Source organism: Lentzea sp. NBRC 102530 (assembly GCF_030269365.1).
Lineage (GTDB): Bacteria > Actinomycetota > Actinomycetes > Mycobacteriales > Pseudonocardiaceae > Lentzea.
In genome coordinates, this window is the sequence record NZ_BSTF01000018.1 from 1 (window position 1) to 193,013 (window position 193,013).

The window sequence follows — 193,013 nt, forward strand, 5'->3', positions numbered from 1 at the left end:
ACATCGACTGGTACAACACCACCCGCATCTCCACCACGCTCAAGGGCCTGAGCCCGGTCGAATACCGAGCCCAGGCCCTCACGGCCTAACCTTCAGTTAGCCAGTCCAACTTCCGGGGACCAGTTCACACAAGGCGCCCCCTTCTACAACACGCGCGTCAGGAGAACTTGACCGTCACGTTGCCGGTGTACGAGCCCGCCAACAGCGACAGCAACGCCTGCGGCGCGAACTTGACCCCGCCCTCGACGATCGTGTGCGGGAAGACGAACCTGCCCTCCTGCAACCACTGTCCGAAGTGGACGACCCAGTCCTGGATCTGCTCGGGCAGGTGGTAGCAGGCGAACGGGCGGATCTCCAGGTGCTTGGTGATCGCCGTCATCAGGTCGATCCGCGGGTTCTCGGCGCCGTCGTTCTGGTTGGACAACGCACCGCACAACGCGAACCGGGCGTGCGGACGGGCGGCCTGGACCGCCGCCTCGAACTGCTCGCCACCGACGTTGTCGAAGAACACGCTGATGCCGTCCGGAGCGAGCTCGCGCAGCCGGTCGGCCACCGGGCCGTCCTTGTAGTTGAACGCGGCGTCGAACCCGAGCTCGTTCACCAGCCAGTCGACCTTGGCCTGGCTGCCGGCCGAGCCGATCACGCGCGCGCCACGGGCCTTGGCGATCTGCCCGGCCAGTGACCCGACACCACCGGCGGCACCGGTGACGAACACGACATCACCCTCACCGGCCTGCGCGATCGTCGCCATGCCGTAGTAGGCCGTCGGCCCCTGCGACAGGAAGTACACCGGCGACGGCACGTAGTGCGGGTTCTGCTTGATGAACTGCTGCGCGTGCCCGGACCAGTACTCCTGCCACGGCCCGAACGACTGCACCAGGTCACCGACGGCGAGGTCCGGGCTGTTCGACTTGACGACGGTGCCCACACCACCGGCACCGGCGGGCTCGCCGACCTTCCACGGCGGCACGCCGGGGATCTGGCAGTCGGACCTCATGAACTCCTTGAAGGCGGCGGCCACCGACACGTAGTCGACGCGCACCAACACCTCACCGTCACCGATCTCGGGGACGGCCACCTCGACGACGTCGAAGTGCTCGAGGGTCAGGTCGTCCTCGACGTGCTTGGCGAGCCTGACCTCCCACTGCTTCTCGGGGATGCTCATGGCTCTCCTTCTATTCCTATCCCCACGTGACGGGGAAGGTGACAAGTGAGTGGTTGATCTCGCCCTGGTGCCACTTCAGGTCCTCGTACGGCACGGCGAGGCGGAGGTCCGGGAAGCGGCGGGTCAGACCTTCGATGGCGATCGCCATCTCCATGCGCCCCAGCTGCTTGCCGAGGCAGTAGTGCACGCCGTGCCCGAACGCGATGTGCGGGTTGGAGGCGCGGTCGATGTCGAGCTGCTGAGCGTTCTCGAAGACGGCCTCGTCGCGGTTCGCCGACGACAGCACGAAGAACACCGCGTCACCCTTGGCGATCTTCTGCCCGCCGAGTTCCAGGTCCTCCGCCGCGATGCGGTGGAACCCGGTGGTGTCGGTGGCGAAGAGGTTCACGTGCCGCAGCAGTTCCTCGACGGCCGCGGGGATCAGCGTCGGATCGGCGACCAGGCGCTTCCACGTGTCGGGGTGGTCGTGCAGCAATGCCAGCACCGAGTTGGAGATCTGGTTCGCGGCGGTGTCGAAGCCGGCGCCGATGAGGGTGAACGCGAACGTCACCAGCTCCTGCTCGCTCAGCTTGTCGTCGTTGTCCCGCGCGGAGATCAGGTCCGACAGCATGTCCTGGCCGGGGTTCTCGCGCTTCTGCGCGATCAGGCCCATCACGTACCCGGCGAGCCTCCCGAACGCCCGCATCGGCGCCTCGGGGTCGTTCTCGTCGAACGTGGCGAACGCCCGCGCGTCGGTCTCGAAGATCTTCAGGTCGGAGGTCGGCACGCCCAGCAGGTCGCCGATGATCGTCAACGGCAGCGGGACGCACAGCGCCTCGACGAGGTCGACCGGCCCGCCCGTCACCATCATCGTGTCGAGCAGCTCGTCGCACACCTTCTGCACGCCCGAACGCATCGCCTCGACCTTGCGGACGGTGAAGGCGCCCATCACGAGCTTGCGCAGCCGCGAGTGCTCGGAGCCGTCCAGCGAGATGATCATCTCGGGCGTGGTGGTCATGGCGCCGCCGACCTGGGGAGCACCCTCGGCACACGTCAACGCGCGGCTCAGCCTGGAGTCGGCGAGCCCGGCGCGGACGTCCTCGTACTTGGTGATCACCCAGGTCGGCGTGCCGGAACTGGTGCGCACCTTGGCAACGGGGCACTCGGCGCGCAGCGTGTCGTACTTGGGGTCCGGGCCGCGGTAGGAGGAACCGCTGAACGGGAACTCCTCGTCCAGTTCAAGGGGCAGCACGGGACACCTCCAGTGGAATTACGGCCTGGCCTCGCGCCGAACCTTGCTCCGCGCACCTCGAAATCGGCTCGAAACCTGGATGTCGACCGGGAGTCGAGCCGCCGTTCCTACCTTCGCGCCATGGACACTGCACTCGTGCCGTTCCGGGTCGAGGTTCCCGACTCCGAACTGGCGGACCTCACCCGGCGGCTGGCAGCGACCAGGTGGCCGGACGCGGAGACCGTGGACGACTGGTCGCAGGGCATGCCGCTGGCCTACGCCAAGGAACTGGCCGAGTACTGGGGAGGCGTCTACGACTGGCGTGCCACCGAGGCCAGGCTGAACGCCATCCCCCAGTTCAAGACCGAGATCGACGGCGTCGGGATCCACTTCCTGCACGCGAGGTCACCGCACGCAGGCGCGAAGCCGTTGCTGCTCACGCACGGCTGGCCCGGGTCGGTCGCCGAGTTCCTCGACGTGATCGAGCCGCTGACGAACCCGCCGGACCCGGCCGACGCGTTCCACGTCGTCGCGCCCTCGTTGCCCGGCTACGGTTTCAGCGACAAGCCGGCCGGAACCGGCTGGACGCTCGAGAAGATAGCGTCCGCGTTCGTCACGCTCATGGGCCGCGTCGGCTACGACAAGTTCTACGCGCACGGCAACGACTGGGGTTCGTTCATCACGGGCATCCTCGGCCACATCGCGCCGGAGCACGTCGAGGCGATCCACCTCGTCATGCCGTTCGCCTCCGCACCCGAGGCGGAAGTCCAGCTGACGCAACGGGACTACGAAGGTCTCGGCGCGCTGAAGGAGTTCGCCGCCAAGGAGTCCGCGTACGCGGCGGTGATGAACACCAAGCCGCAGTCGCTCGCCTACGGCCTCACCGACTCCCCCGTCGGCCAGCTCGGCTGGGCCGGTGAGAAGTACTGGTCGTGGAGCGACCACGACGGTGACGCCGAGAAGGTCATCTCCCGCGACCGGATCCTCGACATGGTCTCGGTGTGCTGGTTCACCGCCACCGCCGCGTCGTCGGGCCGCCTGTACTGGGAGAGCTACAACAAGTCGCCGCTCACGCGGGTGGACGTGCCGACCGGGTTCTCGGTGTTCCCAGCCGACGCGCGGATGCCCAAGGCGTGGGCCGAGCACCGGTTCACCGATCTGCGGTACTGGAGGGAGATGCCGTCCGGCGGCCACTTCCCTGCCCTGGAGAACCCGGTCGTGCTCGTCGAGGAGTTGCGGACGTTCTTCCGGCTGGTGCGCTCATGACGGCCACGCTGGGCAGGCCCGGCACCAAGCTCGGCATGGTGCTCGTCGTGTGCTGCCTGGCGCAGTTCATGAACGTGCTCGACGCGTCGGTCATGAACGTCGCGCTGCCGTCGATCTTCGAGGACCTCCGCTTCGAGCGGCACGACCTGCAGTGGGTCAACAGCGCGTACACGATCGCGGTGTGCGGCTTCCTGCTGCTGGGCGGCCGGCTCGCGGACCTCTTCGGGCAGCGCCGGGTGTTCCTGTTCGGTGCCGCGCTGTTCACGGTCGCGAGCGCGGTCGGGGGCATGGCGACCTCGCCCGGCACCCTGATCGCGGCCCGCGGGTTCCAGGGCCTGGGCGCCGCGGTGATGGCACCGGCGTCGCTGACCGTGCTCGGCACGACGTTCACCGATCCGAACGCCCGCGCGAAGGCGTTCGGCTGGTGGAGCGCGGTGTCCGGCACCGGTGGCGCGGTCGGCGTGCTGCTCGGCGGCATCGTCACCGAGTCGCTCGGCTGGCGCTGGGTGCTGCTGATCAACGTGCCGCTCGGCATCGCGCTGGTGTCCATGATCCGCGGCGCCGTGCCGGAGACGGCGAGTGGTGGCGGCCGCAAGAGCCTCGACGTGCCGGGCGCGATCACCGTGACGATCGGCCTGATGGCCCTGGTCTACGGCATCGCGCAGTCGCACGAGCTGGGCTGGGGTTCGTGGCAGGTCGCCGGGTCGCTGGTGCTGTCGCTGGTGCTGTTCGCGCTTTTCCTGCGCCAGCAGACGGTGTCGGACCACCCGCTGATGCCGTTGGGGATCTTCCGCAACCGCCAGGTGACCGCGACGAACATCGTGGCGTTCTTCGCGATCGCCGCGCTGTTCAGCACCTTCTACTTCCTCACGCTGGTGCTGCAACAGGTGATGGGGCTCAGCGCGCTGGCCACCGGCCTCGGTTACCTGCCGTTGTCGATCGGCATCGCACTCGGCGGGTTCGGGGTGTCCCGGATCGTGCCTCGGATCGGACCGCGGCCGGTGCTGATCGCCGGCCTGCTCGCCGGCACCGCCGGGTTGTTGTGGGTGTCCACAGCGGACGAGACGTCGACGTTCCTCGGCACGATCCTGGTGCCGACGACGTTGCTGGGCCTGGGGATGGGCGCGGTGCTGAACGCGACCACGAACGCCGCCACCTCCGGGGTGCCGCGCGAGCAGGCCGGCCTCGCGTCCGGTCTGCTCAACACGATCCGGCAGATGGGCAGCGCGATCGGCCTGGTCGTGCTCGCGACGATGTCGTCGGCGCGCGCGGACTCGTTGCTGGAGCAGGGGGAACCACTGCGGCACTCGCTGGGGTCCGGGTTCGGCCTCGCGTTGTTCGGCGCGGCCGCGTTCACCTTCTGCGGTGCGGTCGCGGCCCTCGCCGTGCCCCGCAAGAAGTAAGCCACAACGCAGAACGGCCCCTCGGAACGTTCCGAGGGGCCGTTCTCGTGTCTAAAAGCCCTTGCCGTGCAGGTCGACCGGCAGGGCGACGAGCCGGTGGTTCATGTCGGCCTGCTGCCACTCGAGGTCTTCCTCGGCGACGGCGAGCCGGGCGGCCGGGAAGCGCCGCGTCAGTTCCTCGACCGCGCTGACCAGCTCGATGCGGGCGAGCGGGGCGCCGAGGCAGCGGTGGATGCCGTACCCGAACGCCAGGTGCGCGTTGTCGGCGCGGGCGAAGTCGAGCACGTCCGGGTCGGTGAACAACGTCTCGTCGCGGTTCGCCGAGTTCGTCGACACGAACACCGCGTCACCCTTGGGGATCGTCACGCCGAACAACGTCACGTCCTCGGTCGCGATCCGCGGCAGGCCCGTGGTGTCGTTGGTGGACAACGTGATCCACCGCAGCAGCTCCTCGACCGCGGCCGGCACCTCCTCCGGCCGCTCACCCAGCCGCACCCAGACGTCGCGGTGGTGCGCGAGCAACGTCAGCGCGGAGCTGGCCAGGTGGCACGCCGTGGAGTCGCCACCCGCGCCGAGCAACGTGTAGCCGAGGCCGATGAGTTCGCCGACCTCCAGCCTGTCGTCGCCGACGCGCGCCTCGATCAACGCCGACAGCACGTCGTCACCGGGCGCGGCGGTCTTCGCGAACACCAGCCCGGCCATGAACTCGCCGAGCTGCTCCCCCGCCGCGGCCGCGAGCTCCGGCGCGTCGACGGCGGCGAACTCGCGGATCAGCCGTGCGAACGTGTCGCGGTCGCCGGCGGGCACACCCAACAGGTCGCTGATCGCGATGATCGCCAGGGGGAACGTGAACTCACCGAGCAGGTCGACGGGCCCTTGCAGCGCCTTCTCGTCCGCCCGGTCCAGCAACTCTGTCACCAGCCGCTGGATTCTCGGTCGCATGGACTCGATGCGGTCCACCGAGAACGCCTGCGACACCAGGTCGCGCAGCCGGGTGTGGGCGGGCGGGTCGAGCGAGATGATCATGCCGGGCGGCGCCTGGAACAGTCCGGGGAAGGTCGGTGCCGTCGGCTCATAAGACGCCGCACGGGAGAACCGCACGTCGTCGAGCACGACGCGGACCGAGTCCTGGGTCGTCGCGATCCAGCAGTGGCCGCCGCCGTTCGCGGGCAGGCGCACGACGGGACTCGACGCGCGGAACCCGGCGAACTCCGGCGCCGGACCTCGGTAGCTGGATCCGGGAACGGGAAAGGAAACCACCGTGCGCTCCTCACGCTCATGGGGATGTTTCCGCACGTTAGGAGGGGTGGCCTGAAGCCCGATCTAGTGCCGTTCGAGTGACCGGGTGAACGCTGAGCGTGATCGGCCATCCAGGCGAAACCCCGATTCGGGAGATCCACATGACCATCCTCGTCACCGGGGCGCGCGGCAACGTCGGCCGTCGCGTGCTCCAGCGGCTCTACGCGGCGGGTCACAGCCTCCGCGCGTCCGGCCGAAACCCCGCGGAACTCGACGTCCCCGAAGGTGTGGAGACCGTCGCTCTCGACCTGAACGACCCGGAGACGTTCGTCGCGGCCCTCGCCGGTGTCTCCAAGGTCCTGCTCTACGCGGAGCCGGACGGCGTGGTGAAGTTCCTCGACGAGGCCGAGAAGGCGGGCGTCGAGCAGATCGTGCTGCTGTCGTCCAACACCGTCGGCCTGCCCGGTGCGGACCAGGACCCGCTGGCGCACCACCACGTGGTCGTGGAGGAGGCCGTGATCGGCTCCGGCCTGACCTACACGATCCTGCGGCCCGGGGCTTTCATGAGCAACGCGTTCGGCTGGAGCTACTCGCTGCAGCAGGGCGACACGATCGACCAGGTGTTCCCCGAGGCCCAGGTCGCGCCCGTGCACGAGGACGACATCGCCGACGTGGCCGTGGTCGCGTTGACGGAGAAGAAGCTCCAGGACGAGATCGTCGACCTCACCGGGCCGGAGTCGCTGACGTTCCGCCGGGAACTCGAGATCGTCGGCGAGGTGCTCGGCCGCGAGCTCGTGATCAACGGCCTGACCCGTGAGGAGGGTGAGGCGCAGATGAGCAACTTCGTGCCCCCGCCCGTGCTCACGTCGCTGCTGAACCAGTGGGAGGCCGCGGTCGGCGTCGTCGCGGACACCAGCGCCACGGCCGAGCGGATCACCGGCAAGCCGGCCCGCACCTTCCGCCAGTGGGTGGAGGAGCACGCGTCGTTCCTCGCGTGACGGGTCTCCGGAGCCGGGATGAGGGCGGCGGACCCGTCCCGGCTCCGGACGCTCGTTCTAGACCCGCGACATCGTGAAGGTGATGTTCGAGGTGCCCAGGTTCGTGCCGTCCGCGAGGAAGAACGTGGACGGGCCGGAGCTGGTGAAGTTGTTCGGTCCACTCTGGACGGCGTCCTGGTCGAAGTCGACGTACGCGAAGTAGGCGCCGTTCTCGTCGTAGACCTTCTCACCGCGGAACTTGAAGTGGAACGTGTTCACCCCGGTGAACCACCAGGTCCCCTGTGTGGTGGTGTTCTGCTCGTTGGTGACGAACGCCTTGCCGTTGGCCTTGAACTGCAGCTTGGTCGGGTGGTCGCCGTCGGTCCGGGTCACGAACCCGGTCCAGGTGCCCACCGGCGTGCAGGTCGCGTTGGCCGCCGTGGCGGTGCCGGCCAGCGCGAGCAGGACCACGGCTGTGATCGCTCCTACGCGTGCGAGAAGAGTCGAACGTTTCGGAGTGAACGTCTGCATCTGTGCGGCTCCTGATCCGGGGTGCGAGCGGCGGACGCGCGCAACGGTGGGCCACAGGTCTCGACGTAAACCTCAGAACGACTAGAGCGCCCGTTTTTCCGTTGCGGCACAAGCTCATCTCGACTCGGGTAACGCAAAGTTTTCGTTACTCATGAGCTGACAGGGAGGACGCCGTGGCCGAACGCGAGACAGAGCTCTGCGAGTTGTTCGGGGAGGTGCTCGGGGTACCGGGGATCGAGCCGGACGACCACTTCTTCGACCTGGGGGGCCATTCGCTGCTGGCGTCGAAGCTCGTCAAGCAGGTGCACGAGCGGTACGGCGTCCGCGTCCCGTTGCGCAGCTTCTACGAGGACCCGACGGCGCGCGCCGTCGCCAAGCAGCTGGACCAGGCAGCCTAGGAGTTCGAGATGCGATGGAATGACCTGTACATCGCCGGTGTGGGCACATACCTGCCCGAGCAGGTCGAGACGGTGGACGACGCCATCGCGGCCGGCCGGTACACAGAAGAGAAGAAGGCCATGAACGGCTACCGGGAGCTGCGCGTCGCCGCACCCGGCGAGACCGGTCCCGTCATGGCGGCGAAGGCCGGGATCCAGGCCGTGCAACGGTCCGGGCTCAGCCCGCTGGACTTCGGCCTGACCGTGCACGCCTCCCTGTCGCACCAGGGACTCGACCTGTGGACGCCGGCGAGTTACGTGCAGGCCAACACGGTCGGCGGCACCGGGCCCGCGTTCGAGGTCAAGCAGGGCTGCAACGGCCTGATGGCCGCGGTGGACCTCGCCTCGTCCTACATCTCGTCGCACCGCGAGGCGTCCGCCGCGCTGGTGACGGCGGGCGACGCGTTCCACCTGCCCTACTTCGACCGGTGGAACTCCGAGGAGCAGAACGTCAACGGCGACGGCGCGGGGGCGCTGGTGCTGTCGAACCGTTCCGGCTTCGCGCGGATCCGGTCGATCCACTCCCACGCGGACTCCACCTTGGAGCAGATGTCACGCGGCTTCCAGCCGTGGACCACCGGCCCGTTCGCCGACGGCAGGACCCTGCAGCTCAACAGCGGCGTCGAGGACTTCCTGCAGAACGCCGACGTCGACCTCGACGACATGATCGCGCGCATCGGCGGCGGGGTGCGGCACTCGCTCAAGATGGCGTTGTACGAGGCGGAGATCGAGCTCTCGGACGCCCGCTTCTTCCTGCACCAGCAGCTCGCCGAGACCATCGTCACGCACGGCATCTGCGGTTTGCTGGGCGTCGACAGGGCTTCCACCACCTACGACTGGGCCAAGCAGTACAGCATGGTCGGCACCGCGGACATCGCGCTCGGGCTCGACCACGTGCTGGCCGACCGCGACCCGAAGCCCGGCGACCTGGTCGTCCTGCAGTCGTCCGGCGCGGGGTACGTGTGGACCGCGGCCGTGATCGAGATCCTGGAAGTCCCCTCCTGGGTGTGAAGGCTTGGCAGAAGGGCCGGACTCTCCTTGCGAGTCCGGCCCTTCTCCGCGTTTTCAGATGTACAAGGACTTCGAGTTCCAGTCGGGTTCCGGCAGCGCCTTGCGGTCGGTCTTGCCGTTGCTGGTGATCGGCAGCTCGTCGAGGACGACGAACCCGGCCGGCACCATGTGCTCGGGCATGGTCGCGCGCATGTGCGCCTTGAGCGCCCGCTTGTCCAGGTCCTCCCCTGACCTCACCACCCACGCGATCAGCCGGCGGTCGCCGCTCGGGTGCGTGCGCAGGTGGACGGCGGCGGTGCGGACCTGCGGGTGCTCGGTCAGGGCGTTCTCGACCTCGCCCGGTTCGATCCGGAACCCGCGCAGCTTGAACTGGTCGTCGATGCGGCCGAGGAACTCGACCACGCCGTCCGCGCGCTTGCGGCCCTGGTCACCGGTTCGGTAGTAGCGCTCGCCGTTCCAGGCCGCGCGCACGAACTTCTCGTCGGTGAGGTCCTGGCGCTTCCAGTAGCCGCGGGCCACCTGGGCGCCGCCGATCCACAGCTCCCCGGCCTCCTCGGTCGGCTTCCCCTCCGCGTCGACCACGACGACGTCGACGTTCTGCAACGGCGTGCCGATGGGGATGGCGCCGCCGAGGTCCTCGTGCGCGCCGATGCGGTGGCAGGTGGCGAACGTCGTGGTCTCGGTCGGCCCGTAGCCGTTGACGACCTGCAGCTCCGGCACCGACTCGCGCAACTGCCGGACGTGCGGCACGGACACGACGTCCCCGCCGGTCAGAACGGTGTGCAGCCCCTTGAACGCGGCCACGTCCACGTCGATCTGCCGGTGGAACAACGCCGCGGTCAGCCACAGGACGCTGATCTCGTTGGCGCGCAGCAGGTCCCCGAGCTCCTCGGCCTGCACCACGCCGGGCGGCGCGAGCACCACGCGCGCGCCGTTGAGCAGGGCGCCCCAGATCTCGAACGTGGCCGCGTCGAACGCGACGGGCGCGAGCTGCAGGATCCGGTCCGCCGGCGTGACGGTCACGTAGTTGGCGCCGGTGACGAGGTTGGTGATGTTGCGGTGCTCGATCATCACCGACTTCGGCTTGCCCGTGGACCCCGAGGTGTACATGAGGTAAGCGAGGTCGCGGGGATCGACCTGCGGAAGCTCCACAGTGGACCTGGCCGTGGACGGCGGCACCTTGACCGTGGTGAAGCCGGCGAAGAACCGGCCCACCACCAGGGAGACCTCGGCGTCGGTGAGCATCATGGACACCCGCGACTCGGGGTCGTCGGGGTCGATCGGCACGTACGCGGCGCCGGCCTTGAGCACCCCCAGCAGTGCCACGACGAGCTGCGGCGACCGTTCCAGGCACACCGCCACCCGGTCGCCGACCCGCACGCCGGCGTCGACGAGTTCCCCCGCCAGCGCGTCCGACCAGCGGTCGAGCTCGGCGTACGTCACCGCGGCGGAGTCGGCGGAAAGCGCCACGGCGTCAGGCGTTCTGGCCGCCCGGCAGCGGAACGCGTCGGTCACTGTTGCGGACATGCCCCAGCTCCTCTCACTTTCCCCCATCCTCGGTGAGCGACCTCGGGCCTGCCTCGGGCACAACTGGCACTACAGGGGTGTTCGACCTGCGCGAACAACACTCAGCGCGTCCGCTGCCCACCTCACCGGAGGCGCAACCCCATGAAGTTCCGCAAGAAGGCACTCGCCGCCGTGGCCGCCTGCGTCCTGGCCACCCCCGTCGTCGCCGCCGCTGGTGCCACCGCGAAGCCCAACTACGACCAGGCACTCGTCGGCCGCTGGGACCTCACCGTGACCATCCACATCGAGGAACCGCCGCTGCTCACACCGCTGTTCTGCGACTTCACCGCCGACTACCAGCTGCACTGCGAGACCAAGCCCGGGTACCCCGACCAGCTCGAAGGCCGCGGGATCTGGACGATGGGCAAGGACGGGCAGTTCAGCTTCTGGATCACCCACCACGCGCACCGCGACGAGAACGGCAACCCGGTCGGGTCGATCAACGCGAGCCACCTCGGGAAGTTGAGCAACAACAAGAAGAAGTTCAGCACCAAGGCGCACACGTACATCAACATGAACGACGGCACCCCGTGGCAGGGTCCCGTCGACATCGAGGGTGCTGCGTTCCGCATCTGAGACCGCTCGAGGGCCCTCTCCCCCAGCTGGGAGAGGGCCCTCGTCGTGTGCCCTGAAACGCCCGGAGGCCCCAGGCGGATCGCCTGGGGCCTCAAGGGATTCCAACGGGGGTGGTTACGCCTTGGCGGGCTCCTCAGAGCCCTCAGCGCCCTCTTCGGCGGCAGCGCCCCACTCCTCCTGCTTCAGCCAGCGAGGCAGGAAGGAGGCGAGCAGCAGAGCCAGCGCCGCGAACCCGAACCCGACGTACAGCGTGGTCTCGAACGCGTCCGTGAAGGACTGACCCGCCGCCTGGTGCGAGAACTTGTCGGCAACGGCCTTGGCCTGCGGGTCCGCCTGGACCGCGCCACACGCCGCCGCGTCCGGCGTACCGGAGAAGGTGGAGGTGGTGCAGGCCTGGAAGGCCGCGGTCAGCTCGGTGGCGCGGGCGTCCGCGACACCGGCCGCCACGATCTCCTGGCGGAACTGCGGGGCCAGCGCCTCGGTGTTGGTCGCGCCGTGCGAAGCCAGCGGCGAGAAGAACGCCAGCGTCACGACCGAGATGCCGACCGCGAAGCCGAGCTGCTGCTTGGTGTTGATGAGACCCGAGGCGGCGCCCGCGTCCTCGTGCGGCACCTCCTGCAGGGCGAACAGCGCGATCGGGGTCGCGGTCATGCCGAAACCGAGACCGATCAGGAGCAGGCCGGGGACGAGGCCCCAGCTGGTGACGTCCGGGCTGACCGAGAGCAGCAGCACGGCGACACCGACGGCGATCACGACGGCACCGGCCTGCAGGACGGCGCGGCCGAACTTCGGCACCAGCGCGATGACCGAGGCCGACGCGGTGATGAAGGCGCCGATGCAGAACGCCAGCAGCGTGACACCGGTGCGCAGCGGCGAGAAGCCGAGGCCCTCCTGCAGGTACAGGTACAGGGCCAGCATGAACATGCCGGTGAAGCTGAACATGCCCAGCATCAGCGCGAGGGCCGCGGAGAAGCTGCGGGACTTGAACAGGTTCAGCGGCACGAGGGGCATGCCGTCCTTGCGCTGCTTGGCCTTCTCGTAGGCGATGAAGCCGATGAAGCCCACGACGGACGCGGCCATCAGCACGAAGCCCCACGCCGGCCAGTGCAGCTCACGGCCGAAGGTCAGCGGGAACAGCAGGGCGGTGAGGCTGACGGTCGCCAGGACGACACCGATGAGGTCGAGGCGGATGCGGCTCGGGGCCTTGGACTCGTTGATGTACTTCCAGCCCAGCACGTAGCCGATGATGCCGATCGGCACGTTGACCAGGAAGATCGTCCGCCAGTCCCACCCGAAGACGTTCCAGGCGACCAGGAGGCCACCGACGAGCGGCGCGATCGTGGCCGCGAGACCACCGATGGTGCCCTGGATGGCGAAGACCGCGCCCTTCTCCTTGTCGGGGAAGGTGACGTGGATGATCGACATGACCTGCGGGACCATCAGGCCGGCCGCGAGACCCTGCGCCAGACGGGACGCGACGAGCATCTCGGGGTTGACCGAGATGCCGCACAGGAACGACGTGACGACGAAGCCGAGCACGCCGAGCTGGAACATGCGGCGACGGCCGTAGATGTCGCCGAGACGACCACCGGTGATCAGCGTCAGCGCGAACGCGAACACGTAACCGGCGGTGATCCACTGCAGCTGCACGAAGCTCGCGCCCATGCCGTGCTGGATCGCGGGGAGCGCGACGTTGACGATGCTGCCGTCCAGCATGTCCATGAACGTCGCGACGGTCATGATGATGAACGCGATCCAGCGACGCGGGTCGGCCGCCGGCGCGTCAACGACCGGAGCCGCCTGCGCGCCGGCAGTCGCCGACGGCGACTCCAGGTCGTGGTTGGTGTTGGTGGAGGTCACGATTTCTCCTCAGATGACTTTGTTTCGCTGCGCACGACAGGCGATGGCTCTGGACTACTCGGGATGGCCTGAGGCCTTGCGAGTGGAACGAGGACGCACCTCCTGCCTGAAGAACGACTGCCGGTCGATGACCTTCAGGGTGATCCCCTCCGCTTGAGTCCCGGTCAGGTCGCGACGGAGTGTTTTGCGCGCATGCCGAAGGCCCTGGTGCCGGGGAGGTGGGCACCAGGGCCTTTCGTTTCCGGGTCAGCCGAGGACCGACGCCGGGTAGGTGCGCACGGACGCGGTCTCGTACCGCAGCGCCACGTGGCTGGAGCAGCTCACCACGTCACGCCAGAACCGTTGCAGCGCACCGCCTTCCGCGAGTCCGCTGGTGCCGGAGGCCCGCACCAGGCCACCCACCGCGTCCACCAGGACCTCGGCCACGTAGGCGACGTTGCGCTCGTTGCGCGCCATCGCGGCCGGGGTGAACTCGCGCTCGTCGAGCACCAGGGCGTTCTGCTCCACGAGCAGACGCGCCGACTCGACCTGACCCGACGCGCGGACCAGGTCGACCGCGTTCGTCACGGACTGCTTCTTCCCCGACAGCACCGCGATGCACGCGTCCAGTGCCCCCATCGCCGCACCGACGGCCGGAGCGACGAACGTGAGGCCGCCGACCGCCTGGAACGGGACGTTGTGGCTCGGCACCGGCGACCAGCTGGTGCCCTTGAGCAGGTCCGCCCGGTCGAACGAGAGGTGCGCCGGCACGAACACGTCGTCCACCACGACCGAATGGCTGCTGGTGGCCTTCATGCCGACGCTGTCCCACGTCTCGAGGACGGTGAAGTCCTTGCGCGGCACCGCGAAGAAGCGGCCCTCGTCGCCGACCACGCCGCACAGCAACGCCCAGTCGGCGAAGTCCACGCCGCTGACGTAGAGCCAGCGGCCGCTCAGCCGGTGGCCACCGTCCACCACGGTGCCCTTGCCCATCGGCGGCTGGCCGGTCACGACGAACGCGTCCGGGCCGTTCGCCCAGATCTCGTCGTGGCCCTCCGCCGGCAGAAGCCCCGCGAACCGCGACGACAACGCGGACAGCGACGCGCACCACGACGTGGACGCGCAGCCCTGCCCGACCGTGAAGACGGCCTCGGTCAGCTCGGCGAAGGAACCTTCCGCACCACCGCGTTCGACTGCGACGAAGTGCCGCGCGAACCCGGCGTCGCGCAGTGCCTCCACGACCTCGGGAGCCAGCTTGCGGGTGGCGTCGGCGTCGGCCGCGTGCTCCGCGGCGATCAGCTTCACCTTCTCCGCGGCCGCTGCCAGCCCGGTGTATTGAGCAGTCACCTCGTCACCTCCTGGAGAAGCGGTTACGCAGCCTGAACGGGAAGGTCGCGGTGGATCGTGCGGGACTTCGTGTAGAGCTTGCCGTCGATGCGCACGAGCACGTCCTCGATGGAGAACGTCGGCTCGAAGCTGACGACGCCCTCGGCGGTCGTGCGGGTGACGAGCGAGGCGTAGCTGACGTTCAGCGTGTTCTCGTCGACCTCTTCGATCAGGTAGTGGTCGTTCCAGTGCCGCACGGCGACGCCCTTGTAGCGGGGCAACGCGGCGCTGGCGCCGGCGATCAGGGCCGCCCGGCCCTCGACCTTCTCGCTCCGGTGGGCGTGGTCGGTGACCCCGTCCTCGGTGAACGTCTGGGCGTAGCCCTCCACGTCCAACGCGTCGAGCAGCCGCATCTGCTGGGCGTAGAACGTCTGGACCTCGATGTGGACCGCAACATTGACAGGGGACACGACAACTCCTCGGTCTGCCGGTTTCGCTACCGCGACTATGGGTGCGGGCGCTGGACAGCCGGTCGAGCCGTCCTGGTTCGACCGCTGTTTGAGGTGGCGTTGAGACGAACCGGGCACGGTCTGGGAGACATCTCCCTATCTATTCGCGAGGAGGGCCACATGGCCTCAACTCCCGATGTCGCCAAGTCGGTGACGGTCGAGGCGACGATCGAGCAGGCGTTCGCGATCTTCGCGACCAAGCCGATCGAGTGGTGGCCGGAGTCGCACGTGTTCGTCAAGGACCGGCAGGCCATCACGATCGAACCGTTCGTCGGCGGGCGCTACTTCGAGCGCGGCGCGGACGGCGAGGAGATCGCCTGGGGCACCATCACCGAGTGGGACCCGCCGAAGCGCCTCGTGATGACGTGGCGGGTCGGCCCCTACTGGCAGCCGATCTTCGACGACGAGAAGGCCTCGTTCATCAAGGTGGACTTCGAGGTCGTCGGCCCGACGACGACGAAGGTCACGCTCACGCACGCGGACCTGCACCGCCACGGCGACATCGCCGAGGGCATCCACAAGGCGCTCGACGGACCGTCGCCGGGCGAGACGCTCGAGACCTACGCGCGCGTGATCGAGAAGCACGTCCCGAAGGCTGCCTAAGGGGCCTCAGGGCACTGTGTTTGATTCCTAGAGGATCCCCTTCAGGCAAGACGAAACGGCCGCCCCAAGCCTCCGGGGCGGCCGTTTCTTTCGTTCCTATGCGCCGAGTTCGAGCGCTTCGTCGTGCGTGCGGTCGACGACGTTCTTGACGTCCACGATCCGGCCGAGCTGCTTGATCAGCTGGTGCACCGTGCGGCCGTCCTGGAGCTCGACCACGACGTCGAGGCGGGAGAGGTCACCCTGTTCGGCGGGGGCGAGGCTCAGCGACTCGACGTCGACGCCGCGGCTGGAGAACAGCACCACGATCCGCGCCAGCGCCCCCGGCTCGTTGCGCAGCAACAGGGAGAGCGAATGTCTGGTCATCACACTTCCTCGTCGAACAGGGGCCGGATGCCCCGCGCGGCCATGATCTCGTCGTTGCCGGTGCCCGCGGCGACCATCGGCCAGACCTGGGCGTCCTGCCCGACCACGAAGTCGACGACCACGGGCCGGTCGTGGACCGCCATCGCCTCCAGGATCGTTCCGTCCACTTCGGACTTCGACTCGCAGCGCAGCCCGACGCAGCCGAGCGCGTCGGCGAGCTTGACGAAGTCGGGGTGGCGGTTGTGCGTGCCGAGCCTGGTGTTGGAGTAGCGGCCCTCGTAGAACAGGGTCTGCCACTGGCGGACCATGCCGAGGTTGCCGTTGTTGATGATCGCGACCTTGATCGGGATGCCCTCGGCGGCGCAGGTCGCGAGTTCCTGGTTGGTCATCTGGAAGCAACCGTCGCCGTCGATGGCCCAGACCGTGCGGCCGGGCGCACCGGTCTGCGCGCCCATCGCCGCCGGCACCGCGAACCCCATCGTGCCCGCGCCACCGGAGTTGATGAACGAGCCGGGGCGTTCGTAGCGCACGTACTGCGCCGCCCACATCTGGTGCTGGCCGACGCCCGCGGTGTAGATGGCCTCCGGGCCGGTGAGCTTGCTGATGCGCTCGATCACGTACTGCGGCGCGAGCATGCCGTCGGCCGGCCAGTCGTAGCCCAGCGGGTACGTGGTGAGCAGGCCGCCGAGGTAGTTCCACCAGTCCGTGAGGTCCGTCTTCCGCGTGATGACCGCTGAGAGCGCGGCCATGACGTCGCGGCAGTCGCCGACGATGCCGACGTCCGCCTTGCGGTTCTTGGAGATCTCGGCGGGGTCGATGTCGGCGTGGATCACCGCGGCGTGCGGCGCGAACTCGGGCAGCAGGCCGGTGACGCGGTCGTCGAACCTCGTGCCGAGCGCGATCAGCAGGTCGGCCCGTTGCAGCGCGGCGACGGCGGGCACCGTGCCGTGCATGCCCGGCATGCCGAGGTGCAGCGGGTGCGAGTCGGGGAACGCGCCGCGGGCCATCAGCGTGGTGACGACCGGGATGCCGGTCTTCTCCGCGAGCTTCTGCAACTCCCCCGCCGCTCCGCTGCGGATCACGCCGCCGCCGACGTAGAACACCGGCCGCTTCGACGATCCGATGAGCTGCGCCGCGTTGCGGATCTGCACCGGCGAGAGCACCGGACGGGCCGGCACGGTGATCTTCGGCGGGGTGTAGGTGGTGGCGGTGGCCAGCACGTCCTTGGGCAGGTCCACCAGCACCGGGCCCGGCCGTCCGCTCGCCGCGAGCTGGAACGCCTCGGCGATCACGCGGGGGATGTCGGCCGGGTCGTGCACCTGGTAGCTGTGCTTGGTGATCGGCAGCGTGATGCTGCGGATGTCCGCCTCCTGGAAGGCGTCCGTGCCGATCACCGACTTCGCCACCTGGCCGGTGATCGCCACGATCGGCACGGAGTCCATGTAGGCGTCCGCGAGCGGCGTGACCAGGTTCGTCGCCCCCGGTCCCGAGGTCGCCATGCAGACGCCCACCCGTCCGGTCGCCTGCGCGTACCCCTGGGCGGCGTGCCCGGCGCCCTGCTCGTGGCGCACCAGGACGTGCCGGATCTTCGAGTCGAACAGCGGGTCGTAGGCGGGCAGGATGGCCCCGCCGGGCATTCCGAAGATCACCTCGCAGCCGACGTCCTCAAGCGCCTTGATCAACGCACCTGCACCGGTGGTGTCCACGGTTGCTCCCCGAACTTCGATCAGCCCGCGAGCTGGCGCTCCAGCTGGCGCGGCGACAACGGCTTGTCGAGCGACGGCTCGGAGCTCAGGATCGCCCGCTGCAACTGACGGAGCCTTTCGGACGGCTCAAGCCCGAGCTCCTCGATCAGCGTGTCGCGCAGGGACTGGTAGGCCTCCAGCGACTTCCACTGCCGGCCCGCCCGGTAGAGCGCGAGCATGTACTGCGCACACAGGTTCTCGTGCATCGGGTGCTGCGCGGTGAGCACGGAGAGCTCGCTCAGCAGCGACTGGTGCTTGCCCAGCTGGAGGTCGGCCTCGATGCGGGTCTCCAGCACGCCGAGCCGGCTCTCCTGCAAACGGGTGACCTCCATGCCGAGGCGCACACCGATCTGGACGTCGACGAGCACGGGCCCGCGCCACACCTCGGCGGCGCTGCGCAGCAGACGGCTCGCGGACTCCAGGTCGCCGACCTCGAACGCGCGCTGACCGGCACTCGCGAGCCGCTCGTAGCTGCGGACGTCGACGCTCTCCGGCGGCACGTCCAGCATGTAGCCGCCGTAGCGGGTCACCAGAACGTTCTTCGCGATGCCCGGACCGTCACCCGGCATGGCCGCCTCGATGCGCCGGCGGACCTGCAGCACGTACGTCTGCAAAGTCGTGAGAGCGCTGCGTGGCGGTGTCATCCCCCACAGCTCTTCGATCAACGTCGGGACCGTGACGACGTGACCGGCCTGAAGGCCGAGCAGCGAGAGCACCTGCCTGGGCTTCACCGCGCTCGGTGCGATCGAGACGCCGTTCTCCCGTGCCTCCAGCGGTCCCAGAACCTTGATCTCCATTGGAGCCTCCCCTGCTCAGCGGCGGTCGACTTGGTCGTGCCACCAAGTTCACCTGAGCCGGGCTATCGGACGCCACGTACGCCGCCATGACTCTCGGATGGCGATCTACTGCGCCCGGCGTGAGAAATTCATATGCTCAAACGAACCCAAACCGTCCCGTGCCGTAATCGATCGAACACATGCCGTGACGGTTACTCAGAAATACTCGTCCATTGGCGTGACAGCACCCCGCCAGTCAATGCGAATTCGCATTCTGAACCGATACAGTTGCCGTCCTGAACAGCCCTCGCTTGTCTAGTATTCGGCCTGGGCGCGCGCCGTGCGAGGTCTTTGACCGGCGTTGACGGTCAGACTTTGCTCTGGAGCGGATGCTCTTGGGGGGCACGTGAATGCTTCGCCTGCGATACCGAGATACCGCGCGATCATCGTGGCGGTCTTCGCAGCGGTGTGCCTGACCGACCTGACCCGCGCTCTGCTTCTCGCCGGTGAGATCACCGAATTGGCGGTGTCGGTCATTGATTTAGCGGTACTTGTCCTGCTGCAAGTGTCGTATTTCAGGCATCTGACCGCACTCCAGCGCCACCTCGTGCTGGCAGCCCAAGCGACCCTGCTGGTCTTACCGTACGTCCTCTTCGGCCATTCCTGGGCGGGTGTCGCAGGCCTTGTAGCAGGTAACGCGCTGCTGGTCCTGCGGCCTGTTTTCGGATGGTCCGTCTTCGTCGCGACAGTCGTCGCCACCGGTCTCGCACAGGCCGTGCACGGCGAGGCGATGATGGCCACCGCGGCCACCGCCCTGCTGCTCGCGGGTCTCGCCACGGGCTTCGCCACCCACCGCGACTGGCCGGCGGCCCTGACCCAGGCGTCCGTCGCTCCTCCACCGGTCGACCCGGTCGTCACGACCACCGCGGCCGTGACCGCCGAACGCGTCCGCGTGGCCCGCGACCTGCACGACCTGCTCGGCTACAGCCTGAGCGCCATCAAGCTCAAGAGCGAACTGGCGCACCGGATCGTCGCCGACCGGCCGGACCACGGCTGGGAGTTCATGCAGGAGCACCTCACCGATATATTGGATATCACCCATCACGCGCTGGCCGACGTGCGTTCACTGGCCCGCTCCTACCGCCCGTTGTCGCTGGCGGACACGTCGGACTCGGCCAAGGCGATGCTGGCGGCCTCCAACATCGACGTTCGCGTCGAACTGGCCCACGACCCGCTTCCGGAGCCGGTCGAGACCGTCCTCGCCGCCGTCCTCTGCGAGGCCGTCACCAACGTCCTGCGCCACAGCGTGGCCAGCACCTGCACCATCGGCGTGCACCAGCGCGGCGCCACGATCCTGCTCGACGTCATCAACGACGGCGCCGCCGACCGCGCGCTCTCGATGGACTGCAACGGCGTCCGCAACCAGGCCGAACGCGTCAAGGCGGCGGGCGGCACGTTCAGCGCCCGCCACGTCGGCGACGGCTCGTTCCACGTCCATGCGGCGATCCCGGCGGTCCCGGCCCCCTGACCCGCCGGGCACCGCCTTCAGGCAACCATCCAGGCGGCCAGCCCGGACGACCAGCCCAGACGACCAGCCCAGACGACCAGCCCAGACGACCAGCCCGGACGACCAGCTCAGAACCAGCCGGACTTGCGGGCGATGCGGACGGCGTCGACGCGGTTGCGCGCGTCGAGCTTCGCCGTCGCCGCCGTCAGGTAGTTGCGCACGGTCCCGACCGACAGGAACAACGTCGTCGCGATCTCCATCGCGTCCGCGCCGTCCGACGCCAGCCGCAGCACCTCGAGCTCGCGCGGGGTCAGCGGGCACTCGTCGGTGTCCCACGCGGAAAGCGCGAGCTGCGAGTCGATCACGCGCCGACCAATCGAGACGCCGCGAATGGCGTCAGCGAGTTCTCCGACCGGAGCATCCTTGAGGATGAACCCGTTCACCCGTGCGTTGAGAGCGCGCCGCAGAGTGCCCGGCCGCCCGAGGCTCGTGAGAATGAGCGTGCGCGTCTCGGGAGCGGTGTCGTGGATCACGGTGGCTGCGGAAAGACCGTCCATACCCGGCAGGTCGATGTCGAGCACCGCGACGTCCGGTTTGTTCTTCTCGACCGCGGCGATGATTTCGTCACCTGTTGCTACCGACGCGACGACCTCAATATCCGGTTCGAGATTCAACAAGGCGACCAAAGCACCGCGGACCATTTGCACGTCCTCGGCTAGTAGCACTCTGATCATCCGACCCCCTTGCTTGCCCCCAGGTCACCATTTCGAGTCTTACACTCGGTGACCATGCAGGACAAGCATTGAGTCCGGCCACGACGAGCGTTACTCCGAATGCGCTAGGAGCAATTAACAAGGGTAATCGACGCATGACTTGGGGTCACCAGTCGCTCACAGATTGCTGACGGACCGAATCGCTGACCGGGCGGCTCGAGGACGACACGAGCACAAAACAGTACAAGCGATTCGACCCGTGCGGCAGGGTGCGAACAACCGACAGAGCCGATCTCCGCGCGGTCGTTCAGCGCGTCTCGCCCCACCGCTCCAGCAGTTCGAGACCGCCGTCGACGGTGATCACCTGACCCTGGATCCACGCCGCCTCGTCGGTGCACAGCAACGACACCGCGTTCGCGATGTCCTGCGGCACCGTGACGCGGCCGGACGGGCTCTTGATCGCGAGCCGGTCCACCAGGTCCGGGTCGATGTTCATGGGGCCGTTGTCGACGACGGTGGTGACGACGGCGTTCACGGCCACCCGGTACCAGGCCATCTCCAGCGCGAGCGTCCGGATCACGCCGTGCACCGGCGTGACGGTGTAGCCGGCGACGACCACCCGCCCGCCGTCCACCAAGGCCTTGGCGAGCGGCTCCACGATGTTCAGCAACGGCGTGAGGTCCGGCGACACCGCGTGGTGCACGAACACGTCGAGCTGGCCGCGCTCCTGCTTGACCCGGTCGAGCAGCAACCGCACCGAGTGCTCGTCGTGGATGTCGAGCTGGGTGACGGTCACCGAGCCGGGCTTGCCGGCGAGCATGGTCTTGGCGCGCTCCAGGTCGACGTTGTCACCGTCGGAAGTCGTCAGGATGACGTGGGCGCCGTTGTCGCAGAGCTTGCTCGCGATGGCGAGACCGAGCCCGTGCGTACCCGACGTGACCACTGCGATCTTGCCGTCGAGTCCCAGGCGCGTGTTGACAGGTTCGATCATGATGCTGACCACCTCGTTGTCCGCGTGGTGATCGACGTTCCGCCCGGCCGCTAGGGCCGAACTCGACTACTTCTTGCGCAAACCCTCCAAAACACGCAGGATCGCGCGTTCGACCTCACGCCCGGTGCGCTTCGGATCGGACGAACTCGCGATGGTGCTCGCGCCCGCGGACAGCGCTCCGAACAGCAGCCGCGCCATGATCTCGACCGGCGCCTCCTCGATCTCGCCGGCGTCGACGAGCAGCTGCACGGCCGTGCGGAGGAGGCCGAAGCTGAACTGTTCCTCGGCTTCCCGCCAGCGTTCCCAGCCCATCACCACCGGCGCCTCGTGGACGATGATCCGCTGGTACTCGGGTTCCAGGCACTTGCGGACGTACGCGCGCAGGCCCGCGACGGCGGTCTCCCAGGCGTCGCCGTCGGCCGTGATCAGCGCGGTCAGCGACGCGATCGACTTGGTCTCCACCTGCGCGAACGCCGCCTCGAACAACGCCTGCTTGCCGCTGAAGTGGTGGTACAGCGCACCTTTCGTCACGCGGGCGCGCTTGACGACCTCGTCGAGCGAGGTGCCCGCGTAGCCGCGCTTGGTGAAGAGGTCGACGGCACTGTCCACGAGCGCCTGCCTGGTCGACTCCGAGTACTCGGAACGTCGTGTTCGCACGACCGAAACGTATCTCACATACCGACGGTACGTACCGGTGGTATGGTCGTGTCATACCGAGAGTATGCGAGAAACCGGGGGTACGAGACATGGGCTGGGCAGACCACTACCGCCGTCGCGACGCGCTCGACGCCGTCCTGCGCGACGCCCGACGCGACCCGTCCGCGCCGCTGATCGTGGATCCGGACGTCTTCGGCTCACTGCACGAACTGCTGCTTGCGCTCGACCACCGCTGGCAGAACAAGCTGACCGCGCGCATGGAGAACGCGTCGCTGGAAGGCCACGTCGACGAGGGCCGCGTCACGGCCGAACTCGCCGCCGAGGAGCCGGTGTTGCGCGCGGTGCTGGACACACACCTTTCGCTCGGCAGTTACCGGGCGGTAGGAATGACCCCATGAGCCCTTGGACCGAAGCCGACATCCCCGACCAGACCGGCCGCACCGTCCTCGTGACGGGCGCCAACTCCGGTCTCGGCCTGCGCACCGCGCAGGTGCTCGCGGGCAAGGGTGCCCACGTGCTCATGGGGTGTCGTTCGGTCCAGCGCGGGGAGGACGCGCGCCTGTCCGTGCCCGGCTCGGCCGAGGTGCTCGAACTCGACCTCGCCGACCTCTCCTCCGTGCGTGCTGCCGCGGAGAAAGTCGCCGGGAAGGTCGAGAAGCTCGACGTCCTCGTCAACAACGCGGGCATCATGGCCGTCCCGAACGGCCGGACCGCCGACGGCTTCGAGCGCCAGTTCGGCACGAACCACCTCGGGCACGCCGCGCTGACGTTCCTGCTTCTCCCAGTACTGCGACGGAGCACCGACGCGCGCGTCGTCACCGTGTCGTCGTTGATGCACCAGTACGGTCGGATGAACCTCGACGACCCGAACTGGGAACGTCGCTCTTACAGCGCGCGTGGTGCGTACAGCCAGTCCAAGCTGGCCAACCTCTTGTTCATGCGCGAGCTGCAGCGCCGTTCGCCGGACGTGATGTCGATGGCGGCGCACCCCGGCATGACGGCCACCGACCTGGCCAACAACATGGCCGACGCGCACCGGTCCGCCGTGATGAGGGCCGGCGGCAAGCTCTTCGGCCTGTTCTCCCAGTCCGTCGAGATGGGCACGTTGCCGCAGCTCTTCGCCGCGACGTCCCCCGACGCCCACGGCGGCGCGTACTACGGGCCCGGCGGGTTCAACGGCCTGTGGGGCCACCCCGCCGCGTCGGGGATGACCGCCGCGGCCCGTGACGACCTGGCCGCGAACCGGCTCTGGGAGCTCACGATCAAGCTGACCGGAATCGCTCCAGACCTTCCGTAGGCTTGCCCGCGCTCGAGCGGTAGCCGGTTCTGGACACTTACCCTGACCTGCGCATGCGTGACCCCGGACACTTGAGTGCGCAGCGTAGGGTGGGGACGTGACTGTGGTACCTGAGGGTCGAAAGCTGCTGCGGCTCGAAGTCCGCAACAGCCAGACCCCGATCGAGAAGAAGCCCTCGTGGATCAAGACTCGGGCCAAGATGGGCCCCGAGTACCGGGAGCTCAAGGGCCTGGTCAAACGCGAGGGCCTGCACACGGTCTGCGAAGAGGCCGGCTGTCCCAACATCTACGAGTGCTGGGAAGACCGCGAGGCGACGTTCCTGATCGGCGGCGAGCAGTGCACCCGGCGCTGCGACTTCTGCCAGATCGACACGGGCAAGCCCGCCGACCTCGACCGCGACGAACCGCGCCGCGTCGCCGAGTCCGTCCAGGCGATGGGCCTGCGCTACTCCACGGTCACGGGTGTCGCCCGTGACGACCTCGCCGACGGCGGCGCGTGGCTGTACGCCGAGACGGTCCGCCAGATCCACGAGATGAACCCCGGCACGGGCGTCGAGCTGCTGATCCCGGACTTCAACGCGGTCCCGGAGCAGCTGGCCGAGGTCTTCGAGTCGCGTCCCGAGGTGCTCGCGCACAACCTGGAGACCGTCCCGCGGATCTTCAAGCGCATCCGCCCGGCGTTCCGCTACGAGCGCTCGCTCGAGGTGATCACCAAGGCCCGCGAGTTCGGCCTGGTCACCAAGTCGAACCTGATCCTCGGCATGGGCGAGACCCCCGAGGAGGTCACGGAGGCGCTCGCCGACCTCCACGACGCGGGCTGCGACATCATCACCATCACCCAGTACCTGCGCCCGTCGCCGCGGCACCACCCGGTCGAGCGGTGGGTGAAGCCCGAGGAGTTCGTGCAGCACAAGGAGACGGCCGAGGAGATCGGTTTCCTCGGTGTCATGGCGGGCCCGCTGGTCCGTTCCTCGTACCGCGCCGGCCGCCTCTACGCGCAGGCGAAGCAGAAGCGCGGCGAGGAGCTGCCGGAGAACCTCCAGCACCTGCTGACGGTCTCGGCGTCCCAGGAGATCACGAGCCTGCTCGCCCCGCGTTAGAAGCTCTCACCAACGCGACAGCTGGTCACCCGCCTGGGGTGACCAGCTGTTTTGCGTAACCGATACATCAGGGCTGATGTATCAGCGCACTCGTGCCTCGGCCTTCGTCGTCGACATCCGGAACTCGACGGTGGCGTGCAGGTCGGGTGCGTCGAGGGCCTCGCGCAGACGTGGCAGGCCCTCGTCGTCGATGCGGCGGCGGATCCCCCGCAGATCGGCGTCGCCGTGGGCGCGAACGACGAGGGCCAGGCGCGGGGCGGTGTGCGGACCGGTCAGGGTGGCCTCGACCTTGCGCACGCCGGGGTAGGCGGTGACTTCGTCGGCGAACGGCGCGGTGGCCGTCGCGGTGGAGATGCGGGTGGCGCCCTCCTCGTCGGCCCAGCGCCAGTCCGTCACCTTGCGGCGCGGGACCTGGGCGGTGAGCCAGCGCAGGCACACCAGGGCGAGCACGACGGCACCGGCCGCGACGACCCACAGCACCCAGGTGGGCGGCAGCGCGGTGCCGGGCACCACCGGGCCGGAGCGGTCGAGCCAGCGGACCAGGTCGAGGTTCACGACCAGCGCCGCGGCACCCGCGAGCAGCAGGACGAGGCCCAGCAGGGCGAGCAGGAATCGGTTCACGATGCGCTCCTGAGTGCCTTGACCCGCACCACGACCCGCGGCGGCCGGGCGAGGGCGAACTCTCCGACCCGGCTTTCCACCGCGGTGCGGACGGCCTCGTCCAGACCGTCGACCACGGCCCGGCGGGTGCGCACCACCGTGCGGACACGGCGGCGGCGCACCTTCACGGCGGCGGATTCGACGCCGTCGACGACCGCGGCCGAGCGCAGGGCGTTGCGCAGGCCCCGCACCGACACGGCCGTGTGCTGGTCCAGTGCGGCGGTGCGCGGGCGTCCGGGCACGATCGCGATCAGGAGCAGCACCAGTCCGATGGCCGCGGCGACCCCGCCCGCCACGGCCACCTCCCTGGCCGACCAGGGCGTGCTGTGCAGCCGGTCGATCAGGGAGTCGTAGGGCAGCCACGGCGGTTCGCCGAGCGCCAGTTGCACGGCGGTCACCGCGACCAGCACCGACACCGCCAGCAGGACCAGCGCCGTGAGCGTGGCCGGGAGGGCTCGGCGGGAGCGGCGGGTCATTGGACCCTCCGCACCGGCGCGGTGTCCGTGCGCAGCACGACGACCGAAACGTCCACAACGGACACCCGCAGCCCGGTGAGGGCGGCGACCCGTGCCACGAGGTGGGCGCGGACCCGTGCCGCGGTGGACGCGACCGGCGCCGGGTAGCGCAGGTCGAGGCGTGCGTCGAGGGTCGCCACTCCCCCGGTGACGCGGGCGGTGACGGAGCAGTCGAGCACGTCCGGCACCTCCAGGGCGGCACGCCCGGCGATGCGGCCCACCGCGCGGTCCGCGACGGTGGTCAGACCCGGTTGGGCGGTCCCCTGCCGGATGGTTTCCTGGTGGGGGGCGGTGAGCGTGGTCGTCATCGTCAGTCCCTGTCCCTGCCCAGGAGTTGCGCGAGGTCGAGCTTGCCCTCGGCGACCCGGCCCGCGATGAGGCCGAGCGCGCCGAAGACGAGCACGAGCAGGAACGCGCTGAAGCCCCCGAACGCGGCGGCCAGGCCGAGCGCGAGCCCGGTCAGCAGGCCCAGTGCGGTGGTGCTCATGGCGTTTCCCCTCACTGCACGCGCGCGGGTTCGGGCTTCTCTTCGCCCTCGTTGTCGCTCGGGATGTGCACGTCGTTGACGTTGATGTTGACCTCGACGACCTCGAGCCCGGTGATCTGCTCGATCGCGGTGATCACGTTGCCGCGCACGGACTTCGCGAGGTCCGCGATCGGCACGCCGTACTCGACGACGAGTTCCAGGTCCACGGCCGCCTGCTTCTCGCCGACCTCGACCGAGACGCCCTGGCCCGCGCTCGCGGTGGCGCCGGGGATGCGGTCGCGCAGCGCGCTGAGCGCCCGCGTCGCACCGCCGCCGAGGGCGTGCACGCCGCGGATCTCCCGCGCGGCGAGGCCCGCGACCTTCTGCACCACGACGTCCGCGATGGTGGTGGAACCCTTGTCGGTCACCAGCTTCCCGTTCGCCACGTTGACCTTCTCCACAGCCTGCGTGCTCATCGCGTTCCCTTCCTTCGAGGCGTTCACATCAGATCGACACGGGTGGCGCCGAAAACGTCACGACCCGTTCAGGTGATCCAACGCACGTTTGTCCACATCGGTCACAACGATCCGGATGGGGGCGTCTTCCCATTGCGTGCCAAGCAGAACCGCCCGCAGTGCCGCACCGGCCTCGTCGACCGCCAGCGGCAGGCGGGTGGCGACGACCCGGACGCACACCAGTTCGTCCTCGACGTCGACGGCCATCGTGTCGACGTCCCAGTTGATCCACGACCGCGCGGGCTCCGGCACCGACGGCCGCAGTCCCTCGATCTTCTCCAGCGCCTTCAACAACTCCGTCACGATCACCATGCGACGTCCACCACCGTGACCACCACGGACTCCACCTCGACACCGGTCAGTTCCGGCACCAGCGCGCGCACGGACCGTTGCACCGCACGGGCCACGGCCGCGGCCTGGTCCATCCCGGAGATCACCACGTCCACCTCCAGCAGCACGGCGGCGCCGGAACGCCGCACCCGCACGCCTTCGACCGGCGCGGGCTGCAGTCCCTTGATCTGCTGCCGCGCCGCGCGCACCACCGAACTCACCAGGCCCGCGACGCCGGGCTGCACCCGCACGCCCGCGACTCTCTCGGCCGCGTGCACCGCGACCGCCGCCACCGCCGAAGCGGACACGACTGCTTCGATCACTCGCTCATCCTTCGAGAACGTCGGCCACGACGAGGTCCAGGCGGGCGAGCCGCACACCGATCCGGGCGGAGGCCGCGGCCAGCACCCGGCGCCGCACCTCCTCGTACGCCGCGTGCGTGACGAGGGACGCCGTGATCGCGATGCTCAGCTCCACCTCGATCACCGGGTCCGAGCCCGTCGACTCCGGCGCCTCCACGACGCGGCACCCCCGTGCCCGCACGCCGTCGACGCCGTCCGCCGCGTACCGCAGCACCGCCGCGATCGCGCGCGTGCTGATCCGAGCCAGCCCGTCGCCGGGCAACGGCACGACGTCGGAGCGCCGCACGTCCGCCCGCACCGCCGACATGATGCGGCTGACCAGGTCGAACGGTGGCTCGACCTCTTCGCGCGCCATCTCGTCCGTCGCCGCGCGCAGCACCAGAAGGCTTTCCCGCACGGCCGCGCAGTGCGGACACGACCGCGTGTGCTCGTCCGAGAGGTCGATCGCCTCCCAGACCTCTTCGACGTCCCGCCCGCACGGCAGGACGTAGTCGGACGTCACCGCCACGGCGCCATCACCTCCGCGAGTTGTGCCCGTGCCCGCGCGAGCCTGCCGCGCACCGACTGCTGGGTCGTGCCGATCGCCTCGGCGATCTCGTCGTAGGACCGGCCGTGGACCTCGCGCAGCACCCAGCACGCCCGTTGCTCGGGGGTGAGCCCGCGCAGTGCGGCCTGCAGCGCGTCGAGCTGCGCGTTCACCTCCACCGCGCGGTCGGGCCGGGTCCGCGGCGCCGGCGACTCGTGCTCGTCGAGCTCGGTGTCGGCGTGCGGTTTGCGCTTGCGCAGCACGTTCAGGCACTGGTTGGTGGTGGTGCGGTAGAGCCAGCCGAGGAACGCCCCGTCGTCGTTGAGCTGCCCGAGCCGCCGCCACGCGGTCAGGAACACGTCCTGCACCGCGTCCTCGGCGTCCCCGCTGCTGCCCACGATGCGCAACGCCAGCCGGTACATAGGCCCCTGATAACGCCGCACGAGCTGCTCATACGCCCTCATGTCGCCGTCACGGGACCTTGCCACCAGCGTGGCATCGTCGAGTGCGGCTGCCTCGGCCACGCTCATGCGCACACCCCCGCCCACTTTTTGCTTGGTCGCCTGATGGACACGTTCGATCGCGGAACGTCACGCGGTTTGGTGATTTCCCGCCCGTGACGGCTCTCACCCGGTTTTCACCCGACAGTGGCGTGACGAAGTGGCGGCGCCGGGTATCGAACAAGCGTCAGACGAACTTCGGCCGAACGGCCGAGCAGTCACTTCCAGGAGGACGCGATGTCGCTGTCGGACAAGATCGGCAACAAGGCGGAGGACCTCGGCGGCAAGGTCAAGGAGACCGCGGGCGAGGCCACCGGCGACCAGGCGCTCGCCAACGAGGGCCGCGCCGACCAGGCGAAGGCGGCCGTGAAGGACGGCGTGGAGAAGGTGAAGGACGCCGTCGGCGGAGTCGTCGACAGCGTCGCGAAGCACCTCAAGAAGTGACGCTGACGCTTCGAGCCAACGCACGCGTTAGAGCCTCTGACCCACTGGGTCGGGGGCTCTAGCTCTTGCAGTCGCGAGACCCTCTGACGTCCGCGAGAGGGTCTAACTCACGTGAAGCGGACCTCGCTCGCGACGACGCCGTCGAGCTCGCGCACGAAGTCGGCGCCGAACGCGCTGGACGGGGTGTGCGCGCCGGGCGCCACCCCGTCGATCCTGGCGATGGCGCGGAGGACGGCGTCGGCGGTGAGGCTGTAGGCGTTCGGGGTGGTGATCGCGCACTCGACCTTGGTCTGCGCGTCCCACGCCTCACCGAAGACCTCGGCGCGGGTGTTGGCGCGCTTGCGCTCGTCGGGACCCTTGACCTTGCCGGCGACGGTCTTGGCCACGTTCTGCACGAGCGAGGTCGCCAGCACGGGCGCGAACACCTGTTGCAGCTGGCCGAGCACGCCCGGCACGGCGGTGAACGTCGTGATGTTCGGGATGCCGGTCGACCGGTAGGCGGTGCTCACGTCACCCCACGGGATGCTGCCCACCTCGCGCGGCCCCGACCGGAAGTACGCGGTGCGCCGCCGGTGCCCGATGCGCACGCTCCTCAGGTCGCCGTTCACGCGGATGCGCCCGCCCACGGCGGCGGCCTCGACGGACGTCTTGGTCGTGCCCGCGCTCGCCCCTCCCCCGACGACGAACGCGAGGTCGAGGTGGGTCGCCGACGGCAGGGCGTTCTTCAGGATCGCGGCGACGCAGTCCGTGGGGACGACGTCGAACCCGGCGCCGGGCAGCAGCACGACGCCCGCCTTGCGCGCGTCGACGTCCCTGAGCGCGACGGACTCGAAGACGTCGATCTCGCCCGTGATGTCCAGGTAGTGGGTGCGGGTCTTCAGGCACGCGTCGACCATCGCGGCGGACGTGTGCGCGAACGGTCCGGCGCAGTGCACGACGGCGTCGACGTCCTCGAGGTGCGTCCGCGCCTGCCCCAGGTCGAACGCCCGGCACTCCAGTCCGAGCGCGGCGGCGATGGGCTCGACCTTCTCGTACGAACGCCCGGCGAGCACCGGCCGCTCCCCGCGCTTGACCGCGAGCTCGGCGATGAGACGTCCCGTGTAGCCGTTGGCGCCGTAGACCATCCACGTCATGCCGCGCACCTTACCGGCGAGTAGCCCCGCGGGAACCGACCAAAGAGCCGATCAGCAGCAGTACGCCGAAACCGGACACGGGCAGTCCCCAGAGCAGCCGGCGCTGCTTCAGGTCGGCGCACACGTCCACATAGGCCGGACCGATCGCGGAGACCGCGGGCTCGTCGAACCCGAGGCCGAGGCTGTTGCCGCACGGGATCAGCGACCCGCTCGGAGACTCGATGGCGAGCATCACCCCCAGGATCGCTCCCCCGCCGAGCAGGAACGCGAGACCGACCACGACGGCGAACGTGCGCACTGACATGAGCAAAAGTTACGTCTCAAATGGACTTTGGGATAGCCCTGGTCAGACGCATTGGGGTTGATCCCCTAATCCCCCGCTGAACGCTCTCACGCCCCCGGTTCCGGCGATGCGGGCGAGAACGCGTACCGCTGCTCCACCCGGCCGTGGCGCGGATGCGGCACAGGAAGGCCGACCCTGATCCATCCGAGGCGTTCGTACAACCGCACGCCCCGGACGTTGTCGGCGAACACGAGCAACTCGACCGACTCGTATCCGTTCTTGATCAATACTTCGGGCAACGCCCGCAACAACACCTCACCGACACCCCGCCCCCACGCGTCCGGGTGCACCCCGACGTAGTGGAGGAACGCGCGGCGCGAGCCGTCCGTCTCATGTGGACCTCCGGCCACGAATCCCACCGCACGCCCCTCTTCCACCGCGAGCAGCAGGAACGACCGCTCATCACCGAGAGCGTTCTCCACACCGGGCCGCGCCTCGGCGAGCGTCGGCACCTCGTCGTACCCGTCGCGCAGGGCGACCGCGTGCGCCCAGATCATCGCGGCGACATCGACGTCGCCAGGCCCCCCAAGAACGATTTCCACGCACCCCAGCGTGTCAGCGCCGCAGCACGACCGGAAGCGATTTAAGGCTGGCCATGATGTCGTTGTGCGTCACCGCGGGCTGCTCATCACCCGCGTAGGTGGTGCGCGGAAAGCGCGCCGCGAGATGCCGGACGACGGTCTCCGCCTCCAGCCGTGCGAGCCCCGACCCCAGGCAGAAATGCGGCCCGTGCCCGAACGTCGCGTGCCCGGTCGTCTCCCGGTCGACCCGGTACTCACCGGCGTCGGCGTGGGCCTGCGGACACCGCCCGGCGGAGCCGAGGTTGATGAGCAACAGCGTGCCCTCGGGCACCAGGGTCCCGCCGATCTCCACCGGCTCGGTCGTGATCCGATGCGTGGCGCTGCGAACAGGCGAGTTGTGCCGCAGTGTCTCCTCGACCAGCCGCGGCACCAGCGAGGGGTCCGCCGCCGCCTTCTCCCACAACCCGTTGTCCAACGCGTCGTGCACCACGTTCGCAATGAGGCTCGCCGACGTCTCATGCCCCGCCACGACGAGAAGGAACGCCATCGCCATGAGCTCGTCGTGGTTCAAGTGGTCGCCATCGTCATCAGCGGCCGTGGCCAGCGCACCGAACAACGAGCCGGGGTCGAGGTCGCCGCCCGTGAGCAGCCCGTGGAAGTACCCGCCGAGCTCGTCGCTGGCGGGCTGCGACACCTCGGGCTCCATCGACATCATCGTCTCGATCAACAACCGAACCCGTGCCTGGTCCCCCGCCGGCACCCCGAGCACCTCACCGATGACGTGCATGGGCATCGGCACCGCGAGCTCCTGGACGAGATCGATCTCCTCGCCCACCCGCAACCGCCCGACCAACTCGACGGTGATCTCCTCGATGCGCGGCGCGAGCCGCTGCACCGCCCTGCCGTTGAACGCCTTCACCGCAAGCGCCCTGAGCCGCGCGTGCTGCGGGTTGTCACTGTTGAGCATGCTCGGCCCGAACAGCCCGGCGAGGTTCTCCTGCGTGCTCCCCAACGCCGCGAGCTGCCGCTTGATCTCCCGCTGGAGCCTGGCGCTGTCCTTCGAGAGCCGTTGATCGGTCAGCAACGTCCTCGTGAGTTCCAGCCCGACCGTGACGACCTGCATCTCGACACCGTTGGGCAACGTCACCGCGTGCAACGGCCCAGCTTCGCGTGCGTCGTCCTCGACCCGATGGTGCTCACGCGCGCGCAACTCGCCGCCGACCAACAAGTTCGACATACAGGTCTTCGCCTCCGTTTGGGTTCGACTAAGACCGTTCTACCGCCCTATTGGAGAGCGTCCAACGCCCGAATCGTCTCGACCGCGGGCAACCTCGGGGGCTCAGCGGCAATCGCCTTCCGCCCCAGCACCCACTCGGGCAGGTGATGTCGCAACGCGGCCCGCCCCTGCGCCGTGATGTCGACGGGAGCCGCCATCCCGTGCCCGTCGGGCTGCTCCCACGCGATCCACTCCCTGGCCTTGAGGACCTCCAGGTCGTCCGCGTCCCACTGCTTGGCGGGCCGGTGCTCCAGGTACCAACTGGTCGCCCCGCGATGCACACCACCCTGCTCGACGAGGGCGAGCAGCTTGACCTGCTCCTGCGTGACGGTGGTCGGGACGGTGCTCACGGCCTTGGCCTTGCGTCTCACAGGTCGTCGTCCTTCGGAGGTGGCGGACCCGAACGTCCCCGACAAACTCGGACAAGCTACGGCACGCATGCCTCCGCCTCCAGGAAGTTCCACGAACTGGTACGCGAGCGCTCAGAGCTCCTTCCCGAGTTCGGTGATTCCCTCCTGCACGACGCCGAGAAGCTGCGCCGCCTTCTCGAACTCCGCCACCAACTCCAGGAGCGCACGAGCCTCAGCTCTTTCCGAGCCGACCAACGACGCGAGGGCATCACGCAGCCGGTCGACGTCCGCAGCCATGCCGGCAGACCGCGTTCGCAACTCGAAGGCCACTCCGGAAAGCTCGGTGAGCGCGACTTTCGTGCGCCCGATCTCCCCGGAGTGCGCCTGCCCGGCATGGTCAGCCCGGCCCGTCGAGATCTGCCGGTGCCGGGGCCCGCCCAGCCATCCCTCCGTCCGGTACTCGAGCCACTGATCTCCCGGCTTCACCGCCACGTCCCGAGGCAGCCCGGCGTGGCGGCGATCTCGACGAAGAGCGAACCGGTCCGGGCCGACACGCGCGGACCGCTGACGAAAACACCCTCGGGCGGTGCCCACGCTCGCAAGCGTTCCGCGTGCCCGGCGTTCAAGGCGTCTACGACCTCGGCCATTTCGGCGAGGGTCGTCACGTCACCGAAGTGGGGAGCGAAGGTGATGTCAGGCGGGGCACTGGTGGTCACGAGGTCACTCCCGGCTGCGGAGTCGTTCGCGGGCGAAGCCTCCGTTGTAGCCGCGCGCGAGAGCGACGCCAATCCGCCGAAACAGTGAGCAGTGCGTGGTGGGCGCAACTGAGGCCCTTTCCAGGCGGAACCGCCCGGTACAGCGGTTGCTGGACATGGCCAAGACCTGGGGTGATGGCGCTGATCAAGCTCCCCCGCCCGTCCAGCACGACTGCCAGACGGCCCGTCAGCTCCGTCCTGCTGAGATCGACAAGCTGGTCGAGGCGTACCGCGAAGGGTGGAACGTGCAACAGCTAGCCCGGAGGTACAACATCCATCGATCAACGGTGGGTCTGTACCTCAAGGCCCACGGCATCGATACGAAGGCGAGAGCGCTTCGACCCGAGCAGATTGCCGAAGCTACAGAGCTCTACCAGGCAGGCGCGACCCTGGAGCACCTCGCCAAGCAGTACGGGCTCAGTGACAGCACGATCCAGAGGTACTTCCGTGAGTTCGGAGTGAAAATGCGGGAACGAGGACGGCGGCCTCACGAACGAAGTACTTCACCCAACTCAAGGTGAGTTCCCTGCAAGCCTCGCTTCAACCCGATCGAGCATGCGCATAAGCATGCTTGCCGTCATCACCGCCTCAGCAGCTTCGGTGACGTCATCAAACGAAACTTCACGGTGGCCAGATGGATTCCGCAAGACTGAATAGGCACCTTTGAACAGCATCATAGTGTCCTCGACCTCGCCAGGAGGCGCGACTGGATCAGCAAGCGGCCCACCAGACTTGAACGCCTTGATCATGAGATCGCCACCGATCACTTCATTGCCATAACCCGCAAGATGTCGGACTCGCACCTCGATCGCCTTCATAGCAACAAAAATTGCCATCTCGTACTCACCGAGCAGGAACTGACGTCGCACCTTCTGCTCCAACTGTGGATGTAAGTTGGATTGAATTCGGTTGACCGCCAGAACTTCCGCAACGCTCTTTTTGAGCGCTTCGCCTCCCCAACGGGTCACAATAATGGCAGCATCAGCCGTCTGCTCAGGCGATCGCGCGATCATGCCTTGAGATCGCAGCCACCCCATCGCTTCCGCGATCGCCTTACGCGCCTCAGGGTCATTGCCGTACCCAAGCCCAGCAGAGTCGTTAACGTAGGAGTTAAGTACATTCCACTCATTCCAATGATTACTTCTCACAATGTCTTCAAGCACCAGCATCGCGAGTTCATCAATCGGAAGAGCAAGGGCCTCAGCCGGACGCAAGCCGATCATCAATCGATTCCTTCCTCCGCATGACTCGACGAATCAGATTCAAGCGATGACGCGGCACGTTGAGCCTTAATGTTCTTGATAACAGTCAAGGCATGAGCCTCCTTGTTCTCCTGAGTAACATCACCCGCCCTCTTTACATTCACCTGTTGCTCCCAACCCGCATAATCCCGATCTAGCGCCTCGATCACGCGATCAATCCCAAGAAGTTGGTCTAGGTAAGCAGTGTTCAGATCGCTGATCGTCCTCCTAGGTGCCCCTCCACCGTATGAGGTAGCCTCGGGAACCAAGCGGCCAAGCAGAGTCACCAACGGCCACTTACCCGATGCGATAGCACGCCAAAATGCCTCACGAATCTTGGGCTGATCCTCTTGTATCCAGCCCCAGCGGTGAATGAGGTCAATCTCATCATCACTCACCTCTGATAGTTCAATCTGACTTACGCGATCAAACCTATCGGACAACGCGGATCGTAGTACGCCAGTAACGTCAGCCATCCACTCCCGATCCGGCTCACTTCCAGTGGCACGCAAAGCAAAGTCGATGGCGAATTCCATTCGATCAGCCTCAACGGTTGCCTTGATGAACGAGACAATCTGCTCATCCGCAAGGCGCGCCGCCAAGCGGCGAGACACGCCAATCAGATATAGTTCAGGAGATCCCAGGAACTGTCGAATCTTCAGAAGCTCCTTATAGTATCCAGATACGAAATGGAGCACATCGACCGGGTTCTCGATAGCGGAAGATTCAAGCAACGAGTCGATCTTTCGCAGCACCAATTCCGGCTTCTGCCGCATCCGCTGAGCCAACAGGTCCAGCTCTGAGCTACCGCTTCCCATCTGGGCCACCGCAGCCAGGACTACCCGATCAGAGATATCAGAGGCTGGTATACCGAATTGGAAATAACGGTCGAAGTAGTCCGAGCCGCCAACGCGTTTGCCGCGCGCCAAATCATTGTAGAAGTGTGAGCCATAGGTCATGTTCTCAACCGCAGACCGAATAGGCAGAAACAGCCCCGCCAGCAACCGAAGGGTCGACTCTCGCCTCGCTTCAGGCACCTTGGCGGCAGCCAGTATATCAAGCCAGCGTGCCTTTCTCTGCGCATTTCCTTCCTCCCGAAGCGAGCGCGCGATATCCCGTCCGGTCAGCTCAAGCTTTCGCGCAAGCACTACCGCATAGACAGCTGGCTGAAAAGTCCGCAAGAACGTAAGCATGAGAAAGTCCACAAAGTCAACCTCTTCATGCACGAGCGGGAAGATCGCACTAACTTGAGCCAAGAAACGATTGATCGCCCGTGGCTCTTTCAAGAAGCCCGCAAGGTGGAAGTGATACGCTTCACTAAGTCTACGAGAGTCATCATCAGAAAGTGTTACGCCGTACAACTTCATCAATTGTTCAAGCCCGCCATCAAGCAGGGATACCTGCTGCTCTTCATGAAGCGGAGGAAGATCAAGCCTGATCTGCACGATCTTCTCAAGGTAGTTCTGCGCACGATCTTCTGCATCATGAGCCAACTCTGACCGCATCAGAACATCAAGAACAGTGCGTTCGTCATACGCCAGCAAGTAGTAGACATTGGGAAGACGAGCCGCCAACCGAATCATCTTGAAGACCGCAAGGAGTTCCGTCGGCTGAAGACGATCAATATCGTCGATGATCACAAGGATCTTTTGGTCAAGCTTTCGCAGTTCCTCTTCAAGTTCTAGCCGGCGAACTTCCGCCGAAGCATCGCCTCGCAAGACCTCGGCGAGCTTGCTAACCATCGCACTCACATCGACACCAACCAGCGAGGCAAGCTTCCCCAGCGGTGCCACCGTTTCTGCATATGAACCCAGCTTTTGTCTAGCAGCCTTAAACTTCTTCTCTGGAAGAGCGGTTCCAAGGGCACCAAAGAAGCTCTGCAATAGCGATTCAACGTCAGAAAAGAGCCATGGATTAAATTTGACCACCTGCCACCCGTTCGCAGCAGACGTCAAATCCTCCTGCACGAGAGAAAGGATTGAAGATTTACCACTTCCCCAAGGTCCGATCAGCGCCAGCACAGATGTCTCACTTTGCTCGCCAACCTGCCCGCAGAGCTTAACTATCTGGCGAGCAAAGGCAAGACGCTGAAGCTGGTCGGCGTCTTTCCCTGGAATAGGGTCGTCAGCAAAGAAGCGGCGGTTCATGGACAGATGATACGCGTAAGGAACTGAAGACGACAGATGTAGCCACAGCTAGGTCACGGCAGGCTGTGGAGCCACCGAAATCGCCAATGGTTCAACCATTGAACTCGCAAGAATGACCACTTTTTGTCAACCAGTCCAGCAAGGACCCGAGAAGTTGCTACGTCCCTTGAGTCGGCCGCGCGGCTACGGACCGCTCTCGACGCCGTGTCTAATATTAACGATCTTGAACAGGACGGTTTGAGGGCAAGAACCGGACACCACCGCACTTGAGCTGCGGGAACCTTCAACCTACGCTGCACCGCTCAGTGTTCAGTCAGCCTCACCGGGTAGCTATGCGGTCCCCGAGATGGGAATCATGAAGAGGTCACCACTGACCTCAAGGAGCTTGAGATGAGCATCCTCAGCGCCAGCACCACCGTGCGCACGCGTGACGGCTTGAAGCTGGCGGGCACGTTGGACGTACCTGACGGTTCGCCTCGGCACGCCGCGCTCTTGGTGCATGGCGCTGGTGTCACTCGCGAAGAGGGCGGCTTCTTCACTCGCCTTGCTCGCAGCCTCGCCGACGCCGGCATCGCCTCGCTCCGGTTCGACCTGCCTGGTCATGGTGAGAGCCAGGGGCGTCAGGAGGACCTGTCGCTGTCCGCGGTGCTCAATAGCATCAGCTCGGGGCTGAATCACCTGCACGAACTCACCCGCTTGACGGCCGCCCCCTCGATCATCGCAGCCAGCTTCTCGGGTGGCACTGCGGCCTACTACGCCGCCAAACGCCCCGACGCGATCGACCGTCTGGTGCTTTTCAACCCACTCATCGACTACAAGAAGCGCTTCGTCGACGAAAAGAAGGCCTGGGAGAACGGCTACATCAACGATCGTGGCGCTGAGCAGCTCGCCGAGCACGGCTTCGTCGGTCACTCGCCGACCTTCAAGCTCGGCAGGCCGATCCTGAACGAGGTGTTCTGGTTGGCTCCGAGGACCGTGCTCGGCGAGATCGTCGCACCGACCTTGATCGTGCACGGCACCGAGGACACGTTCATCCCAGTGGAGTCGTCGCGCGAAGCCGACCGCCAGCTCACCTGCGAGCACAAGCTCCTGGAACTCGAAGGCTCACAGCACGGCTTCGCTGTCCACGACGACCCGGAGTATGCGCACCCGCAGAGCCAGAAGTGGCAAGCAGAGGTGATCGAGACAGTTCGAGGCTGGCTCAGCTGACGTCGACCGCAGTGACGCGCCGAGCCTCGCGAGCTACCACGAGTTTCCTCGGCGCTGTCGCTGCTCGAACTCCTTCTCCTCTCGGCGTTGCCGCGTCATCTCTGCAATGTCGAGAACACCACCGGATTCCACGACACGGGCGATCAACTGGTCGATGGCGGCAGCCGGAACGACATAGCGCGTACGCAGCCTGACCGCAGGGAAGGCGTCCTCCTGGATCGACCTGTAGATGGTCGATGGGGTGACGCGCAGCAGCCGCGAGGCTTCGGCGACGGTGTAGAACAGCTTCTTTGGTTCATCAGCTGTGTTCACTTCACCAGGTTGGAGGTACGCGGCTTCATGCTGATGGCGATGGAACAACGCGCGAGCGAACGAAGACCGTCTAGCTGCGAGAACCGCTCATTTCTGCGCTGAACAGCCACGACCTCAGCGCCGCACGACCTACACGACGGCTTGCAGTTCCTTGACCGCCGGACGGTTCTGCCACGGCGCCAACACCTTGACGACGCGCTCCAGCTCCCGATGCGTGCGCTGCGAGCTGGCATTGTTCGCGCGCTTCGCCGACTCCAAGCCGGTCTTCGCCGCCTCATCTGGCTCCCCGGCAAGCGCCAAGGAACCCGCCATCCAGGACAGGAAGAAGCCGTAGTCGCGCGGCGAGAAGCTGTTCTCGGTGAGTGACTGCCCGTAGAGCTCAACGCCGTGCCGCGGCTTGCCCGCCTCGGTGTAGCAGACAGCCGTCTGCATGGTGAGCAGCGTGTCGTTGTAATGCGCTCCCAACGTGCACTCGTCCACCCGGCTGGCACCGAGGAGTTGCCGTGCTTCGCCAAGCTTGCGCTCCACCGCGCCGAGGGACACGCCGAGCATGGCTTCGGCTCGTGCCTCTTGCTGGGCGGCCTCGGCCTGCACTCGGAGCGGCAGGTTCCACGCACCGCCACGAACAGCCTGAGAGAGGTCCAGCATCCGATGCGGGTTGCGCTCGTCGTAGGCGAGCTGCGCCTTCTTGAGCAGCACATAGCCCTGCAAAGCTATGTCACCGACCACCTGCGCCCACTCGATCGCGCGGTCATGCCAGTACAGGGCTCGGGTCAGGTCTCCAGCATCGCGGTACAACCAGCCTGCGAACTCCCCGCACTCTGCGCCAAGCGAAAGCAGTTGGTGACGAACACGTGGCCGCACTTCGCGTGCAGCTTCTTCGATCGCTCCAAGGATTCCGAGCACGATCGGGAGCGGCGGCGTTTTCGTGGCGTCCGAGCCGCCGTCGCTTGACTTGCAGCTTGCAAGTTGCGCCTTTAGTCGCTGAACCAGATCGGTGTCGAGGTAGCGCCTAGCGTCCTCCATCGCGGCTGCGACGTGTTGGTGCGCTTCAGCGTCCAGTGCAGGAAGCGCGGAAGCCAAGACGCTGAACCTCAGAAGCGAACGCCGGCTCAGGGGACTCATCGCGTCCTCTCTGCTTAGCGTGGCAAGCCCAGGGAACCCGTCCCTCGCGATTGCACTCGGGTCAACAGGCAGCAGCACCGGCTTGCCATCCACCAATACAGGAAAAATCACTGCGCCAGGCGGCACCGCAGTCACCTCAGGTGAAACCAGCTCGCCTTCCACAACCCTGGCTTGCTCGCTAGCTCCAGCACTGAGGAGTTCGTCGAGCTGCTCAAGGGACACCTGCAGGCAGCGAGCCAGCTTGGGCCGAATCCAGGCCTGAGGCCCTTTGACGAAATCCCCGGCGTCCCAGCGACGCACGGTGCGCACATCGATGTTCAGACGCTCGGCCAGGGCTTCTTGCGAGAACCCCATCGCCTCACGGCGTTTGGCGAACGGACTTTGCTTGTGGTCCACCGTCGCCCTCCCCCATGCGCGCGTCCGCTCGTTTCACCAGGTCATCGCTGCCATGTCCGGCTTGTGTCCGGGAACCGCCGACCCACACGCCCTGTGTTTGGCCCGATACGACCAGTTTGGTGAGCGTACGGCCACACCCGGCCGAACGGCAACGGACGGCAGGAGAGGGCATGAACAGGCAAAAGGCGGAGCCCTCGATGCACCCCGATGACCGGCAGGATCAGCGACGCTGGACGCCCCCGACGCCCGTCGCTGATCCTGTCACCCACTCACCTGGCCGCCCGCTCATCGGTTACATCCGGGTGCGGCCTGACACCTCGGAGACGCGATTCGAGGTACTCCGCCGTGCAATGGCGGCGTTCGCCAGTCGCGAAGGGTTCGTCATCTCGCGAATCCTCGTGGACCGGACGTTTGAACACACTGCGGCATTCACGGAACTTCTCGCCGCACTGGGCGACGGCGAAGCCCGTCACGTACTGGTCCCCGCCCTCCACCACTTCGGTCACTGCGATGGCGTGCAGTTGGCCATGAAGGAGTTGCTGGAGTCGAACGGTGCTCGCGTGCTCCTGTTGTTTCCATCGCAGGCCGCAGGAACCGCGTCGTGACTGCTGTGGTGTCCAAGCCGCGAGAAAGTACGACTCCAAGCCTTCAGACGTTCGGTGAGACGCACCTCTATGAACTGATGTTGGTTGCCGCGCCCAGCGCCACCACCTGCGCTGATCTCTTGGTTCGGTTCGCGGCCCGGAAGTGGCATCTAGACATGGCCTGTGAGCGAGACGTTAGCCAAGTCGCCACCCACCTTACGGCTCATGCCGTCGAGGCTGCACCGAAACAGTTGGTCCCCAAACACGTGCACCTGGATTCCCTGAGTCTGCTCACGCTCCGCCTGCTGCTCACTCCGCGCGCTGTGATCGCCGAGGTTTGGGACTCCGGCACCGCGGCGCCCGACCTCTTCCCCGTCGCGGGAGCAGTGGATGGAGGCTGGCGCCTGCTTCGTCCCGGAGGCCGCCTGCTGTGGTGCGCCGTCGATCTCCGGCTGACCAAGCAACCAGGCCAGGCTCGGACGGCCGCCGGCATACCCCACCGGGTGCGACCTCAAGGAGCAGCGCGGCCAAGTGTCGCCATGCGCGACTCCGGCCTACTCCAGCAGGTTCTCGCAGGACTGCGCGCTCTGGATGTCGGCGACGACTAGGAACTCATGGGCCTGCGATAGCGGTGCCCTATTTCGCTCGGTGCACCAATTCAGGAGGGGAGCAGCGTATGACGCAGTTGGTATCGATACCGCTTGCGCAAGCTGGCGATCATCAGGTGAGGACGTCTGCGGCCAAGCTTCGTGCGGGCGTCGTGGGGCTCGGCAAGCAAGCGCTTGAAGACCACGTGCCCGGCTTGCTCGACTCGGAAGCCGCCGAGCTCGTGGCCGTCTGTGACTCGAACGGCGACGTGCTCCGCGAGCAACAGTTCAAACTGCATGTGCCCGGTTACACCGACGCCGAGGCGATGTTCGCCGCAGAAGACCTCGACCTCGTCGTCGTATGCACGCCGCACAACGAAGGCAGGCACGTCGTTGAGGCCGCTGCGGCAAACGGCATCCACGTGCTCAAGGAGAAGCCGTTCGCCACCACGATCGCGGAGGCCCAGCAACTCGCGGACCTCTGCGAAATGTCTGGCATCAACCTGATGGTGACGCTCCAACGGCGCTTCAACCCCATCTACACGAGCTTCACGCAGCTGGCCGACCAGATCGGCGTTCCGTTCATGGTGGAGGCCGCGTACACGTTGCACACGCCTGACCCGTCGGAGGGCTGGCGCGGCAGCACCCAGCACGCGGGCGGCGGCTGCATCATCGACATGGGCTACCACCTGATCGACATGTTGCTCTGGTACTTCGGGCTGCCGGACCGCGTGCTGGCCGACATGTCCGTGGGCGCTCGCCCGGATCGCCAGTACGACGCCGAAGACACCGCGCTGATCCACTTCAGCTACGAGAGCGGGTTATACGGCTCGTTGCTCCTGTCGCGGTTCATCGGGCCGAAATCCGAGCAGATTCGCCTGATCGGCAACAAGGGCATCGTTCACCTCGAACGTGGCCGGATTCGGCGGCTGACCAACGACGGTCAAGTCGTGGAGTCTCTGTCGCGCGAACAGGCGTGGCCGTCTGCCGCCGCTAGCCAGATCAACCACTTCTGCCGGGTCATCGAGGGCCTGCGGCCGAACGTCAGCGGACCGCGCGAAAACCTCGCCCACCTGAGCTTCATCCAGAGCTGTTACGAGTCCGCGCGCACGCGGTCTTACGTCAACCCGAAGGAGTTGCTGTGAACTCACCTCTGGCGTTGCTCGGCGGAGAACCGGCCATCCGCCAACCGCGTCCGCACTTCAGCTGGCCGCCGATCACCGAGCAAAGCAAGCAGGCGGTGGCCGACCAGCTGGCCGAGAGCGTGTCCATCTACGACCGTTCCGGCGTGGTCGCCGAGCTGGAGGACGCACTCGCCGACTACTTCGGCGTGAGGCACGCCGTCCTGATGAGTTCGGGCACCGCGGCGTTGCACGCGATGTACGCGGCCAGCCTCATCGAGCCCGGTGACGAAGTGATCGTGCCCGCCTACACCTTCTTCGCCACTGCCACGCCGCTCCTTCACCTCGGCGCGATTCCGGTGCTGGCTGACTGCGATGAGACCGGCAACATCTCCGTGACGGAGGTGGCGGCGAAGCTGACGCCGAAGACAGCGGCCATCGTGGCAACGCACATGTGGGGTATCCCGGCCAATCTGCCCGCTCTGCGGGCGCTGGCTCAGGAACATCATCTGCCGCTACTCGAAGACGGCTCGCACGCACACGGCGCGAGCCTCGGTGGACAGCGGGTGGGCGGCTTCGGCCAGGCGGCCGCCTTCTCGATGAACGGGCCGAAGCCACTGTCGGCGGGTGAGGGCGGCTTCGTCCTCACCAACGATGACGACACGTACTTCCGCACGCTGATGTTCGCCCACTACAACAAGCGGTGCCGCACCGAGATACCGAGTTCCCACCAGCTCCACCGCTTCGCCGTCACGGGGGCGGGGCTGAAGTTCCGCATTCACCCGCTGGCCGCCGCCTTCGCATTCGAACAGCTGTCGCACCTCGATGAGTACCTCGCCGGCCGCGCCCACATCGCCAAGCTGATGTGCGACGAGCTCCAGGAGCTCCCCGGCATCGAAGTACCGCGGATTCCTGACAAGCATCAGGCCGCCTGGTACGGCCTGCCTCTCACCTACGTGCCGGACGAGCTCGGCGACGTACCCGTAGAACGCTTCCACCAAGCGCTCCTGGCTGAAGGCCTTAGCGAGGTCGACCGGCCCGGATCAACCTGCCCGCTCAATCAGCTCCCGCTGTTCCAGAGCCCCGCGGTCCTGTTGCCACATCAGCCAGAGTTCGCGCAGCTGCACTACCAGCCGGGCCAGTTCCCGGTGGCAGAGCTGGTGCACCGCCACACCCTGAAGCTTCCGGTCTGGCACAGGGAGGAAGATGTGCCGCTTGCGCGCGCCTACGTGGACGGCATCAAGAAGGTGGTCGAGCACCACCACGACCTCAAGGGATAGAGATGATCGACTCCGCACTGCTGGAACAGCTCGTCGCCGAAGCCGAACGCGACGAAGTCGTGCAGCTCGTCGTGGGAGCCGTCGTTGAGGACGACGAGAAGGTGCTTCTCCTCAAGCGCCCTGCCGACGACTTCATGGGCGGCATCTTCGAGTTGCCCAGCGGCAAGGTCGAGCTGGGCGAGGACCTGAACACCGCGCTCGTCCGTGAGGTCGAAGAGGAGACGGGGCTTCAGGTAGTCGTTGCCACGGCCTACCTCGGAAGCTTCGACTACACGTCAGGTAGCGGCAAGAAGAGCCGACAATTCAACTTCGTGGTGACTGTCGACTCGCCCGGGCCGGTCGTACTGCAGGAGCACGACGAGTACCGCTGGGCACCGGTCGACGAGGAGCTTCCGGTGACTGATGCGGTGAAGAAGGTGTTCGAGACGTATCGGGAGCAGCGCGCGAACTAGACAGCCACGAACGGTGCCTCGCCGAGCGGGGCACCGTTTTGGGCTTACTGCCCAAAACGTCGTCTCGGGTCCGGCGTCAGCGCGACCTTGAACGTGCGCAGTGTATCCGCGCCGTTGCGAACTACGCAGTCAAACGACTTTGATACGTCATCATCCGGACCTCCAGCTAACCCACCCCCGAGAACAGCGCGAATATTGATACCGGCCCTTGACCTAAGATCAGCGCTTGATCCCGTGCGGATTCCGCCATCGGACAACTCAGCTGTAACTCGTACTTGCTGACAGCATCCAAAGGAACACCCTTTATGGAAATAACCGCCCAATAAGGGTCTCCACTTGACCTATCCCCCAGCGTTGGCACAGCGGTGCACGAATAGCGCTTACCTGAGTCCACCGTGTCCTTGTAAGTACCGAGACCAGCTAATGTCACAAAACAGTCAACCTCGCCACTCTTCGCAGCCTGTTCAACGGCCGCGCGGTCAGCGGCCGCGCTTACTGTTCGATTGAACTATCAGGTATCCAGCAGCAGCAATACCTAAAATCACTAGCAAGCCGACAGCCGCAGACACGAACGTCCTACGGCGTGGAAAAATAGCCCGCAAAGAAGGTCCGTGGCGACGTATATTTCGCGAGACGCGTTTCACCGTGGACTTCAGCACCTTCCCCTCTGAAGCAATCGCAAGTTGCTCAGCCCAATGATCTATAAATTCGTCTAACTTCATCATCATAGGTTTGAAGGGAACCGCGAACTCATACTCATCGTCGACTTCTCTAACAACTTCCATCGCGGCCTGGGCTATAGGACCAGCAGGCAGCGCAGCAAACGGCGAGAAAGATCACTCTAACGGCTGTCCCGACAACCCTACGAGGTAGCTCCGCCGAACAGCAATCACAAAACCGCGATTGACTAAATCCGCCTTGACGAAGGCGGTTTCGCACCACCGGAAGCGCCCTCTCGTCTGTGCGTCACAGAACCATAGGCTATGAGCCTGGCTCAGGAGATATTGAAGGGACTGGTGCGCAAGGCCGAGGAAGGCAGCACTCTTTTCTGCACTCCCCTCGGCTACCTCAACACGCGTAACGTGGTCGGCCGCATCAGCATCTCCTCGGTCATCCTGGACCCCGAGCGAGCCGAGATCGCGCATTGGTGTTTTGAGCAGTACGCCACTGGAAAATGGAACGGCGCTGATCTTCTCTTGGCCGCGCGGGCTAGAGAACTTCTCGCCCGTCCGACTGCCAAGAACCTGACCATGGAACTCAGCCTGACCGGCTTCTACTACATTTCACAGAACCCGTACTACATGGGAATCGTGCCGTATCGGGGAATCCACTACGAGGGGAAACATCCCGCACTGGTCGAGCCAGAAGCGTGGCTGGCGGTACAAGACGTGTTGGCCGCAAACGCTCACGACGGCGAGAAGGACCGCACGCACAACCACTATTTACGCAGCACGATCTTCTGTTCATCGCGCAAGGGAAGACTGGACTACTCGCAGAGCAGCGGAAACGGCGGCAGCTATGCCTATTTCCAGTGCGTCAAGAAGAAGACCAGGCACAACAACTGCACTCGGCGAGCATTAGGGGTCGAGCTCATCGAGAACGGCATCGCTGTCTTCTACGCGGGCTTCCGCCTCGAACAGGAGCGCCGAGGAAATCCGGACGAGTATCCGGAGCGAGTTGGCCGGACAGCGGGCAGAGGGCGCGCAGCGCATTGCCCGCGCTATGAAGCGTAAGAACCTCTTGGGCGGCGAGCGCCAGAAGCTGTTGCAGGCGCACTACGCCGGTGCCATCCCCGGTGATCTGCTGGCTTCGGAGATGCGGCGGTTTACGCGTGAGCTGGCAGAAGCAGACGTGGAGATCGAAGCAGCGGGCGTCAACACGGTGGAGCTGGCAGCGATCCTGGACGCTGCACTGCGCGCGGTGACCAACTGCGAGGCCGCCTAGCTGCGTGCGCCGAACCAGGTACGACAGCAGATCAACCAAGGATTCTTCAAGAAGCTGTACATCGGCGAAGACGGCAGCGTCGAGGAAGCCGAGCTAACAGAGCCGTTCGCGGCGCTCCTCGCTGAGAGTGCGACATGCGTCTTACCGACCGAGCATTCCCGCCTCCGAGGTGGAGGCGGATCATGCGATAAACGGCGGCAGCATGGCGTCTCAAATCGCTGTACGACCGCTGGCACTGGTCGCCGCTAGTGGCCGTGGCCGGTGGATCTGATCTTGCGCGAGGGGCGTTCTGGACGGCAGAAGACGCCGTTACTGACCGTGTTTACGGCGCAACGCCCGGCGATTTCATTCGCTTGGGCGTTGGTGTGAATAAGACCTATCTGGTGGGCGCGACAGGGATCGAACCTGCGACCGCTCGGGTGTAAACCGAGTGCTCTTCCGCTGAGCTACACGCCCCAGCCCCGACGACGGCAAGCCGCAGGGGTACAGCTACATCATGCCCGAAGCGCGGCCACGGCCTTCTGCCAGCCCGACTGGTCGCGCGCCTCGCCCGGAGCGTTCACCTCGGCGAAGCGCACCACGCCGTCGAGGTCCACCAGGAACGTGCCGCGCACCGCCATGCCCGACGAGGCGTTGAACACCCCGTAGGCCTGCGCCACGGCCCCGTGCGGCCAGAAGTCGGACAGCAGCGGGAAGGTGTACCCCTCCTGGTTGGCCCAGGCCTTCAGGGCGAACGGGGAGTCCACGGACACCCCGAGCACCTGCACGGCCGCGTCCTCGTAGACCGCCAGCTCGTCACGCAGCTGGCACAGCTCGCCCCGGCAGGTGCCGCTGAAGGCGAACGGGTAGAAGACCACGAGCACCGCGCGGGTGCCGCGGAACGACGACAACGTCACGGGCTGCTTGTTGTAGTCGTTGAGCGTGAAGTCCGGGGCTTCCGAACCGACCTCGACCGCCATGTGACGAACCCCTCCGAACGAAACCGACGAGGGAACCCACGAACGCGAGTCCGTGGGTCGGCCCTGTGTCAGGTCAGCGCTTGGCCTTGGCCGACTTCGGCCAGACGAGGCGGATGCCCGCCCAGTCGTCGGCGACGCTGATGTTCGAGGTCTGCGACAGGCCGGCGGTGGGCACGGCCTCGGCGACGTCCGAAGGCTCCACGTGGCCGGGGCGGCCGGTCTTCGGGGTGAGAACCCAGATCACGCCGTCCTCGGCGAGCACTCCGGTGGCCTCGAGGAGGGCGTCGACCAGGTCGCCGTCGTCCTCCCGCCACCAGAGCAGCACGACGCTCACCGTCTCGTCGGCATCCTCGTCGAGGAGATCGCCCCCGATTCGCTCCTCGACTGCGGCACGCAAGGCGTCGTCAACGTCCTCGTCCCAGCCGAGTTCCTGGACGACCATGCCTGATTCGATCCCGAGCTTGTCGGCGACGCCGAGCTTGCCGGCGTCTTCCGCGGCGACCACGGTTTTCACTCCTCCAACTACGCAAGAGCGACAGCCTCAAAGACTGCCGCCAAGTCCGTTACTCCGGCTAGCGAACACTGTCAGCTACCTCCGGCGCAACTGTTGACCACGTGACACGCCGTAACAGGCACCCCTGTGCAGACACCTAGACTTGCATGACGCATGCTCTACATACCTCTTATCGCGCGCGCGTGAGCGACACGATCCAGAACTACCGACCGGTAGCGATGACGAAGTCGCCACGCAAGGACAACGATAGGAGCGCGTGGCACGGTTTCCGGGCCAGCGCGTGTACCGCCAACGAAGCCGAGGAGACACCTTGAGCCCGCAGAACACCGGCCCCGAGCGGGTGCGTGTCATTCGTGACGGCATGGCCGCTCACCTGCCGGACATCGACCCCGAAGAGACCTCCGAATGGCTCGAGTCGTTCGACGAGGTCCTCAAGGGCGGCGGGCAGCAGCGGGCGCGTTACCTGATGCTGCGGCTGTTGGAACGTGCACGCGAGAACCACGTCGGCATGCCGTCGCTGACCAGCACCGACTACGTCAACACCATCCCCACCGAGCGGGAGCCGTGGTTCCCCGGTGACGAGGAGGTGGAGCGTCGTTACCGTGCGTGGATCCGCTGGAACGCCGCGATGACGGTGCACCGCGCGCAGCGGCCCGGTGTGGGTGTCGGTGGCCACATCTCCACGTACGCGTCCAGCGCGTCGCTCTACGAGGTCGGCTTCAACCACTTCTTCCGCGGCAAGAACCACCCCGGCGGCGGCGACCAGATCTTCATCCAGGGTCACGCCTCGCCCGGTGTCTACGCCCGCGCGTTCCTCGAGGGCCGCCTGTCCGAGCACCAGCTCGACGGCTTCCGCCAGGAGTACTCGCACGCCGGTCTGGGCGGCGGCCTGCCGTCGTACCCGCACCCGCGCCTCATGCCGGACTTCTGGGAGTTCCCCACGGTCTCCATGGGCATCGGCCCGATGAACGCGATCTACCAGGCGCGGTTCAACCGCTACCTGCGCGACCGCGGCATCAAGGACACGTCCGACCAGCACGTGTGGGCGTTCCTCGGCGACGGCGAGATGGACGAGCCGGAGTCGCGCGGCCTGCTGCAGCTCGCCGCGAACGAGCAGCTCGACAACCTCACGTTCGTCGTCAACTGCAACCTGCAGCGCCTCGACGGCCCGGTGCGCGGCAACGGCAAGATCATCCAGGAGCTGGAGTCGTTCTTCCGCGGCGCCGGCTGGAACGTCATCAAGGTCGTCTGGGGCCGCGAGTGGGACGCGCTGCTGCACGCGGACCGCGACGGCGCGCTCGTCAACCTGATGAACAACACGCCCGATGGTGACTACCAGACGTACAAGGCCAACGACGGCGCGTACGTCAAGGAGCACTTCTTCGGCCGTGACCCACGCACGAAGGCCCTCGTCGACGCCATGAGCGACGACGAGGTGTGGAACCTCAAGCGCGGTGGTCACGACTACCGCAAGGTCTACGCGGCCTACAAGGCGGCGACCGAGACCGTGGGCCAGCCGACCGTCATCCTCGCCAAGACCATCAAGGGCTACTCGCTCGGTCCGCACTTCGCGGCCCGCAACGCGACGCACCAGATGAAGAAGATGACCCTCGACGACCTCAAGGGCTTCCGCGACAGCCTGCGCATCCCGATCTCCGACGAGGTGCTCGAGAAGGACCCGTACCTGCCGCCGTACTACCACCCCGGGCAGGACTCCCCGGAGATCCAGTACATGCAGGAACGCCGTCGCCAGCTGGGCGGGTTCGTGCCGGAGCGCCGCACCAAGTCCAAGGCGCTGGTGCTGCCGGGCGACAAGGTCTACGAAGGCGTCCGCCGCGGTTCGGGCAAGCAGGAGGTCGCCACGACGATGGCGTTCGTCCGCCTCGTCCGCGACCTCGCGAAGGACCCGGAGATCGGCCCGCGCATCGTCCCGATCATCCCGGACGAGGCACGAACGTTCGGCATGGACTCCATGTTCCCGACGCAGAAGATCTACAACCCGAACGGCCAGGCGTACACCTCGGTGGACGCCAACCTGATGCTCGCCTACAAGGAGTCCGAGCAGGGCCAGATCCTGCACGAGGGCATCAACGAGGCGGGTTCCACGGCGTCGTTCACGGCGGTCGGCACGTCCTACGCCACGCAGGGCGAGCCGATGATCCCGATCTACATCTTCTACTCGATGTTCGGCTTCCAGCGCACGGGTGACGGCCTGTGGGCGGCGGCGGACCAGATGGCGCGCGGCTTCGTGCTCGGCGCCACCGCGGGCCGCACGACGCTGACCGGTGAGGGCCTGCAGCACGCCGACGGCCACTCGATCCTGCTGGCGCACACCAACCCGGCCGTGATCGCGTACGACCCGGCGTGGTCGTTCGAGGTGGCGCACATCGTCAAGGACGGTCTGCGCAGGATGTACGGCGAGAACGCCGAGAACATCTTCTACTACATGACGGTCTACAACGAGCCGTACGTGCAGCCGGCCGAGCCGGAGGACCTGGACGTGGAAGGCCTCCTGCGGGGCCTCTACAAGTACCAGGACGGCCCGCAGACCGGTGGCCCGCGTGCCCAGATCCTCGGCAGCGGCGTCGGCCTCCCGTGGGCGCTCAAGGCCCAGCAGCTGCTGGCCGACGAGTGGGGCGTCTCCGCGGACGTGTGGTCCGCGACGTCGTACTCGGAGCTGCGCCGCGACGCCGTCGAGACCGACCGCCACAACCTGTTGCACGTGGACGCCGAGCCGCGCGTGCCTTACGTGACGCAGGTGCTCAAGGACGTGCAGGGCCCGGTCGTCGCCGTGTCCGACTGGGCGTCGGCGATCCCGGACCTGATCCGCCCGTACGTCCCGACCGACATGACGACCCTGGGCACGGACGGCTTCGGCTTCTCCGACACCCGCCCGGCCGCGCGCCGCCACTTCCTGGTGGACGCGGAGTCCGTCGTCGTCGCGACGCTGGCCGCCCTGGCCAAGCGCGGCGAGGTCGAGCAGTCGAAGGTCGTCGAGGCGGCCCGCAAGTACCGCATCGACGACGTGCAGGCGGCCGGCCCGTCCACGGGTGACGCCGGTCTCGCGTAGTTCTCGTCCGGAAGGGGCCGTTCCGCACGCGCGGGGCGGCCCTTTTCACGCCCTGAGGGCGTGCTCGGTGAACTGACCGGCCGTGGTGAACCCGAGACGCCGGTAGACGCTCTCACCGTCCTCAGAGGCTTGCAGGACGGCAGTACGGCACCCCTCGGCGCGTGCGGTGTGCAACGCCGCCGCGGTGATCGCACCGCCGTAACCGCGCCGACGGTCCGTGGCGAGGGTCGCGATGTTGTAGATCCCGGCCACACCGGCGTGCAGGAACACCTCCGCCGTGCACACCGCACGGCCGTCCACGTACCCGACGAGGTAGCGCGCGTTGCTCACCAACGCGTGTGGGGCGGTCATGGCGTAGAAGCGGCGGACCGTGTCGGCGGGCGGGTCCCAGTTGGCGGCGAGGACCTCGGCGTAGTCCGCGAGTTCCGCCGCAGTGGTGACGCGGCGGATCTCCAGGCCCGCGACGTCCGGCGAGGGCAGGGTGCGGTCGAGGTCCAGCCACATCGCGGCCTCGGTTTCGGACGGTTCGAGCCCTTCCGCCGTCAGCCTGTCGCGCAGGCCGGGGTCGTCGCCCGCCCACCACGAGAACGGGCGGCCGGTGGCGCGGATCGTGCGCACCGCCTCGGGCACGTCGGCGGTGACGCGGGCCGCCGCGACGACGTTGAACGTGTCGTCGGGCAGCCCGCTGTCCGCGATGAGCAGGTCATCGGTCTCGATGACGGTCGCGCCGGGCAGGTGGCGGTGCAGGTGGCAGGCGTGTTCGGCGAGGTTGCGTTCCATCCGGCCGGGAAGGTCGATCACACCGTCATCTGACCACGATCAGCACTGCACGAGGGGCTGCCCCGCCGTCAGCGGACCGTCGGCGCGGGCGTCCAGCAGCAACGGGATCAGAGCCCGCGCCTCCTGCTTCAGCGGCACGATCCGGTCACCGCCCCGCAGGTACTGCGACTGGATGCCGTGCAACGCCAGTTCGTCCTGCACCTCGGTGTGCTGCGCACCGGTCAGCACGTACGCGCACGGTGCGGGCACCACGTCGGACGGGTCCGGCGGCTGGTTGTCGGCACCGCCGAAGTAGACCGGGCCCGACCGGACCGCGCGCGAGGCCGCGTTGGCCGCCTCGATGCCCGAACGGTTGTCGCGCACGAACGACCGGGTGCCGTCCAGGGCCTTCAAATGCGACTCCACGCGGTACGACGGGGTGTTGTCGACGTTGGTCTCGACCAGCAGGCCCATGCCGTGCTTGAGGCCGCCGGTGTTGCGCAGGATGCGTTCCTGGCCGTCCCCCGCGACCTGGCGGATCGGCTCGCCGGTCACCGGGTCGACGTAGATGCCGTAGACGCCGGACGTGCGGCCGGCCGCCTCGACGGAGGTTCGCACGTAGGAGCGGGACAGCGACTCCGACAGGTCGTGCACGCCGTCAGCGACGTTCAGATTCCGCGGCCACAACCAGAGGACGTCCTTCACGTAGTAGGGCGCGGAGGGACCGAACTCGTGCAGGTCGTGGATCACGTCGGGCTGCCAGTCGCGGATCACGGCGGCCATCGCGCGGGCTTCTTCCGAGCGCAGCAGCAGGTGGTCGCGGTTGATGTCGGTGCCGGACGAGTTGCCGCGGGTGTCGGCGACGCGGCCGTCCGGGTTGGCGTTCGGCACGAACAGGTAGGTGACGGACGACGTGCGCGGCAGCGAGCGCATGCGGATCAGGCACGCCTCGCGTCCGGCGGGTTCGTCGCCGTGCTGGGAGCAGATGAAGAGAACCACGGTGCGCGCGGTGCGGGTGCCCACGCGCACGAGCTGGATCGGGCGGCCCTGGGCGGTCGTCCCGATCTGCGTCAGGGGCAGGCCGGTCGCGCGCAGGTAGGCCTGTTCCTCGGCCTCGGTGGTCCACTTGCCGGTGAGCTCGAACCCGGTGCGCAGGGGTGGCGCGGCCTGAGCAGCGGGGATGGCTACCAGCGACGAGACGGCGGTCAGCAGAGCGATCAACAGTCCCCTCATAGGGGAGACTTTGCCGCCTGTGTCAACCGCCGGGCCGTGCGATTCCAGTCGATGAAGCCGTGGATGACCAGGCCCGCGAAGATGATGTAGACGAACGCGCTGAAGTACAGGCCCGACTGGATCTGCAACGGCACGCCGACCGCGTCGACCACCAGCCACACCAGCCAGAACTCCACCAGGCCGAGGCCCTGCAGCGCGAACGCGAGGATCGTGCCGACGAAGATCGCGGCGTCCGGCCACGGCGCCCACGAGGCGTCCAGCGCGTCCAGCACCAGCGCGAACGCGGCGGTGCCCACGACGAACACGCCGGCGACGGCGATCCGTTCCCGCCAGGAACCCTTGCGCACCACCACGCCGAACACCGGGTCCCGCCGCCGCACCCAGGCGTACCAGCCGTAGACGGCGATCGCCCCGACGACCACCTGCCGCGTCGCGAGCCCGCCCAGGTGCGCGGACACGTAGACGGTGAACAGCAGGGCGACGGAGGCCAGCTGAACGGGCCAGGTCAAGAGTGAACGGCGTTGCGCGAGGAACACCACCGCGAGCGCCAGCACCTGTCCGACCAGCTCCGTGTACGCGATCTTCTGGCCGAAGATCGTCAGTCCCACCTCGTGCCACACGGCTTGTTCCTCCGCGGTTCAGTCGCAGTACACCGGTGTTTCCTACGGTCCCACCATGTCATCTTCCTTAGCACTGGCGCTCGTGCCTTTGTTCCTCACCGCGCCCACGACGCCCGTCATCACACCGACGGTCGTCACGCAGACCTTCAGCGAACCGGCCGACGCCGACGACCCGGCCATCTGGGTGAACCAGCGCGACACCGAACGCAGTGTGGTCCTCGGCACGCTCAAGGAGGGTGGTCTCGCGGCGTTCGACCTCAGGGGCCGCACCATCGGCGTGTACCCGGCCCCGCTGCCGCCGGCGCCGGACGCGAAGCCCGGCCGGTTCAACAACGTCGACGTGCTCGGCGACCTCGCGTTCGTGAGCGACCGCGGCCGCGACCGCATCCGGGTGTTCCAAGTGGACGAACACGGCGCGAAGGACGTCACGAACCCCGCCACCAAGCCGGTGTTCAGCGGGACCGAGGCCGAGGTCGACGACCAGCACACCGTCTACGGCCTGGCCGCCGGCAGGATCAACGGCCACGACGTCGTCGTCACCAGCCGCCGCAACGAGACGAGCATCGCACTCCTGAACGTCGTGAAGGGCAGGAACTACGACACGAAGAAGGTGTCCACTCTGGACCTTCCGAGCACCTTCACCCTGCCCAACGGCGAGCAGTGGACCGTGTGCGGCGAACCCGGTGAGGGCCCGCAGGTCGAGGGCATGGTCATCGACGAGCGCACCAACACCCTGTACGCCGCCCAGGAGGACGTCGGCATCTGGCGGATCCCGTTGCGCTCCACCGGTTTCGGCAAGCCGCAGCTGGTCGACAAGGTCCGCACGTGGGGTGCGCCGCAGAGGTACAACCCGGAGACCGAGGAGTGCGAGGCCGACGGCCCGAACCCCGGCTTCGGCGGCAAATGGCTCGAAGCCGACGCCGAGGGCCTCACGATCGCGAACGACGTGCTGCTCGCGTCCAGCCAGGGCGACTCGCGGTTCGTCGCCTACCGCAAGGCGGACATGAAGCCGCTCCGCGACTTCCGGGTCAAGGACGTCGAACACTCCGACGGCGCCGACATCGTGCTCGGCAAGCTCAACCTGCTCGTCGTGCACGACGGCGAACGCCCTGATGGCACCGGTTTCGCGTTCATCAGGTTCTAGTCTGTCCCGATGGGGACGACGCTGAGCCTTCACGAGCTCAACAGGGCACTGATCGAACGCCAGATGCTGCGCGAGCGCGCCGACCAGAGCGCGCTCGCCACCATCGAGCACCTCTTCGGCATCCAGGCCCAGGAACCGAAGTCGCCCTACGTCGGCCTCTGGACGCGTCTGCGGAACTTCCAGCCGCAGGAACTCGAAGACCTGCTGACGAACCGCGAGGCGGTGCGGATGCTGCTGATGCGCGGCACGATCCACCTGGTCAGCGCCCGCGACGCCCTGGGCCTGCGCCCCCACACCCAGCTCAAGCTCGACCGCGAACTCCAGAGCGGTCCGTTCGCGGCCAGGCTCAGGGGCCTCGACTTCGACGAGGTCGCCGAGGCGGGCCGCAAGATCCTCGACGACACCCCGCAGGGCACCGCGGACGCCGGCAAGCAGCTCAAGGAGCGCTGGCCCGACCGCGACCACACCGTCCTCGGCAACGCCCTGCGCAACAAGCTCGCCCTCGTGCAACTGCCGCCGCGCGGCCTCTGGCACCAGAGCGGCCGCGCCGTCTGCACGACCGTCGAGAACTGGCTCGGGCAGCCGCAACAGGCCATGGACAAGGAAGAGATCGTCCTGCGCTACCTCGGGGCGTTCGGCCCGGCGACGGTCATGGACGCCCAGCAGTGGTCCGGTCTCACCAGGCTCACCGAGACGTTCAACGCCCTGCGCCCGCAGCTCGTGACGTTCCGGAACGAGGCCGGCAAGGAGCTCTTCGACCTCCCCGACGCCCCGCGCCCCGACCCGGAGACACCGCTGCCGGTCAGGTTGCTGCCGGAGTTCGACAACATCCTGCTCGCCCACTCCGACCGGCGGAGGGTCATCGCGGACGACCGGCTCGGCGTCGTCATCGGCGGCAAGCCCACGGTCCTCGTCGACGGCTTCGTCGTCGCCACCTGGGCGGTCACCAAGGAACGCACGATCACCGTCGACTACATCGACGCACAGCCCAGGAGCAGGCAGAAGGCGGTCGCCGAGGAGTGCGACCGCCTTCGGGACTGGATGAGCTAGGCCGCGACGTCGACGTGCGCGCCGTCGCCGACGACCAACCGGTGCTGGCGCGCCGACCCGACGCGGGCCCCGCGGCCGATCAGCGAGGTCTCGATGCCCGACACGTTGTGCACCGAGGCCTCGTTGAGCACGATCGAGTCGGCCACGCCGGATTCGGTGATCCGGCAGTCCGCGCCGATCGACGTGTACGGGCCGATGATCGACTCCTCGACCAGCGTGCCGGCCCCGATGATCGCGGGTCCGACGATGCACGACCGCACCACGCGCGCGCCCTCCTCGACGACGACGTCACCGATCAGGGTCGACTCGTCGTCGACGATGCCCTGGACGTCCGCGCGCAGGCCCATGAGCAGTTCGCGGTTGCACTCCAGCACGTCCTCGACGCGGCCGGTGTCCTTCCAGAACCCGGAGTACATCCGCGCCCGCACGTCACGTTCGTGCGTCACCAGCCACTGCAGCGCGTCGGTGATCTCGAACTCGCCGCGCCACGACGGCTCGATCGCGTCGACGGCCGCGTGGATCGCGGGTGTGAAGAAGTAGACGCCGATCAGCGCGAGGTCGCTGCGCGGTTCCTGCGGGTGCTCGATCAGCCGCGTCACCCGCGAGTTCTCGTCCACCTCGGCGACGCCGTACAGGCGCGGGTCCTCGACCTTGTCCACCAGCACCTGGGCGGACGGCCGCAGCCGCGCGAACTCGTCGGCGATCTGCCCGATGCCCTCGACGAGCACGTTCTCGCCCAGGTACAGCACGAAGTCGTCGTCCCCGAGGAACGGCCGGGCGATCCGCACGCAGTGCGCGACCCCCAGCGGCACGTCCTGCCGGAGGTAGGTGATCGACACGCCCAGGTAGGACCCGTCGCCGAACAGCTCGGAGATCTCCTGCCCACCGCGGTCGTCGCCGACGACGATGCCGATCTCGGTGATGCCGACGTCCCGCAGGTTCTCCACCACGTACTCGAGCACCGGCTTGTTCGCGATGGGGACGATCTGCCGGGGTAACGAGTATCCGGCCGGGCGCACGCCCGCGGACAGCACAAGGGCTTTCATTGGTCCTCCACCGCGACGGAACGATTCGGGTGCAGACGAGGCTCCGGCCGCCCGCTGGATCGGAACTGGAGAACCCCCAGAACACGAGGAAGGGGCCCCGCGCAGGATGTTTGCGCGGGACCCCTTCCAGGAGGTGAGACCCTCTGAGTCGCAAAGGTAAGAGGGTCTGACTCCCGTGTCAGCCCATCTGGGTGCCGGACGGCGGCGTCGGCGCGTCACCCATGCGAGCACCCACGTTCTGGGGCATCTCCTGGGACGCGCGCGGCATCGGGGACTGGGCCTGCGCCTCGTCCTGCACGCGGGTCAGCCAGCCCTCCCAGCGCGCCTGCATCGGGCGGACCAGGCCGCCACCCACGCCGATGATGACGACGCCGGCGACGGTCGCGAGGACGGCGATCAGGACCGGCATGGTCACCGAGATCGCGATGCCCAGCTGGTTCAGCGCGGCGATGATGCCGAGCGCCATGACGAAGCCGTAGGTGATGTTGCCGAGCATCTTCGTGTACGAGCGCTGGCCCAGCGCGCCCATCACGAGGCCCTTGAGCGCGGTGCCGATGGCCGACGCGACGATCACGAGCACCAGCGCGACGACGATGCGCGGCAGGTACGCGATGACCTCGTTCAGCAGCGTGCTGACCGGGTTCGAGGCGCCGAAGACGCCGAACGCCAGCTGCAGCGCGATCAGCAGCACGAAGTAGTAGACGATCTTCGAGATCAGTCCGGAGGCGTCCATCGACGACTGCCGCATCGCGCCGTTCAGGCCCGACTTGTCGACCAGCTTCTCGAAGCCGACGCGCTTGAGCAGGAACTGGACGCCCTTGGCGAGCGCCTTCGCGATGAACCAGCCGATGACCAGCACGAGCAGGAAGCCGAGGAGCTTCGGCACGAACGTGGCGATCATCGCCCACGCCTGGCCCAGGCCCTCGGTGATTTGCGAGCCCACGGGCCCTCCAAGATCAGAAGTTGCGGTGAGTGAAGATCCGACCAGGTGATCGTTTCGCGGATCACACCGCTCCACAACTTCGACACCGCTACACGAAAGGGTGGCTGACGTGGATTTTTGTCGCAATACAGTCCAGAGTGGAACTACCGGTGGGGACCGGGGAGAGGGAAGCGCCCGCCACGCTCCGTGGCGGGCGCTTCCACATTTCCGGGGTCGCCTCACGGCCTCGCGGAGAACCCCCGGCCGTCCAGGTACGCCTGGATCCCCTCCGCCGACAACGCCGGCGCGGCGCCGGGCTGACCGTCCTTCGGCACGTCCGGGCGCGGGTCGCCGGTGCACTCGGAACTGCTGCCGGGCAGCGCCCCGTCGATCAGGTACCGGTTGACCTTGCCGTCGACGCAGGCGTTGCCGCCGTTGTAGAGGCCGTGCTTGCCCTCGTCGGTGACGGTGATCAGGTTGTGCCCGAGCCGCTGCGCCATCGCCGGTCCGCTCGCGTACTGCGTCTGCGTGTCGCCCTCGGACTGCACGACGAGGCCGATCGGGTAGCCGTTGCGGCCGATCCTCACCGGCGGCTCCGGCGGCGTGAACGAGCGGAACGTGCAGGTCATCGGTGCCGCGCGGACGATGCCGAAGCCGTAGGGGTAGCGCTCGCGGAACATCCGCATGTCCTCGTAGTAGACGCTCACGTCGGTCGGCCAGTCGGACTCGCAGGTGACCGTGTCGAAGACACCGGACCGCAGTTCCTCCAGGCCGGTCTTCGCGAGCACCTGACCGGCCTTGGCGCCCTCGGCGTTCGCGGGCTTCTCCCCCGAGCGGAGCTTGGTGACGATGGCGGCCAGGTCCGACCACAGTGGACGGTAGCGGGCACCCACGCCCAGTGCGCCGTCGAAGGAGGAGCGGTTGTGCTCGCCGACGGGCGTCACGTGCAGCTTGGCCGCGACCTTCTCGACCTCGGCCAGCACCTCGTCGCGCGACTTGCCGAGCCCGAGCTTCTCGTTGCGCTCGCCCGCCCACGTCGCCCACGCCTCGACGTCCATCCGGTACGCGACGGCCTGCTGGCGGAACTGCTCGTGCCAGATCCACTCGGGGTGCACCGCGGAGTCGAGCACGCTGCGGTCGAGCCGGTTCGGGAACAACGTCCCGTACACCGCGCCCAGGTACGTGCCGTACGAGTAACCCAGGTAGTTGATCTTCTGCTCGCCCAGCACGGCCCGCACCACGTCCATGTCCCGCGCGGTGTTCGCGGTGCTGATGAACTGCCGGATGCCGCCACCGGACTTCTGGCAGGACTCCTCCGCCTCGCGCGCCTCGGCCGCCCACTTGCCGAACTCGCTGTCGGCGGGCCGCGACTCGGGCGCGGCGATCCCGGCGGCCGCCCGGCAGTTCAGGGCCGTGGAACCACCGACGCCGCGCGGGTCGATGCCGATCACGTCGTAGACCTGCGCGAGCTCGGACTTCGTCAGGAACAGCGGCAGGCCCAGCCCGGAGCCGCCGGGTCCACCCGGATTGGTGAACAGCACGCCCCGCCTGCGGTCGGCCGCCGTCGCCTTCTTGCGGCTGATCGTCAGGTTGATCCTGTCACCGGCCGGTTTGGTGTAGTCGAGGGGCGCGACGAGCGTGGCGCATTCCAGCTCGGCGAGCTTTCCGCTGCACGGCGCCCACTTGACGGGCTGGGAGTGGAACTCGACCAGCGGATCGGGTGGGTCGGCCGCGGCGGTCGTGCTCGTGGTGAGCAGAGCGACGACCCCTAGGACGAGTGCCGGGAACCTGCGCAAGACGAACCTCCACGCCGTGCCGAAAGACCTCTGCCGATCGACGGTATGGCCGTTCGTCGAGGCCGATGGGTTCTGTCACCCGTCCCGGTGATGTCACTCCACTGGCCTAAGCTGCGGGTATGACCAGCAGCAAGCCCCCGGAGGCGAAGGAGGAGCACCCGCCGACGCTCTCCGCCCGCACCATGCGCAAGATCGAACGCGCGTCGGGGTCGCTCGCGACGGCCAGCGTGGCCGAGATGGAGCGGCGGCTGTCGTGGTTCGCCCGGATGCCCGCGGACCAGCGGGCGAGCGTGCTGCTGCTGATCCAGAACGGCGTGGCCGGGTTCGTCGAGTGGCTGCACGACCGGCAGCAGGCGATCCGGCTGACCGCGGACGCGTTCCGCAGCGCCCCCAAGGACATCTCGCGCTGGGTCAGCCTGCGCCAGACCGTGGAGCTCGTCCGGATCGCCCTGGAGCTGTTCGAGGAGCAGATGCCGGAGATGGCGGCGAACGAGGCCGAGCGCGCGCTGCTGATGGAGGGCGTGCTGCGGTACGGCCGGGAGATCGCCTTCTCCGCCGCCACCTCCTACGCGGCCGCGGCCGAGGCGCGCGGGGCGTGGGACGCGCGGCTGGAGGCGCTGGTCGTCGACGGCATCGTGCGAGGCGACCCCGAGGAGTCGTTGCTGTCCCGCGCGGCCGCCCTGGGCTGGGACCCGGCACTGGAGGCGACGGTCCTGGTCGGCAACCCGGGCGGCGAGGACCCGCCCGCGATCATCTACTCGGTGCGCAGCAAGGCGGCTCGGGCCGGCCGGCCGGTGCTGCTGTCCGTGCAGGGCTCACGCCTGGTCGTCGTGCTCGGCGGGCCGACCGAGACCGGCGAGGACGTGCTCGGCAAGATCGCCGAGGGGTTCGGCGAGGGACCCGTGGTGGCCGGGCCGACCGTGGCGTCGCTGTCCGAGGCGCACCGCAGCGCCAGCGACGCGTTGAGCGGGCTGCGCGCGGTCGTGGGCTGGCCGGCGGCGCCGCGACCGGTGCGGTCGCTGGACCTGCTGCCGGAACGGGCACTGGCGGGCGACCCCGAGGCGGAGTGGCAGCTCGTCGACCGGGTGGCCCGGCCGCTGGAGGACGCGGGCGGCGCGCTGCTGGAGACCGTGGACGCGTTCCTGGAGGTCGGGGGCGTGCTGGAGACGTGCGCGAAAAGACTGTTCGTGCACCCGAACACGGTCAGATATCGCCTTCGGCGCGTTCAGGAAATGACGGGAAGAAATGCACATGACGCTCGAGACGCACTTGTGCTTCGCGTCGCATTGTCTGTAGGACGCCTAGCGCGCTCCCGGGGCCTGTGGTAGCGAACGGCCTGTGACGGACTTCGCACACATCCGTTAGGGTGAGGGCCAAACGACCTCACACCGGACTGAGCTGCGGTTACGCCGCGAGACGCACCCAAGACTGGCGCTTTTGTAGGGTCTCTACAAATACGATCGCCGTACTTCGTTCTTTGCGGCATGGGGTACCGATGGGTTCACCAGCTTTAGTAATCGGCGTGATCGCACTCCTCGCGCCCGGACAAGGGTCCCAGACGCCCGGCATGCTCACCCCCTGGCTCGAACTGGAGGGGGCGGAGAAGCAGGTCCGGACGTGGTCGGAGATCACGGGCCTCGACCTCGTGCGTCTCGGCACCACCGCGGAGGCCGACGAGATCGTCGACACCGCGATCACGCAGCCGCTCGTCGTGGCGCTCGCCGTGCTGGCGTTCGGTGAGCTGCGCAAGCGCGTCGAACTGCCGCCCGCCGTGATCGTCGGCGGCCACTCCGTCGGTGAGCTCGCCGCGGCCGCGGTCGCCGGTGTCATCAGCGCCGACGACGCCGTCGCGCTGGCCGCCGTGCGCGGTGCCGCGATGGCCGAGGCGTGCGCCCTGGAGCCGACCGGCATGGCCGCGGTGCTCGGTGGCGACGAGCCGGAGGTCCTCGCGCGCCTGGAGGAGCTCGGCCTCGTGCCCGCGAACCGCAACGGCGCCGGTCAGATCGTGGCGGCCGGTCCGCACGCGGCCCTCGACGCCCTCGTGGAGAACCCTCCCGGCCCGGCCAAGATCCGCAAGCTGGCCGTCGCGGGCGCGTTCCACACCAGGTACATGGCGCCCGCCGAGGACGCGGTGCGCGCGCGTGCCGCCGAAGTCACCACGCACGACCCGCTGCTGCCGCTGGTGTCCAACAAGGACGGCCAGGTCGTCACCGAGGGCACCGAGGTGCTGCGGCGCCTGGTCTCCCAGGTCACGAGTCCCGTCCGGTGGGACCTCTGCCAGGCCACCCTCGTCGAGAAGGGCATCAGCGGTTCCGTCGAACTGCCGCCCGCCGGCGTGCTGACGGGTCTCGCGAAGCGCGCGATGAAGGGCACGGCGACCCTCGCCCTCAAGACCCCCGACCAGTTGGAGAAGGTCTCGGAGCTCATCGAGACCGTTGGAGCCGATAAGTGACGACCTTCCAGGCCCCGCAGCCGTCCGCGGGTAGCCGCATCATCGGTCTCGGCAGCTACCAGCCCGAGACGGTGGTGAGCAATCACGACCTCGCCCAGCGCATGGACACCTCGGACGAGTGGATCCGCGATCGCGTCGGCATCGTGAACCGGCACGTCGCGGCCAAGGACGAGGGCGTCGTCGACATGTCGGTGCTCGCCGCCACCAAGGCGATCGAGGACGCGGGCATCTCGCCGGAGGACATCGGCGGCGTGATCGTGGCGACGTGCACGATGCCGTCGACCATCCCGAACGCCGCCGCGCAGGTCGCCACCCGGCTCGGCATCAAGGCCGCGGCCGCGTTCGACCTGAACGCCGCGTGCGCGGGCTTCTGCTACGCCGTCGCGACCGCCGCGGACATCGTCCGCGCGGGCACCGTGAAGAACTTCCTCGTCGTCGGCGCGGAGAAGCTCACCGACTGGACGCACCCCGACGACCGCTCGACCGCGATCATCTTCGCGGACGGCGCGGGCGCCGTCGTGATCGGTGCCGCCGACGTGAACGAGATCGGCCCCGTCGCGTGGGGCTCGGACGGTTCCATGTCCGAGGTCATCCGCATCGACGACCGCGACTCGTTCATCCACCAGGAAGGCCAGACGGTCTTCCGGTGGGCGACGACGCAGATCGCACCGGTTGCGATCCGTGCCGCCGAACTCGCGGGTGTCGAACTGTCCGAAGTGGACGTGTTCGCCCCGCACCAGGCCAACCTCAGGATCATCGAAGCCATCGCCAAGCGCTTGCGCAACAATGGTGCGCGCGAGGACCTGAAGGTCGCTAGAGACATCGTCGAATCCGGCAACACCTCCTCGGCCTCGATCCCCATGGCGCTCGACCACATGAGGACCGCGGGCGAGATCTCCTCGGGAGACGTGGTGTTGATGGTCGGTTTCGGCGCTGGCCTGTCCTACGCGGGACAGGTCGTCAGGATCCCGTGAGTTCTTCCACCGTTTCAATCGAAAGGGAACTTCAGTGAGCGACAACGTCCTGTCCGGTCTTGCCGAGATCGTCGAAGAGGTCGCCGGCGTTGCCGCCGACGACGTCACCGCTGAGAAGTCCTTCGTGGACGACCTCGACATCGACTCGCTGTCGATGGTCGAGATCGCCGTCCAGGCTGAGGACAAGTTCGGCGTGAAGATCCCGGACGACGAGCTGGCGAACCTCAAGACCGTTGGTGACGCGGTGAACTACATCACCAGCAACAAGTGACCTCGGGCATCGAGGTCGTCATCACCGGGCTGGGTGCCACCACCCCGCTCGGTGGTGATGTCACGTCCACCTGGGACGCGTTGCTGGCCGGCAAGAGCGGCGTGGGTCCGATGACCCACGACTGGGTCGAGAAGTACGACCTGCCGGTCAAGATCGCGTCGCAGCTCGTGGTGGACCCGACCGAGGTGCTCCCCCGAGTAGAGGCACGCCGCCTGGACCGCTCCGAGCAGGTCGCCATCGTGGCGTCCCGCCAGGCGTGGGCCGACGCGGGCCACGACGACGACACCGTCGACCGCCAGCGCCTCGCCGTGATCATCGGCACGGGCATCGGCGGCGCGATCACCCTGCTCACCCAGGACGACCTCCTGGAGCAGCACGGTCTGCGCAAGGTGTCGCCGCTGACCGTCCCGATGCTGATGCCGAACGGCCCGGCCGCGCACGTGGGCCTGGAACTGAAGGCACAGGCGGGCGTGCACGCCCCGGTCTCCGCGTGCGCGTCCGGCGCCGAGGCCATCGCGTGGGCCTACCGCATGATCATGTCCGGCGAAGCCGACGTGGTCGTCGCGGGCGGTGCCGAAGCGTGCATCACGGCCATCCCGGTCGCGGGCTTCTCGCAGGCCCGCACCATGAGCACCCGCAACGACGAGCCGGAGAAGGCCTCGCGACCGTTCGACACGGCCCGCGACGGTTTCGTCCTCGGCGAGGGCGCGGGCGTCATGGTCCTGGAACGCCGCGAGTTCGCAGAGGCGCGCGGGGCGAAGATCTACGGCCGCCTCGCAGGCATCGGCACGTCGGCCGACGGCTACCACATCACGGCCCCGGACCCCGAGGGCGTGGGCCAGTCGCGCGCCATCGCCGCGGCCCTGCGCTCCGGCGGCATCGACCCGTCCGACGTGGGCCACGTGAACTGCCACGCCACCTCCACCCCGGTGGGCGACGTCGCGGAAACCGTGGCGATCCGCAAGGCGATCGGTGACCACCCGGTCCTGACCGCGCCGAAGGGCGCACTGGGCCACCTGCTGGGCGCAGCAGGCGCGGTGGAAGCCATCGTCACCGTCCTGTCGATCCGCGACGGCATCGTTCCCCAGACGCTCAACCTGGAGAACCTCGACCCGGCCGTCACGCTCGACGTGGTGGCGGGCGAGCCGCGCAAGATCAAGCTGGACGCCGCCGTGAACGACTCGTTCGGCTTCGGCGGCCACAACGTGGCACTGGCCTTCACCCCGGCCTAGCCACACCGCTCGACCACGAGCCCCGACCCGAGCTTGCGGGTCGGGGCTTTGTGTTGCGCGAAGGGGGAAACGAGGCGAGGTGGCCACAGGACAGGTTCGGCACCAGGCGTGTGTCGAATCACGCGGGCGGGGTCACGCGTTCCGCGACCAATGACTCGAGGGCACGCGACGCGATCAGACGAACCGTCCGTCCTGGCCACACCGGTTCAGCACCTGGCCGGAAGACCTGTCCGAAACGACGGCCAAGCCCGCACTCCCATACTTGAGCGAGCCAGACTCAACTTTGGAAGCGCACGCGGGGACCTTTCGTTTCCGTGGAGCGAACGCGAGGCCCCCGCGTGCCGAAAGCAGCGCGCGGGGAGTGGTCGCAGCCGCCCGCGAGGCGACTGCGACGTCAGCACTTCTCCATCTGCGGAGCCCGGCTCTCCAGAGCGTCGTCCACCTTCAACGCCCCGCCCTCCCAGGTCATCACGTACACCACCCGCCACCGGATGCACTTCTCCGGAAACGCGGGCGGAGCCTTCGCGACGTCCTGAGTGGACACGAACGAGATCAGCACCCGCAGCCGCCGCCCCAGCACGTCGGACTCGATGCGCTGCACCACCATCCCGCCGTCCTTGGTGCTCTCGTAGGCGGCGATCCAGGTCTCCTCGCGCTGGGTGTCGAGGCGCTTGCGCGACACCACCAGCTGCCACTTGGGGAAGTCCAGCGTGTTGATCGAGTCGAAGTAGGTCTGCAGGACCCGCTGCACGGCGGTCCGGTCGGGGTGGGTGAACGAGTCGGGGCTCAGCCGCACCTCGGCCGACCCCGGCAGCGGTCCGACGACGGAGGACGACGGCACCGCAGGGGATCCGACTGCCTCGGCGGGTCGCGAGTAGACCGCGCGTCCCACCATTCCGGCCGCCACCGCGGCACCGGTGATCACGACCACGGCCGGCACCAGCCAGCGGCTCGCCACGCTCCCCACGCGGCAAGCCTAGCCGCACGACACGCCCGGCAGCAGACGGCCGCGCACAAAACGTGTCGCGTTACATCCGAACACCGATTTCACTCGAACGATTACATCACACCGCGAAATGACGACTCGCATGTAGCAAGACAATGTTTGGTACGTAATTGGTGATGCTCAATCTCATCCTATGAATGAGTTCCTTCGGGGGTCTCCGTACCGCCGTTCGGCCGTATCAAACACGCAATGGGAGCCATTTCCGGCTTCACCCGTAAAGAGCAGCCGACACGGCGCGTGCACAACGTTTGTACCCGCCTAACTATACGTCGTGATCCACTTGGAATACCCCAGCTCACAGCCGTGCAAGATCAGGAACGCGGCAGTGCCGTTTAGCGGAAACCGGGCAGACCGGCGCAGATGCCCCTCCAGCAAACATCTCATACGGGTGAGATGGGCCCAAACCTCATCACCACAAGTCACATACGCGCCGGTAACCGAGCGTCCTTCGGACACGAACGGGCGACCCATATGACTCTAACGGCGGATTCCCCATAGGCTCGGATTTGTGCGGGAATATGCGGCATCGAAGAAAGCGAAAACGAACCAAGGGAGGGAATTCGGTGGACCTCAGATACGAGGCGTACTGCTTCGCTGATCGGCAGTTCTACGATCTGCAGAGCAGCACCGAAAGCACCTCCAAGGACGACTTTTCCACCGAACTCCCCGCGCTCCCACCCGACTGGAGCACGGCTGAGCGCAACGTGTGGCGGCATCACCACCCGAAGGGGGTACAGCTCCCCAACCAAGGGTGGAAGATTCACGTTTCCGCTGGACTCGACAACGCCGGCCGGGTACTGAAGGCGACCTTCGACTACTGCGTCGAGCGGCGCATCAGCTTCAAGTACCTGCGGACGATGTCGATCGTGCTGGCGCGCAACTCCAAGTACGCCCCCCGCGAGGGCAGCGGCAAGCTGGTGACGATCTACCCGGTCGACGCCGCGCACCTGGAGCTGATCCTCACCGAGCTCGCGGAACTCCTCGACAACGAGCACGGCGCCTACATCCTCAGCGACCTGCGCTTCGGCAAGGGACCGCTGTACGTGCGCTACGGCGGGTTCGCCGAGCAGTGGCTCGAGGTCGACGGGCAGCAGGTGCTCGCGATCGAGGGACCCGACGGCGAACTCGTCGCCGACAAGCGCAAGCCCGTCTTCAGCCTGCCCGAGTGGATCGAGCTGCCGGCGTTCCTCAAGCCGCACCTCGACGAGCGCAACGCGGGTGACCCGGAGCAGTTCCCGTACCGCATCAAGAGTTCACTGCACTTCTCCAACGGCGGCGGCGTCTACCTGGCCGACCGCAAGAGCGACGGCAAGGAGGTCGTGCTCAAGGAGGCACGTCCGCACGCCGGGCTCGACCGCGAGGGCGACGACGCCGTCGCCAGGCTCGACCGCGAGTACGAGATCCTCACGAAGCTGCAGGGCGTCAAGGGCGTGCCGGAGGTGTACGACCGCTTCACCGAGTGGGAGCACCTCTTCGTCGCCATGGAGTTCATGCCGGGGCGGTCGCTCGGGCAGTGGCTCGGCAGGCATTACCCGTTGACGCACAAGGACGTCAGCGACGAGACGATCGCCGAGTACAAGACCCGCGCCCTCGCGATGGTCGAGCGGGTCGAGAACCTCATGGCCCAGGTCCACGAGCGCGGCGTCGTCTTCGGCGACCTGCACACGCTCAACATCCTCGTGGACGAGGACGACGAGATCTCGCTCATCGACTTCGAGCTCAGCTCGACGATCGACGCCGTCCGCAAGCCCACGCTCGGCGCGCCGGGGTTCCAGGCGCCGCGAGACCGCGACGGGTTCGACATCGACGCGCACCCGCTCGCCGCACTCCGGCTCTGGATCTTCCTGCCGCTCAACACGGTGCTGGAACTGGCGCCGGCGAAGATCCGGCAGCACGTCAAGGTCGTCCAGGAGCGCTTCGGGCTGACCGACGAGTACTGTGCGCCGATCATCGACGTGCTGACGCCGCGGGTCGACCCGCCGGCGGACCCCGCGTTCACCGAGTTCGACGAGGAGACGCCGGACTGGGCGTTGGTGCGCAAGGAGATCGCCACCGCGATCCTGCACAGCGCCACCCCGCACCGCCACGACCGCCTCTTCCCCGGCGACATCGAGCAGTTCGAGACCGGCGGCACGAACTTCGGCCACGGCGCCGCGGGTGTGCTGCACGCACTGGCCGAGTCCGGCGAGGGCCGCTTCCCCGAGCACGAGCAGTGGCTCCTCGACGCGATCAGGAGAGACCCGCCCAAGCAGCCCGGTTTCCACACGGGAGCCCACGGCATCGCGCACGTGCTGGAGAACTTCGGCCACCACGACGCGGCGGCCGAGATCGTCGAGACCTATGCGGAGCTCGTACCGTCCACACAGGACCACGGTCTCAGCGCGGGGCTCTCCGGCATCGGCCTGAACCTGCTGCACTTCGCGGACAGCCGGCAGAACGACGACTACGCCGCCCAGGCCGAGCAGCTCGCGGAACGGCTCGCGAAGCAGTTCACCGACGCACCGAACACCGAGAAGGCCAGGGCAGGTCTGCTGCACGGCTGGTCCGGACCGGCGTTGTTCTTCCTGCGGATGTTCGAGCACACGGGCGAACGCCGCTGGCTCAAGCTCTCGGAACAGGCGCTCGAACGCGACCTGGCCGAGACGATGATCGCGCTCGACGGCTCGCTGCAGGTGCGCGACGGCACGCTCAGAAGCCTTCCGTACGTGGGCATCGGCGGCGCCGGCATCGCGCTGGTGCTGACGGAGTTCGCGAAGCACGCTCCGGAACGCCCGTGCGTCGAGAAGCTCCCCGAGCTGCTCAGCGGGTGCACCGGCGAGTTCGTCATCCAGCCCGCGTTCACGCTGGGCAGGGCCGGACTCCTCGCCACCCTGGCGCACGCGACCAGGTACCAGCCGAACGCCCGGTTCGAACGCGCGATCGGGCAGCACCTCAAGGCTTTGGGCTGGCACGCGGCACGGTACAGCGGGGGCCTCGCGTTCCCCGGCGTGCAGCTGCGGCGGCTCTCCATGGACCTCAACACCGGCGGTGCGGGCGTCCTGCTCGCCATCGCGTCCACTGTGGACGAGAAACCGCCACTGCCCTTCCTGGGCTCACGAACGCCGGTCCTCGCGGACCGGTAGCAAGAAAGAGATCGATCCCTCGATATTAGGAGATAGTGTCATGGGCTTCATCCTTGACATGCAGGACCTCGAGACCCCCGAGGCCCCGGCCAACGTGATGGCCGGCGGCGGCAGCGGCCACGGTGGCGGCGGTTCCACGACCGCGTCCAGCGCCTCCCTGCTGCTCCCCTGCAGCCACAGCAGCGCGTCGCTGCTGCTGTGCTGATCTAGCTCCACCAGCACGTGACGGCCGGTGAGCGGCATAGGCGAAGTATGCCGCTCACCCGCCTGAAGAGGGCTCGGCAGCCGGCCAGCTGCCGGGCCCTCGCTTCATGATGGGCCTTGCAGACCCCCGGAGGAACAGCCGATGACCAAACCCGGTGACCAGCTGTTGTTCTCCACCGTCAAACGCGACTACCGCCCGTGGTTGCTGCTCGTGAACGCCGCCGTGGCCACGACCGGCGGCCTGCTCCTCCCCGCCGCCCTCGCCGGCGCCGTCGACATGGCGCTGAGCGGCACGTTCGTGCTGGTCACGATCGTGTTCCTGCTCGTCCTCGCGGGTGTCGAGATCTTCGCGGACGCCATCGGCATCGTGCTCGCCGCGAGCATCACCGCCCGCGCCACGGCCTGGCTGCGCCGCCGCGTCACCCGGCACCTGCTCACCCTCGGTCACCCCTCGCCGTTCGCCGCGGGAGACGCTGTCAGCAGGGTCACGGGCGACTGCGGCAATGCCGGCACCATCGCGACGACCGTGATCGGCCTCCTCGTCACCGTCGTCTCGTCCGTCGGCTCGGTCGTCGCACTCGCCCTGCTGGACTGGCGACTCGCCGTCGTCTTCCTGATCAGCGCTCCGCTCGCCGCGGTTCTCGTCCGCACGCACATGCGCCTCACCGCCGACGACGTCCTGGCGTACCAGGAGATCTCCGGCGAGGTCTCCGCGAGACTGCTCGACTCCGTGTCCGGTCTGCGCACGATCGCGTCCGCCGGCATCGCCGACCGCGAGGCGGACCGCGTGCTGGAGCCGCTCCCCCGGCTCGCCGCGGCGGGCGGCGGCATGTGGCGCACCCAGGCGAAGATGATGTGGCGGGCCGGACTCCTGCTGCCCGCCGTCGAGGTCGCGGTGCTCGCCGCCGCCGGTTTCGGCGTGATGCAGGGAAGACTGAGCACCGGTGACGTGCTGGCCGCGCTCGGCTACGCGGCGCTCGGCATGGGGATCGTCGGCCAGATGACCCAGCTGACCGTGCTCGAACGCACCCGCGCCAGCGCCGGCCGGATCGCCGAGGTGCTCGACGCGAAACCTCCGAAACGTCCGCAGCCCAAGCGCTCCAACGGCGTCATCGAGCTGCGCAACGTCAGCGTCGACGGCGCCCTGCACGGCGTGAACCTGATGATCCCGGCCGGCACGTTCGTCGCGGTCGTCGGCAGTTCGGGCGCCGGCAAGTCGACGCTCGCGGCGGTGCTCGGCGGACTGTCCGCTGTGGACTCCGGCGAGGTCTCCGGTCACGACTCGGTCGGCTACGCCTTCGAACGACCCGCGCTGCTCGGCGCGACGGTCGGCCGCTGCATCGGCTACGGCACCGACGCCGACGAGGTCCAGGTGCGTGACGCCGCCGTCGCCGCGCAGGTCCACGACGTGCTGATCCGGTTGCCCCAGGGCTACGAGACGCCGATGGCCGACGCCCCGCTCTCGGGCGGTGAGGCGCAACGGATCGGGCTCGCCCGCGCGATCGTGCGCGACCCGGACGTGCTCGTGCTCGACGACGCCACCGCCAGTCTGGACACCGTGACCGAGGCCAAAGTGGACAGGGCACTGGTCACCGCGCTGCCCGGCCGGACGAGGATCGTCGTGACGCACCGGCCCGCGACGGCGTCCAGGGCGGACTTCGTGGTGTGGCTCGAGAAGGGCCGGATCAGGGGTACGGGTTCGCACCGGGCTCTGTGGCACAACGAGGACTACCGCGCCGTGTTCACCGGGGGCGAGTGATGCGTTTCTACCTCTCCACGCTGGCCGGACACCGCAGGGGCGTGCTGGTCCTGCTCGGCTGGTCGATGCTCGAAGGCATCCCGGCGTTCTTCGGCGGCAGGCTCGTCGGCCTGGCGGTCGACCGGGGTTTCGCCGCGGGGAAGCCGCTGGCCGGCGTGCTGTGGCTGCTGTCGTTCGCGGTGCTCGCGGTGGTGGGCGCGTGGGGGCAGCGGCAGGTGTTCGCCCGCCTCGGCGAGGTCGTCGAACCGATGCGCGACGCACTGGTCACGCGAGTGGTCAAGGGCGTGCTGAACGACCCGTCGCACCGCCGCACGCCGGACGCCAGCGCGGTGGCCATGATCACGCGGCACGTGGAGGTCGTCCGGGACGCCACGGCGGGTGTGCTGGTGCAGGCGCGTGCCCTCCTGGTCACCACGATCGCCGCGCTCGTGGGCCTCGCGACCACCGCGGCGGCGCTGATCTGGCTCGTCGTGCTGCCGATCGTGGCGGCGCTGGTGCTCTTCGGGTTGATGCTCCCGTCGTTGGCGAAACGGCAGCGCGACGTCGTGATGGCCGACGAGAGCACCGCCGAGGCGTCCGGTTCGGTGCTCACCGGGCTGCGCGACGTCGCCGCGTGCCACGCGTCCACCGAGGCCTACCAGGACGTCGCGCGGCAGATCAACCGGCAGGCCAGCGCCACGATCACGGTCGCCTGGGCGAACTCGTTGCGCGCCACGGTGATCGCGATCGGCGGCTTCACCCCGGTCGTGCTGCTGGTGGCGTTCGCTCCCCCGCTGGTCGCGTCCGGTCAGCTCACGACGGGTGCGGTGCTCGCGGCCGTGGTCTACCTGACCAACAGCGTGAACCCCGCACTGCACGGCCTGGCGCGTACGACCAGCACGGTCGTGATGCGCCTGATGGTCGCCCTCAAACGACTCCAGGAAGCCGCACCGCGCACCGACCGGACGCCGGGCACCGAAACTCCGGACGACGGCACGTTCGTGCTGCACGACGTCACGTTCGGCTGGAGCCCCGACGCGGAACCCGTGCTGCGCGGCCTGTCGCTGAACCTCCGCCCCGGCGACCACCTGGCCGTCGTCGGACCGTCCGGCATCGGCAAGTCCACAATGGCCAGTCTGCTGACCGGTCTGATGCCGCCCGGCAACGGCTGCGTGCTGTTCGGCGGAGCCCCCGTCGACCGGGTGACACCGCAGATCCGGCAGCACGCGATCGCGTTGATCCCGCAGGAGACGTACCTGTTCACGGGCACTGTGCGGGAGAACCTCGCACTTCTCGCCCCGTGGGCGACCGACGAAGAACTGATAGCCGCCGCCACAATGGTTGGCGCCAAACCACTTCTGGACACCCTGGGCGGCCTGAACGCGTCACTCGGCCACGGCGGCGAAGGACTTTCCGCTGGTGAGGCGCAACTCCTGGCACTCGCGCGGGTCTACGCCACGTCGGCAGGAGTGGTCATCCTGGACGAGGCGACCTCGCACCTCGACCCCGCGGCGGAGGCGCGCGTCGAACGGGCTTTCGCGCAGCGGAACGGAATCCTGGTGGTGATCGCACACCGGCTGAGCTCGGCGTTGCGGGCGAACCGCGTGCTGGTCATGGACGGCGGCAAGCCGTTGCTCGGCACCCACGAGCACCTGCTCCGCACGTCCGCGCTCTACGGGCAGCTCATGCTGGCCTGGGATCCGACGCACCGGAAAGAAACCCCGCTGCCCAAACGGTGAGCGGGGTCCACTCCGGACCAGGCCCTGTCGCGTTCAGCCGACACGGTGCAGCCAGGTGACCGGTGCTCCGTCGCCCGCGCGGCGGAACGGTTCCAGCGCGTCGTCCCACGCCGCACCGAGGAGTTCGTCGACACCGTGCGCGAAGGACTCACCGCCTCTGGCCCGCACGGCCAGGGAACGCAGCTGGTCCTCGTTCACGACGATGTCGCCGTTGGCCGACGTGCGCGCATGCCACAGGCCCAGAACGGGCGCGAAGCAGAAACGTTCGCCGTCCTGACCGGAGGAGGGTTCCTCCGTGACCTCGAAGCGAAGCATCGGCCACGCGCGCAGCGCAGCCACGAGCTTGGCGCCGGTGCCGGCCTCTCCGGTCCATGCGCATTCAGCGCGCAACTGGCCTGGTGCCGCGGGTTGCGCTGCCCACCTGAGGTCTACCCGGACACCGAGGGTGCCCGAGATCGCCCACTCGACGTGCGGACAGACCGCAGACGGCGACGAGTGGACGTAAACCACGCCACTGGTGCTGCCACGGGTGCTCACTGCTGACCTCCGCTACTCGACGAGGGACGTCTTCCCCTACGCCTTTGCCGAGTGTGAGGTGATCACCGCGAAACCCGTTCGCTGCATTCTGCCTCGACTTGAGGCATGTCCGCCATAAGAACCAGCTCGATCATCACCCGACCGGGGCAGATACAGGTCTTAAGTCCCGATCTCCCGGCCGAGTGATGCGTGATCGTGATCTACAGAGCGTTTACCGCGGCCACCACGTCGACCAGCCCGGTTCCCCGGTCGAACGACGAGGTGTACGGGCCCGCCGGCACGTACCCGGTGCCGTACTTGTGGGCCGTCGACTTCAGCGCCCGCTCGATGTCGGCGGGGGTCGCGGAAGGCTTGGCCTGGAACAGCTGCGCGACGATGCCCGCGATGTGCGGGGCCGCCATCGACGTGCCGCTGATCGTGTTGAACGTGCCGAGGTCGAGCAGTCCCGGACCGTTCTGCGGCTTCAGGCCGGTCGCGCAGATCGGCAGGTAGAGACGGCACGACGAGGCGATGTTCTCGCCCGGTGCGGAGATGTCCGGCCACGTCGCGGAGTCCGCCGCGAGACCACGCGAGGAGAAGTCGGACACAGCACCGTCACGCGTGCCGGTCTCCTGGTCGTTGTAGGACGCCACGGAGATCACGCCGGGGGTCGGGTCGGCACCCGGCGGGTTGGACAGGTTCGCGGACCCGTCGCCGCCGTCGTTGCCGTTCGCCCACACCACGACGACGCCCTCGGCCACCAGCTGCCGTTGCAACTTGACAGTGACCGACTCAGGGTCGAACGCACCGCCGCCAGACGGACCATAGGAGTTGTTGATCACCTTGATCGGCGGGCAGGTCGACACGGGCACGCCGGCGCCGCACGGGGCGTCGTGGTTCTCCAGCACCCAGTTCAGCGCGGCGTCCGCGCCGAGGATCAGGATCGCCGCGCCGGTCGAGATCACGACACCCTTCGCGCCCGGCGCCGCGCCGCGGATGACGGGACCGCCACCGGTGGTCTGCACGTCGCCGCCGATCGCGATGCCGGTGACGTGCGTGCCGTGGCCGCCCAGCGACGTGGTGTCGGTGTCGAGGAAGTTCGGCACCGGCACGATGCAGTTCGTCTGCGTGCTGCCGTCCAGGCACAGGCTCTTGAGGTTGCGCACGATCCGGCCGCCGAACGACGGGTGCGTCGGGTCGACGCCGGAGTCGATCACCGCGACCGACACGCCCGCGCCGGTCAGGCCGAGGCTGTTGCGGGCGTCCAGGCCGCGGGTGGCGGTGTGCGAGGTCGAACCGAGGAACCTGATCGGTCGCTGGACCTCGACGCGCGTCACGCCCGTTCCGGCCCTGGCGGAGGAGATCCGCGCGGAGTCACCCCGCGCGGCGACGACGCCGATCTTGCGGAAGCTCGTGAGCTTCTGCAGTCCGGCGGCCTCGACTGCCGCCTCCGCCGCGGCGATGTCGGTTCCGTGGACGTAGACGGTGGAGGTCGGCGCGGCCGTCGCGACAGGGGAAGCGGCGGCCACCAGGAGCACAGCGAGCAGTGCAGCGCGTTTGTACATGGACCCTCCGTGAACATTGGCAGGCAATCCATCTAACGAGTGATCCACAAAACGGTGACGGCCATCACCCAATGTCTCGACCGAGTGCGGTTGACCGACCCCGGACCGCTACGGTGTCCCCCCGTGCGGAAAGGTAGGGACTCGTGCGGCTGATCCGTCTGGGCGCTGAACCTTCGGCCATTGGGGCGGACGTCCGTGCCGCCCTCACGGCCTGCGGCGTCGGCACCGAGGTCCTGGGTGGCGTGGCGCTGATCGGCGTCCAGCCTCCGGACTGCCCCGTTCCGCTCGACGCGATCGTCGTGCTGCCCAAGGGCGTCCTGGTGATCGTCGGCGTCGACCTGCCGGATCCGGCGGTGAAGCTCGAGGCGCCGCTCGGCGGGCAGTGGAAGATCGACGGCTGGCCGCTCGTGTCGCAGGACGGCGCGCCCAACCCGGCGACGGAGGCCGTGGCGGCGGCGACGGCGGTGGCCCAACGCATCCAGGCGATGCGCGCGGAACCGCTCCCGGTGAGCACGGTCGTGGCCGTCGGCCCGTTCGTGAGCCAGGTCGTGCAGCCGACGGTCGACCTCAACCGCGGCGTGCGGGTGCTGCACCCCAAACCGTCCACTTTGCTCAGTGCGGCGCGCGAACTCGCGACGTCGGCGGTGCCGTGCACGGCCGACCACGCCGTGAAGCTGCTCGCGATCCTGCAGACCACCGGCACGCCTCCGGACGCGCGGTCGCTGCTGTCCGAGGGGTTCTCCGACGCGGTCTCCGACCTGGCGTCCGCGAGCACCATGCTGATCCCGAAGTCGACGATCAAGCCGTTGATCGCGCGCAAACGCTTGCCCGGCAAGCTGACCTGGCCCTACCTGGCCGGTGCGGCGCTCGTCGCGCTGATCCTCGTGGTGTGGCTCGTGGTGGCGTTGCCCGGCGACGAGAAGCCGGCCGACGCGACTCCCGCGCCGACGTCGACGCAGCCGACGACGGTGGTCGTGGACGGCACGACGTTCGTGCCGAAGGACATGAAGAAGGACGCCGACTGCCAGGCGCAGGCGTTCGGCGACGTGAAGGCGTGGCTGATCGCGAACGACTGCGGCGTGCTGCTGCGCGCCACCTACGAGACGACGATCAAGGGCAAGCAGGCCACCGTGATGGTCGCGGACATGGACGTGTTCGACGCACCGAGCGCGAAGTCGTTGCACGCGGTCGTGGTGCTGCCGGGGTCGGGTGGCATCAGCGGCCTCGACGGCAAACCGCTGGAGAACGCGGCGTTCGCCAACTCCACCAAGGGCAGCCACGTGACGCTGGCGTTCGCGGTGTGGTCCGGCGGGGCGGGCGATCCGGCGCTGGAGCCGATCGCCAAGCAAGCGCTGCGGTTGCCCGTCACCCGTTAGAGGATGAAGGGCATGGTCGGAAAACTTCGTTCTGTCGTGCTCGACTGCCCGGACCCCTCCGCACTGGCGTCCTTCTACGAGGAGTTGCTGGGGGCTTCCCGCCTGGAAGGCGGCGACGACACGTGGGTGGTGATCGTCGCGGACGGCACCCGCGTCGCGTTCCAGCTGGCGCCCGAGTACCGGCCACCGGTCTTCCCCGATCCCGCCGGGTCGCAGCAGTTCCACCTCGACGTGCTGGTGGACGACATCGAGGAAGCGGAACCCAAGGTGTTGGCTCTCGGCGCGAAGCTGGTGAGCCGGGACAACGACGACACGTTCCGGGTTTACGCCGACCCCGTCGGGCACCCCTTCTGCCTCGTGTGGCTTCCTTGATCGAGGCCTAGGCTGGCCGCCATGGACTTCGATGTCATCGTCATCGGCGGCGGAGCAGTGGGCGAGAACGTGGCCTGGCGGACGGCCGCGGGTGGCCTGTCCACCGCCCTGATCGAGAAGGAACTGGTCGGCGGTGAGTGCTCGTACTGGGCCTGCATGCCGTCCAAGGCGTTGCTGCGCTCGGGTCACGCGGTGGCCGCCGCCAACCGGCTCAAGGGGGTCGTCGGTGCGCGGCTCGACCCCAAGGCGGTGCTGGAGCGGCGCAACGGCTTCACCTCCAACTGGGACGACGCGAGCCAGGTCGAGTGGGCCGAGTCGGAGAACATCACCGTGCTGCGCGGTGACGGGGAGATCACCGGCGAGCGCGAGGTCACCGTTTCCGGGGCGGACGGGCCGACCGCGTACCGCGCCCGGCAGGCCGTCGTGGTGTGCACCGGCTCCGTGCCGAAGATGCCGCCGCTGGACGGGCTCGCGGACACTCCCGTGTGGACTTCCCGGCAGGCGACGTCGGCCCAGGAGGTGCCGGAGTCGCTGGTCGTGCTGGGTGGCGGCGTCGTCGGCGTCGAGCTCGCCCAGGCGTGGGCCCGGCTCGGGTCGAAGGTGACGATCGCGGTGTCGGGCGACCGGCCGTTGCCGAGGCTGGAGGAGTTCGTCGGGCCGCTGGTCGCGGACGGGCTGCGCGAGGACGGCGTCGAGGTCGTGCTGAACGCGCGGGCGTCGTCGATCGCGCCGGGCGCGCTCACGTTGCAGGACGGCCGGGTGCTGAAGGGCTCGGAGATCCTCATCGCCACCGGGCGGGTGCCGGCGACCAAGGACGCCAAGCCGCTGACCATCGACGACACCGGCCTGGTGTCCGGTGTGGACGGACGCTGGCTGTACGCGGCCGGTGACGTCACGGGCCGGGCGTTGCTGACGCACCAGGGCAAGTACCAGGCGCGGGCGGTCGGGACGGCGATCCTGGAACGCTCCCGCGGGTTCGAACCGAAGGAGCGCTCGGCGGGACAGGCCTGGGCGGACCACGTGGCCGTGCCGCAGATCGTCTTCACCGACCCCGAGGTGGCGTTCGTCGGGCACACCGCGGCGGAGGCGAAAGCGGCGGGCAGGGACGTCCGGGTCGTGGACCTGGACATCGCCGTGGCCGGGTCGTCGTTGCAGGCCGACGGGTACCAGGGCAAGGCGCGGATGGTCGTGGACGAGCGGACGCGGACGCTGGTCGGCGTCACGTTCGTCGGTCAGGACGTCGCCGAGCTGCTGCACGCGGCGACGGTCGCGATCGTCGGCGAGGTCACCGTGGACCAGTTGTGGCACGCGGTGCCCTCGTACCCGACGATGAGCGAGGTCTGGCTACGGCTGCTGGAGGCTTACGGGCTCTGACGGCTCCAGCACGGAGCCGAGCATCCCGGTCAACAGCTCGTTCGCCGTGCCGACCACGTACGCGCGTTCGTCCTCGTCGACCCGTTCGGCGAGCTTGAACAGGGCGTCCGCGGTCTGCACGGCCATCCGGAAGGTCAGCACGACCGGGGCGTCACCGTGGGCACCGAACCGGTTGACGAACATCTCCGCCAGCCGTTCGGCCATCAGCTCGTACTGGTCGACGCTCGAGTCGAGGCGGTGGCTGTCCAGCATGTCGCTGAACCGCACCCGCCCGAAGCCCGGCACCTCCGTCAGCATCCGCATGTACACGGCGACGATCTGCGTCATGGCCTCGCGCCACGTGTCCGCGATCAGATCGGTGACGAACAGCTCCTCGACCTCGCGAAGATAGGTCTCCATACCGCGCAACGCGAGAGCGTGCACAACGGATCTTTTGTCCGGGAAGTACTGATAGAAAGAACCAATGGGCACTCCGGCGACGTCGACTATCCGCGCCGTCGTGATGTCGTCGTAGTCGTATTCGTTGAGCAGGCTCGCACAAGCGTCCACGATCGCCGAAACAGTCGCCGCGCCTCGTTGTTGCACCGGCTGGCGGCGCATCACCCTCGCTAACCTGCCTTTGGCCGGGTCTTCATGCACGACGACATCTTTATCCATATGTGCGCTTCAGCCCAAGCACAGGTTCCCGACAGGTTTCAGCCGGGATCTCCGCGACGTTTGCGGCGCACCACCCAGACGAAGTCCACGAGGCAGACGACGGCGAGTAGCAAAAGCACGACCGCGACCCAGACCAGGTCAGCTCGCCACGCCAGCCACCCCGCCACCGAGTTGAAGACCAGGCCGAACCCGGCCAGCCACAACCGCAGGGTCAGCGCACTGCGCGGCGGCGCGGGAGGGGGCAGGTAGTCACTCACCTCACCCGGTTTCCCGCAGCAACGGCACGTCAACCGCCCTCAGCCGGCGCGGCGGTTTCGTCACGTAGGGCCTGATGAGACGCGTCAGGGCCAGCCCGACGGCGATCAGCGGCACGACGGCGGTCAGCACGGCCGCCGTGATGCCCGCCCGGACGACGTCCTTCGGCATGACGGCGACCCGGTCGACGACGAACGCCCGGCGCCCGGTGATCGACACCACTGCCAGGACGAGCAGGAACACCACCATCGTGAGCATCGCGCGTTGCACCGCGTGCTCGTACCCGGCGGCCTCCCCCGCGACGAGCACGGCGAACCAGCCGGCCAGCGCGGGCAGCTGCCCCCGTTCGGTGGTGGCCGCCCAGCTCAGACCGCCGAGGGTGGCGAGCCACGCGAGGACGTCCGCGCGCTCCCTCGCCCATAGGGATGCCGAATCGAGGGGAATGCCGGTCCAGGCGAGCAGGCCGAGCGGACTCGGGGGGTCTTCGGCCAGCTGGCCGAGCACCCAGGCGAGCGTCCACGCGGACAGCAGGACCGCGACGACGAGTTGCCATCGGGGCCGGCGCACCACACAACGGGCGAGCCGGACGATCTCCGCACGCGTCATACCCCCACCTTGCCGCTTCCAGGTGGTTTGCGGAGAAACGTCACCCCATCGCTCACCCTGACGGCCCTCGTCCGGGCGTGTTCCTCACGCAGCGCAATCCACTTTCGGGGGACGGATCTTTCCTAGACTTGGCACATGAGCATTGATCAGCTTCTGCGTCTGCCCAGCTACCTGATGCTCGGGCTGGTGCGCGAAGCACGCAGGATCGGCCGCGCGGACCTGCGGGGCCCTCACCTGACCGTGCTCGCGTACCTGTCGGAGCAGGAAGCGGTGGCGCAGAAGCGGATCAGCGACCGGGTGCGGATGGACCCGAGCGACCTGGTGTCGGTGCTCGACGACCTCGAGGGCTTCGGGTTCGCCCGGCGCAGACGGGATGAACGCGACCGGCGGCGGTTCACCGTGTCGATCACCGACGGTGGCAGGCAGGCGCTCGGCGAACGACTGGAAGCGGCGCGGGCCCACGAGGAGGAGCTGCTGGCGCCGTTGACCCCGCACGAGCGGGATACGTTGGCCACACTGCTGCGGAAGGCGTACCTGCACCACGCCGATATGCGTGTAGATTAGACAGTCTGCGCTGAGCCACCCAGCGCGGGCAGGAATGTGCGACACGGCATTCATAAGCCGACGCCGCATTGTATCGAGAAATGAGGCAAGTTGTCAAGCCCCTCCGATGACCTCCGGCTCGCCGAAATGGAGCCGGAGCAGGAATACGTGGCCATGTTGTACGGCCGGCTCGACGACCTCCGCGAACAGACGTCGAAACGACTCGCACAATCGTTGCGACAAACCGGCGGCACGCACCAGATGCGGTCGGAGCGCGACACGTCCGTCGCGATGTACACGGATCAATTGGCCCAGTACAGCGCTGTCGAGAACGGACTCGCGTTCGGCCGGCTCGATTTCCACAACGAAGACCGCTTCTACATCGGCCGAATCGGTCTCTTCGACGAGGACAAGGATTACGAGCCGCTGCTGATGGACTGGCGGGCGCCCGCCGCCAGGCCGTTCTACCTCGCCACCGCGGCCTCCCCCGACGGCGTGCGGCGGCGCAGGCACCTGCGGACCCGTTCGCGCAAGGTCATCGGCCTCGACGACGAGGTGCTCGACATCAACTCGGTCGACGCGACGCGCAGCGAGTCGCTGACCGGTGAAGCGACGCTGCTCGCCGCGTTGAACGAGTCGCGCACCGGCCAGATGAGCGACATCGTCGCGACCATCCAGGCCGAGCAGGACAAGATCATCCGGTCCGAGCTCAACGGCGTCGTCGTCGTGCAGGGCGGTCCGGGCACCGGCAAGACCGCGGTGGCCCTGCACCGAGCCGCGTACCTGCTGTACACCCACCGCCGGCAGCTGGCGAAACGCGGTGTCCTGGTCGTCGGACCGAACACGACGTTCCTGCGGTACATCAGCCAGGTCCTCCCCTCGCTGGGTGAGACGGGCGTGCTGCTGTCGACGGTCGGCGAGCTGTACCCGAACCTGACGGCGACGGGTCGCGAGTCGGCCGCGGCCGCCGCGATCAAGGGCCGGATCCAGATGGCGGACGTGATCGCCGCGGCCGTGCGCGACCGGCAGGAAGCGCCGCCGTTCGTCGAGATCCGTTTCGACAACGACGTGCTGCGCCTCGACCGCCGCGCCATCGCCGACGCGCGGGGCCGGGCGCGCCGGACCCGCCGCGCGCACAACGAGGCCCGCCGCACGTTCGCCCGCGAGATCATCTCGACGCTGTCGAGCATGGTCGTGGGACGCCTGGGCGGGCACCTGCTCGACAAGGAGGACGTCGACGACATCCGCCGCGAGCTGCGCGAGTCCGAGGAGGTGCAGGCCGCGATCTCGTCGCTGTGGCCGGTGCTGACGCCGTTCTCGCTGCTCTCCGAGCTGTACCGGAACCCGAAGCGGCGCAACCGCGCGATGGCGAAGTTCACCCGCGAGGAACGCGATCTGCTGCAGCGCTCGAACGACGACTGGACGCCGGCGGACGTGCCGTTGCTCGACGAGGCCGCGGAACTGCTCGGCGAGGACGACACCGAGGCCAAGGCCCGTGCCGAACGCCAGCGCCGCCAGGCGATCGAGTACGCGCAGGGGGTGCTCGACATCCTCGACCTGGAGGACGACGCGGACCCCGACCTCCTGATGGCCTCGGACCTGATGGACGCCTACAGCCTGGCCCAGCGCCACGGCGTCGACCGCTACGAGACGGCGGCGGAACGCGCCGCCGCGGACCGCACCTGGACGTTCGGCCACATCATCGTGGACGAGGCGCAGGAGCTGTCGGCGATGGCGTGGCGGACGTTGATGCGCCGCTGCCCCAGCAAGTCCATGACGGTCGTGGGTGACATCGCGCAGACCGGTGACATCGGCGGTGCGACCTCATGGGGTTCCGTGCTGTCGCCGTACGTGCAGAACCGTTGGCGCCTCACGGAACTCACGGTCAACTACCGGACGCCCGCGGAGATCATGGAGGTGGCCGCGGACGTGCTCGCCTCCGTGGACGCGGCGCTGGTGCCGCCGACGTCCGTGCGCGATTCCGGTGTGCCGCCGTGGGTTTCGGCCGTGGCGTCGTACGAGGCCGAGGTGCCCGCGCTGATCTCCCGCGAGGTCGCGGCGGTCGGCGACGGCAAGATCGCGGTGATCGTGCCCGCCGCGCTGCTGCCGTCGGTGGGGTCGTCGATCTCGGCCGCGGTGCCGGGGTCGTCGGTCGGCAACGAACTCGAGGAGGCGCAGGTCGTGGTGCTCGGCGTGACCGACGCCAAGGGCCTGGAGTTCGACTCGGTGGTCGTGGTGGACCCGGAGGGCATCCTCGCGGAGTCGCCGCGCGGGGCGTCGGACCTGTACGTCGCGCTGACCCGTGCCACGCAACGACTCGGCGTCGTGCACACCGGAACGCTGCCCGATGTGCTATCCCGTCTGAAGGACGTTTCGTAACGAACGCTGGGAGTCCTGGGGGGCGAGCGCCGCCCAGGACTTCGCCGTCGTCGAACAGGAGCCTTCGTTGCCCGACATCGAGTCGGCGGTCATCCGGGTCGTCGTGGGCGTGAGCGACCAGCTCTCCTCCCGCCTGGCGGACAGCCTGAAGCTGCCCTCGCCGTCCGCCAGGAGCGCGGCGACCGAGGCCCTGTTCGCGGACCTTCCCCGCCCGGACGTCGAAGCCCTGGAGCGCTACCTCGCCTCCCCCGACTTCGCGACCGTGGTGGCACAGAAGCGCGTCGGCAACATGATGGGCAAGGCCTCCAAGGACCAACTGCACGAAGGCCTCCGCCTGGCCGGCCTGTCCGACCAGCCGCTGGCCAGGGTCACCACCCTCCTGCACGACGCCATGGTCGCCGCCTGCCAGGAGGTAGAACCCCACTACCGCGCCGCGGGCACCAAGACCGACCGCGCCGACATCTACAACGCCGCCACGACGAACACCGTCATGCTCAGGCGCCTCAAGTCGTCCGCGCGCATCCACGTCTTCGCCGCCAGGATGCGCGACCAGGTGGCCGCCCTGCACAGTAGGATCCGCATGCCGCACATCGGCGTGAGCCGCGCGGTCCGCTACGACCAGCTCTACGTGCCGCCCACGCTGAAGTCGAAGTTCACCCTCCGCCTCGGCTCCCCCGGCCATCGCGTGCTGGTCCAGGGCGATCCCGGCGCGGGCAAGTCCACGCTGGCCGCGAAGTTCGCGTACGACGTCGCCACCGACGGCACGGGACGCGTGCCGTTCCTGTTGGTGTTGCGGCAGTTCGCCGACTCGTTCGACGAGGGTGGCCACGACCTCCTGCACTACCTGGAGAAGCTGTGCCAGGAGCCGTACAACGTGAAGCCGCCGCGGGACGGCGTCGAGTACCTCCTGCGCACCGGCCGCGCGGTGGTCATCCTCGACGGCCTGGACGAGCTGGTGCAGATCGAACTGCGCCGCCGCGTGGTGTCGTTGGTGGAAGGATTCGCGCACCTCTACCCGCTGGTGCCGATCCTGGTGACCGCGCGGAAAGTCGGTTACGAGGACGCGCCGCTGAACGACGAGATGTTCGCTTCGAGCCAGATCGCGGAGTTCGACGACGAGCAGGTCGCCGACTACGTGTCGCGGTGGTTCAACCTCGACGAGGCCACTTCCCCGGTCGAGCAAGAGCGCCTGATCAGCTCGTTTCTGGAGGACAGCAAGCAGATCAAGGAGCTGCGCAGCAACGCGCTGCTGCTGACGTTGTTGTGCGCCATGTACTCCAGCGACCGGTACCTGCCGCACAACCTGGCCGAGGTGTACGAGCGGTGTGCGTTGATGCTGTTCGAGCAGTGGGACTCGAAGCGCGGCATCGAACTGCCGATCAAGTTCCACGGGCGGTTGCGTGGTGCCGTGCAACACCTGGCGTGGAAGATGTTCAGCGCTACTGAGTCCGGCAAGCCCCAGAAACGCACCAGGGTCATCAACCACCTCACCGAGTACCTCGACCGGAAGCTCGACGACCACGACGTGTCGGTGGCGGCTGCGGAGGAGTTCCTCGCGTACTGCACTGGCCGGGCCTGGATCCTCACCGATGTCGGCGCGAACGAGTTCGGCTTCACGCACCGCACGTTCCTCGAGTACTTCGCCGCCGAACACCTGGTGCGCACCCATCGCACGGCTGAAGCACTCTGGGCTGTACTCAAGCCAACCGTCGATCAATGGGACGTCGTGGCCCAGATCGTGCTGCAACTGTTCGAACGCAACTTCGAGGGAGGCGCCGACGAACTGTTGGAAGAAGCACTCCACAACGGCGGCTTGTACTTCGCCACGCGCGCATTGCGCCACGTGGCTCCTAGCGACCAGGTGGTCCGGACGATCACCACCGCAGCACTGGAGAAATTTGTCCGCTTCCCACTTGAGGACCGCACCCTTGACTACGACAGCACTGCAGACTTCCCGATCATGAACTGCGTGATCAACTCATCTCCGATGAACAGGGAAGCGATCCAGCGAACAGTGACAGAGCGCTTCGGGAGCTTGATCTCAGAAGGTGAAATTAGCGCAATCCTGGTGATCGACGCCCTGTTCAAACACGACTGGCCTGATGTTCGCCAGGACCTCTACAAGCAGTACCGCGCCGAAATTCGGGAACTCAGGAAGTCAACACCTTGGGCACACTGGATGCTCGATGACCCGGAAGTCCTCGATTCGGCGATACGCAGGATGGGCGCCGGGATCCTCTACGGGGCGTGCAAAGCTGCCGGATACAGATTCTACAGCGCAGCCTCCGAACTGTTGGCCACCCACGAGATGGCTGAAGCTGACTCGATCGCCATCACAATGACCGTCCAGCCGACACCGTGGACCGGAACGGAACCGTTCGGTCTTGAGGACTGGAAGTTCTTCAGACCTTCCAACGCCCTCGACCTGATGCTGACTCTGCCCTACCTGGAGTACACCGAGGAATGGGCGCTTCCAGACGGCTGGAACGACGACTACGAGGTTCCGGAGCAGGTGCGGGCGTTCCTGCAGAGGTGGGAGCGCGGTGGGTTCAGCTTGCTAGAGCGAGACCCAGACCAGCCGCCGCCACTCCCAGAGTGACGCTGACGAAGACGTTCAGGAAGGCCGAGCGGTACTTCTCGGCCTCCAGCAACTTCACCGTTTCGTAGCTGAAGGTCGAGTACGTGGTGAGCCCGCCGCAGAAACCGATGCCCAGCAACGGCATCCACGACGTGCCGATCACGAACCCGATCAGCAAGCAGCCGAGGACGTTCACCACCAACGTGCCGAACGGGAAGTCCCGCGAGTGCCTCGACTGCACGAACTGATCAAGCAGGTACCGGCAAGGCGCCCCAAGAGCAGCACCGAGAAACACGGCGAAAACAGTCATCGACGGGTCACCCGCAACCCGAGAAACGCTGCCGCCACAGCACAAACCGGCGTGGCCAACAACGCCCAAGACCAAGCAGCGGCGTAGGACGAGAACGTCGTGAACCCGCCCAGCACCCCAACCCCGAAGAAGGCACGCACAAGAGGCCGAGGCACGGTCCCCATCAGCACGCCGATCAGGAACGACCCGAGCACGTTGATCACGAACAGCCCCCAGGCGCCGGACACAGCAAGAGACAAGCCGTAGCGCGCCACCCCACCCAGCCCGCCTCCCAAAGACACCAGAGACAGGAACGCCAGGGAACGGTCAGGCGGTGGGTTCGGCAAGGTGCTCCACCAGGTGGTCCAGAGCCTTCAGCGCTCGCACGACGTCCTCTCGTTCGGAGGACTCCAGTTTGGCCAGGGCGGAGCCGATCCGCTTCTCGTGTTCGCGCTGCCAGACGAGCAGCTGTTCGTGTCCACGGGGTGAGACGGATAGTCGCGCTACCCGCCTGTCCTTGGGGTCTCCGCCACGCACGACGAGGCCCGAGTCGATCAGTTGGGACACCAGGCCGGAGACGGTGTTGGGGGCCAGGCGAAGCGCGGCGGCGAGGTCGCCGACCTTCATCGGCGGGCGCTCCGCGAGGGTCTGCAGCAGTTCTACCTGCGCCATCGGCAGGGATTCCCACGGCCAGTCGGCCCGGATGCTCGTCCGCAGCGCCCGGCGCAGGCGAGTGACGACGTCGGTGAGCGTGCGGGCTTCGTCTGACATGCGGAAATCCTACTGAACGCCGAACAATAGCTCTGGGTCAGATATAATCGGCTTACGATGAACTGGTTCGTCACGGAGTCGCCCAGACCGGCGTGGATCGCACGTCGGGCGTACGCGCCTTGGCTGGTCATCGCGACGGTCTGCTTCGGCGCGTTCATGGGGCAGTTGGACGCCTCGATCGTCACGTTGGCGTTCCCCGCGATGAGTGCTCACTTCGGTGCCGATCCGGAGTGGATCTCGCTCAGCTACCTGATCACGCTCGTGGCCCTGCTCGTCCCAATGGGCAGGATCGCGGACAGGATCGGGCGCAAGATCGTCTACATCTACGGGTTCGCGTTGTTCACGGCGGCGTCCGTCGCGTGCGTGTACGCGCCGAGCTTCGACGCCTTGATCGCCGCCCGCATAGCCCAGGCCGTCGGGGCGGCGATGTTGCAGGCGAACAGCGTCGCGCTGGTGACCACTGCGGTCGTGCCCGAGAAGCGGCGCAAGGCCCTCGGGGTGCAGGCCGCGGCGCAGGCGGCCGGGCTCGCGGCGGGGCCGTTGCTCGGCGGGTTCCTCACCGAGCGGTACGGGTGGCAGGCGGTGTTCGCGATCAACGTGCCGATCGGCGTCGTCGCCGTGGTCGCGGGGCACTACCTGCTGCCCCGCACGAAGACCGCGCGGGACAAGGGAAAGCCGACGTGGAAGGTGCTGCCGGGGCTCGTCGGCGTGCTGCTCACGTACGCCGCGTTGTTCGCGCCCATGACGTTGCTGCCGTTCACCATGAAACAACCCTTGGCACATATAGGACTCACGGTCGCGGCGTTGCCCCTGGGGTTCGCGCTCGCGGCGACGCTGCTCAGCAGGCCGGGCATCCCCACCGGGGCAACGATCACCGCGACAGCGCTGCTTCTGCCTGTACCGCAACCACTTCAGCTCGTCGTCGCGGGCATCGGGCTCGGGATCATCGCGCCGGCCTGCACGAAACGGGTCATGAGCGCGTTGCCCGAGAGCGCCGCCGGGGTCGGGAGCGGGCTCGTGAACGTCGCCCGCGGGCTCGGCACCGCGCTGGGCGTCGCGCTCGCCACCCTGCTGATTCACACTTTCCAGTGACAGCTGGAATTCCGCTAGCCCGAACGGGCCCATGCCCTGCCGGACGGACGGCGCGTCTCAGTAGCCTGGGGGCATGGCTGAACAGGTGAGCTGGGTTCCCGAAGGCGTGGACACGGGCAAGCCCAGTGCCGCGCGCCTCTACGACTACCTGCTCGGCGGCGGGCACAACTTCGCGGCCGATCGGGCACTCGCCGAGAAGTTCCTCAAGGCACAGCCCAACGCCCGCGCGATCGCCCGGCTGAACAGGGCGTTCCTGCGCCGGTCGGTGCTGTTCATGATCGACGAGGGCATCCGGCAGTTCCTCGACCTCGGCTCCGGCATCCCCACGGTCGGCAACGTGCACGAGATCGCGCAGAAGGCCGACCCGGAGGCGCACGTCGTGTACGTCGACTTCGAGGAGGTCGCCGTCGCGCACAGCCAGCTCATCCTGGAGCACGACCCGCGCGCGACGATCGTCCAGGAGGACATGACCAGGCCGGACGCGGTGCTGCAGGCGGCACGCGAGAGCGGTCTGATCGACTTCACGCAGCCCGTCGGCGTGCTGACGGCCGGCGTCTTCCACTTCGTGCCGCCCCAGGCCGACCCGAACGCCGTGGTCGCCGCCTATCGCGACGCGGTGCCGGTCGGCAGCTACCTCGCCGTCTCGCAGTTCACCCAGGACCTCCAGCCGGAGGAGATGGCCGGGATCGTCGAGGTCATGAAACAGAGCCAGAACCCCATGTACCCGCGCACGAAGAGCGAGGTCGAGGCCTTGTTCGCGGGGTTCGAGCTCGTCGAACCGGGCATCGTGCCGACGCCGCTGTGGCGGCCGGAGGGCAGTGACACCGACGATCCGGACAAGGCGGGCATTTACGCGGCGGTGGGACGCAAGCTGTAGCGCCTGTCGTTGTTGGCCGCTCGGCGGCGGATCCGTACGCTCTGTGCACAGGATGGAACTTCCCGAGCTCGCCGCCCGCTGGATGCACGCGTTGACGCCCACCGCGTACATCCCGCTGTCCCACGCCGAAATCGAGCACGCGCTGCTCGACTCGTTGCGGGAACTGCCGGAGTCACCTGAATCGGTCGCCAAACGATTGGTGTCACTGCACGCAACCGGCCCCGACTCGTTGAGTGCCACGATCGAGGTTCTTTCGCCCTCGTTCGAACTCCCCGTGCTGGCCCGGTTGAGCGCCGCGTACGCGCAGGCCATGCGGCTGGACGCGTTCGACCAGCAGGAGCAGCTCAAGGTCGCGATCGTGCGGGCCAAACAGCGGGTCGAGCGCACGCTCAAGGTCAGCGAGGCGCGGTTCCAGGAGGTGTTCGACTCCGCCGCGCTGGGCATCGCGATCACCGACCTCACCGGCCGGTGCGTCGAGGCGAACGACACGCTGGCCGAGATCGTCGGCCTGCCCTCGGGCGCCGACGTCGTCGACCACGACCTGAAGGAGTTCTACCGGCCGGAGGACCTGGCCCCGCTCGGCGCCTCCTACCGCAACCTCAGCGAGGGGCGCCTCGACCGGTTCCGCGACCAGCGCGAGCTGATCCGCGCGGACGGCGAACCGGTGTGGGTGCTCCTCGTGGTCTCCGTGCTGCGCGACGCGGACGGCAGGCCCACCCACCACGTGACGATGGTCGAGGACATCAGCGAGCTGCACCTGTTGCAGCGCAGCCTCGACCACCAGCTGTTGCACGACTCGCTCACCGGCCTGTCGAACCGCCAGCACTTCGTCACACAGGTCGAACGGCTGCTCGACGGCGGCCCGATCACCCTCTACCACCTGGGTCTGGACGCGTTCTCCGTCGTCAACATCGGTCTCGGCCAGGACACCGGCGACAAGCTCCTCAAGATCGTCGCCAGCCGCCTGGGCAGGCTCGCGGCCGAGAAGAACGCCGTGCTGGCGCGGATCGGCGGCGACGAGTTCGGGTTCCTCACCGTGAACGACACCGTGACGTCGACCGTCGAGGAGATCCAGGACGTCCTCGGCGAACCGACCTTTGTGGACGATCACGGCATCGCGCTGTCCGCGAGCATCGGCGTGGTGGACCGGCCGCCTTCGTTCGTGACGGCGGCCGAACTGATGCGCTGCGCCAACGCCGCACTGCGTCAGGCGAAGGCCCGCGGCAAACGGCAGTGGGCGTTGCACGACCCGCACGACGACGCGCGCCGGCGCGGCAAGTACGCGCTGGCCGCGTCGATGCCGGGTGCCTGGGAGCACGGCGAGATCGAGATCGTCTACGCGCCCGTGCACGACCTGGAGACCCGCGAGGTGCTCGGCGCCGTCGCCCGGCTGCACTGGGACGACCTGAGCCACAACGACACGATGGCGCTCGCCGACTCGACGGGCCTGTCACTGCCGATCGGCCGCTGGCTGCTGCGCGAGGCATGTGCGCAGGCCGCCCGGTGGGCCGAGGAGTTCGGCGACGGCGCGCCCACGCTGCACCTCGCGCTCGGCGCCCTGCAGTCGCGGGACGAGGACCTGGTCGCGGAGGTCAAACGCGCGCTGGACGAAACGGGCCTGCCGCCGGAACGGCTGCGCATCGCGCTGGACATCTCGTCGGTGCTCGCGGGCGACGACAACGCGGTGGTGCTGCACGACAGCGGCATCGTGACGGCGCTCGACGGGTTCCGCGGCGGCCACGACGAACTGGCCGTGCTCACCGAGGTGCCGGTCCGCTCGGTGATCACCCGCGCCCCCGCCCCCACGCCGGATTCCCCGCTGCACCAGGCGATGCGGGCGTTGATCGCGACCGTGCACGGCTTCGGCGTGCGGTTCGGCGTCGACGAGGTGCACACCCTCGCCGACGCCGAGCACTGGCGGCAGGCGGGCGCCGACGGCGTGATCGGCCTGCTGCCCGCGTTGACCAGCGCCGAGGTCACCGACCTGCTCAGAGCTGCTTCACAGCCGCCAGGAGCTTCGTGAGCGAGTCCTTCGCGTCCCCGAACAGCAACGTCGTCTTGGGGTTGTAGAGCAACTCGTTGTCCACGCCCGCGAACCCCGGCCGCATCGACCGCTTCATGAACACCACGGACTTCGCGCGGTCGACGTCGAAGATCGGCATGCCGTAGATCGGGCTGGACGGCTCGTCGCGCGCACCGGGGTTCACCACGTCGTTCGCCCCGACCACGACCGCCACGTCGACGGACGTGATCCCGGGGTTGACGTCGTCGAGTTCCTTGAGCTGCTCGTACGGCACGTCCGCCTCGGCCAGCAACACGTTCATGTGCCCCGGCATCCGCCCCGCCACCGGGTGGATCCCGTACGCCACCGCGACTCCGCGCTTCTCGAGCTGCCCCACCAGCTCGCGCACCGCGTGCTGCGCCTGCGCCACCGCCAGCCCGTACCCCGGCACCACGACGACGTTGTTGGCGTACCCCAACAGGATCGCGACGTCCTCGACCGTCCCGGACTTGACCGTCCGCTGCTCCTCTTGCTGGGCAGTGGCCGTCGTCGCCTTGAACGCCCCGAACAGGATGTTGGCGAGCGACCGCCCCATCGCCTGCGCCATGAGCCGCGTCAGGATGGTGCCGGACGCGCCGACGAGCGTGCCCGCCACGATCAGCAACGTGTTGGCCAGCACGTACCCGGACGCCGCCACCGCGAGGCCGGTGAACGCGTTGAGCAACGAGATCGCGATCGGCACGTCCGCGCCACCCACCGGCAGCACGAACAACACGCCGAGCGCGAGCCCGACGACCGCCAGCAACCACAGCAGGAACCCGTTCGGCACCGCCGTCGTCAAGGCGCACAAGGCAACCGACGACACACCCGCCGCGATCGCGAGCTGCTGCCCCGCAGGCAGGAGCACCGGCCGGGTGGTCATGAGTTCCTGCAGCTTCAGGAACGTGACGACCGAGCCGGAGAAGCTGACCGAGCCGATCAGCACCGTGAGGACGGTGGCGAGGCGGAACATCACGGTCGTGTCCGGCACCGCGAAGAACTCGGCCAGTGCGACGAGGGCTGCGGCCGCGCCGCCGACCCCGTTGAACAGGGCCACCATCTGCGGGATCGCGGTCATCTTGACCGAACGGGCGGCCGGGATGCCCACCGCCACACCGAGTGCGACGGCGATCAGGATCCACAGTCCGTTGTGGACGACGCCGTGGACGTAGGCGGTGACCACGGCGACCAGCATGCCGAACGCGCCGATGAAGTTGCCGTAGCGCGCGTACTTGGGCGAACTCAGGCCTTTCAGCGCCAGGATGAAGCAGAGCGACGCGACGAGGTACATCAGCTGGACGATGGTCATCTGAAGCCCTCCAAGGAAACCTGCCCGTTTCGGGCCGCACGGCATCCGCTAGGTTTCGAACTGTGAGCGGCCAGGTGAAGCGAGGGTTCAAGTACCGCTTCTACCCGACCGAAGTGCAAGCCGCGGAACTGCTGCGCACGTTCGGATGTGTTCGCAAGGTCTACAACCTGGCTTTGCAGGCCCGCACGGAAGCGTGGACCGAAGGCCGGGCACCGATCGACTACAAGGCCTCGTCGGCGCTGCTCACGAGCTGGAAACGCACCGAAGAGCTCGCGTTCCTCAACGAGGTTTCTTGCGTTCCGCTGCAGCAGGCATTGCGACACCTGCAATCGGCGTTCACCAACTTCTGGGCGAAACGCGCGCGATACCCGCGTTTCAAGTCCCGGAAGAGGGCGCGGTCCAGCGCCGTGTACACGCGTTCGGCGTTCCGCTGGCGGGACGGGGCGGTGACCCTCGCCAAGATGTCCGAGCCGTTGCACATTCGCTGGTCCCGGCCGTTGCCGACAAGTGCGGAGCCGTCGTCGGTGACGGTCTCGCTGGACGCTGCCGGGCGTTGGTTCGTGGCCTTGCTGTGCGAGGACCCGCACGTGACGGCGTTGCCTGCCATCGACACCTCGGTAGGGATCGACGCGGGTCTGAACCACCTGCTGACGCTCTCGACAGGGGAAAAGATCGCCAATCCCCGGCACGAGCACCGCGACAGGGTGAAACTCGCCCGAGCGCAGCGAGCCTTGGCCCGCAAGCAGAAAGGCAGCAACAACCGGACGAGAGCTCGTCTCGCGGTCGGCCGGATCCACGCTCGGATCGCCGACCGGCGGGCCGACCACCTGCACAAAGTCACCACTCGACTCGTGCGTGAGAACCAAACGCTCGTGATCGAGGACCTGGCCGTGTCCGGCATGGTCCGCAACCGCCGTCTCGCCCGCTCGATCAGTGACGCGGGCTGGCGGCAGTTCCGGGAGATGCTGGAGTACAAGGCGGCCTGGTACGGGCGGAAGGTGATCGTCGCTGATCGCTGGTTCCCGTCGTCCAAGCTGTGCTCGGTCTGCGGCACACCAGCGGCGACCATGCCGCTGCACGTGCGCACCTGGACCTGTGGCTGCGGAGCGACCCACGACCGGGACGTGAACGCGGCACGCAACATCCTGGCCGCCGGGCTGGCGGCGACAGTCTGTGGAGCCGGTGCAAGACCTCAACGGACACACTCCGGGCGGGCGATCGGCGACGAAGCAGAAATCCCCTTGTCAGCAAGGGGAAAGGTCAATTTTTGAACATCTCCAGCATCCGGTCCGTCACCACGAACCCGCCCACGACGTTCACCGTGGCCAGGAACACCGCCAGCACCCCGAGCACCAGCTCGAGCGTGCTCTCGGCGGACCCCGTGATCAGGATCGCGCCCACCAGGATCACGCCGTGGATGGCGTTGGCGCCGGACATCAGCGGCGTGTGCAGGATCGTGGACACCTTCGAGACCACCTCGAAGCCCACGAACACGGCCAGCACGAAGATCGTCAACAGGTCGATCACGGCAACTCCTTGCGGATCTGGCCGTCGTGGGTGAGGCAGCAGCCGTCGAGCACCTCGTCGCCCAGGTCCGGCGCCACCACCCCGTCCGCGGTCATCAGCTTGAGCAGGTTCAGCACGTTGCGCGAGTACAACCTGCTCGCGTGCACCGGCATGGACGACGGCAGGTTCAGCGCGCCGTGCACGAGCACGTCGCCCACCCAGATCTCGGACCCCGCAACGGATCCCGCGTAGTTGCCGCCGGACTCCGCGGCCAGGTCGACGACGACCGAGCCGGGGGCCATCGCCTTGAGCATGTCCGTGGTCACCAGCACGGGTGCCTTCCGGCCGGGGATGGCCGCGGTGGTGATCACGACGTCGGACGCCGCCACGTGTTCGCCGATGAGTTCCCGTTGGCGTTCCAGGAACTCCTCGGACTGCACGGAGGCGTAGACGCCGGACTGGGTTTCCAGGTCCAGTTCGAGGAACTTGGCCCCCAGGCTGCGGACCTCCTCGCCCGCGGCCTTGCGGACGTCGTAGGCCTCGACCACGGCACCCAGGCGACGGGCCGTGGCGATGGCCTGCAGGCCCGCCACTCCGGCGCCCAGGACCAGGACTTTCGCCGGGGGCACGGTGCCCGCGGCGGTGGTGAACATCGGGAGGAAGCGCGGAAGTCGTTCGGCGGCCACGAGCACCGCCCGGTAACCGGCGACGAGGGCCTGGGACGAGAGGGCGTCCGCGCTCTGGGCCCGGGTGACGCGGGGCAGCAGGTCGAAGCTGAACGACGTGACCCGGCGGTCTCGGTAGACCTCCAGGAGTGCGCGTTCCAGGCCTGGCTGCAAGAAGCTCACGGTGATGGCGCCCGGTTTCAACAGGGAAGCCTGGGCGATGGTCAACGGCTGCACGGACACGACGACATCGGATTCCGACGTCGGGTCCTCGGGCGTCACGTGGGCCCCGGCCGCTCGGTAAGCGGCGTCGGGGGCGTGGGCGTGACGCCCTGCACCTTCCTGTACGTGCACGGTCAGTCCAGCGTCGACCAGCGACGACACCGTTTCCGGTACGCAGGCGACTCGGCGCTCGGCGGGCCGCGACTCTGCGGGGGTTCCCACTTTCACCGTACGCACGTTACGCGATCAAAGGTGACCTGGGCCACATCTACAGTTGCCAGAGCACCGCACCGGCGAGGGTCAGGCACCCTGCCAGCCCAATCGCCGGCACGAGACGCTTACCGAGCGTCCACGCGCTGGCGTTGGCGATCGCGTAATAGAGCAGCACGCAGAACGAGCTGAACACGATCGCACGCGTGACATCCACCGTGAGCACCAGAATGATCGCCACGGCGCCGGTCGCGATTTCCGCCCAACGGAGATCGGCGAGAAACGACGGCAGTCGGCGGTCGCGTGCCATGGCCAGCGCGGTCCGGCTCACCCCGAGCTGCAAGGAAAGCAGCGAACCCAACGCAGCCAGGCAGGCGGCCACCCGAATCACAGGCGCCAGAGAGGGTGACACGTCGGCAAGAGTCGACACGGCGAGACGGCTGCCCAACGCGTTCAACGCCACGAGGGCCACCCCGAAGTACACGACCAGAGTGATCGACAGGGCAACCACGACCGCACGGGGGATCGTGCGCGCGGGGTCCCGAACCTCCTCTCCGAGAGTCGCGATGCGCGCGTACCCGGCGAACGCGAAGAAGAGCAGCGCGGCGGCGGGAAGGATTCCTGACGGCAGGAACTCCGCCGGCTGCACGGCCTCACGAGCTGTGAACGCCACAAGGCAAAGCACGAGCAGGACAACAACAACGATGACGCGGGTGACCAGCGCGGACTTCTGCACACCGGTCAGGTTCAGCACGGTCAACGCCACGATCGCCACCACCGCAACGGTTTTCGGCGCACCGGCGTACACGCCGACCGTCAACGCCATGGCGGCGCACGACGCCGTCTTGCCCAGCACGAACGCCCACCCGGCCGCATCGCCCCACACGCGCCCGAGGCGTTCGCGGCCGTAGACGTACGTCCCGCCGGACTGCGGGTAGCGGGCGGCCAGCCAGGCGCTCGACAACGCGTTGCAGCCGGCCACCACACCCGCGACGACCAGGCTCACCAGCAACGCGGACCCGGCCGCGGCGGCAGCCGGGGCGAACACCGCGAACACCCCGGCGCCGATCATGGAGCCGAGCCCGACGAACACGGCGTCGGTCAGCGTCAAGCTACGGGTCAGTTGCACACCTCAGTGTGCGACAGGGCAACCGGACGGCTTGGCGGCGGGGAAGAAGTTCGGCAGCAGTTCATCCGAGTCGTAGTACCGGTGGTAGACCGGCGTCAGCCCGCCCGACACGGGTGGCACGATCCACGACCAGTCAGCGGGGCACGAACGTCCGGCCGCCTCCTCCTTCTCCAGGTGCGTCAGGAACCGCTTCGACTCCGTGTGGTGATCCGTGATCGTGACCCCGGCCTCCGCGAACGAGTGCAGGACGGCGCGGTTGAGCTCCACCAGGGCTCGATCGCGCCACAACGTCGCCTCCGACGACATGTCCAGGCCCATTCGCTTGGCGAGGTACGGCAGCAGGTCGTAGCGGTCCGAGTCGGCCAGGTTGCGGGCGCCGATCTCGGTGCCCATGTACCAGCCGTTGAACGGCGCCGACGGGTAGTCGATGCCGCCGATGCGCAGGCGCATGTTGCTGATCGCGGGCACGGCGTGCCACTTCACGCCCAGCGCGCCGAGCCACGGGAAGTCCGGGTGCGACAGCTTGACCTCCAGCACGTCGTCGGCGGCGATCTCGACGAGCGCGGGCTCGTGGCCCTGGCAGGTCACCATCAGCGGCAGCACGTCGAACGGGCCGCGCGTGGCCGGTGGCTTCCAGCCGCGCTGCACCGCGAGTTCGGTGAGCGCGAGGTTGCGGCCGTCGCCGAGCACGCCGCCGTCGGACCCGCGGTAGGCCGCGTAGCGGATGATCTGCTCGTTCACGATCACCGGTGCGTGCGTGCCGGGCTCCGCGGGGGCGAAGACCGTGATGACCGGGCGGATCTTGCCCTTGTTCGTCGCCACCCGCAGGTGTTCGACGCACTCCTTCGCGACGTCGGCGGGGGCGGACACCTCCCGCTGGTCGCGCACTTTCAAGCTCCGCCAGTACAGGCGCCCGATGCAGCGGGAGCTGTTGCGCCAGGCCACGCGCGCGCCGAAGGTGAGTTCCTCGGTGGTGTGGCGGTAGGTGCCGGTCGCGGCGATCTCCGCGTGGACCTCGGCCAGCCGGGCCTCGACCGGACCGAGTTCCGGGTGCTCGGTGTGGTGCTGTCGGACGAAGTCCTCAGCCTCGGCGATGTCGATCTCGCCGGTGTTCTCGACCTGCGCCGGGGGAAGCGCCGTGAGGGAACGGGGCATCACATCAGTCGGGACGGGGGTCATGGCGAGGCACCGTAGTTGCGCTTTCGTGTAGGAGGAACCGCCTGTCGCGCTACGCCATCTGGATCACTGGACCGCGTCCGACACGCTCAGCAGTTACTTGATCCTACAACTGGGTGACAATGGGCGCGACAAAGGGTGGTTCTAGTCCGTTATCCCGCCGACACCAAACATTGACCTGTGATTCAGTTCACCACTGGGTTCGACCCGATCGAGTGAACTTGCGGCACCTCCCACGAGGAGAAGCGCGTCATCCCCTGAATTGCCAAGGAAGGTGGCAACACGCGGAACGCGAAGTCGCGCAGCGCCAAGGCGATCGGCGACCGCATCTCGATGCCGAACTTCCCCGCCATCCGCGAGCCCTTCCACACCGACCGCGTGCGCGGACGGCGCACAGCGTCGTACCGGGCCAGATCACCACCCACCGCGGCCAGCGTCACGGCGTCCTCCAGCGCCATGCAGGCGCCCTGCCCGAGGTACGGCGTCATCGCGTGCGCCGCGTCGCCGAGCAACGCCACCCGCCCCCGCACGAACGTCGGCAGCAACGGCAACTGGTAGATGTCGTGCCGGATGACGTCCTGAGTCGTGGACACCAGTTCCGGCAACGGATCGTGCCAGTCCGCGAACAGCTCCACCGGGTCGAGTCGAGCGTCAGCGGGAGCGACGCACGCGACGTACCAGCACACCCGGCCGTCCCCGAGGGGCAGGATCCCCGCCTCCCCACCGGGACCGAGCGTCTGCGAGATCGGCAGGTCGAACGGCCCCGGCGCCACCCCGCGCCACGCCGTCGCCCCCGCGTACTCCGGTCCGCGGGCCTCCGGGAACAACTCCGCGCGCAACCGGCTGTTGATGCCGTCGGCCGCCACCACGAGATCCGCGTCCAACTCGTCCACACGAGTCACCTCGGCGTCGTTGAACAGCACCGACGACGGCAACGCCCGCAGCAGTACGCCGTGCAGATCGGCGCGGTGCATCGCGATCACCTTCTCCTGCCCCACGTCCGGCAGATGCACGAGCCAGCGCCCGTCCTGACGCCGCACCCCACCGGACACGCGGGGCGTGCCGAGCCGCCGGATCTCGTCGGAGACCCCCATCCACTCCAGCGCGCGCATCGCGTTCGGCATCACGCCCACGCCGGCGCCGATCTCCCCGAACGCCGCCGCGCGTTCGCGGACCTCGACCTCCCAGCCGACCCGGCGCAACGACACCGCCGCCGCCAGCCCTCCGATGCCGCCGCCCACCACGATCGCCTTCATCGCATCCTCCTCTACAGATGTAGAAGACTCTACGCCTGTAGACTACAGCTGTAGAGAGAGATGGGGGCCACAGGTGCGCAAAGACCTCATCACCGACGCCGCGATCAAGCTCGTGGCCGCCCAGGGCATGCGCGGCCTCACCCATCGCGCGGTCGACCGCGAGGCAGGCCTGCCGGAGGGTTCGACCAGCGCTTACTTCCGCACGCGCAAGGCCTTGATCGAGGGGTTCGTGGCGCGGCTGGCCGAGCAGGAACGCCTCGACGTCGCGCCGGATCCGGACGACGTCGCCGGCAGCATCGCGAGGACGCTCGACAGCTGGCTCGTGGAACGCGACCGCACGCTCGCCCGGTACGCGGCGATGCTCGAGGCGACGCACCACCCCGAACTGAAGTCGATCATGGCCCACTCCCCGCGCGAGCAGGCCACGGCGCTCGCGGAACTGCTGGGCCACGAGGACCCCGAACGGGCGGGCGCGCACTTCACCGCGTTCCTCGAAGGCCTGCTCTTCTACCGGCTCGTCGGCGGCGGCAGCACGGTCGGCCCGACGCCCGGCACCGAGGAGAGCGTCCGGGACCTCACCGCGGCCGTCGAAAAGGCGTTGCGACCGTAGGTACCGTGGGTTTCATGGGATTCGGGTACGGGGTCTTCTACCTCTGATCCAGGACGTGTGCCTCCGCGCAACACGTCCTGATTTCGCGTACCCAAAAGAGGATCCCCGTGCGTTCGCATGTTCATTTGACGACCCAAGACCTCACCAAGGGCTATGAGGCCGGGCCCGTCGTCGACGGCATCTCCCTGACCGTCTCCGCGGGCCAGCGCCTCGGCGTCATCGGCGAGAACGGCCGCGGCAAGACCACCCTCCTCCGGCTGCTGGCCGACGACCTCGTGCCGGACCAGGGAACTGTCACCCGGCACGGTTCGTTGAGCCTGGTGCAACAGGAAATGCCTTTCCACCAAGGCGAAACCGTGGGGGACCTGCTGTCCGAGGCGCTGCGCGAGAGCCGTGCCGCACTGTCCGAACTGGACGGTGCGGCCGAGCCGTTCGACGAGCGGCGCTACACCGAGGCGTTGGCGCACGCCGAGAACATCGAGGCCTGGGACGCCGAACGGCGTGCCGACATCGCCCTCAAAGCACTCGACGCCGACCACGACCGGGCGACGGAACTCGCGCGGCTCAGCGTGGGCCAGCGCTACCGGGTCAGGCTCGCGTGCCTGCTCGCCGAACGCGCCGACGTGCTGCTGCTCGACGAACCGACGAACCACCTCGACGCGGGCGCACTCACGTTCCTCACCGAACGCCTGCGCCGGCACCACGGCGTCGTCGTGCTGGTGAGCCACGACCGCACGTTGCTCGACGACGTCTGCACGCAGCTGCTCGACCTCGACCCGACCCCGGACGGCGAGGTGCACCTGCACGGCGGCGGCTACCAGGCGTTCAAGGAGGCGAAACACGCCGAGCGCCAGCGCTGGGAGCAGCGGTTCGCCCAGGAGGAGGCCGAGCACGACGAGCTGACCGACAAGGTCGAACGCGCCCAGTCCCGACTGAAGGACAACTGGCGGCCGCCGAAGGGCGCGTTCAAGCACAAGCGCAGCACCCGTGCGGCGAACAAGATGCGCAACGTCGCACGGAGGCTGGAGGAGCTGGACGACCAGAGACTGGACGCTCCCCCACCGCCGTTGCGCTTCATGCCGCCGGAGTTGGAGGCGAGCGGCGACCTGCTGCACGCCACCCCGCTCGAAGTACCCGGCCGGGTGCGCCTGACCGAGCCGATCTCGCTCAGCGCGGGCGAGAAGCTGCTGGTCACCGGAGCGAACGGGGCGGGCAAGTCGACGTTGCTGAACGTCCTCGCCGGCCGTATCACCCCGGTTCACGGCACGGTGCACCACGTCGGCGAGGTCGCGTTGCTGGCCCAGGAGTCGGTGTTCGAGAACGAGGACGCCACCGCCCGGCAGTTGTGCCCGCGGGTGGAGGACCTCGGTCTGCTCAGCGGAACGGACCTCGCCCGCCCGGTCGCCCGGCTGTCCACCGGGCAACGACGGCGGCTGGAACTCGCGATCCTGCTCAGCGGCTCCCCACACGTGCTGCTGCTGGACGAACCGACCAACCACCTGTCGATCGCCCTGGTCGACGAGCTGACCGAGGCGCTGCACCAGACCAGGGCGGCGGTGGCCGTCGCGACGCACGACCGGCGGATGCGGACAGATTTCGGGTCGTGGCGGTCCGTGACCCTGAATTCACCTTCACGGAGTCATGAAACTTCTGTAGCTTCAGAAGTAGGTCCTCTGCTGAGCACTGGGAGGTGTGCGAGATGACCGAACTGATCTCCGAGAAACTGCCCACGACGCGCCAGACCCCGTTCGACCCGCCGGCCGAGGTCACGGCCATCCGCGAGCAGGCCCGCGTCAGCAGGCTGAAGTTCTCGGACGGCCACCTCGGCTGGCTGGTCACCGGCCACCACCAGGTGCGCGAGATCCTGGGAAGCCCGAAGTTCAGCAACCGCCCGGAGAACCACCACCTGCTCGACGTGCGCTTCCAGGGCGATCTGCCCGAGGAGAAGGACAAGCGCAAGGTCGAACCGGGCATGTTCCTGAGCCAGGACCCACCGGACCACACCCGGCTGCGCAAGATGCTGCAGGGCCAGTTCACCGTCCGGCGGATGAACCAGCTGTCCGAGTGGATCGGCCAGATCGTCGACGACCAACTGGCGCACCTGCGCACGTTCGACGGCCGCGCGGACCTCGTCAAGGAGTTCGCGATGCCGGTGCCGTCACTGGTGATCTGCGCGCTGCTCGGCGTCGGCTACGAGGAGAAGTCGCGATTCCAGGACGACACCGCGAAGCTCCTCAGCCTGGACTCGACGTTCAAGGAGGCCATGGAGGCCTTCCAACGCATCCAGGAGTTCATGCGCGAACTGGTCGCCCGCAAGAAGGAGAACCCGGGCGACGACATGATCAGCGACCTCATCGCCACGGGGGAACCCACCGACGAGGAAGCGTCGAACATGGCGATGCTGCTGCTGATCGCCGGGCACGAGACCACGGCGAACATGCTGGGACTCGGCACGTTCACGCTGTTGCAGCACCCGGACCAGCTCAAGATCCTCAAGGACGAGCCGGGCGTCGTCGACAACGCCGTCGAGGAGCTGATGCGGTACCTGTCGATCATCCACTTCGGACCGGTGCGCACCGCGCTGGAGGACGTGGAGATCGAGGGTCACCTCATCAGGGCCGGGGACACCGTGGTGATGCACGTGCCGACGGCCAACCGCGACCCGGAGAAGTTCCCCGGCAACCCCGAGGAGCTCGACCTGCGCAGGCCCGCGAGCGGGCACGTGGCGTTCGGGCACGGCATCCACCAGTGCCTCGGCCAGCAGCTCGCGCGCATCGAGATGAGGATCGGGTTCGCCAAGCTGTTCCAGGAGTTCCCCGACCTCCGCCTCGACGTCGAGCCCGAGGAGGTGCCGCTGCGCACCGACATGGGGATCTACGGAGTGCACTCGTTGCCAGTAGCGTGGTCGTCATGAAGATCTCCGTCGACCAGACGAAGTGCTGTGGTTCGGGAATGTGCGTTTTGACCGACCCGGACCTGTTCGACCAGAGCGAGGACGACGGCACCGTCGTGCTGCTGCAGGAGAATCCGGACGCCGAGCACGAAGCGGGCGCGAAGGAGGCGGCGGGGCTCTGCCCTGCCGGAGCGATCACGATCAGCTGACGCGCTGAAGACGTGCCGGGCGGCAAAACCGTGCCCTGTCGCCCGGCGCCAGCGTGTCTCGAAGTCGTACGCTCGCCGCATGAACACAGCGCCGGGCTGGTACCCGGACAACGCCGACCCCCGGTTCGTCCGGTGGTGGGACGGCGTTCAGTGGACGCCGCACGTCCAGCCGCGGCAGGAGCGGTCCGACTCCCACCACACCGAGCTGCAGGTGGGCGGCACCGGCCAGGACCGCGTGGCCCAGCAGGTGCAACGCGCCGGCGTGCAGGGCGTGGTGTCCGGTGGCGGCGGAACCCTGTTCGACGAACCGGTCCTGGTGGTGAACCAGAAGGCCAAGCTGATCGAGATGTCGAACTCGTACGTCATCTACGACCAGCACGCCCGCCACCTCGGCACGGTCGAGCAGGTCGGTCAGTCCGGCGCCGCGAAGGCGTTGCGCGCCTTCACGAAGATGGACTCGATGCTGGACGTCCGGCTGGAGATCCGCGACGTGCACGGCATGCCGCGGTTGCGCGTCACCCGGCCCGCGACGATGTGGAAGTCGAAGGTCGTCGTCGAACGCGGGGACGGCCTGCCGATCGGCGAGATCGTGCAGGAGAACGTCTTCGGCAAGGTCCGGTTCGCGTACGTCTGCAACGGGACGCAGATCGGCGGCCTCTACGCGGAGAACTGGCGGGCCTGGAACTTCTCGCTCCAGGACCACACCGGCACCGAGGTCGCCCGGATCACCAAGACCTGGCAGGGCTTCTCCAAGGCCATGTTCTCGACGGCGGACAACTACGTCGTGCAGTTCCACCGGCCGGTGCCCGACCCGTTGCTCAGCATGATCGTGGCCTCGGGTGTCACCGTCGACACGGTGCTGAGCCAGAACCAGGGCTAGGACCTCAGGACGTCGCCAGGCGGAGCTCGTCGACCTCCGCCTGGAACCCGGCCGCCGTCAGGGTTTCCTCGGCCTGCCGCCAGTGCTCGCGGGCCTCCTCGGCACGCCCGCAGCGGTCCAGGGCGTTGCCGAGCACCCGCAGCGAACGGCCGAACTCGGGCGGGGAGCCCATTTCACGCGCCTGCTCCAGGGCGAGGGACGCGAGCCGCAACGCCTCCTCGGGTGCGGCGGCGAGCCCGGACCGCAGGCGCCACACCCAGATGCGGCCCTGCCGGTCGTCGTGCTCCTCGAAGAACTCCCAGGCCTGCCGCAGCTGTTCCTCCGCGGGCTCGTTCTGCCCCGAGCGCACCAGGGTGTCCGCGAGGAACAGCCGGATGTTGGCCGCGAGGTCCGGGTCGCCGAGCTTCTGCGCGGCCGCGAGCGACGAGCGCAGGAAAGCCGCGGACTCGTCCAGTTCGCCGGTGAACTGGTGCAGGCGCCCCAGTTCCAGCGTCGCCATCAGCTCGCTCTGCTCGTCGCCGAGCCGGCCCGCGAGGCGCCGGGCCCGTTCCAGGTACTGCTGTGCGGCGGCGAGTCCGCCTGCCCGGCGTTCGATGGCGCCCAACGAGCAGAGCACCTCGATCTCGCCGTGCGAGTTGCTCGCCGCGACGAACCGTTCCATGGCTTCCCGATGTGCCGCACGGGCTTCCAGGGACCGGCCGCTCCACTCGTGCATCCAGCCCGTGCCGTACCAGGCGTAGGCCTCGCCCCAGACGTCACCGGCCTCGACGAAACCCTGCTGCGCGGCCTGGAAGTCGGCCGACGCGGCGGCGTAGTCGTGCAACCGGGCCCGCAGGATTCCGCGCTGCTGGAACAACACCGGCCTGCGGTCGGCGGGCGCACACGTCAGCCCCAGCGCGTTGATCTGCTCCCAGTCGTCGAACCGGGCGCGCAGGTCGCAGAACGCGGCGGAGCGGATCGCGAGCTCGGCGGCCAGCGAGCCGAGGCCGAGCGCGGCGGCCTGCGTGATCACGGCGTGGATGTTCTGCCACTCCGCGTCGAACCACTCGGCGGCGTCGCCGAGGTCGAACCGTTCCAGCGCCAGGGGTTCGAGCCGCAGGCCCTGGTGCGGCAGTTCGACGTCCGCGCGCATCGCCAGCTCGAGCCACTGCTCGAACAACGCCTTCAACGCCTCGGCCGGGTCCTCCGAGGCAGCCTCGCGCCCGAACGCGCGCAGCAGGTCGTGCAGGCGATAGCGCACCTGCCCCAACGCATCGCGGCCCGCGTAGTCGACCAGCCGGGCGTCGACCAGCGCCTCGACGTGGTCCTCCGCGTCGTCGAGATCGAGGCCCAGCAACGGGGACGCCACCCAGGCCGGGAAGTCCGGCGTGTCCACCAGCGACAGCAGCCGGAACGCCGTGCGGTGCGACTCGTCCAGGCCGTCGTAGCTCAACGCGAGCGAGGCCCGCACGTCGAGGTCGCCCAGCGACAGCTCGTCGAACCGGCGCCGTTCGTCGGACAACCGCCCGGCGAGCTTCGAGAGCTGCCAGTGCGGCCGCGCCACCAGCCGGGCCGCCGCCACCCGCAACGCGAGCGGCAGGCTGCCGCAGTACGTCACGATCTGCTGCGCCGCAACGGGTTCGGCGGCGCACCGGGCCTCACCGACGGCGGCCCGCAGCAACGCCAGCGCGTCCGGCGAGGGCAGCACGTCGAGCGGCACGACGTGCGCCGCCTCCAGCCCTGCCAGCGCGGCCCGCGAGGTCACCAGCGCCGCACCCGACGTGGTCCCCGGCAGCAACGGGCGGACCTGCGCCTCGTTCACCGCGTTGTCCAGCACGACCAGGATCTTCCGGTCCGACAGCAGGTCGCGGTACAGGTCGACCCGATCCTCCACGGTGGACGGGATCGCACCACCGGACACGCCCAGCCCGCGCAGCAACCGGTCGAGCGCCGCGGCGGGTTCGACGGGCTTCTGCTCGCCCCCGCGCAGGTTCAGGTACAGCTGGCCGTCCGGGAACGCGTCCCGCACGAGGTGGGCGCAGTGCACGGCCAACGAGGTCTTGCCGACGCCACCGGGCCCGGTGATCGTCCACGTCCCGCCGGCCCGCAACCCGGCCGTGAGCCGCACGACCTCCGCGGCCCGGCCCGAGAAGTCACCGACGGCGGGCGGCAGCCACGACGGTCCCGTGCCGGCGGCGACGACCGGTGCGGACGATCCCGCCAGCACCTCCATGTGCAGCGCGCGCAGTTCGGCGTTCGGGTCGATGCCGAGCTCGTCGGCGAGCACGTCGCTCGCGCGCCGGAACACGTCCAGCGCCTGCGCCTGCTGGCCGGTGCGGTGCAGGGCGAGCATCAGCTGGTACCAGAAGCGTTCGCGCAGCGGGTGTTCCGTGACCAGGGACCGCAGTTCGTCGACGACCTGGTCGTGCCGGCCGAGCTGGAGTTCGGCGTCGTTGCGCCGTTCCAGCACCTCCCAGCGCTGCTCGTTGAGGCGCTGCACGTCGGTCTGCTCCATGCGCAGCGACGACACCTGGTCCAGGGCCGGTCCGCGCCACAGGGCGGCCGCCTCGCCGAGCAGGCGCGCCTCGGTCTCCAGGTCCGGCGCGCGCCGGGCCTCGGCCCGCAACCGCTGGAACGTCAGCAGGTCGAGCTGGTCGTCCTCGACGTGGATCGAGTAGCCGGTCGGCCACGTGCGGACGAGCTTGCGGTCGGCCAGGTCGTCCAGCGACTGTCTCAACCGCATGACATATGTCTGCAAGGTCGCGCGCGCCGCACCTGAAGGCTCATCGCCCCAGAGGTGTTCCATCAGCTCGTACGACGACACCGGCGCGTTCGGCTTCATCAGCAACGCGGCGAGCAGCACGCGTTGCTTGGCAGAACGCAGCTCCACGACCCGTCCGGAGTCGATGACCTGCAACGACCCGAGAACCCTGAACCCCCACCGGCGCTGCATGTGACCGATCCTAACCAGCCGGTAACCCCAGGTGTCAGCGAAATGTCAGCGGCGGTCGCGATGCTCACAGCAGAGGAAGGGTCAGCGGCCCCATCACCCCAGGCGGGTCGCTGACGCACCACCCGAGCGGAGCGGCGTCCCGGCCCCCAGCTGGACGTCGCTCCCTCCCAGACGGTGCCGCCGGGGACCGGACAGCCCAAACCTCTCCCCGGGCCCTGGCGGCGCCTTTCCACCCCCGGACGGTCAGGCAGCGCCCTGCGCCCCCGTCATGAACTTCCCGAGCCGGTGCGCGAGGTCGTCGGCGGCCTCGTTGCCCCGCAGGCGTTCCGCTTCCTGCCGCAACGGGCGCATGCGGTCACGGGTGCGGGCGGAACGAATGGGGCCGGACACCGCGATGGCCTGTTCCCCGACGTCCCGCGCTTGTTCGGCCTCGTTCTGCACCAGGTGGTTGACCGCCAGCGCGGCGAGCCGGAACGACTGGCTGCGCGAGGCGTCCTCGCCGCCGCTGGAGATCGCCCTGGTGAGCAGCGGGATCGCGGACCGCGCGTACTTCACGTCGCAGGTGCGCGCGAGTTCGGTGTGCACCATGCCGCCGATCGACACCAGGTCGGCCAGGTCGAAGAACCTCGCCCACGGCGGCGCGTCCTCGGCCACCGACCGTGCGAACTCGTCCTCGGCGCGCGCGAACTGGCGCAGCGCCTGCCTTTCCGCGCCCATCTTCGCGAACGCCCACGCCTCGTTGGCGTGCAGGATGGACACGGCCAGAGTGGACCCGCTGGCCTGCGCGATCGGCAGTCCTCGTTGGAACGACGCCAACGCGTCCTCGGCCAGTTCGTAGTGCAGGTGCACGCGACCCATCCGGTAGTGGATGTTCGCTTCCAGCGCGCTGTTGCCCGACGCGCGCGCGAGATCCATCGCACGGCCGAAGTGCAGGTGTGCGGACTCCAGCAGTCCCATGTCGAACGACGACCAGCCGGCCAGGTTGTGCAGGTCCGCGATGGCGACCTGGAGCCGGTGCAGCACCTTGCCGGCCGAACCGGTGTCGAGCAGCGGGTTCGCCCAGTTCAGCAGTGCGACGCAGGCATCCCGGCAGGCGCCGCCGCCATATTCGTGGTCCAGCGCTCTGAGCGCGCCGGTGAGCGTTTCCACGTGCCGCACATCGGTTTTGTCCACCCGAGCGGGAAATGCTTCGCCGTCGAACATAGCTGGGCCCTCCTGACGTGCGCCGGTCACCCGTCGTGCGGATACCCGTTACACACCGCCGGTACTCACCGCGCCGCGTCACCATCCCGCTGTCCGGCCTGGTCGGGAAGGGTCTTTCGGCCTTCCCGGGACATGTCGGCGCGACCACCACAACGCCGTGGTGGCCGCGCCTACGATTTCGGACGGTCATGGTGATCGGAAAGGGGCCATCGAGGTGTCAAGCATGTCGATCTGAATCAATTTCCCGTGACCGGAGAACACCGGATCGGCCGCTGAATTCACTCTTCCAGGGTGACCACCTGGGCCGGGCACCGGTCCACGGCGTCACGAACCCCCGGCAACAACTCCGCGGGCGGCTCGGAGATCAGCACGAGGCCGAGCCCGTCGTCGTCGGACTGGTCGAACACGTCCGGTGCGGCCAGCACGCACTGACCCGAACCGATGCACTTCGCCTGGTCTATCCGGACGGTCATCACCAGACCACCGGGATGGTCGCCGCGCCGTAGGTGATCATGTCCTCGCGGAAGTCCATCTCGGCCACGGGAACGGCCGGCCGGACGTCCGGGAACCGGGTGAACAGCGTGCGCAGCAGGATCTGCAGCTCCGCGCGCGCCAGGTTCGCGCCGAGGCACTGGTGCGGCCCGTACCCGAACCCCAGGTGCGACACCGCCCTGCGTTCCAGGTCGAGCTCGCCGGCGTGCGGGCACAGCGACTCGTCCAGGTTGGCCTGGAACGTCACCGCGACCCACTCACCGGCCTTGATGGTGACGCCGTCGACCTCGACGTCCTCGACGGCCCGGCGCGCGAGCCCCGCTCCGCCGAGCCTGCCGACGGTGTAGCGCATCAGCTCCTCGACGATGACGTCGGCGCGGCCGGGGTCGCGCTTCAGGATCGCCAGCTGGTCCGGCTTCTCGAAGAGCGTGAGCGTGAACAGGCCGAAGAAGTTCGACGTCGTCTCGTGCCCCGCCGCGAGCAGGCCGATGGCGAGGAACAGCAGTTCGTCCATCTGGAAGTCGGTGTCGTTGACCATGAGGCCGATCAGGTCGTCGGTGGTGCCCGACGCCTTCTTCTCCTGCACGACCTTGAGCAGCACCCCGTCCAGTTCCTCGGCCTTCGCCTCGTACTCGGCGCGCGAGCCGTTCTTGCCGAACATCTCCCTGGCCGTGGCCTGGAACAGCGCCTGGTGCTCCGGCGGCACGCCGAGCAGTTCTGCGATCACCAGCGACGGCACCGGCAGGCAGACAGACGACACCAGGTCGGCGGGCGCTCCGGCGCGTTCCATCGCGTCGAGGTGCTCGTCGACGATCTCCTGGATGCGCGGGCGCATCTCGTTGAGGCGCTTGACCATGAACGCCCTGGCGAGCGGCCGGCGCAGCCGCAGGTGCGCGTCACCGTCCATCACGTTCATGTTGCCGGGCTCCGGCAGGCCGAGGACCTGCTCGCCCTCGGTGCGCATCTCCGGCTGGCCGTCCTTGTTCGCGCTGAACCGCGGATCGGACAGCACCTTGCGCACGCCGGCGTAGCTGCTGATGACCCAGGCCTCGACGCCGTTGGGCCACAACATCTTCACCGGGCCGTCGCTGATGGCCTCCGCGAAGCCCGCGGGCGCGCCCAGCGGGTGGACGCGGTTCTCGTGCGGGACGGGGCAGACAGCGGCTTCGGTCACGGGAAATCCCCCTCAACAGAACAGAACTGTTCTTTTGAATCCATGACCGAACGTAGCGCAACGACTACGCCCTGGCGAGTTATTTGGTCCGAAATGCACCGAGGAGCGGTCTCAACAGGCCGTCGACGATGCCCTCGACGACCCCCGGTTCCTCCGAACGCAGCACGAAAGTCGAGATCAGCGCGGTGATGAGGACGTCGGCGTCGAGGGACTCGGGCAGCTCACCGCGCGCCTTCGCCCGTTCGACGGCGACCCGCAGGTGCTCGGTGTAGGCGCGGTCGACGTGCTCCTCGCGCAGGCTCGCGAGGTCCGCGTCCTGGCGGCTGCCTTCGAGGAGGCCGAGGAAGATCCCGGCGGTGTCGAACGGCGGCTCGCGCCACGCCCGGATGATCTGGCGGACGTCCTCCGCGAACGCGCCCTCGTCGGGCTGCGGCGACTGCGGCAGGTTCGCCCGCAGCGCGTCGGTGATGAGCCGCGCCTTCGACGGCCAGCGCTGGTAGAGGCTCGCCTTGCTCGCGCGGGCCCGGCCGGCCACGAGGTCCATGTTGAACCTCGCGTAGCCGACCTCGGCCAGCACGTCGAGGACGGCGGCGAAGACCTCCCGCAGACGCTCCGGCGCGTCCAAAGGCGTGCGCCCCACAGACAGCCTCCCGTGTTCTCGGCCGCTGCTGCGCAGACGGCGGCGAGTCCGTCCCCGCGTCTCAGTTGACCGGGACCGTACCTGGCGCGTTGGCGAGCTTGCCCGTGCGCCGCACCGACATCCACCGCAGCCGCGTGCCGTGCACGGCCGTGATCAACGACTGGATCACCACGGCGTACATCAGCTGCCGGTACACGACCTGCTGCAGCGGATACGCCCACAACGGCTTGAGCGACTCGCCGTCGAGCCTCAGCGCGTAACCGGCGCTCGCCGTCTGGATCAGCAGGAACACGGTCCACACGAGCAACGCGAGCGGTGCGTCCGCGACGAAGAACCCGTACAGCACGAGGAGGTCCATCACAGGCGCGAGGAGCGGCAGCAGCAGGTGGAACGCCACCAGGTAGCTGAGCCCGTACCGGCCCATCGGCCCTTTCTCCGCCAACGCGCCGCGGTGCTTCCACATCGCCTGAAAGGTGCCGTACGACCAGCGGTACCGCTGCCGGAACAGGCCTTTCAGGCTGACCGGCGCCTCCGTCCACGCCTTGGCCTCGGGGCGGTACGCGACCCGGCGGCCCGCGCGCGTGACGGCCATCGTGAGGTCGGTGTCCTCGGCGAGCGTGTCGTCGCTGACGCCGCCGACGTCGGCGAGCGCGGCGCGGCGGAACGCCCCGACCGCGCCCGGCACCGTCGGGATGCACCGCAGCGCGTGCAGGATCTGGCGGTCCAGGTTGGACCCGGCGCAGTACTCCAGGTGCTGCCAGCGCCCGAGGATCCCCTGCCGGTTGCCGACCTTGGCGTTGCCGGCGACCGCGCCGACCTCGTCGTCCGCGAACGGCTGCACGAGCTGGCCAACGGTGTCCGGTTCGAAGATCGTGTCGGCGTCCACGAGCACCAGCACGTCGTGCCGTGCCGCGCGGATCCCGGCGTTCAGCGCGGCCGGCTTGCCCTGGTTGTCCTGCCGGAGCACGGTGACGCCGGGCAGGTCGAGTTCCTCGGCGATCTCGCCGGTGCCGTCGGTGGAGCCGTCGTCCACGACGATCACCTCGACGTCGGCGAGGTGGTTGTTCCCGGCGATGGACGTGACCGCGGCGGCGATGTTCAACGCCTCGTTGTACGCCGGCACCACCACTGAGACCGGCGGCGCGAACCACGGCGGCGCTTCCTCTTCGCGGCGCATCCTGCGGTCGTTGTGCGCCAGCCCCAGCTGCATCAACGTGCGCAAGATGCCCAACAGCGCGGCGATCCCGATGGCGGTGCCGAAGACCACGAGCACGATGCCGCCGTTGCGTTGTGCCCACGTCGTGACGGCACCGGTGAACCGCTCGTGCGCGGCCACCGGGATCAGCGGCTCGTCGCTCACCCGCACGAACTCGTAGCCGCGTGTCTTCGCGAGCCGCCGGGCGGCGTCGCCGCCGAGAGTGCCGTTGTCGTACAGCCGGATGACGCCTTTCTTCGGCTGCAACGACTTCCGCACGAACGTGGCGATGTCCAGGAAGTCCCGGTAGCCGGCGTCGATCTCCCGCGGAGCACCGACGAGCGTGGTGTGGCCGTCCAGCGCGTCGGCGAGCGCGGCCTGGGCGAGGGCGAGGTTCAGCCCGGTGCCGAGGTCGCCCTCGGCGCGGAACCCGTCGAGGCCGACCTGGTGTCCCTCGGCGACGATCCGGCGCGCGAGGTCCGGTTCCCGCGTGACCTGGGCGCCGGTGACGTAGAAGGTCGCCTTGACGCCGGCGTCCCGCAGGCGGTCGAGGGTGCGCGGCGTCCACTTCGGGTCGGGACCGCCGTGGAACGCCAGCGCGAACGTGCCCCTGGGCAGGTCGAGCTGCTCCCCCGCGTGCCGCACCGGCTTCGGCCGGACGCCCGCGTAGGCGTGCAACGACACCACGCACATCAGCACCAGCAGCGCGAGCAGGATCGAGACCCAGTGCAGCCACGGCGTGCGTCTCACCAGGCTCCCAGCAACGTGCCCGCCACGACGGCGCCGAACGCGACCAGTCCACTCGCGACGGTCCAGCTGACCAGTGCGGCCGCTACCCGTCTACCGCCACTGCCGTCGACGAAGACCTGCATTTCCTTCTCCCCCTGCTGAAAACGCGGACCGCCGCGACCACGAGTGCCGCGCCGACCGCCGCCGCCATCCACGGGAACCCGTGCACCAGCAACGGAACCGCGTCCGCTCCGAGCTCCCTCGTGCTCCCCCACCACGCGAGCCGGCGCGACTGCCGCTCCCACCCCGCGTTCCCCACCGCGACGACGACGAACACGAGCGGCGGCACCGGCACCACGGTCCAGAGACCGACCATGCGCACCAGCGCCGAGACCGCGAGCGCGCCGCCCACGAACCAGCCGCCGAAGCCCCAGCCGAAGCCGTCGTCCACCCAGATCCCGGTCTGCGTGAACACCGCCAGCATCGCGACCGCGGCGAGACTGGGCAGTTGCACCCCCATGCCGGCCGAGGATAGCCCGCTAGGAACGGCGCTCCGTCACCCACGTCGCGATCTGCGCCCGTGAGCTGAACCCGAGCTTCTGCAGGATCCGCTCCACGTGTCCCTCCGCGGTCCGGCGCGCGATCACCAGCCGGGCCGCGATCTCCTTGTTCGACATGCCTCCGGCGATCAGGTCCGCCACCTGCTGCTCCCGCCGGGTCAGCGGCGCGAGCGGCGCGGCCGGTTCCGGTGCGGCGGTCTCCTCCTCCCCGATGGCGAACGCGATGGCGTCCTCCAGTTCGAGGTCCATGCCCTTGCGGAACAGGGTGCGGAACTCCTGCTCGCCGAGCGCGGACACCGTCGCCGACTCGCACTCGCCGTGCGGCGCGCCGAAGTACCGCGACCCGAACATGGGGTAGCCCACCGACTGCCAGATCTCGTTGGTGGCGCCCAGCAACGTCGCCGCGCGCAGCGCGTTGCCCTGCGAGGCCGCGATCCAGGCGAGCAGCTCGACCGCCAGCACGATGCCCAGCAGATCGTGGAACGTGCGCTTGATCCGCAGGCACTCGCGGCCGAGCTGGTCGGCGCGGGCGAGGTCGCCGCTGACCCACGCGCACAGCGCCAGCACCCAGATCGCGTACGCCTGCGCCCACAGCTCGCCGTGTTCCTCGCCGACGGTCCTGGCCTCGACGCACAGGCGTTCGGCGGCGGCGAAGTCACGCCGGAACGTCGCCGAGATCGCGAGTTCGATGCCGGCGAGCATGGTGTGGCTGTTGACCGTGCCCTGGCCCCGGTACAGGCGCATGGCCTCGGCGAACCCGCTGTCGGCGAGGTCGAGGTCGTCGCCGACGAGGTGCGTGCAGGCGATGCGGTGGGTCGCGTAGGCGAGCGCGGTGCCGTCACCGGAGCTGAGCGCGTACTCGCGGCACTCGTCCAGCATCCGCACCGACGCGGGCAGGTCGCCCTGCAACGTCGACACGTAGCCGTTGACCCACAGCGCCTTGGCCCGGTGCGGACCCGGTTTCGCCCCGGCCACGGCCCGGTCGAGCCAGTGCCTGCCCTCGCCGAGCATGCCGCAGCCCGCCCAGTAGAACCACAGCGTGCTCGCGAGGTGCACGCAGCTGTCGCCGTCGGTGTCGAAGCAGAAGTCCAGCGCCGACCGCAGGTTCGCGTGCTCGAGCCGGGTGAGGCTGAAGATCCGCGCCTGGGCCGGGCCGAACCACTCGGCCTCGCGGCGCTCGGCCCAGTCGATGAAGTGGTCCCGGTGCCGTTCGCGCATCACCTGCTCGCGACCGGCGTCGCGGAGCTTCTCGAGGCCGTACTGGCGCAGCGGTTCGAGCAGCCGGAAGCGGGTGCCGGACGGGTGCTGCTCGGACACCACGACCGACTTGTCGACCAGGCCCATCAGCGACCGCAGGATCTCCTCGGCCGGGACGCTCTCGCCCGCGCAGACCCGTTCGGCGGCCTCCAGGTCGAACGTGCCGGCGAAGACCGACGCCCGTGCCCACAGGACCTGCTCGTCGCGGGTGCAGAGGTGGAAGCTCCAGTCGACGGCGGCGTGCAGCGTCTGGTGCCGCGGGTCGCCGCCGCGCTTGCCGTCGACGAGCACCCGGAAGGTGTTGCCCAATCTGGACAACAAGTGGTCAAGGCTCAACACGCGCAGCCGCACGGCGGCCAGTTCGATCGCCAGCGGGATGCCGCCGAGCAGCGCGCAGATCTGGCTGACCTGCTCGTGGTTGCGCTCGTCGAGGACGAACCCCGGTTCGACGGCCGCGGCCCGTTCCGCGAACAACGCCAGCGCCGGTTCGCCCGGCAGTGGCAGGACCTGCCACAAATGTTCGCCGTCGACACCCAGGCGTTCCCGGCTCGTGACGAGCACGCGCAGGCCCGGCACTCCGCGCAACAACGCGTCCACGAGGTCCGCGGTCGATCCGATGACGTGCTCGCAGTTGTCGAGCACCATCAGCAACTGGCGGTCGCGCAGGTGTTCCACCAGGACGGTCCGGTGCATGCGAACGGTGTCGTCGTGCACGCCCAACTGTTCCAGGACCGTGTGCACGACGAGGTCCGGATCGGTGACCCCGCCCAGGTCGACGAACCACACCCCGTCGCGGAACGCCCGGTGCGTCTCGGCGGCCGCGCGCAACCCCAGCCGCGTCTTGCCGACTCCACCAACACCCGTAAGAGTGACAAGGCGCGACTCGGACAGCAGCCTGCGCACCTCGGCGACGTCCTGCTTGCGGCCGACGAAAGTAGTTGTGTCAGCAGGCAAGTTGCCTTTCCGACCAGGGTGAAGCGAACCTCCCACAGCCGCACCCTAGGTCGGCTCGATCTCCCGCTGCAACGCGGTCCCCCGGAGGTACCAACGCCGAAACACGGGTAGTTACCCCCTAGGGCGCATGCGGTCACATCGACAGTCTTGAAAGCTTGGGGACGCGCGTCCGAGGGAGGGGTCATGGCCGTGCACAACCTCGAGGTCGACGTCCGGGAGCAGAACGGCGTGCTCGTCGTGCGGTTCAGCGGGCGGCTCGACTGGACGACGTACATGCGCGCGCAGGACGTGCTGCTCGACCACGCGACGAAGGAGCTCGTCGGCGTCATCGTGGAATTGGACGAACTCGTCGCGGAGTCCCCGGCGCTGCTCGTGCTGTTCGACGTCGTGTGGTTGTCGGCGGCGCGCTGGCCGGGCATTTCGCTCAGCATCGTGGTCAGCGACCCGGGGTTGCGGTCCACGCTGGAGTCGCGCGGGCTGCCCCGGCACATCCCGATGTTCTCGACGACGGCCGCGGCGGTGGGGGCCGTGGTGCGGCACCGGCACGAGGACCGGGTGGACGCGCCGCTGCCGACGTGCCGCTGCCTGCCGCACGTGGCCGAGCGGATCACCGAACGCGCCTGCGAGCGGTGGGGCGTCCAGTCGATGCTCGACGTCGCGCCCCAGGTAGCCGTCGAGCTCGTGTCGCACGTCGAAGAAGACAGCTCGCTCGCGCTGCTGTTGCGCATGCGTGGCGACCAGATGTCCGTTGCGGTGCGCACGACCGCACGGTTCGACCTCAAGCAGTGGCACATCATGCGGCACAACGTCGCGTCCATCGCGGTCTGCAACTTCACGATGGGCGAGACACCGGCCGGAGGTGGCAGGCACGTCATCTGGGCGTTGCTCGACGTGCCGGCGGACAGCCGGCGGCCGCCGATCGCCGTTCCCGAACCGGCCTTCACCTATCAGGCGTGATCTTTGCAGAACCCGAACATTCAGCGGACCGTGCTCTGACCGTGAGCCGTCATCGTTCCGTGCCATGAACATTTCGCGAATCGGTGGGCTGGTGGCGGGAATGCTGCTGCTGGGCGCGGGCACCGCGTCGGCGCAGGAGCCGATCACGATCAGCCCCGAGAAGGTGGAGAAGATCTGCTCGCAGCGCGTGCCGCGGGTGGAAGCCAAGGTCAAGGCGCTGACCGACAAGATCAACGGCACCGCGGAGACCCTGGGCTCGAAGAAGTGGATCGAGCAGAGGGCCGCCGACGCCCGCAAGAACGGCAACACGGCGCGCGCGGACGTGCTGGACGCCCGCCTGAAGCTGCGTGACGCCCAGCTCGTCAAGCTGGCGAAGGCCGCCGAGCGCGTCGGGAAGTTCAAGACCGAGCACTGCGGGTCGAAGTGAGGTGGCTCGCGGCCGTCGTCCTGCTGTTCGCCCTGACGGCGTGCCGGGGCGAGGAGGCGCCGACGGACCTCGATGATGTGGAATCAACGCTGAACAGCATCGAGTCGGACCTCAACCAGCCGGGGTGAACGCGTGGAACGTGGCCTGGTGCTCGTCGTGGAGGACGAACCGGCGATCGCCGAGCTCGTGTCGCTCTACCTGCGACGCGACGGCTTCGGCGTGCACCTGGAGTCCTCGGGGGACGCGGCACTGGCCGCGGTCCGCGCCCTTTCCCCGGTCGCGGTCGTGCTGGACGTCGGCCTGCCCGTCATGAACGGCATCGAGGTGTGCCGGGCGATGCGCTCGTCCGGTGACTGGACCCCGGTCCTGTTCGTGACGGCGCGCGACGACGAGGTGGACCGCCTGCTGGGCCTGGAGCTGGGTGCCGACGACTACATCACCAAGCCTTTCAGCCCACGCGAGTTGGCGTTGCGTGTGCGCACGGTGCTGCGTCGTTCGTCCGGCGTCGTGTCCGACGTGCTGCAAGTCGGTGCCGTACGGCTCGATGTGGGCGAACGGCGCGCATTCGCGGGTTCGGCCGAGGTGTCTTTGACGTCAACGGAGTTCGGATTGCTTTCCTACCTGATGAAGAACCCGCGTCAGGTGTTCTCGCGTGAGCAACTCCTCTCCGCCGTGTGGGGCTACTCCTCCGTTGCCGGCACACGCACCGTCGACGTCCACATAGCCCAGCTGCGCGCGAAGTTCGGTGCGTCGAGTCCGATCCGGACAGTGCGCGGCGTCGGCTACTCGGCAGACGCCTCATGAACCTCGCGGGCAGAATCGCGTTGCTGTGCCTGGGAGTGGCGTTCGTGGCGGTGTCCGTGGCGGGCTTCGTCTCCATCCGCCAGGTCACCACCACCTCGCAGCAGGTGAGCCAGGAGTTCCTGCGCGCCCAGGCCGACGTCGTCGCGGGCCAGATCTCGAACGACCGCGTGGAACAGATCCTGGAGGGCCAGGACATCACGATCGTCCGGATCACCGCCGCCGGTGACGTGACCGGTGCCGACCGCGCGGCGGTGCGAGCGGTCCGTTCGATCGACTACCAGCGCGTCCTGTCCGGTTCCGCGGTGTCCGGGGTGAGCGGCCGCCTGAACGTGGAGGCCCGTCCGTCGGGGGCGGGCGGCTTCGCCCTGGTCCAGCAGACCGAGACGAGCGGCACCTACCGCAAACTGATCCGCAACATCCTCCTGGCGCTGGCGGTGGGGTTGGCCGTGGCAGCGCTGGCGGGTTTGGCTCTGGGCACCTTCCTGGCCCGCCCGCTGCGCCGAGTCGCGTCGGTCGCCCACGCCATGTCCGGTGGCCGCCGCGACCTGCGCGTCCCCCCGGTGGGCACGCACGAGTTGGCCGAGGTGGGCCACGCGATGAACTCGCTGGCCGACGCCCTGCACCGCAGCGAATCCCGCCAACGCGACTTCCTGCTGTCCGTCTCCCACGAACTCCGCACACCGCTGACCGCCGTCACGGGCTTCGCCGAATCCCTGGCCGACGGCGTCGTCACCGGCACCCGGGTGGCCCCGGTCGGCACCGTGATCCTGGACGAGGCCCGCCGCCTCGACCGCCTGGTCACCGACCTGCTCGACCTGGCCCGCCTGGGCGCCGACGACTTCAGCCTGGACATGGCCCCCGTGTCGCTGGAACCCGTCGTGCGTTCAGCCGCAGAGGTCTGGCACGCCCGCTGCCATGCGCGCGGTGTGCAGTTCTCTCTCGAGGTGTCGTCGTCTCCAGTCGTTCTCGCCGACGCACGCCGCCTGCGTCAGGTGATCGACGGCCTGATGGAGAACGCCCTGCGCGTCACACCTGCCGGCCTGCCCGTGGTGTTGTCGCTGTCCTCGGTGCTGGAGGTGCGGGACGGCGGCCCCGGGCTGGCGCCCGAGGACTACGCGGTGGCGTTCGACCGCGGGGTGCTGCACGCGCGGTACCAGCAGACGCGGCCGGTGGGAACCGGGGTGGGGCTCGCGCTGGTGCACGGGCTGGTGACGCGGATGGGCGGGACGATCGTGGCGGGGCCGGCGACGGAGGGCGGAGCGGCCTTCACCGTGACGCTGCGGCCCGCCTGAGCGACCTCGCCCGCGCCACCTCGCCCAGGTCACTTCGGCTGATCCACCTCGCCCACGCGACCTCGCCCACGATCGCCTCGCCCACGATCGCCTCGCCCGCGATCACTTCGCCTGGGGCAGCTTGACCTTCTTCTTCGCCCCCGGCGACGACGGTGGCGGCACCACGGGCCCGATGTCCCCGTCCGGTGCCTCGTCCAGGTCCACGATCACCGGCGCGTGGTCGCTCGGCCCCGTCCCCTTGCGCGCGTGCCGGTCGATCCAGGCGGCCTTGGTGCGCGGCGCCACCGAGTCGGAGGCGAGGATCAGGTCGATCCGCATGCCGAGGTCGCGGTGGAACATGCCGGCGCGGTAGTCCCAGTAGCTGAAGATGCGTTCGTCGGGCCACCGTTCGCGCACCACGTCGTGGAACCCCAACGCCTCGATGGCCTGCAACGCGGCGCGTTCTGGTTCGGTGACGTGGGTGTGGCCGATGTAGGCCGCGGGGTCGAACAGGTCGGCGTCGGCGGGGGCGATGTTGATGTCACCGCACACCAGGGCGTCGGCGGGTCCGGCCTCCAGCACGTCGCGGAGGGCGGCGAGCCATTCGAGCTTGTACTTGTAGTGGTCCGATTCGGGCTCACGGCCGTTCGGCACGTACAGCGAGTGGACGCGCACGCCGCCGCACGTGGCAGCTACGGCGCGTGCCTCGACGTGGGGAAAACCGGGGGCACCGGCCACACCGACCGCGACGTCCTCCAAGCCCACCTTGGACAGCAGGGCCACGCCGTTCCACTGGGTCTCGCCGAAGAGCGCGACCTCGTAGCCACGTTCCTTGAGAGCGTCACCGAGCAGGGCGGTGAAGGCATCGTCGGCCAGTTTGGTCTCCTGCAGGCACACGACGTCGGGCTGCCGCTGGTCGAGCCACGGCAGGAGCCTCGGCACGCGCTGCTTGACTGAGTTCACGTTCCACGTCGCCACTCGCACGCCGTCAACCGTAGCCACCGGCGCTCAAGCCCGCATCGAACCCGGTGCGCGCAGACCGCGTGCCGCGACCGCCGCGATGATCGGCATGAGCACCAGCGACAGCAGGCCCCACTGCAGGTCGGAGGCACCGGCGATGGCGCCGACGACCGGCGAGCCGAGGCCTCCGATGCTCACCGCGAGGCCGAGCGTGACGCCGCTGGCGGTGCCGACGCGGTTCGGCAGGTAATCCTGGCCGAGGGTGACGTGCAGCGAGAACGGCACGTAGAGCGCCACGGCCGTGAGCGCCACCATCAGGTACACGGCGGGGCCGGGCACTAGTGCCACGCCCGCGACAGCAGGCACCGCCAACGCGTACGAAGCCTGTAGTACCCGGACACGTCCCCATCGTCCGGCCAGCACGCCGCCCAGCAACGTGCTCGCGGCGCCCGCGCCGAACAGCACCACCAACGCCGCCGCTCCGGCCGCCGGACCACCGCCGACCCGGTCGGTCACCCAGAGCGCGAGGAACGTGCCGAGCCCGAACGTCACCACCGAGCGCGCCACGATGATCACGGTGAGCCTGCTGAACTGCCCCCAGTCGTCCCGGCCCGGACTCACCGGCGCCGCCGACGAAGCACCGTGCACCCCGCGCAGAGCGACGAACGTCGCCGCCCCTGCGAGGAGTGCGGGAACGGCCAGCAGTGGACTCCACGCCAGCCCGCCGAACGCCAGGACCGGCGTCACCAGCACGGGGCCGAGCGCGAACCCGACGTTGCCGCCCACCGCGAACCAGCTCATGCCGACGTGGCTGTCCTGCGCGACGCGGCGCGCGAGCCGGGCCGCCTCCGGGTGGTACGCGGCGACGCCCAGACCGGACAACGCGATCGCGAGCCACGTCAGCACGTAGGAGTCGCTCAGCCCGGACAGCCCGACGCCCACCCCGGCGAGCGTCATGCCGAGCGGCACCAGCCACGGCATCGGGCGCCGGTCGGTCAGCACGCCGAACAGCGGCTGCACCACCGACGACAACAGCGTCGCGGCGACCGTGATGCCGGCCGCCGCGAGGTAGCTGTACCCGCGTTCGAGCACGAGGAACGGCACGACGGCGGGGACGGCGCCCTGGTACAGGTCGTTCACCGCGTGCCCGGCGACGAGGACCGACATGCGCCGGCGGGAGGTGTTCACGCCCTTGATCGTGGCCCCGCCAGCGCCTTCCCGATTCCGATATTCTGCCGATGTATGTCGAATTCTCGCCACCTGCCGGCGGCACCGACCACTAGCCGCGACCTGGCGGCCACCAGTGGCGTCACCGCGCACTGGCACGACGAACACCAGATCGTCTACGCCAGCCGTGGCGTCGTGGCCGTGCACACGGAGACGTCACGCTGGATCGCACCCGTGCACCGTGCGTTGTGGATCCCCGCAGGCGCCGTGCACTCCCACCGCGCGTACGGCGTCACACGGCTGCACTTCCTCGGCCTGACTCAGAACCCGTTGAAGCTCAACGAACCCACAGCGCTGGCCGTCTCGCCTCTACTACGTGAACTCCTGATCACCTACACAGAGCTCACCGACCGAGAAACCCCTGCGGGCAAACGAATGCGTTCGGTGCTGCTCGACCAACTGGCCACCGCGGCCGAACAACCCGTCCGCGTCCCCGCCGCCCGCGACCCGAGACTCGCGACCGTGTGCACAGCGCTCGAGACTGACCCCTCGGACAACCGCGGTCTCGAAGCACTCGGCCGTGAGGCGGGCGCGAGCGGCAGGACGTTGACGAGACTGTTCCGCGACGAGATGGGCATGACGTTCCCCCAGTGGCGCACCCAGCTGCGCCTCTACCACGCCCTGCGCCTGCTCGCCGAAGGCCAGCCCGTCACCTCGGTGGCCCTGCGCTGCGGTTTCGCCAGCGCCAGCGCGTTCATCGACGTGTTCCGCCGCTCGCTGGGCCACACCCCCGGCTCGTACCTCTAGAGCACCGAGAAGATCTCCTCCGCGCGGTCCCGCTCCACGAACATCCGCCACGCGATCTCGGCGATCTCGTCGGGGTCCAACGTCGCCACCTCTCCGAACGTCCCGGGATTCGCCCGCACCGCCTCGTGGATGTCACCGCGCTCGACCAGCCCACCGATCGTGAGCGTCCCCGAGTACACCCCCTTCCCGGCCAGCGCCACGTTGAGCGTCACCGCGTAGTTCCGCAACGCGGCACCGGAAAGCGCCAGCGACCCCAGCATCGGCATGGGCCGCACGGCGCTGAGCCCGCCGGCGAACAACAACCCGCCACCCCGCTCGATCACGCCGGGCAACACGTGCTGAACGACGTCGATCGCCGGGTAGAGCCACTCCATCGCGGCCCGGGCGTCATCAGACGTCGTCTCAATCAGGTCCTCCGGCGCCTCGCTCAAATCGGTGGCCCCAGGCCCGTAGTACACGACGTCGACCACCCCGATCGAGTCCACAATGGACTTCACCTGCACGGGGTCGCGCAAGTCCGCCGCGAACGCCCGCGCCTTCACACCGGCCGCGGCCAACTCGGCCACGTACCCCTCGTGCCGGTGCGCGCCGCGCGAAACCAGCACGACCTCGTACCCCTCACGCCCGAACCGGTGGGCGACGGACATGCCGAGACCGGGTCCGACCCCGAGCACGACTGCGGTGGGAGACATGGGCTCCGCCCTTCTGAAAGCTAATTCGAGGCAACCCTCGACTTACGCCCGCCGACGCTACCACAAAAGTTGAGGCCACCCTCGACTTAACCGCCCCGTACTATCCAGCGCATGGTCACCGCGTCGAGGCCCCTGCGTGCGGACGCGGCACGCAACAGGGAGAAGCTGCTGGCGGCAGCCACCGAACTGTTCGCGGAACGAGGCCTCGACGTCCCCACCGAACACATCGCCCGCCGGGCGGAAGTCAGCATCGGCACGCTCTACAAGCACTTCCCGACCCGCGAGGACTTCTTCGCGGCGATCTTCCCCCCGCGCCTCGCCGCCCTGGACGTGATCGGCGCCAAGGCCCTGGCCGACGACGACCCGTGGCACGCCTTCGTCACGTACCTCGAAGACCTCTACGGCCTGCAGGCGGAAGACCGCAGCCTCAACGACATCCTGGCCCGCGACCTGCCCAACGCCCCCGAGGTCGTCTCGGCCTGCCACCGGGGCGCGGGCCACGCCGAGGTGCTGATCATGCGCGCCATCGCCGGCGGCACGCTGCGGCCGGACTACTCGCTCACCGACATGGCCACGCTGACCAGGGCGATGGCCCAGGTGATCAGGGACTCCCCCGGCGAGTGGCGCCGCTTCCTGTCGATCTACGTCGAAGGCCTGCGCGCGTAGGACTTCCGGAGGACCAGGGGCGGAACACCCACAGGCCTCATTCCGCGTCGGCCGCGGCTTCGGCCATCAACAGATCGACACGCCTGATCCAACGTGCGGTGTCGAGATGTCTCACGACGGTGAACGCCCAGAAGCCCAGCGCCCCGACGGACGCGAACCACACACCGAAAAGGTCGCGATTCCCCGAACTGAGGCACACGTACAGGTAGCACGCCACCAGAACCGGACTTGCCAACCCGAACAGCAGAGAAGGGTGCGAAAGCCCCAGTATCCGTTCAGGAAAGCGTTCCTGGGTCACACCGGCTGGGATCTCCGCCGCGCTGCCTGCGACGTAACGCCTGCTCCTGATCTGCCTCAGGAAGGCCTCCCACCTGAGCACGGGCTCACCGACAATCCCCGAAAGCCTGGGTCGCAGGACGAACGACACGTAGGCAGCCGCCCGGAATATGGCCACCACATGATCGACGTACCTGAGCCACAGAACCGAGTTCACCACGGCGAGAGCAATGAGAACCGGCTGGATCTTGCCCGCGACGGAGATCCCCGCCCCCAAAGCCGTCAGTTCCACCGCCATGACCGCACTGGCGATCGTTTGATGGCTTCGTATCTCTTGCCGAATGTCATCGAACTCTGCTTTCAGAACCTCACCGGCGTCGCACACGGAAGCCCCCAGTTCTGACTCGAACAGACCACGAGTCTGGCGCGCTTCCAGGAAAGGGAGACAAGGCCGCCACGAACTGACCAGATCTTGTCCAGAACCTTCCGCGCGCCGCGCGCACCCGTGAGAACTCACGGACGGCGTCATGGACAGCGGACCGCCTATGGGCGTGGAAGACGCCTTACGCGCTGGTCAGACTGGTGGGGCAGGTCGGATTCGAACCGACAACCTGACAGATTATGAGTCTGCTGCTCTGACCGGTTGAGCTACTGCCCCCTCGCAGCTGCGGACCCCCGCCCGCTGACGCTGCGTGGTGGAGGATACCGATCACGCCGAACGGGCCTTGCGCGCCCCCGTGGCGAGCGACACATAGGGTGGACGCGTGCGTTTGACCCTCCGCGACTTCACCCCGGCGGACGAGCCCGAGGTGCTGCGGCTGTTCGCCGACTGCGACGACTGGTTCCAGGCCGCGACGGGCCACCCGTCCGGGCCCGGTGACGTGCAGGGCCTCTTCTACTCGGTGCCCGAGGGGGCCTCGTTCGAGCAGAAGCACCTGCTGGTGGCGCAGGCCGAGGGGATGATCGGGTTCGTCGACCTCACGATCGACCACCCCGAACCCCGCCACGCGAGCATCGGGTTCTTCCTGGTGCCGAAGGACCTGCGGCGGTGGGGCATCGGGCGCGAGATGGTCAAGGCGCTGACGGAGCGGTTCCCGGACGTCACGCGGGCGCACGTGCGGCTCGACGAGTTCCAGCCCGGCACCGAGTTCCTCAAGGCGATGGGGTTCGTGTTCGACGGTCAGCGGGCCGTGCTGGAGATCGCGCCGAGGTCGGACGGCCGGTAGCCGCGCGGGTAGCCCGGGTAGGTGCGGTTCGGGGCGCTGGTGAGCTTCAGGGTCTTGCGGACGGGCAGGCGGCGCACCACGAACGCCCTCAGCCGCAACGCGCGGCGCCCCAGCCGGCCCACCCACGACGGGGGCGCGGTGAAACCGAAGGCGCGCACCATCAGCGGGTCCAGCATCGCGACCACGGCGCGCGACACGACCGGACGCGCCACGGACGGGTACCACGAGCAGAACAGGTCGAGGGTGTACTGGCCGATGCGGCGGTTCGACGGCGCGTACACGAAGTGCTCGGCCTCGTAGGTCTCCTTGAAGGCGCGGAACTCCGCGTAGTCGGCCGGGATGTCGCGGATGCCCATGCGGGCGCCGACCGCGCGGTAGAAGTGGAAGGCGGCCTGCCGCTCGACGTGGGTCAGCGGGCGCCAGCCGTAGTGCGAGATCCACTCGATCGGGTCGTAGATGAACGTCGACAGGACGTAGAGCATGTCGTCGTTCGAGATGTCGTAACGGCCGTGCTGGCGGTTCACGACGCGCAACGCCTCCCGGCCGCGCGCGGAGTCGTAGCCGTGCTCGACCAGTTCGGCCATGAGGATCGCGGTGTCGTCGTAGCGCTTCTGCGGGCGCCTGGAGAACTCGCCGGTGCGGTCGAGCAGGCCCGAGATGGTCGGCACGCAGTACGTGCGGAACAGGGCCAGCTCCAGCGCCTTCTGGTAGTCCCACGGGAACTCCAGGCCCGCGGAGATCCGCATGATCTCCTCGTGGTCGGTGACCGGGTCCAGCGAGGCGATGCGGCGGAGGTTCGCGAAGCGGGCCATCCACCCAAGCTGGCCGACGGACCCCCGACACCAAAAGACCCCAGTCGGATGACTAGGGTCTTGGAAGCTCCCCCAACTGGACTCGAACCAGTAACCCTGCGATTAACAGTCGCATGCTCTGCCAATTGAGCTATGGGGGAATGTTCTGTTGTGTCTCGCTTGTCAGGCTTGGTTCCTCCTGACAGTGGGTAACTCTACATGAGCCTCAAAAGGGGTTTTGCAGGCACCCCCCACTTTGCGGCAACATAGGCTCTGACCAGGCACGATGCGAGAGGAGACGCCACATGAAGGGCATCATGGTCGGTGTGGCCATCGGCTACGTGCTCGGCGCGAAGGCCGGACGGGAGCGTTACGACCAGATCGTGCGCCTCTGGCACCGCTTCGTCGAGAACCCCACGGTGCGCAAGACGGCCGCGCAGGCGAAGGACAAGGCGTTCGAAGCCGCAGCTCAGGCCAAGGACGTCGCTGTCGACGCCGCGGAGAAGGCGGCCGAGAAGGCGCCGTGGCGGCACCAGGAAGAGACCAACGGGAAGGTCACCACGCCGCCCCGGTTGTGATCACCTTCACACCTGGGCGACCGCGAAGATCCTCCTGAACGGGAACCAAGTGGTGCCGTCGGCTCGCTGCGGGTACGCCTCGCGCAGCCGCGGCGCCAGTTCCGCCCGGTACGCCTCCCAGTCCTCAACGGACAGTGCGGCGCGCACGGGGCGCAAAGCCGTGCCAGTCACCCATTCGAGCACCGGATCGGCACCGGAGAGCCGCTGGACGTAGGTCGTCTCCCAGACGTCCACTGTGGAGCACGAGCCGAGCAGGTTCGCGTACTCCACGGGGTCGAGGACCGGCTTCTCGGCGCGGAAGACGTGCATCAACGCCTCTCCCGCCACCTCGCGGATCAACCGGTGCGAGGGGTCCCCGTAGTTGCCGGGCACCTGGAACGCGAGCCACGCGCCCGGAGCCAGAGCAGAAAGCCAATTAGACACGATCGTGGGATGCGAAGGCACCCACTGCAGCACCGCGTTGGACACCACGACGTCGGTGTCGGGCAACGGTTCCCACGTCGTCACGTTGTCCACCCGAGCGTCGACGCCTGCCTCACGCGCCGCCGCGACCATTTCCGGCGAGGAGTCGAACGCCTCGACCACGGCCGACGGCCACCGGGCGGACAGCGACGTGGTCAGGTTGCCGGGCCCGCAGCCCACGTCGACGACACGACGTGGCGAAGAAGCCCGCACGCGCCCAACGAGTTCGTAGAACGGCCTCGCCCGGTGGTCGGCGAAGGCCAGGTACTGCGCCGGATCCCACATACGGCTAACAGTACACGCGTACTGCTAGCCCGCAAGCTTCGCGGCGAACGGCCCCACGGCCTCGCGCACCGCCGCCAGGTCCACCCCGGCGTCGCCGCGCGCCTGCCACACCACGCCGTCCCTGCCTGGGATCTTGCGCTGCAGCACCCACACACCGGGCGACTCGATGCGCTCGCGGTGCCGGATCGACCCCTCGACGCGCTGGCTGATCGCCCGCAGCACCCGGTCCGGCCGCTCCAGGGGGAACCGCAGCGCCGGCAGGTCTTCGAGCAGCACGACGGGGCCTTCGGCGGACGCCTCGGTGGCCTCCACGACCCGCAGTGAGCCCTCCCACTTCACCTTGCTGACCAGGTGCCACCCGATCCGCCGCGGCTCGCCCTCACCCGGCACCCACAGGCCGAGCGACGTCACCACGAGGTACCCGCCGGACGTCACCGGCGCGTGCGCGATCACGGTCTCGTCCTTCTCCAGCGCGCCCGTGAACCCGTCGGGCGCACCATCGCCGAACAACCGCCTGAACAGGCCCACTACAGCACTCCAGCGCTCTGCTGCAGGAGCGCCTTGCGGTACTCCTCCAGCGCCACCAGGTCGCCCCACAGGGCCCGGTACTCGTCGGCGTCCTTGATCGGCGACAGCCTCCGCAGGCGCGACTTCACGTCGTCGACCTGCTTGCCGACCTGCACCTCCTGCAGCCGCGCGATCACCATCGACACGTAGCGGAACTCGTCGTTCTGCTTGACGGCCAACGGTTCCACGGCGAGTTCGGTCAGCACCGACCGCACCGAGGCGTGCGAACACGTCTGCGAGATCGCGTCCAGGTAGGCCGAGCCCGCGAGCCCGCACGACGCGCCGCCCGCGTCCCGGATCGCCCGGTGCAGCGCCACGTACGCGGGTTCGGTGAAGGCCTCGTCCGGCAGCGAGTCGTAGAGCGGACCGGCGTACTCCGGCAGCCGTAGTGCGATCTTGAGCACTTCACGCTCGAAGACGAGCTTCGGGTCGCGCGGGTTCGGCCGGGCGGGCCCGTCCACCTCCACCCCCAACGCGATCTGGTTCGGGTCGACGCGCTGGGCGGGGGCGGCGACGGGCACCTTGCCGCCGGCGGTCTGCCGCACCCGGCGCACCACCATCGCCTCGTCGTCCCAGCCCACCCACCAGGCCAGCCGCGTCGCGTAACCGTCGCGCTTGGCCCTGTCCTTGATCTGCGCGACGAACGGCACCATCTTCTTCAACGCCTCGACGCGCCCGTCCACGGAGTCGAGGTCGTACGCCCGCAGCTGCGCCTTGATCGCGAACTCGATCAGCGGGATGCGCCGCGCCACCAGGTCGCGCACCGCCACGTCGCCCTTGGCCTGCCTCAGCTCGCACGGGTCCATGCCGTCCGGCGCGACCGCGATGTAGGTCTGCGCGGAGAACTGCTGCTCCCCCTCGAACGCCTTCAGCGCGGCCTTCTGGCCCGCCTCGTCGCCGTCGAAGGTGAAGATGACCTCGCCGTTCACGTCGTCGTCGATCAGCAGCCTGCGCAGCACGTTCATGTGGTCCGTGCCGAACGCCGTGCCGCACGACGCGACGGCCGTGGGCACGCCCGCGAGGTGCATCGCCATGACGTCGGTGTAGCCCTCGACGATCACGGCCTGCTTGCGTTTGGCGATCTCGCGCTTGGCCTGGTCGAGCCCGAACAGCACCTGCGACTTCTTGTAGATCATCGACTCGCTGGTGTTCAGGTACTTCGCCTGGATCGGGTCGTCGTCGAAGATCCGCCGCGCGCCGAACCCGACGACGTCGCCGCCGATCTCCTTGATCGGCCACAGCAGCCGCCGGTGGAACCGGTCGATCGGCCCCTGCTTGCCTTCCTTGACGAGCTGCGACTTGATCAGTTCCGACAGCTCGAAACCGCGCCCGAGCAGGTACTTCGTCAGCTTGTCCCAGCCGCCGGGCGCGAAGCCGCAGCCGAACTGGCGGGCCGCCGCCTCGTCGAACCCGCGCTCGGCCAGGAACTCCCGCGCCGGCTGGGCCTCCGGCGTCTTGAGCTGCTCGGCGTACCACTCGGCGGCCGCCTTGTGCGCCTCGATCAGCCTGCTGCGGGTGCCTCGGTCGCGCTGGACCGTCGCGCCGCCGCCCTCGTAGACGAGCTGGATGCCGGCCCGGTCCGCGAGCCGCTCGACGGCCTCGACGAACGACAGGTGCTCGACCTTCATCACGAAGGCGATCACGTCACCGCCCTCGCCGCAGCCGAAGCAGTGGAACGTGCCGTGCGACGGGCGCACGTTGAACGAGGGCGTCTTCTCGTCGTGGAAGGGGCACAACCCCTTGAGCGCGCCTCCGCCCGCCCTCTTCAGCGAAACCTGGTCACCGACGACCTCGTCGATGCGGCTGCGCTCACGCACCAACGCGATGTCGCTCTCCCTGATGCGTCCTGCCACACGCCCGAGTCTAATCCTTTGGCAAACTGCCGACCGTGACCACCGCCGACGTCTTCGGACTCCACCGCACGCACCTGATCGGCGTCGCCTACCGGCTGACCGGGAGCGTCGCCGACGCCGAGGACGCCGTGCAGGAGGCCTGGCCGCGGTTCGCGAAGGCCGAGGGAGTCAAGGACGCGCGGGGCTGGCTCACGACCGTCGTCAGCCGCATCTGCCTCGACCGGCTGCGCTCCGCCGCCGTGCGCCGCGAGACCTACGTGGGCTCGTGGCTGCCGGAGCCGTTGCTCACGACCGGTGAGCAGGACGACCCGCTGGCGAGCGTCGTGCGGTCCGACGGCGTGCGGATGGCGGCGCTCGTGGTGCTCGACCGGCTCACCCCGGACCAGCGGGTGGCGTTCGTGCTGCACGACGCGTTCTCGTTGCCGTTCAACGAGATCGCCGAGGTGCTGGGGGTCTCGGAGGCCTCCGCCCGCCAGCACGCGTCCCGGGCCCGCAAGGCCGTCGCGGACGCCGATCCGCCACCTCGCGCGGCCCTGGCCGAGCAGCAGGAGGTGCTGGAGAAGTTCATGCGCGCCATGGCGAGCGGCGACATCGACGCGGTGCTGGAACTGCTGCACCCGGACGCGGTGATGATCGGCGACGGCGGCGGCAAGGTGCGCACGGCGGTCAACACCGTCACGGGCGCGGAGAAGGTCGCCCGCTTCTTCCTCGGCCTCATGCGGAAGTACGGCTTCCCGGAGGAGCACCGGCCGATGTTCGTCAACGGCGAACTCGGCTTCGTCATGCCGGCGTACGGCGAGGTGACCGCGCGCGTGACGACGTTCACGGTGCACGAGGGCAAGGTCGCGGCCGTCTACGACATCGCGAACCCGGACAAGCTCGCCCACGTGGCGTTCTGAGCCGGGGTTTTGGTCTGGACCGTAACTGGAGCCGGGAACGGCTTGCTGGCTAACGTCACACGCCGTCGGTCCAGCCCAAGCCCCCTGCCGCGGGTTGCAACCACCCGGAGTCCGCTCATGCCCGAACACGACATCCCCTCGCGCCGGACGTTCCTCGCGACCGGTGCGGCCGCCGTGGTCGCCCTGACCGCCGCCGGCACCACCACGGCCCGCAGCGCCCCGCTGCCCCTCACCCCGACCTGCGTCGATGACGACGACACCCCGTCGAACATCGAGGGTCCCTACTTCAAGCGGAACTCACCGCAGCGCACGAACCTGCGCACGCCCGGCGTCACCGGGATCGTGCTGAGCATCACCGGCTTCGTCTACACGATGAAGTGCCAGCCGATCCCCGGAGCACTGCTGGACTTCTGGCAGGCGGACGATCGGGGTGTCTACGACAACACCACGTTCAAGATGCGCGGCCACCAGTTCACCAACGCCTCCGGCGCGTACGTGCTGGAGACGATCGTGCCGAAGGACTACCCCGGCCGCACCCCGCACATCCACGTCAAGGCGCAGCCCCGCGGCGGCCGGATCCTGACCACGCAGCTGTTCTTCCCGGACAACCTCAGGGCGTACGGGATGAACGTGGCCTACCTGAACCGGCGCGACGCCTACCTCGACCGCGAGTGCGAGGTGGAGCTCGGCCCGTTGGTGGGCAACCGCTACACCGCGAAGTTCGACTTCGTCCTGGACGCCTGACTCACCACCGCATCCGCAGCAGCTTCCCGACGTCGCGCAGCTTCGGCACCGCGCTGACGACCTTCATCTGGATCCTGCCGGACCTGGGCAACGCGTCCAGGTGCGGCAGGTCCACGCTGCGCCAGGAGTCCACTGTGGTCAGTCCGGGGCGCAACGCCTCGATCTCGCGCGGATCGTCGACGCCCCAGTGCAGCGTCGCGCCCGCGTTCTTCACGGCCGGCACGAGCTTCTGCAGCTTGATCCCCCACGACCCGTAGACGTCGAACAGCAGCTCACCGCTCGCGAACCGGTTCGTGATGCGGCTGATCAGCGCGTGTCCCTCCTGCTGGGTCAGGTACATCGACAGGCCTTCGAACACCGCGACCACCGGCCGGTCGGCGGGCACCTCGGCGAGCCACGCGTCCTCCGTGACCGACGACGCCACCAGCCGGTAGTCGCCCTCGGGTTCGGGCAAGAGCTTGCGCCGCAACGCGACGACGTCCGGCATGTCCACGTCGACCCACCGCACGGTGTCCGGCCGTTCGACGCGAAGCGCGCGCGTGTCCAGGCCACAGGCCAGGTGCAGCACCGTGCACGACGGGGTGTGCTGGAGGTACTCGCGCGTCCAGTCGTCGAGCACGCGGCCGCGGATGGCGACACCGACGGCGGTCGTCGTGTTCATCCCGGTCTTGTCAAAGTCGTAGTCGATGCGGTCGACGGCGCGCTTGGCCTCGTCGTCGTGCAGCACGGACTCCGGCCGCACGCTGTCGAGGGCCCGTCCGTAGAGCGTGGCGAGCATGGTCTCCTGCGCACCCGTCAGGGTGATCTTCTCCACTCCCCTAGTGTGTCGGGACGCGGCAGGCGTCACCACTGGTGAACCCCTGATCTTTGATGTCGAACGCGCTGTTGAACCGGGCCCGCTGGTTCTCCAGTGCGATCTGGTGGGTCAGCGCGATGAGCTGCTTGCGGCCCAGGAGCTTCTCGAGCTCGGCGACCTGCGCGTCCGTGACGGCGACCGGGGTGTCGGTCATGGCGTCGGCGTAGGCGAGCGCCTGGCGTTCGAGGTCGGTGAACAACGGCGAGGTGGCGTACTCATCGATGTGCTTCAACCGTTCGACGTCGAGGCCACCGTGCTTCATCAGCATGGCGCCGAAGTCGACGCACCACGAACAGCCGAGCTTCACCGCCGTCCGGTAGACGACCAGTTCGAACAACGGCCCGTGCACGGCCTTCTTGACCGCCAGCTCGTGCCGCCCGCTCGCCATCAGCAGCTTCGGGTGGTGCGCCATCACGGTGACGGGCTCCGGCACGGCCCCGAACTCCCGCCGCGCGAACCAGTACACGGCCTTGAGCAGCGGGCCCGCGTCCTTCTTGGCAACTCCGTTGATCCTCGTCATGCACGGTGGACGAGGCAGCCCGCCAGAACGTGACACCTTTGGGTGACTGGGGCCCGAGCCGCTCTACTCATAGGGTCCCTGCATGAGCAACGACTTCGTGCTGGACATCGACCACGAGTCGGCCGGCCTGCTGGCGGGAACGCTGCTGGCAGGCGATTCGTGTGCGGTTCCGGTGCGGCACCAGAACGTCAAACTGCTGCTGTGCGCGCTGCCCGGCGAGGACGGCATGCGCCTGTTCCTGCGCCGCAACACCCCCTAACGGTCGTACCGCGCGACGTACTCCATGAGCACGTCGCGCGACCGTTCGTTGTCGAGTGCGACGGCGTGCATGCGCTGGAAGATCGCCACGGCCCGTTCGACGGTCGCGGCATCACTGGCGAGCGTCCAGTTCGCGAGGTAGACCAGCGGCGGCTCGTGCTCGTACTGGATGAGCGCGTAGTCGAGCCCCACCGCCGCCGCCCCGCCCGCACTGGCCGGCACGATCCGGATCGACGGCGCGTGGAACAGCAGGTGCAGGACCTGGTCCTCCATCAGCCGGTCACCCCCGACGACGGTGTTCAGCGCGTACTCGTGGATGAAGAACACGCACTGCGGCAGCACACCGTCGCCTCGCAGCTCCGGCGACGGCGCGAGCCCCAGCGCCCCCGCCAGCGCCTTCGCGTAGCACTCGGTCCTGAGCAGGACCGGGATCGTGACGCCGCTGAAGCAGGTGATGCGCGTGGCTCCCGCCGCGGCGAGCACGACGAGCTGTTCGCCGGCACCGTGCTGGGTCATGCCTGGAACCGTAAGGCCATGATCATGATCTCGCCGTGCGAAACGCTCGCCCATCAGGGCGAACGGGGTCCGCCGATGGGTTACGGAGAGGCGACCTGCGCGAGGAAGTAGATCTCGCCGGACCCCGCGTGCCGCACCGCCAGCAGGAACGGCCGGTCGACCGTCACCACCACCGGGTCCGCCGGGATCTCGAACGACACCGTGCGGAACGTGACGGCCGTGGCCGCCGCGCCTTCGAGGCCCTCCTCGTCCAGCCTCAGCACGGCCTCGTGCACCACGTCGTCGACGAACATCCGGTCGTCCGGTGAGAGGCCGGAGAAGTCGGCGTCGCGCTGGAACATGCGCTCGACCCCGAGCCGCCGCAACGTGTTCTTGAGGTTGAAGCGCGCGCGGACGTCCACTGTGGGCAGTGCGAGTTCGAGGCGGGTGGGGGTGCGGGCGTCCAGTGCGGACGGTGGCAGCGGCTGGTCCAGCGAGGTGTCCGGCAGCAGGACCACGGTCTCGACACCGGAGTCGGCGGGCAGCACGATCGTCTGCCAGCCGTCGGCGTGTGCGTAGCGGAACTTCTCGGTGACGGTCATCGTCGGCACGTCGACGTCGCCGCCGGGCGCGTGGAACGGCTTGGGCGTGGTCTCCCCGCTCACGAACGGGTTCAGCCAGCCGACCTTGAGGTACAGGGCGTTCACGATGATCGCGGCGGCGTCCGCGGGCGGCGGGTCCGTCAGCAGCTCGGGGATGAGGCCGCGGGTGGTCTCGGCGACGTCGGTGTTGACGAGCTTGCGGACGGTCGCGGGGTCGGAGAACGCCGTGCGGCGCACCGAGGAGGCCAGCGAGAAGTCCTGGTCGATCGTCAGGCCGTCGTCGGCCCACAGCGTGTTCGCGACGGCCAGTTCGGGCACGTCGCGCGCGGCGGACGGGTCGAAGTCGCCGAGCAGCCCGTCGAGTTCGGCTCTGGTCTCGCCGCGGGCGGCCTCGCGGGCCAGGGCCAGCGCCGAGGCCACGGAGAACGGCGACCAGCACGCGTTCGCGGTGGGGTCCGGGACGGCGACGCGGTGCAGGGCGAGGGCGAAGTCGTGGGCTGCCACGCCCCCGAACCTACGCCGATGCGCGGTGCCAGGCCACGGCTTGCGCGTCGGTGAGCAGCGCGACCTGGTCGACGACGACGCGCAGCCTCGCCTCGGGGGAGGACGCGGCCGCGAACACCGGGCGGAACGCGGGGTCGAGCAACGTGGGGCGTTCCACCAGGCGGGTGACGAGGTCGGTGATCAGCTCGCGCTGCTTGGCCTGCATGGCGAGGCGGGCGGGGTCGCTCATGACGTACCGGACGGCCATCGCCTTGAGCAGCGCCACCTCCGCGGCGACCTGGCTCGGGACCTCCAGCGACGCGGTGTACCTCGTCAGGGCGCCGTCGCCGTGCACGGCGCGGGTCGCGGTGACGGCGGCGGAGGCGAACCGGCCGACCAGTTCGCTGGTGAGGTTCTTCAACGCCACCTGCGCGCCGAGCGAACCGTCGTACTCGTGGTCGGTCCAGTAGCCGATCACCGGCAGCTCCAGCAGCTCCTCGGCGGTGGCCTCCAGCGTCGCCACGGACTCCTCGGAGAACGTCTTCGCGGCCAGCGAGGCGATGGCGGCGCGTTCGTCGGGACGGGCCAGCGCGCCGAGGCTGATGCGGTGGGCCAGCACGCCGTCCTCGACGTCGTGCACCGAGTACGCCACGTCGTCGGCCCAGTCCATCACCTGCGCCTCGATGCACTGCTCACGGTCCGGTGCACCCGCACGCATCCACTCGAACACCTCGAGGTCGTCGTCGTACACGCCGAACTTCACCATGCCCGGCGTGCGCGTCCACGGGTACTTGGTCGACGCGTCGAGCACCGCGCGCGTGAGGTTCAGGCCGTGCGCGGTCTTGGGTTCGAGGCGGGCGAGGATGCGGAACGTCTGCGCGTTGCCCTCGAAACCACCGCACGGTCCCGCGAGTTCGTTGAGCGCCCTCTCGCCGTTGTGCCCGAACGGCGGGTGCCCGATGTCGTGCGCGAGCCCGGCGGTGTCGACGACGTCCGGGTCGCAGCCCAGCTCCTCGCCGATGCCGCGGCCGATCTGGGCGACCTCCAGCGAGTGCGTGAGACGCGTGCGCGGCACACCGGTGACCTCGGAGCCCTCACCGGGGCCGACGACCTGAGTCTTGCCCGCGAGCCTGCGCAACGCGGCGGAGTGCAGCACGCGGGCCCGGTCACGGGAGAACGGCGTGCGCGCCTCGGTGCGGGAACCCGGCAGCGCGGCGCTCTTGGGTTCTTCGGGGAGCAGGCGCTCCGCGTCGTGGCCGGTGTATCCCATCACCCGATTTTAGGGAGGTTCAGCTCCTCGAACACGCCGGCGTGCGCCTTCATCAGGCGGTAGTAGAGCAGGGCTCCGGTCTCGCGCTTGATGTAGAACCACTGCGTCTCGCGCGTCTGCACGTTCGGGCCGACGCGCGTCGGGGACGTCCAGGCCGTCAGCCCGGCGTCCTCGGCCATCGTGCGGGCGCGCAGCGAGTGCCACGGGTCGCTGACGATCACCGCGGTCTTCAGGTCGCGTTCCTTCGCGACGGACGCGACGGCCCGCAACGACCCGAGCGTGTCCGCGCCCTCGCCGACCTGGAGCACCTTGTCCTCCGGCACCCCGCGCTTGACCAGCCACAGCTTGCCGACCTGGCCCTCGGTGAAGTTGTCACCGGGCTGGCGGCCGCCGGTCGTCGCGATGTAGCCGACGACGCCCTCCTGGTAGAGGCCGAGCGCGTGTTCCAGCCGGGCCGCGAGCACGTCGGACGGGACGCCGTTGTACTGCGCGGCGCCGAGCACGACCGCCATGTCGGCCTTCGTCCAGTCGTCCACGCGCGCGACCTGCCACACGCGGAACGCGGTGCCGCCGCCGACGAGCACGGCGATGGCCAGCGCCCCGAAGACGAGGCGCAACACGATCCGGCGAATCCTGGCGAGTGGTTTGAGGGGCGTGGTCCGCACACCACGCATGGTTCCAGACCCGGCGGGGGTCGCGTTGACGCCCCTGCGAGGATCATCGTCATGCCTGCTGAGCAGCCCACCATCCTCGCCACGTCGGGAGGTCTGCGCTCCGGGCGCAGGACCTACTTCGAGTTCAACAAGCTCATCCACTTCGCGCTGGACCTCGCCGGCGTGGACGGCCGCGCGCCCCGGTTGTGCCACGTGGGGACAGCGGGCGGTGACCAGCGGGCCATGAACGCGAACATGGCCGAGGCGGGCAGGGTCGCGGGCGTCGAGGTGTCGCCGCTCAACCTCTTCACGATGCCGCCGACCGACGACCTGGAGGACTACGTCCTGTCCCACGACGTCGTCTGGGTCGGCGGGGGCTCGGTCGCGAACCTCCTAGCGGTCTGGGACGTGCACGGCCTCGGCGCGGTCTTCCGCAAGGCGTGGGAGTCCGGCGTGGTGCTCAGCGGCGTGTCGGCGGGGTCGATCTGCTGGCACTCCGGCGGCGCGACCGACTCGTTCGGCCCGGACCTCCGGATCGTCACCAACGGCCTGGGCTTCCTGCCCTACGGCAACGGCGTGCACTACGACTCCGAGGAGCAGCGCCGCCCGAAGATCCACGAGGCGGTGGCGGCCGGAACGCTGCCGACGACCTACTGCACCGACGACGGCGCGGGCCTGCTCTACCGCGGCACCGAACTCGTCGAAGCGGTGACGGAACGCCAGGGCGCCGGCGCATACGTGGTGGTCAGGGAGGATTCTTCAGCAACCGCACAGGAGGAAAAGCTCGACACCAGGGCGCTCTGACGCGGACCTTGGAAGTGTGCGCTGGGCCCTGATCGTCCTCCTCGTCGCGGCGGTGTTCGCCATCCCGGACGCTGCGCCGTGCCTCGCGCACGGCAAGCCTTCCGCTGATATATCGCGTGGCCCCGATGTAGTGGATACGGGTGACGGTGCCGATGTATCGGATAGCGGATCCACTACCTCGGATGTCGCTCCCACCTCGCCGATATCCGATGTATCAGCCACCGATATATCGGATATCGCGGCGGCGGGCGGCGCGTCCGACGTCGGCCTCGCGGTGTTGGACCTTCGCACGGGCGTGACCGTGTCTTCCCAAGGGGACAAGCCGTTCTACTCGGCGTCGCTGTCGAAGCTGATCCTCGCCGTCGACGCGGTGCGGCGGCCGTTGTCCGACGGCGACGTCGCCCTCATCGACCGCGCGTTGAGCGTGAGCGACGACAACGCCATGGACGTGCTGTGGACGAGGTTCGACGGCATGGGCGCCATCGGCCGCGTCGCCACGGCGGCGGGACTTACAGGTACTCACGCTCCTGAAGACCCCTCGCAGTGGGGAGAGGTCGTCATCACCGCGAACGACATGGTGCGGCTCTACGACTACATCCTGAACTCATCGCAGTTGAGTTCAGCACAGCGCGACGCGGTCGTCGGCGCCCTCTCGAAGGCGCCCGCCACCGCCGCCGACGGCTTCGACCAGGCGTTCGGCCTGCTCGGCGTCACCGGCGTCTACGCCAAGCAGGGCTGGATGTACTACCTGCCCGCCGACGTCTACCTGCACAGCGCGGGCGTGCTCGACGACCGCTACGCCGTCGCCGTCCTGACGACGAACCCGACGGGGTCGTGGACGACGGCCAGGGACTCGATCAACGCCGTCAGCACGGCCGTCCTCGCGAAGCTGGGTGTCAAGGGCTGAGCCGGTGCCGGCGTTCCTGGTCCGCGCGCCACGGCCGGTCCCAGTCGCCGCTGAACTCCCGCACCACGAGCATCGCGACGACGAGCAGCACGACGGCGCCGAACGTGATCGCGCCGAACAGCACCCCGACCTCCTCCGCGGTGGACGCGAACGCGTACACCGCGACCCCACCGGCGGACGGCACGACGACGTAGTTGCCGACGTTGCGGCGCCGCGCGTCGTAGACGTCCTTCACGCTCGCAAGCCGCACGCCGAGCAACACGGGCGTGAGCGTCACCAGAAGCCCGACGGCCAGCAGGATCCACCGGTACGCGGGGGCCGCGAACGCCACCGCCACCGCGGCGAGCGCCAGCGCCGTCCCCACCACGACGAGCACGGTCGAAAGCACCCGGACCCGCGCGAGCGGCTCACCGGCACCGCTGTCGGGCGCGAGCGGTCCGCACTCGGCGACGACGATCTTGTGCACCGCGAGCGACTGCCGCAGCGCGAGCACCAGCGCCCCGGCCACCGGCACCGCGAGCGCCAGCACCGCCCCCACCGCGAAGGTGCCGGGCCTGCCGACGGGCTCGATGCCGAACCCGAACCAGTGGAACGGGAAGAACGCCGCCAGGGCGACCCCTTCCAGCACCACGAACACGTGCCTCGACCGGACAGCCGACTCCACGTCGGTCAGCCGCAGCGCCACGACCCCGCCAGCCGCAGCACACAGGCACACCAGCCCGCCGCTCACCGCCGAGGCCAGCAGCACCCGCGGGTTCGCCACGTCGATCACCGCCGCGCACGCCGCCACCCAGACGACGAGCACCACCCCCGTGGCGGCCTGCACGCCGCCACGCCCCCTGACCCGTTCCCCCGTCATATCCAGAACACGCGGCAAGCACCGGGGATGTTGCTCGGGTCAGAGGAACTCGCGACCGAGTTCCCGGGGGTTCCCCGCCTTGGCAGCGCGTTCCACCCGGAGCGCGACGAACAACGTCAACCCGGCCGACGCCACCATCGCCAGGGTGAAGACCACCGAGCTCAGGCTCGTCAGCAGGCCGTCGACCCCGGGGTGGTCCGTGTACAGGGTCAGCAGCGAGATGGTGCCGAAGCTGACCGGAACCCCGAGGCAGTACCGCAGCAGCTTGTTCAGCCGCTGCAGGTCGGGCACCCGCAGCACGAGCACCCCGGCCACCACGCACCCGAGCGCCGCCAGAGCACCCGGCCACGCGAGCCACTGACGGGCGAAGTCGCGCAACGGCAACGTCATCCCCGCCACGAACGCCGTGAGCGCAAGCCCCGGCCCCGCCGCGACGAGCGCGACCCCGTACTGCCTGATCTCCTGCGAACTCATCGCGCCGGAACCCCCTCGAGCACGCGGTGCAGCCGGAAAGCACCCAACACGATCCCGAGAGTCGCCGCGACGTACAGCAGGTCGTACAAGATCCCGGCGACCGCGGACTCGGTCATCAGCACGTACGCGACGGGTTGCACCACGGCAAGGCCCACCAGCGCGACCAGCACCAGTCCGAGCAGCACGACACGCCCTCGATGCGCAGCGCGAAGATCCTTCACCCGCAGCAGGAGCACACCGGTGACGACCGTGCCGGCGGCCGTGGCCACACCGAGCCCGACGAGCCAGCCGACCCCGGGCACCGGCACGCTCGACGACACCGCGACGAGCGCCACCACGAGCAGCCCGCCGAGCACCACCGTCCCGGTCCCCCACCTCCGCAGCCCGCCGACGGGCCCGTCCAGCTCGGGCTTCGGCGTGATCAGCAGCGGCACCAGCACGGTCGACGAGACCGACAAGACCGCGATCACGCAGAACGCCACGGTGCCCGTCGTGATCGGTGTCGCCGGGTGTTCCACGTACTCGTCGCGCACCTCGACACCGGCCAGGTACGTGCCCATCACCGAGAACCCGACGGGGAACCCGAAGCCACGACGACCCGGCCGGAGCAGCATCACCCCGGTCAGGAGCGGCCCGAACGCCACCGCCGCCACGGCCCACCACACCGACCAGGTGGCGACCCCGGTCACCGGCAGGTCCAGCACGGCCAGGACCATCCCGGCCAGCATCGCGATCCCGGCGCCCGTCATCAGGGCGCCGATCTGTCTCAACGGCAGTGCGCGCATGCCCTCATCACGCACGAGCACGCCGTTCTGTTGCCTCAGCGGACCCGCAGAACCCGGCGCCCGGTGAAGAACGCGACCCCACCCAGCACGACGAGCAACCCGAGCACCGCGAGGTACACGGCGGACCCGGTGGTGAACGGCACCGGCCGCTCACCGCCGTTCAGGGTCATCGCCTCGCAGAACCAGGCGAACAGCGCGCAGAAGATCGCCCCCGCCCACCAGACCCCGAGCAGCCGCCGGACAAGGCGAGCCCCGTTCACGTCGACGTACCCGTCCCGCGCGCACGACCGGGCCGTCGCGAGACTCAGGCCCGACAAGATTCCCCAGAACGCACCGATCCCCGCGATCACCACGCCGATCACGTTGATCGGGTTGTCGGCCGTCGGCAGGTTCAGGCCGACCGCGACGAGCACGATCCCGAACACCAGCGCCATGCCGATGAGCGGTAGCCCCGTCAACGCGAGCCGCTTCCTGATCCAGCGGACGCGTTCGTCGGGGACCCGCACCCACTGCGGTGGCGGCCCCTGGCCCACGATCATCAACTGCCGATCTTCCAATCCGAGCCGTCGCCATCGGTGACACTGGCGTCGCCCATGTCGCCCGTGTTCGGCATCGTCCACTCACGACCGATGTCGTGGATCTTCTGCATGATCGAGTTCTGCTCGGTCTCGATGGTGTTGGTGTGGGCCTCCAACGCCATGATCGTGGCACCGACGATGCCGATCGCGACGGTGAGTCCGCCCGCGATCGCGGCCACGGCGGCGGGCGTGCCGACCACCGTGCAGGCGGCGGCGATCGCGCCGACGGCGGCCACGACGAACGTCGCCAGCGCCACGCCCATCGCGATCCAGAAGGCGTCGATCGAGTTCGCGAGGCTGTTGAGGGACGCGCGCATCTGGTTCGCGACGTCCTTGACCCCGTTCAGCCCCTGCGACTGCGGCGGGACCGTCGCCGAGTAGGCCCGTGCGGCCTTGCCTTCCCACTCGACGTTCGTGCGCATCCTGTCGAGCGTGACCGTGCCGGCGACGTCACCGAGCTTGTTGCCGACCTTCTCGACCCACTCCGTGCCGACCTGCCGGAGCCGATCCGAGTCGCCCGGCTGCTCGAAGAGCTGGTTCACCCGGTCCCAGAACTCGGCGATCTTCACGTTGACGATCCGGATGCCGTCCTCGACCCTCTCGATCACCCACTTCAACGGGGCGGGGACCCAGCTCAGCGTCGTGTTCACCACGTCGAAGAACCGGCGGATGGCGCGGTCCACGTCGTCGGCCTTGCCCTTGGCCTGCACGACCAGCGGATTGGTCACCTGATCTCCCCCGTCAGCCGGTTCATCGCGTGCAGGTTCGCGTCTTCCTCGCGCTCGTAGGTGTCCGCAGCGGCGCGCAGACTGTCGCCGAGCCCGTTGAACGCCGACATCGCCTGGCGCAGCAGGTCCTCGAGCACGACCCTGCCGTTCTCACAGGTGCGGTCGAGACCGCGGTCGACGGCCCACATCGACACGTCGTGGCCGGTCAGCGTCAGTCCGGCGATGGCGCTCTGCGGACCCTCCACGTTGTCGGCGGCGGCCGACCAGAGACCCGCGTCCGCCCGCATCGCCTCGAGCGCGACCTTCAAGTCGCTCATGCCAGTCCCACTTTCCGCAGCAGCCTTGCCGGATCGCTCGCCAGCGCCTGGAGCTCGGCGATCGCCGGACCGGCCGGACGGGGCACCGGTGCGGCTCGGTCGTGCAACGCGCGCAGGACCTCGGCGAGTTCGCCCTCCATCTCGGCTTCGGGAGCCGCGTGCGCCCACCTGTCGTCGATCTCGAAGCGCACGATCCGGCCGGACTGCGCCGTGCCGCGGACGTGTCCACCGCGGCTTTCGGCCTGCACGGGAACGTTCACCGTCTGATCGAGACCGGAGGTGAACGAGGCGAGTTCGGTGTTCACGGCGTCGAACAACCTCATCGCGTCATCGCGGGTGAACGGTGTCTCGTCGACGCTCCGGTCCGGAGGAAGCGGCTCGACGGCCGTCAGATCCCCCTGCGCTTCCACCGATCGGGACAACGCCTGCATGGTCGCGTTGTTCGCCGCATCGGCAACGGCGGCGTCGAGAGCGCGCTGGTCGATGCTGTCACGCCACCGGGCGGCCAGCCGGACGGCGCGCACCCGGCCGTCGAGCTCGACGACCACCGAGACCGCGCCGCTCGCGTCGGCACCGACGCAGGCGTCAGCGTCGTCCGGCTGGGGCGAGGCGGGCGGCGGTGTGACACGCCGCCCGGCCTCGTACTCCCAGTCCTCGGCTTCCTCGAAGCCCCACCTGCGGTTGTCCTCGACCATTCGATCCCTGCACGCTGTGACCACTCGACTTCACAACGCAGCAGCGAACAGGGCCGAACGGAGCAACGGAACTAGCAGCCCACCAGGCGAGCCGCGAGGTAGGACTCCAGCTGGTCCATCGCCACGCGCTCCTGCGACATCGTGTCGCGCTCCCGCACCGTCACGGCGAGGTCGGTGAGCGTGTCGAAGTCGACCGTCACGCAGAACGGCGTGCCGATCTCGTCCTGGCGGCGGTAGCGGCGGCCGATGGCACCGGCGTCGTCGAAGTCGACGTTCCAGTTGCGGCGCAGGGCCGTCGCGAGGTCGCGGGCCTTGGGCGACAGGTCGGCGTTGCGGGACAACGGCAGCACCGCGACCTTGACCGGCGCGAGGCGGCGGTCGAGCTTCAGCACGACGCGCTTGTCCACGCCGCCCTTGGCGTTCGGGGCCTCGTCCTCGGTGTAGGCCTCGAGCAGGAACGCCATCATCGGGCGGCCGACGCCGGCTGCCGGTTCGATGACGAACGGCTTGAAGCGCGAGTTCGTCGCCTGGTCGAAGTACGACAGGTCGACACCCGAGTGGTTCGAGTGCGTCGTGAGGTCGAAGTCGGTGCGGTTCGCGATGCCCTCGAGCTCACCCCACTCCTGGCCGCCGAACTGGAAGCGGTACTCGACGTCGACCGTCCGCTTCGAGTAGTGCGACAGCTTCTCCTTCGGGTGCTCGTAGTGACGCAGGTTCTCCTTGGAGATGCCGAGGTCGGTGTACCAGCGGGTGCGCTCGTCGATCCAGTACTGGTGCCACTCCTCGTCCGTCCCGGGCTCGACGAAGAACTCCATCTCCATCTGCTCGAACTCGCGGGTGCGGAAGATGAAGTTGCCCGGCGTGATCTCGTTGCGGAACGACTTGCCGATCTGACCGATGCCGAACGGCGGCTTCTTGCGCGACGTCGTCTGCACGTTCAGGAAGTTCGTGAAGATGCCCTGCGCGGTCTCGGGGCGCAGGTAGTGCAGGCCCTCCTCGGTCTCGATCGGACCGAGGTGCGTCTTGAGCAGGCCGTTGAACATCTTCGGCTCGGTGTAGGAGCCGCGCACGCCGCAGTTCGGGCACGGCACGTCGGAGACGTCGCCCTCGGCGACCTCCTTGCCGGTGCGCTCCGCGTACTCCTCGGACAGCGTGTCGGCGCGGAACCGCTTGTGGCACGACTCGCACTCGACGAGCGGGTCGACGAACGCCTCGACGTGACCGGAGGCGACCCACACGTCACGCGGCAGGATGACCGACGAGTCCAGGCCCACGACGTCCTCGCGACCGCGGACCATGAAGTTCCACCACTGGCGCTTGATGTTGTCCTTGAGTTCGACGCCGAGAGGTCCGTAGTCCCACGCCGAGCGGGTACCGCCGTAGATCTCCCCGCACGGGTAGACGAACCCCCTGCGCTTGCAGAGGCTGACAACGGTTTCGATGCGATCGGCGGGCAAGGGGAACTCCATCGGGGGAATGCGAATCGGGAGCTCAAGCCTAGCCCGTCACGTTGCGCCCCGAACGGGCGACCGGAGCCTTACCCTGCAGGAATGGAAGACCGGCTGCGAGAGCTGTGGGACTTCGCCGATCTGGACGGCACCGAGGCGAGGTTCCGCGCGTTCCTGGGCGACGTGGAGACGGACGACGAGCGTGCTGAGGTGCTGACCCAGCTGGCGCGCGTCGAGGGCCTGCGGGAGAACTTCGCCGCAGGTCACACGTTGGTCGACGAGGCGGAGGTGCTCGTCGCGCCCGACTCGACGGGACGCGTGCGGGCGTTGCTCGAACGCGGCAGGCTGCACCGCTCGGCGGGTGACCCGGAGGCCGCGCAACCGCTGTTCGTGGCGGCGTTCGTCCTCGCGAAGACACGCGGTGACCTGTCGCTCGCGGTGGACGCCGCGCACATGGCGTCGCTGGTCGACGACCCCGAGAAGTGGACCAGGCAGGGCCTCGAGATCGTGGTGGCGAACCCGGAGCTGGTCCGCTGGCTCGGCCCGCTGCACAACAACCTCGGCTGGTTCTACTTCGAGAACGGCCGCTTCGAGGAGGCGCTGGACGCCTTCGAGAAGACGCCCGAGGCGTACGCGGAGAGCGGCAAGGCCAAGACGCTGCACGCGCTGGGCCGGTCCGAGGAGGCCGCAGCCGCCGCGCGCCGGGCGCTGGAACTCCTCCCCCACGACTCGCAGGAGGAGTGGGTCGAGGAGATGGAGGCTATCGCCGCGGGGTCGTAGGGCCCGCGGCTTCTCCCAGCCGCACCGTGAACGCGTCCTCGGCGAGCACGCTCGTGTGCTTCTCGACTGCACCGTCGACGCTGGTCAACGTCGGTTCGTACATCGCGGGCTCGTCGGTCAGCGCCTCGGACAGCAACGGGATGACGTGTTCGCGCACGGGGAACGGCGACATCGCGCGCCGGTAGGCCACCACGGAGTCGAACTCGACGGTGAGCACCCAGCGGTCGTCCTCGTCGGTCGACCGCGCCAACGTCCCCCGGCGGCACCCCGGCTGAGCCGTGAGCAGCCGCAACGCCTCCTCGACGCGGTCGGTGAACGTCTCGGGATCGGACACGCGGAAGCGGCACACGAGCAGCACGGTGCAAGGATGGCACGGTGACCTCCAAGCGCCCCCTCCTGCCCGGCGACGGCCCGCTGGCGCGCGTCCGCCCGGCAGTGGCGTTCGTGCTCGTGCTCGGTCTGTTCATCACCGGCGTCTGGGTCGGCGGCACCGTCGGCGCGGTGCTGCTCGGCGTCCTGATCGTGGCCGCGGGCACCCTGCTGGCGGCCACCTGGAAGGTGCTTTCCCCAGCTCACCGCACATTGCGCGTGGTGGTCCTGCTGGTACTGCTCATCATCACCGTAGAATTGGTTGTGAAAATCCCTACCAGGTGAGGTGTGCCGCCATGACCGCTCAGCTGCACGGCGAGCACTCCCCCGAACGCGAGGCCCCCGCGCCGGCGCCACCGCGCCCCGCGCACACCCTCGCCGAGGCGGGCGACCTGCTCCGAGCCCTCGCCGCCCCCGTCCGCATCGCCATCGTGCTGCAACTGCGCGAGCACGACCGGTGCGTGCACGAACTGGTCGAGGCCCTGGGCGTCGCCCAGCCGTTGATCAGCCAGCACCTGCGCGTGCTGAAGTCGGCGGGCGTGGTGCACGGCGAAAGGCACGGCCGAGAGGTCGTTTACAGACTGGTGGACGAACACCTGGCGCACATCGTGGTGGACGCTGTGACGCACGTCGAGGAGAAGTTGTGACCGGACTGAGGTCCACCAAGCAGCGCACCGCGGTGTCGAACCTGCTCGACCAGCTCGACGACTTCCGCAGTGCCCAGGAACTGCACGAGGAACTGCGCCGCCGCGGCGAGGGCATCGGCCTGACCACGGTGTACCGCACCCTGCAGTCCCTCGCGGACGCGGGCCAGGTCGACGTCCTGCGCACCGACTCGGGCGAGGCCATCTACCGCCGTTGCTCGGCCCACCACCACCATCACCTCGTGTGCCGTCACTGCGGCCGCACGGTGGAGGTGGAGGGCCCCGCCGTCGAGAAGTGGGCTGACCGGGTCGCCGCGGAGAACGGCTTCTCCCAGGTCAGCCACACCGTCGAGATCTTCGGAACGTGCGCGGAGTGCACCGCCAAGGGCCTGAAGTAGGCCCTCAGCTCTCGTAGGGCTCGACCGGCTCGGGCACCGGGGTGAACGACTCCACGGTGAAGCTCGGCACCCACGAGTTCTTCTCGTTCGCCGACTTCGGCACGACCTGCCCGGTCACCTCGACCCACTGCTCGTCCGGCAGCGCGGGCACGTCCCCGCCCAGCCGCACCTTCAACGGCCGTGCGTCGGCCGCGCAGCAGGAGATGGCGAGCCGCGCCACGTAGGTCTCGCCCTCGGCGCGCAGCAGGAACCCGGTGAGCTTCACCCGGCGGCTGTCGAGCGTGCCCGAGTCGTCCCACGCCGTGCGCGTCACGAACTCCGTCATCGACAACGGGATCACGTCGCCGGACGGCAGTTCGCCGAGCAGGTTGCGGGTGCGCTGGGTCTGGTTGGTGTCGGCGGCCGAGTTCACGACGTCGCCGCCCAGCGCGGGTGGCGAGATCAGGAACACCGCGAGCACCGGCAGCAGCATCAGCCACGTCGAGCGCGACGAGTGCGAGTGCTCGTGGTCGTGCTCGTCGGCGGCCTTGCCGCGGCGGATGTCCTGGATGATCGAGAACAGCGCGAGGCCGATCATGATCACGCCGGCCGCGATCAGCAACGGCAGCAGCGACTTCTGGACGTACCGCAGGTAGAGCCCGGAGAAGCTGATCTTCAGCAGGGCGCCGCCGAGCAGCACCAGCAGGATGTTCTGGGTCTCGCGCCTCACAGCAGCACCACTCCCGACACGACGGCGCACAAGATCGCCACCACGAAGGTGGCGGGTGCGAAGCGGAACGCGAAGGACTTGCCGAAAGCACCGGCCTGCAACGCGATGAGCTTCACGTCGACGGCCGGGCCGACGACGAGGAACACCAGGCGCGGCAGCAACGGCAACGCGGAGAACGCGACGGCCACGAAGGCGTCGGCCTCCGAGCACAGCGCGAGGATCACGGCCAGCAGCGCCATCACGATCACGCCGAGCACGATCTGACCGCCGAGCGTCTGCATCCACGCGACCGGCACGAACGTCTTGAACGCCGCCGCGAACAGCCCGCCCAGCACCAGGAACCCACCGGCGTCCACCAGGTCGTGCCGCGAGCTCTCCGCGAACACGGCCCACTTCGACCGCCCGGTGTGGTCGGACATGCGCGCCAGCGCGCGTTCGGCGATCCACTCCATCTTGCCGAACCGCACCCACAGCCAGCCCATGACCATCGCCGTCAGCAACGAGCCGACGAACCGCGCCACGACCATCATCGGGGCGTCGTTGAACGCCACCGCCGTCGAGACCAGCACGATCGGGTTCACGGCGGGCGCGGCCAGCAGGAACGTCAACGCGACGGCGGGTGCGACGCCCTGCTGCATCAAACGGCGCGCGACCGGCACCGAGGCGCACTCACACCCCGGCAGCGCCACACCCGCGACACCCGCCACGGGCACGGCCAGCGCGGTCTTCGAGGGCAGCAGCCTGCGCAGCGCCGACGCGGGCACGAACGCCGCGATGGCGCCCGAGATCAGCACGCCCAGCACGAGGAACGGCATGGCCTGCACGCAGATCGCCACGAACACGGTCGACGCCGTGCGCAGCTTCGGCACGTCGAGCAGGTCGACCAGCCGGGACTGGAAGAGCAGTGCGAGAACGAGGATCCCGCACAGCACCTCCAACGACGTGATCTTCAGCCGAGGCGGGCCGGTGCGCCGCTTCGGCGAGCGGATCTCGCCGGTGATCGTCATTCCGAGTCCAGGTCCAGCAGGCGGCGGTACTGGCGCGCCATGCCCTCGCGGATCTCCTCGGGCGAGGGCGGCTCGGCGAACTCCGCCTCTTCCTCCACGAGGTCGTCGTCGTCGAAGTCGACGGGAGTGCCGTTGACGGTCTCCTCCTCGTCCTCCTCCTCTTCGAGGGCGGCTTCGCGCAGCTCCTCGATGGTGGCGGAGACGTCCTCGGCGGACAGCGCGGGCAGCATCGGCTTCACGATCGCCAGCACGCCGCCCTCCTCGTCCTCCAGCGCCACGGCCTCGGCCAGCGCGACGGCGTGGTCACGCTCGTACGGGCCGCAGATGAACGAGTCCCAGTCGTCGCCGCCCGACGGCTCGAACGTGACGGTCCAGGGGAACTCGTTGACGTCCGAGTCCTCTTCCGGCTCGTAAATGATCACGCCACCCATCGAAGGGTCCTTTCTCAAGAAAACCGGGAGAGGAGCTCGCCGCGCACCTGCGACGCGGTCGAGACGACGAGCATGAGCAGCGTGCTCAACGGCTCGGGCTTGAGGCCGTCCGCGGGGAACGCGTAGCGCAGCATCACGTCCGTGCCGCGCTCGGAGTGGATCACACCGAGCGTTCCGAACAGGCCCTGGCCGGCGCGTTCGGCGACCCACGCCGCCGCTTCCGCCGGCAGGTCCCACGCGACCACGACGGTCAGCGACAGCACGGTCAGGCCCTCGGCCAGTTCCATGCCCTGCACCGCGCACGGCACGTCGCCGTGGCGGAAGCTCAGCGCGCCGTCGTCGTCCACCGACACGTCGTGGAACAGCTCCAACGCCTTGCGTGCGGCCTCCAGGGCCTCTCCGCTCGCGTTCACGACGACACCACCTCCTCGCCGGGCTTGTCGACGGCGCCACCGAAGCGGCGGTCGCGCCCGGCGAACTTCTCGCAGGCGCGCCACAGGTCGCGGCGGTCGAAGTCGGGCCACAGGATGTCCTGGAACACCATCTCGGCGTACGCGGACTGCCAGAGCAGGAAGTTCGAGATCCGCTGCTCGCCGGACGGCCTGATGAACAGGTCGACGTCCGGCATCTCCGGCTTGTACATGTACTTCGCGAGCATGCGCTCGTCGACCTTGTCCGGGTTGATCTGCCCGGCGGCGACGAGGCGGGCGATCTCGCGGGCCGCGTCGCCGATCTCGGCGCGGCCGCCGTAGTTCACGCACATCACGAGGTTGAGCACGTCGTTGTCGGCCGTGCGGACCTCGGCCTCCTGGAGCTGCTTGATGACGCTGCCCCACAGCTTCGGCGAGCGGCCGGCCCAGTGGATGCGGACGCCCATCTCGTCGAGCTCGTCGGTGCGGCGCGCGATCACGTCGCGGTTGAAGTTCATCAGGAAGCGGACCTCGTCGGGGCTGCGCTTCCAGTTCTCCGTGGAGAACGCGTACAGCGAGAGCCATTTCACGCCGAGCTCGATGGAGCCCTTCGCGACGTCGAGCACGACGCGTTCGCCCTGCTTGTGGCCCTCGACGCGGGACAGCCCCCGCTGGTTCGCCCAGCGGCCGTTGCCGTCCATGACGATCGCGATGTGCTTGGGCACCAGGTCGGCGGGGATGTCCGGGGGCGTCGCACCGGACTCGTGCGGCTCCGGCGGGCGCGGGACGCGCTTCTCACGCTCAGAGCGGCGGCGACGCAGCATTCGACCAGACGTCCTTTCGAGCTATCGAGCGAAAACCATTGTCGGTAGCCGCCAGACTAGCCGTCGGCGGGCTGTGCCTTGCGCTCGACCAACGGCAACGAGCGCAGCTGCCGTTCGAGGTGCCACTGCAGATGGGCCGCGACCAGGCCACTCGCGTCGCGGCGCGCGATCTGCGGAATCTCGTCCACCACATGCCACTGCCCGTGCAGCAACGCCGAGAGCAGCGCCAACGTGTCCTGCGAGGGCGAAGAGGCACCCGCGGGACGGCAGTTCGGGCAACAGGAGCCGCCCGCCTGGATGCTGAACGCCCGATGTGGCCCCGGATCGCCGCACTTCGCGCACTCGTTCACCGCGGGCGCCCACCCGGCGAACGCCATCGCACGCATGAGGAACGCGTCCAACAACAACGACGGGTCACGATCTGCGCCCGCCAACGCCCTGAGTGCCCCCACGACGATCATGTAGAGGCGCAGCACGGGTTCGCCCTCTTCGGCCGCGAGGCGGTCGGCGGTCTCGGCGATCGCACACGCCGCCGTGTAGCGCTGGTAGTCCTTGACGATCCCCACGCCGAACGCGTCCAGCGTCTGCACCTGCGTGATGATGTCGAGCGTGCGGCCGGGGTAGAACTGCACGTCGACGTGGCAGAACGGCTCGAGCCGCGCACCGAACTTCGACGACGTCTTGCGCACGCCCTTCGCCACCGCGCGGAGCTTGCCGTGCTTCTGGGTCAGGAACGTGATGATCCGGTCCGCTTCACCGAGCTTCTGCACGCGAAGCACGATGCCGGTGTCGCGGTACAGGTTCGCCATCAGAGTCCCGCCATCTAGAACCCCAGGCGGCGCAACTGCTTGGGATCGCGCTGCCAGTCCTTGGCGATCTTGATGTGCAGGTCCAGGTACACCCTGCTGCCGAGCAGCCGCTCGATCTGCTTGCGGGCCGCCATGCCGACCTGCTTGAGCCGCTCACCCCGGTGCCCGAGGATGATCGCCTTCTGCGACGGCCGCTCCACGAACACGAACGCGTGGATGTCGATCAGGTCGTCCCGGCCCTCGCGCGGCGCCATCTCCTCCACCACCACGGCGATGGAGTGCGGCAACTCGTCGCGCACGCCCTCCAGCGCGGCCTCGCGGATGAGCTCGGCGACCAGCGTCTGCTCCGGCTCGTCGGTCAGGTCGCCGTCCGGGAACAGCTGCGGCCCCTCGGGCAGCTTCTGCAACAGCAGGTCGCCCAGCGCGCCGACCTGGAAACCGTTGACCGCGGAGACCGGGATGATCTCCGCGAACTCCATGACCTTCTGCAGCGAGAGCAGCTGTTCCATCACCTGCTGCTGCGAGACCAGGTCCGTCTTGGTGACGATGCCGATCACCGGCGTGCGCTTGGCGACCTTCTCGAGCTCGGCGGCGATGAACTTGTCACCGGGGCCGACCTTCTGGTCCGCGGGCACGCAGAAGCCGACGACGTCGACCTCCGACCACGTCTCGCGCACCAGGTCGTTGAGCCGCTGGCCGAGCAGCGTGCGGGGACGGTGCAGACCGGGCGTGTCGACGAGGACGAGCTGCCCGTCCTCGCGGTGCACGATGCCCCGGATCGTGTGGCGGGTGGTCTGCGGCTTGCTGGACGTGATGGCGACCTTCGTGCCCACCAGTGCGTTCGTCAGCGTCGACTTCCCTGCGTTCGGGCGGCCGACGAAGCACGCGAACCCGGAGCGGTAACCATCCATCCGTCCATTGTCCCTGGCAGCCGCAAACGGGCTCGGCCAGGTCCCGGGTGCCGGCCGCTAGTGCAGTTCGACGACGTCTCCCGCCGCGTTCACGTGGATCACCGGGCCGCTCGGCGACAGGTCGCGCACCGCCGCGATCGACTCCTCGTCCAGGGCGGCGGCGTCGACCGCGACCACGGCGGCCTCCAGCCCTTCCGCGCCGCTCGACACGGCAGCGGCCACCGCGGCCTGCAACGCCGTCAGCTTCAACGAGGGCAACCAGACCTCGGACGCGTTGTACGTGCGGCCGTCGAGGTCGCGGACGGCCGCGCCCTCCTTCGACCCGTTACGCGCGCGCACCGACCGTGCGAGCGTCACGAGCTTGGCGTCCTCGGGGTCCAGGTCACTCATCTTCTTCGCTCTCCTTCTGCACGGGGCGCACGAGCACCGTGGTGACGCGGATGCGGCCGCGTTCGTCCTTGCCGCCCTCGGCCCGCATGCGCAGGCCGGCGATCTCCGCCTCGGTGCCCGGCAGGGGGACGCGGCCGAGGCGCTGCGCGAGCAGGCCGCCGACGGTCTCGACCTCGTGGTCGTCGAGCTCGGTGCCGAACAACGCGTCGAGATCGTCGACCGGCAGGCGCGCGCTGACCCGCACCGCGCCGTCCTCCAGGTGCTCGACCGGCGGGCGGTCGTCGGTGTCGGACTCGTCGGTGATCTCGCCGACGATCTCCTCGAGGATGTCCTCGATCGTCAGCAGGCCCGCGGTGCCGCCGTACTCGTCGACGACGATCGCCATGTGGCGGCGCGACACCTGCATCTCGCGCAGCAGGTCGGCGATGGGCTTGCTGTCCGGGATGAAGCTCATCGGGCGCATCAGCTCGGAGACGCTCTTCGGGTCCTCGTCCTCGGCGAGCGTGGCCCGCATGAGGTCCTTGAGGTTCACCACGCCGAGCACGTCGTCGACGCTCTCGCCGATCACCGGCACGCGGGTGTAGCCGGTGCGCAACGACAGCGCGAGCGCCTGCCGCAGCGACTTCGACTGCTCGATCCACACGATCTCGGTGCGCGGCACCATGACCTCGCGCGTGATCGTGTCGCCCAGCTCGAAGACCGAGTGGATCATCTCGCGCTCGCCCTCGTCCACGACGCCGCGTTCCTGCGCCATGTCGACGAGTTCGCGCAGCTCGACCTCGGAGCTGAACGGGCCCTCGCGGAAGCCCTTGCCGGGCGTGATGGCGTTACCGATGAGGATCAGCAACTTCGACAACGGCCCGAGCACGCGCCCGAGCTGACGAACGGTGCCCGCCGCGAGCAGCGACACGGCGTACGGGTGCTGACGGCCGAGCGTGCGCGGGCCGACGCCGACGAGCACGTACGACACGACGAGCATGCTCAGGCACGAGTACAGGACGGCCAGCCAGTCCTGTTCCACGTAGTCCAGGAACACCGTCGTGACCAGCACGGCCGCCGACATCTCGCACGCGAGGCGCAGCAACAGCAACAGGTTGACGTGCCGAGGCCGGTCGTTGAGGACCTGCAACAGTTGCCCGGTACCCCAGCGACCCTGCCGTTGCAGGGCCTCGACCCGTGCGCGCGACACGGTGCCGAGAGCGGCATCCACACACGCGAACAGACCAGCGGCGAGCACGAGCAGAACGGCCAGCACGATCACACTGGCAGGGTTCGCGGTCATGGTCCGTTTTCTCTAGAGGACGTCAGGCTTCGTCGGTCTTCTCGTCCAGGCCGACCGCTCCGAGCACCTTGTCGTCGGTGCTGCGCTGGTGAGCGGCCCGCTCGGCCTCGTCCCGCGCGGTGCGGAAGTCGCCGAGGATGCGGTTCTGCAACGTGAACATCTCACGTTCCTCCGCGGGCTCGGCGTGGTCGTAGCCGAGCAGGTGCAGCACACCGTGCACGGTCAGCAGGTGCAGCTCGTCCAGCAGGCTGTGGCCCGCCTTCTTGGCCTGGTCCTTGGCGAACGCGGGGCACAGCACGATGTCCCCGAGCAGCGCCGGGCCGAGACCCGCCGCGTCGGGACGGCGCGCGGAGTCCAGCTCGTCCATGGGGAAGGCCATGACGTCCGTCGGGCCCGGCAGGTCCATCCAGCGCTCGTGCAGGTCGGCCATGACGTCCAGCTCGACCAGCAGGACGGACAGCTCGGCCAGCGGGCTCACGCCCATGCGGTCCAGCGCGAAGCGGGCGGCGGAGACGATGGAACCCTCGTCGACTCCGACACCCGACTCGTTGGCGATCTCGATGCTCACGGCGCCTATCGTCCTCGCCGCTGGTTACCCCGTCGTGCACCGGGTCCGTGGTGCTGCGTGTTCTGGTCGATCGCGTCCTGCCGGACCTGCCACTTGTCGTACGCGTCGACGATGTCGCCGACCAGGCGGTGGCGGACCACGTCCTGGCTGGTCAGCTCGGAGAAGTGCACGTCCTCGACGCCTTCGAGGATGTCCCGCACGACCCGCAGGCCGCTGCGCTGGCCGCCGGGGAGGTCGACCTGCGTCGTGTCGCCCGTCACCACCATCTTGGAGCCGAAGCCCAGCCGGGTGAGGAACATCTTCATCTGCTCGGGCGTCGTGTTCTGCGCCTCGTCGAGGATGATGAACGCGTCGTTCAACGACCGGCCGCGCATGAACGCCAGCGGTGCGACCTCGATCGTGCCCGCCTGCGTGAGGCGCGGGATCGACTCCGGGTCGACCATGTCGTGCAGCGCGTCGTAGAGCGGGCGCAGGTACGGGTCGATCTTCTCGTAGAGCGTGCCGGGCAGGTAACCCAGGCGCTCGCCCGCCTCGACGGCCGGGCGGGTGAGGATGATGCGGTTGACCTGCTTGTTCTGCAACGCCTGCACGGCCTTGGCCATGGCGAGGTAGGTCTTGCCGGTGCCGGCGGGGCCGATGCCGAACACGATGGTGTTCTTGTCGATCGCGTCGACGTAGTGCTTCTGGTTCAGCGTCTTCGGCCTGATCGTGCGGCCGCGGCGGCTCACGATGTCGAGGCTCAGGACCTCGGCCGGCGACTCGACGTCGTTCGCGCTGAGCATCGCGATGATGCGGCGGACGCTGTTCTGGTCGATGGCCTGACCGCGGCCGGCGAGGGTGATGAGCTCGGAGAAGACGCGTTCGGCGAAGGCCACGTCGGCGGGGTCGCCGGACAAGGTGATCTCGTTCCCGCGCACGTGCACGTCGGCGTCGAGCAGTTCCTCTGCGAGCCGGAGGTTCTCGTCGCGCGACCCGAGCAGCGTGAGCACCGCACCTTCCGGCACGGCGAACCGGGACTGACCTTCCTTGTTGCTCTGCTGTGTTTCTTCGGCCACGTGGCCCCGGCCTGCTTCCTGTCGCTCGGATCTGGTGCCGTCGATGCTAGTCCGGCCGAAAATGAGTGGCTACCGGATTGCTCACGGTGTGTGCTCGTGAATCGTGGAGATCCGCAGGCTCGACGTCGACGACATACCCGAGTGCATGAAGCTGATCACGGATCGGGGTTGGAGCTGGACCCCGGAGCAGTGGGAGGTGATGCTCGCCCTCGGACCCTGCTACGGCGCGTTCGACGGGTCCGGGCTGCTCGGCACGGCCCTGACGACCCCGTACCCGGAGATCCAGGCGATCAGCGGCGTCCTGGTCGCGTCGCGAGCGGGGCGGCAGGGCATCGGCACTCAGCTGATGTCCAACATGTTGGACATCAGCCCTTCGGTGCTGTACGCGACGGCGATGGGCCAGCCCCTGTACGAGCGGCTCGGCTTTCACCCTGTCGGGCAGACCGTCGCGCACTTCGGGACGATCGACGGCCCGGCACCGGGCGTGACGAGGAAGGCGACGCCCGCGGACGCCGCGACGCTCGCCGACCTCGACCGCGAGGCGAGCGGCTACACCCGGCCGGCGTTCTGGGACCTGGTGCTCGCCCCGGCGGGGCCGTACGAGGTGCTGGTGTCCGACGACGGCGTCGTCGCCACCCGCCCGAACCCGACCGGTGTCACGATCGGCCCGCTGATCGCGTCCTCCGCGGCGGCGGCGTGCTCGTTGATCGCGGACGTGGCCGCCGGGCGGGGCGAGGTCCGGGTCGACACCGACGACGCCGACGTCGCCGCCTACCTGACCGGGCACGGCTTCGAGGCGCGTCCCGGCGGCTGTGTCCTGATGGTGCGGGGCGTCGAGAACGTCCCGGGTGACCGGTCGCGCTACTTCGCGCCGGCCTCGCACGCGCTCGGCTGATTCGATTCTGGGGGAACTGATGGTGGAACTGCGCAGACTGACCGGCGACGACCTCGTAGCGTGCTCCGACCTGGCCGAGAGCCGGTCCTGGCCGCGCGAGGAGAGCAAGTGGGAGTTCCTGCTCGCGCACGGCGAGGGCTGGGGGCTGTTCGACGACGACGGCCTCGTCGGCACGACGATCGTGACGCGCTACCCGGAACTCGCGTCGATCAGCATGGTGCTCGTCGCCGAACGCGCCGCCCGTCAGGGCCACGCCCGGCGACTGGTGTCCCACGTACTGGATACCGGCGTGCCGGACACCGGCGTGTCGACGTTGTTCGCGACGAAGATGGGCCGCCCGCTCTACGAGCAGCTGGGCTTCCACGCCGTCGGCTTCACCGACATCCACGCGGGGAAGTTCACCGGCCGCGCAGCTGATGTATCGCACATCGCCACGGCCGACGACCTCGACGACATCGTCGCGCTCGACACCAAGGTCACCGGCATCACGCGGCCGTACCTGTGGGAGTCGCTGCTCAGGATGGGCACGATCCGGATCTCCGACCACGGCGTCACGGGCTCGTGGCAGGTGCGTGAGGCGCGGATGCTGATCGGCCCGGTCATCGCGGACACGCCCGCCGACGCGTGCGCGCTCATCGCCGACTGCGCGGCCGGCAACCCGAGTGTGCGCGTCGACGTGCACGACCCGGAGGTGATCGCGTTCGTGCGGAAGCACGGCCTGGAGTCGTGGGGCGAAGCGACCTGGATGGTGAGGGGTGCCGACACCCTGCCGGGCGACCGCGCCCGCTACCGCGCCCCGCTCCTGCAGGCACTCGGCTGAAGGCGCTCGCCACCCAGCAGGTGCAGGTGGGCGTGGAAGACCTCCTGGCCGCTGTCCGGCCCGGTGTTGAACAGCAGCCGGTAGCCGGACTCGGCCACGCCCTCCTCCTCGGCGACCTCCTTGGCCGCGGCGAAGAGGTCGCCGAGCTGGTCGCCGTCCAGGTCGACGGCGTTCGGCACGTGCTCGCGCGGGATCAGCAGCACGTGGACGGGCGCCTTGGGCTGGATGTCGCGGAACGCGAGCGTCGTCTTGGTCTCGTGCACGACCGTCGCGGGGACCTCACCGGCGACGATCCGGCAGAACAAACAGGACATGCCTCAAGCTAAGCGAACAACGCGTCCAGTTGCTCGTCGACGGCCTCGACCATGTCGGCCGCGGTGAGCTCGTCGGGCCCGAGGCCGTGGTGGATGTTGAGCCCGTCGATGAGCACGATGAACCGGCGTGCCGCCTTCAGCGGCACCACCCCGTCCCGCAGCTCGCCGGCTTCCCGCGCCGCACCGAGCACCCGCTCGATCTCGCTGTACAGCCCGCGCGTGCCGACGCGTTCCAGCTCGTGCAGCGACGGCTCCACCATCGCCCGCGGCAGGAACGACAGCAGCACGGCGGCCTCGACGCGCCGGTCCTCGTCGAGCGCCAGCATCTCGTGCGCGAAGGCCCGCAGCACCTCCCGGTTGCCCGCCGACGTGTCGATCTGCTCCAGCCGCGCGATGAACCGCCGGTAGGCCAACTCCATCGCGAACCCCAGCAGGGCGTCCTGCGTGGGGAAGTAGTGGCGCAGCGACCCGCTCGACCACCCGGACTCGGCGGCGACCGCGCGCACCGAGGCGTGGTCTATCCCGTCCCGCCGCACGATGCGCCAGACGGCTTCGGCGAGTTCGCGGCGACGTTCCTCATGGTCGACAACCTTCGGCACCGGCCCTTTCTAGCAGCCGCCGGCAAGCCGGACGACAGCCGCGCGGCACCTCTCCCACGACTCGGTCCCCGGCGTGATCATGTCCATGTGCCCGGCCCCCTCCACGACGACGAGCTCCGCCTGCGGCTCCACGGCGCAAAAGCCGATCGACTGCTCCACGGGCACGTCCTCGTCGCGATCACCGTGCACGCACACCACGGGCTTCCCGATCGGCACGAGCGCGGCGGGCGACGCGTCAGCGAACTGCTCCTCACCGCACAACTCCAAGGCGCGGGGCGTGATGTGCCGCGTGAAGTCCAGGACCCCGGCCTGCGACACCGCCCCGCACACCCGCGCACTGCGCTTCGCGGCCCACACGGCGAGATGCCCACCGGCGCTGTGCCCGAGGGTCACCACGGGTCCGAGGTCAACGGCGTCGATGGCGGCCAGCACGTCGTCCCCTGTTTCGGGCCACCCGCCCCCGCCGCCGACCCGCCGGTACTCGATGTTCCACACGCGGAACCCGTCAGCAACCAGCACCTCGGCCAACGGCCGCCCGAGTTCGAGCCCGTAACGCTGATGCCAAAAACCACCGTGAATGACGACAACAGCACCCTGAGCAACTCCGTCCGGTTCGTAAAGCTCACCGAACTGACTGGCGTGGTCACCGTAAGCAATTCGCTGCACACGCAGAAAGTACAGAAAAACGGCAACACCCTCACGCAACCAAGCACAAGAGGTTGTGTAATCGTTCACAAGCCCCTTAAAACGTTTCACCGCCCCAACAAGGCACCACGAGACCAAGTGCTCGCCAGCCGAGCACGATCGGGGGACAAAACACGAGCCACAAGGCCGCACACCTGGCAAGCAGGCGATCAGGGCGACATTTCGTCGGCCACCAAGGCCACCTACGCAGGCCAGCGCCCCGTTTCGTCACGGACGCCGAGGTTCCCGTGATGGGCGCCCGACGCCGAAGGCGAGGGCGCCGGGGGTCCGGGGGCTTGCCCCCGGCGTGGGGTTTGGGGGCTCGGCCCCCAAAAGACACCCTTTTGGTGCGGGCGGCGAAGGCGCGCCAGCGCCGAGCAGCCCGCACCAAAACCAAAAGGGGCGCCTCGCGGTCCGAAGCCTGGGGGTCGCTTCGCCGCGAGGCGCCGACGCCGGACCGAGGGGGGAGGTGTCCGGCGAGTCTTTTGGTCAGAAGAGCCTAATCGTCTACGCCGTTTCCGGATAGACCAATCAGCCCCTCTGCGATCCAGGGTAACCCCATCGGCCTGGGATTCGCTACAACTTCCGTCAAGCCAATCCATCCGATGTTCATCTCGGTAGTGATCGGGGTCACCACCGCGCGGTGCGGACCCCGATGGCACCAAGAGCAACGGCCGCGGCGGTAGATGCACGCAGAACGGTTGGCCCCAATCGGACCACACGGGCACCCGATGATCGCAACGCGTCGAGTTCCTCGGGGGTGATTCCGCCTTCGGGACCCACCACGAGCAGCACGTCCCCCTCAGCCGGCAACGGCACGTCGGCGAGTCGTTCCTCCGCGCTCTCGTGCAACACGAGCGTCAACGCGGACGACGACACGCGCTGAGAAAGCTGAGTGGTGCTCACGGGTTCGTCGACGACCGGCACCCGCGAGCGGCGGGCCTGCTTCGCCGCCTCGCGGACCGTGGATCGCCAGCGCCCCAGCGCCTTCGCGCCGCGCGGGCCGTCCTCCCACTTGGTGATGCACCGGGAGGCGCGCCACGGCACCACACCGTCGACGCCGGCCTCGGTGGCGAGCTCGACGGCGAGCTCGCCCCGGTCGCCCTTCACCAGCGCCTGGGCCAGCACGACCCGCGGCGTCGGCTCGGGCTCCACCCAGCGTTCGACCACCCGCAACGACAACGCGTCGCGTTCCACCGCCACGACCGCGCACCGCACCTGGGCACCGGACCCGTCGGACAGCACGAGCTCTTCACCCACGCGCAGGCGCTTGACCGTGGCGGCGTGCCGGCCTTCCGGGCCGTCCAGCACGAACTCCTCGCCCGGCGGCAACGCCGGGACGAGGAAGACCGGCAGCGTCACCGGTGGCCGCGCGAGGCACGCAGGCGGGAGAACAGGCCTCCGCCGCCCTTGCCGTTGTGCGCCAACGAGGGCTCGCTCTCGCCGCGCAGGTCGGCGAGGTCGCGCAGCAGTGCGGACTGGGCGGCGTCGAGCTTGGTGGGCACGACGACCTCGAGGTGCACGTGCAGGTCGCCGCGGCCGTCGACGCGGCCGGTGGACCGCAGCTTCGGCATGCCGCGGCCCGTCATCACGAGCTGCGTGCCGGGCTGGGTGCCGGGGTCGATCTGGAGTTCTTCCTCGCCGTCCAAGGTCTTCAACGGCAGTGTGGCGCCCAGCGCGGCCGTCGTCATCGGGATCTGCACGATGCAGTGCAGGTCGGCGCCGTCGCGTTCGAAGATCTCGTGCGGGTGTTCCTCGACCTCGACGTAGAGGTCACCGGCCGGGCCGCCGCCGGGGCCGACCTCGCCCTGGCCCGCGAGCCGCACGCGCATGCCCTCGGCGACGCCGGCGGGGATGTTCACGGAGATCGTGCGGCGCGAGCGGGTGCGGCCGTCGCCGGCGCACTGCTGGCACGGGTCGGGGATGACCTCGCCGTAGCCGCGGCAGACCGGGCACGGGCGGGACGTCACGACCTGGCCCAGGAACGAGCGCTGCACGGACTGGACCTCGCCGCGGCCGTGGCAGGTGTCGCACTGGACGGGCTTGGAGTTGTTCTGCGTGCCGGCGCCGTGGCAGCGGTCGCACAGGATCGCCGTGTCGACGGTCAGCTCACGGGTGGCGCCCGCCGCGCACTCCTCCAGCGTCATGTCGAGCCGGATCAACGCGTCGGAGCCGGGCTGCACGCGGCTGCGCGGACCCCGGCCACCACCGGACGAGGCGCCGAAGAAGGCGTCCATGATGTCGCCGAGGCCGAAGCCCGCGAACGGGTCGCCGCCCGCGCGGCCACCGCCGCCGGAGTCGAGCGGGTCGCCTCCCAGGTCGACGACGCGGCGCTTCTCGGGGTTCGACAACACCTCGTAGGCGGCCGTCACCTCCTTGAAGCGGGCCTCCTCGTTGGGATTGACGTCCGGGTGCAGCTGCCTGGCGAGCTTGCGATAGGCGCGCTTGATCTCATCCTGTGTCGCGTTCTGCGAGACACCGAGGATGCCGTAGTAATCCCTGGCCACCTTGTTCGCTTTCATGTTCATCTCAAGTGCAAGAAGTTTCTGATCAACGACCGGTCAGGATCTCACCGACGTAGTTGGCAACCGCGCGGACGGCCGCCATGGTTCCCGGGTAGTCCATGCGAGTGGGCCCCACCACACCGAGCCCGCCGAGCGGGTTGTCCCGGCTGCCGTAGCCGATCGACACCACGGACGTGCTGCGCATCTCCGCGGCCTCGTTCTCCTCGCCGATGCGCACCAGCACGCGGCCGGGGTCCCGGGAGGCGGCGAGCAGCTTGAGCACGACGACCTGCTCCTCCAACGCCTCGAGCACCTGGCGCAGCGAGCCCGGGAAGTCGGTGATGCTGCGCGTGAGGTTCGCGGTGCCGCCGAGCACCAGCCGTTCTTCGGGGTGCTCCACCAACGTCTCGATGAGCACAGTAGCGACTCGCAGCATCGGGTCGCGCAGGTTCGACGGAACCTCGTCCGGCAACTCGGCGACCTTGGCACTCGCCTCCGCGAGCCGCTGACCCGCCATCGCCTGGTTCAGCACGCCGCGCAACTGGGCCGTGTGCTCCTCGGAGATGACGTCCCCGAGCTCCACGATCCGCTGGTCGACGCGCCCGGTGTCGGTGATCAGCACCAGCATCAGCCGCGACGGCGTGATCGGCAGCACCTCCAGGTGCCGCACGGCCGCGCGCGACAACGTCGGCACCTGGATCACCGCGACCTGCCGCGTCAGCTGGGCGAGCAGCCGGACGCTGCGGCGCATCACGTCGTCGAGGTCGATCGCCCCGTCCAGGAAGCTGCGGATCGCCCGCTTCTCGGCCTGCGAGAGCGGCTTGACCTCGCTCAGCTTGTCCACGAACAGCCGGTAGCCCTTGTCCGTCGGCACGCGCCCGGCGCTGGTGTGCGGCTGGGCGATGTACCCGTCGTCCTCCAGCGCGGCCATGTCGTTGCGCACGGTCGCGCTCGACACACCCAGGTTGTGCCTCTCGACCAGGGCTTTCGACCCGACGGGCTCCTGGTTGGACACGTAGTCGGCGACGATGGCGCGCAGCACCTCGAACCGACGCTCATCGGCGTTCACCGCTGTTCACCTCCGTGTCCACTGCACCCGAGTTTACCCAGCCGGATTCCTGCCTGGTGCGCGCTCTGAAGTCGTGCTCGATCGGGGCTCCGGTTTTTGTCGGTGCCGCTCGCTAGGGTCCAAACGTGGGCGAAGTGGTGTGGCTGCGGCCACCTGAGCCGGAACCGGGGAGACCGTGCCTGGTCCACAGCGACGACCAGTGGTGGGAGGGAACCGTGGTGTGGGAGGAGGTCAGGCGCGAGGACGGGCTGTGGTGGGGCACCGCGACCTACCTGAAGAACGGCGAGGAGGTCGTCGAGGTGTTCAGCCAGCACGACCTGCGCGCCCGCTGAACTAAGGCAACAAGCGCCTGACCACGGCGTCGGCGAGTAGCCGGCCCCGGTCGGTGAGCACGCAGCGGTCGTCGAGCGGCTCCAGCAGCCCGTCGGCGACCGCCTGTTTGGCCGCGTCCCGCCCTTCGGCGTCCAGCACGTCGAGCGGCAGGCCCTCGGCCAGGCGCAGTTCGAGCAGCACCCGTTCCACGCGCTGGTCTTCGAGGGACAACGTCTCGCGCCCCGCGGCGGGCGAGTTGCCCTCGGCCAGCAGGGACGAGTAGCGGGCCGGGTGCTTGACGTTCCAGAACCGGACGCCGCCGACGTGGCTGTGCGCGCCGGGGCCGAAGCCCCACCAGTCGGCGCCCTTCCAGTACAGGACGTTGTGGCGGCACCGGGCCGAGGCCGAGGTCGCCCAGTTCGACACCTCGTACCAGGAGAAGCCGGCACCGCTCAGCACGGAGTCGACCATCTCGTAGGACGACGCCAGCACGTCGTCGTCGGGCATCGGGAGGTCGCCCCGGCGGATGCGGCGGGCGAGACCGGTGCCGTCCTCGACGATCAACGCGTAGGCGGACACGTGGTCGACGCCCGCGGCCAGCACGGCGTCCAGGGACGCGGCGAGGTCCGAGGGGCGCTCCCCCGGCGTGCCGTAGATCAGGTCCAGGTTCACGTGCTCGAACCCGGCGGCGCGTGCCTCGCGGGCGGCTTCACCCGGACGGCCGGGGGTGTGCTTGCGGTCCAGCACGGCGAGGACGTGGCGGGCCGCCGACTGCATGCCCAGGGAGACACGGGTGTAGCCGGCGTCCCGGATTCCCTCGAAGAACGAAGAAGAGGTCGACTCGGGGTTCGACTCGGTCGTCACCTCGGCGCCGGGGGCCAGGCCGAAGGACTGCCGCACGGCGTCCAGGACGTCGCGAAGACCCGAGGCGCCGAGCAAAGAAGGCGTTCCGCCGCCCACGAACACGGTTTCGGCCGGCGGGGGCGATCCGAGCACGGACGCGGCGAGGTCGAGTTCGCGGCGCAGGCCCTCGAGCCACGACTCGGGTGAGGCGGAGGTGCCGAGTTCGCCGGGCGTGTAGGTGTTGAAGTCGCAGTAGCCGCAGCGGGTCGCGCAGAACGGCACGTGCACGTAGATGCCGAACGGGCGCGAACCGACACCGGCGAGAGCGGAACTGGGCAGCGAACCGTCGGCGGGCGCGGGCTCGCCTTCGGGCAGAGCGGAGGGCATGACTCTCAGTGTCCCCCACGCGGCCCGAACGGCGGTGTCCGACCAGGCGAAGTGTCTGTCGGTGACAGAACTATCACAGAGCGAAACCGGCAGAAGATGTCAACTTCTCCTCGTGGATCCCAGCATTCGGTTGGCGGTGGACCACGGTCTGGACGGCATGCACACTGAGGTCATGCATTCGACTGGAGTCCGCCTCGTGGCCCGCCGCCACGTCGACTTCCGTCGTGTCTCCAGCGCGATGTGCCGTCGTTCGGCATGACCCTGCGCTGATTTGTTCCCGTCAGCGCTTGGTGCGCTGACGACGCCCCCACCACAAGCACCTCCGGGCTCGCACGCGCACGAAGCGCCTCGAAACCCCGGAGGATGGCGATGGTCCCGCCGCAGACGTCACCGCGCGCCAAGCAGCGTCGCGGCGAGGGGCAGTGGGCACTCGGATACCGAGAGCCGCTGAACCCCAACGAGCGGAGCAAGAAGGACGACAACCCGCTCAACGTCCGCGCCCGCATCGAGAACATCTACGCCCACGGCGGCTTCGACTCCATCGACCCGGCCGACCTGCGCGGGCGGTTCCGGTGGTACGGCCTCTACACGCAGCGCAAGCCCGGCATCGACGGCGGCCGCACGGCCACGCTGGAGCCGGAGGAGCTGGACGACGAGTTCTTCATGATGCGCGTGCGCAGCGACGGCGGCGCGCTCACCACCGAGCAGCTGACGGTCCTGGGCGAGATCTCGCAGACCTACGCCCGCGACACCGCGGACATCACCGACCGGCAGAACATCCAGTACCACTGGATCCGCGTCGAGGACGTCCCCACGATCTGGCAGAAGCTCGAAGCGGTGAACCTGACGACGATGGAGGCGTGTGGCGACAGCCCGCGCGTCATCCTCGGTTCGCCGGTCGCGGGCATCTCCTCCGACGAGATCATCAACGGCCAGCCGGCCATCGACACCATCCTCGAGCGCTACATCGGCGACCCGCGCTTCTCGAACCTGCCGCGCAAGTTCAAGACGGCCATCTCCGGCCTCCAAGACGTCGCGCACGAGATCCACGACATCGCGTTCGTCGGGGTGAACCACCCCGAGCACGGCCCCGGCTTCGACCTCTGGGTCGGCGGCGGCCTGTCCACGAACCCCATGCTGGGCAAGCGGTTGGGCGCCTGGGTGCCGCTCGACGAGGTGCCGGACGTGTGGGAGGCGGTCATCTCCGTCTTCCGCGACTACGGCTACCGCCGCCTGCGCCACCGCGCGCGCATCAAGTTCCTCGTCGCCGACTGGGGCCCGGAGAAGTTCCGCCAGGTCGTCGAGGACGAGTACCTGGGTCGCAAGATGATCGACGGCCCGGCGCCGGAGCAGCTGGACCAGCCGCTCGACCACATCGGCGTGCACAGGCAGAAGGACGGCCTGAACTACGTCGGCGCCGCGCCCGTCGCCGGCCGCGTGTCGGGTTCGATCCTGGTCGAGGTGGCCAAGTTCGCCGAACGGGCGGGCTCGAACCGGGTCCGCTTCACGCCGCAGCAGAAGATCATCGTGCTGGACGTGCCGGACGCCGAGGTGCCGACGCTCAAGAGCGATCTCGCCAAGCTGGGCCTGCAGGTCGACCCGTCGCCGTGGCGGCGCGGCATCATGGCGTGCACCGGCATCGAGTTCTGCAAGCTCGCGATCGTCGAGACCAAGGCCCGCGCGCTGGACCTCGTCACGCAGCTCGAGGCGAACCTCAAGGACATCGTCGACGGCGTCACGGCGCCGATCACCGTGCACATCAACGGCTGCCCCAACTCCTGCGCCCGCATCCAGACCGCGGACATCGGCCTCAAGGGCCAGATCGTCACGGACGAGAGCGGCAACCAGGTCGAGGGCTTCCAGGTGCACCTCGGCGGCGGGCTCGGCCTCGACGCCGGGTTCGGCCGCAAGCTGCGCGGCCACAAGGTCACCGCGGCCGAGCTGCCCGAGTACGTCGAACGCGTGGTGCGCAACTTCGTGGCCCAGCGGGAGACCGACGAGCGCTTCGCCCAGTGGGTGGCCCGGGCCGAGGAGGGCTCGCTGCGATGAGCGAACGCGCGACGCCGTTCTACTGCCCCTACTGCGGTGACGAGGACCTCCGCCCGCAGGAGGAACCCAGCTACGCGTGGCTGTGCACCGGATGCCGCCGCGTCTTCAAGGTCTCGTTCGTCGGGCTCAACCTGCCGCAGGAGGTGAAGAAGTGAGCGATCTCAAGGAAGACCTCAAGATCGTCGCCGATGCGGCCGAGCAGGAGCTGCGCGACGCGAGCCCCGAAGAGGCGCTGGAGTGGGTCGCGCGGACGTTCGGCGACAACTACATCGTCGCCTCGAACATGCAGGACGCCGTGCTGATCGACCTCGCCGCCAAGGTGAAGCCGAACTTCGACGTGCTGTTCCTGGAGACGGGCTACCACTTCCCGGAGACCATCGGCGTGCGCGACGCCGTCGGGGTCGTCTACCCGGAGGTGCGGATCGTCAACGCCGCCGCCGAGCAGTCCGTCGCGGACCAGGAGGCGGAGTTCGGCCTGCTGTACCAGTCGGACCCGGCCACGTGCTGCAACCTGCGCAAGGTCGTGCCGTTGCGCCGCGAGCTCGCGAAGTACGACGCCTGGGTCACCGGCGTGCGCCGCGTCGACGCGCCCACCCGCGCGAACACGCCGATCGTGCAGTGGGACGACCGCAACGGCCTGGTGAAGATCAACCCGATCGCGCCGTGGTCGGACGACGAGTTCAACGCCTACATCCACGAGAAGGGCATCCTCGAGAACCTGTTGGTGCAGGAGGGGTACCCCTCGATCGGCTGCCTGCCGTGCACCTCGAAGCCACTGCCGGGCCAGGACGCGCGCAGCGGCCGTTGGGCGGGGCAGTCGAAGACGGAATGCGGGTTGCACGGATGACTCTCGCGCTGGACACGTTGGGGCGCCTCGAATCCGAGGCCATTCACATCTTCCGCGAGGTGGCGGGCGAGTTCGACCGGCCGGTGATCCTCTTCTCCGGCGGCAAGGACTCGACACTGCTGCTGCACCTCGCGATCAAGGCGTTCTACCCGGCGCCGGTGCCGTTCCCGTTGCTGCACGTCGACACCGGGCACAACTTCGACGAGGTCATCGAGTTCCGCGACCGCGTCGTCGCCCGGCACGGCCTGCGCCTGGAGGTCGCGAAGGTCCAGGACTGGATCGACGACGGCCGTCTGGAGGAACGCCCGGACGGCACGCGCAACCCGTTGCAGACCGTGCCGCTGCTGGACTCGATCACGCAGCACAAGTTCGACGCGGTCTTCGGCGGTGGCCGCCGGGACGAGGAACGCGCCCGCGCGAAGGAGCGGATCTTCAGCCTGCGCACGGCGTTCGGCCAGTGGGACCCGAAGCGGCAGCGCCCCGAGCTGTGGAACCTCTACAACGGCCGGCACCGCGCCGGTGAGCACGTCCGCGTGTTCCCGCTGTCCAACTGGACCGAGCTCGACGTGTGGAACTACATCGAGCGCGAGGGCATCGAGCTGCCGGACATCTACTACTCGCATCAGCGCGACGTGTTCCTGCGGGACGGCATGTGGCTCGCCGAGGGTCCGTGGGGCACCGCGCGTGAAGGCGAGACGCTGGAGCGCAAGACGGTTCGCTACCGCACGGTCGGCGACGGCTCCTGCACGGGCGCCGTCGAGTCCGACGCTTCCGACATCCACGCGGTGATCGCCGAGGTCGCCGCGTCACGACTGACCGAGCGCGGCGCCACACGGGCCGACGACCGGTTGTCCGAGGCCGCCATGGAAGACCGCAAGCGGGAGGGGTACTTCTAGATGAGCGACCTGTTGAGGCTGGCCACCGCGGGCAGCGTGGACGACGGCAAGTCCACGCTCGTCGGCAGGCTGCTCTACGACACCAAGTCGGTGCTCGCGGACACCCTGGACGCCGTGCACCGCGCGAGCGCCGACCGGGGTCTCGCGACGCCGGACCTGTCGCTGCTGGTCGACGGCCTGCGGTCGGAGCGCGAGCAGGGCATCACGATCGACGTGGCGTACCGCTACTTCGCGACGCCCAAGCGCTCGTTCGTGCTCGCCGACACCCCCGGTCACGTGCAGTACACCCGCAACACCGTGACAGGCGCGTCCACCGCGCAGCTCGCGGTGCTGCTGGTCGACGCGCGCAAGGGCGTCATCGAGCAGACCCGGCGGCACGCGGCGGTGCTGGCGCTGCTGGGTGTGCCGCGGCTGGTGCTGGCGGTCAACAAGATCGACCTCGTGGGCTACGACGAGGTGATGTTCTCCCGCATCGCCAAGGAGTTCACCGCGCACGCCACGGCGCTGGGCTACACCGAGGACTCGGTGGTCGAGATCCCGGTGTCGGCGCTGGCGGGCGACAACGTCGTGGAGAAGTCCGCGAACACGCCCTGGTACTCCGGCCCGACCCTGCTGGAGCACCTGGAGACCGTGCCGGTCGAGCCCGACCCGCACGACGCGCCGTTCCGGTTCCCGGTGCAGTACGTGATCCGCCCGCGCACGGCCGAACACCTCGACTACCGCGGCTACGCGGGCCTGGTCGCGGCGGGCACGGTCAAGCCGGGCGACGAGGTCGTGGTCCTCCCGTCGGGGCGGCGCTCGACCGTCACCAAGATCGACACGGCAGATGGCGAACTGGCCGAAGCGGCGGCCGGCCAGTCCGTCACGCTGCTGCTGGCCGACGACATCGACATCTCCCGGGGCGACCTGATCTCGGTGGCGGGCAACGAACCCACCGTCACCGACGAGCTGGACGCCACCCTCTGCTGGCTCGCGGAGAAGCCGCTGCGCCCCGGCGCCCGAGTCCTCGTCAAGCACGGCACGCGCACCGTGCAGGCGATGGTCACCGACCTGCGCGACCGCTTCGACGAGCAGAAACTGTCCAGTGTGGACGGCCCTGCCTCGTTGGAGCTGAACGAGATCGGCCGAGTGGCTCTGCGTCTCGCAGAGCCCGTACCGCTGGACGACTACAGCTTCAGCCGGCGCACCGGGTCCTTCCTGGTGATCGACGCGAGTGACGGTTCCACTCTCGCCGCCGGTCTGGTCGGGGCTCCGCTGCCGCTGCTCGAGAACGGCGTGGAGAGCTGTACCGGGGGTAGCACCGCTACCCCCGACAACCACGCCCTCGTCTCCCCCGGTCCCTGAAAGGCCTGAAACCCCGTGAACCTCAAGCCCGCCCTTGCCGTCGCTCTGATCGCTCTGACAGCCATCTCCGGGTGCAGCCGCGCCGGAAGCAGTGACACCCCCGCCGCCGAGTCCAAGGGCGCCGCCGCCGAGGTCCGCCTCGGGTACTTCCCGAACATCACCCACGCCGCCGCGCTGATCGGCGTCGAGAAGGGCTTGTACGCCAAGGAACTCGGCAACACCAAGCTCACGACGCAGACGTTCAACGCGGGCCCCGACGAGGTCAACGCCCTGCTGGGCGAGTCGCTCGACATCGCCTACATCGGCTCCGGCCCGGCGATCAACGCCTACTCGAAGTCCAAGGGCGAGGCCGTGAAGCTCATCGCGGGCGCCACCTCGGGCGGTGCGCAGCTCGTGGTGAAGCCCGAGATCAACTCGATCGAGGACCTCAAGGGCAAGGTCGTCGCCACGCCGCAGCTCGCGAACACGCAGGACGTGTCGCTGAAGAAGTACCTGGCGGAGAAGAACCTCACCGGTCAGGTCACCGTGCAGAACGTGGAGAACGCCGCCTCGCTCGACCTGTTCAAGAAGGGCGACATCCAGGCCGCGTGGGCGCCGCAGCCGTGGTCGTCCCGCATCGTCGCCGAGGGCGGTGGCAAGGTGCTGCTCGACGAGAAGACGCTGTGGGAGGGCGGGGCGTTCCCGACCACCGTCGTCATCGTGCGGACGAAGTTCCTGCAGGAGCACCCGGAGACCGTCGAGGCCGTGCTGAAGGGCCACGTCGCCGCGATCGACTGGGCGAAGGCCAACAAGGACGAGGCCAAGAAGGCCGCCAACGCGCACCTGGAGAAGCTCACGTCCAAGAAGCTCGGCGACAAGATCCTCGACGCCGCGTGGGACAACATCGAGCTGACCACCGACGCGCAGGCCAAGCACTTCCCGCAGCTCGCGAAGGACGCCGTGACCGCCGGGGTGGCCAAGGAGGCCGCGAACGTCGCCGGGTACGCCGACTTCACGGTGCTGAACAAGGTCCTGCAGGCGCAGGGCAAGCCGCAGGTGCAGGCCGCGGGCCTGGACAAGAAGTAGCACTTCTGACGCGAGGGGAAGACACACCATGACCGCCACGCTCGAAACCGCTCTTCTGTCCACCGCGGACACCGCCGTCGCACTGTCGGCCGTCCGCAAGGTCTTCGGCCACGGCAGTTCGGCCGTGGTGGCGCTCGACGGGGTGGACCTCAAGGTCAAGCCCGGCGAGTTCGTGTGTCTTCTCGGCGCGTCCGGCTGCGGCAAGAGCACGCTGCTCAACATCGTCGCGGGCCTCGACGGCGCGACGTCCGGCGAGCTGCAGATCAACACCTCGCGCCCGGCCGTGATGTTCCAGGAACCCGCTTTGATGCCGTGGCTGACCGCGGCCCGCAACGTCGAACTGGCGCTGCGCTTCGCCGGCGTCGGCCGTCTGGCGCGCAAGCGCCGTGCGTTGGAGCTGCTGGAACTGGTGCGGCTGGGCGACGTCGCGGACAAGCGTCCGCACGAGCTCTCCGGTGGTATGCGTCAGCGCGTGGCCCTGGCTCGCGCGCTGGCGTCCACCACCGTGTCCGCTGACGGTTCGCCTGCTCTGCTGCTGATGGACGAGCCCTTCGCGGCGTTGGACGCCATCACGCGTGACGTGCTGCAAAGCGAACTGCTGCGCGTGTGGGAAACCACGAACACCGCCATCATCTTCGTGACGCACGACGTGCGTGAGGCCGTCCGCCTCGGCCAGCGCGTCGTGCTGCTGTCCTCGCGCCCCGGCCGCGTGGTGCGCGAGTGGGACGTGACCGACTCTTCCGACGCCGTTCTCGACGAGATCAACACCCATCTGCGAGAGGTCATCAGTGGCCACGCCTCCTGACACGCTCGACAAGGTCGGCGCCGGCCTGGACGCTCTGGACGTGCCGGTCTCGGCGCACAAGCCTCCGCTCTGGCGCCGTTTCCTGAAGACGGGCGTGCCGCCGCTCATCGCCTTCGCGCTGCTCCTCGGCGTGTGGCAGGCGTTGTGGGCTTCGGCGCTGCTGCCCGAGTTCCAGCTGCCCGCGCCGGTGAACGTGTGGAACGAACTCGTCCGCTCGATCTCCACCGGCGAGGCGTTCGGCATCCTGTGGACGTCGTTGCACCGCGCGGTGCTCGGGTTCCTCGCGGCGGTGCTGATCGCCACGCCGCTGGGGTTGCTGATCGCCAAGGTGCGGGTGGTGCGCGCGGCGATCGGGTCCCTGCTGACCGGCCTGCAGTCGCTGCCGTCCGTGGCGTGGGTGCCGGCCGCGATCCTGTGGTTCGGCGTGACGCCGTCGACGATCTACTTCGTGGTGCTGATGGGTTCCGTGCCGTCGATCGCGAACGGCCTGGTGGCCGGCATCGACCAGATCCCGCCGCTGCTGCCCCGCGTCGGGCGGGCGCTGGGGGCCGGTCGGTTCGCCTCCGCCCGGCACATCCTGCTGCCCGCGGCCCTGCCCGGCTATCTGGCGGGTCTCAAGCAGGGATGGGCGTTCTCGTGGCGTTCGCTGATGGCCGCGGAGATCATCGCCACCTCGCCGCAGCTCGGCGTCGGGCTCGGGCAGTACCTGCACAACGGGTCGTCGTTGAACGACATCAACATGGTGATCGCGGCGATCTTCCTGATCCTCCTCGTGGGCATTGGGATCGAGCTGCTGCTGTTCCGCCCGTTGGAGCGCGCTGTGCTGCGCGCCCGTGGACTGACGGGGGCGCTGTGATTCCTCTTGTCGCCGTCGCGCACGGCAGCCGTGACCCCCGTTCGGCCGCGTCGATCCACGCCTTGCTGGACGTGGTGCGGTCGCTGCGGCCCGAGTTGGACGTGCGCGGGTGCTTCCTGGACCTGTGCGCGCCTCGGCTGAGCGATGTGTTGCGCGGGCCTTCCGTGGTCGTGCCTTTGTTGCTGGGCAAGGCTTATCACGCCCGTGTCGACGTGCCGGCCGCCGTCGCCGAGTCGCGGGTGCCCGCCGTCGTCTCCGACGTGCTGGGGCCCGATCCTCGGTTGGAGTCGGCTGCTCTTCGGCGGTTGTCGGAGGCGGGGGTTTCCTTCGGTGACCCGTCTCTGGGTGTCGTTCTGGCCGGGGCCGGGTCCTCGCACGCTCCGGCCAACGAGGCCGTGGCGGCGGTGGCGCGGCGGTGGGCGCGGGAGTCCGGATGGGCCGGGGTGGAGGTGGCTTTCGCCTCCATCGCTTCGCCCACCGTGCCGGAGGCCGTCGCCCGGTTGAAGGCTCGGGGTGCCGCTCGGATCGCGGTCGCCCCGTGGTTCCTGGCGCCGGGGTTGCTGCCGGACAAGGTGGCTTCGCTGGCCGGCGACGCCGTGGTGGCGCGGCCGTTGGGCGATGACGTCGAGGTGGCGCAGCTCGTGCTGGACCGCTACGACTCGGCGCTGGCCCGCCAGATCGTCGCCGCCTAGTTCTTGTGCGCGTGCAAGCAGTTCCTTGGCTCGTCTGCAACGACCCGGCTGGGAATCGTCAGGAGCACCTGCGATCCTGTTTGGATGCATATGTTCGTCGACGAGTCGGAGCGCAGCGGCTACCTCATGGCAGCCGTGCTGATCACCCCGAGCACGTTGCACTCCACCCGCTCGATGATGCGCGGCCTTCTGCTCCCCGGCTCACGACGCGTGCACTTCAAGACCGAGAAACCCGCGCGCCGCAGGCTGATCGCCGACAAGCTGGCGTGCTGCGACCTGCTCGTCAACTTCTACGTCGGCCGGGGCAAGAGCGAGCGGGTCAGGTCGAAGCTGCTCCCACTGCTGGTCGAGGACGCCATCGGGCTGGGCGTGACTCGTCTGGTGTTCGACTCGCGCGACCCCGTGGCCAACGGACGCGACAGGCTGGTCATCGGTACTCGCACCAAGGCGCACGACGCCGGGCTGGTCTACGAGCACATCCAGTCGTCAGCAGAACCGGCGTTGTGGGTCAGCGACGCTCTCGCTTGGTGCCACGGAGCAGGTGGCGACTGGAAGCGACGCATCGGGCCGATCACCGGGACCGTCGCCAACTTGGGAGACCTCTAGAAAGCGCGAAGCCCAGGCAGCGACCGTCCGGACGCGCACCTGGGCTCACTTCCTCCACCTAGCGGCGAAGGCTCTGGGCAAAGCCTAGCACATTTGACCCCGGCCGCTCCGCCGTACCGCCCCACCGTGCTGAGCTGCGGCACCGCCCCGGGCCACCACTTTCCGCCGCCGCCACAAGATCGAATGCGCGCAGCCGTTCGGGCGATGTGAAGTGTGAACTGTTGACGTGAAACCTACTCATGAGTAGTCAGGTGGTTACGCCGCGTGCTGGAAGTGTCCCTCGTCCACTCAACGGGGAGAGGCCATGAAGCTAGCCGGAATCGCCACCGCAGCAGCGTTGGTGCCGATGCTCCTGTTCGCCACCAACGCGTCCGCAGCTCCGCAGACCGTCACCTACAAACTCCGGGCGAGTGCCGTCGGGCAGACGTCGGACTTCACGCTCGACCAAGGGCTCGACGCTTCGGCGCCCGCCACCGTCGCACCCAACGGCGCCGTGGTGGTCACCATCGACCCGGCGTTGAACAAGGTTCCGGCCGAGGCCGGTGGGCGGCAGGTGCGGGAGATCAAGGGCCTGGCGCTCAGGTTGCCGGTGCCGGCCAACTCCACGTTCACGTCCGCCTCGCTGTCCGGCGGGTCGGGCTTGGGCGGCACGCCCACGGTTGCCTTGCAGGGCAACGACGTCGTGCTCAGCGTGCCCGGACCGATCAAGGGCGGCGCGGACTTCGAGCTGCCGACGGTCACGATCACCCTGCAGGCCGGCGGGACCGGGACGATCACCACGAAGCTGGGTGGCACCAGCTACGACGCGCCCGGCCTCACCTTCACCGCGGTCGTCAGCGTCATCGGGTTCCCGGTCAACGCCGCCGCGAAGGGCTACCCGGACCCCAGCCCCGTCCTCACCACGACCACGATCGGCTGACCACTGATGCCCCACCCCCTGCCGGGCATCAGGACGTAGCCGCGACCAGAGCGGTCATCGTGGCGAGCGTCGTGCGCAGGTCTTCCAGCGAGACCTGCGCACTGACGCGGTTGGCCCACTCGTGTTGCGCCTCCCTCAGACGGGAGATGGCCTCGTACCCCTCGGCCGTCGGCCGCACGAGCTTCGCGCGGGCGTGCGCGGGGTTCGGTACGTACTCGGCCAACCCCTTGTCCACCAACAGGTCCGCGATCCGCTGGACGGACTGGCGGGTCAGCCCCATCTCGCGCGCCACCCCCGACACGGGCAACGGCTCACGCAGCACGGCGCCGAGCACCTGCCACCACGCCGCGGTCAGGCCCACCGGCTTCGTCATCACCTCGGCCGCGTCGAGAAAAGCGCCGTAGAGACGGAAAGTGCGCATCACGACGTCGGTCAGGACGTCGCCGGACTCAGTCCTGGACACTCGCCACCAGCTTTCCGAACGCCTCGGCGGTGTCCTCGCGGTTCCACTCGTACCAGGCCTGCAGAGTGCGCGGCGCAAAAGTCTCCAGCTCCGCCAGCACCTCGCGGGCGAATTCCAACGAGGAAGCCCCACCGGCCGTGATCACGCCCTGGTCGCGCACGACGCGTTCGTCGCGGTACATCGAGGCACCGCCGTAAGAGCCAAGCGCACCAACGAAGTTCGACGTGTGCGCCACGTCGTCGAGCAACCCGGCACCCGCCAGGGCCACTGTCGCGCCGCAGATCGCGGCCACCGGCTTGCCCGCCGCACGGAACCGCCGCGCCAGCTCACCGAACGCCGCCGCCACCGAGGTGTCCTCCCAGCCGTCGCCGCCCGGCAGCACGAGCATCGCCGCGTCCTCGACGGAAACGTCCGCCAGCGTCACGTCCGGCAGCATCCGCACCCCGCCGACCGTGCGGATCGGGTCGAGCGACAGGCCCACCGTCCGGATCTCGTACCGGCCCGGCTGCTGCTGGAAGTGCTGGATGTTCACCTGCGCCGCCACGTGCCCGTACTCCCAGTCCGCGAGCCGGTCGGTCAGGGCGAGGTACACCGTCTGTGTCATGACAGCAGACTGTCATAATTGACAGCATGCTGTCAATGAACGGGAGCAGCTAAGGTCAGCGACATGGCAGACGAGCTGGTCCACTACGAGGTGCAGCGTGGCATCGCGACGATCACGCTGGACTCCCCGCACAACCGCAACGCGCTGTCGTCACAGCTGCGCCGCGAACTCAGGGACCACCTGAGCAACGCGGCGAAGGACGACGACGTGCGAGTGGTCGTGCTGACGCACACGGGTTCCGTGTTCTGCTCCGGCATGGACCTCAAGGAGGCCGCCGGCGCGAGCGCGGGAGACCAGGGCGTCAACGAGTTCCCCGCGATCCTCGAGCAGCTCTGGACCAGTCCGAAGCCGGTCGTCGCCGCGCTCAACGGTCCGGCCCGCGCGGGTGGCGTCGGCATCGTGGCGGCGTGCGACATCGCCGTCGCGGACGTCAAGGCGACGTTCGCGTTCAGCGAGGTCCGGATCGGTGTCGTGCCCGCCGTCATCTCCGTCACGGTGCTGCCGCGGCTGCTCCCCCGCCAGGCCCACGAGCTGTTCCTGACCGGCGAGACCTTCGACGCCCAGCGCGCCAAGGAGATCGGCCTGCTCAACGCCGCCACCGACGACGTCGCGGCCGAGGTCCGCCGCTACACCGACATGCTCGCCCTCGGTGCCCCGAACGCGCTCGCGGCCACGAAGAACATGCTCCAGCAGGAACGGTCCACGAACCTCGGCGAGGTCTTCGCGGACATGCTCGCGTTGTCAGCGCAGCACTTCGGCGGACCGGAGGGCCAGGAGGGCATCACCGCGTTCAGGGAGAAGCGCAAGCCCTCCTGGGTGCCCGCCGACTAGAACCAGCCGGTGCACTCGATCACGCCCTGGGACGACCCGCAGGCGCGCATGACCCGCCCGTCGTTCTTGAACGCATCGGTGTACTTCGCGGAACCCGAGTCGATCCTGGTGTACCCGAGGAAGCCCTCGTGCGAGTTCGCCGAGGGCTCCTTGCGGTCGGTCCAGATCTCCTCGCCGGGCGTCCCGTGCGAGATGCGCCCCCACGCGCACTTCGACTTGTTCGACGCGCGCAGCTCGACCACGCGGCCGTTCATCATCGTCACGGGGTTGTCGCCGTCGATCGTCTCGAACGGCGTGAAGGGCCCCTCCTGCGAGCAGTCGGGGTCACCGGCGAACGACACCGCCGGGCACGTCATTCCGACGACGACGGCAACGCCGAGCACACAGCTCAGGCGACGGAATTGCATTCCCATGGAACGGCACTGTCCACTCCGGACGGGAAATGCGCAGCACACGTCACCTTTCCGTGCGAATCACCCGCACTTTCCGGTCACCTGAACCAGCGGTCTGCTTCGCCGCGTCCCGCAGCACCTCCAGCACGGAGGAGTCCAGGTCCGAGGGCACTACCAGCACGTACTCCCCCGCGGGCAACCACGAGAGGTCCGTCAGGCTGTCGTACAACGCGTCGAGGTTCTGCCCGAACCACGACGGGAAGTCCAAAGCGCGCGCAATGGCCGAGATCGCGGCGGCTTTTTCCGAAACGAGAATGTGCCGTTTCATTTGGTCACGTCCACCACGACGAACGACGAATAGTGGTCCCCGGTGTAGAAGACCTCTTTCGACGACCCGGTGACGATCCGCCGCGCGCCCCGGTCGGGGCTTCCCGGCGTCGGCACCGTGTACTCCTTGTAGTACCCGGAGTTCTTGGCCGGCAGCCGCTTCTCGCGGTTCTGGAACGTCACGCCGTCGTTGCGCGGGTACGGGAACGGCCCGTTGGCCTCGATCAGCTTCCACGTCTTCGCGGCCTCGACCGGCAGCTTCGACAGCGCCTGCACGTCGAGCCCCGAGGCGCTGGCCCCGGGAACGCCCTGCGTGGCTGCGCTCGACGCCGCGGGCTTCGTCGACTCGGTGGGAGGCGCCGAGGACGTGGTGTCCTTGACGAACCACCCGATGACGACGAGGGCGATGAGCCCGACCAGTGCGACGGTCAGGCGACGACCAGGACTCACGCGGCGACCTTCTCCGATTCGGGCTCCGGTTCGGGCTCGGGGGTCCCGACGGACGCGGGGTTGTTCGCACCCCAGTCAGCGACCCGGTCGATCAGCCGCGCCACGCCCAAGCACAAAGGCAACACCACGATCATCACGACGGGGAACTGCACGGCGACGGGCAGCTGCACGACCCACAGCTCGACCCCGTCCCACCACTGCACCAACCAGTCCACCCGCCCGAGCGTAGTCGCGTGACCCGTGTCACGGCATTTGGCCACGTTCAAGATGGGTATGTTGCGAACCATGTTCGCCGTTTACGCAGCAGAACCCAGTCCTGAGAACCCGCTGGCGTCGCTCCGCGTCGGCGAGCGCCCCGAGCCCGAGGTCCCGAACGGGTGGGTGCGCGTCGCGGTCAAGGCGGCCAGCCTCAACATGCACGACCTGTGGACGTTGCGCGGCGTCGGCATCAAGCCCGAGCGGTTCCCGATGATCCTCGGCTGCGACGGCGCGGGCGTCCTCGACGACGGCACCGAGGTGGTGCTGCACTCCGTCATCGGCGACCCGAACTGGGCCGGTGAGGAGACGCTCGACCCCGGGCGCACGCTGCTCACCGAGAAGCACCAGGGCACGTTCGCCGACTACGTGGTGGTGCCTGCCCGCAACGCGCTGCCGAAGCCCGCGGACCTCACGTTCGCCGAGGCCGCCTGCATGGGCACGGCGTGGCTGACGGCGTACCGGATGCTGTTCGTGAAGTCCGGTCTGCGCCCCGGCCAGACGATGCTGGTGCAGGGCGCGTCGGGTGGTGTCTCGACGGCACTGATCCAGCTCGGACGGGCAGCGGGCTTCCGTGTGTGGGTCACGGGCCGCACGGAGGAGAAGCGCGCGCTGGCGAAGACGCTGGGCGCGCACGACACGTTCGAGTCCGGCGCCCGGCTGCCGGAACGGGTCGACGCGGTGTTCGAGACCGTCGGCAAGGCCACCTGGTCGCACTCGATGAAGGCCCTCAAGCCCGGCGGCATCGTGGTGATCTCGGGCGCGACGTCCGGTGACGCGTCCGCCGCCGAACTCCAGCGCCTCTTCTTCCTCCAGCTGCGCGTGGTCGGCTCGACCATGGGCACCCGCGAGGAGCTGGGCGACCTCATCCGGTTCTGCGCCCTGAACGACCTCAAGCCGCAGATCGGCGCCGAGCTGGCGTTCGAGGACGCCGAGCAGGGCCTCAAGGCGATGCTGGACGGCGACACCGCGGGCAAGATCGTGTTCACCCGCTCGTAGAAAAGGCACAAAACGCCCTGCTGGTCTGCGGCTGAACGCGAATGGCGTGACAGTGTCCCCATGACTACGCAGGGCGTTTTCCGGCGCAAGCCCATAGAACAGATCGCCGAGGACAAGGGCGACGGGCTCACCAGAACGTTGGGCCTGTGGCAGCTGACGGCGATCGGCATCGGCGGCATCATCGGCGCGGGCATCTTCTCGCTCGCCGGTGCCGTCGCGAACAAGACCGCCGGACCGGCCGTGCTCATCTCGTTCCTCGTGGCCGGTGTCGCGAGCGCGGCGGCGGCGTTCTCGTACGCGGAGTTCGCGGGCCTGATCCCCAAGGCGGGCAGCGCCTACACCTACGGCTACGCGGTGCTGGGCGAGATCGTCGGCTGGTTCATCGGCTGGGACCTGTTGCTCGAGTACACCGCGATCGTGGCGGTGGTCGCGATCGGGATCTCCGGTTACTTCACCGAACTGCTGAGCCTGCTCGACATCCATCTGCCGCAATGGATGCTCGGCGCTCCAGGAACCGAAACAGGTGACGTGGCCGCCGGCACGTACAAGGTGAACCTGTTCGCCGTGCTGCTGTGCCTGCTCATCGCGTACGTGCTGAACATGGGCATGAAGAACGCCGCACGGTTCGAAACGACGTTGGTGTACCTGAAGATCGCGGTGGTGGCGCTGGTCATCATCGTCGGCGCGTTCCACATCAACACGGACAACTACAACCCGTTCTTCCCGTTCGGCATCTCGGGTGCGCTCACGGGCGCTGCGACGGTGTTCTTCGCGGTGTTCGGCTACGACGCCATGTCGACGGCCGCGGAGGAGTCCAAGGACTCGCAACGGCACATGCCGAAGGCGATCATCTACTCGCTCGCGGTGTCGATGGTGCTGTACGTGCTGGCCTGTCTCGTGCTCACCGGCATGGTGAACTACCAGGACGTCGACTCGGAGTCCGCGTTCGCCACGGCGTTCGCCGACATCGGCCTGCCCGCGCTCGGGATCGTGATCAGCGTCGGCGCGATCCTCGGCATCACGACGGTGCTGTTCACGTTCATGATGGGCGCGGCCCGCGTCGGCTACTCGATGAGCCGCGACGGCCTGTTGCCGCAGTGGTTCGCGAAGTCGCACCCGGTGAAGCACGTGCCGTCGCGCATCACCTGGGTGCTGGGCGTCGCCTCGGCGGTCATCGCCGGGTTCCTGCCGATCGCGGAGGCCGCCGAACTCACCAACATCGGCATCCTGCTGGCGTTCGTCGTGGTGTGCATCGCCGTGATCGTGTTGCGCTACAAGCAACCCGACCTCCCGAGGACGTTCAGGACGCCGGGCATGCCCGTGGTGCCGATCATCGGCGTGATCTTCTCGATCTGGCTGATCACGTTCCTGACCCCGGAGACCTGGCTGAGGTTCGCGATCTGGTTCGTGATCGGCCTGATCATCTACTTCGCCTACTCGAAGCGGCACTCCGTCATGGAGCGTCGGCCCACGCCGTGACGATCTGGTCGAGGGTGGAGAGCGGCACCGCGCCGCTCCCCACCACCAGGTCGTGGAACGCGCGCACGTCGAACTCCTCGCCCAGCTTCCGCTCGGCCTCACCGCGGATCCGCAGGATCTCCAGGCGTCCCACCATGTACGCGAGCGCCTGACCGGGCACCTCGATGTACCGGTCGACCTCCGAGATGATCTCGGGCTCGGCCATCACGGTGTTCTCGCGCAGGTAGTCGACGGCCTGCCGGCGCGACCAGCCGAACGCGTGCAGACCGGTGTCGACGACCAGGCGCCCGGCGCGCATCGCGTCGAGGCCGAGCATGCCGAGGCGCTGCTCGTCCGACGAGTACAGGCCCATCTCGTCCGCGAGGCGTTCGGTGTAGAGACCCCAGCCCTCCAGGTACGCCTCGATGAAGGCGAACTTGCGCATGGGGTGCATCTCGGTCTCGGCCGCGATGCTCACCTGGTAGTGGTGGCCGGGAACGGCCTCGTGGAACGCCGTCACCTCGGACAGCGTGCGGCTGCGTTCGGTGGCACCCAACGGGTTCAGCCAGTAGATGCCCGGACGTGATCCGTCCTGCGCCGCCGGCATGTAGAACGCGATCGGGGCCGTCGAGCGGCCCGCCTCGTCGACCAGGCGGACCTCGCAGTCGGCCTTCGGCATGCGACCGAACCAGTTCGGGGCCTCGGCCTCGGCGCGGGCGATCGCCTCGGTCGCGTTCTCGACCATCTGGTCCTCGTTGTCCCACAACAGTTCCGTGCGCAGGCGGTGGAAGATCTCCGGCACGTCCGTGGTGCCCCAGAGCTTCGAGCCGATCTCCGCGTACTCCTCGCGCAGCGACGCGATGATGTCGAGACCGAGCTGGTGCAGCTCTTCGGGGCTGCGCGAGGTGGTCGTGTAGTTGCGGACCAGCTTGCGGTAGTTCTCCTCCCCTTCGGGGAGCCAGCACAGGCCGGCGTGCTCGTCGCTGCGGCCGTCCGTGATCGACGCCAGCTGGTCGCGGAACTCGGTCACGGCCGCGCGGATCTCGCCCGCGTGGTCGCCTTCCCACGGCTGCGCGGGCGAGTCGAGGAACGCCTGCACGCGCTCGACGCCGGCGTCGACGTGGCGCTGCAACGGCCTGCGGTCGGTGTCGCGCAGCCGTTGCGCCGCCTGCCGGATGTAGACCCCGAACTTGTCGAGGCGCTGCGACACGTCGACCTTCGTCGCGATCATGAGCAGGCCGTTGACCGGTGCGGTCAGGCCCTGCGCGACGGTGTGCTCGACGAGGCGCGCGTCCATGCGGTCGATGATCGCCCGGCCCTGGTGCTTGATCACCGCGAGCGTGACCGGGTCCTCGTCACTCGTCTCGGCACGGTCGAGGATGTCGACGATCCGCGCCCGGACCGCCGCCTCCCCCTCGACGCTCAGGTCTTCGAGCTGGTCGTCCCAGCCGGGCAGGCCGAACATCGCGGCGGACAGCGGCGACGCGTCCATCACCGCCTGGAACATCTCATCCGCCAGTGACATCAGGCCCTCCCAGACCACTCGGTGACAAGAGCGTTCAATGTGGACAACGGTACGATGCCGTTCTCCAGCACCAGGTCGTGGAACGCCCTGATGTCGAAACCCTGCCCCAGCGTGGCCTCCGCCTCGGCCCGAACGCGCAGGATCTCCAGGCGCCCCACCATGTACGCGAGCGCCTGACCAGGTGTTTCGATGTAGCGGTCGATCTCGCCCTCGATCTCCGAATCGTCCATCACGGTGTACTCGCGCAGGTAGTCGACGGCCTGCTGCCGCGACCAACCGAGGGCGTGGATGCCGGTGTCGACGACGAGCCTGCCCGCGCGCATCGCGTCGAGGCCGAGCATGCCGAGGCGTGCCTCGTCGGAGGAGTAGAGGCCCATCTCGTCGGCGAGGCGTTCGGTGTAGAGCCCCCAGCCTTCGAGGTAGGAGTCGACGAACGCGAACTTCCGGACGTTCGTCAGCTCGGTCTCGGCGGCGATCGAGATCTGGAAGTGGTGCCCCGGAACGGCTTCGTGGAACGCCGTCACCTCGGACACCGTGCGGCTGCGCGAGGTGGCGTCGAACGGGTTCAGGTAGTAGACGCCCGGCCGGGAGCCGTCGAGCGCCGGGTCGACGTAGTAGGCGAACGGCGCGTTGGCGCGGTCCTGCTCCGGCGTGAACCTGACCTCGCACCGGGCTTTCGGCAGCCTGCCGAACCACTTCGGCGCCTCGGCGTTCGCCCGGACCACGGCCTCCTCCGCGCTGACGAGCATCTCGTCCTCGTTGTTCCACAACAGTTCCGTGCGCAACCGGCGGAAGATCTCGGGCACGTCCGAGGTGCCCCACAGCCGTGAGCCGATCTCCGCGTACTCCTCGCGCAGCCCGGCGATCAGGTCGTGCCCGAGCTGATGCAGTTCGGCGGGCGTGTAAGAGGCCGTGGTGTAGTCCCGGACGAGCTTGCGGTAGTTCTCCTCACCCTCGGGCAACCAGCACAGTCCGGCCTGCTCGTCGGGCCGTCCGGGCAGGCTCAGCAGGGTTTCGCGGTACTTCGCGAACGCCGGGCGCACGTCCGCGTCGCCCTCCCACTCCTGCCGGGGCGAGGCGAGGAACTTCTCGACGTGGTCCGCTCCGCTGAGCACGTGCCGGGCGAGCGGCCTGCGGTCGGTGTCGACGAGCCGGCCCGCCACCTGGTCGAGGAAGCGCGGGATCGCGTGCACCCGCTGGGAGAAGTCGATCTGCGAGGTGTACCGGAGCAGCATCGAGACCGGCGAGTTCAGCCCGCGCGCCACGCTGTGCTCGACCAGCCGGGCGTCGATCATGGTGATGATCGACGTGGCCTGGTGCCGGATCACGTCCTTCGAGACCGGGTCCTCGTCGCTCGCGTCGAGCCGGTCGAGGACGTCCACGAGCCTGGCCCGCAGATCGCGGTGGCCCTCCGGACTGGGGTCTTCGAGCCGGTCGTCCCAGCCGGGAACGCCGACGAGGGTGGCGAAGTACGGATACCAGTCCATCATCGCCTGGAAGGTCTTGTCCGAGAGCGAGGTCACGCTCTCCTTCTTAGCCGCGCGAGAACCGCTCGGCCAGGGATTTGACCGCTTCGGCCAGCTCGTCGCCGATCCTGCGCACGACCTCGCCCGCGGGTTCGGCCGTCGCGAGCGGGTACGTGGTGCCCGCCCACAGCGACATGACCTCGACCTCGCCGGTGGCGCGCACGGGCTTCGTCAGGTGGTGCACGTTCGGGTACGCGGCGGGGGCGTGCGGGGTGTGCTCGATCAGGAACCGGTTCACCAGGCCGCGCGCCGGACGTCCGCTGAACGCCCGCGTGAGTGCCGTGCGCCGGGCTCCTTCGGCGAGCGCTTCCCGTTGTGCGGCATTGGTCCCCGCCTCCGGGCAGCCGAGGAACGCGGTGCCGAGCTGGGCCGCGATCGCGCCCGCGGCGAGCACCGCGGCGACGTCGGCGCCGGTGACCAGGCCACCCGTCGCGATCACCGGCAGGTCGACGGCGGCGCGGACGAGCCGGATCGCCGCGAGGGTGCCGTAGAGCTCGCCGCCACCGGGCGAGATGCCGTCGTCGGCGAACGTGCCGCGGTGGCCGCCCGCGTCGGACCCCTGCACGCACACGACGTCCGCGCCGATCTGCTGCGCCTGCCGGGCCTCGCTCGGGGTGGTGACCGTCACGACGATCGTGGAGCCGGCCGCCTTGAGCCGCTGCACGTCGTCCACGTCGGGCAGGCCGAAGGTGAACGACACCACGGGCACGCGCAGCGCCAGCACGAGTTCGAGCTTCGCGGCGTAGTTGTCGTCGTCCCAGCGCGGATCGCCGGGGACCGCGCCGATCTTCTCCGCGCAGGACGTGACGCGTCGCACGTAGGACGAGATGTCCGCTGTCGGCCGGGTGCCGGGCACGAACAGGTTGACCCCGAACGGCTTGGTCGTGAGCTCGCTCGTGCGCGTGATCTTCTCCGCGAGCTGCTCGACGGTGATGTAGCCCGCCGCGAGGAACCCGAAGCCGCCCGCGTCGCTCACCGCGGCGACCAGTTCGGGGGTGGAGGGGCCACCCGCCATGGGCGCGGCGACAACGGGGACACCCAGCGTGGGGAACATGGGGCACAACCTAGTGGGATCGGGCGGCGAATGCCTGGTGAAGGCCTGTGTTCTTGATGACGCAAGGACTGCGCCCGTCGGCGTCGCGTCCACAGTGGACGTGACGCCGACCGGCTCCATCATCTAGGGCAGGGAGTCCAGATGAGGGGCGACCGTGTTGGCGAACTGCCAGTTGTTGGAGGCGTCCCAGTTGATGGACCACGTCATGGCGCCGCGGATCGACGGCCAGGTCGTGCTCGGCTTGAACGTCCCGCAGTTCGTGCCGCGGGCGAGACAGCTGAGCGCGTTGTTGACGTTGGACGGCGACTGGTAGCCACCACCGGCACCGGACGGCGACGCGGGCAGGCCGAGGCCCACCTGGTCGGCCCGCAGACCGGACTGGAGCTGGATGCACGCGAGCGCGGTCAGGAAGTTGACCGTGCCCTGGCCGTAGACCTGCTGGTCACAGCCGAGCATCGTGCCGGAGTTGTAGTACTGCATGTTGACGATCGTCAGGATGTCCTTGGTCGCCAGCGCCAGCTTGAAGTACTCGGCGTTGACGTTCTGCATGTCGATCGTCTGCGGCGCCATGGTGATGACCTTGCCGCCACCGGCGTGGATGTCGCGCAGCGCCTGGCCCATGTACTGGGCGTTGACGCCGTTCTCCAGGTCGATGTCGACGCCGTCGAAGCCGTAGGACGAGATGAGGCCCTTGACGCTGTTGGCGAAGTTCGTCGCCGCCGTGCCGTTACCGACGCTGATCGTGCCCTTCTCGCCGCCGACGGAGATGATCACCTTCTGGCCGCGGTTCTGGACCGTCCGGATGTCGGCGCGGAACTGCGCGTCGGTGTAGCCGCCGAGCTGGCTGCTCAGGCCGGGGTCGAGGTTGAACGCGACCTGGCCCTGCACCGCCGTGGCGTCGGCGAACGACACCGCGATGATGTCGTAGGTGGTGGGGACGTCAGCGAGCTTGAGAGCGCGCGCACCGTTGTAGAAGTTCTGCCAGTAGCCCGTCAGGACGTGCTTCGGCAGACCGGTCTGCGGCGGGTTGCCGGTCGTGGTGGTGGTCGTGGTGGTGGTGGTCGACGTCGTGGTGCTCGTCGTCGTGGGCGGCGTACCTGGGCCGTCGAGGTTGACGTCGTCGGCGTAGTACGCGGGCTGGCCGTACCAGCCGTGCAGGTAGATCGTGACGCTGGTGGCGCTGCCGGTGGTGAAGTCGACGGTCAGCTGGGAGAAGCCGCTGGAACCGGGCGTCCAGGTGTTCTTCTCCACGCCGCCGGTGACGCCGAGGTAGACGTAGCTGCCCTGGACCCACGCGCTCAGCTTGTAGGCCGTGTTCGGTTGCACCGAAACGGTTTGCTGGCACCGCGCGTTGCTCTGGCCGGCGGGCGCGCCCTGCAGGGCGTACTGGCCGGTGCGCTTGGTGCTGTTGCTGACGCTCGTGCCCTCGGTGCAGGTCCAGCCGCTCAGGTTGCCGGCCTCGAAGCCGCTGTTGGCCGCGAGGTTCGCGGCGGCGGCGTTGCCGTTGATCACCAACACCAGACCGGCGCACGCGAACAGCGCGGACAGCAGCGCTATGGCTGCTCGTCTGGCCTTGGACATGGTCCACCTCCACACAACTCATGCGGCGGCCATGTTTTGTGAGTGGACTAAAAATGGACTAGACCACTGCGCTTGGTCAAGACCTGGTTTAGCTTGATGCGCGTGTTCACCCTCGAAGACGCGATCGCGCTGGCCACTTCCGCGCACGACGGGCAGGTCGACAAGTCGGGCCGGCCGTACATCGGACACCCGTTGCGGGTCATGGCATCGGTGACCGGGGAGCACGAGCAGATGACCGCCGTGCTGCACGACGTCATCGAGGACACCTGGGTGACGGCGGAAGACCTTGCTTCGCGCGGCTGCCCCGAGGTCGTCGTCGACGCCGTGGTCGCGTTGTCGCACCTGCAGGAAGAGCCACAGGAGGACTACCTGCGCCGCGTCGCCGCGAACCCGCTGGCACTCTCCGTGAAGCGCGCGGACATCGGCGACAACCTCTCCCCCACCCGGATGGCCCGTCTCGACGAGGCCACGCAGGAGCGCCTGAAGGCCAAGTACGCACGGGCGCTGGGGTTGCTCGCGGAGTACGTGAGCTAACTCGCTTCTTAAACGGTACAGGTAGCTTGAACAGGGTGTATTATCGGATCGTAACCAAGATTGGAAGGATCCGATGACCCGCCACGACCTGTCCGTCAAGTCCCTGCGTTCGACCCTTGCCACGCGCCGCGCGGCTCGGGTGAAGCGACAGAGCCTGGAGCGGCAGTTGGCCAGCTACACCACGGAGAGCGACCGACTCGAACTGGACGCCATCCTCTCGCGGCACACCGCGGAGGAGACCGGCGAGCTCCGTTCGATCATCAACCGCCAGGCCATGGACCGCCTCCTGCGCTCCGCCTGACGTACGAATCCTTGGGCCACCCCGGCAACGATGCCGAGGGTGGCCTTCGCGTTTCTAGAAGAGCCTCTTGAGCGTGAGGACGTTGTCCTTGCGCGTCTCCTGCTGCCCCTCCGGCCCGACCAGCGGCCGTTCCACGACCTCGTCGGTGACGATGATCCAGTTGTCCCTGAGGTTCAGGTGGTCGAGCACGTCCTTGGTGGTCGGGAAGTAGTAGTCCTGGTGCGGCGACCACGACGGCGCGGCCGCGTGCCCACCGATGACCAGGTGCCCGCCCGGCGCGACGGCGTCCGACGCGCGCTTGAGGATGCTGTTGCGCTCACCGTCCTCCTCGACGGGCGAGTGCAGGAACTGAGCACTCACCAGGTCGTACAACCCCTCGGGGAACGTGGCCTTGAGGTCGTGCTGCTCCACCGAGATCTCGACGCCGGCGTCGTGGGCGTGCCGGAGCGCCCGGTCCAGCGCGACCTGCGACACGTCGACCCCCAGCACCCGCCAGCCGCGCTTCGCGAGCCACACGGCGTCGCCGCCCTCCGCGCACCCGACGTCGAGCGCGCTGCCGGGCGTGAGTCGCTCAGCCTCGCGCACCAGCAAGGGGTTGGGGTTGCCGGACCAGACCTGGTCCCGCTCCGAGTAGAAGGTCTCCCAGAACTCCTGTGCGGTCGTCATGGTCCCAACGATGCGCCTCGCCGTGCCAATACGGCAAACTACGTTGCCGTCTTGGCAACACCAGGGCCGGGCAGCAGATCCACGTCCCCCGCCCGCATCGGCTCACCGCAGTGGTCGCAGCGCAGCGCGACGTCCGCGATCTCGCCGCACGCGTGGTGCCGGTAGAGCACCGGCGGCCCGGCCTCGCCGGCGAGGTGGCGGTCCCCCCAGGCCTTCATGACCATGAGCAGGTCGATCAACTCGGTGCCCTTGGCCGTCAGCACGTACTCGTAGCGCGGCCTCTGGTCGTACGGCCTGCGCTCCAGCACCCCCTGCTCCACCAGGTGGTTCAGCCGTTCGGTCAGCACCTTGCGGGAGATCCCGAGGTCGGCCTGGAGCTGCTCGAACCGGGTCATGCCGACCCACACGTCGCGCAGGATCAGCGGCGTCCAGGGTTCCCCCATGACGTCGAGCGTGCGCGCGATCGAACACGCCATCCCACTGAAGCTGGTCCGCTGCATGACCTCATCGTAGCGCCCAGGGTTCCCTTAAGGAACTCACCCTGCTACGTTCGAGTCTCTTGAAGGAACTCAAGGAGGTCGCGGTGAGCAAGGTGATCAGCGCACACGCGGTGTCGGTCGACGGGTACATCACGGGCCGCGCCCCGCGTCCGGGCCACGGCCTGGGCGACGGCGGGATGCTCTTCGACTGGTACTTCGACGGCACCGTCCCCAGCACGGCCTTCGACGGCTTCAAGCTGAGCGAGGCCAGCGCCCCGCTGTTCGACCAGCTCGCCGCCCGCGTCGGCGCGCTGGTAGCGGGCCGTAGGACCTACGAGGATTCCGAACGGTTCGGCGGTGGCAGTCCGGTCCCGAACGCCCGCGTGGTGGTGCTGAGCAGGTCTGCCGTGCCGACGCTGTCCGCGGCCCAGACCCCGGCCACCACCATCGAGTCCGCCATCGCCGCGGCCCGCGACCTGGCCGGCGGCCGCGACGTGGGCCTCATGGGCGGCGGCGTGCTGACGTCGGCGCTGCGCGCGGGCCTGGTCGACGAGATCGTGCTGCACCAGGTGCCCGTCCTGCTCGGCACCGGCCGTCCGTTCTTCCAGGAACTCCCCGAGCACGTCCGCCTGAACCTGATCGAGGCCGTGGCAGCCCCCGGCGTGACCCACCTGCGTTACGAGGTGCAGCGGTGAACGCCGACCTCCGCGGGGTGCTGGACGGCGCCCCGATCGCCCATCTGGCCACGCTCTTGCCCGACGGCGCCCCTCACTCCGTGCCGCTGTGGATAGGCACGCACGGCGACCACATCGCGATCCTCACCGGCCCCGGCTCGCAGAAGGCCCGCAACCTGCGCCGCGACCCGCGCGTGGCGATCTCCCTGACGCCGCCGGACAACCCGTTCCACCCGATCACCCTGCGCGGGCAGGTGGTGGAGTGGATCACCGGCGACGCGGCGTGGGAGATCGTGGACGCCATCGCCCAGAAGTACATCGGCGCGCCCTACGGACGCGACGAGGAACGAGTAGTCGCGCTCATTCAGCCCAGCAACGCGATGTCCAACCGCCCGTAGTGGAACTCGCGCACCGCGATGACGAGCTCGTCCACCGTGAGCGCCCCGTCGCCGTCCAGGTCGATGCGGTCGAACGCCGCGTCGGAGTCGGCGTCGCTCAACCCCACCGCGTTCCCGAGCCACCGGCGCAGCTCCACCTTGCTCACCAGCCCGTCGCGGTCGGTGTCGCACACGTCGGCGATCGCGGCGATGGCCGGGCGCAGCAGGTCGTCGAACCCCTGGTCACCCCGGCCGAACATCAACTCCTGGTTGGCCGCGAGGTACTGCTCCTGGTTCATCGCACCGGAAGGACCGACGCCCGCCGCTTCCGCCTGACGGCTGTGGAGAACGATCAACGCCTCCATCACGGCACGGCCGCGCCCGCTGTTCAGGCTCTCCCCGAACGCGTGGACGATGCGCCGTGCCTCCGCCTCGTAGTCGGAGCGGTCGATGACCCCGTCGTTGTCGGCGTCCCACTTCCGGAACCGGCGGACGTCGTTGTCATGGCTCGTAGCTGAGGTCATGGCCACCGACGTTAGGCACCGCGTTGGGACGCCAACAGTCGCACGAACTGATGAACCTACTTCTTGCCCTTCGGCTCATCAGTGGACAGCGCGGCGACGAAGGCCTCCTGCGGCACCTCGACCCGGCCGACCATCTTCATGCGCTTCTTGCCTTCCTTCTGCTTCTCGAGCAGCTTGCGCTTGCGGGTGATGTCACCGCCGTAGCACTTGGCCAGCACGTCCTTGCGGATCGCGCGGATCGTCTCGCGGGCGATCACGCGGGCACCGATCGCGGCCTGGATCGGCACCTCGAACTGCTGCCTCGGGATGAGCTCACGCAGACGGGTCGCCATGCGCGTGCCGTACGCGTAGGCGTAGTCCTTGTGCACGATCGCACTGAACGCGTCGACCGTCTCACCCTGCAGCAGGATGTCGACCTTGACGAGCTCCGCGTCCTGCTCACCGGACTCTTCGTAGTCGAGCGAGGCGTAACCGCGGGTGCGCGACTTCAGCGAGTCGAAGAAGTCGAAGATGATCTCGCCGAGCGGCATCGTGTAGCGCAGCTCGACCCGGTCCTCCGACAGGTAGTCCATGCCGCCGAGCTGGCCGCGCTTGGACTGGCAGAGTTCCATGATCGCGCCGATGTAGTCGGACGGCGCGATGATCGTGCACTTGGTGACGGGCTCGTAGACCTCGGCGCGCTTGCCCTCCGGCCAGTCGGACGGGTTCGTCACGACGTGCTCGGTGCCGTCCTCCATCACCACGCGGTAGACGACGTTCGGGGCGGTGGAGATCAGGTCCAGGCCGTACTCGCGCTCCAACCGGTCGCGGGTGATCTCCAGGTGCAGCAGCCCGAGGAAGCCGCAGCGGAACCCGAACCCGAGCGCGGCCGACGTCTCCGGCTCGTAGGTCAGCGCCGCGTCGTTGAGCTGGAGCTTGTCCAACGCCTCGCGCAGCTCCGGGTAGTCGGAGCCGTCGACCGGGTAGAGGCCCGAGTAGACCATCGGACGCGGCTCGCGGTAGCCCGCCAGCGGCTCGGTGGCGCCCTTGCGCTCGGACGTGACGGTGTCGCCGACCTTGGACTGGCGCACGTCCTTCACGCCGGTGATCAGGTAGCCCACCTCGCCGACGCCGAGGCCCTGCGACGGCTTCGGCTCCGGGGAGACGATGCCGACCTCGAGGATCTCGTGGGTCGCGCCCGTCGACATCATCTTGATGCGCTCGCGCGGCGTGATCTTGCCGTCGACCACGCGGATGTAGGTGACGACGCCGCGATAGGTGTCGTAGACCGAGTCGAAGATCATCGCGCGGGCCGGGGAGTCGGCGGCGCCGACCGGGGCCGGGACCTTCCGCACGACCTCGTCCAGCAGCGCCTCGACGCCGAGACCCGTCTTCGCCGAGACCCGCAGCACCTCCTCCGGCTCGCAGCCGACGATGTGCGAGATCTCCTTGGCGTACTTGTCCGGGTCCGCCGCGGGCAGGTCGATCTTGTTCAGCACCGGGATGATGGTGAGGTCGTTCTCCATCGCCAGGTACAGGTTCGCGAGCGTCTGCGCCTCGATGCCCTGTGCGGCGTCCACCAGCAGCACGGCGCCTTCACAGGCCTCCAGCGCGCGGGACACCTCGTAGGTGAAGTCGACGTGGCCAGGCGTGTCGATCATGTGCAGGACGTGGTCCTGCCCTTCGAGCTGCCACGGCAGACGCACGTTCTGCGCCTTGATGGTGATGCCGCGCTCTCGTTCGATGTCCATCCGGTCGAGGTACTGAGCGCGCATCGCCCGCGCTTCGACCACGCCGGTGAGCTGCAGCATGCGGTCGGCCAGCGTCGACTTGCCGTGGTCGATGTGCGCGATGATGCAGAAGTTCCGGATCAGGTCCGGCGGCGTGAAGGTCGTGTCGGCGAACGTGGTCAAGGCAGTCCTCAACAGAAAATCGGACGGGTGTCCCCTTATGGTCCCATAGAGGGTCACGTGCCCTGCACCACTAGGGTGCGTCCGTGCAGATGAACGGTGAAGACCCCCGCCCCGAGAAGGGCGCGGTACGCGAGATCTTCGACGCCGCGGACGCCGCCAAGCTCGCCTACGAGCCCTCGATGGACGGCGACGCGGACCCCGGCGAGGTCGTCTGGGCCTGGGTGCCCTACGAGGAGGACGCCTCACGTGGCAAGGACCGGCCGCTGCTGGTCGTGGGCCACATGAAGCGCGAACTGGTCGCGTTGATGCTCTCCTCGAAGGAGCCGCGCGAGGACTACCTGGAACTGGGCGCGGGCGCCTGGGACCGCGAGGGCCGCCCCTCCTACCTGCGTCTCGACCGCGTCTTCGCGCTGGACTCGGACGACGACATCCGCCGCGAGGGCGCCGTGCTGGCCCCCGCAGCCTTCGGCCAGGTCGTGGACGCCCTACGCGACCGTCACGGCTGGCGCTGAACGAACGCACGCCACGCGGGTGCGCTGAACGTCAGCGTGCCCGCGTCGGCGTTCTTGGAGTCACGAACCAGCACGTCAGCAGCGAACGAAACCTCGACGCAGTTCCCGTCCTCGGTCGCACCGCTGTAGCTGCTCTTACGCCAGACGCGGTCCTCGGCCATCGAAATCCTCTCGCGGTGAGCTGACGTACTCCGCCAGCTTGCTCCGCGATTGTCCCGCATCCAGTGCGACCTCTTCCAGGTGGTTGAAGAGGAGTCTGGTCCTCGCGATGGCACCCGGATCCTGCACGAACACGTTCACGAGATCCGTCTCGCTGAACGCGACCGGCATCGCTTTCTCGTACTCCCACAGGACGCACCCCGAAGACGGGATCACGACGTCCGCGGGCACGATCCTGACCATGTCCGTGTTGAACATCAGCCGGGCGTACTGGTCCTCCATGATCCGGGCGTCCCCGACCCGTTGCCGCAACGCGAGCTCGTGCACATAGAACAAGCAGGTCGGCCGAGTGTGCCGCGCCAGGATCGCCTGCCGTTCGATCCGGAACTGGACCGCTGTCGGGATCCGCTCCTCAGCCACGAACCCGCCGATCCGGTACAGCGCCTCGGCGTACTCCGGTGTCTGCACCAGCCCCGGCACCGTGTGCGAGTCGTAGCTGGTGATCAACTTGGCTGTGGCCTCGGCGAACGCGAGCGTCCGGAGGTTCCCCGACACCTGCAGGACGTACTCGTCGAACGCAGTCGCGTAGCGCCGCCGGAAGTCTTCGAAGAAGTCGATGTCCTTGCCGCACATCGTCAGGTACTGCACGAGGTCGATCTCGCTGGCGCGCGCCTTGCCCTTCTCGATGTTGGTGACCTTGCTCGGGTGCCACCCCAGTCGCAGGGCCAGGTGGGCACCACCCAGGTCGGTGCAGGTCTCCCGAAGCCGGCGCAGTTCGTCACCCAGAGCCCTGCTGCACGCCGTCGATGTGATCACGCTCATACGACCGACGCTAGGGATTGCAGGAGCTCCAACAAAGAGGCTCATTCGGGTGAAAACGGCTTCACGCCAGGCGCGTGATGTCGACCGTCACCTCCAGCGCCGTCGCCGCCCCACCCGAGTAGATCCCCTTGAGCGGCGCCACGTCCGCGTAGTCACGGCCGAGCGCCACCCACACGTGCCGCGGCCCGACCGGTATGGCGTTCGTGGGGTCGTACCCCCACCACCCGCCGGTCCACGCCTCGATCCACGCGTGCGACTCGCCTCGTACGGTCTCTCGTAGTGCACCGTCTTTCTTCGTGTGCAGGTATCCGGAGACATAGCGCGACGGGATGCCCATGCCGCGCAGCAGCACCAACGTCAGGTGCGCGAAGTCCTGGCAGACGCCTTTGCGTTCGTGCCACGCGTCGACGGCCGAGCTGTGCACGCCCGTCGAGCCGGGCTGGTACGTCAACTGCTCCGACACCCACTGCGAAGCCGCCAGCACCGCACCCGACGGCGACTGCCCCTTCTTGAGGTCACGCGCCACCGCCAGCAACTCACGGTGGCGCGGCGTGTAGAGCGTGGGCTCGAGAAACTCCGTGTAGCGGTCGACGATGTTCTCCGCGCGCACGTCGCCCCACGTGCCCGTGGTCACCGGTTCGATCTCCGCGCTCGTCTCGACGACCGACGACGCGACGACCTGCAGTTCCTTGTGCGGCGCATGCAGGTCGAACGACGTGACCTCAGTGCCCCAGTAGTCCGTGTACCGGTACGCACGGGTCGCCGGCGTGGTCTCGACGCGGGAGACGACCACGTTCTGCTTGCGGTCACCACGTGGCGTCAGCCTTGCCTCGTTGTACGACTGCACGACCGGTGCCTCGTACCGATAACCCGTCGTGTGCACGACACGCACTCGCCAGCTCATGGTCAGCCCACCTCGGTGTTCGTCCAGGCGACCCACGGCGCCACGTGGAAGTACTGCTGTGACACGGCCTCGCCGACCTCACGCACGGTCTTCTGCAGTGCCGCGAGCCGTTTCGGCAGGTCGTCGAGCAGGTCGTGCGGCCGCAGGAACTCGAGTTCGCTGCGTGCCTTGCCGAGCAGCCGCAACGCCTCCGCGCGCGCACCGACGCGCACGGAAGGTTGGTTCTCCAGCTGTTCGAGGCACGACTCGGCCTGCCTCAGCGCGTGGAACACCGACCGTGGGAACAGCCTGTCCAACAACAGGAACTGCACCACTCTCGACGCGTCCAACGCCCCGCGATACGTCCTCAGGTACGTGTCGTGCGCACCGGCAGACCGCAGCACCGTGACCCATCCCGGCGAAGAAGCCTTGTCGCCCACACGAGCCAACAACAGCCGCACGATCATGTCGACACGCTCGACAGACCGCCCCAAGACCAGGAACCGCCATCCGTCGTCCCGTGACATCGTGGAGTCCGCAAGCCCGGCGAACATCGCCGCCCGCTCCTCCACGAAGCTGAAGAACGCGTGCGGTCCCATCGTGCGCGCGTAGGTCTGCCGTTCCGCGACGGCGTTCCACATCGCGTTGAGGCACTCCCACATTTCGGTCGACACGACCTCACGAGCGCCACGCGTGTTCTCGCGCGCGCTGTTGACCGACGACACGATGGAGCTGGGGTTCTCCTTGTTGTACGCCACCAGTTCCGTCAACGAGAACACGTCGAACTGGTCGGCCCCGGCAGGCGGCTTGATCCCCAACACCGCGAGCAACTGCCGCGAGGTGGCGTCGGGGTCGACGGTCGCGTCCTCCAGCAGCTGGTGGACCGAGACGTCCAGGATGCGCGCCGTGTCGTCCGCCCGTTCGACGTAGCGGCCGATCCAGTACAGCGACTCAGCGTTGCGTGCCAGCATTTCGCGCGCCTCCCTACTGCTGCTGTTGCTGTTGCTGGGAAGTGGTCAGCTCCGGCCCCTGTTCGGCGGCCGCGACCTCCATGTCGGACGGACCCGCGAGCCCGGGCTCCGCGAGCTCCCGTTCCTGCGTCGACGACTTCGCCGCCAGCACCCACGTGTCCTTGGACCCACCGCCCTGCGACGAGTTGACGATGAGACTGCCTTCCGGCAACGCGACGCGCGTCAGACCACCCGGCAGCACGAAGATGAAGTTCCCGTCGTTGACGGCGAACGGCCGCAGGTCGACGTGCCGCGGCGCCAGCTTGTCCCCCACCTTGGTCGGCACGGTGCTGAGCTGCACCACGGGCTGGGCGATCCACCCGCGCGGGTTGTTCTTGATCCTCTTCCGCAACGAGTTCAGCTCCCGGACCGTCGCATCCGGCCCGAACACGATCCCGTACCCGCCGGACCCCTCGACGGGCTTGACGACCAACTCGTCGAGCTTGTCGAGCACGTGCGCCCGCTCGTCGGACAGCCAGCACCGGAACGTGTCCACGTTGGGCAGCAACGGCTTCTCGCCGAGGTAGTACTGCAGGATCTCGGGCAGGTACGTGTAGACGAGCTTGTCGTCCGCCACCCCGTTGCCCACGGCGTTGGCCACGACCACGTTGCCGGCCCGCGCCGCGTTCACCAGCCCCGCGATGCCCAGCACCGAGTCGGGCCGGAAGTGCACGGGATCCAGGTAGTCGTCGTCGATGCGCCGGTAGATGACGTCGACCTGCCGCTCCCCCTCCGTCGTCCTCAGGTAGACGAAGTTGTCGCGGCAGAACAGATCCCGCCCCTCGACGAGTTCCACGCCCATCTGCCGGGCGAGCAGCGAGTGCTCGAAGTAGGCGGAGTTCCCCAGCCCTGGCGTGAGCACGACGACGTTCGGATCCGCGGCGTTGGGCGCGGCAGCGTTCCTCAGCGCCCTCAGCAGGTGCACCGCGTAGTCACCCACCGCGCGCACGCGGTGCCGTGCGAACAAGTCCGGGAACACCCGAGCCATCGTCCGCCGGTTCTCCATGACGTAGGAGACGCCGGACGGGCAGCGGAGATTGTCCTCCAGAACCCGGAACGTCCCCTGCTCGTCCCGCACGAGGTCGACACCCGACACGTGGATGCGCACCCCGTTGGGCGGGATGATGCCGGCCGCCTCCCGGTGGAAGTGCTCGCAGCTCGTGATGAGACGCCGGGGCAGCACTCCGTCGCGGACGATCTGCGCGTCGCCGTAGATGTCGGCGAGGAACATCTCCAACGCCCGGACCCGCTGAACAATGCCCTTCTCGAGCTTCGACCACTCCGCGGCCGTGATGATCCGAGGAATCAGATCGAGCGGAAACGGCCGCTCCTGACCACTCAGCGAGAACGTGATCCCTTGGTCGACAAAGGCCCGCCCCAGCGCCTCAGAGCGCGCGTTCAGCTCGTTGACCTGCGACGGAGCCACCGACTCGTACAGCGCGCGATAAGCACTGCGCACCCCGTTGTCCGTGGAGAACATCTCGTCGTAGGCGCCGGCATGGGGCCGTTCGGTATTCAGATAGCCGTTGAACAGCTCACCGAGCCTCGGCGTGGTGACCGTGCGGCTGCGGCGCAGTCCTGAGGTGGGGGCTCGGCGTTCCATGGTCCACATCTTCACCCTGTTCAGACGGATTTCGCACTAGTCCATCCGGAGAAGAAACCTCCCGGAAACGAAACCCGGTGCTTTCGGTGACCAGGGCACCCGGTCAGTGATCACCCCAGGTCCGTCCACGCCGACACCGATCGGCAACCAGTGCACGAGCTCGCGCACGTCCGGCGCGACGGCGTCGGCGGCGGTCATCGTGTAGCGCAGGGGTCCGGTGACCGGGAAGCGGACGCCTCCGTGGTGCAGGACGGTGTCGCTGGAGATCCACGGCCGGCCGTGCTCTGGCCATCCCAGCGCAGGGCGAAGCCGATGACGTCGCCGGTGACGGGACGGGACAGGGGTGGGCCGTGCCGGCACGGGGTCGCGGTGATCTCGATGGCGGGTCTGCCCGGTGCGGTGAGCCGGGTCGTCTCCCAGGAGAGCAGGCCGCGAGCGCCGTTGCCGAGCCGCCGGGCGCCCGAGGCCGTGGTGACGACGGTGCCCGCGGTGGGGAGCAGGGCACGGCCGGCGTCGTCGAGGTTGTCGGCGTGGTGGTCGTGGGTGAGCAGGACCGCGTCGATCGGCGGCAGGTCACCGGGCTCGATCGGCGACGGGTCGGCGTTGAGCGCCTCGACCTCCACCTCGAAACCGGGGTAGGCGGGAGCGACGACCTGGTAGCCGGCCTTCTGGTAGCGGTCGATCCAGTGCTCCCAACTGCGCGGCGTCACCCAGAAACCGTGGACCAGGACGATGGTCTTCATGATGCTGACTCTTCTGATGTGACGAGTGCGAGCAGGCCTCCGGCGGAGCCTGAGATCGGATCGACACGCCGAATCGGTCCACAGCGCCGTGCCGTCGGCTGACACCGCCACACCGGTCGGGTGAAGGGGGAGGTCCGCATGGCAGTTCTGCCGGACACGGCGACACTTCCGTTGCGGGACAGGCGGGACGCGCTGATCACGACGTTGCGCGACGCGTCGGGTACCTCGCGGGTGGAACCGGAGGACGACGAGCCGGTGCGCGCTCGGATCGCCCTCTGGTCGTTCGGCACCGCGTCGATCCTGCGCGCGGACTCGAACGGGTTCGCCAACATCGGCACCACGAGGTCCTCGCGTCGGCAACGGGTGAGCACATCGCCATCGGAGTGCACGAGACCGGCGTGGCCCACTACCGGGTGGGCGCGTCCGCCCGCAGGGTGCAGGGGCCGCAGCGCGGCGCTGTCGCTCAACACCTCGGCAGAACACCTCGCACTCCCCGCCGACCTGCTCAGCCCTGGACCGGCCGCCGAGATGCTGGGGGCGGCGAGCATCGAACTGGCCCGTGCCCTCATCGCCACGGCGGCCGCCAACACGACGGGCGCCGGTGACGTCCTCGAATAGCCCCTGGTCGTCCAGATCGCGTTCGGCATGCTGTCCAACGAATGGCGGCGGAGCTGCGACCGGTATTCGGGAACGCAAAAAGCCCTGCGGGGAGCGCTTGTGGCGCTCAACCCGCAGGGCAAATTAAGTTCGGCGGCGACCTACTCTCCCACACCGTAACCAGTGCAGTACCATCGGCGCAGAAGGGCTTAACTACCGGGTTCGGAATGGGACCGGGTGTTTCCCCAACGCTATAACCACCGAAACACTAT

The 193,013-nt window shown here is 68.6% G+C and carries 215 protein-coding genes, 3 tRNA genes, 1 rRNA gene and 1 pseudogene; 89 read left to right on the plus strand and 131 right to left on the minus strand.

What is annotated here, in order from left to right:
- The first annotated feature begins 2 nt into the window (after positions 1-2).
- Positions 3-89, plus strand: a complete 87-nt coding sequence (locus tag QSK25_RS36020; protein WP_502881823.1) for an IS3 family transposase — start codon at positions 3-5, stop codon at positions 87-89.
- 68 nt (positions 90-157) lie between these two features.
- Here QSK25_RS36020 and QSK25_RS36025 read toward each other — a convergent pair whose 3' ends face one another.
- Positions 158-1,165: an MDR family NADP-dependent oxidoreductase gene (locus QSK25_RS36025; protein WP_285645093.1), complete on the minus strand. Its 1,008-nt coding sequence runs from the start codon at positions 1,163-1,165 to the stop codon at positions 158-160.
- Between the two features lie 16 nt (positions 1,166-1,181).
- Positions 1,182-2,396: a cytochrome P450 gene (locus tag QSK25_RS36030; RefSeq protein ID WP_285645094.1), complete on the minus strand. Its 1,215-nt coding sequence runs from the start codon at positions 2,394-2,396 to the stop codon at positions 1,182-1,184.
- Positions 2,397-2,516: 120 nt separating this feature from the next.
- Between QSK25_RS36030 and QSK25_RS36035 the strand changes: the two genes are divergently transcribed.
- Positions 2,517-3,641, plus strand: coding sequence for an epoxide hydrolase family protein (locus QSK25_RS36035; RefSeq protein ID WP_285645095.1), 1,125 nt, complete (start codon positions 2,517-2,519; stop codon positions 3,639-3,641).
- Complete coding sequence (locus tag QSK25_RS36040) at positions 3,638-5,044, plus strand: MFS transporter (RefSeq protein WP_285645096.1); 1,407 nt, start codon at positions 3,638-3,640, stop codon at positions 5,042-5,044. Before QSK25_RS36035 ends, QSK25_RS36040 begins: the two co-directional genes overlap by 4 nt.
- Before the next feature lie 51 nt (positions 5,045-5,095).
- Here QSK25_RS36040 and QSK25_RS36045 read toward each other — a convergent pair whose 3' ends face one another.
- On the minus strand, positions 5,096-6,304 hold the full coding sequence (locus QSK25_RS36045; RefSeq protein ID WP_285645097.1) for a cytochrome P450: 1,209 nt from the start codon (positions 6,302-6,304) through the stop codon (positions 5,096-5,098).
- Between the two features lie 140 nt (positions 6,305-6,444).
- Here QSK25_RS36045 and QSK25_RS36050 point away from each other — a divergent pair, with 140 nt between their 5' ends.
- Entirely contained in the window at positions 6,445-7,281 is an 837-nt protein-coding gene (locus QSK25_RS36050) for an NAD(P)H-binding protein (RefSeq protein ID WP_285645098.1), read from the plus strand.
- Between the two features lie 57 nt (positions 7,282-7,338).
- Here QSK25_RS36050 and QSK25_RS36055 read toward each other — a convergent pair whose 3' ends face one another.
- The gene (locus QSK25_RS36055) at positions 7,339-7,731 is read right to left on the minus strand and encodes a hypothetical protein (protein ID WP_285645099.1); all 393 of its coding nucleotides are present in this window, start codon (positions 7,729-7,731) and stop codon (positions 7,339-7,341) included.
- A gap of 233 nt (positions 7,732-7,964) precedes the next feature.
- On the opposite strand from QSK25_RS36055, the gene QSK25_RS36060 reads away from it, so the two are divergent.
- Together QSK25_RS36060 and QSK25_RS36065 are read left to right on the plus strand one after the other, a co-directional pair.
- Positions 7,965-8,189 carry an acyl carrier protein gene (locus QSK25_RS36060; protein WP_189159236.1) on the plus strand — a complete coding sequence of 75 codons (225 nt, stop codon included), beginning with the start codon at positions 7,965-7,967 and terminating at the stop codon, positions 8,187-8,189.
- A 9-nt stretch (positions 8,190-8,198) separates the two neighbouring features.
- Positions 8,199-9,239, plus strand: coding sequence for a ketoacyl-ACP synthase III family protein (locus tag QSK25_RS36065; RefSeq protein WP_285645101.1), 1,041 nt, complete (start codon positions 8,199-8,201; stop codon positions 9,237-9,239).
- A 54-nt stretch (positions 9,240-9,293) separates the two neighbouring features.
- On the opposite strand, the gene QSK25_RS36070 is transcribed toward QSK25_RS36065, so the two are convergent.
- The gene (locus QSK25_RS36070; protein WP_285645102.1) at positions 9,294-10,766 is read right to left on the minus strand and encodes an amino acid adenylation domain-containing protein; all 1,473 of its coding nucleotides are present in this window, start codon (positions 10,764-10,766) and stop codon (positions 9,294-9,296) included.
- A gap of 141 nt (positions 10,767-10,907) precedes the next feature.
- Here QSK25_RS36070 and QSK25_RS36075 point away from each other — a divergent pair, with 141 nt between their 5' ends.
- The gene (locus QSK25_RS36075; protein ID WP_285645103.1) at positions 10,908-11,381 is read left to right on the plus strand and encodes a hypothetical protein; all 474 of its coding nucleotides are present in this window, start codon (positions 10,908-10,910) and stop codon (positions 11,379-11,381) included.
- 114 nt (positions 11,382-11,495) lie between these two features.
- On the opposite strand, the gene QSK25_RS36080 is transcribed toward QSK25_RS36075, so the two are convergent.
- The 3 genes from QSK25_RS36080 to QSK25_RS36090 all read right to left on the minus strand — a co-directional run bounded on the left by QSK25_RS36080 (position 11,496) and on the right by QSK25_RS36090 (position 15,016).
- Positions 11,496-13,241: an MFS transporter gene (locus QSK25_RS36080; RefSeq protein ID WP_285645105.1), complete on the minus strand. Its 1,746-nt coding sequence runs from the start codon at positions 13,239-13,241 to the stop codon at positions 11,496-11,498.
- Positions 13,242-13,487: 246 nt separating this feature from the next.
- Positions 13,488-14,567: an acyl-CoA dehydrogenase family protein gene (locus tag QSK25_RS36085; RefSeq protein WP_285645107.1), complete on the minus strand. Its 1,080-nt coding sequence runs from the start codon at positions 14,565-14,567 to the stop codon at positions 13,488-13,490.
- Between the two features lie 23 nt (positions 14,568-14,590).
- A complete protein-coding gene (locus QSK25_RS36090; protein WP_036013177.1) occupies positions 14,591-15,016 on the minus strand; it encodes a nuclear transport factor 2 family protein in 426 nt (141 codons plus the stop codon).
- A 159-nt stretch (positions 15,017-15,175) separates the two neighbouring features.
- Between QSK25_RS36090 and QSK25_RS36095 the strand changes: the two genes are divergently transcribed.
- Positions 15,176-15,658 (plus strand): SRPBCC domain-containing protein, encoded by a 483-nt coding sequence (locus QSK25_RS36095; RefSeq protein ID WP_285645111.1) that lies wholly within the window; start codon positions 15,176-15,178, stop codon positions 15,656-15,658.
- Positions 15,659-15,754: 96 nt separating this feature from the next.
- On the opposite strand, the gene ilvN is transcribed toward QSK25_RS36095, so the two are convergent.
- The 3 genes and pseudogenes from ilvN to QSK25_RS36110 all read right to left on the minus strand — a co-directional run bounded on the left by ilvN (position 15,755) and on the right by QSK25_RS36110 (position 18,563).
- Positions 15,755-16,021: an acetolactate synthase small subunit gene (gene ilvN / locus QSK25_RS36100; RefSeq protein ID WP_285645112.1), complete on the minus strand. Its 267-nt coding sequence runs from the start codon at positions 16,019-16,021 to the stop codon at positions 15,755-15,757.
- Positions 16,021-17,739, minus strand: a pseudogene (locus QSK25_RS36105) (acetolactate synthase large subunit); the annotation flags it as partial. The pseudogene QSK25_RS36105 and the gene ilvN, both read right to left, overlap by 1 nt.
- Positions 17,740-17,747: 8 nt before the next feature.
- The gene (locus QSK25_RS36110; RefSeq protein WP_285645116.1) at positions 17,748-18,563 is read right to left on the minus strand and encodes an AfsR/SARP family transcriptional regulator; all 816 of its coding nucleotides are present in this window, start codon (positions 18,561-18,563) and stop codon (positions 17,748-17,750) included.
- 544 nt (positions 18,564-19,107) lie between these two features.
- Here QSK25_RS36110 and QSK25_RS36115 point away from each other — a divergent pair.
- The gene (locus tag QSK25_RS36115; protein ID WP_285645117.1) at positions 19,108-20,070 is read left to right on the plus strand and encodes a sensor histidine kinase; all 963 of its coding nucleotides are present in this window, start codon (positions 19,108-19,110) and stop codon (positions 20,068-20,070) included.
- 107 nt (positions 20,071-20,177) lie between these two features.
- Here the strand turns inward: QSK25_RS36115 and QSK25_RS36120 are convergent, their stop codons facing one another.
- From QSK25_RS36120 to QSK25_RS36130, 3 genes are all read right to left on the minus strand, one after another.
- A complete protein-coding gene (locus QSK25_RS36120) occupies positions 20,178-20,783 on the minus strand; it encodes a response regulator transcription factor (RefSeq protein WP_093600134.1) in 606 nt (201 codons plus the stop codon).
- Between the two features lie 286 nt (positions 20,784-21,069).
- A complete protein-coding gene (locus QSK25_RS36125; protein ID WP_285645120.1) occupies positions 21,070-21,753 on the minus strand; it encodes an SDR family NAD(P)-dependent oxidoreductase in 684 nt (227 codons plus the stop codon).
- Between the two features lie 66 nt (positions 21,754-21,819).
- Positions 21,820-22,410 carry a TetR/AcrR family transcriptional regulator gene (locus tag QSK25_RS36130; protein ID WP_285645121.1) on the minus strand — a complete coding sequence of 197 codons (591 nt, stop codon included), beginning with the start codon at positions 22,408-22,410 and terminating at the stop codon, positions 21,820-21,822.
- Positions 22,411-22,499: 89 nt separating this feature from the next.
- Here QSK25_RS36130 and QSK25_RS36135 point away from each other — a divergent pair, with 89 nt between their 5' ends.
- From QSK25_RS36135 to lipA, 3 genes are all read left to right on the plus strand, one after another.
- Positions 22,500-22,808 (plus strand): hypothetical protein, encoded by a 309-nt coding sequence (locus tag QSK25_RS36135; protein ID WP_285645123.1) that lies wholly within the window; start codon positions 22,500-22,502, stop codon positions 22,806-22,808.
- Complete coding sequence (locus QSK25_RS36140) at positions 22,805-23,707, plus strand: oxidoreductase (RefSeq protein ID WP_285645125.1); 903 nt, start codon at positions 22,805-22,807, stop codon at positions 23,705-23,707. The genes QSK25_RS36135 and QSK25_RS36140 overlap by 4 nt, the downstream gene beginning before the upstream one ends.
- Positions 23,708-23,804: 97 nt before the next feature.
- A complete protein-coding gene (lipA, locus tag QSK25_RS36145) occupies positions 23,805-24,806 on the plus strand; it encodes a lipoyl synthase (protein WP_285645126.1) in 1,002 nt (333 codons plus the stop codon).
- An 81-nt stretch (positions 24,807-24,887) separates the two neighbouring features.
- Here the strand turns inward: lipA and QSK25_RS36150 are convergent, their stop codons facing one another.
- From QSK25_RS36150 to QSK25_RS36190, 9 genes are read right to left on the minus strand one after another with little or no spacing between them, the layout of a single operon-like run.
- Positions 24,888-25,427 (minus strand): alkaline shock response membrane anchor protein AmaP, encoded by a 540-nt coding sequence (locus tag QSK25_RS36150; RefSeq protein WP_285645127.1) that lies wholly within the window; start codon positions 25,425-25,427, stop codon positions 24,888-24,890.
- Positions 25,424-25,942: a DUF6286 domain-containing protein gene (locus tag QSK25_RS36155; protein WP_285645128.1), complete on the minus strand. Its 519-nt coding sequence runs from the start codon at positions 25,940-25,942 to the stop codon at positions 25,424-25,426. The genes QSK25_RS36150 and QSK25_RS36155 overlap by 4 nt, the downstream gene beginning before the upstream one ends.
- The gene (locus QSK25_RS36160) at positions 25,939-26,289 is read right to left on the minus strand and encodes an Asp23/Gls24 family envelope stress response protein (RefSeq protein ID WP_285645129.1); all 351 of its coding nucleotides are present in this window, start codon (positions 26,287-26,289) and stop codon (positions 25,939-25,941) included. The genes QSK25_RS36155 and QSK25_RS36160 overlap by 4 nt, the downstream gene beginning before the upstream one ends.
- A 2-nt stretch (positions 26,290-26,291) precedes the next feature.
- Positions 26,292-26,468, minus strand: a complete 177-nt coding sequence (locus tag QSK25_RS36165) for a hypothetical protein (protein WP_089922533.1) — start codon at positions 26,466-26,468, stop codon at positions 26,292-26,294.
- 11 nt (positions 26,469-26,479) lie between these two features.
- Positions 26,480-26,923: an Asp23/Gls24 family envelope stress response protein gene (locus QSK25_RS36170; protein WP_285645131.1), complete on the minus strand. Its 444-nt coding sequence runs from the start codon at positions 26,921-26,923 to the stop codon at positions 26,480-26,482.
- A 57-nt stretch (positions 26,924-26,980) separates the two neighbouring features.
- Positions 26,981-27,274: a hypothetical protein gene (locus QSK25_RS36175; protein ID WP_285645132.1), complete on the minus strand. Its 294-nt coding sequence runs from the start codon at positions 27,272-27,274 to the stop codon at positions 26,981-26,983.
- Positions 27,268-27,615, minus strand: coding sequence for an Asp23/Gls24 family envelope stress response protein (locus tag QSK25_RS36180; protein ID WP_285645134.1), 348 nt, complete (start codon positions 27,613-27,615; stop codon positions 27,268-27,270). The genes QSK25_RS36175 and QSK25_RS36180 overlap by 7 nt, the downstream gene beginning before the upstream one ends.
- Before the next feature lie 4 nt (positions 27,616-27,619).
- Complete coding sequence (locus tag QSK25_RS36185; RefSeq protein WP_285645135.1) at positions 27,620-28,162, minus strand: Asp23/Gls24 family envelope stress response protein; 543 nt, start codon at positions 28,160-28,162, stop codon at positions 27,620-27,622.
- Positions 28,153-28,710: an RNA polymerase sigma factor gene (locus QSK25_RS36190; protein WP_285645137.1), complete on the minus strand. Its 558-nt coding sequence runs from the start codon at positions 28,708-28,710 to the stop codon at positions 28,153-28,155. The genes QSK25_RS36185 and QSK25_RS36190 overlap by 10 nt, the downstream gene beginning before the upstream one ends.
- A gap of 207 nt (positions 28,711-28,917) precedes the next feature.
- On the opposite strand from QSK25_RS36190, the gene QSK25_RS36195 reads away from it, so the two are divergent.
- Positions 28,918-29,124: a CsbD family protein gene (locus tag QSK25_RS36195; protein WP_285645139.1), complete on the plus strand. Its 207-nt coding sequence runs from the start codon at positions 28,918-28,920 to the stop codon at positions 29,122-29,124.
- 107 nt (positions 29,125-29,231) lie between these two features.
- Here the strand turns inward: QSK25_RS36195 and QSK25_RS36200 are convergent, their stop codons facing one another.
- From QSK25_RS36200 to QSK25_RS36230, 7 genes are all read right to left on the minus strand, one after another.
- A complete protein-coding gene (locus tag QSK25_RS36200; RefSeq protein WP_285645142.1) occupies positions 29,232-30,257 on the minus strand; it encodes a saccharopine dehydrogenase family protein in 1,026 nt (341 codons plus the stop codon).
- Positions 30,258-30,267: 10 nt separating this feature from the next.
- A complete protein-coding gene (locus QSK25_RS36205) occupies positions 30,268-30,561 on the minus strand; it encodes a hypothetical protein (protein WP_285645143.1) in 294 nt (97 codons plus the stop codon).
- A gap of 86 nt (positions 30,562-30,647) precedes the next feature.
- The gene (locus QSK25_RS36210; RefSeq protein WP_285645144.1) at positions 30,648-31,142 is read right to left on the minus strand and encodes a GNAT family N-acetyltransferase; all 495 of its coding nucleotides are present in this window, start codon (positions 31,140-31,142) and stop codon (positions 30,648-30,650) included.
- 13 nt (positions 31,143-31,155) lie between these two features.
- Entirely contained in the window at positions 31,156-32,358 is a 1,203-nt protein-coding gene (locus tag QSK25_RS36215) for a cytochrome P450 (RefSeq protein ID WP_285645145.1), read from the minus strand.
- 47 nt (positions 32,359-32,405) lie between these two features.
- On the minus strand, positions 32,406-32,768 hold the full coding sequence (locus QSK25_RS36220; RefSeq protein ID WP_285645146.1) for a hypothetical protein: 363 nt from the start codon (positions 32,766-32,768) through the stop codon (positions 32,406-32,408).
- A 111-nt stretch (positions 32,769-32,879) separates the two neighbouring features.
- Positions 32,880-33,233: a hypothetical protein gene (locus tag QSK25_RS36225; RefSeq protein ID WP_285645147.1), complete on the minus strand. Its 354-nt coding sequence runs from the start codon at positions 33,231-33,233 to the stop codon at positions 32,880-32,882.
- Entirely contained in the window at positions 33,230-33,463 is a 234-nt protein-coding gene (locus QSK25_RS36230; RefSeq protein WP_285645148.1) for a hypothetical protein, read from the minus strand. The genes QSK25_RS36225 and QSK25_RS36230 overlap by 4 nt, the downstream gene beginning before the upstream one ends.
- Positions 33,464-33,618: 155 nt before the next feature.
- Here QSK25_RS36230 and QSK25_RS36235 point away from each other — a divergent pair, with 155 nt between their 5' ends.
- Positions 33,619-34,023, plus strand: coding sequence for a helix-turn-helix domain-containing protein (locus QSK25_RS36235; RefSeq protein WP_285645149.1), 405 nt, complete (start codon positions 33,619-33,621; stop codon positions 34,021-34,023).
- On the opposite strand, the gene QSK25_RS36240 is transcribed toward QSK25_RS36235, so the two are convergent.
- A complete protein-coding gene (locus QSK25_RS36240) occupies positions 34,015-34,725 on the minus strand; it encodes a TIGR02391 family protein (RefSeq protein ID WP_285645150.1) in 711 nt (236 codons plus the stop codon). The two genes, QSK25_RS36235 and QSK25_RS36240, sit on opposite strands and share 9 nt — an antisense overlap.
- Positions 34,725-36,890 carry a KAP family P-loop NTPase fold protein gene (locus QSK25_RS36245; protein ID WP_285645151.1) on the minus strand — a complete coding sequence of 722 codons (2,166 nt, stop codon included), beginning with the start codon at positions 36,888-36,890 and terminating at the stop codon, positions 34,725-34,727. The genes QSK25_RS36240 and QSK25_RS36245 overlap by 1 nt, the downstream gene beginning before the upstream one ends.
- A gap of 390 nt (positions 36,891-37,280) precedes the next feature.
- Here QSK25_RS36245 and QSK25_RS36250 point away from each other — a divergent pair, with 390 nt between their 5' ends.
- Positions 37,281-38,099, plus strand: coding sequence for an alpha/beta hydrolase (locus tag QSK25_RS36250; protein WP_285645152.1), 819 nt, complete (start codon positions 37,281-37,283; stop codon positions 38,097-38,099).
- Positions 38,100-38,132: 33 nt separating this feature from the next.
- On the opposite strand, the gene QSK25_RS36255 is transcribed toward QSK25_RS36250, so the two are convergent.
- On the minus strand, positions 38,133-38,411 hold the full coding sequence (locus QSK25_RS36255; RefSeq protein ID WP_285645153.1) for a helix-turn-helix domain-containing protein: 279 nt from the start codon (positions 38,409-38,411) through the stop codon (positions 38,133-38,135).
- Positions 38,412-38,540: 129 nt separating this feature from the next.
- Positions 38,541-39,932, minus strand: a complete 1,392-nt coding sequence (locus QSK25_RS36260) for a helix-turn-helix domain-containing protein (RefSeq protein ID WP_285645154.1) — start codon at positions 39,930-39,932, stop codon at positions 38,541-38,543.
- A gap of 170 nt (positions 39,933-40,102) precedes the next feature.
- On the opposite strand from QSK25_RS36260, the gene QSK25_RS36265 reads away from it, so the two are divergent.
- From QSK25_RS36265 to QSK25_RS36290, 6 genes are all read left to right on the plus strand, one after another.
- Positions 40,103-40,537 (plus strand): serine integrase family protein, encoded by a 435-nt coding sequence (locus QSK25_RS36265; RefSeq protein ID WP_285645156.1) that lies wholly within the window; start codon positions 40,103-40,105, stop codon positions 40,535-40,537.
- A gap of 655 nt (positions 40,538-41,192) precedes the next feature.
- Positions 41,193-42,248, plus strand: a complete 1,056-nt coding sequence (locus QSK25_RS36270; protein WP_285645157.1) for a Gfo/Idh/MocA family protein — start codon at positions 41,193-41,195, stop codon at positions 42,246-42,248.
- Positions 42,245-43,504, plus strand: coding sequence for a DegT/DnrJ/EryC1/StrS family aminotransferase (locus tag QSK25_RS36275; RefSeq protein ID WP_285645158.1), 1,260 nt, complete (start codon positions 42,245-42,247; stop codon positions 43,502-43,504). The genes QSK25_RS36270 and QSK25_RS36275 overlap by 4 nt, the downstream gene beginning before the upstream one ends.
- Positions 43,505-43,506: 2 nt before the next feature.
- Positions 43,507-43,956 carry an NUDIX hydrolase gene (locus QSK25_RS36280; protein ID WP_285645160.1) on the plus strand — a complete coding sequence of 150 codons (450 nt, stop codon included), beginning with the start codon at positions 43,507-43,509 and terminating at the stop codon, positions 43,954-43,956.
- A gap of 983 nt (positions 43,957-44,939) precedes the next feature.
- A complete protein-coding gene (locus tag QSK25_RS36285) occupies positions 44,940-45,689 on the plus strand; it encodes a recombinase family protein (protein ID WP_285645161.1) in 750 nt (249 codons plus the stop codon).
- Positions 45,679-45,900 (plus strand): hypothetical protein, encoded by a 222-nt coding sequence (locus QSK25_RS36290; RefSeq protein WP_285645162.1) that lies wholly within the window; start codon positions 45,679-45,681, stop codon positions 45,898-45,900. Before QSK25_RS36285 ends, QSK25_RS36290 begins: the two co-directional genes overlap by 11 nt.
- Before the next feature lie 381 nt (positions 45,901-46,281).
- Here QSK25_RS36290 and QSK25_RS36295 read toward each other — a convergent pair.
- From QSK25_RS36295 to QSK25_RS36305, 3 genes are all read right to left on the minus strand, one after another.
- Positions 46,282-46,356: transfer RNA gene (locus QSK25_RS36295), tRNA-Val, on the minus strand.
- A gap of 38 nt (positions 46,357-46,394) precedes the next feature.
- Positions 46,395-46,859 carry a peroxiredoxin gene (locus QSK25_RS36300; RefSeq protein ID WP_285645163.1) on the minus strand — a complete coding sequence of 155 codons (465 nt, stop codon included), beginning with the start codon at positions 46,857-46,859 and terminating at the stop codon, positions 46,395-46,397.
- Positions 46,860-46,932: 73 nt separating this feature from the next.
- A complete protein-coding gene (locus QSK25_RS36305; RefSeq protein ID WP_189159311.1) occupies positions 46,933-47,364 on the minus strand; it encodes a DUF3052 domain-containing protein in 432 nt (143 codons plus the stop codon).
- 319 nt (positions 47,365-47,683) lie between these two features.
- Between QSK25_RS36305 and aceE the strand changes: the two genes are divergently transcribed.
- On the plus strand, positions 47,684-50,443 hold the full coding sequence (gene aceE / locus QSK25_RS36310) for a pyruvate dehydrogenase (acetyl-transferring), homodimeric type (RefSeq protein WP_502881927.1): 2,760 nt from the start codon (positions 47,684-47,686) through the stop codon (positions 50,441-50,443).
- A 45-nt stretch (positions 50,444-50,488) separates the two neighbouring features.
- On the opposite strand, the gene QSK25_RS36315 is transcribed toward aceE, so the two are convergent.
- From QSK25_RS36315 to pnuC, 3 genes are read right to left on the minus strand one after another with little or no spacing between them, the layout of a single operon-like run.
- Positions 50,489-51,244: a GNAT family N-acetyltransferase gene (locus tag QSK25_RS36315; protein ID WP_285645164.1), complete on the minus strand. Its 756-nt coding sequence runs from the start codon at positions 51,242-51,244 to the stop codon at positions 50,489-50,491.
- An 18-nt stretch (positions 51,245-51,262) separates the two neighbouring features.
- Positions 51,263-52,435: a M14 family metallopeptidase gene (locus QSK25_RS36320; RefSeq protein ID WP_285645166.1), complete on the minus strand. Its 1,173-nt coding sequence runs from the start codon at positions 52,433-52,435 to the stop codon at positions 51,263-51,265.
- On the minus strand, positions 52,432-53,055 hold the full coding sequence (gene pnuC / locus QSK25_RS36325) for a nicotinamide riboside transporter PnuC (protein WP_285645167.1): 624 nt from the start codon (positions 53,053-53,055) through the stop codon (positions 52,432-52,434). Before pnuC ends, QSK25_RS36320 begins: the two co-directional genes overlap by 4 nt.
- 55 nt (positions 53,056-53,110) lie before the next feature.
- Between pnuC and QSK25_RS36330 the strand changes: the two genes are divergently transcribed.
- Both QSK25_RS36330 and QSK25_RS36335 read left to right on the plus strand, forming a co-directional pair.
- On the plus strand, positions 53,111-54,199 hold the full coding sequence (locus QSK25_RS36330; protein ID WP_285645168.1) for a phytase: 1,089 nt from the start codon (positions 53,111-53,113) through the stop codon (positions 54,197-54,199).
- A 9-nt stretch (positions 54,200-54,208) separates the two neighbouring features.
- Positions 54,209-55,249, plus strand: coding sequence for a winged helix DNA-binding domain-containing protein (locus QSK25_RS36335; protein WP_285645169.1), 1,041 nt, complete (start codon positions 54,209-54,211; stop codon positions 55,247-55,249).
- On the opposite strand, the gene QSK25_RS36340 is transcribed toward QSK25_RS36335, so the two are convergent.
- The 3 genes from QSK25_RS36340 to QSK25_RS36350 all read right to left on the minus strand — a co-directional run bounded on the left by QSK25_RS36340 (position 55,246) and on the right by QSK25_RS36350 (position 59,013).
- Positions 55,246-56,295 carry a glucose-1-phosphate thymidylyltransferase gene (locus QSK25_RS36340; RefSeq protein ID WP_285645171.1) on the minus strand — a complete coding sequence of 350 codons (1,050 nt, stop codon included), beginning with the start codon at positions 56,293-56,295 and terminating at the stop codon, positions 55,246-55,248. The genes QSK25_RS36335 and QSK25_RS36340 overlap by 4 nt on opposite strands.
- 178 nt (positions 56,296-56,473) lie before the next feature.
- Complete coding sequence (locus QSK25_RS36345) at positions 56,474-57,238, minus strand: mechanosensitive ion channel family protein (RefSeq protein ID WP_285645173.1); 765 nt, start codon at positions 57,236-57,238, stop codon at positions 56,474-56,476.
- Positions 57,239-57,456: 218 nt separating this feature from the next.
- A complete protein-coding gene (locus tag QSK25_RS36350) occupies positions 57,457-59,013 on the minus strand; it encodes an alpha/beta hydrolase (protein WP_285645175.1) in 1,557 nt (518 codons plus the stop codon).
- A 119-nt stretch (positions 59,014-59,132) separates the two neighbouring features.
- Between QSK25_RS36350 and QSK25_RS36355 the strand changes: the two genes are divergently transcribed.
- The 5 genes from QSK25_RS36355 (at position 59,133) to fabF (ending at position 63,942) form a co-directional block, all read left to right on the plus strand.
- Complete coding sequence (locus QSK25_RS36355; RefSeq protein WP_285645177.1) at positions 59,133-60,341, plus strand: PucR family transcriptional regulator; 1,209 nt, start codon at positions 59,133-59,135, stop codon at positions 60,339-60,341.
- A gap of 167 nt (positions 60,342-60,508) precedes the next feature.
- Positions 60,509-61,465 carry an ACP S-malonyltransferase gene (locus QSK25_RS36360; RefSeq protein WP_285645179.1) on the plus strand — a complete coding sequence of 319 codons (957 nt, stop codon included), beginning with the start codon at positions 60,509-60,511 and terminating at the stop codon, positions 61,463-61,465.
- On the plus strand, positions 61,462-62,439 hold the full coding sequence (locus tag QSK25_RS36365; protein WP_285645180.1) for a beta-ketoacyl-ACP synthase III: 978 nt from the start codon (positions 61,462-61,464) through the stop codon (positions 62,437-62,439). Before QSK25_RS36360 ends, QSK25_RS36365 begins: the two co-directional genes overlap by 4 nt.
- 34 nt (positions 62,440-62,473) lie before the next feature.
- Positions 62,474-62,710 carry an acyl carrier protein gene (locus tag QSK25_RS36370; RefSeq protein ID WP_030465146.1) on the plus strand — a complete coding sequence of 79 codons (237 nt, stop codon included), beginning with the start codon at positions 62,474-62,476 and terminating at the stop codon, positions 62,708-62,710.
- Positions 62,707-63,942 carry a beta-ketoacyl-ACP synthase II gene (gene fabF / locus QSK25_RS36375; RefSeq protein WP_285645181.1) on the plus strand — a complete coding sequence of 412 codons (1,236 nt, stop codon included), beginning with the start codon at positions 62,707-62,709 and terminating at the stop codon, positions 63,940-63,942. Before QSK25_RS36370 ends, fabF begins: the two co-directional genes overlap by 4 nt.
- Positions 63,943-64,336: 394 nt before the next feature.
- Here the strand turns inward: fabF and QSK25_RS36380 are convergent, their stop codons facing one another.
- A complete protein-coding gene (locus QSK25_RS36380) occupies positions 64,337-64,909 on the minus strand; it encodes a hypothetical protein (protein ID WP_285645182.1) in 573 nt (190 codons plus the stop codon).
- A gap of 602 nt (positions 64,910-65,511) precedes the next feature.
- Between QSK25_RS36380 and lanKC the strand changes: the two genes are divergently transcribed.
- The 4 genes from lanKC to QSK25_RS36400 all read left to right on the plus strand — a co-directional run bounded on the left by lanKC (position 65,512) and on the right by QSK25_RS36400 (position 71,751).
- Positions 65,512-68,070, plus strand: coding sequence for a class III lanthionine synthetase LanKC (lanKC, locus tag QSK25_RS36385; RefSeq protein WP_285645183.1), 2,559 nt, complete (start codon positions 65,512-65,514; stop codon positions 68,068-68,070).
- Positions 68,071-68,110: 40 nt separating this feature from the next.
- Positions 68,111-68,275, plus strand: a complete 165-nt coding sequence (locus tag QSK25_RS36390; RefSeq protein WP_285645184.1) for a SapB/AmfS family lanthipeptide — start codon at positions 68,111-68,113, stop codon at positions 68,273-68,275.
- Between the two features lie 141 nt (positions 68,276-68,416).
- The gene (locus tag QSK25_RS36395; protein ID WP_285645185.1) at positions 68,417-70,033 is read left to right on the plus strand and encodes an ABC transporter ATP-binding protein; all 1,617 of its coding nucleotides are present in this window, start codon (positions 68,417-68,419) and stop codon (positions 70,031-70,033) included.
- Complete coding sequence (locus tag QSK25_RS36400; RefSeq protein ID WP_285645186.1) at positions 70,033-71,751, plus strand: ABC transporter ATP-binding protein; 1,719 nt, start codon at positions 70,033-70,035, stop codon at positions 71,749-71,751. The genes QSK25_RS36395 and QSK25_RS36400 overlap by 1 nt, the downstream gene beginning before the upstream one ends.
- A gap of 33 nt (positions 71,752-71,784) precedes the next feature.
- Here QSK25_RS36400 and QSK25_RS36405 read toward each other — a convergent pair whose 3' ends face one another.
- Together QSK25_RS36405 and QSK25_RS36410 are read right to left on the minus strand one after the other, a co-directional pair.
- Entirely contained in the window at positions 71,785-72,288 is a 504-nt protein-coding gene (locus tag QSK25_RS36405; RefSeq protein WP_266042447.1) for a DUF3145 domain-containing protein, read from the minus strand.
- A gap of 200 nt (positions 72,289-72,488) precedes the next feature.
- Entirely contained in the window at positions 72,489-73,832 is a 1,344-nt protein-coding gene (locus tag QSK25_RS36410; protein ID WP_285645187.1) for a S8 family serine peptidase, read from the minus strand.
- A 143-nt stretch (positions 73,833-73,975) separates the two neighbouring features.
- Here QSK25_RS36410 and QSK25_RS36415 point away from each other — a divergent pair, with 143 nt between their 5' ends.
- From QSK25_RS36415 to QSK25_RS36425, 3 genes are read left to right on the plus strand one after another with little or no spacing between them, the layout of a single operon-like run.
- Complete coding sequence (locus QSK25_RS36415; protein ID WP_285645188.1) at positions 73,976-75,208, plus strand: hypothetical protein; 1,233 nt, start codon at positions 73,976-73,978, stop codon at positions 75,206-75,208.
- A 12-nt stretch (positions 75,209-75,220) separates the two neighbouring features.
- Positions 75,221-75,580, plus strand: coding sequence for a VOC family protein (locus tag QSK25_RS36420; protein ID WP_285645189.1), 360 nt, complete (start codon positions 75,221-75,223; stop codon positions 75,578-75,580).
- A 21-nt stretch (positions 75,581-75,601) separates the two neighbouring features.
- On the plus strand, positions 75,602-76,954 hold the full coding sequence (locus tag QSK25_RS36425; RefSeq protein ID WP_285645190.1) for a dihydrolipoyl dehydrogenase family protein: 1,353 nt from the start codon (positions 75,602-75,604) through the stop codon (positions 76,952-76,954).
- On the opposite strand, the gene QSK25_RS36430 is transcribed toward QSK25_RS36425, so the two are convergent.
- The 3 genes from QSK25_RS36430 to QSK25_RS36440 form a co-directional block, all read right to left on the minus strand.
- A complete protein-coding gene (locus tag QSK25_RS36430; RefSeq protein WP_285645366.1) occupies positions 76,925-77,554 on the minus strand; it encodes a TetR/AcrR family transcriptional regulator in 630 nt (209 codons plus the stop codon). The two genes, QSK25_RS36425 and QSK25_RS36430, sit on opposite strands and share 30 nt — an antisense overlap.
- Positions 77,555-77,649: 95 nt before the next feature.
- Complete coding sequence (locus QSK25_RS36435) at positions 77,650-77,868, minus strand: DUF6343 family protein (protein ID WP_285645191.1); 219 nt, start codon at positions 77,866-77,868, stop codon at positions 77,650-77,652.
- Position 77,869: 1 nt separating this feature from the next.
- Positions 77,870-78,472 (minus strand): hypothetical protein, encoded by a 603-nt coding sequence (locus QSK25_RS36440; protein WP_285645193.1) that lies wholly within the window; start codon positions 78,470-78,472, stop codon positions 77,870-77,872.
- Positions 78,473-78,607: 135 nt separating this feature from the next.
- Here QSK25_RS36440 and QSK25_RS36445 point away from each other — a divergent pair, with 135 nt between their 5' ends.
- From QSK25_RS36445 to QSK25_RS36455, 3 genes are all read left to right on the plus strand, one after another.
- Positions 78,608-79,036 (plus strand): MarR family winged helix-turn-helix transcriptional regulator, encoded by a 429-nt coding sequence (locus QSK25_RS36445; RefSeq protein WP_285645194.1) that lies wholly within the window; start codon positions 78,608-78,610, stop codon positions 79,034-79,036.
- A gap of 126 nt (positions 79,037-79,162) precedes the next feature.
- Positions 79,163-81,394, plus strand: a complete 2,232-nt coding sequence (locus tag QSK25_RS36450; RefSeq protein ID WP_285645368.1) for a HelD family protein — start codon at positions 79,163-79,165, stop codon at positions 81,392-81,394.
- A 67-nt stretch (positions 81,395-81,461) separates the two neighbouring features.
- Positions 81,462-83,993 (plus strand): NACHT domain-containing protein, encoded by a 2,532-nt coding sequence (locus QSK25_RS36455; protein WP_285645196.1) that lies wholly within the window; start codon positions 81,462-81,464, stop codon positions 83,991-83,993.
- On the opposite strand, the gene QSK25_RS36460 is transcribed toward QSK25_RS36455, so the two are convergent.
- The 3 genes from QSK25_RS36460 to QSK25_RS36470 all read right to left on the minus strand — a co-directional run bounded on the left by QSK25_RS36460 (position 83,944) and on the right by QSK25_RS36470 (position 85,032).
- The gene (locus tag QSK25_RS36460) at positions 83,944-84,213 is read right to left on the minus strand and encodes a fluoride efflux transporter FluC (RefSeq protein ID WP_352236767.1); all 270 of its coding nucleotides are present in this window, start codon (positions 84,211-84,213) and stop codon (positions 83,944-83,946) included. The two genes, QSK25_RS36455 and QSK25_RS36460, sit on opposite strands and share 50 nt — an antisense overlap.
- A gap of 65 nt (positions 84,214-84,278) precedes the next feature.
- Entirely contained in the window at positions 84,279-84,563 is a 285-nt protein-coding gene (locus tag QSK25_RS36465) for a fluoride efflux transporter FluC (protein WP_285645370.1), read from the minus strand.
- Positions 84,564-84,588: 25 nt separating this feature from the next.
- Complete coding sequence (locus tag QSK25_RS36470; RefSeq protein WP_285645198.1) at positions 84,589-85,032, minus strand: MarR family winged helix-turn-helix transcriptional regulator; 444 nt, start codon at positions 85,030-85,032, stop codon at positions 84,589-84,591.
- 57 nt (positions 85,033-85,089) lie between these two features.
- On the opposite strand from QSK25_RS36470, the gene QSK25_RS36475 reads away from it, so the two are divergent.
- From QSK25_RS36475 to QSK25_RS36485, 3 genes are all read left to right on the plus strand, one after another.
- Complete coding sequence (locus QSK25_RS36475; protein ID WP_285645199.1) at positions 85,090-86,124, plus strand: MFS transporter; 1,035 nt, start codon at positions 85,090-85,092, stop codon at positions 86,122-86,124.
- 73 nt (positions 86,125-86,197) lie between these two features.
- The gene (locus QSK25_RS36480) at positions 86,198-87,001 is read left to right on the plus strand and encodes an SAM-dependent methyltransferase (protein ID WP_285645201.1); all 804 of its coding nucleotides are present in this window, start codon (positions 86,198-86,200) and stop codon (positions 86,999-87,001) included.
- A 52-nt stretch (positions 87,002-87,053) separates the two neighbouring features.
- Positions 87,054-89,024: a diguanylate cyclase domain-containing protein gene (locus QSK25_RS36485; RefSeq protein WP_285645202.1), complete on the plus strand. Its 1,971-nt coding sequence runs from the start codon at positions 87,054-87,056 to the stop codon at positions 89,022-89,024.
- Here the strand turns inward: QSK25_RS36485 and QSK25_RS36490 are convergent.
- Positions 88,990-90,351 carry an NAD(P)(+) transhydrogenase (Re/Si-specific) subunit beta gene (locus QSK25_RS36490; RefSeq protein WP_285645204.1) on the minus strand — a complete coding sequence of 454 codons (1,362 nt, stop codon included), beginning with the start codon at positions 90,349-90,351 and terminating at the stop codon, positions 88,990-88,992. The two genes, QSK25_RS36485 and QSK25_RS36490, sit on opposite strands and share 35 nt — an antisense overlap.
- Before the next feature lie 62 nt (positions 90,352-90,413).
- Here QSK25_RS36490 and QSK25_RS36495 point away from each other — a divergent pair, with 62 nt between their 5' ends.
- Complete coding sequence (locus QSK25_RS36495; RefSeq protein ID WP_285645205.1) at positions 90,414-91,622, plus strand: RNA-guided endonuclease InsQ/TnpB family protein; 1,209 nt, start codon at positions 90,414-90,416, stop codon at positions 91,620-91,622.
- Here QSK25_RS36495 and QSK25_RS36500 read toward each other — a convergent pair.
- The 5 genes from QSK25_RS36500 to QSK25_RS36520 form a co-directional block, all read right to left on the minus strand.
- Positions 91,612-91,878 (minus strand): NAD(P) transhydrogenase subunit alpha part 2, encoded by a 267-nt coding sequence (locus QSK25_RS36500; RefSeq protein WP_285645206.1) that lies wholly within the window; start codon positions 91,876-91,878, stop codon positions 91,612-91,614. The genes QSK25_RS36495 and QSK25_RS36500 overlap by 11 nt on opposite strands.
- Positions 91,875-92,972 carry an NAD(P) transhydrogenase subunit alpha gene (locus QSK25_RS36505; protein ID WP_285645207.1) on the minus strand — a complete coding sequence of 366 codons (1,098 nt, stop codon included), beginning with the start codon at positions 92,970-92,972 and terminating at the stop codon, positions 91,875-91,877. The genes QSK25_RS36500 and QSK25_RS36505 overlap by 4 nt, the downstream gene beginning before the upstream one ends.
- Positions 92,973-93,012: 40 nt before the next feature.
- A complete protein-coding gene (locus QSK25_RS36510; protein ID WP_285645372.1) occupies positions 93,013-94,077 on the minus strand; it encodes an APC family permease in 1,065 nt (354 codons plus the stop codon).
- A 9-nt stretch (positions 94,078-94,086) separates the two neighbouring features.
- Positions 94,087-95,262 carry a nitric oxide synthase oxygenase gene (locus QSK25_RS36515; protein WP_502881928.1) on the minus strand — a complete coding sequence of 392 codons (1,176 nt, stop codon included), beginning with the start codon at positions 95,260-95,262 and terminating at the stop codon, positions 94,087-94,089.
- A 182-nt stretch (positions 95,263-95,444) separates the two neighbouring features.
- A complete protein-coding gene (locus tag QSK25_RS36520; RefSeq protein WP_285645208.1) occupies positions 95,445-96,515 on the minus strand; it encodes an FAD-dependent monooxygenase in 1,071 nt (356 codons plus the stop codon).
- Between the two features lie 73 nt (positions 96,516-96,588).
- Here QSK25_RS36520 and QSK25_RS36525 point away from each other — a divergent pair, with 73 nt between their 5' ends.
- The 5 genes from QSK25_RS36525 to QSK25_RS36545 all read left to right on the plus strand — a co-directional run bounded on the left by QSK25_RS36525 (position 96,589) and on the right by QSK25_RS36545 (position 101,107).
- A complete protein-coding gene (locus QSK25_RS36525; RefSeq protein ID WP_285645209.1) occupies positions 96,589-97,125 on the plus strand; it encodes a TetR/AcrR family transcriptional regulator in 537 nt (178 codons plus the stop codon).
- A 77-nt stretch (positions 97,126-97,202) separates the two neighbouring features.
- Positions 97,203-98,828, plus strand: a complete 1,626-nt coding sequence (locus tag QSK25_RS36530; protein WP_502881932.1) for an ABC-F family ATP-binding cassette domain-containing protein — start codon at positions 97,203-97,205, stop codon at positions 98,826-98,828.
- Positions 98,825-100,039: a cytochrome P450 gene (locus tag QSK25_RS36535; protein ID WP_285645213.1), complete on the plus strand. Its 1,215-nt coding sequence runs from the start codon at positions 98,825-98,827 to the stop codon at positions 100,037-100,039. Before QSK25_RS36530 ends, QSK25_RS36535 begins: the two co-directional genes overlap by 4 nt.
- Positions 100,036-100,227 carry a ferredoxin gene (locus tag QSK25_RS36540; protein ID WP_285645214.1) on the plus strand — a complete coding sequence of 64 codons (192 nt, stop codon included), beginning with the start codon at positions 100,036-100,038 and terminating at the stop codon, positions 100,225-100,227. The genes QSK25_RS36535 and QSK25_RS36540 overlap by 4 nt, the downstream gene beginning before the upstream one ends.
- A gap of 79 nt (positions 100,228-100,306) precedes the next feature.
- Positions 100,307-101,107: a phospholipid scramblase-related protein gene (locus tag QSK25_RS36545; RefSeq protein ID WP_285645215.1), complete on the plus strand. Its 801-nt coding sequence runs from the start codon at positions 100,307-100,309 to the stop codon at positions 101,105-101,107.
- Between the two features lie 4 nt (positions 101,108-101,111).
- Here QSK25_RS36545 and QSK25_RS36550 read toward each other — a convergent pair whose 3' ends face one another.
- The 9 genes from QSK25_RS36550 to QSK25_RS36590 form a co-directional block, all read right to left on the minus strand.
- The gene (locus QSK25_RS36550; protein ID WP_285645216.1) at positions 101,112-104,039 is read right to left on the minus strand and encodes an AfsR/SARP family transcriptional regulator; all 2,928 of its coding nucleotides are present in this window, start codon (positions 104,037-104,039) and stop codon (positions 101,112-101,114) included.
- Between the two features lie 243 nt (positions 104,040-104,282).
- Entirely contained in the window at positions 104,283-105,242 is a 960-nt protein-coding gene (locus QSK25_RS36555) for an NsdA family TPR-like regulatory protein (RefSeq protein WP_502881929.1), read from the minus strand.
- A gap of 278 nt (positions 105,243-105,520) precedes the next feature.
- Positions 105,521-105,715 carry a ferredoxin gene (locus QSK25_RS36560; RefSeq protein WP_285645218.1) on the minus strand — a complete coding sequence of 65 codons (195 nt, stop codon included), beginning with the start codon at positions 105,713-105,715 and terminating at the stop codon, positions 105,521-105,523.
- Complete coding sequence (locus tag QSK25_RS36565; protein ID WP_285645219.1) at positions 105,715-106,908, minus strand: cytochrome P450; 1,194 nt, start codon at positions 106,906-106,908, stop codon at positions 105,715-105,717. The genes QSK25_RS36560 and QSK25_RS36565 overlap by 1 nt, the downstream gene beginning before the upstream one ends.
- 79 nt (positions 106,909-106,987) lie before the next feature.
- Positions 106,988-107,548 carry a TetR/AcrR family transcriptional regulator gene (locus tag QSK25_RS36570; RefSeq protein WP_285645220.1) on the minus strand — a complete coding sequence of 187 codons (561 nt, stop codon included), beginning with the start codon at positions 107,546-107,548 and terminating at the stop codon, positions 106,988-106,990.
- Between the two features lie 61 nt (positions 107,549-107,609).
- Positions 107,610-109,493 (minus strand): bifunctional polysaccharide deacetylase/glycosyltransferase family 2 protein, encoded by a 1,884-nt coding sequence (locus QSK25_RS36575; RefSeq protein ID WP_285645221.1) that lies wholly within the window; start codon positions 109,491-109,493, stop codon positions 107,610-107,612.
- Positions 109,490-109,615: a hypothetical protein gene (locus QSK25_RS36580; protein ID WP_285645222.1), complete on the minus strand. Its 126-nt coding sequence runs from the start codon at positions 109,613-109,615 to the stop codon at positions 109,490-109,492. The genes QSK25_RS36575 and QSK25_RS36580 overlap by 4 nt, the downstream gene beginning before the upstream one ends.
- Positions 109,576-109,992: a DUF6542 domain-containing protein gene (locus QSK25_RS36585; RefSeq protein ID WP_285645223.1), complete on the minus strand. Its 417-nt coding sequence runs from the start codon at positions 109,990-109,992 to the stop codon at positions 109,576-109,578. Before QSK25_RS36585 ends, QSK25_RS36580 begins: the two co-directional genes overlap by 40 nt.
- Positions 109,993-110,011: 19 nt before the next feature.
- Entirely contained in the window at positions 110,012-112,243 is a 2,232-nt protein-coding gene (locus QSK25_RS36590; RefSeq protein ID WP_285645224.1) for an ATP-binding protein, read from the minus strand.
- 183 nt (positions 112,244-112,426) lie between these two features.
- Here QSK25_RS36590 and QSK25_RS36595 point away from each other — a divergent pair, with 183 nt between their 5' ends.
- From QSK25_RS36595 to QSK25_RS36615, 5 genes are all read left to right on the plus strand, one after another.
- A complete protein-coding gene (locus tag QSK25_RS36595) occupies positions 112,427-113,200 on the plus strand; it encodes an STAS domain-containing protein (protein WP_285645225.1) in 774 nt (257 codons plus the stop codon).
- A gap of 64 nt (positions 113,201-113,264) precedes the next feature.
- Positions 113,265-113,627 carry an SH3 domain-containing protein gene (locus QSK25_RS36600; protein ID WP_285645226.1) on the plus strand — a complete coding sequence of 121 codons (363 nt, stop codon included), beginning with the start codon at positions 113,265-113,267 and terminating at the stop codon, positions 113,625-113,627.
- A complete protein-coding gene (locus tag QSK25_RS36605; protein WP_285645227.1) occupies positions 113,624-113,755 on the plus strand; it encodes a hypothetical protein in 132 nt (43 codons plus the stop codon). Before QSK25_RS36600 ends, QSK25_RS36605 begins: the two co-directional genes overlap by 4 nt.
- A gap of 4 nt (positions 113,756-113,759) precedes the next feature.
- Positions 113,760-114,431 (plus strand): response regulator transcription factor, encoded by a 672-nt coding sequence (locus tag QSK25_RS36610; protein ID WP_285645228.1) that lies wholly within the window; start codon positions 113,760-113,762, stop codon positions 114,429-114,431.
- The gene (locus tag QSK25_RS36615; RefSeq protein WP_285645229.1) at positions 114,428-115,723 is read left to right on the plus strand and encodes a HAMP domain-containing sensor histidine kinase; all 1,296 of its coding nucleotides are present in this window, start codon (positions 114,428-114,430) and stop codon (positions 115,721-115,723) included. The genes QSK25_RS36610 and QSK25_RS36615 overlap by 4 nt, the downstream gene beginning before the upstream one ends.
- A 102-nt stretch (positions 115,724-115,825) precedes the next feature.
- On the opposite strand, the gene QSK25_RS36620 is transcribed toward QSK25_RS36615, so the two are convergent.
- Together QSK25_RS36620 and QSK25_RS36625 are read right to left on the minus strand one after the other, a co-directional pair.
- Positions 115,826-116,686 (minus strand): exodeoxyribonuclease III, encoded by an 861-nt coding sequence (locus tag QSK25_RS36620; RefSeq protein WP_285645230.1) that lies wholly within the window; start codon positions 116,684-116,686, stop codon positions 115,826-115,828.
- Positions 116,687-116,710: 24 nt separating this feature from the next.
- Positions 116,711-117,850 carry an MFS transporter gene (locus QSK25_RS36625; protein WP_285645231.1) on the minus strand — a complete coding sequence of 380 codons (1,140 nt, stop codon included), beginning with the start codon at positions 117,848-117,850 and terminating at the stop codon, positions 116,711-116,713.
- A gap of 54 nt (positions 117,851-117,904) precedes the next feature.
- Here QSK25_RS36625 and QSK25_RS36630 point away from each other — a divergent pair, with 54 nt between their 5' ends.
- Complete coding sequence (locus QSK25_RS36630; protein WP_285645232.1) at positions 117,905-118,636, plus strand: AraC family transcriptional regulator; 732 nt, start codon at positions 117,905-117,907, stop codon at positions 118,634-118,636.
- On the opposite strand, the gene QSK25_RS36635 is transcribed toward QSK25_RS36630, so the two are convergent.
- Positions 118,633-119,328 (minus strand): SDR family NAD(P)-dependent oxidoreductase, encoded by a 696-nt coding sequence (locus QSK25_RS36635; protein WP_285645234.1) that lies wholly within the window; start codon positions 119,326-119,328, stop codon positions 118,633-118,635. The two genes, QSK25_RS36630 and QSK25_RS36635, sit on opposite strands and share 4 nt — an antisense overlap.
- 111 nt (positions 119,329-119,439) lie before the next feature.
- Here QSK25_RS36635 and QSK25_RS36640 point away from each other — a divergent pair, with 111 nt between their 5' ends.
- Entirely contained in the window at positions 119,440-119,994 is a 555-nt protein-coding gene (locus QSK25_RS36640) for a TetR/AcrR family transcriptional regulator (RefSeq protein WP_285645236.1), read from the plus strand.
- A gap of 37 nt (positions 119,995-120,031) precedes the next feature.
- Here the strand turns inward: QSK25_RS36640 and QSK25_RS36645 are convergent, their stop codons facing one another.
- The gene (locus QSK25_RS36645; protein ID WP_285645237.1) at positions 120,032-120,655 is read right to left on the minus strand and encodes a hypothetical protein; all 624 of its coding nucleotides are present in this window, start codon (positions 120,653-120,655) and stop codon (positions 120,032-120,034) included.
- Between the two features lie 195 nt (positions 120,656-120,850).
- A tRNA-Ile gene (locus tag QSK25_RS36650) sits at positions 120,851-120,928 on the minus strand.
- 106 nt (positions 120,929-121,034) lie between these two features.
- On the opposite strand from QSK25_RS36650, the gene QSK25_RS36655 reads away from it, so the two are divergent.
- A complete protein-coding gene (locus tag QSK25_RS36655; RefSeq protein WP_285645238.1) occupies positions 121,035-121,496 on the plus strand; it encodes a GNAT family N-acetyltransferase in 462 nt (153 codons plus the stop codon).
- On the opposite strand, the gene QSK25_RS36660 is transcribed toward QSK25_RS36655, so the two are convergent.
- Entirely contained in the window at positions 121,451-122,308 is an 858-nt protein-coding gene (locus tag QSK25_RS36660) for an oxygenase MpaB family protein (RefSeq protein ID WP_285645240.1), read from the minus strand. The genes QSK25_RS36655 and QSK25_RS36660 overlap by 46 nt on opposite strands.
- Before the next feature lie 67 nt (positions 122,309-122,375).
- Positions 122,376-122,448 (minus strand) — tRNA-Asn (locus QSK25_RS36665).
- A 144-nt stretch (positions 122,449-122,592) separates the two neighbouring features.
- Between QSK25_RS36665 and QSK25_RS36670 the strand changes: the two genes are divergently transcribed.
- Positions 122,593-122,865: a hypothetical protein gene (locus tag QSK25_RS36670; RefSeq protein WP_285645242.1), complete on the plus strand. Its 273-nt coding sequence runs from the start codon at positions 122,593-122,595 to the stop codon at positions 122,863-122,865.
- Positions 122,866-122,871: 6 nt separating this feature from the next.
- Here the strand turns inward: QSK25_RS36670 and QSK25_RS36675 are convergent, their stop codons facing one another.
- From QSK25_RS36675 to dnaG, 3 genes are read right to left on the minus strand one after another with little or no spacing between them, the layout of a single operon-like run.
- On the minus strand, positions 122,872-123,612 hold the full coding sequence (locus QSK25_RS36675; RefSeq protein WP_285645243.1) for a trans-aconitate 2-methyltransferase: 741 nt from the start codon (positions 123,610-123,612) through the stop codon (positions 122,872-122,874).
- Between the two features lie 24 nt (positions 123,613-123,636).
- Positions 123,637-124,140, minus strand: a complete 504-nt coding sequence (locus tag QSK25_RS36680) for a hypothetical protein (RefSeq protein WP_285645244.1) — start codon at positions 124,138-124,140, stop codon at positions 123,637-123,639.
- Positions 124,140-126,032 carry a DNA primase gene (gene dnaG / locus QSK25_RS36685; protein WP_285645245.1) on the minus strand — a complete coding sequence of 631 codons (1,893 nt, stop codon included), beginning with the start codon at positions 126,030-126,032 and terminating at the stop codon, positions 124,140-124,142. The genes QSK25_RS36680 and dnaG overlap by 1 nt, the downstream gene beginning before the upstream one ends.
- 26 nt (positions 126,033-126,058) lie before the next feature.
- Between dnaG and QSK25_RS36690 the strand changes: the two genes are divergently transcribed.
- Positions 126,059-126,931 carry a sigma-70 family RNA polymerase sigma factor gene (locus tag QSK25_RS36690; protein ID WP_502881933.1) on the plus strand — a complete coding sequence of 291 codons (873 nt, stop codon included), beginning with the start codon at positions 126,059-126,061 and terminating at the stop codon, positions 126,929-126,931.
- 117 nt (positions 126,932-127,048) lie between these two features.
- Positions 127,049-127,675, plus strand: coding sequence for a dioxygenase family protein (locus tag QSK25_RS36695; protein ID WP_285645248.1), 627 nt, complete (start codon positions 127,049-127,051; stop codon positions 127,673-127,675).
- A 1-nt stretch (position 127,676) separates the two neighbouring features.
- Here QSK25_RS36695 and QSK25_RS36700 read toward each other — a convergent pair whose 3' ends face one another.
- Positions 127,677-128,489: a class I SAM-dependent methyltransferase gene (locus QSK25_RS36700; protein WP_285645249.1), complete on the minus strand. Its 813-nt coding sequence runs from the start codon at positions 128,487-128,489 to the stop codon at positions 127,677-127,679.
- Between the two features lie 4 nt (positions 128,490-128,493).
- On the minus strand, positions 128,494-129,051 hold the full coding sequence (locus QSK25_RS36705) for a carboxymuconolactone decarboxylase family protein (RefSeq protein WP_285645250.1): 558 nt from the start codon (positions 129,049-129,051) through the stop codon (positions 128,494-128,496).
- A gap of 82 nt (positions 129,052-129,133) precedes the next feature.
- Here QSK25_RS36705 and QSK25_RS36710 point away from each other — a divergent pair, with 82 nt between their 5' ends.
- Entirely contained in the window at positions 129,134-129,310 is a 177-nt protein-coding gene (locus QSK25_RS36710; protein ID WP_157512840.1) for a hypothetical protein, read from the plus strand.
- Here QSK25_RS36710 and QSK25_RS36715 read toward each other — a convergent pair.
- From QSK25_RS36715 to QSK25_RS36730, 4 genes are all read right to left on the minus strand, one after another.
- Positions 129,307-129,825: a Scr1 family TA system antitoxin-like transcriptional regulator gene (locus tag QSK25_RS36715; RefSeq protein WP_285645253.1), complete on the minus strand. Its 519-nt coding sequence runs from the start codon at positions 129,823-129,825 to the stop codon at positions 129,307-129,309. The two genes, QSK25_RS36710 and QSK25_RS36715, sit on opposite strands and share 4 nt — an antisense overlap.
- An 80-nt stretch (positions 129,826-129,905) precedes the next feature.
- Complete coding sequence (locus tag QSK25_RS36720) at positions 129,906-130,910, minus strand: serpin family protein (protein ID WP_285645254.1); 1,005 nt, start codon at positions 130,908-130,910, stop codon at positions 129,906-129,908.
- A gap of 10 nt (positions 130,911-130,920) precedes the next feature.
- A complete protein-coding gene (locus QSK25_RS36725; RefSeq protein WP_285645255.1) occupies positions 130,921-132,159 on the minus strand; it encodes a deoxyguanosinetriphosphate triphosphohydrolase in 1,239 nt (412 codons plus the stop codon).
- Entirely contained in the window at positions 132,159-132,824 is a 666-nt protein-coding gene (locus QSK25_RS36730; RefSeq protein WP_285645256.1) for a YdcF family protein, read from the minus strand. Before QSK25_RS36730 ends, QSK25_RS36725 begins: the two co-directional genes overlap by 1 nt.
- Positions 132,825-132,884: 60 nt before the next feature.
- Here QSK25_RS36730 and QSK25_RS36735 point away from each other — a divergent pair, with 60 nt between their 5' ends.
- Both QSK25_RS36735 and QSK25_RS36740 read left to right on the plus strand, forming a co-directional pair.
- Positions 132,885-133,616: a Type 1 glutamine amidotransferase-like domain-containing protein gene (locus QSK25_RS36735; protein WP_285645257.1), complete on the plus strand. Its 732-nt coding sequence runs from the start codon at positions 132,885-132,887 to the stop codon at positions 133,614-133,616.
- A gap of 130 nt (positions 133,617-133,746) precedes the next feature.
- A complete protein-coding gene (locus tag QSK25_RS36740; RefSeq protein ID WP_502881934.1) occupies positions 133,747-134,523 on the plus strand; it encodes a serine hydrolase in 777 nt (258 codons plus the stop codon).
- Here the strand turns inward: QSK25_RS36740 and QSK25_RS36745 are convergent.
- From QSK25_RS36745 to QSK25_RS36780, 8 genes are all read right to left on the minus strand, one after another.
- Positions 134,513-135,349 carry a hypothetical protein gene (locus tag QSK25_RS36745; RefSeq protein WP_285645260.1) on the minus strand — a complete coding sequence of 279 codons (837 nt, stop codon included), beginning with the start codon at positions 135,347-135,349 and terminating at the stop codon, positions 134,513-134,515. The two genes, QSK25_RS36740 and QSK25_RS36745, sit on opposite strands and share 11 nt — an antisense overlap.
- A gap of 72 nt (positions 135,350-135,421) precedes the next feature.
- Positions 135,422-135,856 (minus strand): hypothetical protein, encoded by a 435-nt coding sequence (locus QSK25_RS36750; protein ID WP_285645262.1) that lies wholly within the window; start codon positions 135,854-135,856, stop codon positions 135,422-135,424.
- Positions 135,853-136,662 (minus strand): hypothetical protein, encoded by an 810-nt coding sequence (locus QSK25_RS36755; protein WP_285645263.1) that lies wholly within the window; start codon positions 136,660-136,662, stop codon positions 135,853-135,855. Before QSK25_RS36755 ends, QSK25_RS36750 begins: the two co-directional genes overlap by 4 nt.
- 14 nt (positions 136,663-136,676) lie before the next feature.
- The gene (locus tag QSK25_RS36760) at positions 136,677-137,180 is read right to left on the minus strand and encodes a hypothetical protein (protein ID WP_285645264.1); all 504 of its coding nucleotides are present in this window, start codon (positions 137,178-137,180) and stop codon (positions 136,677-136,679) included.
- A complete protein-coding gene (locus QSK25_RS36765) occupies positions 137,180-137,947 on the minus strand; it encodes a hypothetical protein (RefSeq protein WP_285645265.1) in 768 nt (255 codons plus the stop codon). The genes QSK25_RS36760 and QSK25_RS36765 overlap by 1 nt, the downstream gene beginning before the upstream one ends.
- Positions 137,944-138,264 carry a hypothetical protein gene (locus tag QSK25_RS36770; RefSeq protein ID WP_285645266.1) on the minus strand — a complete coding sequence of 107 codons (321 nt, stop codon included), beginning with the start codon at positions 138,262-138,264 and terminating at the stop codon, positions 137,944-137,946. The genes QSK25_RS36765 and QSK25_RS36770 overlap by 4 nt, the downstream gene beginning before the upstream one ends.
- Positions 138,261-138,959, minus strand: coding sequence for a hypothetical protein (locus tag QSK25_RS36775; protein ID WP_285645268.1), 699 nt, complete (start codon positions 138,957-138,959; stop codon positions 138,261-138,263). The genes QSK25_RS36770 and QSK25_RS36775 overlap by 4 nt, the downstream gene beginning before the upstream one ends.
- A gap of 71 nt (positions 138,960-139,030) precedes the next feature.
- Positions 139,031-140,416: a glycine--tRNA ligase gene (locus QSK25_RS36780; RefSeq protein ID WP_285645374.1), complete on the minus strand. Its 1,386-nt coding sequence runs from the start codon at positions 140,414-140,416 to the stop codon at positions 139,031-139,033.
- 93 nt (positions 140,417-140,509) lie between these two features.
- On the opposite strand from QSK25_RS36780, the gene QSK25_RS36785 reads away from it, so the two are divergent.
- Positions 140,510-141,187: a tetratricopeptide repeat protein gene (locus QSK25_RS36785; protein WP_285645270.1), complete on the plus strand. Its 678-nt coding sequence runs from the start codon at positions 140,510-140,512 to the stop codon at positions 141,185-141,187.
- On the opposite strand, the gene QSK25_RS36790 is transcribed toward QSK25_RS36785, so the two are convergent.
- Positions 141,168-141,545 (minus strand): antibiotic biosynthesis monooxygenase, encoded by a 378-nt coding sequence (locus QSK25_RS36790; protein WP_285645272.1) that lies wholly within the window; start codon positions 141,543-141,545, stop codon positions 141,168-141,170. The two genes, QSK25_RS36785 and QSK25_RS36790, sit on opposite strands and share 20 nt — an antisense overlap.
- Positions 141,546-141,562: 17 nt before the next feature.
- Between QSK25_RS36790 and QSK25_RS36795 the strand changes: the two genes are divergently transcribed.
- The 3 genes from QSK25_RS36795 to QSK25_RS36805 are packed head-to-tail and all read left to right on the plus strand — an operon-like array spanning position 141,563 to position 142,598.
- Positions 141,563-141,841, plus strand: coding sequence for a hypothetical protein (locus tag QSK25_RS36795; RefSeq protein WP_285645274.1), 279 nt, complete (start codon positions 141,563-141,565; stop codon positions 141,839-141,841).
- A gap of 11 nt (positions 141,842-141,852) precedes the next feature.
- Entirely contained in the window at positions 141,853-142,203 is a 351-nt protein-coding gene (locus tag QSK25_RS36800) for an ArsR/SmtB family transcription factor (protein WP_285645276.1), read from the plus strand.
- Positions 142,200-142,598 (plus strand): Fur family transcriptional regulator, encoded by a 399-nt coding sequence (locus QSK25_RS36805; protein ID WP_191304953.1) that lies wholly within the window; start codon positions 142,200-142,202, stop codon positions 142,596-142,598. The genes QSK25_RS36800 and QSK25_RS36805 overlap by 4 nt, the downstream gene beginning before the upstream one ends.
- Before the next feature lie 4 nt (positions 142,599-142,602).
- Here the strand turns inward: QSK25_RS36805 and QSK25_RS36810 are convergent, their stop codons facing one another.
- From QSK25_RS36810 to QSK25_RS36860, 11 genes are read right to left on the minus strand one after another with little or no spacing between them, the layout of a single operon-like run.
- Positions 142,603-143,307 carry a TIGR03943 family putative permease subunit gene (locus tag QSK25_RS36810; protein ID WP_285645281.1) on the minus strand — a complete coding sequence of 235 codons (705 nt, stop codon included), beginning with the start codon at positions 143,305-143,307 and terminating at the stop codon, positions 142,603-142,605.
- Positions 143,304-144,314, minus strand: coding sequence for a permease (locus QSK25_RS36815; RefSeq protein WP_285645284.1), 1,011 nt, complete (start codon positions 144,312-144,314; stop codon positions 143,304-143,306). The genes QSK25_RS36810 and QSK25_RS36815 overlap by 4 nt, the downstream gene beginning before the upstream one ends.
- Positions 144,311-144,736 (minus strand): hypothetical protein, encoded by a 426-nt coding sequence (locus tag QSK25_RS36820; protein WP_285645285.1) that lies wholly within the window; start codon positions 144,734-144,736, stop codon positions 144,311-144,313. The genes QSK25_RS36815 and QSK25_RS36820 overlap by 4 nt, the downstream gene beginning before the upstream one ends.
- A gap of 23 nt (positions 144,737-144,759) precedes the next feature.
- Positions 144,760-145,158, minus strand: a complete 399-nt coding sequence (locus tag QSK25_RS36825) for a YbjN domain-containing protein (RefSeq protein WP_090100486.1) — start codon at positions 145,156-145,158, stop codon at positions 144,760-144,762.
- Positions 145,155-145,979, minus strand: a complete 825-nt coding sequence (locus QSK25_RS36830) for an isoprenyl transferase (protein ID WP_285645290.1) — start codon at positions 145,977-145,979, stop codon at positions 145,155-145,157. The genes QSK25_RS36825 and QSK25_RS36830 overlap by 4 nt, the downstream gene beginning before the upstream one ends.
- A 56-nt stretch (positions 145,980-146,035) precedes the next feature.
- The gene (gene recO, locus QSK25_RS36835; protein WP_285645291.1) at positions 146,036-146,788 is read right to left on the minus strand and encodes a DNA repair protein RecO; all 753 of its coding nucleotides are present in this window, start codon (positions 146,786-146,788) and stop codon (positions 146,036-146,038) included.
- Between the two features lie 14 nt (positions 146,789-146,802).
- Positions 146,803-147,699 (minus strand): GTPase Era, encoded by an 897-nt coding sequence (era, locus tag QSK25_RS36840; protein WP_285645292.1) that lies wholly within the window; start codon positions 147,697-147,699, stop codon positions 146,803-146,805.
- A gap of 57 nt (positions 147,700-147,756) precedes the next feature.
- Entirely contained in the window at positions 147,757-148,089 is a 333-nt protein-coding gene (locus QSK25_RS36845; RefSeq protein WP_285645293.1) for a cytidine deaminase-like protein, read from the minus strand.
- Positions 148,082-149,371: a hemolysin family protein gene (locus QSK25_RS36850; RefSeq protein ID WP_285645294.1), complete on the minus strand. Its 1,290-nt coding sequence runs from the start codon at positions 149,369-149,371 to the stop codon at positions 148,082-148,084. The genes QSK25_RS36845 and QSK25_RS36850 overlap by 8 nt, the downstream gene beginning before the upstream one ends.
- 22 nt (positions 149,372-149,393) lie before the next feature.
- Positions 149,394-149,939: an rRNA maturation RNase YbeY gene (gene ybeY, locus QSK25_RS36855; RefSeq protein ID WP_285645297.1), complete on the minus strand. Its 546-nt coding sequence runs from the start codon at positions 149,937-149,939 to the stop codon at positions 149,394-149,396.
- Between the two features lie 5 nt (positions 149,940-149,944).
- Complete coding sequence (locus QSK25_RS36860; RefSeq protein WP_285645298.1) at positions 149,945-150,994, minus strand: PhoH family protein; 1,050 nt, start codon at positions 150,992-150,994, stop codon at positions 149,945-149,947.
- 103 nt (positions 150,995-151,097) lie between these two features.
- Between QSK25_RS36860 and QSK25_RS36865 the strand changes: the two genes are divergently transcribed.
- Both QSK25_RS36865 and QSK25_RS36870 read left to right on the plus strand, forming a co-directional pair.
- Positions 151,098-151,889, plus strand: coding sequence for a GNAT family N-acetyltransferase (locus QSK25_RS36865; RefSeq protein WP_285645299.1), 792 nt, complete (start codon positions 151,098-151,100; stop codon positions 151,887-151,889).
- A gap of 22 nt (positions 151,890-151,911) precedes the next feature.
- Entirely contained in the window at positions 151,912-152,709 is a 798-nt protein-coding gene (locus tag QSK25_RS36870) for a GNAT family N-acetyltransferase (protein ID WP_285645301.1), read from the plus strand.
- Here the strand turns inward: QSK25_RS36870 and QSK25_RS36875 are convergent.
- From QSK25_RS36875 to hrcA, 6 genes are all read right to left on the minus strand, one after another.
- Entirely contained in the window at positions 152,676-153,023 is a 348-nt protein-coding gene (locus tag QSK25_RS36875; protein ID WP_285645302.1) for a histidine triad nucleotide-binding protein, read from the minus strand. The two genes, QSK25_RS36870 and QSK25_RS36875, sit on opposite strands and share 34 nt — an antisense overlap.
- Positions 153,024-153,031: 8 nt before the next feature.
- Positions 153,032-153,622 carry a TetR/AcrR family transcriptional regulator gene (locus QSK25_RS36880; RefSeq protein ID WP_285645303.1) on the minus strand — a complete coding sequence of 197 codons (591 nt, stop codon included), beginning with the start codon at positions 153,620-153,622 and terminating at the stop codon, positions 153,032-153,034.
- 9 nt (positions 153,623-153,631) lie between these two features.
- A complete protein-coding gene (locus QSK25_RS45505) occupies positions 153,632-154,459 on the minus strand; it encodes an alpha/beta hydrolase (protein ID WP_352236786.1) in 828 nt (275 codons plus the stop codon).
- 477 nt (positions 154,460-154,936) lie between these two features.
- On the minus strand, positions 154,937-155,668 hold the full coding sequence (locus QSK25_RS36890; RefSeq protein ID WP_285645305.1) for a 16S rRNA (uracil(1498)-N(3))-methyltransferase: 732 nt from the start codon (positions 155,666-155,668) through the stop codon (positions 154,937-154,939).
- The gene (gene dnaJ, locus QSK25_RS36895) at positions 155,665-156,813 is read right to left on the minus strand and encodes a molecular chaperone DnaJ (protein WP_285645375.1); all 1,149 of its coding nucleotides are present in this window, start codon (positions 156,811-156,813) and stop codon (positions 155,665-155,667) included. Before dnaJ ends, QSK25_RS36890 begins: the two co-directional genes overlap by 4 nt.
- Before the next feature lie 43 nt (positions 156,814-156,856).
- The gene (gene hrcA / locus QSK25_RS36900; RefSeq protein ID WP_285645306.1) at positions 156,857-157,879 is read right to left on the minus strand and encodes a heat-inducible transcriptional repressor HrcA; all 1,023 of its coding nucleotides are present in this window, start codon (positions 157,877-157,879) and stop codon (positions 156,857-156,859) included.
- A 125-nt stretch (positions 157,880-158,004) separates the two neighbouring features.
- On the opposite strand from hrcA, the gene QSK25_RS36905 reads away from it, so the two are divergent.
- Positions 158,005-158,211 (plus strand): hypothetical protein, encoded by a 207-nt coding sequence (locus QSK25_RS36905; protein WP_285645307.1) that lies wholly within the window; start codon positions 158,005-158,007, stop codon positions 158,209-158,211.
- A gap of 1 nt (position 158,212) precedes the next feature.
- On the opposite strand, the gene hemW is transcribed toward QSK25_RS36905, so the two are convergent.
- On the minus strand, positions 158,213-159,421 hold the full coding sequence (gene hemW / locus QSK25_RS36910; protein WP_285645308.1) for a radical SAM family heme chaperone HemW: 1,209 nt from the start codon (positions 159,419-159,421) through the stop codon (positions 158,213-158,215).
- 369 nt (positions 159,422-159,790) lie between these two features.
- Here hemW and QSK25_RS36915 point away from each other — a divergent pair, with 369 nt between their 5' ends.
- The 11 genes from QSK25_RS36915 (at position 159,791) to QSK25_RS36965 (ending at position 169,500) form a co-directional block, all read left to right on the plus strand.
- Positions 159,791-161,470, plus strand: a complete 1,680-nt coding sequence (locus QSK25_RS36915) for a nitrite/sulfite reductase (protein WP_285645309.1) — start codon at positions 159,791-159,793, stop codon at positions 161,468-161,470.
- Positions 161,467-161,625 carry a hypothetical protein gene (locus QSK25_RS36920; RefSeq protein WP_030472080.1) on the plus strand — a complete coding sequence of 53 codons (159 nt, stop codon included), beginning with the start codon at positions 161,467-161,469 and terminating at the stop codon, positions 161,623-161,625. Before QSK25_RS36915 ends, QSK25_RS36920 begins: the two co-directional genes overlap by 4 nt.
- Positions 161,622-162,317 carry a phosphoadenylyl-sulfate reductase gene (locus QSK25_RS36925; protein WP_285645311.1) on the plus strand — a complete coding sequence of 232 codons (696 nt, stop codon included), beginning with the start codon at positions 161,622-161,624 and terminating at the stop codon, positions 162,315-162,317. Before QSK25_RS36920 ends, QSK25_RS36925 begins: the two co-directional genes overlap by 4 nt.
- Positions 162,314-163,213, plus strand: a complete 900-nt coding sequence (gene cysD, locus QSK25_RS36930) for a sulfate adenylyltransferase subunit CysD (RefSeq protein ID WP_285645312.1) — start codon at positions 162,314-162,316, stop codon at positions 163,211-163,213. The genes QSK25_RS36925 and cysD overlap by 4 nt, the downstream gene beginning before the upstream one ends.
- On the plus strand, positions 163,214-164,557 hold the full coding sequence (locus QSK25_RS36935; protein WP_285645313.1) for a sulfate adenylyltransferase subunit 1: 1,344 nt from the start codon (positions 163,214-163,216) through the stop codon (positions 164,555-164,557).
- Between the two features lie 15 nt (positions 164,558-164,572).
- A complete protein-coding gene (locus tag QSK25_RS36940) occupies positions 164,573-165,622 on the plus strand; it encodes an ABC transporter substrate-binding protein (RefSeq protein WP_285645314.1) in 1,050 nt (349 codons plus the stop codon).
- Positions 165,623-165,650: 28 nt separating this feature from the next.
- Complete coding sequence (locus QSK25_RS36945) at positions 165,651-166,427, plus strand: ABC transporter ATP-binding protein (RefSeq protein WP_285645315.1); 777 nt, start codon at positions 165,651-165,653, stop codon at positions 166,425-166,427.
- Positions 166,411-167,283 (plus strand): ABC transporter permease, encoded by an 873-nt coding sequence (locus tag QSK25_RS36950; protein WP_285645316.1) that lies wholly within the window; start codon positions 166,411-166,413, stop codon positions 167,281-167,283. The genes QSK25_RS36945 and QSK25_RS36950 overlap by 17 nt, the downstream gene beginning before the upstream one ends.
- Entirely contained in the window at positions 167,280-167,975 is a 696-nt protein-coding gene (locus QSK25_RS36955) for a sirohydrochlorin chelatase (RefSeq protein WP_285645317.1), read from the plus strand. Before QSK25_RS36950 ends, QSK25_RS36955 begins: the two co-directional genes overlap by 4 nt.
- An 84-nt stretch (positions 167,976-168,059) precedes the next feature.
- A complete protein-coding gene (locus tag QSK25_RS36960; RefSeq protein ID WP_285645318.1) occupies positions 168,060-168,581 on the plus strand; it encodes a hypothetical protein in 522 nt (173 codons plus the stop codon).
- 304 nt (positions 168,582-168,885) lie between these two features.
- The gene (locus QSK25_RS36965; protein WP_285645320.1) at positions 168,886-169,500 is read left to right on the plus strand and encodes a cyclase; all 615 of its coding nucleotides are present in this window, start codon (positions 168,886-168,888) and stop codon (positions 169,498-169,500) included.
- A gap of 28 nt (positions 169,501-169,528) precedes the next feature.
- Here the strand turns inward: QSK25_RS36965 and QSK25_RS36970 are convergent, their stop codons facing one another.
- Both QSK25_RS36970 and QSK25_RS36975 read right to left on the minus strand, forming a co-directional pair.
- On the minus strand, positions 169,529-169,963 hold the full coding sequence (locus QSK25_RS36970) for a MarR family winged helix-turn-helix transcriptional regulator (protein ID WP_285645322.1): 435 nt from the start codon (positions 169,961-169,963) through the stop codon (positions 169,529-169,531).
- A complete protein-coding gene (locus tag QSK25_RS36975; RefSeq protein WP_285645323.1) occupies positions 169,950-170,567 on the minus strand; it encodes a DJ-1/PfpI family protein in 618 nt (205 codons plus the stop codon). The genes QSK25_RS36970 and QSK25_RS36975 overlap by 14 nt, the downstream gene beginning before the upstream one ends.
- A 63-nt stretch (positions 170,568-170,630) precedes the next feature.
- Here QSK25_RS36975 and QSK25_RS36980 point away from each other — a divergent pair, with 63 nt between their 5' ends.
- On the plus strand, positions 170,631-171,398 hold the full coding sequence (locus tag QSK25_RS36980) for an enoyl-CoA hydratase family protein (protein WP_285645324.1): 768 nt from the start codon (positions 170,631-170,633) through the stop codon (positions 171,396-171,398).
- On the opposite strand, the gene QSK25_RS36985 is transcribed toward QSK25_RS36980, so the two are convergent.
- The 4 genes from QSK25_RS36985 to QSK25_RS37000 are packed head-to-tail and all read right to left on the minus strand — an operon-like array spanning position 171,395 to position 172,782.
- Complete coding sequence (locus tag QSK25_RS36985; protein WP_285645325.1) at positions 171,395-171,811, minus strand: hypothetical protein; 417 nt, start codon at positions 171,809-171,811, stop codon at positions 171,395-171,397. The genes QSK25_RS36980 and QSK25_RS36985 overlap by 4 nt on opposite strands.
- Before the next feature lie 43 nt (positions 171,812-171,854).
- Positions 171,855-172,118: a barstar family protein gene (locus tag QSK25_RS45645; protein WP_502881930.1), complete on the minus strand. Its 264-nt coding sequence runs from the start codon at positions 172,116-172,118 to the stop codon at positions 171,855-171,857.
- The gene (locus QSK25_RS36995) at positions 172,115-172,567 is read right to left on the minus strand and encodes a guanyl-specific ribonuclease (RefSeq protein WP_285645327.1); all 453 of its coding nucleotides are present in this window, start codon (positions 172,565-172,567) and stop codon (positions 172,115-172,117) included. The genes QSK25_RS45645 and QSK25_RS36995 overlap by 4 nt, the downstream gene beginning before the upstream one ends.
- Positions 172,564-172,782 (minus strand): hypothetical protein, encoded by a 219-nt coding sequence (locus QSK25_RS37000; RefSeq protein ID WP_285645328.1) that lies wholly within the window; start codon positions 172,780-172,782, stop codon positions 172,564-172,566. Before QSK25_RS37000 ends, QSK25_RS36995 begins: the two co-directional genes overlap by 4 nt.
- Positions 172,783-172,852: 70 nt before the next feature.
- Between QSK25_RS37000 and QSK25_RS37005 the strand changes: the two genes are divergently transcribed.
- Positions 172,853-173,821: a zinc-binding dehydrogenase gene (locus tag QSK25_RS37005; protein WP_285645329.1), complete on the plus strand. Its 969-nt coding sequence runs from the start codon at positions 172,853-172,855 to the stop codon at positions 173,819-173,821.
- Between the two features lie 60 nt (positions 173,822-173,881).
- On the plus strand, positions 173,882-175,300 hold the full coding sequence (locus tag QSK25_RS37010; RefSeq protein WP_285645330.1) for an amino acid permease: 1,419 nt from the start codon (positions 173,882-173,884) through the stop codon (positions 175,298-175,300).
- Here the strand turns inward: QSK25_RS37010 and QSK25_RS37015 are convergent.
- From QSK25_RS37015 to QSK25_RS37030, 4 genes are all read right to left on the minus strand, one after another.
- Positions 175,275-176,804, minus strand: a complete 1,530-nt coding sequence (locus QSK25_RS37015) for a DUF885 domain-containing protein (RefSeq protein ID WP_285645331.1) — start codon at positions 176,802-176,804, stop codon at positions 175,275-175,277. The genes QSK25_RS37010 and QSK25_RS37015 overlap by 26 nt on opposite strands.
- The gene (locus tag QSK25_RS37020) at positions 176,804-178,327 is read right to left on the minus strand and encodes a DUF885 domain-containing protein (protein ID WP_285645334.1); all 1,524 of its coding nucleotides are present in this window, start codon (positions 178,325-178,327) and stop codon (positions 176,804-176,806) included. The genes QSK25_RS37015 and QSK25_RS37020 overlap by 1 nt, the downstream gene beginning before the upstream one ends.
- 10 nt (positions 178,328-178,337) lie before the next feature.
- On the minus strand, positions 178,338-179,384 hold the full coding sequence (locus QSK25_RS37025) for an NAD(P)H-dependent flavin oxidoreductase (RefSeq protein ID WP_285645344.1): 1,047 nt from the start codon (positions 179,382-179,384) through the stop codon (positions 178,338-178,340).
- A gap of 123 nt (positions 179,385-179,507) precedes the next feature.
- Positions 179,508-180,965 (minus strand): chitinase, encoded by a 1,458-nt coding sequence (locus tag QSK25_RS37030; RefSeq protein ID WP_285645345.1) that lies wholly within the window; start codon positions 180,963-180,965, stop codon positions 179,508-179,510.
- 102 nt (positions 180,966-181,067) lie between these two features.
- Here QSK25_RS37030 and QSK25_RS37035 point away from each other — a divergent pair, with 102 nt between their 5' ends.
- Together QSK25_RS37035 and QSK25_RS37040 are read left to right on the plus strand one after the other, a co-directional pair.
- Entirely contained in the window at positions 181,068-181,499 is a 432-nt protein-coding gene (locus QSK25_RS37035; protein ID WP_285645347.1) for an HD domain-containing protein, read from the plus strand.
- Positions 181,500-181,572: 73 nt separating this feature from the next.
- Positions 181,573-181,800 (plus strand): hypothetical protein, encoded by a 228-nt coding sequence (locus tag QSK25_RS37040; RefSeq protein WP_285645348.1) that lies wholly within the window; start codon positions 181,573-181,575, stop codon positions 181,798-181,800.
- A gap of 54 nt (positions 181,801-181,854) precedes the next feature.
- Here QSK25_RS37040 and QSK25_RS37045 read toward each other — a convergent pair whose 3' ends face one another.
- Together QSK25_RS37045 and QSK25_RS37050 are read right to left on the minus strand one after the other, a co-directional pair.
- On the minus strand, positions 181,855-182,466 hold the full coding sequence (locus tag QSK25_RS37045; protein WP_285645350.1) for a class I SAM-dependent methyltransferase: 612 nt from the start codon (positions 182,464-182,466) through the stop codon (positions 181,855-181,857).
- Between the two features lie 38 nt (positions 182,467-182,504).
- Positions 182,505-182,966: a winged helix-turn-helix transcriptional regulator gene (locus tag QSK25_RS37050; protein ID WP_285645351.1), complete on the minus strand. Its 462-nt coding sequence runs from the start codon at positions 182,964-182,966 to the stop codon at positions 182,505-182,507.
- Positions 182,967-183,049: 83 nt separating this feature from the next.
- Here QSK25_RS37050 and QSK25_RS37055 point away from each other — a divergent pair, with 83 nt between their 5' ends.
- Together QSK25_RS37055 and QSK25_RS37060 are read left to right on the plus strand one after the other, a co-directional pair.
- The gene (locus QSK25_RS37055; protein WP_285645377.1) at positions 183,050-183,640 is read left to right on the plus strand and encodes a dihydrofolate reductase family protein; all 591 of its coding nucleotides are present in this window, start codon (positions 183,050-183,052) and stop codon (positions 183,638-183,640) included.
- The gene (locus QSK25_RS37060) at positions 183,637-184,017 is read left to right on the plus strand and encodes a PPOX class F420-dependent oxidoreductase (protein ID WP_285645352.1); all 381 of its coding nucleotides are present in this window, start codon (positions 183,637-183,639) and stop codon (positions 184,015-184,017) included. The genes QSK25_RS37055 and QSK25_RS37060 overlap by 4 nt, the downstream gene beginning before the upstream one ends.
- Here QSK25_RS37060 and QSK25_RS37065 read toward each other — a convergent pair.
- The gene (locus tag QSK25_RS37065; RefSeq protein WP_285645353.1) at positions 183,984-184,520 is read right to left on the minus strand and encodes an EF-hand domain-containing protein; all 537 of its coding nucleotides are present in this window, start codon (positions 184,518-184,520) and stop codon (positions 183,984-183,986) included. The two genes, QSK25_RS37060 and QSK25_RS37065, sit on opposite strands and share 34 nt — an antisense overlap.
- Positions 184,521-184,576: 56 nt before the next feature.
- Positions 184,577-186,412: a translation elongation factor 4 gene (gene lepA / locus QSK25_RS37070; protein WP_285645378.1), complete on the minus strand. Its 1,836-nt coding sequence runs from the start codon at positions 186,410-186,412 to the stop codon at positions 184,577-184,579.
- 89 nt (positions 186,413-186,501) lie between these two features.
- On the opposite strand from lepA, the gene QSK25_RS37075 reads away from it, so the two are divergent.
- Positions 186,502-186,924 carry a type II toxin-antitoxin system PemK/MazF family toxin gene (locus QSK25_RS37075; RefSeq protein ID WP_285645354.1) on the plus strand — a complete coding sequence of 141 codons (423 nt, stop codon included), beginning with the start codon at positions 186,502-186,504 and terminating at the stop codon, positions 186,922-186,924.
- On the opposite strand, the gene QSK25_RS37080 is transcribed toward QSK25_RS37075, so the two are convergent.
- The 6 genes from QSK25_RS37080 to QSK25_RS37105 all read right to left on the minus strand — a co-directional run bounded on the left by QSK25_RS37080 (position 186,909) and on the right by QSK25_RS37105 (position 192,144).
- Entirely contained in the window at positions 186,909-187,085 is a 177-nt protein-coding gene (locus QSK25_RS37080; RefSeq protein ID WP_285645356.1) for a DUF397 domain-containing protein, read from the minus strand. The genes QSK25_RS37075 and QSK25_RS37080 overlap by 16 nt on opposite strands.
- Positions 187,060-187,905, minus strand: a complete 846-nt coding sequence (locus QSK25_RS37085) for a helix-turn-helix domain-containing protein (protein WP_285645358.1) — start codon at positions 187,903-187,905, stop codon at positions 187,060-187,062. The genes QSK25_RS37080 and QSK25_RS37085 overlap by 26 nt, the downstream gene beginning before the upstream one ends.
- A gap of 61 nt (positions 187,906-187,966) precedes the next feature.
- Positions 187,967-188,809, minus strand: a complete 843-nt coding sequence (locus QSK25_RS37090; protein WP_285645359.1) for a transglutaminase family protein — start codon at positions 188,807-188,809, stop codon at positions 187,967-187,969.
- Positions 188,810-188,811: 2 nt separating this feature from the next.
- Complete coding sequence (locus tag QSK25_RS37095) at positions 188,812-189,759, minus strand: alpha-E domain-containing protein (protein WP_285645361.1); 948 nt, start codon at positions 189,757-189,759, stop codon at positions 188,812-188,814.
- Between the two features lie 13 nt (positions 189,760-189,772).
- Positions 189,773-191,401 (minus strand): circularly permuted type 2 ATP-grasp protein, encoded by a 1,629-nt coding sequence (locus QSK25_RS37100; protein ID WP_502881931.1) that lies wholly within the window; start codon positions 191,399-191,401, stop codon positions 189,773-189,775.
- A gap of 194 nt (positions 191,402-191,595) precedes the next feature.
- Positions 191,596-192,144 (minus strand): MBL fold metallo-hydrolase, encoded by a 549-nt coding sequence (locus QSK25_RS37105; protein WP_285645362.1) that lies wholly within the window; start codon positions 192,142-192,144, stop codon positions 191,596-191,598.
- A 138-nt stretch (positions 192,145-192,282) separates the two neighbouring features.
- On the opposite strand from QSK25_RS37105, the gene QSK25_RS37110 reads away from it, so the two are divergent.
- Positions 192,283-192,762 (plus strand): hypothetical protein, encoded by a 480-nt coding sequence (locus tag QSK25_RS37110; RefSeq protein WP_285645364.1) that lies wholly within the window; start codon positions 192,283-192,285, stop codon positions 192,760-192,762.
- 127 nt (positions 192,763-192,889) lie between these two features.
- On the opposite strand, the gene rrf is transcribed toward QSK25_RS37110, so the two are convergent.
- Positions 192,890-193,006, minus strand: a 5S ribosomal RNA gene (rrf, locus tag QSK25_RS37115).
- Between the last annotated feature and the right edge of the window lie 7 nt (positions 193,007-193,013).

Bases quoted from the DNA above. Each gene is read 5' to 3' on its own strand.
- QSK25_RS36480 (WP_285645201.1), top strand. From the start codon at position 86,198: ATGGCTGAACAGGTGAGCTGGGTTCCCGAAGGCGTGGACACGGGCAAG.
- QSK25_RS36360 (WP_285645179.1), top strand. From the start codon at position 60,509: ATGGGTTCACCAGCTTTAGTAATCGGCGTGATCGCACTCCTCGCGCCC.
- QSK25_RS36980 (WP_285645324.1), top strand. From the start codon at position 170,631: ATGGCAGACGAGCTGGTCCACTACGAGGTGCAGCGTGGCATCGCGACG.
- era (WP_285645292.1), bottom strand. From the start codon at position 147,699: ATGGATGGTTACCGCTCCGGGTTCGCGTGCTTCGTCGGCCGCCCGAAC.
- QSK25_RS36410 (WP_285645187.1), bottom strand. From the start codon at position 73,832: ATGTACAAACGCGCTGCACTGCTCGCTGTGCTCCTGGTGGCCGCCGCT.
- QSK25_RS36470 (WP_285645198.1), bottom strand. From the start codon at position 85,032: ATGTCAGACGAAGCCCGCACGCTCACCGACGTCGTCACTCGCCTGCGC.
- QSK25_RS37080 (WP_285645356.1), bottom strand. From the start codon at position 187,085: ATGGCCGAGGACCGCGTCTGGCGTAAGAGCAGCTACAGCGGTGCGACC.
- QSK25_RS37050 (WP_285645351.1), bottom strand. From the start codon at position 182,966: ATGCAGCGGACCAGCTTCAGTGGGATGGCGTGTTCGATCGCGCGCACG.
- QSK25_RS36120 (WP_093600134.1), bottom strand. From the start codon at position 20,783: ATGATCAGAGTGCTACTAGCCGAGGACGTGCAAATGGTCCGCGGTGCT.
- QSK25_RS36420 (WP_285645189.1), top strand. From the start codon at position 75,221: ATGGTCGGAAAACTTCGTTCTGTCGTGCTCGACTGCCCGGACCCCTCC.
- QSK25_RS36485 (WP_285645202.1), top strand. From the start codon at position 87,054: ATGGAACTTCCCGAGCTCGCCGCCCGCTGGATGCACGCGTTGACGCCC.
- QSK25_RS36430 (WP_285645366.1), bottom strand. From the start codon at position 77,554: ATGCGCCGCCAGCCGGTGCAACAACGAGGCGCGGCGACTGTTTCGGCG.
- QSK25_RS36715 (WP_285645253.1), bottom strand. From the start codon at position 129,825: ATGACCCAGCACGGTGCCGGCGAACAGCTCGTCGTGCTCGCCGCGGCG.
- QSK25_RS36200 (WP_285645142.1), bottom strand. From the start codon at position 30,257: ATGACGTGGATGGTCTACGGCGCCAACGGCTACACGGGACGTCTCATC.
- QSK25_RS36535 (WP_285645213.1), top strand. From the start codon at position 98,825: ATGACCGAACTGATCTCCGAGAAACTGCCCACGACGCGCCAGACCCCG.
- QSK25_RS36425 (WP_285645190.1), top strand. From the start codon at position 75,602: ATGGACTTCGATGTCATCGTCATCGGCGGCGGAGCAGTGGGCGAGAAC.
- QSK25_RS36440 (WP_285645193.1), bottom strand. From the start codon at position 78,472: ATGACGCGTGCGGAGATCGTCCGGCTCGCCCGTTGTGTGGTGCGCCGG.
- QSK25_RS36240 (WP_285645150.1), bottom strand. From the start codon at position 34,725: ATGATCGGCTTGCGTCCGGCTGAGGCCCTTGCTCTTCCGATTGATGAA.
- QSK25_RS36075 (WP_285645103.1), top strand. From the start codon at position 10,908: ATGAAGTTCCGCAAGAAGGCACTCGCCGCCGTGGCCGCCTGCGTCCTG.
- cysD (WP_285645312.1), top strand. From the start codon at position 162,314: ATGACTCTCGCGCTGGACACGTTGGGGCGCCTCGAATCCGAGGCCATT.
- QSK25_RS36735 (WP_285645257.1), top strand. From the start codon at position 132,885: ATGCCTGCTGAGCAGCCCACCATCCTCGCCACGTCGGGAGGTCTGCGC.
- QSK25_RS36250 (WP_285645152.1), top strand. From the start codon at position 37,281: ATGAGCATCCTCAGCGCCAGCACCACCGTGCGCACGCGTGACGGCTTG.
- QSK25_RS36725 (WP_285645255.1), bottom strand. From the start codon at position 132,159: ATGGGATACACCGGCCACGACGCGGAGCGCCTGCTCCCCGAAGAACCC.
- recO (WP_285645291.1), bottom strand. From the start codon at position 146,788: ATGGCGAACCTGTACCGCGACACCGGCATCGTGCTTCGCGTGCAGAAG.
- QSK25_RS36975 (WP_285645323.1), bottom strand. From the start codon at position 170,567: ATGACACAGACGGTGTACCTCGCCCTGACCGACCGGCTCGCGGACTGG.
- QSK25_RS36110 (WP_285645116.1), bottom strand. From the start codon at position 18,563: ATGGAGATCAAGGTTCTGGGACCGCTGGAGGCACGGGAGAACGGCGTC.
- QSK25_RS37095 (WP_285645361.1), bottom strand. From the start codon at position 189,759: ATGCTGGCACGCAACGCTGAGTCGCTGTACTGGATCGGCCGCTACGTC.
- QSK25_RS36300 (WP_285645163.1), bottom strand. From the start codon at position 46,859: ATGGCGGTCGAGGTCGGTTCGGAAGCCCCGGACTTCACGCTCAACGAC.
- QSK25_RS36050 (WP_285645098.1), top strand. From the start codon at position 6,445: ATGACCATCCTCGTCACCGGGGCGCGCGGCAACGTCGGCCGTCGCGTG.
- QSK25_RS36205 (WP_285645143.1), bottom strand. From the start codon at position 30,561: ATGTCAGTGCGCACGTTCGCCGTCGTGGTCGGTCTCGCGTTCCTGCTC.
- QSK25_RS36815 (WP_285645284.1), bottom strand. From the start codon at position 144,314: ATGACGATCACCGGCGAGATCCGCTCGCCGAAGCGGCGCACCGGCCCG.
- QSK25_RS36550 (WP_285645216.1), bottom strand. From the start codon at position 104,039: ATGCAGCGCCGGTGGGGGTTCAGGGTTCTCGGGTCGTTGCAGGTCATC.
- QSK25_RS36920 (WP_030472080.1), top strand. From the start codon at position 161,467: ATGAGCGAACGCGCGACGCCGTTCTACTGCCCCTACTGCGGTGACGAG.
- QSK25_RS36235 (WP_285645149.1), top strand. From the start codon at position 33,619: ATGGCCAAGACCTGGGGTGATGGCGCTGATCAAGCTCCCCCGCCCGTC.
- QSK25_RS36945 (WP_285645315.1), top strand. From the start codon at position 165,651: ATGACCGCCACGCTCGAAACCGCTCTTCTGTCCACCGCGGACACCGCC.
- QSK25_RS36445 (WP_285645194.1), top strand. From the start codon at position 78,608: ATGAGCATTGATCAGCTTCTGCGTCTGCCCAGCTACCTGATGCTCGGG.
- QSK25_RS36160 (WP_285645129.1), bottom strand. From the start codon at position 26,289: ATGACGACCACGCTCACCGCCCCCCACCAGGAAACCATCCGGCAGGGG.
- QSK25_RS36710 (WP_157512840.1), top strand. From the start codon at position 129,134: ATGAGCAACGACTTCGTGCTGGACATCGACCACGAGTCGGCCGGCCTG.
- QSK25_RS36355 (WP_285645177.1), top strand. From the start codon at position 59,133: ATGACCAGCAGCAAGCCCCCGGAGGCGAAGGAGGAGCACCCGCCGACG.
- QSK25_RS36560 (WP_285645218.1), bottom strand. From the start codon at position 105,715: ATGACCGTCCGGATAGACCAGGCGAAGTGCATCGGTTCGGGTCAGTGC.
- QSK25_RS37090 (WP_285645359.1), bottom strand. From the start codon at position 188,809: ATGAGCTGGCGAGTGCGTGTCGTGCACACGACGGGTTATCGGTACGAG.
- QSK25_RS36875 (WP_285645302.1), bottom strand. From the start codon at position 153,023: ATGTCCTGTTTGTTCTGCCGGATCGTCGCCGGTGAGGTCCCCGCGACG.
- QSK25_RS36675 (WP_285645243.1), bottom strand. From the start codon at position 123,612: ATGTGGGATCCGGCGCAGTACCTGGCCTTCGCCGACCACCGGGCGAGG.
- QSK25_RS36335 (WP_285645169.1), top strand. From the start codon at position 54,209: ATGGGGACGACGCTGAGCCTTCACGAGCTCAACAGGGCACTGATCGAA.
- QSK25_RS36670 (WP_285645242.1), top strand. From the start codon at position 122,593: ATGAAGGGCATCATGGTCGGTGTGGCCATCGGCTACGTGCTCGGCGCG.
- QSK25_RS36340 (WP_285645171.1), bottom strand. From the start codon at position 56,295: ATGAAAGCCCTTGTGCTGTCCGCGGGCGTGCGCCCGGCCGGATACTCG.
- QSK25_RS36125 (WP_285645120.1), bottom strand. From the start codon at position 21,753: ATGATCGAACCTGTCAACACGCGCCTGGGACTCGACGGCAAGATCGCA.
- QSK25_RS36175 (WP_285645132.1), bottom strand. From the start codon at position 27,274: ATGGTGATCGTGACGGAGTTGTTGAAGGCGCTGGAGAAGATCGAGGGA.
- QSK25_RS36280 (WP_285645160.1), top strand. From the start codon at position 43,507: ATGATCGACTCCGCACTGCTGGAACAGCTCGTCGCCGAAGCCGAACGC.
- QSK25_RS36845 (WP_285645293.1), bottom strand. From the start codon at position 148,089: ATGAGTGACCTGGACCCCGAGGACGCCAAGCTCGTGACGCTCGCACGG.
- QSK25_RS36140 (WP_285645125.1), top strand. From the start codon at position 22,805: ATGAGCCCTTGGACCGAAGCCGACATCCCCGACCAGACCGGCCGCACC.
- QSK25_RS36555 (WP_502881929.1), bottom strand. From the start codon at position 105,242: ATGTTCGACGGCGAAGCATTTCCCGCTCGGGTGGACAAAACCGATGTG.
- QSK25_RS36640 (WP_285645236.1), top strand. From the start codon at position 119,440: ATGGTCACCGCGTCGAGGCCCCTGCGTGCGGACGCGGCACGCAACAGG.
- QSK25_RS36800 (WP_285645276.1), top strand. From the start codon at position 141,853: ATGACCGCTCAGCTGCACGGCGAGCACTCCCCCGAACGCGAGGCCCCC.
- QSK25_RS36600 (WP_285645226.1), top strand. From the start codon at position 113,265: ATGAACATTTCGCGAATCGGTGGGCTGGTGGCGGGAATGCTGCTGCTG.
- QSK25_RS36395 (WP_285645185.1), top strand. From the start codon at position 68,417: ATGACCAAACCCGGTGACCAGCTGTTGTTCTCCACCGTCAAACGCGAC.
- QSK25_RS36775 (WP_285645268.1), bottom strand. From the start codon at position 138,959: ATGGTCGAGGACAACCGCAGGTGGGGCTTCGAGGAAGCCGAGGACTGG.
- QSK25_RS37075 (WP_285645354.1), top strand. From the start codon at position 186,502: ATGAACGGTGAAGACCCCCGCCCCGAGAAGGGCGCGGTACGCGAGATC.
- QSK25_RS36330 (WP_285645168.1), top strand. From the start codon at position 53,111: ATGTCATCTTCCTTAGCACTGGCGCTCGTGCCTTTGTTCCTCACCGCG.
- QSK25_RS36035 (WP_285645095.1), top strand. From the start codon at position 2,517: ATGGACACTGCACTCGTGCCGTTCCGGGTCGAGGTTCCCGACTCCGAA.
- QSK25_RS36965 (WP_285645320.1), top strand. From the start codon at position 168,886: ATGAAGCTAGCCGGAATCGCCACCGCAGCAGCGTTGGTGCCGATGCTC.
- QSK25_RS37065 (WP_285645353.1), bottom strand. From the start codon at position 184,520: ATGACCTCAGCTACGAGCCATGACAACGACGTCCGCCGGTTCCGGAAG.
- QSK25_RS36915 (WP_285645309.1), top strand. From the start codon at position 159,791: ATGGTCCCGCCGCAGACGTCACCGCGCGCCAAGCAGCGTCGCGGCGAG.
- QSK25_RS36635 (WP_285645234.1), bottom strand. From the start codon at position 119,328: ATGTCTCCCACCGCAGTCGTGCTCGGGGTCGGACCCGGTCTCGGCATG.
- QSK25_RS36245 (WP_285645151.1), bottom strand. From the start codon at position 36,890: ATGAACCGCCGCTTCTTTGCTGACGACCCTATTCCAGGGAAAGACGCC.
- QSK25_RS36135 (WP_285645123.1), top strand. From the start codon at position 22,500: ATGGGCTGGGCAGACCACTACCGCCGTCGCGACGCGCTCGACGCCGTC.
- QSK25_RS37085 (WP_285645358.1), bottom strand. From the start codon at position 187,905: ATGAGCGTGATCACATCGACGGCGTGCAGCAGGGCTCTGGGTGACGAA.
- QSK25_RS36540 (WP_285645214.1), top strand. From the start codon at position 100,036: ATGAAGATCTCCGTCGACCAGACGAAGTGCTGTGGTTCGGGAATGTGC.
- QSK25_RS36615 (WP_285645229.1), top strand. From the start codon at position 114,428: ATGAACCTCGCGGGCAGAATCGCGTTGCTGTGCCTGGGAGTGGCGTTC.
- QSK25_RS36960 (WP_285645318.1), top strand. From the start codon at position 168,060: ATGCATATGTTCGTCGACGAGTCGGAGCGCAGCGGCTACCTCATGGCA.
- QSK25_RS36520 (WP_285645208.1), bottom strand. From the start codon at position 96,515: ATGAAGGCGATCGTGGTGGGCGGCGGCATCGGAGGGCTGGCGGCGGCG.
- QSK25_RS36095 (WP_285645111.1), top strand. From the start codon at position 15,176: ATGGCCTCAACTCCCGATGTCGCCAAGTCGGTGACGGTCGAGGCGACG.
- QSK25_RS36270 (WP_285645157.1), top strand. From the start codon at position 41,193: ATGACGCAGTTGGTATCGATACCGCTTGCGCAAGCTGGCGATCATCAG.
- QSK25_RS36580 (WP_285645222.1), bottom strand. From the start codon at position 109,615: ATGCAGGTCTTCGTCGACGGCAGTGGCGGTAGACGGGTAGCGGCCGCA.
- QSK25_RS36450 (WP_285645368.1), top strand. From the start codon at position 79,163: ATGGAGCCGGAGCAGGAATACGTGGCCATGTTGTACGGCCGGCTCGAC.
- QSK25_RS36660 (WP_285645240.1), bottom strand. From the start codon at position 122,308: ATGGCCCGCTTCGCGAACCTCCGCCGCATCGCCTCGCTGGACCCGGTC.
- QSK25_RS36985 (WP_285645325.1), bottom strand. From the start codon at position 171,811: ATGGGAATGCAATTCCGTCGCCTGAGCTGTGTGCTCGGCGTTGCCGTC.
- QSK25_RS36320 (WP_285645166.1), bottom strand. From the start codon at position 52,435: ATGAGGGGACTGTTGATCGCTCTGCTGACCGCCGTCTCGTCGCTGGTA.
- QSK25_RS36215 (WP_285645145.1), bottom strand. From the start codon at position 32,358: ATGTCGAACTTGTTGGTCGGCGGCGAGTTGCGCGCGCGTGAGCACCAT.
- QSK25_RS36585 (WP_285645223.1), bottom strand. From the start codon at position 109,992: ATGGGGGTGCAACTGCCCAGTCTCGCCGCGGTCGCGATGCTGGCGGTG.
- QSK25_RS36705 (WP_285645250.1), bottom strand. From the start codon at position 129,051: ATGACGAGGATCAACGGAGTTGCCAAGAAGGACGCGGGCCCGCTGCTC.
- QSK25_RS36760 (WP_285645264.1), bottom strand. From the start codon at position 137,180: ATGATCGTGGGCCAGGGGCCGCCACCGCAGTGGGTGCGGGTCCCCGAC.
- QSK25_RS37005 (WP_285645329.1), top strand. From the start codon at position 172,853: ATGTTCGCCGTTTACGCAGCAGAACCCAGTCCTGAGAACCCGCTGGCG.
- QSK25_RS36065 (WP_285645101.1), top strand. From the start codon at position 8,199: ATGCGATGGAATGACCTGTACATCGCCGGTGTGGGCACATACCTGCCC.
- QSK25_RS36195 (WP_285645139.1), top strand. From the start codon at position 28,918: ATGTCGCTGTCGGACAAGATCGGCAACAAGGCGGAGGACCTCGGCGGC.
- QSK25_RS36850 (WP_285645294.1), bottom strand. From the start codon at position 149,371: ATGACCGCGAACCCTGCCAGTGTGATCGTGCTGGCCGTTCTGCTCGTG.
- QSK25_RS37045 (WP_285645350.1), bottom strand. From the start codon at position 182,466: ATGACGACCGCACAGGAGTTCTGGGAGACCTTCTACTCGGAGCGGGAC.
- hemW (WP_285645308.1), bottom strand. From the start codon at position 159,421: ATGCCCTCCGCTCTGCCCGAAGGCGAGCCCGCGCCCGCCGACGGTTCG.
- QSK25_RS36935 (WP_285645313.1), top strand. From the start codon at position 163,214: ATGAGCGACCTGTTGAGGCTGGCCACCGCGGGCAGCGTGGACGACGGC.
- QSK25_RS36770 (WP_285645266.1), bottom strand. From the start codon at position 138,264: ATGAGCGACTTGAAGGTCGCGCTCGAGGCGATGCGGGCGGACGCGGGT.
- QSK25_RS36390 (WP_285645184.1), top strand. From the start codon at position 68,111: ATGGGCTTCATCCTTGACATGCAGGACCTCGAGACCCCCGAGGCCCCG.
- QSK25_RS36545 (WP_285645215.1), top strand. From the start codon at position 100,307: ATGAACACAGCGCCGGGCTGGTACCCGGACAACGCCGACCCCCGGTTC.
- QSK25_RS36830 (WP_285645290.1), bottom strand. From the start codon at position 145,979: ATGCTGCGTCGCCGCCGCTCTGAGCGTGAGAAGCGCGTCCCGCGCCCG.
- QSK25_RS36155 (WP_285645128.1), bottom strand. From the start codon at position 25,942: ATGACCCGCCGCTCCCGCCGAGCCCTCCCGGCCACGCTCACGGCGCTG.
- QSK25_RS37030 (WP_285645345.1), bottom strand. From the start codon at position 180,965: ATGTCCAAGGCCAGACGAGCAGCCATAGCGCTGCTGTCCGCGCTGTTC.
- QSK25_RS37015 (WP_285645331.1), bottom strand. From the start codon at position 176,804: ATGTCACTGGCGGATGAGATGTTCCAGGCGGTGATGGACGCGTCGCCG.
- QSK25_RS36265 (WP_285645156.1), top strand. From the start codon at position 40,103: ATGAACAGGCAAAAGGCGGAGCCCTCGATGCACCCCGATGACCGGCAG.
- QSK25_RS36785 (WP_285645270.1), top strand. From the start codon at position 140,510: ATGGAAGACCGGCTGCGAGAGCTGTGGGACTTCGCCGATCTGGACGGC.
- QSK25_RS36595 (WP_285645225.1), top strand. From the start codon at position 112,427: ATGGCCGTGCACAACCTCGAGGTCGACGTCCGGGAGCAGAACGGCGTG.
- QSK25_RS36750 (WP_285645262.1), bottom strand. From the start codon at position 135,856: ATGAGTTCGCAGGAGATCAGGCAGTACGGGGTCGCGCTCGTCGCGGCG.
- QSK25_RS36285 (WP_285645161.1), top strand. From the start codon at position 44,940: ATGAGCCTGGCTCAGGAGATATTGAAGGGACTGGTGCGCAAGGCCGAG.
- QSK25_RS37105 (WP_285645362.1), bottom strand. From the start codon at position 192,144: ATGAAGACCATCGTCCTGGTCCACGGTTTCTGGGTGACGCCGCGCAGT.
- QSK25_RS36290 (WP_285645162.1), top strand. From the start codon at position 45,679: ATGAAGCGTAAGAACCTCTTGGGCGGCGAGCGCCAGAAGCTGTTGCAG.
- QSK25_RS36630 (WP_285645232.1), top strand. From the start codon at position 117,905: ATGTCGAATTCTCGCCACCTGCCGGCGGCACCGACCACTAGCCGCGAC.
- QSK25_RS36515 (WP_502881928.1), bottom strand. From the start codon at position 95,262: ATGACCCCCGTCCCGACTGATGTGATGCCCCGTTCCCTCACGGCGCTT.
- QSK25_RS37010 (WP_285645330.1), top strand. From the start codon at position 173,882: ATGACTACGCAGGGCGTTTTCCGGCGCAAGCCCATAGAACAGATCGCC.
- QSK25_RS36025 (WP_285645093.1), bottom strand. From the start codon at position 1,165: ATGAGCATCCCCGAGAAGCAGTGGGAGGTCAGGCTCGCCAAGCACGTC.
- QSK25_RS36695 (WP_285645248.1), top strand. From the start codon at position 127,049: ATGCCCGAACACGACATCCCCTCGCGCCGGACGTTCCTCGCGACCGGT.
- QSK25_RS36490 (WP_285645204.1), bottom strand. From the start codon at position 90,351: ATGACCATCGTCCAGCTGATGTACCTCGTCGCGTCGCTCTGCTTCATC.
- QSK25_RS37100 (WP_502881931.1), bottom strand. From the start codon at position 191,401: ATGGAACGCCGAGCCCCCACCTCAGGACTGCGCCGCAGCCGCACGGTC.
- QSK25_RS36475 (WP_285645199.1), top strand. From the start codon at position 85,090: ATGAACTGGTTCGTCACGGAGTCGCCCAGACCGGCGTGGATCGCACGT.
- ilvN (WP_285645112.1), bottom strand. From the start codon at position 16,021: ATGACCAGACATTCGCTCTCCCTGTTGCTGCGCAACGAGCCGGGGGCG.
- QSK25_RS45645 (WP_502881930.1), bottom strand. From the start codon at position 172,118: ATGAAACGGCACATTCTCGTTTCGGAAAAAGCCGCCGCGATCTCGGCC.
- QSK25_RS36170 (WP_285645131.1), bottom strand. From the start codon at position 26,923: ATGAGCACGCAGGCTGTGGAGAAGGTCAACGTGGCGAACGGGAAGCTG.
- QSK25_RS36040 (WP_285645096.1), top strand. From the start codon at position 3,638: ATGACGGCCACGCTGGGCAGGCCCGGCACCAAGCTCGGCATGGTGCTC.
- QSK25_RS37025 (WP_285645344.1), bottom strand. From the start codon at position 179,384: ATGTTCCCCACGCTGGGTGTCCCCGTTGTCGCCGCGCCCATGGCGGGT.
- QSK25_RS37040 (WP_285645348.1), top strand. From the start codon at position 181,573: ATGACCCGCCACGACCTGTCCGTCAAGTCCCTGCGTTCGACCCTTGCC.
- QSK25_RS37110 (WP_285645364.1), top strand. From the start codon at position 192,283: ATGGCAGTTCTGCCGGACACGGCGACACTTCCGTTGCGGGACAGGCGG.
- QSK25_RS36070 (WP_285645102.1), bottom strand. From the start codon at position 10,766: ATGTCCGCAACAGTGACCGACGCGTTCCGCTGCCGGGCGGCCAGAACG.
- QSK25_RS36190 (WP_285645137.1), bottom strand. From the start codon at position 28,710: ATGAGCGTGGCCGAGGCAGCCGCACTCGACGATGCCACGCTGGTGGCA.
- QSK25_RS36165 (WP_089922533.1), bottom strand. From the start codon at position 26,468: ATGAGCACCACCGCACTGGGCCTGCTGACCGGGCTCGCGCTCGGCCTG.
- QSK25_RS36400 (WP_285645186.1), top strand. From the start codon at position 70,033: ATGCGTTTCTACCTCTCCACGCTGGCCGGACACCGCAGGGGCGTGCTG.